This window comes from Kineococcus rubinsiae, assembly GCF_011839805.1.
Lineage (GTDB): Bacteria > Actinomycetota > Actinomycetes > Actinomycetales > Kineococcaceae > Kineococcus > Kineococcus rubinsiae.
On the sequence record NZ_VWPY01000002.1, the window covers coordinates 1 to 230,686 of the forward strand.

At 74.8% G+C, this 230,686-nt stretch carries 207 protein-coding genes, 5 tRNA genes, 2 pseudogenes and 1 riboswitch (1 of these 215 cut by a window edge); of the genes and pseudogenes, 147 read left to right on the plus strand and 67 right to left on the minus strand.

All coding sequences use genetic code 11. The annotated features are described in order from the left end of the window. The 3 genes from F1544_RS01870 to F1544_RS01880 form a co-directional block, all read right to left on the minus strand. Positions 1-960, minus strand: a 960-nt coding sequence (locus tag F1544_RS01870; protein WP_167581437.1) for a ribonuclease D, incomplete at its 3' end; no start/stop codon positions are given. 94 nt (positions 961-1,054) lie between these two features. After that, a complete protein-coding gene (locus F1544_RS01875) occupies positions 1,055-1,657 on the minus strand; it encodes a response regulator transcription factor (RefSeq protein WP_167581440.1) in 603 nt (200 codons plus the stop codon). Positions 1,658-1,801: 144 nt separating this feature from the next. Beyond that, positions 1,802-2,392 carry a DUF3000 domain-containing protein gene (locus F1544_RS01880; RefSeq protein ID WP_308469829.1) on the minus strand — a complete coding sequence of 197 codons (591 nt, stop codon included), beginning with the start codon at positions 2,390-2,392 and terminating at the stop codon, positions 1,802-1,804. Between the two features lie 64 nt (positions 2,393-2,456). On the opposite strand from F1544_RS01880, the gene hemE reads away from it, so the two are divergent. Genes hemE through hemQ form a run of 3 tightly spaced genes read left to right on the plus strand, consistent with a single transcriptional unit; the run spans position 2,457 to position 5,774 of the window. Continuing rightward, a complete protein-coding gene (gene hemE, locus F1544_RS01885) occupies positions 2,457-3,575 on the plus strand; it encodes a uroporphyrinogen decarboxylase (RefSeq protein WP_167581446.1) in 1,119 nt (372 codons plus the stop codon). Then, a complete protein-coding gene (hemG, locus tag F1544_RS01890) occupies positions 3,568-5,004 on the plus strand; it encodes a protoporphyrinogen oxidase (RefSeq protein ID WP_167581449.1) in 1,437 nt (478 codons plus the stop codon). The genes hemE and hemG overlap by 8 nt, the downstream gene beginning before the upstream one ends. 56 nt (positions 5,005-5,060) lie before the next feature. After that, positions 5,061-5,774 carry a hydrogen peroxide-dependent heme synthase gene (hemQ, locus tag F1544_RS01895; protein ID WP_167581452.1) on the plus strand — a complete coding sequence of 238 codons (714 nt, stop codon included), beginning with the start codon at positions 5,061-5,063 and terminating at the stop codon, positions 5,772-5,774. Positions 5,775-5,865: 91 nt separating this feature from the next. Here the strand turns inward: hemQ and F1544_RS01900 are convergent, their stop codons facing one another. From F1544_RS01900 to F1544_RS01910, 3 genes are read right to left on the minus strand one after another with little or no spacing between them, the layout of a single operon-like run. After that, the gene (locus F1544_RS01900) at positions 5,866-6,228 is read right to left on the minus strand and encodes a hypothetical protein (RefSeq protein WP_167581455.1); all 363 of its coding nucleotides are present in this window, start codon (positions 6,226-6,228) and stop codon (positions 5,866-5,868) included. Between the two features lie 46 nt (positions 6,229-6,274). Continuing rightward, positions 6,275-6,727, minus strand: a complete 453-nt coding sequence (msrB, locus tag F1544_RS01905) for a peptide-methionine (R)-S-oxide reductase MsrB (RefSeq protein WP_167581458.1) — start codon at positions 6,725-6,727, stop codon at positions 6,275-6,277. 14 nt (positions 6,728-6,741) lie between these two features. Then, entirely contained in the window at positions 6,742-7,290 is a 549-nt protein-coding gene (locus F1544_RS01910) for a hypothetical protein (RefSeq protein WP_208971140.1), read from the minus strand. Between the two features lie 60 nt (positions 7,291-7,350). On the opposite strand from F1544_RS01910, the gene F1544_RS01915 reads away from it, so the two are divergent. The 4 genes from F1544_RS01915 (at position 7,351) to F1544_RS26050 (ending at position 10,173) form a co-directional block, all read left to right on the plus strand. Then, a complete protein-coding gene (locus tag F1544_RS01915; protein ID WP_167581461.1) occupies positions 7,351-7,743 on the plus strand; it encodes a DoxX family protein in 393 nt (130 codons plus the stop codon). Then, positions 7,740-8,897 carry an alpha/beta hydrolase gene (locus F1544_RS26045; protein WP_167581464.1) on the plus strand — a complete coding sequence of 386 codons (1,158 nt, stop codon included), beginning with the start codon at positions 7,740-7,742 and terminating at the stop codon, positions 8,895-8,897. Before F1544_RS01915 ends, F1544_RS26045 begins: the two co-directional genes overlap by 4 nt. 56 nt (positions 8,898-8,953) lie before the next feature. Further along, entirely contained in the window at positions 8,954-9,673 is a 720-nt protein-coding gene (locus F1544_RS01925; protein ID WP_167581467.1) for a TetR/AcrR family transcriptional regulator, read from the plus strand. A gap of 98 nt (positions 9,674-9,771) precedes the next feature. Further along, positions 9,772-10,173, plus strand: a complete 402-nt coding sequence (locus F1544_RS26050) for a helix-turn-helix transcriptional regulator (protein WP_167581470.1) — start codon at positions 9,772-9,774, stop codon at positions 10,171-10,173. A 22-nt stretch (positions 10,174-10,195) separates the two neighbouring features. On the opposite strand, the pseudogene ribA reads toward F1544_RS26050, so the two are convergent. From ribA to F1544_RS01945, 3 genes and pseudogenes are all read right to left on the minus strand, one after another. After that, positions 10,196-10,786: pseudogene (ribA, locus tag F1544_RS01935) on the minus strand (GTP cyclohydrolase II); the annotation flags it as partial. Between the two features lie 80 nt (positions 10,787-10,866). After that, on the minus strand, positions 10,867-11,328 hold the full coding sequence (locus F1544_RS01940) for a SufE family protein (RefSeq protein ID WP_167581476.1): 462 nt from the start codon (positions 11,326-11,328) through the stop codon (positions 10,867-10,869). Beyond that, positions 11,325-12,224, minus strand: coding sequence for a sulfurtransferase (locus tag F1544_RS01945; protein ID WP_167581479.1), 900 nt, complete (start codon positions 12,222-12,224; stop codon positions 11,325-11,327). Before F1544_RS01945 ends, F1544_RS01940 begins: the two co-directional genes overlap by 4 nt. A gap of 220 nt (positions 12,225-12,444) precedes the next feature. On the opposite strand from F1544_RS01945, the gene zapE reads away from it, so the two are divergent. Next, positions 12,445-13,509, plus strand: a complete 1,065-nt coding sequence (gene zapE / locus F1544_RS01950; protein ID WP_167581482.1) for a cell division protein ZapE — start codon at positions 12,445-12,447, stop codon at positions 13,507-13,509. On the opposite strand, the gene F1544_RS01955 is transcribed toward zapE, so the two are convergent. Genes F1544_RS01955 through treZ form a run of 3 tightly spaced genes read right to left on the minus strand, consistent with a single transcriptional unit; the run spans position 13,465 to position 17,124 of the window. After that, positions 13,465-14,598: a HoxN/HupN/NixA family nickel/cobalt transporter gene (locus tag F1544_RS01955; RefSeq protein WP_167581485.1), complete on the minus strand. Its 1,134-nt coding sequence runs from the start codon at positions 14,596-14,598 to the stop codon at positions 13,465-13,467. The two genes, zapE and F1544_RS01955, sit on opposite strands and share 45 nt — an antisense overlap. A 58-nt stretch (positions 14,599-14,656) precedes the next feature. Then, positions 14,657-15,358: an NUDIX hydrolase N-terminal domain-containing protein gene (locus tag F1544_RS01960; RefSeq protein ID WP_167581488.1), complete on the minus strand. Its 702-nt coding sequence runs from the start codon at positions 15,356-15,358 to the stop codon at positions 14,657-14,659. Next, on the minus strand, positions 15,355-17,124 hold the full coding sequence (treZ, locus tag F1544_RS01965) for a malto-oligosyltrehalose trehalohydrolase (RefSeq protein WP_167581491.1): 1,770 nt from the start codon (positions 17,122-17,124) through the stop codon (positions 15,355-15,357). Before treZ ends, F1544_RS01960 begins: the two co-directional genes overlap by 4 nt. Positions 17,125-17,279: 155 nt before the next feature. Here treZ and F1544_RS01970 point away from each other — a divergent pair, with 155 nt between their 5' ends. Further along, complete coding sequence (locus tag F1544_RS01970) at positions 17,280-17,570, plus strand: DUF1905 domain-containing protein (protein WP_167581494.1); 291 nt, start codon at positions 17,280-17,282, stop codon at positions 17,568-17,570. A gap of 78 nt (positions 17,571-17,648) precedes the next feature. Here F1544_RS01970 and treY read toward each other — a convergent pair whose 3' ends face one another. The 7 genes from treY to F1544_RS02005 form a co-directional block, all read right to left on the minus strand. After that, a complete protein-coding gene (treY, locus tag F1544_RS01975) occupies positions 17,649-20,108 on the minus strand; it encodes a malto-oligosyltrehalose synthase (RefSeq protein ID WP_167581498.1) in 2,460 nt (819 codons plus the stop codon). Beyond that, positions 20,105-22,246 (minus strand): glycogen debranching protein GlgX, encoded by a 2,142-nt coding sequence (gene glgX, locus F1544_RS01980; protein ID WP_167581501.1) that lies wholly within the window; start codon positions 22,244-22,246, stop codon positions 20,105-20,107. The genes treY and glgX overlap by 4 nt, the downstream gene beginning before the upstream one ends. A 200-nt stretch (positions 22,247-22,446) precedes the next feature. Next, positions 22,447-22,518 (minus strand) — tRNA-Val (locus tag F1544_RS01985). A gap of 40 nt (positions 22,519-22,558) precedes the next feature. After that, positions 22,559-22,629 (minus strand) — tRNA-Cys (locus tag F1544_RS01990). A gap of 35 nt (positions 22,630-22,664) precedes the next feature. Continuing rightward, positions 22,665-22,736 (minus strand) — tRNA-Gly (locus tag F1544_RS01995). A 124-nt stretch (positions 22,737-22,860) separates the two neighbouring features. Beyond that, positions 22,861-23,982 (minus strand): alpha-hydroxy acid oxidase, encoded by a 1,122-nt coding sequence (locus tag F1544_RS02000; protein WP_167581504.1) that lies wholly within the window; start codon positions 23,980-23,982, stop codon positions 22,861-22,863. A gap of 157 nt (positions 23,983-24,139) precedes the next feature. Then, positions 24,140-24,568 carry an SsgA family sporulation/cell division regulator gene (locus F1544_RS02005; RefSeq protein ID WP_308469830.1) on the minus strand — a complete coding sequence of 143 codons (429 nt, stop codon included), beginning with the start codon at positions 24,566-24,568 and terminating at the stop codon, positions 24,140-24,142. 336 nt (positions 24,569-24,904) lie between these two features. Here F1544_RS02005 and F1544_RS25130 point away from each other — a divergent pair, with 336 nt between their 5' ends. The 6 genes from F1544_RS25130 to F1544_RS02035 all read left to right on the plus strand — a co-directional run bounded on the left by F1544_RS25130 (position 24,905) and on the right by F1544_RS02035 (position 29,238). Beyond that, positions 24,905-25,474, plus strand: a complete 570-nt coding sequence (locus F1544_RS25130) for a TIGR02611 family protein (protein WP_167581507.1) — start codon at positions 24,905-24,907, stop codon at positions 25,472-25,474. 83 nt (positions 25,475-25,557) lie between these two features. Beyond that, a tRNA-Val gene (locus tag F1544_RS02015) sits at positions 25,558-25,629 on the plus strand. A gap of 27 nt (positions 25,630-25,656) precedes the next feature. Beyond that, positions 25,657-26,247, plus strand: a complete 591-nt coding sequence (locus F1544_RS02020; protein ID WP_167581510.1) for an MOSC N-terminal beta barrel domain-containing protein — start codon at positions 25,657-25,659, stop codon at positions 26,245-26,247. Positions 26,248-26,301: 54 nt separating this feature from the next. Next, positions 26,302-28,272 (plus strand): threonine--tRNA ligase, encoded by a 1,971-nt coding sequence (thrS, locus tag F1544_RS02025; protein WP_167581513.1) that lies wholly within the window; start codon positions 26,302-26,304, stop codon positions 28,270-28,272. A 2-nt stretch (positions 28,273-28,274) separates the two neighbouring features. After that, positions 28,275-28,859: an HIT family protein gene (locus F1544_RS23825; protein ID WP_167581516.1), complete on the plus strand. Its 585-nt coding sequence runs from the start codon at positions 28,275-28,277 to the stop codon at positions 28,857-28,859. 49 nt (positions 28,860-28,908) lie between these two features. Continuing rightward, complete coding sequence (locus F1544_RS02035) at positions 28,909-29,238, plus strand: hypothetical protein (protein WP_167581519.1); 330 nt, start codon at positions 28,909-28,911, stop codon at positions 29,236-29,238. 10 nt (positions 29,239-29,248) lie between these two features. On the opposite strand, the gene F1544_RS02040 is transcribed toward F1544_RS02035, so the two are convergent. Both F1544_RS02040 and F1544_RS02045 read right to left on the minus strand, forming a co-directional pair. Beyond that, positions 29,249-30,214: a hypothetical protein gene (locus F1544_RS02040; RefSeq protein WP_308469831.1), complete on the minus strand. Its 966-nt coding sequence runs from the start codon at positions 30,212-30,214 to the stop codon at positions 29,249-29,251. Beyond that, on the minus strand, positions 30,211-30,705 hold the full coding sequence (locus tag F1544_RS02045; RefSeq protein WP_167581522.1) for a hypothetical protein: 495 nt from the start codon (positions 30,703-30,705) through the stop codon (positions 30,211-30,213). Before F1544_RS02045 ends, F1544_RS02040 begins: the two co-directional genes overlap by 4 nt. 90 nt (positions 30,706-30,795) lie before the next feature. Here F1544_RS02045 and pgsA point away from each other — a divergent pair, with 90 nt between their 5' ends. The 6 genes from pgsA to F1544_RS02075 all read left to right on the plus strand — a co-directional run bounded on the left by pgsA (position 30,796) and on the right by F1544_RS02075 (position 35,663). Further along, positions 30,796-31,416 (plus strand): phosphatidylinositol phosphate synthase, encoded by a 621-nt coding sequence (gene pgsA, locus F1544_RS02050; protein WP_167581525.1) that lies wholly within the window; start codon positions 30,796-30,798, stop codon positions 31,414-31,416. Then, a complete protein-coding gene (locus F1544_RS02055; RefSeq protein ID WP_167581528.1) occupies positions 31,413-32,369 on the plus strand; it encodes a phosphatidylinositol mannoside acyltransferase in 957 nt (318 codons plus the stop codon). The genes pgsA and F1544_RS02055 overlap by 4 nt, the downstream gene beginning before the upstream one ends. Then, a complete protein-coding gene (locus tag F1544_RS02060; protein WP_167581531.1) occupies positions 32,366-33,532 on the plus strand; it encodes a glycosyltransferase family 4 protein in 1,167 nt (388 codons plus the stop codon). The genes F1544_RS02055 and F1544_RS02060 overlap by 4 nt, the downstream gene beginning before the upstream one ends. Further along, positions 33,529-34,092: a hypothetical protein gene (locus F1544_RS02065; protein WP_167581534.1), complete on the plus strand. Its 564-nt coding sequence runs from the start codon at positions 33,529-33,531 to the stop codon at positions 34,090-34,092. Before F1544_RS02060 ends, F1544_RS02065 begins: the two co-directional genes overlap by 4 nt. A 162-nt stretch (positions 34,093-34,254) precedes the next feature. Then, positions 34,255-35,121, plus strand: a complete 867-nt coding sequence (gene pdxS / locus F1544_RS02070) for a pyridoxal 5'-phosphate synthase lyase subunit PdxS (RefSeq protein WP_167581920.1) — start codon at positions 34,255-34,257, stop codon at positions 35,119-35,121. A gap of 41 nt (positions 35,122-35,162) precedes the next feature. Then, positions 35,163-35,663: an NUDIX hydrolase gene (locus F1544_RS02075; protein WP_208971141.1), complete on the plus strand. Its 501-nt coding sequence runs from the start codon at positions 35,163-35,165 to the stop codon at positions 35,661-35,663. A 22-nt stretch (positions 35,664-35,685) separates the two neighbouring features. Here F1544_RS02075 and F1544_RS02080 read toward each other — a convergent pair whose 3' ends face one another. Further along, positions 35,686-36,567 (minus strand): PIG-L family deacetylase, encoded by an 882-nt coding sequence (locus tag F1544_RS02080; protein WP_208971142.1) that lies wholly within the window; start codon positions 36,565-36,567, stop codon positions 35,686-35,688. Between the two features lie 215 nt (positions 36,568-36,782). On the opposite strand from F1544_RS02080, the gene F1544_RS02085 reads away from it, so the two are divergent. From F1544_RS02085 to ruvC, 5 genes are all read left to right on the plus strand, one after another. Further along, positions 36,783-37,913 carry a lysylphosphatidylglycerol synthase domain-containing protein gene (locus F1544_RS02085; RefSeq protein ID WP_167581537.1) on the plus strand — a complete coding sequence of 377 codons (1,131 nt, stop codon included), beginning with the start codon at positions 36,783-36,785 and terminating at the stop codon, positions 37,911-37,913. Then, positions 37,910-39,139, plus strand: a complete 1,230-nt coding sequence (locus tag F1544_RS02090) for a glycosyltransferase family 4 protein (RefSeq protein WP_208971143.1) — start codon at positions 37,910-37,912, stop codon at positions 39,137-39,139. Before F1544_RS02085 ends, F1544_RS02090 begins: the two co-directional genes overlap by 4 nt. Positions 39,140-39,148: 9 nt before the next feature. After that, positions 39,149-39,808: a pyridoxal 5'-phosphate synthase glutaminase subunit PdxT gene (gene pdxT / locus F1544_RS02095; RefSeq protein WP_167581540.1), complete on the plus strand. Its 660-nt coding sequence runs from the start codon at positions 39,149-39,151 to the stop codon at positions 39,806-39,808. A gap of 66 nt (positions 39,809-39,874) precedes the next feature. After that, a complete protein-coding gene (locus F1544_RS02100) occupies positions 39,875-40,636 on the plus strand; it encodes a YebC/PmpR family DNA-binding transcriptional regulator (RefSeq protein WP_167581543.1) in 762 nt (253 codons plus the stop codon). Positions 40,637-40,694: 58 nt separating this feature from the next. Next, on the plus strand, positions 40,695-41,285 hold the full coding sequence (gene ruvC, locus F1544_RS02105) for a crossover junction endodeoxyribonuclease RuvC (protein WP_167581546.1): 591 nt from the start codon (positions 40,695-40,697) through the stop codon (positions 41,283-41,285). A gap of 21 nt (positions 41,286-41,306) precedes the next feature. Here ruvC and F1544_RS25135 read toward each other — a convergent pair whose 3' ends face one another. Next, positions 41,307-42,017: a dienelactone hydrolase family protein gene (locus F1544_RS25135; protein ID WP_167581549.1), complete on the minus strand. Its 711-nt coding sequence runs from the start codon at positions 42,015-42,017 to the stop codon at positions 41,307-41,309. 130 nt (positions 42,018-42,147) lie between these two features. On the opposite strand from F1544_RS25135, the gene ruvA reads away from it, so the two are divergent. The 6 genes from ruvA to F1544_RS02140 all read left to right on the plus strand — a co-directional run bounded on the left by ruvA (position 42,148) and on the right by F1544_RS02140 (position 48,158). After that, positions 42,148-42,777, plus strand: a complete 630-nt coding sequence (ruvA, locus tag F1544_RS02115) for a Holliday junction branch migration protein RuvA (protein ID WP_167581552.1) — start codon at positions 42,148-42,150, stop codon at positions 42,775-42,777. Continuing rightward, positions 42,777-43,835 carry a Holliday junction branch migration DNA helicase RuvB gene (gene ruvB / locus F1544_RS02120; protein WP_167581555.1) on the plus strand — a complete coding sequence of 353 codons (1,059 nt, stop codon included), beginning with the start codon at positions 42,777-42,779 and terminating at the stop codon, positions 43,833-43,835. The genes ruvA and ruvB overlap by 1 nt, the downstream gene beginning before the upstream one ends. A gap of 227 nt (positions 43,836-44,062) precedes the next feature. Next, positions 44,063-44,425, plus strand: coding sequence for a preprotein translocase subunit YajC (gene yajC, locus F1544_RS02125; protein ID WP_208971144.1), 363 nt, complete (start codon positions 44,063-44,065; stop codon positions 44,423-44,425). Positions 44,426-44,622: 197 nt separating this feature from the next. Continuing rightward, on the plus strand, positions 44,623-46,545 hold the full coding sequence (gene secD, locus F1544_RS02130) for a protein translocase subunit SecD (protein WP_167581558.1): 1,923 nt from the start codon (positions 44,623-44,625) through the stop codon (positions 46,543-46,545). Then, a complete protein-coding gene (gene secF / locus F1544_RS02135; RefSeq protein WP_167581561.1) occupies positions 46,545-47,558 on the plus strand; it encodes a protein translocase subunit SecF in 1,014 nt (337 codons plus the stop codon). Before secD ends, secF begins: the two co-directional genes overlap by 1 nt. A gap of 30 nt (positions 47,559-47,588) precedes the next feature. Then, positions 47,589-48,158, plus strand: a complete 570-nt coding sequence (locus tag F1544_RS02140; protein ID WP_167581564.1) for an adenine phosphoribosyltransferase — start codon at positions 47,589-47,591, stop codon at positions 48,156-48,158. Between the two features lie 84 nt (positions 48,159-48,242). Here F1544_RS02140 and F1544_RS02145 read toward each other — a convergent pair whose 3' ends face one another. Continuing rightward, positions 48,243-49,925 (minus strand): sodium:solute symporter family protein, encoded by a 1,683-nt coding sequence (locus F1544_RS02145; RefSeq protein ID WP_167581567.1) that lies wholly within the window; start codon positions 49,923-49,925, stop codon positions 48,243-48,245. Next, positions 49,925-50,131, minus strand: coding sequence for a hypothetical protein (locus F1544_RS02150; protein ID WP_208971145.1), 207 nt, complete (start codon positions 50,129-50,131; stop codon positions 49,925-49,927). The genes F1544_RS02145 and F1544_RS02150 overlap by 1 nt, the downstream gene beginning before the upstream one ends. Before the next feature lie 617 nt (positions 50,132-50,748). Here F1544_RS02150 and F1544_RS02155 point away from each other — a divergent pair. Then, entirely contained in the window at positions 50,749-52,968 is a 2,220-nt protein-coding gene (locus F1544_RS02155; RefSeq protein ID WP_167581932.1) for a RelA/SpoT family protein, read from the plus strand. Here F1544_RS02155 and F1544_RS26055 read toward each other — a convergent pair. Continuing rightward, positions 52,935-53,546 (minus strand): type IV toxin-antitoxin system AbiEi family antitoxin, encoded by a 612-nt coding sequence (locus tag F1544_RS26055; protein ID WP_167581570.1) that lies wholly within the window; start codon positions 53,544-53,546, stop codon positions 52,935-52,937. The two genes, F1544_RS02155 and F1544_RS26055, sit on opposite strands and share 34 nt — an antisense overlap. 124 nt (positions 53,547-53,670) lie before the next feature. Continuing rightward, positions 53,671-55,425: a DUF349 domain-containing protein gene (locus F1544_RS02165; RefSeq protein ID WP_308469833.1), complete on the minus strand. Its 1,755-nt coding sequence runs from the start codon at positions 55,423-55,425 to the stop codon at positions 53,671-53,673. 148 nt (positions 55,426-55,573) lie between these two features. Between F1544_RS02165 and F1544_RS02170 the strand changes: the two genes are divergently transcribed. Together F1544_RS02170 and hisS are read left to right on the plus strand one after the other, a co-directional pair. Beyond that, a complete protein-coding gene (locus tag F1544_RS02170) occupies positions 55,574-56,275 on the plus strand; it encodes an MBL fold metallo-hydrolase (RefSeq protein WP_167581573.1) in 702 nt (233 codons plus the stop codon). A 3-nt stretch (positions 56,276-56,278) separates the two neighbouring features. Next, the gene (gene hisS / locus F1544_RS02175; RefSeq protein WP_167581576.1) at positions 56,279-57,625 is read left to right on the plus strand and encodes a histidine--tRNA ligase; all 1,347 of its coding nucleotides are present in this window, start codon (positions 56,279-56,281) and stop codon (positions 57,623-57,625) included. Positions 57,626-57,629: 4 nt separating this feature from the next. On the opposite strand, the gene F1544_RS02180 is transcribed toward hisS, so the two are convergent. Both F1544_RS02180 and F1544_RS02185 read right to left on the minus strand, forming a co-directional pair. Next, entirely contained in the window at positions 57,630-58,295 is a 666-nt protein-coding gene (locus F1544_RS02180) for a pentapeptide repeat-containing protein (protein ID WP_167581579.1), read from the minus strand. 37 nt (positions 58,296-58,332) lie between these two features. After that, entirely contained in the window at positions 58,333-59,004 is a 672-nt protein-coding gene (locus tag F1544_RS02185; RefSeq protein WP_167581582.1) for a hypothetical protein, read from the minus strand. Positions 59,005-59,175: 171 nt separating this feature from the next. On the opposite strand from F1544_RS02185, the gene F1544_RS02190 reads away from it, so the two are divergent. Next, positions 59,176-60,267 (plus strand): Rv2578c family radical SAM protein, encoded by a 1,092-nt coding sequence (locus F1544_RS02190; protein ID WP_167581585.1) that lies wholly within the window; start codon positions 59,176-59,178, stop codon positions 60,265-60,267. A 38-nt stretch (positions 60,268-60,305) separates the two neighbouring features. Here the strand turns inward: F1544_RS02190 and F1544_RS02195 are convergent, their stop codons facing one another. After that, a complete protein-coding gene (locus F1544_RS02195) occupies positions 60,306-61,859 on the minus strand; it encodes a hypothetical protein (RefSeq protein ID WP_167581588.1) in 1,554 nt (517 codons plus the stop codon). Between the two features lie 127 nt (positions 61,860-61,986). Here F1544_RS02195 and aspS point away from each other — a divergent pair, with 127 nt between their 5' ends. Continuing rightward, positions 61,987-63,774 carry an aspartate--tRNA ligase gene (aspS, locus tag F1544_RS02200; RefSeq protein WP_167581591.1) on the plus strand — a complete coding sequence of 596 codons (1,788 nt, stop codon included), beginning with the start codon at positions 61,987-61,989 and terminating at the stop codon, positions 63,772-63,774. Between the two features lie 18 nt (positions 63,775-63,792). Then, positions 63,793-64,428 carry a phosphatase PAP2 family protein gene (locus tag F1544_RS26060; RefSeq protein ID WP_167581594.1) on the plus strand — a complete coding sequence of 212 codons (636 nt, stop codon included), beginning with the start codon at positions 63,793-63,795 and terminating at the stop codon, positions 64,426-64,428. Between the two features lie 39 nt (positions 64,429-64,467). Here the strand turns inward: F1544_RS26060 and F1544_RS02210 are convergent, their stop codons facing one another. The 5 genes from F1544_RS02210 to F1544_RS02230 all read right to left on the minus strand — a co-directional run bounded on the left by F1544_RS02210 (position 64,468) and on the right by F1544_RS02230 (position 70,801). Next, positions 64,468-66,597 carry an ArnT family glycosyltransferase gene (locus F1544_RS02210; protein ID WP_167581597.1) on the minus strand — a complete coding sequence of 710 codons (2,130 nt, stop codon included), beginning with the start codon at positions 66,595-66,597 and terminating at the stop codon, positions 64,468-64,470. Further along, positions 66,594-67,892, minus strand: a complete 1,299-nt coding sequence (locus F1544_RS02215) for a bifunctional glycosyltransferase family 2/GtrA family protein (RefSeq protein ID WP_167581600.1) — start codon at positions 67,890-67,892, stop codon at positions 66,594-66,596. Before F1544_RS02215 ends, F1544_RS02210 begins: the two co-directional genes overlap by 4 nt. Before the next feature lie 121 nt (positions 67,893-68,013). Beyond that, positions 68,014-69,528 (minus strand): sensor histidine kinase, encoded by a 1,515-nt coding sequence (locus F1544_RS02220; RefSeq protein WP_308469834.1) that lies wholly within the window; start codon positions 69,526-69,528, stop codon positions 68,014-68,016. Next, entirely contained in the window at positions 69,525-70,277 is a 753-nt protein-coding gene (locus F1544_RS02225; protein ID WP_167581603.1) for a response regulator transcription factor, read from the minus strand. The genes F1544_RS02220 and F1544_RS02225 overlap by 4 nt, the downstream gene beginning before the upstream one ends. A 92-nt stretch (positions 70,278-70,369) precedes the next feature. Continuing rightward, positions 70,370-70,801 carry an STAS domain-containing protein gene (locus F1544_RS02230; RefSeq protein WP_167581606.1) on the minus strand — a complete coding sequence of 144 codons (432 nt, stop codon included), beginning with the start codon at positions 70,799-70,801 and terminating at the stop codon, positions 70,370-70,372. Positions 70,802-70,953: 152 nt separating this feature from the next. Between F1544_RS02230 and F1544_RS02235 the strand changes: the two genes are divergently transcribed. The 24 genes from F1544_RS02235 to nusB all read left to right on the plus strand — a co-directional run bounded on the left by F1544_RS02235 (position 70,954) and on the right by nusB (position 94,634). Further along, complete coding sequence (locus F1544_RS02235; protein WP_308469835.1) at positions 70,954-72,330, plus strand: replication-associated recombination protein A; 1,377 nt, start codon at positions 70,954-70,956, stop codon at positions 72,328-72,330. Between the two features lie 25 nt (positions 72,331-72,355). Next, entirely contained in the window at positions 72,356-72,895 is a 540-nt protein-coding gene (locus F1544_RS02240; RefSeq protein ID WP_167581609.1) for a type II toxin-antitoxin system PemK/MazF family toxin, read from the plus strand. Positions 72,896-72,932: 37 nt separating this feature from the next. After that, on the plus strand, positions 72,933-73,289 hold the full coding sequence (locus tag F1544_RS02245) for a DUF948 domain-containing protein (protein ID WP_167581612.1): 357 nt from the start codon (positions 72,933-72,935) through the stop codon (positions 73,287-73,289). Then, entirely contained in the window at positions 73,286-73,519 is a 234-nt protein-coding gene (locus F1544_RS02250) for a hypothetical protein (protein ID WP_167581615.1), read from the plus strand. The genes F1544_RS02245 and F1544_RS02250 overlap by 4 nt, the downstream gene beginning before the upstream one ends. 85 nt (positions 73,520-73,604) lie before the next feature. Continuing rightward, the gene (alaS, locus tag F1544_RS02255) at positions 73,605-76,286 is read left to right on the plus strand and encodes an alanine--tRNA ligase (protein ID WP_167581618.1); all 2,682 of its coding nucleotides are present in this window, start codon (positions 73,605-73,607) and stop codon (positions 76,284-76,286) included. A 90-nt stretch (positions 76,287-76,376) separates the two neighbouring features. Continuing rightward, positions 76,377-76,880: a Holliday junction resolvase RuvX gene (ruvX, locus tag F1544_RS02260; protein WP_373368048.1), complete on the plus strand. Its 504-nt coding sequence runs from the start codon at positions 76,377-76,379 to the stop codon at positions 76,878-76,880. Continuing rightward, a complete protein-coding gene (gene mltG, locus F1544_RS02265; RefSeq protein WP_167581621.1) occupies positions 76,877-77,986 on the plus strand; it encodes an endolytic transglycosylase MltG in 1,110 nt (369 codons plus the stop codon). Before ruvX ends, mltG begins: the two co-directional genes overlap by 4 nt. A 31-nt stretch (positions 77,987-78,017) precedes the next feature. Then, a complete protein-coding gene (locus F1544_RS02270) occupies positions 78,018-78,878 on the plus strand; it encodes a shikimate dehydrogenase (RefSeq protein WP_167581624.1) in 861 nt (286 codons plus the stop codon). A gap of 109 nt (positions 78,879-78,987) precedes the next feature. Next, positions 78,988-80,235, plus strand: a complete 1,248-nt coding sequence (locus tag F1544_RS02275; RefSeq protein WP_244307720.1) for a type IV pilus twitching motility protein PilT — start codon at positions 78,988-78,990, stop codon at positions 80,233-80,235. Between the two features lie 16 nt (positions 80,236-80,251). Then, the gene (locus F1544_RS02280; protein ID WP_167581627.1) at positions 80,252-81,520 is read left to right on the plus strand and encodes a type II secretion system F family protein; all 1,269 of its coding nucleotides are present in this window, start codon (positions 80,252-80,254) and stop codon (positions 81,518-81,520) included. Positions 81,521-81,734: 214 nt separating this feature from the next. Next, on the plus strand, positions 81,735-82,187 hold the full coding sequence (locus F1544_RS25710; protein ID WP_167581630.1) for a type IV pilin protein: 453 nt from the start codon (positions 81,735-81,737) through the stop codon (positions 82,185-82,187). A 167-nt stretch (positions 82,188-82,354) separates the two neighbouring features. Continuing rightward, positions 82,355-83,563: a prepilin-type N-terminal cleavage/methylation domain-containing protein gene (locus tag F1544_RS02290; RefSeq protein WP_167581633.1), complete on the plus strand. Its 1,209-nt coding sequence runs from the start codon at positions 82,355-82,357 to the stop codon at positions 83,561-83,563. Beyond that, on the plus strand, positions 83,560-84,195 hold the full coding sequence (locus F1544_RS02295; protein WP_167581636.1) for a PulJ/GspJ family protein: 636 nt from the start codon (positions 83,560-83,562) through the stop codon (positions 84,193-84,195). Before F1544_RS02290 ends, F1544_RS02295 begins: the two co-directional genes overlap by 4 nt. 10 nt (positions 84,196-84,205) lie before the next feature. Beyond that, positions 84,206-85,903 (plus strand): hypothetical protein, encoded by a 1,698-nt coding sequence (locus F1544_RS02300; RefSeq protein WP_167581639.1) that lies wholly within the window; start codon positions 84,206-84,208, stop codon positions 85,901-85,903. Then, the gene (locus F1544_RS02305) at positions 85,903-86,691 is read left to right on the plus strand and encodes a prepilin peptidase (protein WP_167581642.1); all 789 of its coding nucleotides are present in this window, start codon (positions 85,903-85,905) and stop codon (positions 86,689-86,691) included. The genes F1544_RS02300 and F1544_RS02305 overlap by 1 nt, the downstream gene beginning before the upstream one ends. A gap of 151 nt (positions 86,692-86,842) precedes the next feature. Then, on the plus strand, positions 86,843-87,889 hold the full coding sequence (gene pilM, locus F1544_RS02310) for a type IV pilus assembly protein PilM (protein ID WP_167581645.1): 1,047 nt from the start codon (positions 86,843-86,845) through the stop codon (positions 87,887-87,889). Then, positions 87,886-88,548, plus strand: coding sequence for a PilN family protein (locus F1544_RS02315; RefSeq protein WP_167581648.1), 663 nt, complete (start codon positions 87,886-87,888; stop codon positions 88,546-88,548). The genes pilM and F1544_RS02315 overlap by 4 nt, the downstream gene beginning before the upstream one ends. Positions 88,549-88,573: 25 nt before the next feature. After that, entirely contained in the window at positions 88,574-89,248 is a 675-nt protein-coding gene (locus F1544_RS02320) for a type 4a pilus biogenesis protein PilO (RefSeq protein WP_167581651.1), read from the plus strand. A 13-nt stretch (positions 89,249-89,261) separates the two neighbouring features. Beyond that, entirely contained in the window at positions 89,262-90,392 is a 1,131-nt protein-coding gene (locus tag F1544_RS02325; protein ID WP_167581654.1) for a hypothetical protein, read from the plus strand. Between the two features lie 67 nt (positions 90,393-90,459). After that, entirely contained in the window at positions 90,460-91,851 is a 1,392-nt protein-coding gene (locus F1544_RS02330; RefSeq protein WP_167581657.1) for a cell wall-binding repeat-containing protein, read from the plus strand. 115 nt (positions 91,852-91,966) lie between these two features. Then, positions 91,967-92,470, plus strand: coding sequence for a shikimate kinase (locus tag F1544_RS02335; RefSeq protein WP_208971146.1), 504 nt, complete (start codon positions 91,967-91,969; stop codon positions 92,468-92,470). Continuing rightward, on the plus strand, positions 92,467-93,552 hold the full coding sequence (gene aroB, locus F1544_RS02340; RefSeq protein WP_167581660.1) for a 3-dehydroquinate synthase: 1,086 nt from the start codon (positions 92,467-92,469) through the stop codon (positions 93,550-93,552). The genes F1544_RS02335 and aroB overlap by 4 nt, the downstream gene beginning before the upstream one ends. A 109-nt stretch (positions 93,553-93,661) precedes the next feature. Next, positions 93,662-94,222 carry an elongation factor P gene (gene efp / locus F1544_RS02345; protein WP_167581663.1) on the plus strand — a complete coding sequence of 187 codons (561 nt, stop codon included), beginning with the start codon at positions 93,662-93,664 and terminating at the stop codon, positions 94,220-94,222. A gap of 1 nt (position 94,223) precedes the next feature. Next, a complete protein-coding gene (nusB, locus tag F1544_RS02350; protein ID WP_167581666.1) occupies positions 94,224-94,634 on the plus strand; it encodes a transcription antitermination factor NusB in 411 nt (136 codons plus the stop codon). Positions 94,635-94,739: 105 nt separating this feature from the next. Here nusB and bldD read toward each other — a convergent pair whose 3' ends face one another. Continuing rightward, positions 94,740-95,234 (minus strand): transcriptional regulator BldD, encoded by a 495-nt coding sequence (gene bldD / locus F1544_RS02355; RefSeq protein ID WP_106206055.1) that lies wholly within the window; start codon positions 95,232-95,234, stop codon positions 94,740-94,742. A 266-nt stretch (positions 95,235-95,500) separates the two neighbouring features. Here bldD and pyrR point away from each other — a divergent pair, with 266 nt between their 5' ends. The 10 genes from pyrR to F1544_RS02405 all read left to right on the plus strand — a co-directional run bounded on the left by pyrR (position 95,501) and on the right by F1544_RS02405 (position 107,508). Beyond that, positions 95,501-96,097, plus strand: a complete 597-nt coding sequence (gene pyrR / locus F1544_RS02360) for a bifunctional pyr operon transcriptional regulator/uracil phosphoribosyltransferase PyrR (protein ID WP_167581669.1) — start codon at positions 95,501-95,503, stop codon at positions 96,095-96,097. Next, positions 96,094-97,098 carry an aspartate carbamoyltransferase catalytic subunit gene (locus F1544_RS02365; protein ID WP_167581672.1) on the plus strand — a complete coding sequence of 335 codons (1,005 nt, stop codon included), beginning with the start codon at positions 96,094-96,096 and terminating at the stop codon, positions 97,096-97,098. The genes pyrR and F1544_RS02365 overlap by 4 nt, the downstream gene beginning before the upstream one ends. Beyond that, complete coding sequence (locus F1544_RS02370; RefSeq protein ID WP_167581675.1) at positions 97,095-98,393, plus strand: dihydroorotase; 1,299 nt, start codon at positions 97,095-97,097, stop codon at positions 98,391-98,393. The genes F1544_RS02365 and F1544_RS02370 overlap by 4 nt, the downstream gene beginning before the upstream one ends. Then, positions 98,390-98,908 carry a PH-like domain-containing protein gene (locus F1544_RS02375; RefSeq protein ID WP_167581678.1) on the plus strand — a complete coding sequence of 173 codons (519 nt, stop codon included), beginning with the start codon at positions 98,390-98,392 and terminating at the stop codon, positions 98,906-98,908. Before F1544_RS02370 ends, F1544_RS02375 begins: the two co-directional genes overlap by 4 nt. Positions 98,909-98,928: 20 nt before the next feature. Next, positions 98,929-100,128, plus strand: coding sequence for a glutamine-hydrolyzing carbamoyl-phosphate synthase small subunit (gene carA / locus F1544_RS02380; protein ID WP_308469837.1), 1,200 nt, complete (start codon positions 98,929-98,931; stop codon positions 100,126-100,128). Continuing rightward, a complete protein-coding gene (carB, locus tag F1544_RS02385) occupies positions 100,128-103,433 on the plus strand; it encodes a carbamoyl-phosphate synthase large subunit (protein WP_167581685.1) in 3,306 nt (1,101 codons plus the stop codon). Before carA ends, carB begins: the two co-directional genes overlap by 1 nt. Next, entirely contained in the window at positions 103,421-104,296 is an 876-nt protein-coding gene (gene pyrF, locus F1544_RS02390; protein ID WP_373368049.1) for an orotidine-5'-phosphate decarboxylase, read from the plus strand. The genes carB and pyrF overlap by 13 nt, the downstream gene beginning before the upstream one ends. A 276-nt stretch (positions 104,297-104,572) precedes the next feature. Beyond that, positions 104,573-105,811, plus strand: coding sequence for an MFS transporter (locus tag F1544_RS02395; protein ID WP_167581691.1), 1,239 nt, complete (start codon positions 104,573-104,575; stop codon positions 105,809-105,811). Further along, positions 105,808-106,452: a hypothetical protein gene (locus F1544_RS02400; protein WP_167581694.1), complete on the plus strand. Its 645-nt coding sequence runs from the start codon at positions 105,808-105,810 to the stop codon at positions 106,450-106,452. Before F1544_RS02395 ends, F1544_RS02400 begins: the two co-directional genes overlap by 4 nt. A gap of 174 nt (positions 106,453-106,626) precedes the next feature. Further along, on the plus strand, positions 106,627-107,508 hold the full coding sequence (locus F1544_RS02405) for a DUF3626 domain-containing protein (protein ID WP_308469838.1): 882 nt from the start codon (positions 106,627-106,629) through the stop codon (positions 107,506-107,508). A 12-nt stretch (positions 107,509-107,520) separates the two neighbouring features. Here F1544_RS02405 and F1544_RS02410 read toward each other — a convergent pair whose 3' ends face one another. From F1544_RS02410 to F1544_RS02425, 4 genes are read right to left on the minus strand one after another with little or no spacing between them, the layout of a single operon-like run. Then, positions 107,521-109,590, minus strand: coding sequence for a beta-galactosidase (locus F1544_RS02410; RefSeq protein ID WP_167581697.1), 2,070 nt, complete (start codon positions 109,588-109,590; stop codon positions 107,521-107,523). Beyond that, entirely contained in the window at positions 109,587-110,483 is an 897-nt protein-coding gene (locus F1544_RS02415) for a carbohydrate ABC transporter permease (protein ID WP_167581700.1), read from the minus strand. Before F1544_RS02415 ends, F1544_RS02410 begins: the two co-directional genes overlap by 4 nt. Then, entirely contained in the window at positions 110,483-111,433 is a 951-nt protein-coding gene (locus tag F1544_RS02420; RefSeq protein WP_167581703.1) for a carbohydrate ABC transporter permease, read from the minus strand. The genes F1544_RS02415 and F1544_RS02420 overlap by 1 nt, the downstream gene beginning before the upstream one ends. Then, positions 111,433-112,734 carry an extracellular solute-binding protein gene (locus F1544_RS02425; protein ID WP_167581712.1) on the minus strand — a complete coding sequence of 434 codons (1,302 nt, stop codon included), beginning with the start codon at positions 112,732-112,734 and terminating at the stop codon, positions 111,433-111,435. The genes F1544_RS02420 and F1544_RS02425 overlap by 1 nt, the downstream gene beginning before the upstream one ends. A 214-nt stretch (positions 112,735-112,948) precedes the next feature. Between F1544_RS02425 and F1544_RS02430 the strand changes: the two genes are divergently transcribed. Beyond that, positions 112,949-113,953 carry a LacI family DNA-binding transcriptional regulator gene (locus F1544_RS02430; protein ID WP_167581715.1) on the plus strand — a complete coding sequence of 335 codons (1,005 nt, stop codon included), beginning with the start codon at positions 112,949-112,951 and terminating at the stop codon, positions 113,951-113,953. Positions 113,954-113,981: 28 nt separating this feature from the next. Here the strand turns inward: F1544_RS02430 and F1544_RS02435 are convergent, their stop codons facing one another. Further along, positions 113,982-114,362, minus strand: a complete 381-nt coding sequence (locus F1544_RS02435; protein ID WP_167581718.1) for a hypothetical protein — start codon at positions 114,360-114,362, stop codon at positions 113,982-113,984. Positions 114,363-114,450: 88 nt separating this feature from the next. Further along, a complete protein-coding gene (locus tag F1544_RS02440; protein ID WP_167581721.1) occupies positions 114,451-115,419 on the minus strand; it encodes a PfkB family carbohydrate kinase in 969 nt (322 codons plus the stop codon). 117 nt (positions 115,420-115,536) lie between these two features. Here F1544_RS02440 and F1544_RS02445 point away from each other — a divergent pair, with 117 nt between their 5' ends. Genes F1544_RS02445 through F1544_RS25140 form a run of 4 tightly spaced genes read left to right on the plus strand, consistent with a single transcriptional unit; the run spans position 115,537 to position 123,992 of the window. After that, positions 115,537-116,922, plus strand: coding sequence for a 6-phospho-beta-glucosidase (locus F1544_RS02445; protein ID WP_167581724.1), 1,386 nt, complete (start codon positions 115,537-115,539; stop codon positions 116,920-116,922). 52 nt (positions 116,923-116,974) lie between these two features. Continuing rightward, positions 116,975-120,070: an alpha-mannosidase gene (locus F1544_RS02450; RefSeq protein WP_167581726.1), complete on the plus strand. Its 3,096-nt coding sequence runs from the start codon at positions 116,975-116,977 to the stop codon at positions 120,068-120,070. After that, positions 120,067-122,988 carry a glycoside hydrolase family 2 TIM barrel-domain containing protein gene (locus F1544_RS02455; RefSeq protein WP_167581729.1) on the plus strand — a complete coding sequence of 974 codons (2,922 nt, stop codon included), beginning with the start codon at positions 120,067-120,069 and terminating at the stop codon, positions 122,986-122,988. Before F1544_RS02450 ends, F1544_RS02455 begins: the two co-directional genes overlap by 4 nt. Continuing rightward, entirely contained in the window at positions 122,985-123,992 is a 1,008-nt protein-coding gene (locus F1544_RS25140) for an alkaline phosphatase family protein (RefSeq protein WP_167581731.1), read from the plus strand. The genes F1544_RS02455 and F1544_RS25140 overlap by 4 nt, the downstream gene beginning before the upstream one ends. A gap of 21 nt (positions 123,993-124,013) precedes the next feature. Here F1544_RS25140 and F1544_RS02465 read toward each other — a convergent pair whose 3' ends face one another. Continuing rightward, the gene (locus F1544_RS02465; RefSeq protein ID WP_167581732.1) at positions 124,014-124,823 is read right to left on the minus strand and encodes a DeoR/GlpR family DNA-binding transcription regulator; all 810 of its coding nucleotides are present in this window, start codon (positions 124,821-124,823) and stop codon (positions 124,014-124,016) included. 124 nt (positions 124,824-124,947) lie between these two features. On the opposite strand from F1544_RS02465, the gene F1544_RS02470 reads away from it, so the two are divergent. Genes F1544_RS02470 through F1544_RS02495 form a run of 6 tightly spaced genes read left to right on the plus strand, consistent with a single transcriptional unit; the run spans position 124,948 to position 131,346 of the window. After that, on the plus strand, positions 124,948-126,222 hold the full coding sequence (locus F1544_RS02470; RefSeq protein ID WP_167581734.1) for an ABC transporter substrate-binding protein: 1,275 nt from the start codon (positions 124,948-124,950) through the stop codon (positions 126,220-126,222). Continuing rightward, a complete protein-coding gene (locus tag F1544_RS23855; RefSeq protein WP_167581736.1) occupies positions 126,219-127,193 on the plus strand; it encodes a carbohydrate ABC transporter permease in 975 nt (324 codons plus the stop codon). The genes F1544_RS02470 and F1544_RS23855 overlap by 4 nt, the downstream gene beginning before the upstream one ends. Before the next feature lie 5 nt (positions 127,194-127,198). Then, positions 127,199-128,086, plus strand: a complete 888-nt coding sequence (locus F1544_RS02480; protein ID WP_167581738.1) for a carbohydrate ABC transporter permease — start codon at positions 127,199-127,201, stop codon at positions 128,084-128,086. Continuing rightward, on the plus strand, positions 128,073-129,248 hold the full coding sequence (locus F1544_RS02485) for a GNAT family N-acetyltransferase (RefSeq protein WP_167581739.1): 1,176 nt from the start codon (positions 128,073-128,075) through the stop codon (positions 129,246-129,248). Before F1544_RS02480 ends, F1544_RS02485 begins: the two co-directional genes overlap by 14 nt. Before the next feature lie 47 nt (positions 129,249-129,295). Beyond that, the gene (locus F1544_RS02490) at positions 129,296-130,369 is read left to right on the plus strand and encodes a Gfo/Idh/MocA family protein (protein ID WP_167581740.1); all 1,074 of its coding nucleotides are present in this window, start codon (positions 129,296-129,298) and stop codon (positions 130,367-130,369) included. Beyond that, a complete protein-coding gene (locus F1544_RS02495) occupies positions 130,366-131,346 on the plus strand; it encodes a TIM barrel protein (protein ID WP_167581741.1) in 981 nt (326 codons plus the stop codon). The genes F1544_RS02490 and F1544_RS02495 overlap by 4 nt, the downstream gene beginning before the upstream one ends. Positions 131,347-131,416: 70 nt before the next feature. Here the strand turns inward: F1544_RS02495 and F1544_RS02500 are convergent, their stop codons facing one another. Next, positions 131,417-131,848 (minus strand): acyl-CoA thioesterase, encoded by a 432-nt coding sequence (locus tag F1544_RS02500; RefSeq protein WP_167581742.1) that lies wholly within the window; start codon positions 131,846-131,848, stop codon positions 131,417-131,419. Continuing rightward, a complete protein-coding gene (locus F1544_RS02505; protein ID WP_167581744.1) occupies positions 131,845-132,555 on the minus strand; it encodes a QsdR family transcriptional regulator in 711 nt (236 codons plus the stop codon). The genes F1544_RS02500 and F1544_RS02505 overlap by 4 nt, the downstream gene beginning before the upstream one ends. 73 nt (positions 132,556-132,628) lie before the next feature. On the opposite strand from F1544_RS02505, the gene F1544_RS02510 reads away from it, so the two are divergent. Beyond that, a complete protein-coding gene (locus F1544_RS02510) occupies positions 132,629-133,804 on the plus strand; it encodes an acyl-CoA dehydrogenase family protein (protein WP_167581746.1) in 1,176 nt (391 codons plus the stop codon). A gap of 15 nt (positions 133,805-133,819) precedes the next feature. On the opposite strand, the gene F1544_RS02515 is transcribed toward F1544_RS02510, so the two are convergent. Further along, positions 133,820-134,605: an SDR family NAD(P)-dependent oxidoreductase gene (locus F1544_RS02515; RefSeq protein WP_167581748.1), complete on the minus strand. Its 786-nt coding sequence runs from the start codon at positions 134,603-134,605 to the stop codon at positions 133,820-133,822. A gap of 117 nt (positions 134,606-134,722) precedes the next feature. Here F1544_RS02515 and F1544_RS26065 point away from each other — a divergent pair, with 117 nt between their 5' ends. The 3 genes from F1544_RS26065 to F1544_RS02530 all read left to right on the plus strand — a co-directional run bounded on the left by F1544_RS26065 (position 134,723) and on the right by F1544_RS02530 (position 137,299). Next, the gene (locus F1544_RS26065; RefSeq protein WP_167581750.1) at positions 134,723-135,598 is read left to right on the plus strand and encodes a helix-turn-helix domain-containing protein; all 876 of its coding nucleotides are present in this window, start codon (positions 134,723-134,725) and stop codon (positions 135,596-135,598) included. A 242-nt stretch (positions 135,599-135,840) separates the two neighbouring features. Then, positions 135,841-136,371 carry a hypothetical protein gene (locus tag F1544_RS02525; protein ID WP_208971149.1) on the plus strand — a complete coding sequence of 177 codons (531 nt, stop codon included), beginning with the start codon at positions 135,841-135,843 and terminating at the stop codon, positions 136,369-136,371. A 52-nt stretch (positions 136,372-136,423) separates the two neighbouring features. After that, on the plus strand, positions 136,424-137,299 hold the full coding sequence (locus F1544_RS02530; protein ID WP_167581752.1) for an LLM class F420-dependent oxidoreductase: 876 nt from the start codon (positions 136,424-136,426) through the stop codon (positions 137,297-137,299). Between the two features lie 103 nt (positions 137,300-137,402). On the opposite strand, the gene F1544_RS02535 is transcribed toward F1544_RS02530, so the two are convergent. From F1544_RS02535 to F1544_RS02560, 6 genes are read right to left on the minus strand one after another with little or no spacing between them, the layout of a single operon-like run. Then, positions 137,403-138,116 (minus strand): TetR/AcrR family transcriptional regulator, encoded by a 714-nt coding sequence (locus F1544_RS02535; protein WP_208971150.1) that lies wholly within the window; start codon positions 138,114-138,116, stop codon positions 137,403-137,405. Next, a complete protein-coding gene (gene atzF / locus F1544_RS02540; RefSeq protein WP_167581754.1) occupies positions 138,113-139,822 on the minus strand; it encodes an allophanate hydrolase in 1,710 nt (569 codons plus the stop codon). Before atzF ends, F1544_RS02535 begins: the two co-directional genes overlap by 4 nt. Continuing rightward, on the minus strand, positions 139,819-143,475 hold the full coding sequence (gene uca, locus F1544_RS02545; RefSeq protein ID WP_167581757.1) for an urea carboxylase: 3,657 nt from the start codon (positions 143,473-143,475) through the stop codon (positions 139,819-139,821). The genes atzF and uca overlap by 4 nt, the downstream gene beginning before the upstream one ends. Then, positions 143,472-144,179, minus strand: coding sequence for an urea amidolyase associated protein UAAP2 (locus F1544_RS02550; protein ID WP_167581759.1), 708 nt, complete (start codon positions 144,177-144,179; stop codon positions 143,472-143,474). Before F1544_RS02550 ends, uca begins: the two co-directional genes overlap by 4 nt. Beyond that, complete coding sequence (locus F1544_RS02555) at positions 144,176-145,045, minus strand: urea amidolyase associated protein UAAP1 (RefSeq protein WP_308469839.1); 870 nt, start codon at positions 145,043-145,045, stop codon at positions 144,176-144,178. Before F1544_RS02555 ends, F1544_RS02550 begins: the two co-directional genes overlap by 4 nt. Continuing rightward, on the minus strand, positions 145,042-146,664 hold the full coding sequence (locus F1544_RS02560; RefSeq protein ID WP_167581761.1) for an APC family permease: 1,623 nt from the start codon (positions 146,662-146,664) through the stop codon (positions 145,042-145,044). Before F1544_RS02560 ends, F1544_RS02555 begins: the two co-directional genes overlap by 4 nt. 347 nt (positions 146,665-147,011) lie before the next feature. Between F1544_RS02560 and F1544_RS02565 the strand changes: the two genes are divergently transcribed. The 11 genes from F1544_RS02565 (at position 147,012) to F1544_RS02615 (ending at position 158,807) form a co-directional block, all read left to right on the plus strand. Continuing rightward, a complete protein-coding gene (locus F1544_RS02565; RefSeq protein WP_167581763.1) occupies positions 147,012-148,730 on the plus strand; it encodes an ABC transporter substrate-binding protein in 1,719 nt (572 codons plus the stop codon). Positions 148,731-148,791: 61 nt separating this feature from the next. Continuing rightward, a complete protein-coding gene (locus F1544_RS02570) occupies positions 148,792-149,796 on the plus strand; it encodes an ABC transporter permease (RefSeq protein WP_167581765.1) in 1,005 nt (334 codons plus the stop codon). After that, positions 149,793-150,716: an ABC transporter permease gene (locus F1544_RS02575; RefSeq protein ID WP_167581767.1), complete on the plus strand. Its 924-nt coding sequence runs from the start codon at positions 149,793-149,795 to the stop codon at positions 150,714-150,716. The genes F1544_RS02570 and F1544_RS02575 overlap by 4 nt, the downstream gene beginning before the upstream one ends. After that, entirely contained in the window at positions 150,713-151,723 is a 1,011-nt protein-coding gene (locus F1544_RS02580; protein ID WP_167581769.1) for an ABC transporter ATP-binding protein, read from the plus strand. The genes F1544_RS02575 and F1544_RS02580 overlap by 4 nt, the downstream gene beginning before the upstream one ends. Further along, positions 151,720-152,772, plus strand: a complete 1,053-nt coding sequence (locus F1544_RS02585) for an ABC transporter ATP-binding protein (RefSeq protein WP_167581771.1) — start codon at positions 151,720-151,722, stop codon at positions 152,770-152,772. Before F1544_RS02580 ends, F1544_RS02585 begins: the two co-directional genes overlap by 4 nt. Positions 152,773-152,909: 137 nt before the next feature. Further along, complete coding sequence (mihF, locus tag F1544_RS02590) at positions 152,910-153,260, plus strand: integration host factor, actinobacterial type (RefSeq protein WP_167581773.1); 351 nt, start codon at positions 152,910-152,912, stop codon at positions 153,258-153,260. A 35-nt stretch (positions 153,261-153,295) separates the two neighbouring features. Then, the gene (gene gmk, locus F1544_RS02595) at positions 153,296-153,856 is read left to right on the plus strand and encodes a guanylate kinase (protein WP_167581953.1); all 561 of its coding nucleotides are present in this window, start codon (positions 153,296-153,298) and stop codon (positions 153,854-153,856) included. Between the two features lie 110 nt (positions 153,857-153,966). After that, positions 153,967-154,233, plus strand: coding sequence for a DNA-directed RNA polymerase subunit omega (rpoZ, locus tag F1544_RS23860; RefSeq protein WP_166608695.1), 267 nt, complete (start codon positions 153,967-153,969; stop codon positions 154,231-154,233). Between the two features lie 13 nt (positions 154,234-154,246). Beyond that, complete coding sequence (gene coaBC / locus F1544_RS02605) at positions 154,247-155,536, plus strand: bifunctional phosphopantothenoylcysteine decarboxylase/phosphopantothenate--cysteine ligase CoaBC (protein ID WP_167581775.1); 1,290 nt, start codon at positions 154,247-154,249, stop codon at positions 155,534-155,536. Further along, positions 155,533-156,735: a methionine adenosyltransferase gene (metK, locus tag F1544_RS02610; RefSeq protein ID WP_167581777.1), complete on the plus strand. Its 1,203-nt coding sequence runs from the start codon at positions 155,533-155,535 to the stop codon at positions 156,733-156,735. Before coaBC ends, metK begins: the two co-directional genes overlap by 4 nt. Continuing rightward, positions 156,684-158,807, plus strand: a complete 2,124-nt coding sequence (locus F1544_RS02615) for a primosomal protein N' (protein WP_308469840.1) — start codon at positions 156,684-156,686, stop codon at positions 158,805-158,807. Before metK ends, F1544_RS02615 begins: the two co-directional genes overlap by 52 nt. Before the next feature lie 2 nt (positions 158,808-158,809). Here F1544_RS02615 and F1544_RS02620 read toward each other — a convergent pair whose 3' ends face one another. Beyond that, entirely contained in the window at positions 158,810-159,040 is a 231-nt protein-coding gene (locus tag F1544_RS02620; protein WP_167581779.1) for a DUF6458 family protein, read from the minus strand. A gap of 138 nt (positions 159,041-159,178) precedes the next feature. Between F1544_RS02620 and larC the strand changes: the two genes are divergently transcribed. Continuing rightward, positions 159,179-160,402: a nickel pincer cofactor biosynthesis protein LarC gene (gene larC, locus F1544_RS02625; RefSeq protein WP_208971151.1), complete on the plus strand. Its 1,224-nt coding sequence runs from the start codon at positions 159,179-159,181 to the stop codon at positions 160,400-160,402. 33 nt (positions 160,403-160,435) lie between these two features. On the opposite strand, the gene larB is transcribed toward larC, so the two are convergent. Genes larB through F1544_RS02640 form a run of 3 tightly spaced genes read right to left on the minus strand, consistent with a single transcriptional unit; the run spans position 160,436 to position 162,841 of the window. After that, positions 160,436-161,140, minus strand: coding sequence for a nickel pincer cofactor biosynthesis protein LarB (gene larB / locus F1544_RS02630; protein ID WP_167581781.1), 705 nt, complete (start codon positions 161,138-161,140; stop codon positions 160,436-160,438). After that, positions 161,130-161,975, minus strand: coding sequence for an ATP-dependent sacrificial sulfur transferase LarE (larE, locus tag F1544_RS02635; RefSeq protein ID WP_167581784.1), 846 nt, complete (start codon positions 161,973-161,975; stop codon positions 161,130-161,132). The genes larB and larE overlap by 11 nt, the downstream gene beginning before the upstream one ends. Continuing rightward, complete coding sequence (locus F1544_RS02640) at positions 161,975-162,841, minus strand: aldo/keto reductase (protein ID WP_167581786.1); 867 nt, start codon at positions 162,839-162,841, stop codon at positions 161,975-161,977. The genes larE and F1544_RS02640 overlap by 1 nt, the downstream gene beginning before the upstream one ends. A 178-nt stretch (positions 162,842-163,019) precedes the next feature. Between F1544_RS02640 and def the strand changes: the two genes are divergently transcribed. From def to F1544_RS26070, 12 genes and pseudogenes are all read left to right on the plus strand, one after another. Beyond that, positions 163,020-163,565, plus strand: a complete 546-nt coding sequence (gene def, locus F1544_RS02645) for a peptide deformylase (RefSeq protein WP_167581788.1) — start codon at positions 163,020-163,022, stop codon at positions 163,563-163,565. Then, positions 163,565-164,494 (plus strand): methionyl-tRNA formyltransferase, encoded by a 930-nt coding sequence (fmt, locus tag F1544_RS02650; protein WP_167581790.1) that lies wholly within the window; start codon positions 163,565-163,567, stop codon positions 164,492-164,494. The genes def and fmt overlap by 1 nt, the downstream gene beginning before the upstream one ends. Further along, positions 164,491-166,107, plus strand: a complete 1,617-nt coding sequence (locus F1544_RS02655; RefSeq protein WP_167581792.1) for an RsmB/NOP family class I SAM-dependent RNA methyltransferase — start codon at positions 164,491-164,493, stop codon at positions 166,105-166,107. The genes fmt and F1544_RS02655 overlap by 4 nt, the downstream gene beginning before the upstream one ends. A 32-nt stretch (positions 166,108-166,139) precedes the next feature. Beyond that, complete coding sequence (locus F1544_RS02660; protein ID WP_167581794.1) at positions 166,140-167,186, plus strand: alpha-hydroxy acid oxidase; 1,047 nt, start codon at positions 166,140-166,142, stop codon at positions 167,184-167,186. A gap of 23 nt (positions 167,187-167,209) precedes the next feature. Beyond that, positions 167,210-167,875, plus strand: a complete 666-nt coding sequence (gene rpe / locus F1544_RS02665) for a ribulose-phosphate 3-epimerase (protein WP_167581796.1) — start codon at positions 167,210-167,212, stop codon at positions 167,873-167,875. Positions 167,876-167,953: 78 nt separating this feature from the next. Next, positions 167,954-168,079: riboswitch (FMN riboswitch) on the plus strand. 153 nt (positions 168,080-168,232) lie between these two features. Then, positions 168,233-169,300, plus strand: a complete 1,068-nt coding sequence (gene ribD, locus F1544_RS02670; RefSeq protein ID WP_167581798.1) for a bifunctional diaminohydroxyphosphoribosylaminopyrimidine deaminase/5-amino-6-(5-phosphoribosylamino)uracil reductase RibD — start codon at positions 168,233-168,235, stop codon at positions 169,298-169,300. Next, positions 169,281-169,922 carry a riboflavin synthase gene (locus F1544_RS02675; protein ID WP_167581800.1) on the plus strand — a complete coding sequence of 214 codons (642 nt, stop codon included), beginning with the start codon at positions 169,281-169,283 and terminating at the stop codon, positions 169,920-169,922. Before ribD ends, F1544_RS02675 begins: the two co-directional genes overlap by 20 nt. Continuing rightward, positions 169,919-170,548 (plus strand): annotated as a pseudogene (ribB, locus tag F1544_RS02680) (3,4-dihydroxy-2-butanone-4-phosphate synthase); the annotation flags it as partial. The gene F1544_RS02675 and the pseudogene ribB, both read left to right, overlap by 4 nt. Positions 170,549-170,565: 17 nt before the next feature. After that, positions 170,566-171,042 (plus strand): 6,7-dimethyl-8-ribityllumazine synthase, encoded by a 477-nt coding sequence (ribH, locus tag F1544_RS02685; protein WP_167581804.1) that lies wholly within the window; start codon positions 170,566-170,568, stop codon positions 171,040-171,042. An 11-nt stretch (positions 171,043-171,053) separates the two neighbouring features. After that, positions 171,054-171,317: a phosphoribosyl-ATP diphosphatase gene (locus F1544_RS02690; protein ID WP_167581806.1), complete on the plus strand. Its 264-nt coding sequence runs from the start codon at positions 171,054-171,056 to the stop codon at positions 171,315-171,317. Positions 171,318-171,390: 73 nt separating this feature from the next. Next, on the plus strand, positions 171,391-172,236 hold the full coding sequence (gene hisG, locus F1544_RS02695; protein WP_167581808.1) for an ATP phosphoribosyltransferase: 846 nt from the start codon (positions 171,391-171,393) through the stop codon (positions 172,234-172,236). Then, positions 172,233-172,745: a PH domain-containing protein gene (locus F1544_RS26070; RefSeq protein WP_167581810.1), complete on the plus strand. Its 513-nt coding sequence runs from the start codon at positions 172,233-172,235 to the stop codon at positions 172,743-172,745. The genes hisG and F1544_RS26070 overlap by 4 nt, the downstream gene beginning before the upstream one ends. Here F1544_RS26070 and F1544_RS02705 read toward each other — a convergent pair. Both F1544_RS02705 and F1544_RS02710 read right to left on the minus strand, forming a co-directional pair. After that, entirely contained in the window at positions 172,742-173,368 is a 627-nt protein-coding gene (locus tag F1544_RS02705) for a nucleoside/nucleotide kinase family protein (protein ID WP_167581812.1), read from the minus strand. The genes F1544_RS26070 and F1544_RS02705 overlap by 4 nt on opposite strands. A gap of 28 nt (positions 173,369-173,396) precedes the next feature. Further along, positions 173,397-174,671 (minus strand): GNAT family N-acetyltransferase, encoded by a 1,275-nt coding sequence (locus tag F1544_RS02710; protein ID WP_167581814.1) that lies wholly within the window; start codon positions 174,669-174,671, stop codon positions 173,397-173,399. An 87-nt stretch (positions 174,672-174,758) separates the two neighbouring features. Between F1544_RS02710 and hisF the strand changes: the two genes are divergently transcribed. Further along, positions 174,759-175,532, plus strand: coding sequence for an imidazole glycerol phosphate synthase subunit HisF (gene hisF, locus F1544_RS02715; protein ID WP_167581816.1), 774 nt, complete (start codon positions 174,759-174,761; stop codon positions 175,530-175,532). A gap of 70 nt (positions 175,533-175,602) precedes the next feature. Here hisF and F1544_RS02720 read toward each other — a convergent pair whose 3' ends face one another. Beyond that, positions 175,603-176,235: a TIGR03085 family metal-binding protein gene (locus F1544_RS02720; protein ID WP_167581818.1), complete on the minus strand. Its 633-nt coding sequence runs from the start codon at positions 176,233-176,235 to the stop codon at positions 175,603-175,605. A gap of 81 nt (positions 176,236-176,316) precedes the next feature. Between F1544_RS02720 and hisI the strand changes: the two genes are divergently transcribed. The 11 genes from hisI (at position 176,317) to pyk (ending at position 190,784) form a co-directional block, all read left to right on the plus strand. Beyond that, positions 176,317-176,697 carry a phosphoribosyl-AMP cyclohydrolase gene (gene hisI, locus F1544_RS02725; protein WP_167581820.1) on the plus strand — a complete coding sequence of 127 codons (381 nt, stop codon included), beginning with the start codon at positions 176,317-176,319 and terminating at the stop codon, positions 176,695-176,697. Then, complete coding sequence (locus tag F1544_RS02730) at positions 176,694-177,320, plus strand: Trp biosynthesis-associated membrane protein (RefSeq protein WP_167581822.1); 627 nt, start codon at positions 176,694-176,696, stop codon at positions 177,318-177,320. The genes hisI and F1544_RS02730 overlap by 4 nt, the downstream gene beginning before the upstream one ends. A 115-nt stretch (positions 177,321-177,435) precedes the next feature. Then, positions 177,436-177,774: an HGxxPAAW family protein gene (locus F1544_RS02735; RefSeq protein ID WP_167581824.1), complete on the plus strand. Its 339-nt coding sequence runs from the start codon at positions 177,436-177,438 to the stop codon at positions 177,772-177,774. A gap of 190 nt (positions 177,775-177,964) precedes the next feature. Beyond that, on the plus strand, positions 177,965-178,789 hold the full coding sequence (gene trpC / locus F1544_RS02740; RefSeq protein WP_167581826.1) for an indole-3-glycerol phosphate synthase TrpC: 825 nt from the start codon (positions 177,965-177,967) through the stop codon (positions 178,787-178,789). Positions 178,790-178,836: 47 nt separating this feature from the next. After that, positions 178,837-180,117 (plus strand): tryptophan synthase subunit beta, encoded by a 1,281-nt coding sequence (gene trpB / locus F1544_RS02745; protein ID WP_373368051.1) that lies wholly within the window; start codon positions 178,837-178,839, stop codon positions 180,115-180,117. Further along, entirely contained in the window at positions 180,114-180,956 is an 843-nt protein-coding gene (gene trpA, locus F1544_RS02750) for a tryptophan synthase subunit alpha (RefSeq protein ID WP_308469841.1), read from the plus strand. Before trpB ends, trpA begins: the two co-directional genes overlap by 4 nt. Before the next feature lie 90 nt (positions 180,957-181,046). After that, positions 181,047-181,871, plus strand: a complete 825-nt coding sequence (locus F1544_RS26075; RefSeq protein ID WP_167581829.1) for a DsbA family protein — start codon at positions 181,047-181,049, stop codon at positions 181,869-181,871. After that, a complete protein-coding gene (gene lgt / locus F1544_RS02760) occupies positions 181,868-182,899 on the plus strand; it encodes a prolipoprotein diacylglyceryl transferase (RefSeq protein WP_167581831.1) in 1,032 nt (343 codons plus the stop codon). Before F1544_RS26075 ends, lgt begins: the two co-directional genes overlap by 4 nt. Positions 182,900-183,107: 208 nt before the next feature. Next, positions 183,108-187,721, plus strand: coding sequence for a glutamate synthase large subunit (gene gltB, locus F1544_RS02765; RefSeq protein WP_167581833.1), 4,614 nt, complete (start codon positions 183,108-183,110; stop codon positions 187,719-187,721). Then, positions 187,714-189,174, plus strand: coding sequence for a glutamate synthase subunit beta (locus F1544_RS02770; protein ID WP_167581835.1), 1,461 nt, complete (start codon positions 187,714-187,716; stop codon positions 189,172-189,174). Before gltB ends, F1544_RS02770 begins: the two co-directional genes overlap by 8 nt. Positions 189,175-189,338: 164 nt before the next feature. Then, complete coding sequence (gene pyk / locus F1544_RS02775; protein ID WP_167581837.1) at positions 189,339-190,784, plus strand: pyruvate kinase; 1,446 nt, start codon at positions 189,339-189,341, stop codon at positions 190,782-190,784. 69 nt (positions 190,785-190,853) lie between these two features. Here the strand turns inward: pyk and F1544_RS02780 are convergent. Beyond that, positions 190,854-190,927, minus strand: a tRNA-Leu gene (locus F1544_RS02780). A gap of 129 nt (positions 190,928-191,056) precedes the next feature. Between F1544_RS02780 and F1544_RS02785 the strand changes: the two genes are divergently transcribed. The 8 genes from F1544_RS02785 to polA all read left to right on the plus strand — a co-directional run bounded on the left by F1544_RS02785 (position 191,057) and on the right by polA (position 200,803). Beyond that, complete coding sequence (locus F1544_RS02785; RefSeq protein ID WP_208971153.1) at positions 191,057-191,683, plus strand: ANTAR domain-containing response regulator; 627 nt, start codon at positions 191,057-191,059, stop codon at positions 191,681-191,683. Positions 191,684-191,883: 200 nt separating this feature from the next. Further along, entirely contained in the window at positions 191,884-193,086 is a 1,203-nt protein-coding gene (locus tag F1544_RS02790; RefSeq protein WP_308469842.1) for a branched-chain amino acid ABC transporter substrate-binding protein, read from the plus strand. Between the two features lie 122 nt (positions 193,087-193,208). Next, complete coding sequence (locus tag F1544_RS02795; protein ID WP_167581841.1) at positions 193,209-194,192, plus strand: branched-chain amino acid ABC transporter permease; 984 nt, start codon at positions 193,209-193,211, stop codon at positions 194,190-194,192. Beyond that, positions 194,189-195,367 (plus strand): branched-chain amino acid ABC transporter permease, encoded by a 1,179-nt coding sequence (locus F1544_RS02800; protein WP_167581843.1) that lies wholly within the window; start codon positions 194,189-194,191, stop codon positions 195,365-195,367. Before F1544_RS02795 ends, F1544_RS02800 begins: the two co-directional genes overlap by 4 nt. A gap of 61 nt (positions 195,368-195,428) precedes the next feature. Then, a complete protein-coding gene (locus F1544_RS02805) occupies positions 195,429-196,199 on the plus strand; it encodes an ABC transporter ATP-binding protein (RefSeq protein WP_167581963.1) in 771 nt (256 codons plus the stop codon). Positions 196,200-196,252: 53 nt separating this feature from the next. After that, on the plus strand, positions 196,253-196,969 hold the full coding sequence (locus F1544_RS02810) for an ABC transporter ATP-binding protein (protein WP_167581965.1): 717 nt from the start codon (positions 196,253-196,255) through the stop codon (positions 196,967-196,969). Positions 196,970-197,259: 290 nt separating this feature from the next. Then, on the plus strand, positions 197,260-197,943 hold the full coding sequence (locus F1544_RS02815; protein WP_167581845.1) for a GNAT family N-acetyltransferase: 684 nt from the start codon (positions 197,260-197,262) through the stop codon (positions 197,941-197,943). A gap of 52 nt (positions 197,944-197,995) precedes the next feature. Next, on the plus strand, positions 197,996-200,803 hold the full coding sequence (gene polA / locus F1544_RS02820) for a DNA polymerase I (protein ID WP_308469844.1): 2,808 nt from the start codon (positions 197,996-197,998) through the stop codon (positions 200,801-200,803). Between the two features lie 127 nt (positions 200,804-200,930). On the opposite strand, the gene F1544_RS02825 is transcribed toward polA, so the two are convergent. Both F1544_RS02825 and F1544_RS02830 read right to left on the minus strand, forming a co-directional pair. Then, entirely contained in the window at positions 200,931-202,025 is a 1,095-nt protein-coding gene (locus F1544_RS02825) for a hypothetical protein (RefSeq protein ID WP_167581848.1), read from the minus strand. A 174-nt stretch (positions 202,026-202,199) separates the two neighbouring features. After that, positions 202,200-203,042 carry a class I SAM-dependent methyltransferase gene (locus tag F1544_RS02830; RefSeq protein WP_308469845.1) on the minus strand — a complete coding sequence of 281 codons (843 nt, stop codon included), beginning with the start codon at positions 203,040-203,042 and terminating at the stop codon, positions 202,200-202,202. A 185-nt stretch (positions 203,043-203,227) separates the two neighbouring features. On the opposite strand from F1544_RS02830, the gene rpsA reads away from it, so the two are divergent. Continuing rightward, positions 203,228-204,754 (plus strand): 30S ribosomal protein S1, encoded by a 1,527-nt coding sequence (rpsA, locus tag F1544_RS02835; RefSeq protein WP_167581850.1) that lies wholly within the window; start codon positions 203,228-203,230, stop codon positions 204,752-204,754. A 148-nt stretch (positions 204,755-204,902) separates the two neighbouring features. Here the strand turns inward: rpsA and F1544_RS02840 are convergent, their stop codons facing one another. Then, positions 204,903-206,021: a LacI family DNA-binding transcriptional regulator gene (locus F1544_RS02840; RefSeq protein ID WP_167581851.1), complete on the minus strand. Its 1,119-nt coding sequence runs from the start codon at positions 206,019-206,021 to the stop codon at positions 204,903-204,905. 405 nt (positions 206,022-206,426) lie between these two features. Between F1544_RS02840 and chvE the strand changes: the two genes are divergently transcribed. The 5 genes from chvE (at position 206,427) to uvrB (ending at position 214,108) form a co-directional block, all read left to right on the plus strand. After that, positions 206,427-207,572: a multiple monosaccharide ABC transporter substrate-binding protein gene (gene chvE / locus F1544_RS02845; protein ID WP_167581852.1), complete on the plus strand. Its 1,146-nt coding sequence runs from the start codon at positions 206,427-206,429 to the stop codon at positions 207,570-207,572. Between the two features lie 102 nt (positions 207,573-207,674). Further along, entirely contained in the window at positions 207,675-209,300 is a 1,626-nt protein-coding gene (gene mmsA, locus F1544_RS02850) for a multiple monosaccharide ABC transporter ATP-binding protein (protein WP_167581854.1), read from the plus strand. After that, on the plus strand, positions 209,297-210,541 hold the full coding sequence (mmsB, locus tag F1544_RS02855) for a multiple monosaccharide ABC transporter permease (protein WP_167581856.1): 1,245 nt from the start codon (positions 209,297-209,299) through the stop codon (positions 210,539-210,541). Before mmsA ends, mmsB begins: the two co-directional genes overlap by 4 nt. Before the next feature lie 129 nt (positions 210,542-210,670). After that, positions 210,671-211,855: a dephospho-CoA kinase gene (gene coaE, locus F1544_RS02860; RefSeq protein WP_167581858.1), complete on the plus strand. Its 1,185-nt coding sequence runs from the start codon at positions 210,671-210,673 to the stop codon at positions 211,853-211,855. A 123-nt stretch (positions 211,856-211,978) separates the two neighbouring features. After that, entirely contained in the window at positions 211,979-214,108 is a 2,130-nt protein-coding gene (uvrB, locus tag F1544_RS02865; RefSeq protein WP_167581860.1) for an excinuclease ABC subunit UvrB, read from the plus strand. A 12-nt stretch (positions 214,109-214,120) separates the two neighbouring features. Here the strand turns inward: uvrB and F1544_RS02870 are convergent, their stop codons facing one another. After that, positions 214,121-214,657, minus strand: coding sequence for a MarR family winged helix-turn-helix transcriptional regulator (locus F1544_RS02870; protein WP_167581862.1), 537 nt, complete (start codon positions 214,655-214,657; stop codon positions 214,121-214,123). 207 nt (positions 214,658-214,864) lie between these two features. Between F1544_RS02870 and uvrA the strand changes: the two genes are divergently transcribed. From uvrA to F1544_RS02920, 10 genes are all read left to right on the plus strand, one after another. After that, positions 214,865-217,750: an excinuclease ABC subunit UvrA gene (uvrA, locus tag F1544_RS02875; RefSeq protein ID WP_167581969.1), complete on the plus strand. Its 2,886-nt coding sequence runs from the start codon at positions 214,865-214,867 to the stop codon at positions 217,748-217,750. A gap of 193 nt (positions 217,751-217,943) precedes the next feature. Continuing rightward, the gene (uvrC, locus tag F1544_RS02880) at positions 217,944-220,091 is read left to right on the plus strand and encodes an excinuclease ABC subunit UvrC (protein ID WP_167581864.1); all 2,148 of its coding nucleotides are present in this window, start codon (positions 217,944-217,946) and stop codon (positions 220,089-220,091) included. Between the two features lie 63 nt (positions 220,092-220,154). Then, positions 220,155-221,219: an RNase adapter RapZ gene (rapZ, locus tag F1544_RS02885; protein ID WP_373368050.1), complete on the plus strand. Its 1,065-nt coding sequence runs from the start codon at positions 220,155-220,157 to the stop codon at positions 221,217-221,219. A gap of 38 nt (positions 221,220-221,257) precedes the next feature. After that, a complete protein-coding gene (locus F1544_RS02890; protein WP_308469848.1) occupies positions 221,258-222,271 on the plus strand; it encodes a gluconeogenesis factor YvcK family protein in 1,014 nt (337 codons plus the stop codon). A 120-nt stretch (positions 222,272-222,391) separates the two neighbouring features. Further along, positions 222,392-223,372: a DNA-binding protein WhiA gene (gene whiA, locus F1544_RS02895; RefSeq protein ID WP_167581868.1), complete on the plus strand. Its 981-nt coding sequence runs from the start codon at positions 222,392-222,394 to the stop codon at positions 223,370-223,372. Positions 223,373-223,601: 229 nt separating this feature from the next. Next, on the plus strand, positions 223,602-224,606 hold the full coding sequence (gene gap, locus F1544_RS02900) for a type I glyceraldehyde-3-phosphate dehydrogenase (protein ID WP_167581870.1): 1,005 nt from the start codon (positions 223,602-223,604) through the stop codon (positions 224,604-224,606). A 153-nt stretch (positions 224,607-224,759) separates the two neighbouring features. After that, positions 224,760-225,989 carry a phosphoglycerate kinase gene (locus F1544_RS02905; RefSeq protein ID WP_167581872.1) on the plus strand — a complete coding sequence of 410 codons (1,230 nt, stop codon included), beginning with the start codon at positions 224,760-224,762 and terminating at the stop codon, positions 225,987-225,989. A 69-nt stretch (positions 225,990-226,058) separates the two neighbouring features. Beyond that, a complete protein-coding gene (tpiA, locus tag F1544_RS02910; protein WP_167581874.1) occupies positions 226,059-226,850 on the plus strand; it encodes a triose-phosphate isomerase in 792 nt (263 codons plus the stop codon). A gap of 116 nt (positions 226,851-226,966) precedes the next feature. Next, positions 226,967-227,218 carry a preprotein translocase subunit SecG gene (gene secG / locus F1544_RS02915; RefSeq protein ID WP_167581876.1) on the plus strand — a complete coding sequence of 84 codons (252 nt, stop codon included), beginning with the start codon at positions 226,967-226,969 and terminating at the stop codon, positions 227,216-227,218. A 36-nt stretch (positions 227,219-227,254) separates the two neighbouring features. After that, positions 227,255-227,605: an RNA polymerase-binding protein RbpA gene (locus F1544_RS02920; protein WP_167581878.1), complete on the plus strand. Its 351-nt coding sequence runs from the start codon at positions 227,255-227,257 to the stop codon at positions 227,603-227,605. 109 nt (positions 227,606-227,714) lie between these two features. On the opposite strand, the gene pgl is transcribed toward F1544_RS02920, so the two are convergent. The 3 genes in view from pgl to zwf are tightly spaced (at most 37 nt apart) and all read right to left on the minus strand, a layout consistent with a single transcriptional unit that may run on beyond the window. Next, a complete protein-coding gene (pgl, locus tag F1544_RS02925; protein WP_167581880.1) occupies positions 227,715-228,461 on the minus strand; it encodes a 6-phosphogluconolactonase in 747 nt (248 codons plus the stop codon). Beyond that, a complete protein-coding gene (gene opcA / locus F1544_RS02930) occupies positions 228,458-229,909 on the minus strand; it encodes a glucose-6-phosphate dehydrogenase assembly protein OpcA (protein ID WP_167581882.1) in 1,452 nt (483 codons plus the stop codon). The genes pgl and opcA overlap by 4 nt, the downstream gene beginning before the upstream one ends. Positions 229,910-229,946: 37 nt before the next feature. Further along, on the minus strand, positions 229,947-230,686 hold the 3' portion of the coding sequence (gene zwf / locus F1544_RS02935) for a glucose-6-phosphate dehydrogenase (protein ID WP_167581884.1). The gene runs 802 nt beyond the window's last position; only the last 740 of its 1,542 coding nucleotides appear in the window; its start codon lies off the right edge, out of view; the stop codon is at positions 229,947-229,949.

A 230,686-nucleotide genomic window follows, 5' to 3' on the forward strand; every position in this document is an offset into this window, starting at 1 on the left:
GTGCAGCGGCAGCTCGCTCTCGGGCACGGCCGCGCCGCGCTCGACGGCCGCGGCCCACGTGGCCAGGGCGCTGCGCGCGGCCCGGCCCACGAACCCGGGGGTCGCGGCGAGGGCCTGCGGGGTGGTGGGCATGGCACGGGCCGCCGCCACGACCGCGGAGTCCGGCAGGAGGCGCCCGGGGGAGGTGTCGCGGCGGCGGGCCTCCGCGTCGCGGGCCAGCCAGAGCTCGCGGACCACGGCGAGCTGGCGGCGGGAGCGCACGGCGTGCAGCCCCGACACGCGCCGCCAGGGTTCCGCCGGCGGGGTGGCCGGGGGAGCGTCGACGACCGCGGCGAACTCCTCCTCGGCCCACGCGAGCTTGCCCTGCTCGGTGAGGCGCTCGGCGAGGGCGTCGCGCAGCTCCAGGAGGACCTCGACGTCGAGGGCCGCGTAGTTCAGCCAGGGTTCCGGCAGGGGGCGGGTCGACCAGTCGACGGCCGAGTGCTCCTTGGCCAGGCGGATGCCGAGGAACTCCTCGACGACGGCGCCGAGGCCCACGCGGGGCAGCCCCGCGATGCGGGAACCGAGCTCGGTGTCGAACAGGGTGGTGGGGCGCATGCCGACCTCGGCCAGGCACGGGAGGTCCTGGTTCGCCGCGTGCAGCACCCACTCGACGTCCGTGAGGGCCTCGCCGAGGGAGGACAGGTCCGGCAGGGCGTCCGGGTCGACGAGGTGGGTGCCGGCACCGCGGCGGCGCAGCTGCACGAGGAAGGCCCGCTGGCCGTAGCGGTAGCCGGACGCCCGCTCGGCGTCGACCGCGACGGGGCCGGTGCCCGCCGACAGCGCGGCCACCACGTCGGCCAGGGCCTCGGGGGTGGTGACGACGTCGGGGACGCCCTCGGCGGGGCTGCTCAGCAGGGGCGCCTCGGGAACCGGGTCCGCCGGTTCCTCCGCTGCCGCACTGCTCGCGTCCGCTGCCACGCCGCCCACCGTACGGGGCGCCCGCGCGGCGGTGTCCCCGCCCCGCCGCCCGGCCCCTCCCGGCTGCTCTCCCGGGGACCGGCGGCGGTCCGGACTACTGGATGACGCCGGCCCGCAGGGTGATGGCGACCATCTCGGCGCGGTCACCCGTGCCGAGCTTGCGGGCGATGCGCGCCAGGTGGCTCTTGACCGTCAGCGCGGACAGGCCGAGCAGGGCGCCGGTGTCCTTGTTGGAGCGGCCGTCGGCCACGTGCTGCAGGACCTCGATCTCGCGCTCGGACAGGCTGTCCACGCCGGACTCGCCGCCGCGGCCCTCGAAGCCGACGCCCTCGGGGCGCGTCGTCACGAGGTAGCAGCGGACCCCGGCGGCGACCGCACCGCGGACCGCGAACGGGTCGGCGCTGCTGGACAGCACGACGCAGCGGTTCCAGCCGGCCGAGCGCAGCTCGGACACGAGCGCGGCGCCGGAGCCGTCGGGCAGGCCGGCGTCGGCGATGAACAGGGCGCGCGGCCCGGTCCGGGCCAGCGCGCGGGCCTGGGCGACGCTCGTGGCGTGCTCGACGCTGACGGCGCCGAGCAGGCGCAGCGTGCGCGTCACCGACTCGCGGATCGCGGGGTCGGCGACGGCGACGAGCGCGGCGAAGCGGCCGAGTCGTGACGGAACGGCCATCCCTGGCCGCTCGACGAGTGCAGTCACGTGGTCCTCCTGCAGCAGGTGGGGCGCCCGCCTCCTGCGGCACGCCTCTGTCTTCTGCAGAGTGATCGGCGGGGACGCACCCGACCTTGACCCCGAACGGCGCACCGGGGGTGACGCAGCCGGGCCGCTGCGGGCCGCCTCCGATCAGCGGTGGCGGCGGCCGAGGGACGCGACGCCCTCGGGCAGCGGGGGCAGCCCCGCCACGGTGCACAGCAGCTCGCCCCACGCGTGCAGGTGGGTGGTGACGTCGACGTGGCCCGCCGCGTCGGGCTCGGCCGTCCACGACGCCCGCAGCTCCACGTCCACGGACGGCTCCCGGTCGGCCAGGTCGCCGTAGCTCTCCGACAGCACGCGGGTGACCGTGCCGCCGACGCGAGCCGCCCGGGCCCCGGCGCTCGCCAGCCCGTCCTCCAGCCACGTCCAGCTGACCTGCCCGAGCAGGGGGTCGGAGCCCAGGTCGGCCTCGAGGTCGGCGCGGGCGTAGGTGACGACGCGGAACGTGCCGTCCCACTCTGCGGGCGCGGACGGGTCGTGCAGGAGGATGAAGCGGCCCGTGGCGAGCTCGTCCTCGCCGAGCAGCACGTCCCCGGCGAGCGCCACGGCGTGCGGGGCGATGCGGGCCGGGGCGGGGACCTCGGTGAGCTGGACCTCCGCGCGCAACCGGACGTCGCGCAGGGCCGCGACGGCCTCGACGAAGGCGGTCGGCCCTCCGCTGGAGACGCGGTGGACGCTCACGACACGGAGAGTAGGCACGGTGGTCCCCCCGTGGCGTGACGGCACGCCGTGCGACCATCGGGCAGTGCCGAGCACCCCCCCGTCCACCCCGCCCACCGCCCCCGCGACGACCTCGGTCCCGGCGAGCGCGCCCTACCTGCAGGCGACGCGGGGTGAGGTCTCCGACCACGTGCCCGTGTGGTTCATGCGCCAGGCCGGGCGGTCGCTGCCGGAGTACCGGGCGGCCCGCGAGGGCACCGCGATGCTCGACTCCTGCCGCACGCCCGAGCTGGTCACCGAGATCACCCTGCAGCCCGTGCGGCGCTACGGCGTGGACGCGGCCATCTTCTACTCCGACATCGTCGTGCCGCTGAAGGCCGCGGGCGTCGACCTCGACATCGTCCCGGGCACCGGCCCCGTCGTGGCCGAGCCGTTCCGCACCCGCGCCGACCTCGACCGCCTGCCGGAGCTGGCCCCCGAGCAGGTCGGGTTCGTCACCGAGGCCGTCGGCCTCATCACGGCCGAGCTCGGCGCCACCCCGCTCATCGGGTTCGCGGGCGCCCCGTTCACCCTCGCCAGCTACCTCGTCGAGGGCGGCCCGTCGCGGGACCTGCTGCGCACCAAGGCGCTCATGCACGCCGACCCCGGGCTGTGGCACGACCTGCTGGACCGCCTCGCGCAGATCACCGGGGAGTTCCTGCGCACGCAGGTCGCCGCCGGCGCCTCCGCCGTGCAGCTCTTCGACTCCTGGGTCGGGGCCCTCTCGGTCGCCGACTACCGCACCTCCGTCGCCCCGCACTCGGCGCGCGCGCTGGCCGCGGTGCGCGACCTCGGCGTGCCGCGCACCCACTTCGGCACCGGCACCGGCGAGCTGCTGGGCGACCTGGCCGCCGTCGACGGGGGCGTCGACGTGCTCGGCGTGGACTTCCGCGTCCCGCTCGACGAGGGCGCCCGCCGCGGGCGCGAGGGCCTGGCCGCGGCCGGCCTCGACCGCGGCGTCGCGGTGCAGGGCAACCTCGACCCCGCGCTGCTGTTCGCCCCGTGGGACGTGCTGCGCCCCGCGGTGCACCGCGTGCTCGAGGCGGGCGAGGCCGCGGGCGGCGGGCACGTCTTCAACCTCGGCCACGGCGTCCCCCCCACGACGGACCCCGACGTCCTGCAGCGCGTGGTCGACGAGGTGCACGCCTGGCGGGCGGGTGCCTGAGCAGCCGCCCGCCGCGACGGCGGGGGCGCCCCCGCTCGTCGTGGTCGTCGGGGGAGGCGTCAGCGGGCTGAGCGCCGCCTGGCGCCTGGCCAGCGCCGGGGTCCGCGTCCAGGTCCTCGAGGCCTCGCCCCGCCTCGGCGGGGTGCTGGACCGCGTCGAGGTCGGCGGGGTCGTCGTGGACACCGGGGCCGAGTCGGTCCTCGCGCGCCGCCCCGAGGCCGTCGAGCTGGTCCGCGCCGTCGGCCTCGGCGAGGACCTGGTCCACCCGGAGACCGCCCGCGCCTCGGTGCGCACCGAGGGCGCGCTGCGGCCCCTGCCGACGGGGACGGTCATGGGCGTGCCCGGCAGCGCCGCCGCGGTCGAGGGGCTGCTCGCCCCGGCCGACGTCGAGCGCGTCGCCGCCGAACCCGGCCTGCCCGCCCCGCCCCTGGACGCCGACGTGTCCGTGGGCGACTACGTCGCCTCCCGCGTCGGGCGGGCCGTCGTGGACCGCCTCGTCGAACCGCTGCTGGGCGGGGTCTACGCCGGGCACGCCGCCCGGCTGTCCCTGCAGGCCACCGTCCCCGCGCTGTGGAAGCACGCCCGCGCGGGCGGCTCCCTGCTCGAGGCCGTCAGCGCCGCCGCCGCCCGCCCCGCGGCGACGACCCCCGTCTTCGCGGGCATCCGCGGCGGGGTGTCCCGGCTGCCCGAGGCGCTGGCCGCGGCGGTCGAGGCCCGCGGGGGCACGCTGCGCCGCTCGGCGCCCGTCACCGCGCTGACCCGCACGGCCACGGGCTGGCGGCTGCAGACCCCGGACGGAGGCGTCGACGCCGACGCGGTCGTCCTCGCGGTCCCCGCGCCCGTCGCCGCCCGGCTGCTGCGCGGGCCCGTGCCCGCGGCCGCGACCGAGCTGGCCGGCGTCGAGACCGCGAGCATGGTCATCGCGGCGCTCGCCGTCCCCACCGGCCAGCTCGCCGGGCTGGCCGGCTCCGGCGTGCTCGTCCCGCCCGTCGTCGGCCGCGCCGAGGGCCTGCAGGTCAAGGCCCTGACCCTGTCGGCGAACAAGTGGGCGTGGGTCGCCGCGCAGGACCCGGACGTCCGGGTGGTGCGGGTCTCGCTCGGGCGCGCGCGGGAGACCGCCGTCCTCGAGCGCGACGACGCCGACGTCCTCGCCACCGCCGCGGCCGACGCCTCGCTCCTGCTCGGGCGCCCCCTGACCGCCGTCGCAGGCTCCGTCACCCGCTGGGTCGACGGGCTGCCGCAGTACGCCGTGGGGCACGTCGACCGGGTCGCGCGGGTGCGCGCCGCCGTCGCGGAGGCCGGGGCGCTCGCGGTGTGCGGGTCCGTCCTGGACGGCGTCGGGGTACCCGCCTGCATCGCCGCCGCCGACCGCGCGGCCGCCGACGTCCTCGCCGCCCTCGCCACCTCCGGCGGGGCCGCGCCGGGGTGAGCGGGCTCACCGCACCCGGGGCGGTGGGCGCGGCGCGGGCGCGGGAGGATGGGGGCATGACGCAGCCAGCCGAAGCCCCCGCAGCACCCACGGCCGAGGAGATCAACGCGACCATCCGGTACACGATGTACTCGGTGTTCGCGGTGCGGGACACCCTCGGCGACGCCGACCGCGCGGAGCTCACGGCCGAGGTGCAGTCGCTGCTCGAGGAGCTCGCCGGCAAGGGCCTCGTCGTGCGCGGCTTCTACGACGTCGCCGGGCTGCGCGCCGACGCCGACCTGCTCGTGTGGTGGCACGCGGAGACCGTCGAGCTCGTCCAGGAGGCCTACCGACGGCTGCGCCGCACGCGCCTCGGGCGCCACCTCGTGCCCGTCTGGTCCGTCGTCGGGCTGCACCGCCCCGCGGAGTTCAACCGCGGCCACGTCCCGGCGTTCCTGTCCGGCGAGCGCGCCCGCGACTACGTGTGCGTGTACCCGTTCGTGCGCTCCTACGAGTGGTACCTGCTGCCCGAGGCCGAGCGCCGCACCATGCTGCGCGACCACGGCCTCGCCGCCCGCCCCTACGAGGACGTGCGCGCCAACACCGTCTCCGCCTTCGCCCTGGGCGACTACGAGTGGGTCCTCGCCTTCGAGGCCGACGAGCTGCACCGCATCGTCGACCTCATGCGCGACCTGCGGGCCACCGAGGCCCGCCACCACGTGCGCGAGGAGCTGCCGTTCTACACCGGCCCGCGCGTCGAGCTGCCGGAGCTCGTGGCCCAGCTGCCCTGAGCCGCACCTCGGCACCCGCGAGAGCCCGCACGCACGAGAGCCGCCGTCCCCTCAGGGGGCGGCGGCTCTCGTCGCGTGCGGTGCTGAGCGGTCAGAGGCGCTCGGGGTCCTCCGCGTCGGCGGCGGCCACGTGGTCGGACAGGCCCGACGCCCCGGTGCCGCCCGACTCGTCGGGCACCTCCTGCGTGATCCGCTCGTCGATCGTCTCGTTGTCCGCGTCGACGTCGTCGCTCATGAGCTCCTCCGTCGCGTGGCTCACCGCCCGCGTCGTGTCGTACGTGTCGTCGTCGTCGTCCGCGAGGAGCGTGTCGGTCCCGAGGGCCCCGACCTCGTCGAGCGCGTCGGCGTCGTCCTCACCCGCGAGCTCGGCGTTCTCGGCGCGCAGGTCCGGGTCGTCCAGCGGGTCCAGCTCGCGGTCGGTGTCCTGGTAGCTCTCGGCGTACGGCTCGGTCATGCCGCCCACTCTGCCCGGGCCGGGGCCGGGACGCACGTCGCCGGGATCAGCTCGCGGAGCTGGTGGGGCGCAGCGACAGGCTGATCGAGTTGATGCAGTAGCGCTGGTCCGTCGGCGTCGGGTAGCCCTCGCCCTCGAAGACGTGGCCCAGGTGCGAACCGCAGCTCGCGCAGCGCACCTCCGTGCGGACCATGCCCATCGAGCGGTCGGAGATCAGCTCGACCGCCGCGGAGTCCTTCGGGTCGAAGAAGGACGGCCAGCCGCAGTGCGAGGCGAACTTCTCGCTGCTCGTGAACAGCTCGGCGCCGCACGCGCGACAGGCGTAGACGCCCTCGGTGGTGGTGTCCTCGTACTCGCCCGTGAACGGGCGCTCGGTCCCGGCCTGGCGCAGGACGGCGTACTCCTGCGGGCTCAGCTCCTCGCGCCACTCGGCCTCGCTCTTGGTGACGGCGTAGCGGTCGTCGGTGCCCTCGGGAGTGCTCGTGCCGTGGTTCCTCATGCCCGTTCCAACCGTCAGCCGAGGCGGGACGTTCCCGCGTACAGGTGCAGGACGGGCACGCCGAACTCGTCGCGCGCCCGCGACGCCCAGTCGCGGTGGAAGGTGTCCTCCACGGCGTGCGGGCGGGTCACGACGACGAGCTCGCGCACGCCCCCGCCGGCGGCCAGGACGCGCCGCACCTCGGGCAGCGGGTCGTCGTCGGTGGTGCGGCCCTCAGCCTGCAGGCCCTCCGCGCGCAGCGCCGCCAGGGTCGCGGCCAGCGCCGTCTCGGCCTCGGCGCGCGCGGCCGTCGCGTCGGGCTGCCCCTCGCGCACGGAGCCCAGGGCCTCGCGCAGCTCGCCCAGGCTCAGGTGGTCCAGCAGGTCGGCCAGGACGCTGCGGTGCGTGTCGGCGGGGACCAGGACGAGGTGCTGCACGTCAGCGGCGTCGCCGCCCCCGTCGCCACCGTCGCTGCCGTCCTCCGCGCGGTGCAGCTGCGCGAGGTTGCGGGCGTCCACGTCGCCGAACGCCTCCTCCGTCAGGACGAGCACGGTCGGGCGGGCGGTCGTCAGGTCCTCGGGCACGGGGCCACGCTAGCGGGGGCGGGGTCCCGGTCCGCGCGCCGCTCGGGCAGGATGCCGAGCATGTCCTCCCGCACCGCACCCGGCGGCCCCTGGGTGCCCCTGGCGGTGCTGCTCGGCGTCGCGGGGACGGCGCACTTCGTCCACCCGGCGACCTTCGACGGCATCGTGCCGCGGGCCCTGCCGCTCTCCGCGCGCACCTGGACGCTGGCCTCCGGGGTGGCCGAGCTGGGCCTCGCGGCGGGCCTCGCCGCCCCGGCGACCCGCCGCGCGGCCGGCTGGGGGACCGCCGCGCTCTTCCTCGCGGTGTGGCCCGCCAACGGCCAGCAGGCGCTGGACGCCTGGCGCCGGCGCGGGCGCAGCCCCGCCCACGCGCGCCGGGCCGCCGCGGCCCTGGTGCGGCTGCCGATGCAGGTGCCGCTGCTCGTGGCCGCGGTGCGGGTGGCCCGCGCGTGAAGGGCCGTCGCCGGGCCGCGGTGGGTGCCGCCGCCTCGGTGGGGACCGCCGCCCTCGGCCTGGTCGGGGTCACGGCGGTCGCGACGGCCTTCGCCCGGGCGGTCGTGACCCCCGCGCGGCACAAGCCCGACGACGTGGAGGTCCTGCAGGTCGGGCCGTCCCGCGTCGTGCTCGCGCGCAGCCCCGACACCGTCGTCCCGGGGCGCTACGGCGTGTGGACCGACGACGGGCGCGGGCACTTCCGCGTCGGCGAGGTCCTCGCGGTGACCGACGAGCACGTGGTCCGCGAGCTGCTCGGCGTGGACGCGGGGGTGGTCCTTCCGGGCGCGGCCCGCTGGAACCAGTACTACTTCTCGGGCGACCCCGGCTCCGCGCTCGGCCTGGCGCACGAGGACGTCCTCGTGCCCGGCCCCGTCGGTGACCTGCCGTGCTGGTCGGTGCCGGGCGCGGGGGAGTCCGACGGCACCTGGGCGGTCCTCGTGCACGGGCGCGGAGCGACCCGGGAGGAGGCGCTGCGCGCGGTCGGCGTGCTGCACGCCGCGGGGCTGACCTGCCTGGTGCCCAGCTACCGCAACGACGCCGACGGACCGGTCTCGCCCGCGCGCACCTACGGCCTCGGCGACACGGAGTGGCCCGACGTCGAGGCCGTCGTGCAGCACGCGCTGGACGCGGGCGCGCGCCGGGTCGTGCTCGTGGGGTGGTCCATGGGCGGCGCGATCGTGCTGCAGCTGCTCGCCCGCTCCCCGCTGGCCCCGGCCGTCTGCGCGGTCGTGCTCGACGGCCCCGTCGTGGACTGGGGCGACGTCCTCGACCACCAGGCGAGGACCCGCGGGCTGCCCGTGCGGCTCGGCCGCTACGGCGTGCGCCTGCTGCGCCACCCCCTCGCCCGCCGGCTCGTCGGGCTGGAGGGACCCCTGGACCTGCGGCTGATGGACTGGGTGGCGCGGGCGGAGGAGCTCGAGCTGCCGATCCTGCTGCTGCACTCCGACGACGACGACTACGTGCCCTCCGGGCCGTCCCGGCGCCTGGCGCAGGCCCGGCCGGACCTCGTCACCTACGTCGCGAGCGACCGGGCGCGCCACACCAAGGAGTGGAACGTCGACCCGCAGGGCTGGGAGCGGGCGGTGCGCGACTTCGTCGCCGCCCACCGGTGACGACCCGCCGGTGAGAGCGCGCTCGCTGCGGCGGTGCGCGTCCGTACACTCGCGCCGTGGCTGGTCGCTGGATCCCGGGTGACGGACTGCCGGGACCCGGCAGCTCGGCCGACCGGCTGCTGGACTCCGCCGAGCGCCTCGTCGCCGTGGAGGGTCTCCTGGGGGCCTCCTCGCGGGCCATCACGCTCGCCGCGGGGCACCGCAACAGCAACGCGATCGCCTACCACTTCGGCGACCGGCGGGGTCTGTTCACGGCGGTCTGGTTCCGCCGCACCACGGAGATCGACCGCCACCGCGCGCGCGAGGTCACCGCCCTCGAGCGGAGCGGCCGAAGCGCGGACCCGGCAGCGCTGGTCGCGGCCCTCGTGGTCCCGGTCGCGGCCGAGCTGGTGCGCCGCACCCCCAGCTACTGGGCGCGCTTCAACGAGGCGGTCCTCAGCGGCTACCCCCTGGACGCGCTGACGCGCCTGGAGAGCGACGGCGCCGGGGACCCGGCCACGAGCCTGCGGGCGCTGACGCGCACGCTCACGCTCCTGCGGGCGGTGTCCGCGCAGGGCCGCGAGCCCGTGGCGAGCCGCCGCGTCGTGCAGGTCATCCGCACGGGCGTCACGACCCTCGCCTGCTGGGAGCGCGACTGCGACGGGGGGCTGCTGGACCCCGGGTCGCTCGCCGGTCTCTGCGCGGACCTCGTGCAGACCGGGGCCGCGGTCCTGACGGCGCCGGTGGAGGAGCGCTCCGGCGCGGACGTCGCGGACGTCCCCGGGTGCGTCGCCTGACGCGCGGGCCGCGACCTCTAATACACTCGCGTTAGAGCGTCACCCGGCGACGACCGCCGCCGGGTCCACGTCCCGAGGCCACGAGTGGAGATCCCCGCGTGAGTGCACTCCCCGGACGGTCCGGGCCGAGAACCGGCGGGCCCGCCGACGACCATGACGACGCCGCGGCGCCCCCCTCCTTCGACGCCCTCCTCGAGGCCGCGGCGCGCGACGGGGTGGCGGTCGTGGAGACCGCGGCCGGCCGCCTCGTCTGCCTCCCCGAGGAGCGCTACGACGCGCTGCGGGGCGCGGACGGCCGCGGCTCGCTGGTGACCCTCACCCCGCGCGAGGCCGAGATCCTGGGCCGCGTCGCCCGCGGCGACGCCATGGTCACCGTCTCCACCGACCTCGGGGTCGCGCTGAACACCGTCGCCCAGCACCTCGTCGCCGTGCGCCGCAAGTACGGGGTCCGCAGCACGGCGCTCGCCGTGGAGGCCGCCCGCGCGGACGGGCTCATCTGACGCGCTCGTCTGACGGGCGGGGTCAGGGCATCCCGGGCAGCCGGTGGCCCATCCGATCCCGCTTGGTGCGCAGGTAGCGGACGTTGTCCGCGGTCGGCGCGACCGGCAGGTCGCGCCGGCGCAGCACCTGCACGCCGTGTGAGCGCAGCGCCTCGACCTTGACCGGGTTGTGCGTCAGCAGCTCCACGTCGCGCACGCCCAGGTCCCGCAGGACGGCCACCGCCCCGGTGTAGTCGCGGGCGTCGGCCGGGAACCCCAGGTCGAGGTTGGCCTCGACCGTGTCGCGGCCCTGCTCCTGCAGCGCGTAGGCCGCGATCTTCTCGGCGAGGCCGATGCCGCGGCCCTCCTGCCCGCGCAGGTACAGGACGACGCCGCGCCCCTCGGAGGCGACCAGGTCCAGGGCGGCGTCCAGCTGCGGCCCGCAGTCGCAGCGCAGCGAGCCCAGCACGTCGCCCGTGAGGCACTCCGAGTGCAGGCGGACGAGGACGTCGTGCCCGTCGCCGATCTCGCCGGCCACCAGCGCGAGGTGCTCGACGCCGTCGGCCTGGCGGTAGGCCACGGCCCGGAAGGTGCCGTGGGTCGTGGGCAGCCGCGCTTCGGCGACCCGGACCACCGGCAGGTGGGGGTGGGCCGCCGGCGTCGTCGCGGGGACGCGCTCCGGCACGGGGGTCACGTCGTCCTCTCGCAGGGTGCTCACGACGTCGCGGTCGCCACCCGGACCTGACGCTTGACGCGCGCCAGCATCCCGGCCAGCCCGCGCATCCGCAGGGGGCTCACGGCCTGGTCCAGGCCGAGGCGCGAGCCGACGTCACCGGGCACGGCCAGGACCTCCTGCGCCGAGAGCCCCTCGAGGCCCTCCGCGAGGATGCCCGCGAAGCCGCGGGTGGTCGGCGCCTCGCGCGGGGCCGAGAAGTGCAGGTGCGTCGTGGCGTCGTCGTCGACCTCGACGTCCACGAACACCGGGGACTGGCACTCCTCGACCTTCTCCATCAGCTCGGGGTGACCCTCGAGCCGCGGGGGCAGGGGCGGCAGGCCCTGGCTGAACTCCAGGAGCAGCTGCAGCCGGTCGGCGACCGCGAGGGCGTTGAAGTCCTCGACGATCTCGGCCAGCGCGGGCGGCAGCCCCGCCGTCAGGTCCTCGGTCCCGGCCGTCATCGCGCGGCGACCTCACCGCGTTCGGCGCCGCGCGCGATCGGCACCCGGACGCTGTTGCCCCACTCGGTCCAGGAGCCGTCGTAGTTGCGGACGGTGGCGAAGCCCAGCAGCGCGGACAGCACGAACCAGGTGTGGCTCGAGCGCTCCCCGATGCGGCAGTAGGCGATCACGTCGTCGGAGGGGTCGAGGCCCTTCTCCTGCTGGTAGATCGCCTCGAGCTCGGCCCGCGGCTTGAAGGTGCCGTCCTCGGCGGCCGCCCGCGCCCACGGCACGCTGTCCGCGCCGGGGATGTGCCCGCCGCGCACGGTGCCCTCCTCCGGGTAGTCGGGCATGTGGGTGCGCTCGCCCGTGTACTCCTGCGGGGAGCGGACGTCGATGAGCTTGCCGCCCAGGTGCGCGAGCACGTCCTCCTTGAAGGCGCGCACGGCGGTGTCGGAGCGCTCCACGACGGGGTAGTCGCCCGGCGCGGGGGTGGGGGCGTCGGTGGTGAGCTCACGGCCCTCCGCGGCCCACTTCGCGCGGCCGCCGTCGAGGAGCCGGACGTCGGGGTGGCCGAAGAGCGTGAACACCCACAGGGCGTACGCGGCCCACCAGTTGTTCTTGTCGCCGTAGATGACGACCGTGTCCTCGCGCGAGATGCCCTTGCGCCGCATCAGGGCGGCGAACGCGTCGCCGTCGACGTAGTCGCGGGTGACCTCGTCGTTCAGCTCGGTGTGCCAGTCGACCTTCACGGAGCCCGCGACGTGACCGGTGTCCCAGAGCAGGACGTCCTCGTCGCTCTCGACGACCCGCAGGCCGTCCTCGCCCAGGTGCTCGGCCAGCCACGCGGTGGTGACGAGCTTCTCCGGGTGCGCGTACTCGGCGAGCTTCGGGTCGGGGTCCAGCGGCAGGGTCACGGTCGTTCCTCCAGGGCTCGTCTCGCACCACCGCGGGGCACGGGTGCCGTGGCGCGTCGTCAGCGGCAACACCCCGGCTCCCGCGGACGTTCCCGGGGGCGTTCCCGGGCGGCGATCCTGCCACGCCGCCCGGGCCCGCCCGTGCGCGCGTGACCAGCACCACCCGCCGCCGCGGGCCACCGGCCGGGTGGTGCCCGCGGTGCCTCACTACGCTCGCGGGGTGAGCAGCCCCGAGGAGACCGCCGTGCAGTCCCTGGCCGCGCGCAGTCCCCGCGTCCCGCCCGAGCAGCTGGTCGCCGAGCTGGTCCCCCCGCCGCGCTTCGGCGACGTCCGGTTCGCGACCTACGTGCCGGCCCCGGACCAGCCGACCCAGGCGGGCGCCGTGCAGGCCATGGACGCCTTCGGCTCAGGCGTCCTCGCCGGGGGGCAGGAGAAGGGCGGCGGCCTCGCCGGGCTGTTCAAGCGCCGCAGCGCCACCCCCGCCGGGCCGTCCGGGATCTACCTCGACGGCGGGTTCGGCGTCGGCAAGACCCACCTGCTGTCCTCGCTGTACCACCAGGTCGTCACCGACGGTGGCCGCCGGGCCGCCTACGGCACCTTCGTGGAGTACACGAACCTCGTGGGCGCGCTCGGGTTCCTGCCCGCCGTCGAGGCGCTCGCGGACAACGCCCTCGTCTGCATCGACGAGTTCGAGCTGGACGACCCGGGCGACACCGTCCTGATGTCGCGGCTGATGCGCGAGCTCGTCGACCGCGGCGTCCGCCTGGCCGCGACGTCGAACACGCTGCCCGGCGCGCTGGGCGAGGGCCGCTTCGCCGCGCAGGACTTCCAGCGCGAGATCCAGGCGCTCGCCGGCCGCTTCGACGTCGTGCGCGTCGACGGCGAGGACTACCGCCACCGCGGCCTGCCCGCGGCCCCCGAGCCGCTGGACGACGCGGCCGTCGAGCGCGTCGCCGCGAGCCGCGAGGGCGCGACGCTGGACGACTTCTCCGCCGTGCTCAGCCACCTCGCCGACGTCCACCCCAGCCGCTACGGCGCGATGGTCGCCGGCACGAGCGCCGTCTGCCTGCGCGGGGTGAGCACGGTGAGCGACCAGATGGTCGGCCTGCGGATGGTGGTGCTGGCCGACCGGCTCTACGACCGCGACGTGCCGGTCGTGGCCTCGGGCGTGCCCTTCGACGAGGTCTTCACCACCGAGCTCGTCGAGGGCGGCTACCGCAAGAAGTACCTGCGGGCCGTCTCACGCCTCTCGGCCCTGGCCCGCGACGGCGCCGCCCTCGCCTGAGGCGTCGGCGGGGCTGCGGCGGCCCGCCCCGGTGACGCGCCACCACACGAGGGCGCCGAGCCAGACGAGCAGGAACAGCGCGGCCACGGCGTAGCCGACGACGCCGGTGTCCAGGCCCGAGATCCAGGTGCTCGCCGCGTCGCCGAGGTGGAGCTCGTCGTGGGCCACCGAGACGAGCTGGATGGTGCCGATGGCCAGCGCCACGGCCACCGAGACGCCCGTCACGACGCCGTTGTAGGCCAGGCGCCGCAGCGGGTTCGCCAGCGCCCAGTCGTAGGCCAGGTTCATGAAGGCGCCGTCGAGGGTGTCGAACAGGGACATCCCCGCGGTGAACAGCACCGGCAGGACGAGCACGGCGTACCAGGGCAGCGTCACGGCCGCGGTGCCCGCGAGCACCAGCAGCGCGACCTCGGTGGCGGTGTCGAAGCCGAGGCCCATGAGCAGCCCGACGGGGTAGATCTGGCGCGGCGAGCGGATGCGGCGCGTGAACCGCGCGAGCAGCCGCGCGAGCGCGCCGTCGAGGGCGAGGCGCTGGTGCAGCGCGGCGTCGTCCAGCTCGCCGCGGCGGCGCTGGCGGGCCGTGCGCAGGATCCCCAGCAGGGCCGCGAGGTTCACCAGGCCGATGACCCACAGGAACACGCCGGCGGCCGTGGTGCCGAACACGCCCAGGGCGTCGTGGGCGGCGCTGCCCTCCGTCACGAGCCCGCTCGCGAACCTCGCCCCCGTGGCGATGACGACGGCCATGGCGACCACCACGCTGGAGTGGCCGAGGGAGAACCAGAACCCGACCGAGAGCGGGCGCTGCCCGTCGGCCGTGAGCTTGCGGGTGGCGCCGTCGATGACCGCGATGTGGTCGGCGTCGAAGGCGTGCCGCACGCCGAAGACGTAGGCCGTCAGGCCCAGGCCCCAGCCGAAGACCTGCGCCCCCACGGTGTGCCCGGCGGGGACGACGACGAACCCGAGCACGCCCCAGCCCAGCACGTGCAGGCCGAGGACGACGGCGAGCAGGCGCGTGAGGCGCCGGCTGTCGGTGCGGTCCCAGCGGCGGCCCGCGGCCCGCGTGGCGGAGGTGAGCAGGGCGTCGGACATGCAGGCTCCCTCGGGTGGCTTGTTGCGCCTGAGTCGCAACAAGCCGGCAGCCTAGCCCTCAGTCCCACTCCGTCGGCAGGTCCGGGTCGCGGTGGTGCAGCAGCACCCGCTCGAGCTCCTCGCGCACGACGCGGATCGTCGACAGCTCCGGCAGCTCGTCGAGGGAGAACCAGCCGACGTCGAGGGTCTCGAGGTCCTGCGGCGCCACGGGTTCCCCGACGACGCGGCACAGGAAGAACAGGTGGAACACGGACACGGGCAGCGGCGGCTGCAGCCCCCGCGCGTCGCGCTCCCACACCGCGACGAGCTTCACGGCCGCGACCGGGTAGCCCGTCTCCTCCAGCACCTCGCGCACCGCGGCCTCACCGGGCCGGTCGCCCGGGTCGGCCCACCCGCCCGGGAGCGACCAGCGGCCGTCGCTGCGCTCGCGCAGCATGAGGAAGCGCTCGCGCTCGTCGACGACCGCCGCGCGCACGTCGACCTTGGGGGTGGCGTAGCCCGTGCCGCCGCCCAGGTCGAGGCGGAGGGCGGCGGGGTCCGCGCCGGACACGGCGGCCAGCAGCTCCGTCGCGAGGTCCGCGACCTGCCGGTAGCGGGCGGCGTCGTAGTCCTTCGACGGGTCGGCGTCCGCGTAGGAGAGACCGGTCTGCGCGATCGCCGCCAGCCGCACGGCGGCGCGCCGCACGCGGTCGGCCGCGTCGAGCTCCTCCTGCGCGCCCCCGCCGTCCGTGCCCTCGCCGCTCGCGCCGGGGCCGCTCACGCCCCGGGGTTCGCGACGCGCACGACCGCGACGGACTCGCCGACCAGGCGCACGCCCTCGCTGAGCAGCTCGGGGGTGTGCGGGGCGTCGGTGTGGGCCAGGACGACCTCGACGGGGTTGCCGGCGACGGGCACGTCGGCGCCGGAGCCGGTGCTCACCACGACGCGGAAGGCGCCGCGGTGCAGGACGACCCAGTTCTCGTCGACGTCGACCCGCACGTCGCGCAGGTCGTCGGCGCGCAGGTCCGGCTCGGCGCGGCGCAGCGCGAGGAGGTCGGTGTACCAGCGCAGCACGCGCGCGTGCCCGCCGTCGCCGACCTCGTCCCAGCGCAGCACGGAGCGCTCGCGCGTGGCCGCGTCCTGCGGGTCGGGCACGTCCTCGGCGGACCAGCCGTGGTCGCCGAACTCCGAGCGGCGGCCCTTGCTGACCGCGGCCCCGAGCTCGGGGTCCGGGAAGTCCGTGAAGAACTGCCACGGCGTGGAGGCGTCCCACTCCTCGCCCATGAAGATCATCGGCGTGAAGGGCCCCAGCAGGTACAGGGCGGCGCCCGCGGCGAGGCGCGCCTGCGGGACCAGCGCGCCGATCCGCTCGCCCACGGCGCGGTTGCCGACCTGGTCGTGCGTCTGCAGGTAGCCCAGGAAGGAGTGCCCGCCGACGCGCGCGCGGTCGACCCTGCGGCCCCAGTCCTCGCCGCGGAAGGAGGAGAACCGCTCCGCGTGCCAGAAGGCCTCGGTGAACGTCGTGGCCAGGACCTCCGGCGAGCCGAAGTCGGCGTAGTAGCCCTGCCGCTCGCCCGTCAGCCAGGCGTGCAGGGCGTGGTGCACGTCGTCGTCCCACTGCGCCGTCATCCCGCGCCCACCCTCGGCGGTGGGGGTGACCATGGCGGCGTCGTTGAGGTCGCTCTCGGCGACCAGCGACAGGGGCCGGCCGAGGTGTGCGGACAGCTCCGCAACCTCGTCGGCGAGCTGCTGCAGGACGTGGACAGGGGAGTCGTCGACCAGCGCGTGCACGGCGTCCAGGCGCAGGGCGTCGACGTGGAAGTCGCGGAACCAGCGCAGCGCGTTGTCGACGATCCAGCGGCGCACCTCCACCGACCCCTCGTCGTCGAGGTTCACCGCGGCGCCCCACGGCGTCTCGTGCTTGTCGGTGAAGTAGGGGCCGAACTCGCCCAGGTAGTTCCCGCTGGGCCCCAGGTGGTTGTAGACGCAGTCCAGGGCCACGGCGAGACCCTTGGCGTGGCAGGCGTCGACGAAGGCCGCGAACGCCTCCGGCCCGCCGTAGGGCTCGTGCACCGCGTAGGGGGCGACGCCGTCGTAGCCCCAGCCCCAGCGGCCGTCGAAGGCGGACACGGGCAGCACCTCGACGACCTCGACGCCCAGGTCCACGAGGTGGTCCAGGTGCGCGGCGGCCGCGGCGAAGGTGCCCTCGGGCGTGAAGGTGCCGACGTGGAGCTCGTAGAACACGGCGCCGCGGGCGTCGCGGCCGCTCCAGCCGGAGTCGCTCCAGCGGAACGTCAGCGGGGCGACGACCGCGCTCGGGCCGTGCACGCCGTCGGGCTGCCAGCCCGAGCGGGGGTCCGGCCGCGGGTCGGAGCCGTCGAGGCGGAAGGAGTAGCGCGTCCCGTGCCCGGCTCCCGGGACCTGCCGGTGCCACCAGCCCTCGCGGGGCAGGTCCGTGCGGGTCATGGCGTGCGCCTGCGACCCCTCCTCGGACTCGACGACGACCTCGACCTCGTGCGCTCCCGGCGCCCACACCCCGAACTCCATGCCCCCACCCAACCGGACGCGGGAGCGGGCCACCACCGCAGCCCGCGAGCGGCGATGAGTTCCGGCCCGCGGGCCGGTCTCGGGTGCAGGGCAGCGCCGCACGCACCGGTGTCGTGGCAGCGCCGGAGCGAGGGACGGGCAGGGGAGGAGCGAGCATGGCCGCTGAGCGGGAGGGCCGCGCGATCGAGGCGGCGTTCACGGCGCGCATCCGCAAGGACGGGGCCTTCGCGACCTACGTCGAGCTCGCGGGCTCCGACGAGGTCCTCGGGACGCGGCGCGCGGTGCGCGTGGCGGGCACCCTGGACGGGCACCCGTTCGCCGCGACGCTGATGCCGTCGGGCACCGGCCCGCACTGGCTGCCGCTGCGGGCGGGGCTGTGCACGGTCACCGGCAAGGACCGGGCCGGGGAGGAGCTGACCGTGCTGCTGCTGCAGCGCTTCAGCTGAGGAGCGCGACGAGCCGGTGCCGCCGGCCCCGGGGCGGGGTCGGCGGCACCGGCTCGCGGTGCTGGTCGTGCGGACGGCTCAGACGCGGACGAGCAGCGCCACGGGCAGGCCGTCGAGCACGTCGGCGAAGCGTGCGCTGCCGCCGGGGACCTCGACGCCGGTGAAGGCGTTGCGCCACGTCCCGGCCGGCAGGGCCAGCGTGTGCTCGCCCCACCCGCCGAGGCGCTCGAGCGAGCCGGGCAGGCGGGTGGCGACGGCGACGACGACCGGGGCGTCCAGCGGGCCCCGGGCGAAGGCGACGGCGTTGCCCGTCGACGTCGGCACCGCGGCGTAGGCGGCGGTCTCGCCGAGGAAGGCCTCCGGGTGCTCGCGGCGCACCCGCAGGGTGCGCGAGACGACGAGCAGCTTCTCGTCGTCGACGTCGGCCGGGCGCTCGCCCGCGTCCAGCGCGGCCAGGCGCCGCGCCCGCTCGTCGTAGTCCACCTCGCGGCGGTTGTCCGGGTCGACGAGGGAGAGGTCGACGAGCTCGGTGCCCTGGTAGACGTCGGGGACGCCGGGCATCGCGAGCTGGACGAACTTCTGCCCGAGGACCGCCACGCGCGACGCGTCGGCCGTGCGCTCGACCCACGCGCCGACGGCGGCCAGCACCGCCTCGTCGCCCAGCACGCCGCGCGCGAAGTGCTGCACCGCCGCCTCGTAGGCCTCGTCCGGCGCGGTCCACGTCGTGTGGTCCTTGGCCTCGCGGGTGGCCTTCTCCAGGTAGGCGAGCAGGCGCTCCTCGGCGAGGGGGCCGCTGCGGCCCCACGTGCCGACGAGGGTCTGCCACACGAGCAGCTCGGTCCGGACGTCGAGCTCGGCGTCGCGGTGCGCGGCCGCGAGCTCGCGCCAGCCCGCCAGGGCCGCCGCGAACTCGTCGGGGTGCTCCGACAGCGGTGTGAGGTGGGCGCGGACGTCCTCGCTGCGCTTGGTGTCGTGCGTGGACAGGGTGGTCATCGCCGACGGCCAGGTCCGCGACAGGACGCCCGCGAAGTTGTGGAACTCCTCCGGCGAGGTCCCGAAGCGGGTCGGGTCGCCGCCCACCTCGTTCAGCGAGGACAGCCGGAACCAGCGGTAGAACGCCGTGTCCTCGACGCCCTTGGCCATGACGGGCCCGCAGGTCTGCTGGAAGCGGACGACGAACTCCGCGAGCCGGGGGTCGTCGGGGCTGCCGGCGCGCCCCAGCGCGAGGTCGACGACCACGGCGAGGGTGTCGTGGCGCTCGGGGGCCAGGTGCGCGCGGGCGGCCGTGGCGGCCTCCTCGAGCACCTCGACGGCCTCCGCCGGGGTTGCCTCGCCGGGCACGACGTAGGCGCGGTAGCGCGGGAACGCGACGAGCAGCTCCACGACGGACTCGTGCAGCCCGCGGCGGGTGTGGTCGCGCAGGTCGACGTCGTCGTGGCAGATCGCCGCGAGCAGGTCGACGAGGCGGTGCACCTCGGCGTAGAGGCCGTGCTCGACGACCTCCCGCTTGGCCTGCTCGACGACGGCCGAGAACGGCTCGGAGTCGCCCGTGAGGGAGGCGTACAGCGACGTCAGGGGCTCGGCGCCGGCCTGGTCGAGGAAGAGCCCGCCGACCTCGTGCAGGGCGTCGTAGCCGGTGGTCCCGGCGGTCGCCCAGTCCGTGGGCAGCGTCTCGCCGCCCTCGAGGATCTTCTCCACGACGACCCAGGCGCTGCTGCCGTCCCGCTCGGTCGCGGCGGCCAGGCGGGCCAGGTAGCCGCGGGGGTCGGCCAGGCCGTCCGGGTGGTCGATGCGCAGGCCCTGCAGCTCGCCGGCGCGCAGCAGCTCCAGGAGCAGCGCGTGGGAGGCGTCGAAGACCTCCGGGTCCTCCACGCGCACGGCGGCGAGGGTGTCGACGTCGAAAAAGCGCCGGTAGTTCAGCTCCTCGTCGGCGACGCGCCAGTGCGCGAGGCGGTACCACTGCCGGTCGACGAGCTGCGCGAGCGGCAGGTCCTCGGTGCCGGGGCGGACGGGGAAGACGTGGTCGTAGTAGCGCAGGACGGGCTCGTCGCCCGTGACGTCGAGCGTCAGCTCGCCCGCGGCGAGGACCTGCCCGATCCGCTGGCCGAGCACGGCCATGAGGATCGCGCGGTCGGGGACCGACCAGTCGACGTCGAACCAGCTCGCGAACGGCGACTCGGGGCCCTCGCGCAGCACCGACCACAGCTGGGCGTTGTCGGAGGCGGGGGTCGGGACGGCCATGTGGTTCGGCACCACGTCGGCCACGGCGCCCAGACCGGCGGCCTCCAGCGCGGCGCTGAGGCGGTCGAAGGCCGGGCGGCCCCCGGCCTCGGGGTTCAGCCGCGAGTGGTCGATGACGTCGTAGCCGTGCGTCGAGCCCTTGGCCGGGGCCAGGACGGGCGACAGGTAGGCGTGCGTCACCCCGAGGTCGGCGAGGTAGGCCGCCCGGGCGGCCGCGTCGTCGAAGGTGAAGGCCGGCTGGATCTGCAGGCGGTAGGTGCTCGCCGGCACGACGGCCGGTCGGTACTCGTCGTTCACTTGTCTCCCAGGGGACCGCGGGCCAGCACGAGGATGGAGCGTCCGGCGACCGGGACGGTCGTACCGGGGGAGAAGGCGGACTCCTCCGTGAAGATGGACACGACGCCGACCTGGTCGTCGGCGGTGTCCAGCCGGGGGGCCCAGCCGTCGCCGTAGGCCTTCTCGGGGAGCGTGAAGTCCAGCGGCTCGTGCCAGGGGTTGAAGAGGATGAGGAAGGAGTCCCCGACGATGCGCTCACCGCGGCGGTCGGACTCGGGGATCGCCTCGCCGTTCAGGAAGACCATGACGCTGCGGTTGGTGGCGTCGCCCCAGCCCGTGTCGGTCATGGCGCTGCCGTCGGCGCTGAACCACTCGATGTCGCCGACCTGGCTCTCGCCGCCGTGCCCGGCGTCGCCCGCGAAGAAGCGGCGGCGCTGGAAGACGGGCTCGGTGCGGCGCAGGGCCACGACGCGCTGGGCGAAGGCCAGGAGCTCCTTCTGCGGGTCGCTCAGGTCCCAGTCGACCCAGGCCAGCGGGTTGTCCTGGCAGTAGACGTTGTTGTTGCCCTGCTGGGTCCGGCCCAGCTCGTCGCCGTGCAGGATCATCGGCACGCCCTGGCTCAGCAGGAGGGTCGTCAGCAGGTTGCGGTGCTGGCGCGCGCGCAGCGCCACGATCTCGGGGTCGTCCGTGGGCCCCTCGACGCCGCAGTTCCAGGAGCGGTTGTGGCTCTCGCCGTCGTTGCCGCCCTCGCCGTTGGCGTCGTTGTGCTTCTCGTTGTAGGACACCAGGTCCCGCATCGTGAAGCCGTCGTGGGCGGTGACGAAGTTGATGCTGGCGATGGGCTTGCGCCCGGAGTGCTCGTACAGGTCGCTGGAACCCGTCAGGCGGCTCGCGAACTCGGCGATCGTGTGCGGCTCGCCGCGCCAGAAGTCGCGGATGGCGTCGCGGTAGCGGCCGTTCCACTCCGTCCACAGGGGCGGGAAGCCGCCGACCTGGTAGCCGCCGTCGCCCACGTCCCACGGCTCCGCGATGAGCTTGAGCTGGGAGACCACCGGGTCCTGCTGGACCAGGTCGAAGAAGGCCGACAGCCGGTCCACCTCGTGGAACTGCCGCGCCAGGGTCGCCGCGAGGTCGAAGCGGAACCCGTCGACGTGCATCTCCTCGGCCCAGTAGCGCAGCGAGTCCATGATCAGCTGCAGGACGTGCGGGTGCCGCATGAGGAGGCTGTTGCCGGTGCCGGTGGTGTCGTAGTAGTGCGCCTGGTCGCCGTCGACCAGGCGGTAGTACGCCTGGTTGTCGATGCCGCGGAAGCACAGCGTCGGGCCCATGTGGTTGCCCTCGGCGGTGTGGTTGTAGACCACGTCGAGGATGACCTCGATGTCCGCCTCGTGCAGCGCCCGCACCATCGACTTGAACTCCTGCACCTGCTGGCCGCGCTGGCCCGTGGAGGAGTAGGAGTTGTGCGGCGCGAAGAACCCGATCGTGTTGTAGCCCCAGTAGTTCGCGAGGCCCTTGTCCACGAGGTGGGTGTCCTGCACGAACTGGTGCACCGGCATGAGCTCGACGGCCGTGACGCCGAGGCCCTTGAGGTGGTCGATCATCGCGGGGTGCGCCATGCCGGCGTACGTCCCGCGGATGCTCTCGGGGATGTCGGGGTGCTGGATCGTCAGGCCCTTGACGTGCGCCTCGTAGATCACCGACTCGTGGTACTCGTGGCCGGGGCGGCGGTCGTTGCCCCAGTCGAAGAAGGGGTTGACGACGACGGAGAGCATCGTGTGCCCCGCGCTGTCGGCCGGGTTGATCGCGTCGTTGGCCTCGAACTCGTAGGAGAAGAGCGACTCGTCGCCGTCGACCTGCCCCTCGATCGCCTTGGCGTAGGGGTCCAGCAGCAGCTTCTCGGGCTGGCAGCGGTGGCCGTTCGCGGGGTCGAAGGGCCCGTGCACGCGGAAGCCGTAGCGCTGCCCGGGCATGACCGAGGGCAGGTAGGCGTGCCACACGAAGCCGTCGACCTCGGGGAGGTCGACGCGCGTCTCGGTGCCGTCCTCCTCGACGAGGCAGAGCTCGATGCGCTCGGCGACCTCGGAGAAGAGGGCGAAGTTGGTGCCCGCGCCGTCGTAGGTGGCGCCGAGGGGGTAGGGCCGTCCGGGCCAGATCTGCATCTCGCGAGTCCTCCGCAGCACGTGGGGGCGTCGTGCCTGGTCGTCCAGGTGGCGGGCGCCGGCTGTCGCGGCGCCCGTCGGGTCCCGGTCATCATGGCGGCTGACGTGCCGGACGACGAACGGGGACGGTCGCGGCCCGCCCGGGGGCGGGGACGACGAAGGCCGGACCCCCGAGGGGGATCCGGCCTGCGTCGTTCAGGTGGGCGATACTGGGATCGAACCAGTGACCTCTTCCGTGTCAGGGAAGCGCGCTACCGCTGCGCCAATCGCCCGCGACCTCACCAGGCGGACGAGCTGCCTGGTGCCGTGCCGAGGTGGAGACGGGATTCGAACCCGTGTGGACGGCTTTGCAGGCCGTTGCCTCGCCTCTCGGCCACTCCACCGTGAGGCGGATGCCTCGGAACAGCTCGTGCACCCGAGCGGACGACGGGATTCGAACCCGCGACCCTCACCTTGGCAAGGTGATGCGCTACCACTGCGCCACGTCCGCATGTCTGACCGTTCCGGGCCTCGCGGCCGTTCCTGGTGACGTCGTAGACAGTAGCCGACCCGCACTCCCGGAGCCAAACCGCCCCCGTCCGGCGTGCCGCCGGACGGGGGCGCGGCCGCTCAGCTCAGTGCCAGAGCAGGTCGGGCGTGAGGGAGGCGAGGTCCGGGGCGCCGCAGAGGCCCATGGCCATCCGCAGCTCCGTGTCAAGCATGTGCAGCGCCATGAGGGCGCCCTCGCGCCCCGCGGCGGCGAGGCCGTAGAGGTAGGGCCGGCCGACGAAGACGGCGTCCGCGCCCAGGCACAGCGCCTTCAGGACGTCGGTGCCCCGCCGCACGCCCGAGTCGACGATGACGGGCGCGCGCCCGGCCACCTCCGCCGCGACCGCGGGCAGGGCCTGCGCCGTCGGGACGACCGTGTCGAGGTTGCGCGCCCCGTGGTTGGAGACCCAGACGCCCGCGGCGCCGTGGTCGAGGGCGCGGGCCGCGTCGTCGGCGCGCAGGACGCCCTTGACCACCACGGGCAGGTCGGTCAGCTCGGCCAGCCAGGTGATGTCCTTCCAGCGCAGCGTCGGGTCGAGGCGCTCGACGTAGACGCGGCGGTGGGCCGGCAGGTCGTCCTCGACGCGGGCCGTGAGGGCCGGGAGGTTGGCGAAGGCCATGCCCGAGGGCAGGCGCACGCTGCGGCGGCGGTCGGTGTCGCGCGCCCCGAGCACGGGGGTGTCCACCGTCACGACCAGCGCCTGGTAGCCGGCGGCCGCGGCGCGCTGCGCGAGGCTCGCCGTGAGGTCGCGGTCGCGGCGCACGTACAGCTGGAACCACAGCGGGCTCGTCGCGGCGGCGGCGACGTCCTCCATCGACGTCGTGCCCAGGGTGCTCTGGCAGTAGACCATCCCGGCCTCGCCGGCGGCCGCGGTCACGCCGAGCTCACCGTCCGGGTGCCAGATCTTGTGGCTGGCCGCCGGGGACAGGCCGATGGGGGAGGCCAGGCGGGAGCCGAAGAGGGTCGTGGAGGTGTCGATGTCCTCGACGCCCACGAGGCAGTGGGGCGAGAGGCGGATCTCGCCCCAGGCCTCCTCGTTCCACCGCAGGCTGCGCTCGTCGCCGCTGCCGCCCTCGAGGTAGTCCCACATGGGCTGCCCGAAGGCACCGGCCCGGAGCTGCTGCAGGGCGGCCTCGCGCAGCTCGCGGATGTTGAGGGCGGGGTCCGCGGCCGGCTCGACGTGGGGTCGCTCGACTGTGTCCGTCATGGGACGGGAGTACCAGACGCGCGGGCCCGCGCGCGCCCGGACCCCCGGATCCGCCCCCGATGGACGCACGAGAGCCCGCGTCCGGACCCTCGTCGGGGCCTCGCGCGGGCTCTGCGGTCCAGCGGTGCTGTGGTCTCGCGGTGCTGCGGGGGACCGGTCAGGAGACCAGCCGGTGGACCAGGTCGTCGAGGTCCAGGTGCCGGGTCTCGCGGCCCGGGGGGACCAGGGCGTCGGCCCGGCGCAGGAAGCGCCGCACGTCGGCCTCGTCGGCCTCCAGCTCGGCGTTGCCGTCGGGGGAGGACAGGCGCAGCAGGACGCGGGCCCGGCCGTCGGCGGCGTGGGGACAGGGCCGGACGTGGACGTCGCCGTCGCCCGCGGGGGCGACGAGCCCCTCCCTCAGGAGGTCCCGCGCGAAGACCCACTCGACATCGGTGTCGCCGCCGCGGAACACGGCGTGGATCGCGTACGGGTCGTCGGCGCCGTAGTGGAGGCTGGCGGGGACGGGCAGTCCAGGACCGCTGGTGGTCCGCAGGCGCAGCGACACGTCGACGTCGACCTCGGTCTTGCGGTGCGGCAGTGCGGGCACGTCGACCTCCGTGTGCTCATGGCCGCTGACGGGCTCCAGCGACCGTGTCAGGAACTTTCCCACTGTTCACCCTCTTGAAACACCCGAACGTGGCGATTGGGACGTTCCTGTGATCGGTCCGGTTCCCTCCGGGCTCCCCGGGGCCCTCCGGAGGCCGGATCCGGTGTCCTCGGCGAAGGAGTTCCGGGCCTGCGGGGCCTCCCCGGTGTGCGCAGAACCTCCACCCGGATGCCGGGAGCACTCCGGCGCCCCCGCGCGTTGGCACCGGGGAGACGGGTCGGACGCGGGGTCGGCACCCCGGGGCGGAGCACGGTGACGGTGGAGCGGGGTGGACGCGTGCGCACGGACGGCACGACGCACGGTGGAGCGCACGAGGCGGAGCGCGCGGGCGCACCCGCGGACCCCCCGGCGGCCCCGGAGTCCGTGCGCTCGGCGCTGGTGCCCCGGCCCGCCGACCCGGGCGAGCGCGCCCGCACCGCCCGCCCCCACCCCGACCACGGGTGGCGCGGCTCCGTGCGGCGCCGCCGCGAGGCCCTGCGGGCGAACCCCAAGCGCAACCACCTCTACCGGATGGTCGTCGGCGCGGTCGGGACCGTCGTGGTCGTCCTCGGCCTGGTCCTCGTGCCGCTGCCCGGCCCCGGCTGGCTCGTCGTCTTCCTCGGCCTCGCGGTCCTCGGCTCGGAGTTCTCCTCCGCGCGGCGCCTGAACGCCTTCGGCCAGCGGCAGCTGCACCGCTGGGTGCGCTGGGTCGAGCGGCGGTCGTGGCGCACGCGCATCGCGCTCGGCGGCGGCACGGGGGCCGTCGTGCTCCTCGCCGTCTGGGGCTGGTTCGCGTGGCAGGGCGTGCCGTCGTGGAGCCCCGAGGTCGTCACGGCCCAGCTGCAGCGGGTGCCGGGCGTCCGCTGAGCGGCGGCGCCGGTCAGGGGGTGTCGTGAGCGCGGCTCGCGAGACGCTATGGTTCTCAGGCCGGTCGCGGTCCGCCGCAGCCCGGGCGATTAGCTCAGTGGTAGAGCACCTCGTTCACACCGAGGGGGTCACTGGTTCGAACCCAGTATCGCCCACCCGAACACCTCCCCCGAGGACCCGCCGTGACCTCTCCCCGTGCCGGCGTCCTCGTCGCCCTGGCCCTCTTCCCCGTGAAGTCCGTGGCCGGTCTGCGCCCCGACGAGGCGCTGCTGGAGCCCGTCGGCCTGCGCGGCGACCGCGGCCACGTCCTGGTCACCGCCGAGGGCACCGTCCTGACCGCCAAGACCGCGCCGCTGCTGCGGACCCTGACCCTCGCAGGCACCGCGGAGGACCCGCTGCTCGCGGCCCCGGGGCAGCGCCCGGGCGACCTCGCCGCCGTCGCGGCCCACCTCGGCACCTCCCCGCTGCGGCTGCGCGCCGAGGCCGCGGGCGCGCGCCAGGTCGCCGCCGTCCACGTCGTCTCCCTCGCCCAGCGCGCGGACCCGGCCGCCGGGGACTCCTCGCGCGCCAACCTCGTCGTCGACCTCGACCCGGCGGCCGAGGCCGCGGCCGTCGACGGTGCGCACCTGCTCCTCGGCGGCCTGGGCGAGGCGCCCGTGCGGCTGCGCCTGGGGCTGCGGCCCCGGCACTGCGCCGGCTGGTTCGCGGAGGTCGTGACCCCCGGGCGCGTGCGCCGGGGCGCGCCCGTCCAGGTCCTCGCGGCACCCGGATAGAGTCGGCGCGCCGGGACGACCGTCCCGCCGTCGTCCGCGTCCCCGGAGGCCCGCGTGTCCGCGCAGCTCACCGTCCACCGTTCCGGCGAGCCCGTCGTGGTGGCCGTCGGCACGACGGCCGCGGAGCTGTTCGCCGACGACCGGGACGTCGTGGTGGCCCGCGTCAACGGCGAGCTGCGCGACCTCAGCCGCGTCCTGGCCGAGGGCGACGAGGTCGAGGGCGTCCTCATCTCCTCCGAGGACGGGCTGGCCGTGCTGCGCCACTCCACCGCGCACGTCATGGCGCAGGCGGTGCAGCAGCACTTCCCCGAGGCCAGGCTCGGCATCGGCCCGCCCATCCGCGACGGGTTCTACTTCGACTTCGACGTCGAGCGTCCCTTCACCCCCGAGGACCTCAAGACCGTCGAGAAGACCATGCAGCGCATCGTCAAGGAGGCGCAGCGCTTCGAGCGCCGCGTCGTCACCGACGACGAGGCGCGCGCCGAGATGGCGGACGAGCCCTACAAGCTGGAGCTCATCGGGCTGAAGTCCTCCGCGGGCGACGCGGCCGACGGCGCCGACGCCGAGGTGGGCGCGGGCGAGCTGACGATCTACGACAACGTCCGGCGCGACGGCACCGTGGCGTTCAAGGACCTGTGCCGCGGCCCGCACCTGCCGACCACGCGCCTGTCGGGCAACGGCTACAGCCTGCTGCGCTCGGCGGCCGCGTACTGGCGCGGCAGCGAGAAGAACCCGCAGCTGCAGCGCATCTACGGCACCGCGTGGCCGACGAAGGACGAGCTGAAGGCGTACCAGGAGCGGGTGGCCGAGGCCGAGCGCCGCGACCACCGCCGCCTCGGCACCGAGCTGGACCTCTTCTCCTTCCCCGACGAGATCGGCTCCGGCCTGGTCGTCTTCCACCCCAAGGGCGGGGTGGTGAAGCGGGAGATGGAGGACTACGTCCGCCGCCGCCACATCGAGGAGGGCTTCGACTACGTCGGGACCCCGCACATCAGCAAGGGCGGGCTGTTCGAGACCTCGGGGCACCTGCCCTACTACGAGGACACGATGTTCCCGGCGATGGAGCTGGAGAACTCGAAGTACTACCTCAAGGCCATGAACTGCCCCATGCACAACCTGATCTTCCGCTCGCGCGGGCGGTCCTACCGCGAGCTGCCGCTGCGGTTCTTCGAGTTCGGCTCGGTGTACCGCTACGAGAAGAGCGGCGTCGTGCACGGCCTGACCCGCGTGCGCGGGCTCACCCAGGACGACTCGCACAGCTACGTGACCACCGAGCAGGCGCCGGCGGAGATCCGGCACCTGCTGGACTTCGTGCTCGGCCTGCTGCGCGACTTCGGCCTGGACGACTACTACCTGGAGCTGTCCACCCGCGGCGACTCCGAGAAGTTCATCGGCTCCGACGAGGAGTGGGCGCAGGCCACCGCCGTCCTCGAGGAGGCCGCGCTCGGCACCGGGCTGGAGCTGCGGCCCGACCCGGGCGGCGCCGCGTTCTACGGCCCGAAGATCTCCGTGCAGGCCCGCGACGCCATCGGGCGCACCTGGCAGATGTCGACCATCCAGTACGACTTCAACCAGCCCGCGCGCTTCGGCCTGGAGTACACCTCCGCGGACGGCTCCAAGCAGCAGCCGGTCATGATCCACTCGGCCAAGTTCGGGTCCATCGAGCGGTTCTTCGGGGTCCTGACCGAGCACTACGCGGGCGCGTTCCCCCCGTGGCTGGCGCCGATCCAGGTCGTGGGGATCCCCGTCGCCGACGCGCACGTCGACCACCTGCAGGCGGTGGCCGCGAAGCTCAAGGCGCGCGGGATCCGCGTCGAGGTCGACGCGGCCGACGACCGGATGCCCAAGAAGATCCGCACCTGGACCAAGCAGAAGGTGCCGTTCCTGCTCATCGCGGGGGAGGAGGACGCCGCTCACGGCGCCGTCTCCTTCCGCCTGCGCGACGGCAGCCAGGACAACGGCATCCCCGTGGACGAGGCCGTCGAGCGCATCGTCGACGCGGTGCAGCGCCGGGTCCAGGTCTGAGCGTGGGCGACGAGCCGGCGGTGGAGGCGGCGCAGGTGGAGCAGGCCGCGTCCTTCGCCGGCGACCCCGACGGGTTCGAGCGGCTCTGGACGCCGCACCGCCTCGCCTACATCAAGGGCGACCGGAAGCCCTCGGACCCGGACGACTCGGCGCAGTGCCCGTTCTGCCGCGCACCGGGTCTGGACGACGCGGAGGGGCTCGTGGTGCACCGGGGCCGCACGGCCTTCGTGGTGCTGAACCTGTTCCCCTACAACCCGGGTCACCTGCTCGTGTGCCCCTACCGGCACGTGTCCTCCTACGTGGACCTGCGCGCCGACGAGCTCGCGGAGTTCACGGCCCTGACGCGCGCGGCGGTCCTGTCCCTGCAGGCCGCCTCGAACCCGGCGGGCTTCAACCTGGGCATGAACCAGGGGGGCGTCGCGGGCGCCGGGATCGCCGCCCACCTGCACCAGCACGTCGTGCCCCGCTGGGAGGGCGACGCGAACTTCCTGCCGGTCGTCGCGCGCACGAAGGCGCTGCCGGAGCTGCTGGAGGACACCCGCCGGCGCGTCGCCGCGGCCTGGACGACGGCGGAACCGCCCGCCTGACGGCCCTGCGGGTGCGTGCGCGGCGTCCCCGGTCGAGGATCGTCGGACCATGACCCGCGAGCCCGCCCTGACGACCCCCGACGGCCGCTACCTCGTCGTGCGGGGCCGGTTGTGGCGCTGCTCGGACCCGGGGCTGGACCCGGAGCACCGCCAGGAGCTCGTCGAGCGGCTCATGACCGCGCGCCGCGACAAGCGGACCGCGATGGCCGCCGACGACGCGGCGGCCCGGGAGGACGCGCGGGCCCGCGTCGACCAGGCCAAGCACGAGCTCGGCGAGCGCGGGCCGGTGTGGTGGGACGACGGCGCCCCCGACCTGACGCGCCACCTCGCGCGGAACACCGACTACGCCGACTGGTACGCCACGACGACGCAGGGGTAGGGCCCGCGGCTCAGCCCCGGGCGGCCGCGCGGTCCCGCCGCGCAGAGCGGGGGAGCGTCCGCGCGCGCCACGCCTGCGGCAGCCGCTCCAGCGGCGCGAAGGCCAGCAGGCACACCACCGTGGGCAGGAAGTGGATGCCGATGGTCAGGTACGTCCCGAGGTGGAACACCAGCCAGAACCCCACGGCCGCGGCGAGCGCCCGCCCGCGCAGCCACAGCATCAGCGGGCTGAGGAACTCCGCGACCAGCACGCCCCACTGCATGACCACGACCAGGTGCGGCACGGCGAGCAGCGCGTCCGTCAGGGTGCTGCCCCGCCTCGAGAAGGCCCACGTGAAGATCGCGCCGTTCGCCCAGTCCCAGCCGCCGAAGCGCATCTTGGCCAGGGCCGCGAGGAAGTAGGTGCAGACCGCGGCGACCTGCACGCAGCGCACGGCCCAGCCCGCGGCCTCGCTGCGCAGGAACGGGTCCCGGGCCGCGCCGACCGTCGGGAGCACCAGCAGCGCGACCAGCAGGGCCACGTGGTCGTGGTCGATCTTGGAGTAGCTGAAGCCGTTGCTGATCCACTCCAGGTACGCGGCTGCGCAGACCCAGCCCGCCGCCCGCGGCAGCCGCCCCAGCGCCGCGACCACGGCGCTGAGCACGAGGACGACCAGCACGACGCGCACCGACGTCTCCGTCGGGGCGGGCAGGTCCAGCAGGCGGCGCAGCAGGATCGGGCGGTACAGCACGGCCGGCACGTCGCCGTGCCCGAGCGGCCACGTCGTGATGTGCAGGGCGTCGAGGACCACGAACGCGTAGAGCACGAACCGCAGGACGGCGACGCGCCCCAGCGCGACGGGCGGCGCCCACCACGAGCGCCACGCGCCCGCCCTCCCCGTCCCTCCCGCGGTCGTCCCTCCCGCGGTCGTCCCTCCCGCGGTCGTCCCTCCCGCGGTCGTCCCGCCGAGGGCCGGTCGGCGCGTCGTCGAGCTCACCGGCAGCACCCCAGCGGGTGCCGCGGGTCCGCGACGTCCCACGCGGCCAGCTCGACGTCGCGGGGCGCGCCGGTCAGCTCGCCGCCCACGAGCCGGGTGACGTCCTGGTGGACCTCGAGGTGGGCGTAGCGGGCGCGGCCCGGGTGCCGCTGCGCGTACGCGGCGGCGACGGCCTCCAGCAGCGCCGGGTCGTCGACGAAGCGCTGCAGCTGCCCCTCGACCTCGGCGCGCCGCAGCCCGACGCCGCCGGGAGTCAGGGGCACCACCGTGCGGACACCGCCCGTCGTCACCGCCTCGATCCGGGTGGAGCGGACCTCGCCGTCGAGGTGGACCGCGAAGGCGTACTGCGACATGGGCGCGAACGGCCAGCGGTCGTCGTTGCCCTGCACGGTGCCGAGCACCAGCAGCCCCAGGAAGGCGACGGCGGCGACGCTGCGCCAGGCCAGGCCCGCGCGGGGCAGGCGGCGGATCCCCGCGGCGGGCTCGAGCACCTCGGCAGCCTAGGGGCGCGACCCCCTAGGGTGAGGGCGCCTCGGCGGTGACCGCCGGGCCCCGCCCGCCCCCGCACAGAAGACGGACCGATGCTCAACCGCTTCGCGCGCGCCTTCGTCACCCGGGTGTTCACGCCGCTGGCCCACCTGCTGCTGCGCCTCGGCGTCGGGCCGGACCTCGTGACGACCGTCGGGACGGTCGGCGTCTGCGCCAGCGCGCTGGTCCTCTTCCCCCTCGGGCACCTGTTCTGGGGCGCCCTCGCGGTGGCCGTGTTCGCCCTCTCGGACACCCTCGACGGGATCATGGCCCGCGCCTCGGGCCGCTCCGGCAAGTGGGGCGCCTTCCTCGACTCCACCCTGGACCGCTTCGCCGACGCGGCCGTCTTCGGCGGCCTGGTCGTCTGGTACGCCCGGGGCGGCGGGAGCCAGCTCACCGCGGGCCTCGCGCTGCTGTGCCTGGTCCTCGGCAGCATCGTCCCCTACGCCCGGGCCCGCGCCGAGGGCCTCGGCCTGCGCGCGAACGTCGGCATCGCCGAGCGCTCCGACCGCCTCGTCGCCGTCCTCGTCGGGGCCGCGGCCGTCGGCGTGGGCGCCCCGCGCGTCGTGCTCACGGTCGTGCTGGCCCTGCTGGCGGTCGCGAGCCTCGTCACCGTCGGCCAGCGCATGGCGCTCGTGCGGCAGCAGGCGCTGGCCGGGTCGCCGCCCGCGTGAGCCGCGCGCACGACGTCGCGGTCGGCCTCGCCTTCCGCGCGGGCTGGCGGGTGCTGCGCGTGCTGCCCGAGGCCGTCGTCCTCGCGGGCTCCGAGCGGGTCGCCGCGCGCCTGCACCGCGGTGACGGCCCGCGCGTCCGGCAGCTGCGGGAGACCCTGCGCCGCGCCCGGCCCGACGCGGCGCCGACGGAGCTGGAGGGCGTCGTGCGCGCCGGGCTGGCCTCCTACGCCCGCTACTGGTGCGAGACGTTCCGGCTGCCCTCCTTCTCGCGCGAGCGCATCGTCACCACCGTCAGCACGTCCGGGCTGGAGCCCGTCCGGGCCGCGCTCGCCGAGGGCCGCGGTGTCGTCCTGGCGCTCGGGCACCTCGGCAACTGGGACCACGCGGGGGCCTGGGCGACGCTGGAGCTCGCGCCCGTCGTCACCGTCGCCGAGCGGCTGCGGCCCGAGGCCGTCTACGACGCCTTCCTCGCCTTCCGCGCGTCGCTGGGGATGACCGTCCTGCCGCTGGGGGAGGCCGCCACGTCGGCCACGCTCGTGCGCCGGCTGCGCGCCGGGGCGCTCGTGCCCCTGCTGGCCGACCGCGACCTGACCGGCCACGGCGTGCCCGTGCGCTTCCTCGGCGAGGAGCTGCGGATGGCCGCGGGGCCGGCGTCGCTGGCGCTGGCCACGGGCGCGGCCCTGTTCACCACCGCGGTGACGTCGGTGCCGCTGCCGCCGGGGCACCCCGCCCGGCGCACGGGGGCCCGCTGGGGCCTGCACCTCGCGTTCGGCCCGCGCCTCACCGTGCCTCCCGCCGTGCGCGGAGCCGGACGCCCGGCTGCCGTCGCCGCGCTCACGCAGGAGCTGGCCGACGGGCTGGCCGCCGCGGTCGCCGCGCGGCCGGAGGACTGGCACGTCCTGCAGCCCGTGTTCACGGCCGACGTCGAGCGGGCCCGGCGGGCCGCGCCGTGAGGATCGGCATCGTCTGCCCGTACTCCTTCGACGTCCCCGGCGGCGTCCAGTTCCACGTCCGCGACCTCGCGCAGCACCTGCTGTCCCTCGGCCACCACGTGCGGGTCCTCGCGCCCGCCGACGACGACGCCGCGCTACCGCCCTTCATCGACAGCGCGGGGCGCGCGGTCGCCGTGCCCTACAACGGCTCCGTCGCGCGGCTGTCCTTCGGGCCGCTCACCGCGGCCCGCGTGCGCCGGTGGCTCACCGAGGGCGCCTTCGACGTCCTGCACCTGCACGAACCGCTGTCCCCGAGCGTGTCGATGCTCGCGCTGTGGGCCGCGGAGGGGCCGATCGTCGCCACCTTCCACACCGCGAACCTGCGCTCGCGCGCCATGCAGGCCGCGTTCCCGCTGCTGCGCCCCAGCCTGGAGAAGATCGCCGCCCGCATCGCGGTCAGCGAGGACGCCCGCCGGACCCTCGTCGAGCACATCGGCGGCGACGCGGTCGTCGTGCCCAACGGCGTCTTCGTCGACGACTTCGCGGGCGCCGCCCCGCGGCCGGAGTGGTCGGGCACGCCCGAGCGCCCCGTCGTCGCCTTCGTCGGCCGCCTGGACGAGGCGCGCAAGGGGCTGCCCGTGCTGTGCGAGGTCGTGCCGCGCGTGCGGGCCGTCCTGCCCGGCGCGCGCTTCCTCGTCGCGGGCCGCGGCGACCTGGCCGCGGCCCGGGCGCTGCTGGCCGACCCCGCCGGCGTCGAGTTCCTCGGGCCCGTCGACGACGCCGCGAAGCAGGCCCTGCTGGCCTCCGCGGACGTCTACCTCGCCCCGCACACGGGCGGGGAGAGCTTCGGCATCGTCCTGGTCGAGGCCATGGCCGCGGGCACGGCCGTCGCGGCGAGCGACCTCGGCGCGTTCCGGCGCGTGCTCGACGACGGCGACGCGGGCGTGCTCTTCGCCACGGGGGACGCCGACGCCGCGGCGGCCGCCGTCCTCGGCCTGCTCACCGACCCCTCGCGCCGGGCGGAGGTCGCGGCCGCGGGCCAGCGGGTGGCGCGCCGCTACGACTGGCCCGTCGTCGCGGGGGAGGTGCTGGCCGTCTACGACACGATCCGCACCGGTGTCGCCGCCCACGCGCGCGTGGTCGCCGACCGGCGCCTGCCGGCGCCGCGCGGGCCGGGCGCGTGACGAGCCTCGCCTGGGCCCTGCTGGCGCTGCTCGTGGTCTGCGCGCTCGCGGGCTACCTCTCCGCCACCGCGCAGCGCCTGGACCGGCTGCACCACCGCGTCGAGACCAGCCGCGCCGGCCTCGAGGTGGAGCTGACCCGCCGGGCGTCCGCGGCGCTGGAGCTCGCGACGTCCGGCGAGCTCGACCCGGCGACGTCGCTCATCCTCGCCGACGCCGCGACCGCCAGCCTCGACGCCCCGCGCACCCCCGCCGCGCTGCGCGACGCCACCGACGCCGACGACGCGGCCCGCTGGGCCGCCGAGAGCGGCCTCTCCCGGGCGCTCGCGGTCGTCCTGCCGGCCGCGGACGGGCTGGGGGAGGCCGGGGGAGCGCCCGCGACCGGCCGCGTCGGCGACGCCGCGCACCGCGTCGCCCTGGCCCGCCGCTTCCACAACGACGCCGTCGTGCAGACCCGGCGGCTGCGCGCCAAGCGCGTCGTGCGGTGGGGGCGCCTCGCGGGCCACGCGCGGCTGCCGGAGACCGCGGACTTCGACGACGGGGCCTCTTCCTACGACTCGTAGGATGGGGCCCAGGTGCTCCTCCGGGGGCGCCGCAGCCGCCGGGTCAGCCGGGCGGACCGACGAGACGAAGCGCGAGGCGGGACCACCGTGAGCACCGACGTGGGCAGCAACCTGAGCACCGGGACGAGCGACGGGCGGAACGGCACGCCCGCCGTGGGCACCATGCGCGTCAAGCGCGGCATGGCCGAGATGCTCAAGGGCGGCGTCATCATGGACGTCGTCAACGCCGAGCAGGCGAAGATCGCGGCCGACGCGGGCGCCGTCGCCGTCATGGCGCTGGAGCGCGTGCCCGCCGACATCCGCGCCGAGGGCGGCGTGAGCCGCATGAGCGACCCGGACATGATCGACTCGATCATCGCGTCGGTGTCGATCCCCGTGATGGCCAAGGCCCGCATCGGCCACTTCGTCGAGGCGCGCGTCCTGCAGTCCCTGGGCGTCGACTACATCGACGAGTCCGAGGTCCTCACCCCCGCGGACTACGCCCACCACATCGACAAGCACGACTTCACCGTGCCGTTCGTGTGCGGCGCCACCAACCTCGGCGAGGCCCTGCGCCGCATCACCGAGGGCGCGGCGATGATCCGCTCCAAGGGCGAGGCCGGCACGGGTGACGTCTCCAACGCGACCAAGCACATGCGCACCATCCGCGCGGAGCTGAACCGCCTGCGCTCCATGTCCCCCGACGAGCTGTTCGTCGCGGCCAAGGAGCTGCAGGCCCCCTACGAGCTGGTCCGCGAGGTCGCGGCCGCCGGCAAGCTGCCCGTCGTCCTGTTCACCGCGGGCGGCATCGCCACCCCGGCCGACGCGGCGATGATGATGCAGCTCGGCGCCGACGGCGTGTTCGTCGGCTCGGGCATCTTCAAGTCGGGCAACCCGGCCCAGCGCGCCGAGGCGATCGTCAAGGCCACCACGTTCCACGACGACCCCGACGTCATCGCGAAGGTCTCCCGCGGTCTCGGCGAGGCCATGGTCGGCCTGAACGTCGAGGCCATCCCGGAGCCGCACCGGCTGGCCACGCGCGGCTGGTGACCTCTTCTCCCGCAGCGGATCCGCTCGGCCCCGAGTGGGCCGTGGAACCGGACGGGACCCGCACGCGCGCCGCGGCCCGCGTCGTCCTGCTGGACGGCGCGGGCCGCGTGCTGCTGGTGCGGGGGACCGATCCCGAGCGCCCCGGGCAGCGGTGGTGGTTCACCGTCGGCGGCGGTCGCGGCGCGGACGAGCCGGCCCGCGAGGCGGCGGTCCGGGAGCTGCGCGAGGAGACCGGCCTGCTCGCGGCGCCCGCGGACCTCGACGGTCCCGTGTGGGTGCGCACGGCGGAGTTCCCGTTCTACGGCCGCTCGTGCCGCCAGACCGAGGAGTTCTTCGTGCACCGCGTCGCCGCGGGCGCCGCGCTGACCCGCGAGGGGTGGACGCAGCTCGAGCACGACACCCTGACCGACGTGCGGTGGTTCACCCCGGCCGAGCTCGCGGGCGTGGCCGGGGCCGGCGAGGCCGTGTACCCACCGGACCTGCCGCGCCTCGTGGCCGACCTGCCCGATCGCTGGGACGGACCCCCGCTGCCGGTGCGCTGAGGCGGCCCCCCGGCGAGGGGGGTCAGCGCCCGCGCAGGCTCGCGAACACGTCGTCGAGGAGCGTGGGGCCGGGAGCCCGGCCGCGCTCGGTGAACCACTCCCGGCCCAGCGCCCGCCGGAACACGGGGCGCGGCAGCAGCAGCAGCGCGCCGATGCCCCGGACCCCGCGGCGGCCCCCCGTCTCGGACTGGCTGGCGTGGGCCGCGAGCGCGGCCCGCTTGGCGCCCGCGTGCGCCCGCACGTCCACCCGGTGCGTCAGGTCACCCCGGGCCGTGAACCCCTCGCCCACGCGGTCGGCGGTCACGTCGCCCACCAGCCCCGGCACGCGCGCGGCCACGCGCAGCGCCCGCCGCACCCACGTCCGGTCGATCGTGGCCTCCAGCACCACGGGGGTCCCCGCGAGCGCGGCGGCCGCCACGCCCACGGCGTGCACGTGGACGTGGTCCGGGTGGCCGTACCCGCCTCGCGCGTCGTACGTCGTGAGGACGTCGGCTCCCTCCTCGCGCAGCACGGCGGCGACCTCGGCCGCGAGCTGCCCCACGCTCAGGGCGCTGAACACCGGCACCGCGTCGCCGTCGGCGCCCGCCGGTTCCAGGTAGCCGCTGTCGCGGTGGCCCAGCCGCACCACGCGGGCCACGCCCAGCGCGGCGGCCGACGCGGCCAGCTCGCGGGTGCGCCGCTGCGCGAGGTCCGCGCCCGGGCCGGCGTCGGCGAGGCCCGCGGCACCGTCCGTGGCGACCACGAGCACGACCCGGTGCCCCTCCGCCGCCGCGCGCGCGAGGGTGCCGCCGGTCAGCAGGGCCTCGTCGTCGGGGTGGGCGTGCAGCGACACCAGCACGAAGCGGGGACCCGGACGCTCGCGCGGGAGACGCTCGCGCGGGACGGGGTTCCGGGCGCCGACCACGGCCGCAGCCTGGCACACCCGCCCGCGCAGGGACGCCCTCCCGCAGGGGGACCCGGGACCCCCAGCGGACCCCCCGTGGTCGGGCAGCTCACGCTCAGGATCATGCCCTGGGATGAGGGTGGGTTCGCTCTGGCGCGCGATGACCAGGGCTCCCCGCCCCGGCCACGCTGGCCGGGTGGCCGCCGACCAGGCGGCGGGCGGGGAAGGGGCTACCGGTGCAGGCGATCGACGAGCGTGAGGGGACGGCCCCCCCACCGCTGCTCCCACCCCTGCGGCGGCCCGCGCTGCCACCCGCGCGCACCGCGGTGGGGGCGCTGACGACGGCGGCCGCGCTGGCCGCGGTCCTCCTCCTGCCGCGCCTGGTGGGCACGACCTGGCACGACGTCCGGGGCGCCGTCGGCCACCTCGGGGCGGTGGACGTGCTCGGGCTGCTGGTCCTCTGGGTGGCCGGGCTCTGCTGCTGCTCGAAGGTGCTCACCGCGTCCCTGCCGGGCCTCACGTCCGGCCGCGCGCTGCTGCTGAACCTCACGGGCAGCGCCGTCGCCGGGGCGGTCCCGCTGGGCGGGGCGCTCGGGATGTGGCTGAACACGTCGATGCTGCGGCGCTGGTCCTTCCGGGGCCGCGACATCGCCTCCTTCACCGTCACCAGCAACGTCGTCGACGTCGTCGGCAAGCTGCTGTTCGTCCTGCCCGTCCTGGTCGCGGCCCTGGCCGCGGGCGGGCTGCCGCAGGTGCCGGGCGCCACCGGGTGGGCGCTCGCGCTGGCCGCGACGATGGTCGTCATGGCCGCGGGCACGCTCCTCGCCGGCACCGACCGCGGGCTGGACCGGCTCGCCGCGCTCACCGCCGCGGCGGCGGCGCTCGCGGCCCGGCTGCGCCGGCGTCCGGGGCGGGCGGAGGTGGCGGCGCGGACCCGCGGCCGGCTGCTCGACGTCCGGACCGCGGTGGGGGAGCGGCTGCGCTCCGCCTGGCGGCCGCTGATGACCGCGGTCCTCGCCTACGTCGGCCTGCAGGCCCTGCTGGCCGTCCTCTGCCTGCACCTCGCGGGCGTCCGGCTGCCGGTGGTCACGCTCCTGGCCGCCTTCGCGGTCGACCGGGTCGTGAGCGCCGTCCCGATCACCCCCTCGGGGGCCGGGTTCGCCGAGGCGGCCGCGTGCGCGGTGCTCGTCGGGGCCGGCGGCGACCCGCGCCACGTCCTGGCCGGGGTCCTGCTCTACCGCCTGTTCCTCGTCGTGCTCGAGGTGCCGGTCGGGGGCGTGCTGCTCGGCGGCTGGCTGCTGGCCGGCCGGGCCGTCCCCGCCCGCACCGCCTCCGCGCTCGCCGTCGCCCGCGGGGGCCTGCGGTGAGCCTCGCGACGCCCCTGGCCCCACCCGCCGGGCCGGCCGCCGTCCCGCCGCCGCGGCCCGGACGGGCCCTCACCGTCGTCCTCGTGACCGACAGCTACCTGCCCCGGCTCGGCGGCATCGAGCTGCACGTGCGCGACCTCGCCGGCCGGCTGGCGGCGCAGGGCCACCACGTCCGCGTCGTCACCGCGACGGGCGGCCCGGGCACCGCGGCCGCGGACCCGTTCGTCGTGCACCGCCTCCAGCCCGCCGGGGCCCCCGGCCCCGTCGACCCGGCGCTCTGGCGCGGGGCGGACCGGGCGGGCCTGACCCGGGCGGTCGCGGACGCCGACGTCGTCCACGTCCACTCCTCCGTCGTGTCGCCGCTGGCCTGGGCCGCGGCGCGCGCCGCGCACCTCGCGGGCGTGCCCGCCGTCGTGACCGTGCACTCGATGGTGCCGCTGGGCACGGGGGTGGCCCTGGCCGCCGCCCTGCACCCGCGGTGGGTGGGCGAGGTGCGGTGGACGGCCGTGAGCGAGGCCGTCGCCGCGCCGCTGCGGCGCCTCACGGGACGACCCGTCGCGGTCCTGCACAACGGCGTCGACCCGGTGCCCTGGCGTGGCGGGCCCCCGGCTGCGGGGTCGTCCGGCGCGTTCACGGTCGTCAGCGCCGGTCGCTTCACGGCCCGCAAGCGGGTCATCCCGCTCGTGCGGGTCCTGCGCTCGGTGCGCGCCCGGGTGCCCGCGGACGTGCCGCTGCGCGCGGTGCTGGTGGGGGACGGGCCCCAGCACGCGGCCGTCGCGGCCGCCGTGACCCGCCTCGGGATGGCGGACTGGGTCGAGCTGCCGGGGCGCACGACGCGCGACGGGCTGGCGCGCTGCTTCGCGGCGGCGGACGCCTACGTCGCGCCGGCGGTGTGGGAGTCGTTCGGGCTGGCCGCGCTCGAGGCCCGCTGCGCGGGGCTGCCGGTGGCGGGCCGGGCGGGCAGCGGCCTCGCGGAGTTCGTCGCCGACGGCGTGGAGGGCCGGCTCGCGCGCGACGACCGCGACCTCGCGCGCGTGCTCGCCGGCTGGGCGGTGGACCGCGCGGAGGTCGGGCGCCTGGCCCGCCACAACGCGGCGACGCTGCCGTCGGTGACGTGGGACCGCGTGCTGCCCGCCACCCTCGCCGCCTACCGCGCCGCGGGGGCGGGGGCGGGCGTCCCGGGGGCGCGCCGGACCCGGCGGGAGCTGCCGGTCCTCGCCTCCTAGGCTCCCCGGGTGACTCCCGCACGGCCCACCATCGGTGTCCTCGCGCTGCAGGGCGACGTCCGCGAGCACCTCGCGGCGCTCGAGGCGGGCGGCGCGCACGCCGTGACGGTCCGCCGCCTCGCCGAGCTCGCGGCCGTCGACGGCCTCGTCCTGCCCGGCGGGGAGTCCACGACCATCGACCGCCTGCTGCGGACGTTCGAGCTGCGCGAACCCCTGCGCGAGCGCATCGCCGGGGGTCTGCCGGTCTACGGCTCGTGCGCCGGGATGATCCTGCTCGCCGACCGCGTGCTGGACGGCGCCCCGGACCAGGAGACCCTCGGGGGGCTGGACATCACGGTGCGCCGCAACGCCTTCGGCCGCCAGGTGGAGAGCTGGGAGGAGGACCTCCCGCTCGAGGGCGTCACGGCGGCGGGCGAGGACGTCCGTGCCGTCTTCATCCGCGCACCGTGGGTGGAGGAGGCGGGGCCGGACGTCCGGGTGCTCGCCCGGGTGGGCTCCGGACCCGCCGCGGGTAGGATCGTCGCCGTGCGACACGGCGGTCTGCTGGCCACGTCGTTCCACCCCGAGATCACCGGGGACGACCGGGTGCACCGCTACTTCGTGGAGATGGTGCGCTCGCAGGACGGCCCGCCGGTGGACCGTCCGGGCGGCACCACGAGCACCGAGTAGGGCGAGCAGCAGCGGGCAGCACGAGCAGCACCGACGACGGCGATCGAGAAGGCGAAGGGGGACAGGATGTCCGGCCACTCCAAGTGGGCGACGACCAAGCACAAGAAGGCTGTCGTCGACTCACGGCGCGCCAAGAGCTTCGCGCGCCTGATCAAGAACATCGAGGTCGCGGCACGGACGGGTGGCGGCGACGTCGCCGGCAACCCGACGCTGTTCGACGCGATCCAGAAGGCCAAGAAGACCTCGGTCCCGGCCGACAACATCGACCGCGCCGTCAAGCGCGGCTCCGGTGCGGAGGCCGGCGGTGCCGACTGGCAGACGATCATGTACGAGGCCTACGGGCCCAACGGCGTCGCGCTGCTCGTCGAGTGCCTCACCGACAACAAGAACCGCGCGGCCATGGAGGTGCGCACGGCGATGACCCGCAACGGCGGCACCATGGCCGACCCGGGCAGCGTCGCGTACATGTTCACCCGCAAGGGCGTCGTCGTGGTCGGCAAGGAGGGCACCACCCTCACCGAGGACGACGTCCTCATGGCGGTCCTGGAGGCGGGGGCCGAGGAGGTCACCGACCAGGGCGACACCTTCGAGGTCGTCTGCGAGCCGACGGACCTCCTCGCGGTCCGCGAGGCGCTGCAGGGCGCGGGGATCGACTACGACTCCGCCGACGCGACGTTCGTCCCGAGCGTGCAGGTGCCGCTGGACGCCGACGGCGCCGCCAAGGTGTTCAAGCTGATCGACGCGCTCGACGACTGCGACGACGTCCAGAACGTCATCGCCAACTACGACGTCTCCGACGAGATCATGGCGGCCCTCGAGGACGCCTGACACGCGCACGCCGATCGCCTCCCGGCCCCTGCCCCCGCCGAGTGCGAGGGTGGGGGCCGTGCGCGTGCTGGCGGTGGACCCCGGCCTGACCCGGTGCGGGATCGGCGTCGTCGACTCCACGGGAGGCCGCCGCGCCACGATGGTGGCCGTGGGGGTCGTGCGGACCCCGGCCACCGACCCCGTCGAGGCGCGGCTGCTCGCCATCAGCGAGGGCCTCGAGAGCTGGCTCGACGAGCACGCCCCCGACGTCGTCGCCGTCGAGCGGGTCTTCGCCCAGGCCAACGTGCGCTCCGTGATGGGCACCGCCCAGGCCGCCGGCCTCGTCCTCGTGGCCGCGGCCCGCCGCGGGCTGCCGGTCGCCATGCACACGCCCAGCGAGGTCAAGGCCGCCGTGACCGGCTCCGGGCGCGCCGAGAAGGAGCAGGTGACCGTGATGGTCACCCGCATCCTCGGGCTCGCCGAGGCGCCCCGGCCGGCCGACGCCGCCGACGCCCTCGCCCTCGCGCTGTGCCACCTGTGGCGGGGCGGGGCGTCGTCGCGGCTCGAGGCCGCGGCGCACTCGGCGCTCGTCACGGGCCGCCGCAACGCCTACGCGGAGGCCGAGGCGGCCGCGCGCCGCCCCCGCCCACCGGTCGCCCGCGCCCGCTGAGGCGGGTGCGGGCCGCCGGGGTCAGCCCAGGCGGCTGCGCAGGAACGTCGTCGTGCGCTCCCACGCGAGCTCGGCGGACTCGCGGTCGTAGCTCGGCCGCTCGTCGTTGTAGAAGGCGTGCCCCGCGGGGTAGACGTGCAGCTCGGGCTCGACGCCGGACTGGGCGCGGATGCGCTCCGCCGTCGCGTGCACGGCCTCGACCGGGATCGACTGGTCGCTCTCGCCGTAGTGGCCCAGCACGGGGGCCGTGAGGGAGGAGAAGTCCGTCTCCTCGGCGGGCAGGCCGTACCAGGGCACCGCCGCACCGATGCGGTCGCCCTGCTGGGCGGCCAGCGAGAGGACGAACGCCCCGCCCATGCAGAAGCCGACGGCGCCGACGGTGCGCGACGTCACGGCGTCGTGGCCCTCGAGGTAGGTGACGGCGCCCGCGAGGTCGCGCGCGGCGCGCTCGGGCGGCAGCTCGGTGAGGAAGGTCATGGCCTCGGCGGAGTCGTGCGTCGTGCGGCCGCCGTAGAGGTCCGGCGCGAGGGCGACGAAGCCCTCGGCGGCGAGGCGGTCGACGATCGCGACGATGTGGTCGGTCAGGCCCCACCACTCCTGGATGACGACGACGCCCGGGCCGCTGCCCGAGGCCGGCACCGCGAGGTAGCCGTGCGCGTGGTCGGCGCCGGCCGCGTCGGTGGCGGGGAAGGTGACGTTCTGACGGGGGTTCTCGTGCTCTTCGTGGCTCACCCGGCCGACTCTGCCCCGTGGCCCGCCGCCCCGCACCGGCGGGGTGGCCCGGCGCGCCGGGCGACGGGCCCCGGGACGGCTGGGTAGCGTGACCCTCGTACAGGTGTTCGGTGGTGGAGGAGGTCGTTCGGTGATCGCGTCGGTGCGCGGCACGGTCCTGTCGGTGCGGCTGGACTCGGCCGTCGTCGAGGTCGGTGGCGTGGGGATGCTCGTCCAGGCCGCGCCGGCCACGCTGGCGCCGCTGCGGGTGGGGGAGGAGGCCACGCTCGCGACCAGCCTCGTGGTGCGCGAGGACTCCCTCACCCTCTTCGGCTTCGCCGACGCTGACGAGCGCGAGGTGTTCGAGGTGGTCCAGACCGTCTCGGGCGTCGGGCCCCGGCTGGCGCTGGCGATGCTCGCGGTGCACCGCCCCGACGGGCTGCGCGCGGCCGTCGCGGGGGAGGACCAGACCGCGCTCATGCGGGTCCCGGGCATCGGGCGCAAGGGCGCGCAGCGCCTCATCCTCGAGCTCGGCGACCGCCTCGGCCCGCCCAGCGGCGCGACCGCGACCCCGGTGGCGGCGGCTCCCGCGGCCGCCGACGTCCGGCGCCAGCAGGTCGTCGACGCCCTCGTCGGGCTCGGCTACCCGGTGAAGCAGGCCGGGGACACCGTCGACGCCGTGCTGGACGCGGACGACACCGACCCCGCTGCCGACCCCGCCGCCGACCTGGACGTCGCCGGGGCGCTGCGCGCGGCGCTGCGGCACCTGAGCGGCCGCTGATGCAGTCCGACCGGATCGTCACGACGGGCGCCGACGACCACGAGCGCGCGGCCGAGTCCGCCCTGCGCCCGCACGGGCTGGAGGAGTTCGTCGGGCAGAAGGTCGTCCGCGAGCAGCTCTCGCTCGTCCTGGACGCGGCCCGCGCCCGCGGGGCGGCCAGCGACCACGTCCTGTTCTCCGGGCCGCCCGGGCTCGGCAAGACCACCCTGGCGATGATCGTCGCGTCCGAGATGGGCGCACCCCTGCGCCAGACCAGCGGCCCGGCCATCCAGCACGCGGGCGACCTCGCGGCCGTGCTGAGCTCCCTCGACGAGGGCGAGGTGCTCTTCGTCGACGAGATCCACCGCATGGCCCGGCCCGCGGAGGAGATGCTCTACATCGCGATGGAGGACTTCCGCGTCGACGTCGTCGTCGGCAAGGGCCCGGGCGCGACCGCGATCCCGCTGGAGCTGCCGCGCTTCACCCTCGTGGGCGCCACCACGCGCGCGGGGCTGCTCCCCGCCCCGCTGCGCGACCGCTTCGGCTTCACGGGCTACCTGGACTTCTACTCCCCGGAGGAGCTCGTCCAGGTCCTGCGCCGCTCGGCGAGCCTGCTCGACGTCCAGCTCACCGCCGAGGGCGCCGAGGAGATCGGCCGCCGCTCGCGCGGCACCCCGCGCATCGCCAACCGGCTCCTGCGGCGCGTGCGCGACTGGGCGCAGGTGCGCGGGTCGGGCATCGTCGACCGCCGCGCGGCGCGCGCGGCCCTGCTGGTCTACGAGGTGGACGAGCGCGGCCTCGACCGCCTGGACCGCGCCGTGCTGGAGGCGCTCTGCAAGCGCTTCGGGGGCGGGCCCGTGGGCCTGTCCACGCTCGCCGTCGTGGTCGGGGAGGAGGCGGAGACCGTCGAGACGGTCGCCGAGCCGTTCCTCGTCCGCGAGGGCCTGCTGGGCCGCACCCCGCGCGGTCGCGTCGCCCTGCCCGCCACGTGGGCGCACCTCGGGCTGACGCCGCCGCGCGACGCCGTCTGGCAGCTCCCGCTCGACGACGCCGCCGAGGACGGGCCGGCGCCGGCCTGAGCGCCGGCCCGGTGCCGCACTGCTCGCGGACACGTTGCGCGCGCGCCGGACACGCTGCGCAGGCGCGAGGGCCGTCCGGGTGAGCCGTCTAGACTCCCGGGCGCGGGTCGGCCGGCGCGTGCGGGCGGGAACCTCCCGCGCGAGCGTGCCGTTGCCCCCGCGGTGCCGGCACGAGGCCGGCGCAGCACCGGTGAGCCGTCGAACGCACCGGTGCGGAGAGGGATGTCGTGGGTGGTGGAGGCAGCCAGCTGGTCTTCCTGCTGCTGATGGTCGCGCTGCTGGTGTTCATGTTCAGCCGCACGCGCAAGCAGCAGAAGGCGCAGCAGCAGATGCAGAGCGGGGTCGGCCCCGGGGCCGAGGTGATGACGACGTCCGGCACGTACGGGCGCGTGGTCTCGATCGACGGCGACGTCGTGACCCTCGAGATCGCCCCCGGTGTGCAGACCCGGTGGACGCGTCGTGCGGTCTCGCGCGTCGTGACCTCCGCGCCCGTCGAGGCGGGCGACGGTGACGTCGTCGGCGGCCCCGAGCACGGGTCCCTGGACCTGCGCAAGGACGTCGACGGGAACAGCGACACGCCTCGCGCGTGACGGTCCGCACGAACACGAGGACCCTTGGTGACTGATAAGACAGCACCCGTCCACGTGCAGTGACAAGCTTGGGCCCGCCGGGGGACAGCAGTCTCCCGGCGAGCCCCGTCCCGAGGTAGCGAGTGTCCAACGACAGGCCCCAGCGAGTGCGCCACGGCGCACCCATCCGCCGACCCCACCCGGGCCGCACGCTCGCCGTGCTGGCCGTGATCGTCGTCCTCCTCTTCGGGGCGGTGGGTGCGGGGTCCGTCTGGGGCGCCGCGAAGTGGTCACCCGGCCTGGCGCTCGACCTCGAGGGCGGCACGCAGGTCGTCCTGCAGGCGCGCGCCACGCAGGGCGACGCCCCGGTCGACGCCACGCAGATGGAGCAGGCCGCGGCGATCATCCGCCAGCGCGTCGACGCCACCGGCCTCAGCGAGTCCGAGGTGCAGGTCCAGGGCGGCCGGAACATCTCCGTGTCGATCCCCGGCCAGGCCACCCGCGAGCAGCTCGACCTGATCGCCCAGTCCGCGCTCCTGCGGATGCGCGTGGTCCTCTTCGAGGCCGCCGGGGCGCCGACGCCGAGCAGCGCCGCGACGGACCCCGCCGCGACGGACCCCGCCGCGACGGACCCTGCCGCCACGGACCCGGCCACGCCGGCTCCGACGACCCCCGCACCGGACGCGACCGCCTCCGCCCCGGCCACGCCGGACGCCTCGCCGTCGACCAGCGCGACGGGCGCCGCGGCCCCGCAGGCGCTGCGCCAGGCCACCACGCCCTCGGCGACGCCCAGCGCCGCCCCGACGAGCGCGTCGACGACGGCCCCCGCGGGCGCCGACGCCACGCCGACCACGGGCACCGGCCCCGGTCAGCCCACGGACACGCCCTCGCCCGCGCCGACCGACGCGAGCGACCAGGTGCAGCTGCAGTCGGCCGACGTCCAGCGCCTCTTCACCCAGCTCGACTGCTCGAACCCGGCCAACCGCACGGGCGGCATCGTCGACGACCCGGCCAAGGTCCTCGTGACCTGCAGCCAGGACGGCTCGGCCAAGTACGTCCTCGGGCCGGCCGAGATCGAGGGCACGCAGCTCACGAACGCGTCCTCGGGCCAGCAGACCAACCAGCAGGGCCGCATCACGGGCGGCTGGCAGGTCAACCTGGAGTTCGACTCCTCGGGCGCCACGGCGTTCCAGAACCTGACCCAGCGCATCAGCGCGCTGACCCAGCCGGCCAACCAGTTCGCGGCCGTGCTCGACGGCCTCGTCGTCACCGCCCCGAGCGTCAGCTCCGTGATCCCGGGCGGCAAGGCCCAGATCACCGGCAACTTCACCGAGGCCAGCGCCGACGCGCTCGCCCAGCAGCTCAAGTTCGGTGCGCTGCCGCTGAGCTTCGAGGTGCAGACCGAGGACCAGGTGTCCGCCACGCTCGGCAGCGAGCAGCTGCGCAACGGGCTCATCGCGGGCCTCATCGGCCTGGTCCTGGTCGTCGGGTACTCGCTGCTGCAGTACCGCGGCCTCGGCCTCGTCACCGTCGGCAGCCTGGTGCTCGCCGCGGCGCTGAACTGGGGCGTGATCCTGCTGCTCAGCTGGCTGCAGGGCTTCCGCCTCAGCCTCGCCGGGGTGGCCGGCCTCATCGTCGCGATCGGCGTCACCGCGGACTCGTTCATCCTGTTCTTCGAACGCGTGCGCGACGAGATCCGCGACGGGCGCATCCTGTCCTCCGCCGTGGAGGCGGGCTGGCGCCGGGCCCGGCGCACGATCATCATCTCGGACGCGGTCAGCCTGCTGTCGGCCGTCGTCCTCTACGTCCTGGCCACGGGCAACGTGCGCGGGTTCGCGTACACGCTGGGCATCACGACGGTCATCGACGTCGTCATCGTCTTCCTGTTCACCCACCCCGTCGTCGCCCTGCTGGGGCGCACGAAGTTCTTCGGCGGCGGGCACAAGTGGTCCGGCTTCGACCCGGAGCACCTCGGCAGCGTCGTCGCCCGCGGCGCCCTGCACAGCGGCGCACCCCGCCCGACGCTGGCGAGCCTGCGGGCGCAGGAGCGCGAGCGCGCCCGGGCCGGCGGCGGGACGACCGTGGTCGAGGACCACGACGGTCCCGCCCGACACGACGAGCACGACGGAGGCAACGCCTGATGGGCATGGCGCAGCTGGGCAACCAGCTCTACACGGGCGAGAAGAGCTTCGACTTCGTCGGCCGCCGCAAGCTCTGGTACCTCGTCGCGGTCCTGCTGATCGCGGTGTCGGCGCTCCTGCTGGTCAAGCCCGGCCTGACCTTCGGCATCGAGTTCGAGGGCGGCTCGCAGTTCAGCGTCAGCTCGCCCGCGGACGGGCCCCGCATCACCGACGAGGCCCCCGCGCGGGAGGCCGTCGCCACCGTGCTGCCCGACGTGACCCCCGAGGTGACCAAGCTCGGCACGGACGCGATCCGGGTCCAGACCTCCACGGTGACGACGGACCAGCTGGACGAGATCCGGACGGCCCTGGCCTCGGCCTACGACGTCTCGCCGGACCTCATCACGTCCTCGAGCATCGGGCCGAGCTGGGGCGCGGACGTCACCGACAAGGCCATCACGGCGCTCGTGGTGTTCTTCGTCCTGGTCTCGCTCGTCATGGGCCTGTACTTCCGGACCTGGACGATGGCGCTCGCCTCGCTTCTGGCGCTGGTGCACGACCTCGTCATCACCGCGGGCGTCTACGCGGTCGTGGGGTTCGAGGTGACGCCGGCCTCGGTCATCGGGTTCCTGACGATCCTCGGGTACTCCCTCTACGACACGGTCGTCGTCTTCGACAAGGTCCGCGAGAACACCGCCGACGCGTTCACCAAGCGGGACCGGACGTTCGCGGAAGCCGCCAACCTGGCCGTGAACCAGACGGTCGTGCGCTCGGTGAACACCACGGTCGTCGCGCTGCTGCCCGTGGCCGCCATCCTCTTCATCGGCGACCTGCTGCTGGGCGCGGGGACCCTGCGCGACATCAGCCTCGCGCTGTTCGTCGGCATGCTCGTGGGCGCGTACTCCTCGATCTTCGTGGCGACGCCGCTGCTCGTGGACCTGCGCCGCCGCGACGGGCGCGTGAAGGACCTCGCGCACGACGTCGACGAGCGCCCCGCGACCCGGGGCCCGGTCACCGAGCCGAGCTCGGCCTGAGGGTCACCGCGCCGCCGGTAGCGTGACGGCGTGGACTCCTCGCACGACCAGCACCCGCACGACGAGCACGTCTCCGCCTCCGTCGCGGCCCTCGTGGCCGCGGCGGTGCGCGACGTCCCGGACTGGCCCTCGCCCGGCATCGGGTTCAAGGACATCGCCCCGCTGCTGGCCGACCCGACCGCCTTCTCCGCCGTCGTGGCCGAGCTCTCCCGGGCCGCCCGAGCCAGCGGCGCGACGGCCGTGGCGGGCATCGAGGCCCGCGGCTTCATGCTCGCGGCCCCCGTGGCCGAGCGCTGTGGGCTGCCGTTCCTGCCCGTGCGCAAGGCGGGCAAGATGCCGCCGCCCGTCCTGCACCGCGAGTACGAGCTCGAGTACGGCACCGCGGCCGTGGAGCTGCGCAGCGACCTCGTCGGCGCCGGGGACCGGGTCTTCGTCGTCGACGACGTGCTCGCGACGGGCGGGACCGCCGAGGCGGCGTGCGCCCTGGTGACCGAGGCCGGCGCGAGCGTCGCCCAGGTCGCCGTCCTGATGGAGCTGCGGGCCCTCGGCGGCCGCGACAAGCTGCCCGGCCTCGACGTGCTCGCCCTGCTCACCGTCTGAGGGTCGCGGCCTCCGTCCGCGCGGCGGGCGGGAGGTCGCACCGCACGACCGGGCACCCCGCGGTGCCCGGTCGCGGGGTGCCCGTCAGATGACGGCGAAGAGGACGTAGCCGGCGACGGCCAGCGTCAGGACGAGGACGGACAGGACCACGGGGGAGCGGTACCAGCCCGCCTCCCGCGGCACGGCGCGCACCTCGGCCGGGGTGAGCGACCAGACGAGCCCCTTCAGGTCGTCCTCCGGCTTGGCCCGGCCGCGGGTCGCGACGACGAACCCGACCGCGATGGCGACCACGGTGGCCACCCCGCCGCCGATGAAGCTCGAGCCCTGGCCCGACAGCGACAGCACCCCGACCTGGTTGAGCACGAAGATCGTGACCGCCCCGAGCGTGCCGCACAGCAGGCCCCAGAACCCGCCGTTGCCGTTGAGGCGCTTCCAGAACAACCCGAAGATGAAGACCGCGAACAGCGGGACGTTGAAGAACGAGAACAGCGTCTGGATGTAGTCCATGATGTTGGTGAAGCCGGCTGCGATGAACGCCGTGCCGATCGCCAGCGCGGTGCCGACGACGGTGACCGTCCGGCCCACCTTGAGGTAGTAGCGGTCGTCGCGGTCGGGGCGCAGCCAGTCCTGCCACAGGTCGTAGGTGAAGACCGTGTTGAAGGAGCTGACGTTGGCGGCCATGCCCGCCATGAACGCGGCCAGCAGGCCGGCGAGGGCGACCCCGAGGAAGCCGCTGGGCAGCAGCTCACGCAGCAGCAGCGGGACGGCGTCGTTGTAGGTGGTGTCGCTCGGCAGGCCCCGCTTGAGGTCCTCGATGCCGGGGATGAGGACCGCAGCGATCATCCCGGGGACGATGATGACCAGCGCCACGAGGACCTTGGGGATGGCCGCGATGAGCGGGGTGCGCTGCGCGGCGGCGGCGTTGCGCGCCGAGAAGGCGCGCTGCACCTCGGTGAAGTTGGTCGTCCAGTAGCCGAAGCTCGTGACGAACCCGAGCCCGAGGACCACGCCGATCGTCGAGGCGATCGGGGAGTCGATGCCCGTGAGCTCCTGCGCGGGGAAGGGCTCGAGCATCGCGCCGCTGCCCTGCGCCGTGAGCTTGTCGACCAGGCCGCCCCAGCCGCCGACCCGGTGCAGGCCGATCAGCGTGATCGGCACCATCGTCACGACGATGACGAAGAACTGCAGCACCTCGTTGTAGATGGCCGCGGACAGCCCGCCGAGGAACGTGTAGGCGAGCACGACGACGCCGGCGACGATGATGGCCAGCCACGTCGGCCACCCGAGCAGCGCGTTGACGACGATGGCCATGGCGTAGAGGTTCACCCCGGCCAGCAGGACGGAGGCCACGGCGAAGAGCAGGCCCTGCAGCCGCTGGGTCTTCGCGTCGAAGCGCCGGCCGAGGAACTCGGGCACGGAGCGGACCTTCGAGCCGTAGTAGAACGGCATCATCACCAGGGCGAGGAACACCATCGCGGGGATGGCGCCGATCCAGTAGTAGTGGAACGTCTGCTCGCCGAACTGGGCGCCGTTGGCGGCCTGGCCCAGCAGCTCGGTGGCGCCGAGGTTCGCCGAGACGAACGCCAGCCCCGTCACCCACGCCGGCAGGCTGCGCCCGGAGAGCAGGAAGTCCAGGCTCGAGGAGACGCTGCGGCGGGCGATGAGGCCGATGCCGAGGACGACGAGGAAGTAGAACCCGACCAGCAGGTAGTCGACGAGGTGGGCGTCGATGCGCAGCGAGGACTCGCTCGCGAGGGCGGTGAGCATCAGCGCTCCTCCCCGGCGGCGGGCTGCTGCGCGTCGGAGCCGGCGGCGTCCTCGGCGGGGTGCAGGGGGCGGCTCAGGGTCCAGACGATGAAGACGGCCGCCAGCACCAGCATCCCGATGCCGGACCAGAGGTTGAGGTTCACGCCCCCCGTCTTCGCGCTGTCCGCGGCGCTGAAGGACACCAGCCCCGCGACGAGGCAGACCACGCCGTAGACGGCGAACAGGCCGCCGATGACGGTGCGGATGTCGAAGAGGACGTCGGCTGTGCGGGAGCCGCTCTTGTCCTAGGGCGTCACGGGACCTCCTGTGCTGCTGCGGGAACGCCGTGCTGCCGGGACACGGGTCGTGCCCCCGGGACGGACGGGGGGAACCCTGGCACGCAGCGCAGGGCGCCGCACCCGGGGCGGTGCCGCCGCCGGGACGGGCGCGGCCCCGCCCGCCCGGCCGTCGCGGGGCCGACCGGGTGCCGCGACACCCCGCGGGGGGCCACCGGGTCACGACCGGGGCAGGCTGCTCCTACACTCGATCTCAACCAGGACGGAGGGGTGCCGTGGCGGACGGGACGGACATCGAGGGTCGCGCCGTCGGCGTGCGCCCGCAGACCCCTCCGGAGGCGCCCGGCGCCGACGAGGCGGTCGCGGACCCCGGCACGACTCCGACGCCCGCCCCCGTGGTCGGTCCCGGGGCGGGTGCGCCCCCGCCCGCCGCTCCCGGTCCCGGTTCCGCCGTGGTCGTGCCCGCGGGCCGCGCCGAGCCCGGCCGGGGCCCCGAGCTCCCTCCGCGCCCCGACCCCGCCCACACCGGCCCCGTCACCGCGGGCCGGATGCTCACGCGCCTGGCGCGATTCGGGCAGCACCGCTCCTCGACGGTCTCCCCGGTCCTCGAACCGCTGCTGCGCACGGTGCGCGGCACCCACCCCAAGGCGGACCTCTCGGTCGTCGAGCGGGCCTACGAGCGCGCCGAGCGCGCGCACGACGGCCAGCGGCGCAAGAGCGGCGACCCCTACATCACCCACCCCGTGGCGGTGGCGACGATCCTCGCCGAGCTCGGCATGACGCCCCCGACGCTCGCCGCGGCGCTGCTGCACGACACGGTCGAGGACACCGACTACTCCCTCGCCGCGCTGCGCCAGGAGTTCGGCGACGAGATCGCCCTGCTGGTCGACGGCGTGACCAAGCTCGACAAGGTCACCTACGGCGATGCCGCGCAGGCCGAGACCGTCCGCAAGATGGTCGTGGCGATGGCCAAGGACATCCGCGTCCTCGTCATCAAGCTGGCCGACCGCCTGCACAACGCCCGCACCTGGCGCTACGTGTCCGCCGCCTCCGCCGAGCGCAAGGCGCGCGAGACGCTGGAGATCTACGCCCCGCTGGCCCACCGCCTCGGCATGAACACGATCAAGTGGGAGCTGGAGGACCTGTCGTTCGCGACGGTCTACCCCAAGCGCTTCGACGAGATCGTGCGGCTCGTGGCCGAGCGGGCCCCGGCGCGCGAGGACTACCTGACCGGGGTCCGCGAGCAGATCGAGGAGGACCTCAAGGCCGCGCGCGTGCGCGCCGCCGTGAGCGGCCGCCCCAAGCACTACTACTCGATCTACCAGAAGATGATCGTGCGCGGCCGCGACTTCGCGGAGATCTACGACCTCGTCGGGGTGCGCGTCCTGGTCGACTCGGTGCGCGACTGCTACGCCGTCCTCGGCGCGCTGCACGCGCGGTGGAACCCGGTCCCCGGCCGGTTCAAGGACTACATCGCGATGCCCAAGTTCAACATGTACCAGTCGCTGCACACGACGGTCATCGGGCCCGAGGGCAAGCCCGTCGAGATCCAGATCCGCACCCACCTCATGCACCGTCGCGCCGAGTACGGCGTTGCGGCGCACTGGAAGTACAAGGACGACCCGAACTCCACGGGGGACCAGCAGAACGCCTGGCTCAAGCAGGTCGTCGACTGGCAGCAGGAGAACAAGGACCCCAGCGACTTCCTCGACAACCTCCGCTTCGACCTCACGGCGAGCGAGGTCTTCGTCTTCACGCCCAAGGGCGACGTCCAGGCGCTGCCCGCCGGGTCGACGCCCGTGGACTTCGCCTACGCCGTGCACACCGAGGTCGGGCACCGGACCATGGGCGCCCGCGTCAACGGCCGGCTCGTCCCGCTGGAGTCGACGCTCGACAACGGCGACCTCGTCGAGATCTTCACGTCCAAGGCCGACGGCGCGGGTCCCAGCCGCGACTGGCTGACGTTCGTCAAGAGCCCGCGCGCCCGCAACAAGATCAAGCAGTTCTTCTCGAAGGAGCGTCGCGAGGAGGCCATCGACAACGGCAAGGACGCCATCGCCAAGGCGATGCGCAAGCAGCACCTGCCGCTGCAGCGCCTCCTCTCGCACGAGTCGCTCGTGGGTGTGGCCCGTGAGCTGCGCTACGCCGACGTGTCCTCGCTGTACGCGGCGGTGGGGGAGAGCCACGTCTCCGCCCAGCACGTCGTCGAGCGGCTCGTCGTCGCCGTGGGCGGCGAGGTCGGCGCCGAGGAGGACATCGCCGAGGCGACGACCCCCGGCCAGCCGCGCCGCGGGCCGCGCAGCGCGGACGCCGGCGTGGTCGTCAACGGCAGCGACGACGTGTGGGTCAAGCTGGCCCGCTGCTGCACGCCCGTCCCGCAGGACCCGATCGTCGGCTTCGTCACCCGGGGCGCGGGCGTCTCGGTCCACCGCGAGGACTGCGAGAACGTGGCCCGGCTGCGCGCCGAGCCCGAGCGGATCGTCGACGTCGCGTGGGCGGCGGTCGCGTCGCGGCTGTTCCTCGTGCAGATCCAGGTCGAGGCGCTGGACCGCGCACGACTGCTCTCCGACGTCACCCGCGTCCTGTCGGACAACCACGTCAACATCCTCTCCGCGACCGTGAGCACCAGCCGCGACCGCGTCGCGGTGTCGAAGTTCTCGTTCGAGATGGCCGAGCCGAACCACCTGGGGCACGTGCTGTCCGCCGTGCGCCGCGTGGACGGCGTCTTCGACGCCTACCGCGTCATGGCGTCGCGCTCGCGGGACTGAGCGCCGGCCGGGGCGGGCGCCTCGGGTCGCGCCCCGGCCTCCAGCAGGGCCCGGCGCACCCGGGCGGTGCGCTGCGGAGAGGCGCGGGCGACGTCCAGCAGCGTCCGCGCGGGCGAGGTCACCCGCAGCGGGCCGACGTCGACCAGGTCGCCGGCGGGTGGGACTGCGCGGGTCGCACGGACCGGGACGCCCGCACCGCACCCGTCGCGCTGCAGCCGCCGCACGGCGGGCGCCTCGACCGCCACCTCCAGCACGGCCGGGACGCCCGCGAGCGCGCCGGCGTGCACCCAGGCGGCCGTGGCCCCGAGGGCGACGGCGCCGGGCGGCATCAGCAGGGCGAGCGCGGCGGCGCGGCCCGCCGGGCCCAGCTCGACGTCCGCGGCGACGACGACGTCGCCGACCACGCGGCGCAGCAGGCCGTCCCGCACATCGCGCTCGGCCGCGCGCCGCTCGGCGGCACCCGGACCGGGCCGGTGCGGAAGGGCGGGGTCGACGGCCACCGCGGGGTGCAGCAGGTGCCGCAGCCAGGTGCGGGTGGCGGGCGCGAGGTCCGACGAGGGGCCGGGGAGGAGGGGCACGGACGCAGTCCACCCGCCCGCGCCGGGGACCGGGGCAGGTCAGCGCTCCCCTGTGGACGACGAACGCCGCCGCGGGTCGGTGGACCCGGCGGCGGCGTCGGTCGTGCGACTCCTCAGCGGTGCTTCAGCGGGCGACGTCGCGCAGGGTCGACCGAGCGGAGTCGAGCCACTCCTGGCGCGCGCGCAGCGCCTCCTCGGCCTTGGCGAGGCGACGGGCGTCGCCGCGCTGGCGCGCCTTCTCGACGTCCTCCTCGAGGCCGCGGATCGCGCCCTCGAGCTGGCTCACGACGCCCTGCGCGCGGACCTCGGCGTCGGAGGTGACGCGCGGCTTGCGGGTCTCCTCGACGTCGCGGACCGCGGTCTCGACGGCGCGCAGGCGCGCCTCGATGCGCTGCAGGTCGCCCCGCGGCACCTTGCCCGCGGCCTCCCACCGGTCCTGGATGCTGCTGAGCGCCTTCTTCGCGGCGCCCAGGTCGCGGACCGGCACGAGCGCCTCGGCCTCGGTGAGCAGCTGCTCCTTGACCGTGAGGTTGGTGCGGAACTCCTCGTCGACCTCGTCGGTCGCCGCGGTGCGGGCGGCGAAGAACACGTCCTGCGCCGCGCGGAAGCGGTCCCACAGGGCGTCGTCGTCCTTGCGCCCGAGGCGACCGGCCGCCTTCCAGCGGTCCATGAGCGCCCGGTAGGCGTTCGTGGTGCCCCGCCAGTCCGTCGAGCTCGACAGCGCCTCGGCCTCGGCGACGAGCTTCTCCTTGTCGCCGCGGATGCTCGAGCGCTCCTCGCCCAGCGCCGCGAAGTGGTGGCGGCGGACCTTGTCGAAGCTGCTGCGCGCGTGGCTGAAGCGCTTCCACAGCTCGTCCTCGGTCCGCTTGTCCAGCCGGCCCTCGCGCTGGGCGGCCTTCCACTCCTCGAAGAGGGTGCGCAGCCGCTCGCCCGAGCTGCGCCACTGCACGCGCTCCGGGTCCTGGCCGGCGATCGCCTCGGCCTCCTCGACGATCGTCACGCGCGCCGCGCGCAGCCGCTCGCGGTTCTCCGCGCGGGCGCGGTCGGCCGCGGCGCGGGCCTCGTCGGCCACGGTCGCGAGCGCCTCGACGCGGGCCGCGAGGGCGTCGACGTCCCCGACGGCGTGCGTCTCGGCGATGGCCGTCCGCAGGGCGCCGACGCCGGCGACGATGTCCTTGCCGGCGAGCTCGGTGCTGCGCAGCCGCTGCTCGAACAGGTCGACCTGGGCGACGACCTCCTCGAACTTGCGGACGAAGTAGGCGATCGCCTCCTCGGGCGTGGCGTCGGGGTACTGCCCGACCTCGTGCTCGCCGTCGCCGCGCCGCACCCAGACGGTGCCGGCCTCGTCGACGCGGCCGAAGGCGGCGGCCGCCGCGCGGTCGACGCTCGTGGTGTGCGGGACCTCCGCCGGGGCGTCACCCGTGGTGGCCGCCTGGGCGGGCACCGAGGGGGCCGGGCGGGGCGTCGGGCGCGCGGGCATGCCCGCGGGCGTGGGCCGCGGCGCGGGCTCCGGGGTCTCCCCCGGCACCGCGGCCGGAGCGTCGCCCGCAGCGGCGCCACCGTCCGACGGCTGCTCCTCCGACGGCTGCCCGGTGCTGGGCTCCTCGGTGGACGGCTCAGCGGCCGCCGCGGAGACGTCCGCGGCCTCGGCCTCGGGGCTCGCGTCCACCTCCGCCGCGGGGTCGGCGGCGTCGCCCACCGGCTCCGCGTCCGGGGCCGCCGCAGGCTCCGTCGCGGGTGCGGCCTCCGCCTCCGGGGCCGTCACGGGCTCCGGCACGGCCTCGCTCTCGGGGGCGCCGTCGCCCGGTTCGGTGGTCGCAGTGGTCGGGGTGTCCTGAACGTCCTCGTCGGACGCCGGCTCCTGGGGTCGCTCGCTCACCCGCGGCAGTCTAGGTGCCAGCCTCCCCGGACGGCGCGGAGCGCCACCCGGCGTCGCCTGACGAGGGCTCAGCGTGAGGACCGGCGTGGAGACGCGGCGTCCGGACGGCCGACCGACTCCCCGCCCGGGCAGGCCCTAGGCTCGCCGGGTGCTGGTGGAGTCCTTCGAAGCGACCGTGTTCGGCACCAACTGCCACGTCCTGGCCCCCGCGGCCGGCGAGGAGTGCGTGGTCGTCGACCCCGGCATCGGGGTGGAGGACCGGCTGCTGGAGGTGCTGCGGCGGCACCGCCTGCGGCCCGCCGCGGTCCTGCTGACCCACGGCCACCTCGACCACACCTTCTCCGTCACCCCGGTCTGCGGCGCGCACGGCATCGCCGCCACCGTGCACACCGAGGACCGCTACCGCCTGACCGACCCGCTGGCCGACCTGGGCCCGGCGCTGCTGGCCGCGCTGACGGCCGAGTACGGGCGGCTGCAGTGGCGCGAGCCCCAGGAGGTGGTGACGGTCGAGCACGCGCAGCGCCTGGCCGTCGCGGGCCTCGACGTGACGGTCTCGCACGCCCCCGGCCACACCGAGGGCTCGGTGATGTTCTCCGTGGCGCGGCCCGGCGAGCCGGACCTCCTGCTCTCCGGGGACGTCCTCTTCGCGGGCTCCATCGGGCGCACGGACCTGCCGGGGGGCGACTCCGCGGCCATGGTCCGCAGCCTCCTGACCCGGGTCCTGCCCCTGCCCGACGCCACCGACGTGCTGCCCGGGCACGGTCCCGCCACGACCATCGGGCGCGAACGCGCCACCAACCCCCACCTGCTGCAGCTGGCGCGGAGCACCGCGCCCGGAACGGAGTCCTGACCCATGGCACGCCCCCGCCCGCTCTCCGGCTACCCCGAGTACTCCCCGGCCGAGCGCATCGTCGAGCAGCAGGTCCTCGACGGCCTGCGCCGGGTGTTCGAGCTGCACGGGTTCGCGAGCGTCGAGACCCGGGCCGTCGAACCCCTCTCGCAGCTGCTGCGCAAGGGGGAGATCGACAAGGAGGTCTACGTCGTGCGCCGCCTGCACGAGGCGGGTGACGCCGAGGTGGGCGACGACACCCTCGCGCTGCACTTCGACCTCACGGTCCCCTTCGCGCGGTACGTGGTCGAGAACTCCGGCACGCTGCAGTTCCCGTTCAAGCGGTACCAGGTGCAGAAGGTGTGGCGCGGTGAGCGCCCGCAGGAGGGCCGCTACCGCGAGTTCTGCCAGGCCGACATCGACGTCGTCGGGCGCGACGTGCTGCCCGCGCACTACGAGGCCGAGATGGCGCTCGTCATGTCCGAGGCGCTGACCGCCCTGCCGCTGCCCCCGCTGCGCATGCAGGTGAACAACCGCAAGCTCATCGAGGGGTTCTTCCGCGGCGTGGGGGCGAGCGATCCCGCGGCCGTCATGCAGGCGGTCGACAAGCTGGACAAGGTGGGCGCCGAGGGCGTGCGGACCCTCCTGACCGGCCCGGCCGGGCTGGACGCCGAGCAGGCCGAGGCGTGCCTCGCCCTCGCCGCGATCAGCGGGTCCGACCCGTCGGTGCTCGAGCGGGTGCGCGCGCTGGGCGTGCAGGACCCGCTGCTGGACGAGGGGATCGCCGACCTCGGGGCGGTGCTGGAGGCCACGGCCGGGCTGACGAGCGACCGCTTCAGCCTCGTCGCGGACCTGAGCATCGCCCGCGGCCTCGACTACTACACGGGCACCGTCTACGAGATGCGCATGGAGGGCTTCGAGTCGCTCGGCTCGATCTGCTCGGGCGGGCGCTACGACGCCCTGGCGAGCGACGGGAAGACGACCTACCCCGGCGTCGGCATCTCCTTCGGCGTGACGCGCGCGCTGGCCCCACTGCTCGCCCGCGGGGTCCTGACGGCCTCGCGCAGCACCCCGACGTGCGTCCTCGTGGCGCTGGGCGAGGAGGCCGGGCGCCCCGCGGCGGCCCGCACCGCGGCGGCCCTGCGCGCCCGGGGGATCGCGACGGAGGTCTCGCCGGACGCGGCGAAGTTCGGCAAGCAGATCCGCTTCGCCGAGCGCCGCGGCATCCCCTTCGTCTGGTTCGCGGGGGCGGGCGAGGACGGCGGGGACCAGGTCCGCGACATCCGCTCCGGCGAGCAGGTGGACGCGGACGCGTCGGGCTGGGCGCCGCCCGCGGCCGACCTGCGGCCCGCGGTGGTTCGCGCCGGCTGAGGCTTCAGCGGCCGGGCGTGCGGACGCCGAGGTGCTCGGCGAACGCGGGGGCGAGCTGCAGCAGCTGCACGTCGCTGATGCGGGCGCCGCGCAGCCCGCCCACGCCCGCGACGCCCTCGAGCTCGGCCGCGCTCAGGTCGACCGCCGTGAGCGTCGCCGCGTGGACGTCGAGGTGACCGATCCGGCAGTCCTCGAACCGCACGCGCGTCCAGCGGGCGCCTGCGGCGTCGAGCTCGCGCAGGTCGCAGCCGGCGAAGACGACGTCGGTGAAGGTCGTGTCGCGCAGGTTGGCGAAGTCCACCCGGCCGGCGCTGAAGCGGACGCGGGTGAGGTCGGCCGCGGGCAGGGCGAGCGCGCCGAAGCGGAAGCCGTCGACCGTGACGTCCTGCCAGGTCGTCGAGCGCCACGCCGCGGTGGTCGCCGTGGTGGCGTCGAGGGTGCAGTCGACGAGCCGCGCCCCGGCGAGGTCGAGGTCGTCGCATCGGCAGCCGGTGAAGGCGCAGCCGAGGAAGCGCGCGTCGCGCGCGTCCACCCCGGAGAGGTCCACGTCGCGGTACTCGAGGCCGTCGTGGGACCGGGTGGCCGCGGGCGGGCCCGGCGCCGGCACGAGCTCGCCCACGTCGGGGCTCGGGGGCCGGGGGGTCTCGCGGTCGGGGCGTCGGGTCACCACGGGCAGCAGCGTCGCAGGTGCGGCCGGCGCGGCCCGGTCACCGCAGCGTGTCGTCGGGCGCGGAGAACCCGAGGATGCGGACGCCGCCGCCGGGGACCGTCAGCACTCGCCCGCGGGACACGACGGCGGCCCGGCGGGGTGGCGGCACGCGGAAGCGCGCCTCGCAGGGCAGCCCGGTGGTGGCCGAGACGCGCACGGCCGTGTCCACCGAGGCCCGGTCCTCCTCGTGCACGCTGCGCTGCAACCACTCCGGCCACGGCGCGGTGCCGGGGCGCTGGCCCAGGCCCCACACCACCGCGGCCCGGGCGTCCCAGCTGACGGTCCCGGTCGACAGGTCGTACTCCCACGCGCCGGACGCGTCGCTGGGCAGCGCCTCGTCGCCGCTGGTCCGCAGGTCGACGAGCCGGGTCGCGGAGGGCAGCAGCCGCGCGATCCGCGCGCGGAGCTCGGGCGGCAGGCGGTGCAGCACGGCGGGGGAGCGGACGTCGGCCACGATCCGCGCCAGCGCCGCGCAGCTCAGCCCGTCGCCCTGCACGACCAGGCCGTCGTCGAGGCCCAGCTGGTCGTCGACCGCGACGGCGTCCACGAGCACGGTGGTCACGGGGTCGGGTGAGTCGGGGAGCTGGTCGCCCCACAGGGCCTCCAGGGCGGCCCGGACCCCCTCGGCCCGCACTCGCAGCAGGTGCTCGCGGGACAGGTGGTCGCTCACGCACCGCCTCCTGCCCCGGGTCGTCGAGGTCGGCGCCGACCACGCGGGGGCCGGGGTCCTTCCGCTGGGCTCCGAGTCAAGCGGGCGCGGGGCCCGGAGGGCAGCCCCCTTCCGGGGGACGCGGGTGGGGCGCCGCTTGACAGCTCCTCGAACGCCTGTTCGACTGCGGGCATGCGGTGGTCGGGGCAGGAGCTGGACGCGGAGCAGGCGGCGGGGGGTGCCCTGGCGCTGCCGGGCATGGCCAAGGTCCGCGGGTTCCTGCGCACGGTGACGACGCCGGAGTTCGCGGGCATCCGCTTCCACGAGGTCACGGCCCGCACCGTGCTCAACCCGGTGCCGGCCGGTTCGGCCATGCCGTTCCGGCACACGGTCAACCCCTACCGCGGCTGCTCGCACGCGTGCGTCTACTGCTACGCCCGCGGCACCCACAGCTGGCTGGAGCTGGACACCGGCGTGGGCTTCGACCGCGAGGTCGTCGTGAAGGTCAACGCGGGGGAGGCGTTGCGCCGGGACCTGGCCCGCCCGTCGTGGGCGCGCGAGCACGTGGCCCTGGGGACCAACACCGACCCCTACCAGCGCGCCGAGGGCCGCTACCGGCTCATGCCGGGGATCATCGAGGCCCTCACCGAGGCGCGGACCCCGTTCAGCATCCTCACCAAGGGCACGCTGCTGCGCCGCGACGTCGCGCTGCTCCAGGCCGCCGCGGAGCGGGTGCCGATCGGGCTCGGGGTCAGCCTGGCGATCTACGACGACGCGCTGCAGGAGTCGCTCGAACCGGGGACGCCCGGCGTCGCGGCGCGGCTGGCGATGGTCCGGCACCTGCGGGCGTCCGGCCTGCCGTGCGGGGTGATGCTCGCGCCGGTGCTGCCGTGGCTCACCGACTCCGTCGCCGCCCTCGACGACGCCCTCGCGCAGCTGGCCGACGCGGGCGCCACGGGGGTGACCGTCCTGCCGCTGCACCTGCGGCCCGGGGCGAAGGAGTGGTTCCAGCAGTGGCTGCAGCGCGAGCGGCCGGACCTCGTGCGCGGCTACGCGCAGCTGTACGGCCGCGGGTCCTACGTCGGGCAGGAGTACCGGCGCTTCCTGGCCGACCGGGTCGCGCCCCTGCTGCGCCGGCACGGCTTCGCCCCCGGCAGCGCCGGGGTCCAGGTGCGGGGGATGCCGGGCGACCCGGACGGGGAGTTCCCCGCGGGCAGCATGCCCGAGGGCACGGGAGCCCCGGTGGTGGCGGAGCCGCGCGACGAGCAGCCCGCGCTGTTCTGACCGGCTGCCCCGGGGGGACCGCCGGGAGGCGCGGGGCGCTAGCTGCCGGCGGGCAGCAGCATCAGCTTGTCCTGGCGCTGCCACGTCCCCGCGGTCGTCGGCCACCAGCGCGTGCCCGCGGGGGGCTCGGTGCCCGGTGCGGTCCAGCGCATCACCTGCTGCACCGGCTGCTGCTCCAGGTGCTGCCGGCGGGCGTAGTTGGCGCGCAGCAGCGCCTGCAGCACCGGGCCCGCCTCCTGGGTGCGTTCCTCGATCTGGCCCTGGACGGCCGCGGGGTCGGAGAAGGCGTCGACGATCTCGCACCGGCAGCTGTAGGCCAGGGTGCCGATCTCGCCCGGTGACGCGACCCGCTCGTCGCCCACGAGCTTCCCGACCTGCAGCCCGATGGTGCGGTACTGCGCGGGGGTCGCGAAGTTGCCGAACACCGGGGGGTAGCCCCACGGCACGGGCAGGGCGGCCGCCGGGACGCTGAGGGCCAGGCCGACCACGGAGGCGGGGGCCAGGAGCGACAGCCAGGCGCGCACCGGCCACCGGTGCCGCGCGCCCCGCGCCAGCACCGCGGTGCCCAGCACGGCCACGTAGGAGAGCGACGCCATGGGCGGCACGTAGTACCACTGGTAGGGCGGCACGCCCAGGACGCTGTAGACGCCGAAGTACACGACGCCGCCGAGGCCCAGGCCGAGCAGAGGGCCCGCGGCGGGCCGCCGGGTGGGCCCGGCCTCCGGGGAGCGCCAACGGGTGACGGCGCGGCGCAGGCCCTGCGCGGCCGCGGCCACGAGCAGCGCGAGGAGCACGAGCAGCCCCAGGACCGCGGGCACCACCCCGACGACCACGGCGGTCGTCATGAGCGGGTGGTAATGCGTCCACAGGCCCTGCAGGTAGGTGCGTCCCGGGCCGAAGGTGTGCTGGAGCGTCTTGATGACGAAGGTGTCGGGGATCGCCGAGCCCAGCTGGAACCAGCTGAAGGCGAACCAGGGCAGCGAGACCGCGGCGCACAGGCCGACGGCGACGTGCAGCCGGCGCAGCACGCCGGGCGCGGTCAGGGCGATGAGGACCACGAAGACGACCATGTCGAGGCGCGCCAGCAGCGCGGCCCCCGCGACGACCCCGTACAGCGCCGGCCGGCGCGCCAGGGCCGTGGCCAGCAGCGCCGCCATCGCCGTCGCGAGCAGCACCACCTCCAGCCCCAGGGCCGAGACGAGGAAGGGGTTGGCGAGCACCACGACGAGGGCGACGCCCGCCCACGCCGTCGACACGCCCAGCCGCACCGCCGCCCGGGCCGCGCACCAGCCCGCCACGGCGCACAGCACCGTGGTCAGCACCCCGAGCGCGAGCACGGGGTCGACGCCGGCGACGGGCCGCAGGAGCACCGTGAACCCCGCCAGCAGCAGGACGTTCAGGGGCGACGTCGCCGCGTTCGACGTCATCCCGGGGGTCAGCCCCCAGTGGGCGTGCTCGGCGACGTTCCGCGCGTAGGACAGCGTGATGTAGGTGTCGTCGGTGAGCCCGTCGGAGGCCACCCAGCTGAGGGCGGCCCCCAGGAGCGCACCGAGCAGCAGCACGGTGCGGACGGGGGTGATCAGGCGAGGCACACCGCGAACCCTGGCACACGCCCGGGGGTGGCCCGCCCGGTGCGCCGCGAGGGTGGCGGCGCGGGCGCGAGGACGTCCGTAGGATCGTCGGCGCGCACTCCCGCGCCCGACGACGAGAGGACCTCCTGTGCTCCGCACCCACGAGGCCGGCACCCTGCGTGCCGGTCACGCCGGACAGACCGTCACGCTCACCGGCTGGGTGGCGCGACGGCGGGACCACGGGGGAGTGGCCTTCCTGGACCTGCGCGACGCCTCGGGCGTCGTGCAGGTCGTCGCGCGCGACGAGGTCCTCGAGCGCGGCGGCGCCCACGACCTGCGCAACGAGTACTGCGTGCGCATCACCGGCGCCGTCCGCGAGCGCCCGGCCGGCAACGAGAACCCCAACCTGCCGACGGGCGCCGTCGAGGTGGACACGACCGAGCTGGAGGTCCTGAGCTCCGCCGCGCCGCTGCCGTTCCAGATCGACGACCACGTCGAGGTGGGCGAGGAGGCGCGCCTGAAGTACCGCTACCTCGACCTGCGCCGCACGGGCCCCGCGAACGCGATCAAGCTGCGCAGCCAGGTGAACCGGGCCGCGCGCGAGGTCCTCGAGGCGCACGCCTTCACCGAGGTCGAGACCCCGACCCTCACGCGCTCCACGCCCGAGGGCGCGCGCGACTTCCTGGTGCCCGCCCGCCTGAGCCCGGGGTCCTGGTACGCGCTGCCGCAGAGCCCGCAGCTGTTCAAGCAGCTGCTGATGGTCGCCGGGCTGGAGCGGTACTACCAGATCGCGCGCTGCTACCGCGACGAGGACTTCCGCGCCGACCGGCAGCCGGAGTTCACGCAGCTCGACGTCGAGATGAGCTTCGTCGAGCAGGACGACGTCCTGGCGCTCGCGGAGGAGGTGCTCGTCGCGCTGTGGAAGCTGATCGGCCACGACGTCGTGACGCCCATCCCGCGCATGACGTTCGAGGACGCCATGGCGCGCTACGGCAGCGACAAGCCGGACCTGCGCTTCGCGGTCGAGCTCGTCGACTGCACGGCGTACTTCGCCGACACCCCGTTCCGCGTCTTCCAGGCCCCCTACGTCGGCGCCGTCGTCATGCCCGGCGGGGCCTCGCAGCCCCGCAAGCAGCTCGACGCGTGGCAGGAGTGGGCCAAGCAGCGCGGGGCCCGCGGCCTGGCCTACGTGCTGGTCGGCGAGGACGGCGAGCTGGGCGGTCCCGTCGCGAAGAACCTCTCCGACACCGAGAAGGCGGGGCTCGCGGCGCACGTCGGCGCGGCGCCCGGCGACTGCGTGTTCTTCGCGGCCGGGGCGCTGAACCCGTCCCGCGCGCTGCTGGGCGCGGCCCGCGGTGAGATCGCCCGCCGCTGCGGCCTCGTCGACGAGTCGGCGTGGGCCTTCACGTGGATCGTCGACGCCCCCATGTTCAAGAACGCCGCCGAGGACGACGACGTGTCGATCGGCGGCGGGGCCTGGAACGCGGTGCACCACGCGTTCACCGCACCCAAGCCCGAGCACCTCGACACCTTCGACGTCGACCCCGGCTCGGCGCTGACCAACGCCTACGACATCGTCTGCAACGGCAACGAGATCGGCGGCGGCTCGATCCGGATCCACCGCCGCGACGTGCAGGAGCGCGTGTTCGCGGTCATGGGCATCGACGAGGCCTCGGCGCAGGAGAAGTTCGGCTTCCTCCTCGACGCGTTCACCTTCGGCGCGCCCCCGCACGGCGGGATCGCGTTCGGCTGGGACCGCATCGTCGCCCTCCTGGCGGGTGCGGACTCCATCCGCGAGGTCATCGCCTTCCCGAAGTCCGGCGGCGGCTACGACCCGCTGACGGCCGCGCCGGCGCCCATCACCCCGCAGCAGCGCAAGGAGGCCGGGGTCGACGCGAAGCCCCCGGTGCCCGGGGCGGCGCCCGCCGGCGCCTGAGGCGTGGAGAAGGGGAGGGTGGCGGTGCGGGCGGCCCTGGCCTGCGCCGCCGCCGTCGGCCTCCTCACGGTGGCCGTGCTGCGGGGCTGGACGGGCGGGGTCGACGGCCCCGTCTCCCGGGCGGCCGTCGCGGCGGCCCTGCGGTCCCCGGCGGTCACGACGGGCTGGCAGGTCCTCGAGCAGGTGACGCAACCGGTGTGGTTCCACACGGCCGGGGTCCTCGCCCTCATCGCGGTGTTCGGGCGGGGCCGCCGTCGTGACGCCCTGGCCGCGCTCGCGGCCGGGGCCGCCGCCGTCGCGGTGTCCCCGCTGGTCAAGACGCTCGTCGACCGGCCCCGGCCCGCCCTGGAGGCGGGGCTGACCACCGCGGGCGGCGGCTCCTACCCGTCCGGGCACGCCCTGGCGTCGGCGACCGTGGTCCTCTACGTCCTGATCCTGCTCCTGCCGCCCGCCGCCGACCGGGCGCGCCGGTGGCGACGGTGGGCGGTCGGCGCGGTGGTCCTGCTCGTCGTCGGCGTCGACCGCGTCTGGCTCGGGGCCCACTGGCCGAGCGACGTCCTCGCGGGCTGGCTCTTCGCGGGGCTGCTGGTGGCGACCGCGACGGCCGTCGCCCACCGTCGCCCCGGACCGGGGACCCGCCCCTCCCCGCCGTGATCATGCAGGCATCACCTGCACGACCACGGCAGGGCTGGGTCACGCGGCGGTGGCGGAGGCGAGGGCGGTGGACGCCGCGACCGGCTGCGTGAGGTCGTAGAACGTCGTGCCGTCCACGGTCGTGGTGGTGAAGTTCTCCGCGACCCACGCCGCGATCTGGGCCGCGGGCTCGGTGCCGCCCGTGCTCGAGGCGCCGCCGAGGCTGCGGCCCTGCGCGTAGTAGTGGATGTCCCCGGCGGCGACGTGCGCCTGGAACTGCGCCAGCGTCGGCGACGGGTCGGTGCCGTTGAACCCGCCGACGGCCATCACCGGGTCCTGCGTCGCGAGCTGGTAGCCCGCGGCGTTGTTGGAGCCCGTGGTCGCGAGGACCCAGCGGTAGGAGGAGGCGTCGGCCTCCAGGAGTGCGACGACGTCCGCGCCGGGTGTCGTCGAGCCCAGCAGGCCTCCCATCCCGCCGCCGGTGCCGCGGACCCCGGTCGGCCCGCCGCCCGGGGCGAACCCACCGGCGAACCCGCCCGGAGGAGCGGCGGCCGTCGCGCCCTGCCCACCGGCCTGCCCACCGACCTGCCCACCGAAGCGGCCGCGGGACGGCCCACCGCCGGCGAAGCCCGCGCCGGGCCGGCCGCCGGCCGCCCCGGCCACGGTGGGGCCGGCCGACACGATCGAGCCCTCGTGACCCGTGGAGACGGTCTGCGCGGTGTAGGCGACGGGGCCGGCGAGCCCGGCCACCACGGCCGCGGCGAGGCCCCCGCGCAGCAGCGCGGGCACCAGCCGGTGCCGCAGCAGCGAACCCGCCACGAGCGCCGCGGCGCCGAGCACCCCGGCGACGAGCACGACGGCACGCAGCCACGGGATGAACTCCGGGGTCCGCCCGAGCAGGACGGCCGACCACACCGCGGTGAGCAGCACGACGCCCGCGAGGGCGGGCAGCGCCCACCGGCGGGCGCGCGAGCGCCACAGGTCGACGGCCCCGAGGCCGACGAGCGCCGCGACGCCGGGCGCCAGGGCGACCGTGTAGTAGGGGTGGATGATCCCCGACATGAAGCTGAAGGTGAGGCCGGTGACGAGCACCCAGCCGGTCCAGGCCACGTAGGCGGCGCGGTGCGGATCGGTGCGCGGGGCGCGCCGGGTGAGGACGAACCCGGCGGCCGCGAGCAGCAGCGCGGCGGGCAGGAGCCACGCGATCTGGCCGCCCATCTCGCTGCCGAACAACCGGGCGATGCCGGTCTCGCCCCAGCCGCCGCCGCCCCCGACGCTGCCGGTCTCCTCGCCCGTCAGGCGGCCGAAGCCGTTGTAGCCGAACGTGAGCCCGAGGATCGAGTCGTCCTGCGAGCCCCCGACGTAGGGGCGCATCGACGCGGGCACGAGTTCCACGACGGCGACCCACCAGCCGGCCGCGACGACGAGGGCGAGGCCCCCGAGCAGCAGGTGCCGGGTCCGGCGTCCCAGGGGGTGCGGCGCCGCCCACAGGTAGGCCAGCGCCAGCCCGGGCAGGACGAGGAGCACCTGCAGCTGCTTGGTGAGGAACCCGAGGCCGAGCAGGGCCCCGCAGAGCACGAGCCAGCGCGCGCGGCCGGAGTCGACCGAGCGCAGCAGCGCCCACGTGGCGACGACCATGACGAGCACGAGCAGCGCGTCGGGGTTGTCGAAGCGGAACATCAGCGCCGCGACGGGGGTGAGCGCCAGCACCGCGCCGGCGAGCAGCCCGGCCGCGGGCGTCGAGCGGCGCCGGACCGCGGCGAACAGGACGCCCACGGCGGCGACGCCCTCGACGGCCTGGGGCAGCAGGACCGACCAGGACGACAACCCGAAGATCCGCACCGAGAGCGCCATGACCCACAGCGAGGCGGGCGGCTTGTCGACCGTGATGGCGTTGGCGGCGTCGGAGGAGCCGTAGAAGAACGCCTCCCACGACCGCGAACCCGCCTGCACCGCAGCGGCGTAGAAGGCGTTGCCCCAGCCCGAGGCCGACAGCCCCGCGGTGTAGAGCACCGCGGTGGCCACCAGCAGGCCGAGCACCGCGGGCCGCACCCAGGCGGGGTCGCCGGGGCGGCCGCGCCACAGGCGGGCCGCCCGCCCCGGGGCGGTGGTGACGGGCGACGTCGCCGTGACGGCGGCCGTCTCGCGCCGCCGGAACCAGCGGCCGGTCAGGTCGGGGGAGACGCTCATCGGGTGGTCCCTCCGGTGGTGCTGCCGGGTCGGTGGTGGCGACGTCCCGGGAACACCCAGGTGCGCAGGAGCAGGAACCGGACCACGGTGGCGGCCAGGTTCGCGACGGTCAGGACGGCGAGCTCCACGCCCCGCCCCGCGGCGGGAGCGCCCACGTGCAGGAGGGCGAGGCTGCCGGCGGTGATGGCCCAGCCGAGCAGGAACACGAGCAGCCCCTGCGCCTGGTGCCGGCCCGCCCCCTCGCGGCCCCGCACGCCGAAGGTGAGCCGGCGGTTCAGGGCGGTGTTCGCCACGGCCGTCACCAGCAGGGCGAGGAAGTTGGCGACCTGGGCGCCGGAACCCTCCTGGAACAGCAGGTACAGCAGGGCGTAGGCGAGCGTGGAGACCAGGCCCACGCCGACGAAGCGCGCGAGCTGCCCCGCCAGGCTCGTGGGCACCCCGGCGAGCGAGGCGGGCTGCCGGCCGCGGCCCAGGCTCTCGCGGACCTGCTGCAGCGGAACGCGACCGGTGGCGATGGCCGTGCCGAGGCGGCGGATGCCCCGCAGGTCGGCGAGGGCTGTGGCGACGATGTCGACGCGGCTGTCCGGGTCGTCGACCCAGTCCACGGGGATCTCCTGGATGCGCAGGCCCGAGCGCTCGGCGAGCACGAGGAGCTCGGTGTCGAAGAACCAGCCCGTGTCCTCCACGAGCGGCAGCAGCTGGCGCGCGACGTCGGCGCGGATCGCCTTGAACCCGCACTGGGCGTCGCTGAAGCGCACCCGCAGGGTCCCGTGCAGCAGGAGGTTGTAGCAGCGGGAGATGACCTCGCGCCGGGCGCCGCGCACGACGACGGAACCCCGCGCCAGGCGCGAGCCGATCGCCACGTCGGAGTGCCCCGACAGCAGTCCGGCGACCAGCGGCAGCAGCGCGGCGAGGTCGGTGGACAGGTCCACGTCCATGTACGCCAGGACGTCCGCGTCGGAGGTGGACCACACCTGGTTCAGCGCCCGGCCGCGCCCCTTCTCCTCCATCCGGACGAAGCGGACTCCGGGCAGTTCCGCGGCCAGCGCCCGGGCGACCTCGGGGGTCGCGTCGGTGCTGGCGTTGTCGGCGATGGTGATCCGGGAGGGGAAGGGGAACCCGGCGAGGTGGGCGTGCAGCCGGCGCACGCAGGGCCCGAGGTCGGTCTCCTCGTCGAACACCGGCACCACGACGTCCAGGACGGGGGCGGAGGAGGGTTCCCGGGGCTCCGCGTCGACGGCAGTGCGCGGGCGCGGGGTCGTCGTCCGCCCGGGCGGGATCGTCGTCGCTGTCATGGGAGGACTCTCGGTCGCCGACCTCCGCGCGGTGTGGGGCCGCGCTGTGGTCGACCTGTGGGTCTCGCCCCGCACCGGGCTCGGGGCCGGACGAGGGCGCCGCGTCCCCGCCCGGGGACCCTCAGGCGGTGGGCAGCGTGACCCGGAACGCCGTGCGCCCCGGGGTGCTCTGGACCGACACGGCCCCGTGGTGCGAGGCCACGACCGCGTCGACGATGGCCAGGCCGAGGCCGGTGCTGCCGGCCTCGCGCGAGCGGGAGGAGTCGCCGCGCGCGAACCGCTCGAACACGTGCGGCAGCGTCTGCGGCGGGATGCCCGGGCCGTCGTCGACGACGTCGAGGTGCGCCGCGCCACCCTCGGCGCGGATGCCCACGGTCACCGTGGTCCCGGGCGGGGTGTGGGTGCGCGCGTTGGCCAGCAGGTTGGTCAGCACCTGGTGCAGGCGGCCCTGGTCGCCGACGACCTCGACGACCTCGTCGGGCAGGTCCAGGCGCCAGGTGTGGTCGCGGCCGGCGACCTGCGCGTCGCTGACGGCGTCCAGGACGATCATCGTGAGGTCGACGGGCCGGCGCTCCAGCGGGCGCCCCGCGTCGAGCCGCGCGAGCAGCAGCAGGTCCTCCACGAGGCCCGTCATGCGCACGGCCTCGGACTCCACGCGCCCCATGGCGTGCAGCACGTCCGGCGGGACGGCGTCGCGGCTGCGGCGGGTCAGCTCGGAGTACCCGCGGATCGCCGCCAGCGGGGTGCGGAGCTCGTGGGAGGCGTCGGCGACGAACTGCCGCACCTGCAGCTCGGAGGCGTGCCGCGCCTCCAGCGCGCTGCTGACGTGGTCGAGCATCCGGTTCAGCGCCAACCCGACGCGGCCGACCTCGGTGTTCTCGTCGGTGTCCTGCAGCGGGACCCGGTCCTCGAGACCGACGTCGCCGCGGTCCAGCTGGAGCTCCGAGACGCGCCCCGCGGTCGCGGCGACGCGCCGCAGCGGCAGCAGGTCGCGGCGGATGAGGACGGAGCCGAGGACGGCGGCCGCGGCCACCCCCACGAGCAGGGCGCCCGCCTCCACGGCGATCACGGACAGGACCGTGCGGTTCACCCCGTCCAGCGGCAGGCCCGTGACGGCGACGGAACCGTCGGCCCGGGTCGTGGCGCTCACGCGGTAGTCGCCGAGGCCGTCGAGGTCGACGGTGTGCTGCCCGTCGCCGGCGACGCTCCTCAGCTGCGCGGCCTGCGCGCCGGTCAGGGGCGAGCTGCACGCCTGGGTCGCGCTGATCTCCAGGACACCGGTGTCGGCCAGGTCGACCCGGCCGCCGACGAACTGGGCGTAGAGGGTCCCGTCGACCTGGCCGGGCCCACCCAGGGCGGGCAGCGAACCGGTGGCGCAGGCGGTGTCGTCGGCGTCGAACCCGGGCAGCCCCGGTCGGGGGACCCCGCCGCCGCGGAAGTCGCCCGCGACGAGGCGCTGGGAACGGCCCGCGGCCTCCTCCAGCTGGGTGTTGAGCTGGCCGTTCAGGGTGTGCCGCAGCGCGATCGTGGTGACGACGCCGATGACGAGGCCGACGCCGAGCAGCAGCGCGATCGTCGTGACCAGCAACCGGCTGCGCAGCGACTGCGGCGTCAGCCGGGACCGCAGGGAGTTCACGCGGGCGGCGCGGCGTCCGCGGGCTTCAGGACGTACCCGGCACCGCGGACGGTGTGGATCATCGGGTTGCGGCCCGCGTCGATCTTGCGGCGCAGGTAGGAGATGTAGAGCTCGACGATGTTCGCCTGACCGCCGAAGTCGTAGTTCCAGACCCGGTCGAGGATCTGCGCCTTCGACAGCACGCGGCGGGGGTTGCGCATGAGGTAGCGCAGCAGCTCGAACTCGGTGGCGGTCAGCCGGATCTCGGTGCCGGCGCGCACCACCTCGTGGCTGTCCTCGTCCAGCACCAGGTCGCCGACCGCGAGCACGGGTTCCTGCTTGGCGGCCGCGAGGCCCGAGCGCCGCAGGAGGCTGCGCAGGCGGGCCACGACCTCCTCGAGGCTGAACGGCTTGGTGACGTAGTCGTCGCCGCCCGCCGTGAGACCGGCGACGCGGTCCTCGACGGCGTCCTTGGCCGTGAGGAACAGCACGGGCACGTCGGTGGCGTCGGCGCGCAGGCGGCGCAGCACCTCCAGGCCGTCGATGTCCGGCAGCATGATGTCGAGGATCACCGCGTCGGGGCGGAAGGTGCGGGCGGCGCGGACGGCCTCGAGGCCGTTGCCGGCGGTCTGCACCTCCCAGCCCTCGTAGCGCAGGGTCATCGACAGGAGCTCGGAGAGGGTCGACTCGTCGTCGACCACGAGCACTCGCAGGGCGGTGCCGTCGGGGCGCGAGAGCTCCGTGCGGCGGGCGGCGGTCGGCGCGGTCATGCCCCGATCATCGGACCCCCACCTGCGTGGTGTCCCGGGGAAGACTGTGACCGACCTGTGAGTGGTCGTTGCCACGGGGGACCGCCGGCCGGTCAGGAGGCGGCGAGCTCGCCGGTGGGCAGGGTCCGGGCCAGGGCCAGCACGCGCTGGACCGCTCCGCGCGCCGACGACTGCGAGCACGATCCGCCCGCGCGGGCGGTGCAGCGGCGCAGCTGCTCGACGAAGCGGACCGCCGTCGAGTCCACCGCGGTCACGCCGCGCAGGTCCAGGTGCACGCGCGGGTGCTCGCGACCGCGGCAGTGCGTCTCGGCCTGCACGAGCACCTCGTCCAGGCGCGGGGTCAGGAGGAGGTCGACGTCGCCGGTGAGGACGACGTCGAGGACGGCGCCGCGCCGCCGCGTGCGCACGGCCGAGGCCGGGACCTGCTCGTCGTCGAAGGCGCCCGCGGTGAGGGACGGCAGCTCGGCGCCGCGGGGCGGCGTCGTCACGGTGCGGCTGACGAGGCGGAACGGGGTGGTGGTCATGGCGGTCTCCCTGGGGTGGAGGGGTTCTGGTGCGGCAACCCTCGACCCCGCGCGTGGGTGGGGCGCCGGTGCGCGCTGTGCATCTCCTGGAAGGGCTGGACGCCGCCTGTGCGGGGACCGTCCGGCGCGGCCCGGCGACTACGGTGGCGCCCGTGGCCGACCTGTTCTCCAGCCCCGGGCTCGACGACGACCCGGGCACCGGCGGCGACGTCCCCACCGTCCTCGCGGGAGCCCCGCTCGCCGTCCGGATGCGCCCGCGCAGCATCGACGAGGTCGTCGGCCAGCAGCACCTGCTCGGCCCCGGATCGCCGCTGCGGCGGCTCGCGTCGGAGGAGGAGCTCGGCCGCGCGGGGCCCGCCTCGGTGATCCTCTGGGGGCCCCCGGGCACGGGCAAGACGACGCTCGCGCACGTGCTCGCGCGCTCGGGCGGGCGGCGGTTCGCGGAGCTCTCGGCCGTGACCGCGGGCGTCAAGGACGTCCGCAAGGTCATGGAGGAGGCGCGCGACGGCCGCGACCTCTACCGCCGCCAGACGGTGCTGTTCCTCGACGAGATCCACCGCTTCACCAAGGCGCAGCAGGACGCGCTGCTGCCGGGGGTCGAGAACCGCTGGGTCGTCCTGGTGGCCGCCACGACGGAGAACCCCAACTTCTCCGTCGTCACCCCGCTCCTGTCGCGCTCGCTGCTGCTGACCCTGCAGCCGCTGGACGACGACGACGTCCGCGGGCTGCTGGAGCGCGCCGTCGCCGACCCGCGGGGGCTCGCGGGGGAGGTGGAGCTCTCGCCCGAGGCGCTCGCGCACCTGGTGCGCCTGGCCGACGGGGACGCGCGGCGGGCGCTGACCGCGCTCGAGGCGGCCGCGGGCACGGCGTTCGACGACGCGTCCGCGGGCCCGCCGCGGATCACGCTCGCGCACGCCGAGACGGCGCTGGACCGCGCCGCGGTGCGCTACGACCGGGCCGGCGACCAGCACTACGACGTCGCCAGCGCGCTCATCAAGTCCATGCGCGGCAGCGACGTCGACGCCGCCCTGCACTACCTGGCCCGGATGCTGGAGGCGGGGGAGGACCCCCGCTTCATCGCCCGCCGCATCGTCATCTCGGCCTCGGAGGACGTCGGCATGGCCGACCCGAGCGCCCTGCAGACGGCGGTCGCGGCCCTGCACGCCGTCGCGCAGATCGGCATGCCCGAGGCGCGGATCATCCTGGCCCAGGCCGTCGTGCACAACGCCGTCGCGCCCAAGTCCAACGCCGTCTACAACGGCATCGGCGCCGCCATCGCCGACGTCCGCGGCGGCCTCGCGGGCACCGTCCCGCCGCACCTGCGCGACGCCCACTACTCCGGCGCGGCCCGCCTGGGCCACGGCAAGGGCTACCAGTACTCCCACGACGCGCCGGCCGGCGTCGCCGAGCAGCAGTACGCGCCCGACGAGCTGGTGGGCAGGGACTACTACGTCCCCACCGACCGGGGCTTCGAGGCCCAGGTCCGCGAGCGCCTCACCCGGCTGCGCCGGATCGTCCGCGGCCGCTGACGCCGCGGCTGGCTAGGGTCCGCCCGTGCCTGGTCTGCGATCCACCCTCACCCGCCTGCTCGCCCTCGGCGGCCGCGCCGCCCTGGCGGAGCTCGAGCGCCGCAGCGCCGCGCCCCGCCGGACGCCCGACACGGTCGACGCCGCCCGCGAGCGCCCGCGTCCCCGGCGCGGCGGCGCGTCGGCCGTCCCCGGGCGCGTGCAGGTCGAGTACGCGCCCCGCGCCGACGGCCACCCCGACCCGGGCGAGGTCGTCTGGACGTGGGTGCCCTACGAGGAGGACGACGGGCGGGGCAAGGACCGGCCGGTGCTCATCGTGGGCCGCACGGGTGCGGACCTCGTGGGCCTGATGCTCACGAGCAAGGACCACGACGGGCGTCCGGCGGACGGGCGGAGCTGGGTCGACGTCGGGACCGGGGCCTGGGACCGGCAGGGCCGGCCCAGCGAGGTCCGCGTCGACCGGGTGCTCACGGTGTCGCCCGCGCAGGTGCGCCGCGAGGGCTCGACGCTGCCGCGGGAGCGCTTCGACGAGGTGGTGGCCGAGGCCCGGCGGGTGAACGGCTGGTGACCGGCCGCGGTGGGGGCAGACGGTAGGGTCGTGGCCCGTGTCGGTAGGGGACTGGGCGGGACTGATCGCGGCGCTGGCCTTCGTGGCTCTCGTGGGCGTCCTCGCCGTCCCGCTCGTGAAGCTGGGCCGCGTCCTGGACCAGACCCGCGCGACGGTCAAGCAGATCTCCGACAGCACCGGGCCGCTGCTGGCGTCGGTCACGGAGGCCGTCTCGACGACCAGCGCGCAGCTCGCGAAGGTGGACACCGTGACCACCAGCGCCGCGCAGATCAGCACCAACGTCTCGGCCCTCACGGGGCTGTTCGCCGCCACGCTGGGCACGCCCGTCGTGAAGGTGGCCGCCTTCAGCTACGGGGTGCGCTCGGCGCTGCGGCGCGGCCGGGCCCGGTCGTGACGACGCGGCAGCTGGCCGGGGGAGCGCTCGCGGTGCTGGCCGCCGCGACCGTCCTGGTCCGCCACCGCACCGGCTCGCTGCGCGCCTTCGCGGGCGCCGTCGCGGAGGGCACCGCGCAGCGCGAGGCCGAGCTGCGGCTGGCCCTGGGCGTCGACGCGGGCGGCGTGCCGGCCGCGTCAGCGCGCAGACTGGTGCAGGAGCCCGCCGGCGTGCACCCGGACCTCCCCTAGACCGCACGACCCGCAGGACCACCCGCACGACGACCGCAGGACCACGAGCACCACCCCCGAACCACGAGCAGGAGGCATCACCACGATGCAGACGGCAGAGATCCGTCGCCGCTGGCTGGAGTTCTTCGAGAGCAGGGGCCACACCGTCGTGCCCAGCGCCTCGCTGGTCTCCACCGACCCCAGCCTCATGTTCACCGTGGCCGGGATGGTGCCCTTCATCCCCTACCTCACCGCTCAGGTGCCCGCGCCGTACAAGCGGGCCACGAGCGTGCAGAAGTGCCTGCGGACCCTCGACATCGAGGAGGTCGGCAAGACCACGCGGCACGGCACGTTCTTCCAGATGAACGGCAACTTCTCCTTCGGCGACTACTTCAAGCGCGAGGCCATCGACTTCGCGTGGGCGCTGCTGACGACCCCGCAGGCCGACGGCGGCCTGGGCTTCGACCCGCAGCGCCTCTGGGTCACCGTCTACCTCGACGACGACGAGGCCGAGGCCCTGTGGCGCGGGATCGGCGTGCCCGCGGAGCGCATCCAGCGCCGCGGCAAGGCCGACAACTACTGGCAGACCGGCCAGCCCGGCCCCGGTGGCCCCTGCTCGGAGATCTACTACGACCGCGGGCCCGAGTTCGGCGCCGAGGGCGGCCCGGAGGCCGACGAGGACCGCTACATCGAGATCTGGAACCTCGTCTTCATGCAGTACCAGCTCTCGGCGGTCCGCTCGAAGACGGACTTCGACGTCGAGGGCGAGCTGCCCGCGAAGAACATCGACACCGGCATGGGCCTGGAGCGCGTCGCGTTCCTGCTGCAGGGCGTCGACAACATGTACGAGATCGACGAGGTCCGGCCGGTGCTGGACCGCGCGGCGCAGCTGTCGGGCAAGCGCTACGGCGCGGTGCACGACGACGACGTCCGCATGCGCGTCGTGGCCGACCACGTCCGCAGCGCCCTCATGCTCATCGGCGACGGCGTGACCCCCGGCAACGAGGGCCCCGGCTACGTCCTGCGCCGCCTCATCCGCCGCGCCGTGCGCGCGATGCGCCTGCTGGGCGTGGAGGAGGAGGCGCTGCCGCACCTGCTGCCCGCGTCCATGGAGGTCATGAGCGCCTCCTACCCGGACCTGCGCCGCGACTTCGAGCGCATCGCCTCGGTCGCCTACGCCGAGGAGGACGCGTTCCGCCGCACCCTCGTCTCCGGCACGACGCTGTTCGAGACCGCGGTGCGCCAGACGAAGTCCGCGGGCGGGACGTCGCTGTCGGGCGAGCGCGCCTTCGCGCTGCACGACACCTTCGGCTTCCCCATCGACCTGACGCTGGAGATGGCGGCCGAGCAGGGCGTCTCCGTCGACGAGGCGGGCTTCCGCCGCCTCATGGCCGAGCAGCGCGACCGCGCGAAGGCCGACGCGCGCGCCAAGCGGGCCGGCGGCGCCGACCTCTCCGGCTACCGCGCGCTGCTGGAGAGCCTGTCCGCCCCCGTGCTGTTCACGGGCTACGAGCAGCCGTCGTCGGAGGCCCGGGTGTCCGTGCTGCTCGTCGCGGGTGCCTCGACCCCCGCGGTGCGGGCGGGCGAGGACGTCGAGGTGGTCCTGGACCGCACGCCGTTCTACGCCGAGGGCGGTGGTCAGCTCGCCGACCACGGCCGCATCGTCTCCGCCTCCGGCGCGGTCGTGGAGGTCCACGACGTGCAGCAGCCCGTCCGCGGGCTCTACGTCCACAAGGGCACCGTCACCAGCGGTGAGCTGACCGCGGGCGACGCCGTGCACGCCGAGGTCGACGCGACCCGCCGCCGCTCCATCAGCCGCGCCCACACCGCGACGCACCTGGTCCACCAGGTGCTGCGCGAGCACCTGGGCGACACCGCGACGCAGGCCGGGTCGGAGAACGCGCCGGGACGGCTGCGCTTCGACTACTCCTCCAGCGCCTCCGTGGCCGGGCAGGTCGTGCAGGACATCGAGGCCGTCGTCAACGCGCGCGTCACCGACGACCTCGAGGTCCGCGCCGACGTGATGGACCGCGAGTCGGCGCTGAACTCGGGCGCGATGGCCCTGTTCGGGGAGAAGTACGGCGACCGCGTCCGCGTGGTGTCGATCGGCGGAGACTGGTCCAAGGAGCTGTGCGGCGGGACCCACACCCTCACCACGACCCAGGTCGGCCTCGTCTCCATCGTCTCGGAGAGCTCCATCGGCTCCGGGGCCCGGCGCATCGAGGCGCTCGTGGGCGACGACGCGTACGCGTTCCTGTCCCGCGAGCACGTGCTGGTCAACCAGCTCACCGACGTCGTCAAGGCGCGCCCGGAGGAGCTGCCCGACCGCATCGGCGCCCTCATGACCCGCCTGCGCGACGCGGAGAAGGAGATCGCCAAGCTGCGGGCGGGGCAGGTCCTCGCGGCGGCCCCGCAGGTCGCGGCGGCGGCGAAGGACACCTTCGGCGTCTCGGTCGTCGTGCACGACGCGGGGGCCGCCTCGGCGGACGACCTGCGCACCCTCGTGCTCGACGTCCGCTCGCGCCTCGGCAACGACCGGCCCTCGGTCGTCGCGGTCGCGGGCGTCGCCAAGGACCGGCCCGTCGTGGTCGTGGCGACCAACGAGGAGGCGCGCCGCTGGGGCGTCAAGGCCGGTGAGCTCGTGCGCGGCGCCGCGAAGACCCTCGGCGGCGGCGGGGGCGGCAAGGACGACGTCGCCCAGGGCGGCGGTCAGGACGCGGCCAAGGTCGGCGAGGCGCTCGCCGGCATCGAGCACGCGGTCGGGCAGCGCGTCACCGGCAGTGCCTGAGCGGTGACGGACTCAGTGCGGCAGGGCGTGCGACTCGCCGTCGACGTGGGCAGCGTCCGCGTCGGCCTGGCGACGTGCGACCCTGCTGCGATGATCGCGACCCCGTTGCGCACCCTGGTGCGCGACGCCGTGCACGACGAGGACGTCGCCGAGGTCGCCCGGGAGGCGGCCGACCGCGGCGTCCTCGAGGTCGTCGTCGGGCTGCCGCTGTCGATGGACGGGTCCGAAGGCGCTGCGGCGCAGCGGGCCCTGGACTACGCGGGCCGCGTCGCGAAGGCCGTCGCGCCGCTGCCGGTCCGCATGGTCGACGAGCGGCTGAGCACGGTCGACGCCCACCGCGTGCTGCACGCGTCGGGGCGCAGCGAGCGCTCCTTCCGCTCGGTGGTCGACCAGGTCGCCGCCGTGGTGCTCCTGCAGGCCGCGCTCGACGTCGAGCGCACGTCCGGGCGTGCACCCGGACGGGTGATCTCCACCGGAGTCCGCAAGCCGCGCAAGCCGCGGGGCCAGGCTGGCGCGGACACCGCGTCGGTGGCCCCTCCCGCACGTCCCGACGCCACCGCACGTCCTGAAGCCAGGGAAGGCTGGGGCTCATGATGGATCTCACGGACCTGCCGGGGTCCTCGCGCCCCGACGGAGCGGGCAAGCGGCAGCGCCGGCGCGTGCGCCGGCGCCGCACCGCGGTCGCCGTCCTCGTGGCGCTCCTGCTGCTCGCCGGCGCGACGTGGGCCGCCTGGGGCACCCTCGGCCCGCTCGTCGCCAGCGTGACCGAGAGCGACGACTTCGAGGGCGCGGGATCCGGCCAGGTCGACGTCAAGGTCGCCTCCGGCGACACGGGCCGCGCGATCGGCGCGACCCTCGCCGAGGCCGGCGTCGTGAAGTCGCAGAGCGCCTTCGTGAAGGCGGCGACGGCCCAGCCGGACACCGCGGGCATCCAGCCGGGCACCTACCGGCTGAAGAAGGAGATGTCCGGTGCCGCGGCGGTCTCGCTGCTGCTCGACCCGGCGTCGCGGATCACCACGAAGCTCACGGTCCCCGAGGGGCTGCGCGCCACGCAGGTGCTCGACCGCATCGCCGAGCAGACCCCCATCACGCGCGCCGAGCTGGACGCGGCGCTGCAGGACCCGGCGGCGCTGGGCCTGCCGCCCGCCGCGAACGGCAACGTCGAGGGCTACCTCTTCCCGGCCACGTGGGACGTCAACCCCGACGAGACGGCGGTGCAGCTGCTGTCCGGGATGGTGGCGCGGACCAACCAGGCGCTCACCGACCTGGGCGTCGCCCCCGAGGCCGTGCACGACGTCGTCGTGAAGGCGAGCATCGCCCAGAAGGAGGCGCGGACCCCCGAGGACATGGCCAAGGTGGTCACCGTCCTGGACAACCGCCTCGCGGCCGACCGCCCCCTGCAGCTGGACTCCACCGTGAGCTACGCCGTCAACGGCTCCACGGTGACGACGACCGCGGCCGAGCGGGCCACGGACTCGCCGTACAACACCTACCTGCACCCGGGCCTCCCGGCCGGGCCCATCAGCAACCCCGGCGAGGACGCGCTGCGGGCGGCCATGGAGCCCACGCCCGGCCCGTGGCTCTACTTCGTCACGGTGGACCTGGCGACGGGCGAGACCCGCTTCGCCACGACGGACGCGGAGCACGCCGCCAACGTCGAGCTGTTCCGGCAGTACCTGAGGGAGCACCCGGAGGGGTGAGCGGGCGGAGCACGGGCGCGGGGGGCCGGCGGTGAGGGCGGCGGTCTGCGGGTCGCCGATCCAGCACTCCCTCTCGCCCGCCCTGCACCGCGCGGCGTACGCGGCGCTGGAGCTGGACGGCTGGGAGTACGACCTGCTCGAGGTGGACGAGGAGCGGCTGCCGCACGTGGTGTCCGCCCTCGACGCCACGTGGGCGGGGCTGTCGCTGACGATGCCGCTGAAGCAGGCGGTCATCCCGCTGGTCGACGAGGTCAGCGACTTCGCCCGCGCCGTCGGCTCCGTGAACACGGTCGTCGTGCAGCCGCGCCTGGACCGCCGCGGCGTCCCGGGCCGGCGCGGGGTGCGCCTGCGGGCCGAGAACACCGACGTCATCGGCCTGGTCACCGCCCTGGCCGAGCAGGGGGCGCAGCGGATCTCCCGCGGCGTCGTCCTCGGCGGGGGAGCCACGGCGCGCTCGGCGGTCGTCGCGCTGCTGCAGGCCGGCTGCACGCGGCCCGTCGTGGTCGTGCGCAACGCGACGCGGGCGGGGGAGCTGCGCGCCGTCGCGGCCCGCCTCGGCGGCGAGCTGGACGTGCGGGACTGGTCGGAGCTGCCCGTGGCCCTGACCGCCGACGTCGTCCTGTCCACCGTGCCGATCGGGGCCTCCGCCGCCATGACGGAGGCGCTGCTGGGCGGCTTCCGCCCCGTCTGGTGGCCGCTGCTGCTCGACGTCGTCTACGCGCCGTGGCCGACGCCGCTGGCCGCCGCGTGGGGCGGGGTCGTCGTCGGCGGCTTCGAGATGCTGCTGCACCAGGCCGCCGCCCAGGTGCAGCTCATGACGGGACGCACCGCGCCCGTCGAGGCGATGCGCGCCGCCGGGCTCGCCGCGCTGCGCGCCCGCGCCCAGGCCTGAGCGGCGCCCACCCCTCAAGCGGACCGGCGCGACGGTCGATGCACCACCTCAGAGCGCCCGCGACGAGCGGCGCCGTGCGCCGTCCTGCGGCGCCGTGGAGGGGAGCGACATGGTCGACGCGGGTCCGGGCGGCAGCCCGCTGGCAGCACCCCCGACGGCGCGCGCCGCCGAGCCGGGCGTGCCCGCGCGGCCGGTGCGCCGCGACGTGGCGTCCCTGCTCGCCCCCGACCCGCTGGAGCACCGCCGCGCCGCCGCACCCGGCGCGCCCGCGGCGGCGCCTCTGGACAGCGCCCCGCCGCTGAAGGTCAACGACGTCCTCATCGCGGCCCTGAAGCTCGGGGCCTCCGACGTGCACATCACGACGGGCGCCCTGCCGACCGTGCGGCTGTCGGGCGAGCTGGAGCCGATGGAGGGCTTCGGCAAGCTCGCCGCGGCGGACCTGCAGCGCATGGTCTACGCGATCCTGACCCAGAAGCAGCGGGAGACGTTCGAGGCGAACCTCGAGCTCGACTTCGCCTACCAGGTGCCCGGGCACTCGCGCTTCCGCGTGAACGTCTACCGCCAGCGCGAGTCCGTGGGTGCGGCGTTCCGGCGCATCCCCTACGAGATCAAGCCGCTGGAGGACCTCGGTGTCCCGCCCGTCGTCGGCAGCTTCGCGGGGTTGCAGCGCGGGTTCGTCCTCGTCACGGGTCCGACGGGTTCCGGGAAGTCGACGACGCTCGCGTCGATCGTCGACCTGGCCAACCGCACCCGCAAGGACCACATCATGACGGTCGAGGACCCCATCGAGTTCCTGCACCGCCACAAGTCCTGCCTCGTCAACCAGCGCGAGGTGGGGGAGGACACCAAGTCGTTCACGTCCGCCCTCAAGCACGTGCTGCGCCAGGACCCCGACATCATCATGGTCGGCGAGATGCGCGACCTGGAGACCATCTCCGTCGCCCTCACCGCGGCCGAGACCGGCCACCTGGTGTTCGGCACCCTGCACACGCAGGACGCCGCCCAGACCATCGACCGCGTCATCGACGTGTTCCCCCCGCACCAGCAGCAGCAGATCCGGGCGCAGCTCGCCGGTGCGCTGCAGGGCGTCGTGTGCCAGACGCTGTGCAAGCGCGCCGACGGCCGCGGCCGCGTCGTGGCCACCGAGGTGCTCGTGGCGACCCCTGCGATCCGCAACCTCATCCGCGAGGGCAAGACCCACCAGATCGGCTCCGCCATGCAGGCCGGCGGCCAGTTCGGCATGCACACCCTCGACCAGCACCTCGCGGAACTGGTCCGCACCCGCCAGATCACGTTCGAGCACGGCCTGGAGAAGTGCCACGCCGCCGACGAGTTCCGCCGCCTCACCGGCCGCTGAGAGGAACCGAGCAGCCATGGCCACCGCCACCAGGACGCCCACCCGGACGCCCCAGAAGAACAGCAAGCTGAAGACGTTCGACTACGCCGTGCGCGACCGCACGGGCAAGCTCGTCAAGGGCACCCTGGAGGCCAACGACGCCACGGCGGTCGTGACCCGGCTGAAGAGCCAGGGCATGGCGCCCGTCTCCGTCGAGGAGTCCAAGGCCGGCAAGGGCCTGCAGATCGAGATCACCCTGCCCGGCGCCGGGCGCGTCACGCTCAAGGACCTGGCGCTCATGTCGCGGCAGTTCGCGACCATGGTGTCCTCGGGGCTGTCGCTGCTGAAGGCGCTGACCATCCTCTCGGAGCAGACCGAGAGCAAGAAGCTGGCGGAGACGCTGCAGGTCGTCCGCGGCGAGGTCGAGACCGGCACCGCCCTGTCGACCGCTCTGGCGAAGCACCCCAACACCTTCCCGCCCCTCATGATCAACATGGTGCGCGCCGGTGAGGTGGGCGGGTTCCTCGACCAGGTCCTCGTGCAGCTCGCCGAGAACTTCGAGGCCGAGGTCAAGCTCAAGGCGAAGATCAAGTCGGCCATGACCTACCCCGTCGTGGTGTTCGTCATCGCCATCGTGGCGGTCGTCGGCATGCTGCTGTTCATCGTCCCGATCTTCGCGAAGATGTTCTCGGACATGGGCGGGACCCTCCCGCTGCCCACCCAGATCCTCGTCTCGCTGTCGTCGGGGCTGCGCGTCACGGCCCCCGCGCTGGTGGTGCTCGCCGTCGTCCTGCCCGTCGTGTGGCGCCGCATCAAGAACCGGCCGGCGGTGCGGAACGTCGTCGACCCGGCGCTGCTGAGGCTGCCCGTCTTCGGCCTGCTGGTGCAGAAGATCGCCCTCAGCCGGTTCAGCCGCAACCTCGGGACGATGCTGCGCTCGGGCGTCCCGATCCTGCAGAGCCTCGAGATCGTCGGTGGCGCCAGCGGCAACGTCGTGCTGGAGCGCGCCGCGAACGACGTCATGGAGAGCGTCCGCCAGGGCCGGTCGCTGGCCGGCCCCCTCACGGAGCACAAGGTGTTCCCCCCCATGGTCGTGCAGATGATGTCCGTGGGTGAGGACACCGGCGCCCTGGACCAGATGCTGCACAAGATCTCCGACTTCTACGACCAGGAGGTCGACGCGACGACGGAGGCCCTCACGAGCCTCATCGAGCCGCTGATGATCGCCTTCCTGGGCGGGATCATCGGCGCGATGATCGTCGCCATGTACATGCCGATCTTCGGGGTGTTCGAGCTCATTCAGTGACCTGCGCCCGACCACGGCCCGTGAGCAGCTCGCTGCTCACGGGCCGTGGTGCGTTGCGGCAACCGTGACGGGTCCCTCCGGGTGACGCCACGAACATCGTGCTCAAGTCACGGGCGCACCCGGCCGATGACCACGGTGTCAACGAGCCGCGATCCCGGACACCCGGGACGCGAGGTGCGAGCGGCTCAGTCATCTCACCGAAGGGGAGCGCCTGATGCTCGCTCGCATCCGCAAGTCCATGGACGAGAAGGACCAGGGCTTCACCCTGATCGAGCTCCTCGTCGTCATGATCATCATCGGAATCCTGTCCGCGATCGCCATCCCGGTCTTCCTGTCGCAGCGCACGAAGGCGCGCGAGACGTCCGCCAAGGCTGACGTCTCGGTCATCGGCAAGGAGGTCGCTGCCTACTACGTCGACGGCACCGCGGCGCTCACCGCCAGCGGCAACTCGACGACGGGTTGGACCCTCGCGACGAACCCGGTCACCACTGACGTCTCCACCGGCAAGCTGAGCAACGGCAACAAGATCACCGTGGCTACGATCGCGAGCGGCGCCAGCTACTGCGTCATCGTGCAGAGCGGGTTCTCCGCCACTGGTACTGGCACCTCGACCGACAAGCCGTGGCGTTTCAACCAGGACGGGCTGTCGCAGAACGCCGCCTGCTGACCCCTGCTTCAGGTGGCTGGGCCGGGAACACGTCCCGGTCCAGCCACTGACATGTCGGCGGAGGAGCGAGGGTGCGTCCCTCGTCACGAGATCGTGTCAACGCTGATCAGATGACCGACGGACGAAGGTCGTCGGGTCGGGCGCCCACCACACACCCGGAGGACGACGTGCGCGAACGCGCAGGTGATGACGAAGGTTTCACCCTGCTCGAGGTCGTCATCGCCCTGGTCCTCTTCGGCATCGTGGCCTCCGCCACGGCGGCGGTCCTCGTCCGCGGGGTCGCCGGCTCCAGCGACAACCGGGCGCGGGCCGCGGCCGCCAACATCGCCGCCCAGACCATGGACACGCTGCGGCAGAGCGGCGCGACGGGCCAGGGGTACACCGGCCTGGCGACCCGTCAGCTGGGTGACGTCGTGGTGCAGGGGCGCACCTACTCCGTCTTCGCCAGCGTCACGGCGGTCCGGAAGGCCAACGCCGGCAGCCCGTGTGCTGCGGGTGGGCTCTCGGACGAGATCTTCAAGAAGGTCGGGGTCACGGTCACCTGGCCGGCCTCCGGCTCGGTCCAGCCGGTGCGGAGCGACACGATCGTGCAGAACCCGGGCGTGGCCGCCGACCTCACCAAGGGCGCGGTGGGCGTCGTCGTCGCGGGCCCCGCCGCACAGCCGCAGCCGCGCGTGCCCGTGACCCTGAGCTCCGGTGCGACGCAGGTCACCGACGACAGCGGGTGCGCCTACTTCAGCGGCCTCCCGGCCGGCAACTACACCGCGACCGCGACCGCGCCGGGGTACGTCAACCCCAGCGGCGGCCAGTCCGCGACGCAGACGGCGGGCGTCGTCGCGGCCAGTGCGACGGTCGTCAACCTCACCTACGCCAAGGCGGCGACTCCCCGGATCACCTTCGGGACGGCGGGCCCGAACGGAACGCTCGACCCGGCGTACGTGTTCTACGGCACCCCCGGCTTCACGTTGAACAGCGGCACGTCGAGCTTCCCGGGCACGACGTCCACGGGGGTCGTCACCCCCGTCCTGTACCCGGCCGCCAGCGGCTACGAGACTTGGCTCGGCGGGTGCGTCAGCGAGGCGCCGACCTCGCGGGTGAGCTTCACGACGCTGCCCGGGGCCTCGCCGCAGGTCACCGTGCCGGCCGGCGGACTCACGCTGAGGAACACTGGCGCGGCGAGCGTCAGCATCCTCCTGCAGCACACCGACTCCTCCTGCGCGACGAGCTACACCGGGACGCTGCCACCCGGCGCGACCTACCGCGTGACGGTGCCCTTCGGCCAGTGGGCCGTGACCTCGCCGGGTGGTGCCGTCGTTTCCCCCGCGGCGGTCAGCCTGACCGACGGCGCGCCCACGGGCACGGTGACGGTCTCGTGAGCGGCGGCGCGAGGTTCCGTCCGCGGGGCGGGGACGACGACGGTGTCACCCTCGTCGAGCTGTGCATCGCGATGGTCATCTCGGGCGTCATCGCCGTCCTGGTGGCGACGACCACCATCCAGGCGTTCCGCATCCAGCGCGAGACGACGCTGCGGGAGCGGGACTCCACGTCCGTCGCCCTGGCCATGGACGTCCTGTCCAAGGACCTCCGGCAGGCGATCGCGCCCCAGGTCGGGGCCACGACGCTCCCGGCGTTCAGCGTCGCCACACCGACCAGCCTCACGGTGGTCACCTGGGTGGCGGCCGACCCCGTCAAGGTCACCTACGCCCTCACCGGGGGGTCGCTGACCCGCTCGGTCCAGCAGCCCGACACGGCCGGCACCGGCGCGCGGTCGACCTTCACCGCGACGCCGCCGGTCACCACGACGACGCTGGCCCGCAACATCACGTCCACCGGCCTGTTCGCCTACGCCAAGTCGAGCGACCGCACCGTCTTCCTGGCCACGATCACCGGCGCGGCCGACCTGTCCCTCGTCCAGTCCGTCAAGGTCGACCTGACCGTGGACTCCGACGGCGGCGGTCGGCTGCCGGGGACGACGCTGACGAACACCGTCGCCTGCCTGAACCTGTGAGGAGCACGACATGATCCGCTCGTTGACGCCTCGCCGGCGCTCCGCGTCGCCCGACGAGGGCTTCGCGCTGATGGGCGTCCTCATGCTCATGCTCGTGCTCCTCCTCGTGTGCTCCGTGGTGGTGAGCCTCGTGGTGTCCGGTTCGCGCTTCCAGCGCAAGCAGCAGGACTGGAACGCGGCGCTGGCGGCGGCGCAGGCCGGCATCGACGACTACCTGCAGCGGCTCAACAACACCGACGGCGGGTACTACCAGTACGACGGCACGGCCAGCGTGGACCCCGCGAACCCCGCCATGTCCGCCCCGGGCAGCCCCCTCACTTGGGCGCCGGTGCTCCAGTCGGACGGCGGCAGCAGCCGGGCGTCGTTCCACTACACCGCCGACACCGCCGCCTACACGGGCGCCGGCGTCCCCCAGACCGGCGTCATCACCGTCACCTCGACCGGCAAGGTCGGGACGCGGACCAGGACGCTGCAGACCCAGCTGCGGCGCAGCGGCTTCCTCGACAACCTGTACTTCACGGAGTACGAGACGCAGGACCCCGCGCAGGGCAAGAACCCCACCACCTGCGCCCTGAAGCACTACTACGACGGGCGGCCGTCGAACTGCCGCGACATCCAGTTCGGCAACGACCGCCTCAGCGGGCCGGTGCACAGCAACGACACGATGCTCATCTGCCAGAACGTCGTCTTCACCGACAAGGTCACCTCGGCCACGCCGGACCAGGGGAGCGGCAAGTTCTACCGGACCACCCCCTGCGGGAGCACCAACCCGGCGCCGGTGTTCCAGGCCGGCGTGCCCACCCAGGTCCCGGTCATCCCCGTGCCGAGCACGAACCAGACGGTGAAGCAGCAGACCGTGGGCTCCGCGGCGACCCAGGGGTGCCTGTTCGTGGGGCCGACCACCATCACCCTGAACAAGAACCAGATGTTCGTCCACAGCCCGTGGACCCGGACCTCGCCGCGGTGCGCCCTGGACCAGTGGATCACCATCCCGTCCAACGGCACGGTCTACGTCGACGACCGCCCCGCCAACGACTCCACCGACGTCAACAGCTGGAGCACCGCCGACGCGGCCGCCGTCCAGGCGCTCTGCGACCAGCAGGTCGGCGACGGCATCACCAGCGGGAACCCGGTCGGCTACCCCCTGCCGACGGAGTCCGGCTGGGCCTACGGCTGCACCGCGGGCGACGCCTTCGTCCAGGAGCTCGACGGCGCCGCGGCCAACGGGCTGACCGGTCGCCTGACCGTCGCGACGGCCGGCAACATCTACGTCACCGACAACCTGCACTACGGCCCCACCAGCGGCATCCTCGGCCTCATCGCCAACCAGAGCGTCTGGTACTGGCACCCCACCGACCGCACCGGCAAGAACATCAACCTGCCGGCGAAGCAGTACCCCGCGCAGGCGGCCAAGTCCCAGCCGCTGGTGAACCCGACGGTCTCGGCGGCCATGGTCTCCCTGCAGCACTCCATCGGGACCATGCACTACGACCAGGGGGCGTCGCTGGGGACGCTGACCATCAACGGCAGCATCACGCAGTTCTACCGCGGTGTCGTGAAGCAGGGGTCCGCCGGGTACGACAAGAACTACGTCTACGACCAGCGCCTGCGCTACGACTCGCCGCCGCACTTCCTCAACCCGACGACGAGCAGGTTCGCGCCGACCCTGAGCGCCGAGCTGGAGCCCCGGTACCGGGTGAGCGGCTGATGCTGCTCGTCCTCCTCGTCGCGGTCGTCGGCGTCGCGGTCGGGTCGTTCCTCAACGTCGTCGTCCACCGGGTCCCCCGGGGGGAGTCGATCGTCGCGCCGCCCAGCGCCTGCCCGGGGTGCGGGCACGCGATCCGTCCGCGCGACAACGTCCCCGTGCTGTCCTGGATCCTCCTGCGCGGGCGCTGTCGCGACTGCGGGGCACGGATCAGCGGACGCTACCCGCTGGTCGAGGCGGGCACGGGGCTGCTGTTCGTCGCCGTCCTCCTCGTGGTCGGTGTCTCCTGGGCCCTGCCGGCGTACCTGTACCTCGCCGCGATCGCCGTGGCGCTGGCCCTCATCGACCTCGAGGTCCACCGCCTCCCGGACGCCATCGTGCTCCCGTCCTACCCCGTGGCCCTCGTGCTGCTGGGCGCGGCGAGCGCGCTCGGCGGCGACGGGAGTGCGTTCGTGCGCGCCCTCGTCGGTGCGGCCGCGCTCTTCGCCCTCTACTTCGTCCTGTGGTTCGTGCGCCCCGGCGGCATGGGCCTGGGCGACGTCAAGCTCGCCGGCGTCCTCGGGCTGTACCTCGGGTGGTGGGGGTGGGACGCCCTCGCCGTCGGCGGTTTCCTCGCGTTCGTGGTCGGTGGGCTCGTGAGCCTGCCGCTGCTGCTCAGCGGCCGCGCGGGACGCCGCACCGCCATCCCCTTCGGCCCCTCGATGCTGGTCGCGGCCCTCGCGGCCCTGGTCGTCGCCGCGCCCCTGTCGAGCTGGTACCTGTCGCTCGTCGGCCTCAGCGCCACCGCCTGACCCGTCCGGCGGCACCCGGCCGGCCGCACGGCGGTCGCGCTCGTGACCGCGGGTCGTGGGCGGCTCAAGGGGGTGCCGCCCGCGGCCGAAGCTCTAGGGAGAAGAACCCCCACGGGCCCGCGGTGCGCGAGCCGGAGCAGAAGGAGACGACGTGCCGCGACGAACGGCGATCGGCCTCGACATCGGCACGTCGGGAGTTCGCGCGGCGGAGCTGTCCTTCGGCAGCGGCGGGAGCACCCTGGAGAAGTTCGGCCAGGTGGCGGTTCCCCCCGGTGCGGTGCGCGACGGGGAGGTCGTCGAGCACGCGGTGGTCGTCGACGCCCTCAAGACGCTGTGGAAGAGCGGCCGCTTCAGCAGCCGCAAGGTCGCCCTCGGGGTCGCCAACCAGCGCGTCGTCGTCCGCCAGGTGGACCTGCCCTGGGTCCCGGCCGCCGAGCTGCGGAAGTCCCTGCCGCTGCAGGTGCAGGACTACCTCCCGATGCCCGTGGCGGACAGCGTCATCGACTTCCACGTCACCGAGGAGATCACCTCGGGCGGCGGGCGCGTGCTGCGCGGTCTGCTCGTCGCGGCCGCCCGGGACATGGTCATGTCGAACGTGCGCGCGGTGCAGGCCGCGGGGCTCCGGCCGGTGTCGGTGGACCTCAGCTCCTTCGCGGTGCTGCGCTCCGTCGGTCGCCCGCACAGCGAGGTGGCGACCGAGGCGCTCATCGACGTGGGGTCCCGCGTCTCCAACCTCGTCGTGCACTCCGGCGGGGTTCCCCGCTTCGTCCGCGTCCTGCTCATGGGCGGTCAAGACGTCACCGACGCCATCGCCGAGCGGCTCGGGGTTCCGCTGGACCTCGCCGAGGCCATCAAGCGCTTCGGGATGGAGGACGCCACCGAGCAGGACCTGGAGCTGACCGGCAGCGCCGTGGACCTCATGCTCGAGGCCTTCGTCGACGAGATCCGCTCCTCCATCGACTACTTCTCGGCCTCGAACCCCCAGCACCGCCCCGAGCGCCTCGTGCTCACGGGTGGGGGTTCCCTGCTGCCGGGCATCGCCGCCCGGTTGGAGGCGGCCACCCGCATCCCCACCCGGTCGGGTGACCCCCTGTCCACGCTGCACCTGGGCCAGACCGGCCTCGACGACGACCAGTTGTCCCTCCTGCAGCCCCTCGCCGCCGTCCCCGTCGGCCTCGCCCTCGGAGTCGCATCGTGAGCCTCGCCACCCTCGAAGCCGTGGCGACGCAGTCCGTCGTCGCCCGGGTCGACCTGCTGCCCGAGGGGATCGACGACGCCCGGAGGTTCCGGCTCGTGCAGGCGGGTCTCGGTGCCTCGCTCGTCGCCGTCGTCGGTCTCGTCGGACTCGCCTCCCTCATCGGGGCCAGTCACGTGCAGACCGCCCAGGACGCCCTCGACGGCGAGCAGCAGCGCACCGTGCAGCTGCAGCGTCAGCAGAGCCGGTACGCCGAGGTCCCCGTCGTCTCCCAGCAGCTCGACGCGGCCCGCGCCGCGCAGCGCGCCGTGTCGGCCTTCGACGTCAGCTGGTTCGGGATGCTCGACGCCGTCGCCGGCCGGACGCCCGCCGAGACGACGGTGTCGACCATGACGCTGGCCCTCGACCCGACGGCCACGGCCCCGGGCGGCAGCGGTGTCACCGCCCCAACCGATCCCCTCGGCGTCCCCGGCGTGGGCAGCGTGAGCATGGTCGGCACCGCCCCGTCCCAGGACGCCGTCGCCTCCCTGCTCGAAGGCCTCGCGCAGGTCCCCGGGCTCGCCCACCCGCTGGTCTCGTCCGCGGCGGCGACCGAGGACGACTCGGTCACCTACACGACGACGACGACCATCACGCCCAGCGCCCTGCTGAACCAGCAGTGACGCGGCCCGAGACGGAGAGCCGACCATGACGATGCGCAAGTCCACCCTGTGGACCCTCGCGACCGCGCTGATCGCCCTGCTCGTCCTCGCGGGCGGCTGGCTCCTGGTGCTGGGGCCGCAGCGCGCCGAGGCGGCGGACCTCGCCACCCAGCGCAACTTCGTCGCCGAGCAGAACGAGCGGCTGGCGCTGAACCAGGCGCAGCTGCAGGCGCAGCTCGAGGAGCTCCCGGCCCAGAAGGCGCAGCTCGCCGCGATCCTCGCGAGCCTGCCGGACGACAGCCGGCTCCCGCAGCTGCTGCGCCAGCTGGAGTCCTCCGCCGAGAACACCGGGGTCAGGCTGACGTCCGTGGCTCCGGGGACCGCCGCCGCCTACGACGCGACCGGCGCCCCGGGCGTGGTGAGCGTCCCGGTCGTCGTGTCCGTGGACGGCACCCTCGCCGAGGTCGAGCTCTACCTCAAGCAGCTGCAGGCCGACTCCACGCGCTACTTCCTCATCGAGTCCGTGGCGCTCTCCGCCGGGACGGGCGGCGTCAGCGGCACCTCCTCGGGGATCTCGACGGTCATCACCGGGAAGGTGTTCGTCCTCTCCGCGTCGGCGAGCGCGGCGACGCCGGCCATCGCGGGCACCACGGCTCCCGCCCCCACCACGGCGGTCCCGGGCGGCACCACCGCCGGCACCGGCCCGACCACCCTGTCCTGAGCGGAGGAACGCCATGAGCACGAACCCCTCGCCGTTCGGCGCCGAGCTGTTCCCCGCGGACGACGCCGCGACGGAGGTCGTCGAGACGTCCGCCCCCGTCCGGGAGCGGACGCCCGTCGACCCCCGGGTCCTGAGGTCCCTGCTCGCCGGCGCGGCCGTCGTGGCCGTCCTCGGCGCGGGGACGGCCGGCTTCCTCTGGATCAGCAGCACGCCCTCCGGTGACGTGGCCGACGCCGCCCTCGGCGGCGCCCGCAGCACACCGTCGGTCGCGGGCCCCGTGCGCGCCACCGGCATCGCCTTCGGTCAGCGCGAGGTGTTCGCGACCTCGGGAGGCACCGGAACCGGATCGGACGACGTGGCCACCGGCACCGGCACCGGCACCGGCACGGGCACCGGTACGGACTTCGGCCCCGCGAGCGGTGGCGGTCGGCCCGTGACGTCGCCGACCACCGCCCCGTCGTCGGTGCGACCCGCGGGCCCGGTCGTGCCGACGCGGACCACCGCGCCCGCTCCCCGCCCGTCGACGTCCGGTGCGCCGTCGGTCGTGCCGCCTCCCGCCGTCACGGCCCCCGTCTCCTCGGCTCCCGGCTGGGTGACGCCGGTCGTCCGCTTCGTCGGCGGCTCGGCGGGTTCGGGGACCTTCGACATCGACGGCGAGACGCGCACGTTCACGACGGGGCAGGCGGTCTACCCGCTCGGCGTCGTCTACGCCGGCGTCGTGCTGGACGACCCGTCCAGCAGCCCGACGCCCTCGAGCTCCACGTCCGCGACGACCGAGCCCCCGAAGCTGCTGGGCGTCCTGCTCACCGCCGGCGACCGCAGCACCGGGTGGATCGTCCCGCCCGGCACCGCGCTGCCCGACGTGGTCGTCGGGCGCACCCAGGGCCGGGCCCGCGTCATCGGCCTGCTGCGCGAGCAGTACTTCCTGCGCGTCGACCGCCGCGTCGACGTGCTGCAGGCCGTGGGCACCGCGGTGCCGGGCACCTCCCTCACGTTCACGGGGGAGACGAACGACGTCCACACGCGCTGGGCCGTCCAGGCGGGCGATCCGTCGCTGGCCCGGGGCGACGTCTACTTCTCCGACGGCCCGGTCATCTCCTTCGGCCGCTTCGGCGCAGGGGAGGCCGACGGTGTCTCCTACTGACGCAGCAGCTCCACGGCGGGCCCAGCGCCCGGTCGCCGACGCCGTCCCCCGCCGCAGGAGGTTCCCCGTGACCCGCACGCGCCGCCGCGCCCTGCTCGGCGCCGTCCTCGGCTGCGCCGCGCTGCTGCCGGCCCTCTCGGCCGCCGCGACGCCGACGCCGCTGGTGGCCCACCGCGGCTACGGCGCCGACCGCTACATCACGGCCTCGCTCCTGGAGGACCCCTCCCGCGACGTGGCCTACGTCGTGACCGGGCGGGACTTCCCCGACGGGCTGACCGCGGGGGCCCTCGCCGGGACCCCGGGCCGCAACCTGTTCCTGACCCCGCACGACCAGCTGACGCCCGAGGTGCGCGCCGTCCTCGGCTACTACCGCAAGGTCGTCGTCGTCGGCGGGGAGAGCCCCGTCGGCCCCGACGTCATGACCTGGTTGCAGCGCAACACCCGTGCCGAGCTGACGCGGGTCGCCGGGGAGAACCGCTACGACACGGCCGCCCGGCTCTCGGCGCAGGAGTTCGCGCCCGGCGTCGCGGACGTCGTGGTCGCCACGGGTCGCACGTTCCCCGACGCCCTGGCGGGTTCCGCCGCGGCCGCGAAGGCGGGTGCCCCGCTCCTGCTGGTGGACGGCGGTTCCGTCCCCCAGAGCACCCGGGCGGAACTCGCGCGTCTGAGGCCCGGGAGGATCACCGTCCTCGGCGGTACCGGTGCGGTCCCCGACGACGTGCTGGCCGAACTGCGCTCCGCGACCACGGGAACCGTCACCCGCGTCGCCGGCACCGACCGCTACGCCACGGCCGTCGCCGTCAGCGCGGCGTTCTTCCCGACCGGTGCGCCGACCACCCAGTTCGTCTCGGGGACCAGCTGGCCCGACGCCGTGGCGGCGGGGGCGTTCGCCGGGCGCCGGCGCTCGCCCCTGCTGCTCACGCCGAAGGACTGCGTCCCGCAGGCGGTGAACCTCGAGGTCGAGCGGCTCGCCCCGAACTCGCTGCAGGCCATCGGCGGAGACGCCGTCTACTCCGTCGCCGCCGCCAAGCGGACCTCCTGCGGCAGCGACGTCCGCACCTACCTCGACGAGCTCCCCCCGCCCACGGGGAACGCCGCGCTGCGCGACACCCACGCCGTCATCGGCGGCGTGTTCTACCCGCGGTCGGTGGGTTTCGCGACGGACCCGCGGAACTCCGAGTACCGCACGTGGACCCTCGGCGGTTCCGCCGGGACCTTCACGGCCACGGCCGGCGTCGCCGACGGGACGACCTCGGGTCTCGCGGTCCACGTCGAGGTCGTCGGTGACGAGCGCCCCCTCGCGTCCTACGACGTCGCGGCCGGGAAGCCCGCCGCGATCCGCGTCGACGTGCGCGGTGTCCAGCGCCTCACGCTCGTGACCACGTCCTCGGCGGTCACGGCCGCGTCGGGCGACCTGGACGCGGGCACCGTCCACTTCGGCGACGCCGGGCTGCGCTGACGCGCTGACCGACCCGCACGCGAGGGCCCGCACCGGTGACGGTGCGGGCCCTCGTGCGTCGCGGCCTAGGATCGCCGGGCACCCGCCGTCATCCGAGCACCCGAGGAGCCCGACCGTGATCGTCCTCGTCGGCTTCATGGGCGCGGGCAAGACGACCGTGGGCCGGCTGCTCGCGCAGCGCCTGCAGCGGCCCTTCGTGGACACCGACCACCTCGTCGAGGCGCAGGCGGGGCGGCGCATCGCCGACGTCTTCGCCACCGACGGCGAGGAGGCGTTCCGCGACCTCGAGCAGGCCGCCGTCGCGCAGGCGCTGCAGGGGGAGGAGGCCGTCGTGTCCCTCGGCGGGGGCGCCTGCGGCCGGGCCGCGACCCGCGAGGTCTTGGCCGGTCACACCGTCGTGCACCTCGACGTCACGCTGGAGGAGGTGCGCCGGCGCACGCGCTCGGACACCGACCGGCCCGTGCTGCAGCGCCCCGGGCTCGCGGAGCTCCACACCGCCCGGCGCTCGGTGTACACCGACGTCGCCACCCTCACCGTGACCACCGACGACCGCAGCGCCGCCGACGTGGCGCAGGAGATCGCCGACCGGACCACCCCGCACCTCCCGGAGGACAGATGACCAGCGCCACCACCCGGATCCCCGTCGCGGGCGACGCCCCCTACGAGGTGGTTGTCGGGCGAGGCCTGCTCGGCGAGCTGCGGGGCCTGCTGGGCCCCGCGGTCGAGAAGGTCCTCGTCGTCCACCCGCGGGCACTGCGCAGCACCGGTGAGGCGGTGCGGGAGGACCTCGCGGCGCAGGGGCTGGCGGCCGTGCTCGCCGAGGTCCCCGACGGCGAGGAGGCCAAGGCGGCCGAGGTCGCGGCGTTCTGCTGGACCGTCCTCGGCCAGTCCGACTTCACGCGCTCCGACGCCGTCGTGAGCGTCGGCGGGGGAGCGGTCACGGACCTCGCCGGGTTCGTCGCGGCCACCTGGCTGCGCGGGGTCCGCGTGGTGCACCTGCCGACGACCGTGCTCGCCATGGTCGACGCGGCGGTGGGCGGCAAGACCGGCATCAACACCGCCGAGGGCAAGAACCTCGTCGGGTCCTTCCACCCGCCGGCGGGCGTGCTCTGCGACCTCGACGCGCTCGCGACGCTGCCGGCGCACGACGTGCGCGCCGGGCTCGCGGAGGTCGTCAAGGCCGGGTTCATCGTCGACCCGCGCATCCTCGAGCTCATCGAGGCCGACGTGGCCGCGGCCACCGACCCGACCTCCGACGTGTTCGCCGAGCTCGTCGTGCGCGCGATCCGCGTGAAGGCCGACGTCGTGGGTCAGGACCTCAAGGAGTCGGGGCTGCGGGAGGTCCTCAACTACGGGCACACGTTCGCCCACGCCGTGGAGCTCGTCGAGCGCTACCAGTGGCGCCACGGCGCGGCCGTCAGCGTGGGCCTCGTCTACGTGGCCGAGCTCGCGCGCCTGGCGGGCCGGCTCTCCGACGCCGACGCCGACCGCCACCGCGAGGTCCTCACCTCCCTCGGCCTGCCCGTGACCTACCGCGGCGACCGCTGGCCGCAGCTGCTGGACGCCATGAAGCGCGACAAGAAGGCCCGCGGCGCGCTGCTGCGCTTCGTGGTCCTCGACGGCATCGCGCGCCCGTCGCGGCTCGAGGGCCCGGACCCGGCGATGCTGCAGGCCGCCTACGCGGAGATCAGCCGGGAGTGAGCCGCGCAAGCCGGGGCCGCGCACGGCGACGGCCCGGCCTGCTGCCGCCGGTAGCATGGGCGGGCCCGGCTGCCGCCGGCGCGACCAGCGAGACGGACTGAGAGACGACGTGGCTTCGACGAACGACCTCAAGAACGGCACCGTGCTCAACCTCGACGGCAACCTCTGGTCGGTGGTCGAGTTCCAGCACGTGAAGCCCGGCAAGGGCGGTGCCTTCGTCCGGACGAAGCTGAAGAACGTCCTGTCCGGCAAGGTCGTCGACCGCACCTTCAACGCCGGCAGCAAGGTCGAGACGGCCACCGTGGACAAGCGGGACTTCCAGTACCTGTACCGCGACGGTGAGGACTTCGTCTTCATGGACTCCTCCACCTACGACCAGGTGATGGTCCCGCCCGCGACCGTGGGCGACGCCGCGAACTTCCTCCTGGAGAACCAGGACGTGATGATCGCGACGCACGAGAGCACCCCGCTGTACGTGGAGCTGCCGGCCTCGGTCGTGCTGGAGATCACCTACACCGAGCCGGGTCTGCAGGGTGACCGCTCCACGGGCGGCACCAAGCCCGCGACCGTCGAGACGGGCGCGGAGATCCAGGTCCCGCTGTTCCTCGAGCAGGGCACCAAGGTCAAGGTCGACACCCGCACCGGGGACTACCTCGGTCGCGTGAGCTGACGTGGCCGCCCGCCGCAAGGCCCGGCTGCGCGCCCTGGACGTCCTCTTCGAGGCCGACCAGCGCGCGATGGACCCGATCGTCGTCCTGAAGGCCAAGATGGAGCGCGCGAACCCGCCCGTGGGCGAGTACGCCGTGACCGTCGTGGAGGGCGTGGTCGCCAACGCCGACCGCATCGACGAGGTGCTGTCCACCTACTCGATGGGCTGGACCGTCGAGCGGATGCCGGCGGTGGACCGGGCGGCGCTGCGGATCGCGACGTGGGAGATCCTGCACGCCGAGGACGTCCCCGACCACGTCGCGATCAGCGAGGCGGTCGAGATCGTCCAGGAGCTGTCGACGGACGAGTCCCCGACGTTCGTGAACGGGCTGCTGGCCCGCATCGCCGAGCTCAAGGAGACCCTGCGCGCCTGAGGGCGCTCAGCGTCGGTGACCGGTGCACGAGGCAGGACGAACGACGAGAGGCCCCGCCCGCGGGACGTTCCGCGGGCGGGGCCTCTCGTCGTTCGGGCGGGGCTGTCAGCCGTGTTCGACGGCCCTGCGGGCGTCGGCGTTCAGGACACCCCAGGCGATGAACTCGTCGCACAGGGTCGTGGCCGGCACGTCGTAGATGACGGCCAGCGTCCGGAGGTCGTCGGCGCGGATGCTGAGCACCCGGCCGTTGTAGTCGCCACGCTGCGACTGGATCGTCTTCGCGTAGCGGTCGAGGGGCCCGGCCTTCTCGGCGGGCACCTCCTGGAGGCGCTCGAGGTCGAGCACGAGCCGCGGGGGCGGTTCGCTGCTGCCCTGCGGGGCGCCTTCGGGGAGCAGAGCCGAGACGGGGACTCCGTAGAAGTCCGCGAGCTCGGCCAGTCGCTGGACGGTCACTGCACGGTCGCCGCGCTCGTAGGAGCCCACGACGACGGCCTTCCACCGTCCCTCGGACTTCTCTTCGACGCCGTGCAGGGACAGCCCCTGTTGAGTACGGATGGCGCGCAGGCGCGATCCGAGTGCGCGGGAGTAGTCCGATGCCATGGGAGGATCGTCACGGAGCGTGATGTCCCCCGTCAAGCTGACGGGCCGCATCTGGCCGGTTCGGTGCGAAGTCCCACCCGGTCGGCACGCCCTCCGCTACTCCGGGTGAGCGCTTGATCTCACAACGACAGATGTTCGGGGGTCTCGGCGCCTCCCGGAGGGCCCGAGCCGCTCCTGTAGTCTCGCACCGCTGCCGCCGCTGGACGGTGTGCAGCGCCTGACGTCCTTTAAGGATCCGCCCTGTGAGGCGGGGAAGGAGGTCGCACGTGAGTGCTGCCCGTGACCAGACGGCCGACCCCACGGCCGGCGGACGCGTCCTGCTCGAGGGCGCCGACATCCACCGGGCGCTGACCCGCATCGCGCACGAGCTGCTGGAGGCCAACAAGGGCCCCGCGGACCTGCTGCTGCTGGGCATCCCCACCCGCGGCGTCCCGCTCGCCCAGCGGCTCGCCCAGCGCCTCCTGGAGGTCGAGGGGACGGTGGTGCCCACCGGGTCGCTCGACGTGACGATGTACCGCGACGACCTGCGCCGTCACCCCACGCGCCCGCTGCTGCCGACGGAGCTGCCGCCCGAGGGCCTGGACGACAAGGTCGTGGTCCTCGTCGACGACGTCCTCTACTCGGGCCGGACCATCCGCGCCGCCCTCGACGCGCTGTCCGACCTCGGCCGGCCCCGCGCGGTGCGCCTCGCGGTCCTCGTCGACCGCGGCCACCGCGAGCTGCCGATCCGCGCCGACCACGTCGGCAAGAACCTGCCGACCTCGGCCGCGGAGCGCGTGAGCGTCCTGCTCGCCGAGCGCGACGGCCGGGACGCGGTCGTGCTGTCCTCCGCGCCGTCGACCGAGCCGGAGGCGCGCGCGTGAACCGCCACCTGCTCTCCGCCGCCGACCTCGACCGGGCCGAGGCCGTCGCCGTCCTCGACGTCAGCGAGGAGATGGCCGCGACCCAGCGCCGCGAGATCAAGAAGCTGCCCACGCTGCGGGGGCGCACGGTCGTCAACCTCTTCTTCGAGGACTCCACGCGGACCCGGACGTCGTTCGAGGCCGCCGCCAAGCGGCTGTCGGCCGACGTCATCAACTTCTCCGCGAAGGGCTCCAGCGTCTCCAAGGGCGAGAGCCTCAAGGACACCGCGCTGACGTTGGAGGCGATGGGCGCGGACGCCGTCGTCGTCCGGCACTGGGCCTCCGGCGCGCCGCACCGCCTCGCGCACGCCGGCTGGACGCGCGGCAGCGTCGTCAACGCGGGCGACGGCACCCACGAGCACCCCACGCAGGCCCTGCTGGACGCCTACACGATCCGGCGCCACCTGCGCCCGGCCGGCGGGGCGGGCCAGGGCGGCACGGGCCAGGACCTCGAGGGCGTGCGCGTCACGATCGTCGGCGACGTCCTGCACTCCCGCGTCGCGCGCTCCAACGTCCTGCTGCTGCACACCCTGGGTGCCGAGGTCACGCTCGTCGCCCCGCCGACGCTGCTGCCCGTCGGGGTCGAGGCCTGGCCGTGCCGGGTCACCAACGACCTCGACGCGGCGCTGGCCGACGGGGCCCCCGACGCCGTGATGATGCTGCGCGTCCAGCGGGAGCGGATGGAGAGCGCGGGCGGCGGGTACTTCCCCTCGGCGCGCGAGTACACGCGCCGCTACGGCCTCGGCCGCAGCCGCCTCGCGCTGCTGCCCGGGCACACGATCGTCATGCACCCCGGCCCGATGAACCGCGGGCTGGAGATCTCCGCCGACGCGGCCGACAGCCCCCGCTCGACGATCGTCGAGCAGGTCGGCAACGGCGTCGCCGTCCGGATGGCCGTCCTGTACCTGCTCCTCGCGGGCGACGGCACCACCACCACGACCAGCACCGGAGGCCCCTCGTGAGCTCCACCCTCGTCACCGGCGCACGGGTCCTCGGCGGGGAGCCGACCGACCTGCTGCTGACCGACGGGCGCATCGCGGCCGTCGGGCCGGGCCTGTCCGCCGAGGGCGCGGAGGTCGTGGACGCCACGGGCCTCGTGGCCCTGCCCGGGCTCGTCGACCTGCACACCCACCTGCGCGAACCCGGCCGCGAGGACGCCGAGACCGTCGAGACGGGCACGCAGGCCGCGGCGCGCGGTGGGTTCACGGCCGTGTTCGCGATGGCCAACACGTTCCCCGTCGCCGACACCGCGGGCGTCGTCGAGCAGGTCAAGCGCCTCGGCGACGAGGCCGGGTGGGCGGAGGTCCGCCCCGTCGGCGCCGTCACCGTGGGGCTCGCGGGCCGTCAGCTCGCCGAGCTCGGCGCGATGGCCGACTCCGCGGCCGGGGTCCGGGTGTTCTCCGACGACGGGCACTGCGTCTCCGACGCCGTGCTGATGCGCCGGGCGCTGGAGTACGTGAAGGCCTTCGACGGCGTGATCGCCCAGCACGCCCAGGAACCGCGGCTGACCGAGGACGCGCAGATGAACGAGGGGACCGTCTCGGCGGTCCTCGGCCTGCGGGGCTGGCCGAGCGTCGCGGAGGAGGCGGTCATCGCGCGCGACGTCCTGCTGGCCGACCACGTCGGCTCCCGCCTGCACGTCTGCCACGTCTCCACGGCGGGTTCGGTCGAGATCCTGCGCTGGGCCAAGGCGCGCGGCGTGCAGGTCACCGCGGAGGTCACCCCGCACCACCTGCTGCTGACCGACGAGCTGGCCCGCAGCTACGACCCCGTCTACAAGGTGAACCCGCCGCTGCGCACGCAGGCCGACGTCGAGGCGGTCCGCGAGGGGCTGGCGGACGGCACGATCGACATCGTGGCCACCGACCACGCGCCGCACCCGCTGGAGGACAAGGACTGCGAGTGGGCCGCCGCGGCCATGGGCATGACGGGCCTGGAGACGGCGCTGTCCGTGGTCCAGCACGCCATGGTCGACACGGGCCTGCTGACCTGGGCGCAGGTCGCCGACCGGATGTCCGCGGCGCCCGCGCGCATCGGCCGGCTCGCGGGTCAGGGCGAGCCCCTGGCCCCCGGCAGCGCCGCGAACCTCGTCCTCGTCGACCCCGCGGCCCGCTGGACGGTCGACCCCGCGCAGATGGCCACGAGCGGCCGGAACTCGCCGTTCCGCGGCATGGACCTGCCCGGCCGGGTCGTCGCCACCGTGCTGCGCGGGCGACCGACCGTGCTCGACTCCCACCTCGTCAGGAGCACCCCGTGAAGTGGATCGCCGTCGTCCTGCTGGTCATGGGGCTCATGATCCTGTGGCGGATGATGTTCTCCGGCTACCGCGGGCGCGCCAACCGGCAGAAGGCCCTGCCGCGCCCCGCCGGGGCGACGGACTGGAAGGCCATGACCGGTGCGGTGGAGGGGATCTTCATCTCCACCACCGACGCGGAGAACACCCTCGACCGGATCGCGGCGCACGGCCTCGGCACCCGCAGCGCGGTGCAGCTGGGGTTCGTCGACGGCGGCGTGGGGTTCCTGCGCCAGGGCGCCCGCTCCTTCGTCGTGCCGGCGGCCGACGTCGTCGGCGTCGGCCACGGGCCCGGCATGGTCGGCAAGTGGATGGGACGCAGCGACGGCATCGTCGTGCTGCGGTGGAAGCTCGGCGACCGCGTCGTCGACACGGGCGTGAAGCCCCGCCGCACCGCCGACGGGGACCGGTTCGCGCAGCAGGTGGAGGAACTCGTGCGCTCATCGCGCAGCAGGAGCACGACCGAGGGGGAGAAGTGAGCGGCGGACAGGAGTTGCCGGTGCGGGCGGTGCTGGTGCTCGAGGACGGCCGGACGTTCCGCGGCGAGGCGTACGGCGCCGTCGGGGAGACCGTCGGGGAGGCCGTGTTCTCGACCGGCATGACCGGGTACCAGGAGACGCTGACGGACCCGAGCTACCACCGGCAGGTCGTCGTCATGACCGCGCCGCACGTCGGGAACACCGGCTACAACGACGAGGACCAGGAGTCGCAGCGCATCTGGGTCGCCGGGTACGTCGTGCGCGACCCCGCGCGCGTCCCGTCGAGCTGGCGCTCGCGCCGCACGCTGGGCGAGGAGCTCGCGGCGCAGGGCGTCGTGGGCATCTCCGGCGTCGACACCCGCGCCCTGACCCGGCACCTGCGCGAGCGCGGCTCCATGCGCGCCGGGGTGTTCTCCGGCCCCGCCGCCGAGCGCTCCGCCGAGGAGCTCATGGCCGCCGTGCAGGGCGCGCCGGCCATGGCCGGCGCCGACCTCGCCGGTCAGGTCACCACGCAGCAGGCCTACACCGTGCCCGCGGTGGGGGAGCGGCGCTACTCGGTCGCGGCCCTCGACCTCGGCATCAAGTCGATGACGCCGCAGCGCCTCGCCGAGCGCGGCGTGGAGGTCACGGTGCTGCCCGCGACGGCCACGCTCGAGGACGTGCTGAGCGCGGGCGCCGACGGCGGCGTGCCCGACGGGGTGTTCTTCTCCAACGGCCCGGGCGACCCCGCCGCGGCCGTGCACGAGATCGAGGTGCTGCAGGGCGTCCTGGAGCGCAGGGTGCCGTTCTTCGGCATCTGCTACGGCAACCAGCTGCTGGGCCGGGCCCTGGGCTACGGCACCTACAAGCTCAAGTACGGCCACCGCGGGATCAACCAGCCCGTCATGGACCTGACCACCCGCAAGGTCGAGGTGACGAGCCACAACCACGGGTTCGCCGTCGACGCCGTCGCGGGCGAGGTGCGGACCACGCCCTACGGCCGCGCCGAGGTCAGCCACGTCGGCCTCAACGACGGGGTGGTCGAGGGCCTGCGCTGCCTCGACGTCCCGGCGTTCTCCGTGCAGTACCACCCCGAGGCCGCGGCCGGGCCGCACGACGCCGCGTACCTGTTCGACCGCTTCGTCGACCTGATGGACGGGGTGCCGACCACGGCCCTGGTCGACGACACCGGCGCTGTGGACACCACCGAGAACCCCGCCGACTCGCAGAAGGACGCCTGATGCCCCGTCGCACCGACATCTCCTCGGTCCTCGTCATCGGTTCCGGCCCGATCGTCATCGGCCAGGCCGCGGAGTTCGACTACTCCGGGACGCAGGCCTGCCGGGTGCTGCGCGCCGAGGGGCTGCGCGTCATCCTCGTGAACTCCAACCCCGCGACGATCATGACCGACCCCGAGATGGCCGACGCCACCTACGTGGAGCCGATCACGCCCGCCGCGGTCGAGGCGATCATCGCCCGCGAGCGGCCCGACGCCGTCCTCGCGACCCTGGGCGGCCAGACTGCGCTGAACGCCGCGATCTCGCTGCACGACAGCGGGGTCCTGGAGAAGTACGGCGTCGAGCTCATCGGCGCCGACGTGCAGGCGATCCAGCTGGGCGAGGACCGCCAGCTGTTCAAGGGCGTCGTCGAGCGCTGCGGCGCCGAGAGCGCCCGCAGCCACCTGTGCCACTCGATGGAGGAGGTGCTGGCCGGCGCCGAGGACCTCGGGTACCCCGTCGTCGTGCGCCCCAGCTTCACCATGGGCGGCCTGGGCTCCGGCTTCGCCTACGACGAGGCGGACCTGCGCCGCATCGCCGGGCAGGGCCTGCACCACTCGCCCGTGACCGAGGTCCTCCTCGAGGAGTCGATCATGGGGTGGAAGGAGTACGAGCTCGAGCTCATGCGCGACCGCGCGGACAACGTGGTCGTCGTCTGCTCGATCGAGAACTTCGACCCCATGGGCGTGCACACGGGGGACTCGATCACCGTCGCGCCCGCCATGACGCTGACGGACCGCGAGTACCAGCGGATGCGCGACATCGGCATCGCCGTGATCCGCGAGGTCGGCGTCGACACCGGCGGCTGCAACATCCAGTTCGCGGTGAACCCCGAGGACGGCCGGATCATCGTCATCGAGATGAACCCGCGCGTCTCGCGGTCCTCGGCGCTGGCGTCGAAGGCCACGGGGTTCCCGATCGCGAAGATCGCGGCCCGCCTCGCCGTCGGGTACACCCTCGACGAGATCCCCAACGACATCACGCAGTCGACCCCGGCCAGCTTCGAGCCGACCCTCGACTACGTCGTCGTGAAGGTGCCCCGCTTCGCGTTCGAGAAGTTCCCGGCCGCGGACCCGACGCTGACGACGACCATGAAGAGCGTCGGCGAGGCCATGGCCATGGGCCGCAACTTCACCGAGGCCCTGCAGAAGGCGCTGCGCAGCACCGAGAAGCGCGGGGCTCCCTTCACGTGGGCGGGCCCCGTCGGGGACCTCGACGACCTGCTGCGCCGCGCGGCGCAGCCGACCGACGAGCGCATCGGCCTGGTCATGCAGGCGATCCGCGCCGGCGCCACCGCGAAGCAGCTCTTCGCCTCCACCCGCATCGACCGGTGGTTCCTCGACCAGCTGTTCCTGCTCGACGAGGTCGCCCGCGCCGTGCGCGAGGCGCCCGAGCTGACGCCGGAGCTGCTGCGCCACGCCAAGCGGCACGGGTTCTCCGACGCGCAGCTCGGCGAGCTGCGGCACCTGCCCGAGGACGTCGTGCGCGGCGTCCGGCACGCGCTGGGCATCCGCCCCGTCTACAAGACGGTGGACACGTGCGCGGCGGAGTTCGCGGCCTCGACGCCGTACCACTACTCCAGCTACGACGAGGAGGACGAGACGCGGCCCCGCGAGAAGGCCGCCATCATCATCCTCGGCTCGGGGCCCAATCGGATCGGGCAGGGCGTCGAGTTCGACTACTCCTGCGTGCACGCCTCCTTCGCGCTGCGCGACGCCGGCTACGAGACCGTCATGGTCAACTGCAACCCGGAGACGGTGTCCACGGACTACGACACCTCCGACCGGCTGTACTTCGAGCCGCTCACGCTCGAGGACGTCCTCGAGGTCGTGCACGCCGAGACCCGCTGCGGCCCCGTCGCGGGCGTCATCGTGCAGCTCGGCGGGCAGACGCCGCTGGGCCTCGCCGCGAAGCTCGCCGAGGCCGGGGTCCCGATCATCGGGACGTCCCCCGCGGCGATCGACCTGGCGGAGGAGCGCGGGGCGTTCGGCCGCGTGCTGGAGGAGGCCGGGCTCACCGCGCCCAAGCACGGCACGGCGTCCTCGTTCCCCGAGGCGCGGGCGATCGCGGCCGGGATCGGCTACCCCGTCCTGGTGCGCCCCTCCTACGTCCTCGGCGGGCGCGGCATGCAGATCGTCTACGACGAGCCGTCCCTCGAGCAGTACATGGCCACCGCCACCGAGGTCTCGCCCGAGCGCCCCGTGCTGGTGGACCGGTTCCTCGACGACGCCATCGAGATCGACGTCGACGCGCTGTTCGACGGCGAGGAGATGTACCTCGGCGGGATCATGGAGCACATCGAGGAGGCCGGGATCCACTCCGGCGACTCGGCGTGCGTCATCCCGCCCGCGACCCTGGGCCGCGGGGAGCTGGAGCGCGTGCGCGCCTCGACCGAGGCGATCGCGCGCGGCGTGGGCGTGCGGGGCCTGCTGAACGTCCAGTTCGCCCTGGCCGCCGACATCCTCTACGTCCTCGAGGCGAACCCGCGCGCCAGCCGCACGGTGCCGTTCGTCGCCAAGGCCACCGGGGTCGCCCTGGCCAAGGCGGCCGCGCGGGTCATGGCGGGCACCTCGATCGCCGAGCTGCGCCGCGAGGGGCTGCTGCCCTCGCGCGGTGACGGCGGCCTGCTGCCGCCGGAGTCGCCCGTGTCCGTGAAGGAGGCCGTGCTGCCCTTCGCGCGGTTCCGCACGGCCGAGGGCCACGTCGTCGACAGCCTGCTGGGGCCGGAGATGCGCTCCACGGGTGAGGTCATGGGCATCGACGTCGACTTCCCGACGGCGTTCGGCAAGGCGCAGGCCGCGGCCTACGGCGGGCTCCCGACGCAGGGGACGGCGTTCATCTCGGTCGCCGACCGCGACAAGCGCGCCATGATCTTCCCGATCAAGCGGCTCGCCGACCTCGGGTTCGAGCTCCTGGCGACCGAGGGCACCGCGGACGTGCTGCGCCGCAACGGCATCGTCAGCACCGTGGTGCGCAAGCACTCCGAGGGCACCGGCGAGGGCGGCGAGCAGACCATCGTCGAGAAGATCTCGGCCGGCGAGGTCGCGATCGTGGTGAACACGCCGTCCGGCAACCAGGCCCGCGCGGACGGCTACGAGATCCGCGCGGCCTCGACCGCCGTGGGGGCGCCGATCCTCACGACCGTGCAGCAGCTCGCCGCTGCGGTGCAGGCCATCGAGGCGCTGCGCGCCGGGCAGGGCACCTCGGTGGCACCGCTGCAGGAGCACGCCGCCACGCTCGCCGCGGCCTGGGACGGGTGGCGGGAGTGAGCCCCCGCTCCGGCGACGGGGCGGCCCGGTTCGGCGCGCGGCTGGCCGCGGCCTCGGCCGAGCACGGCCCGCTCTGCGCGGGCATCGACCCGCACGCCCCGCTGCTCGCGGCGTGGGGCCTGACCGACGACGCCGACGGCGTCGAGCGGTTCGGCCGCACGGTCGTCGAGGCGCTGGCGGGGCACGTGGCCGCGGTGAAGCCGCAGGTGGCGTTCTTCGAGCGCCACGGCTCGCGCGGGGTGGCCGCCCTGGAGCGGGTGCTCGCCGACGCGCGGGCGGCCGGGCTGCTGACGGTCGTCGACGCCAAGCGCGGGGACATCGGCTCGACGATGGCCGCCTACGCAGACGCGTTCGCGGGGGACTCGCCGCTCGCGGGCGACGCCGTCACGGTGTCCCCGTTCCTGGGGTTCGAGTCGCTGCGCCCCCTGCTCGACGTCGCGGCGCAGCACGGGCGGGGCGTGTTCGTCTTGGCCCTGACGTCGAACCCCGAGGGCCCGGGCGTGCAGCACGCCGTGGCGGCCGACGGCCGCTCGGTCGCCCGGTCGATCGCCGAGGCCGCGGCCGCGGAGAACGCCGGTGCCACGCTGCTGGGCGACGTCGGCCTCGTCGTGGGCGCGACGGTCGGGGCGGCCGTCGCCGACCTCGGCCTCGACCTCGCGGCCGTCAACGGGCCGCTCCTGGCCCCCGGGGTCGGGGCGCAGGGCGCGACGGCGCAGGACCTGCGGACGGTCTTCGGCGACGCCCGCCGGCTCGTCCTGGCCACCAGCTCGCGTGAGGTCCTGGGCGCGGGCCCCGACCCGCGGGCCCTGCTCGACGCGGCCCGCCGCACCGCCGACCAGGTCCGCGCGGCCCTCGCGGACTGACCCACCCTCCGTGATCATGCAGGTAGTCCCTGCATGATCACGGTGGGCGGGGGACCGCGGGGGTGCCGCGCCGCGGCCTGACGCGCTCCGCGCCGTGGGGCTAGAGTCGCCGGAGCAAGCGAACCTCTGAGCACTCTGCCCGGTGGAGTCGGTGCGGGACGAGCGTCCCCGGTCCGCGCCACCACTGGACGGTTCTCGGCGGGACCACGGGGCGACTCCTCCAGGACGCCGACGACCCCGGGTGGTCCGCCGACCGGGCAGCACGAAGGACCTCTCGTGCCCGCCTCCGTCGACGACGGCCGTCCTCCTTCCCCCTACCGGGTGCTGCTGCGCCTGCCCGGCGCCGCGCTCTTCGCCGCGACGGCCGCCGCCGGCCGCATCGGCATCGCCATGACCGGCCTGGGCCTGCTGCTCCTCGTGCGCGAGCGCAGCGGTTCCTTCGCCACCGCGGGTGCCGTGGTCGCCGCCTTCGCCGTGGCCGAGGCGCTGCTCGGCCCGCAGGTCGCCCGCCTCGTGGACCGCTGGGGACAGTCCCGCGTCCTGCCCCCGCTCGTCGCGGCGCACGCGGCCGCCGTCGCGGGCCTCCTGCTGAGCCCGGTGCCGCCGCTCGCGCTCGCGGCCCTCGCCGGCGCGACGATCCCGCAGCTCGGCGCCCTGTCCACGGCCCGGTGGGTCGCGCTGCTGCGCGGGCGACGGCTCGCGGCCTCGCTGCCGGCGGCCTTCTCGCTCGAGTCGCTCGTCAACGCCCTCGCCTACCTGGCCGGGCCCGTCCTGGTCAGCGTCCTGGCGGGGGCGGTCGACCCGGCCCTCGGCACGGGCGTCGCCGCGGGGCTCGTCGTCGCGTCCGGACTCGCCCTCGCGCTGCAGCGCAGCACCTCACCGCCCGCGGGACACCCGGCTCACCACCCCGCCGGGGGCGGTGGCGGCCTGCTGCGGCCCGGGTTCCTCGCCGTCCTGCTGGTGAACCTGGCCATCGGCGTCCACTTCGGCGCCAGCCAGGTGGCGGTCACGGCCTTCGCCGTCGAGCGCGGGACCCCGGCGCTGGCCGGGGTCCTGTTCGGGATCTCCAGCGGGGCCGGGCTCCTCGCCGGGTGGGCGTACGGGCTGCGGCGCTGGGGCAGCGCACCCCCGCGGCAGCTGGTGGTGCTCGGCGCGGCCCTGGCCGTGGCGTGCACGGCCCTCAGCCTGAGCACCGCCTTGCCCGTCGCGGTCACCGCCGTCCTGCTCGCGGGCGCGGTCGTCCCGCCCGTCCTCGTGCTGAGCACCGTGCTGGCCGAGGCGCACGTCGACCCGCGCTCGCTGACGCAGGCGCTGACCTGGCTGAACTCCGCCGCCGCGGGTGGCAGCGCGGGCGCGACCGCCCTCGCCGGCCTGGCCGTCGACGCCCGCGGGGCCCCGGCCGCCTTCCTCGTCAGCGTGGCCGCCGGTGCGGCGCTGGCGCTGGTCGCGGGGGTGGGCGCGCGGGTCCTCGGTCAGACTGTCGCCCTGTCGTCGAACCAGGGAGGCCGGCCGTGACGGGTGCGACCGAGGAGGCCGACGTCCCCGCGGGCGTCCTGCTGCTCCTGCGCGACGCCGTGGGCGGGAGGCTCCTGACCGACGCGGACGGGATGGCGGCCGTCCTCACCGCGGCCGGCTGGGTGCGCGGCACGGTCGGCGGGTCCTGGGCGTGCGTCGAGGACCCGTCCTGGACGGTCGAGTCCGTCGCCCACCCGCCGGGCCTGTCGGTGTTCACGGTCGGCTGGGACCACGACGTCGCCCGCGCGGTCACGCGGCTCGGCGCCCGCCTGGACGCCGGCGAGGCCGGCCTGGTCCCCGGCGGTGAACCCGACGCGGAGTGGCGCCGCTGGTCTGCCGGCGCCGCGCTCGTCCTGCTGCAGCACGCGCGGCAGCGGTGGTGGGGCACCCGGCTGGCGCCCGCGATGCTGCAGCTGGCCGTGCAGCCGGCGGGTGCCGAGCACGAGGCCCCCGCCCCCGACCCCGAGCGGGCGCGACGCGTCGCGCGGGCGGGCTCGCCCGTCGCGCGGTGGTACCTCGCGGGCGACGCGACGCTGCCCGACGACGTCGTCGACCTGCTCGCCGCGGACGACGACCCCCTCGTCGTCGCGGCCCTCACCGCCGGGGAGGGCCAGCGGCTGATCGCCCGCGAGGAGCGGTGACCGGGCCCGGCCGTCAGGCGACCGGCGCGGCCGCGGTGCGGTCGGCGGGCAGCACGAGCACCCCCGGTGCGCCGGGGTCCCAAGCCTCGTCCACGGGAGCACGGTAGGCCGCGGCGGTGCCACCCCGGGGCGGCCCCGCTGGGACGGCCGTCCCGGCGCTGCCACCCTGGGGCGGTGACGACGCCTGTACCGCGTTCGGCCGCGAACCGGGCGCTCGCCCACGTGGCGGGCCTCGCCCGCGGCGGCCCGCTGGACGCGTCGTGGCGCGCAACGCTGCACTTCCACCCCGACCGCCTCGTCGCCGGCACCCCGGTCCTGCGCGCCATGGCCGCCGACGGCCGCTACCGCTCCCAGTTCGAGACGGGCACCGGCAACGGCGGGCTGACGGCGCACCCCGGCGGCGACCGCTGGCGGTGGGAGAGTCGCCTCTTCGGCGGTGCCTACGACGACGCGCCGGCCGCCGAGCGCCCGGTCTACGGCTCGCTGAACCACCGGCGCCGGAGCGTCGGCGGCTCACCGCGGTTCGGGTCCGCGCACCTCCGCCTCGCCGCGGACGCCCTGTCCCGCACCACCTTCTGCTACCCCGACAGCGTCTTCGAGCCCGTCGACGTCGGGAACGCCTCCCGCGCCGCGGTGGTCGGGCTCGCGGACGCCGCCACCCGCTCCGGCGACCTCGACCCCCTGGACGACTACGTGGAGGCCCACGTCCACGGCGGCGTCCGGTTCGGCCGCGACGTCGAGGCCCTCGTGCTGGACCCCTGCCACCGCGGCACCGACGTCGAGCGGGACGCGGCCCTGCTCGGCGTGCCGGTCGAGTGGCACCCGGGGTTCGCCACGACGGTCGACGTCGTCGCGGCGCACCCCGGGTACCGCGGGGCGGACGTCGTCGCCGCGGCCGCCCGCATCGCCGCCGCCGACGGCGTGCTGACCGCGCGCGTGGTGGGCGACGCCGTGCGCGCCGGGCTCGAGGACGAGCAGGTCCTCAAGCGGGTGTGGCACTGCGTCGCGCGCTTCGGCCGGCCGCGGGTCGAGGCGCCCGACGGCGCGGCCGGGTGAGCGGCGCGCCGGTCACCCGGCCGGGGCGACCCGCCACGGCGCGGCCCCGTCGCGGATCCGGAGCACGGCCCAGCCCCGTGCGGCCACGTCGAGTCCGGCGTCGGCCTCGCTCCCCGTCGTGAGGTCGTGTCCGGGCCCGGTGACCCGCACCGCGGCGGCGGAGTGGTTCAGCACGAACAGGTAGTCCGCCCGGGCGCCCCGGCGGCGCACGACCTCCACGAGGGGTGGGCAGCCCTCGACGACCGGGGAGACCCCCGCCTGCGCGCAGAGCCCGCGGAGCCAGCGGCGCAGCGAGTCCTCGACCAGGAACGTCGAGGCGTAGTGGGCGACGCCGCGACCCGTGGCGCACCGCGTGACGGCCGGGGCGCCGTCGAGCTCCCCGCCGCGGTAGCGCGCCACCACCTCGGCGCCGTCGAGGTCGACGACCTCGCTCCACACGGTGCCGGTGAGCTCGCCGTCCCCGTATTCGAGGACGACCTGCTCTCCCGCACCCAGCGGGTGCAGCTCCTCCACGCGGACACCCAGCAGGTCCCGCAGGCGCCCGGGGTACCCGCCGGGCACGACGTGCAGGTGCTCGTCGGCGTACCCGGTGAAGGGCCAGACGGCGAGGTGCCCGCCGCCGCTCACGTGGGCGCGCAGGCGCTCCACCGCGGCGTCGCCGAGGGCGAACATGCTCGGCACGAGGACCAGGCGGTAGCGGGAGAGGTCCGCGTCCGGGGCGACGAAGTCCACCGCGAACCCCTCCTGCCACAGCGCCCGGTGGGCGGCGCGCACGGTGGCTGAGTAGTCGAGGTCGTCGCTGGGCAGCTGGTGGGTGTCCGTGGCCCACCAGCCCTCCGCGTGCCACACGACCGCCACGTCGGCGAGGACCAGCGGCCCGTCGGCCGGAGCTCCGGCCACCTCGGCGATGGACTCCAGGACCCGGCCCAGCTGCTCGAAGCCCCGGAACGAGCGGGACTCCGCTCCGGCGTGGGGGACGATCCCGCCGTGCCACGCCTCCGACCCGGCCAGCGGTGCGCGCCACTGGAAGAACAGCGCGCCCTGCGAACCCCGGGCGACGTAGGACAGCGAGTTGCGCACGACCCGGTCGGGTTCCTTGTGGGCGCGGCGGCCCGGCAGGGACGAGCTCGTGCTGCTCTGCTCCATGAGCAGCCACGGCCCGCCACCGGCCCAGGAGCGGGTGAGGTCCCCGCCGTAGGCGGCGTGGGTCTCCCCGTCCGGGCCCGTCGTGTCGAGGTAGTGGTCCACCGAGACGAGGTCCAGCTCGGCCGACCAGCCCCACTGCTCCAGGTGGTTCCAGGAGGGCAGCATGAAGTTGGTCGTGACGGGGGCCGGCGACCCGGTGGCCCGGATGACGTCGCGCTGCTCGCGCAGCGCGTCCAGCATCTCGTCGGAGGAGAACCGCTTGAAGTCCAGCGCGTGCGTCGGGTTCGCCAGGTACTGGGTCCGCCGTGGCGGCAGGACGTCCTCCCAGGAGGAGTAGCCCTGCGACCAGAACGCGGTGTACCAGCGTCGGTTCAGCTCCTCGAGCGTCCCGTAGCGCCGTCGCAGCCACCGGCGGAACGCGGCGGCCGCGTGCTCGCCGTGGTCGAGCGTCCCGTACTCGTTGTGCACGTGCCACGCGATGAGCGCCGGGTGGTCGCCGTAGCGAGCGGCCAGTTCCCCGGCGATCGCCCGGCACGCGTCGCGGTAGGCGGGGGCGCTCACCGCGTAGGTGTCGCGGCTGCCGTGGACGAGCGACCGGCCGTCGGCGTCGACGGGCATCGCGTCGGGGTGGGCACGGGTGAACCACGGGGGAGGGGAGGCCGTCGGCGTCGCGAGCACGACGCCGATGCCGCCCTCGTGCAGGGTCGCCAGGACGCGGTCCAGCCAGCCGAAGTCGTAGGTCCCCTCCGACGGCTCGAGCAGCGCCCAGGAGAACACCCCGACGGTGGCGGCGTTGACCCCCGCCCGCCGCATGAGGGCGACGTCCTGCGCCCACACCTCCTCCGGCCACTGCTCGGGGTTGTAGTCGCCGCCGAACAGGAACCGGTCGGTGCCGAGCCGCCGCGCGGGCCGAGCGCTCGCGTGCTGCGCCGTCATCCCTTGAGCCCTCCGCTGATCAGGTCCATGCGCCAGAAGCGCTGCAGGAAGAGCAACATGGCGATCAGCGGCACGATCGACACGGCGGCACCCACGATGGCCAGCGTGTACAGCGCCGGTTCGCCGGAGCCCTTCGCCAGCAGGGAGTACAGGCCGACCGTGAGCGGGTACCGGCGCTCGTCGGACAGCATCACGAAGGGCAGCAGGAAGTTGTTCCAGGCGCCGACGAACTGCAGCATGAAGACGGTGACCATGCCGGGCAGCAGCATGGGCAGGGCGACCGCGCGGAAGGTGCGCCACTCGCTCGCGCCGTCGATGCGCGCGGCCTCCACGACCTCGTCGGGCACGGCGGCCAGGGCGTAGACGCGGCACAGGTAGATGCCGAACGGCGAGATGATCGACGGGAGCAGGACCGACCAGTAGCTCCCGGCGAGACCGATCTTCGTCATGAGCAGGTACTGCGGGATCGCCAGCGTGATGCCGGGGAGCAGGACCCCGCCGAGGATCGCCAGGAAGACGGCGTCCCGGCCGGGGAACCGGTACTTCGCCAGGGCGTACCCCGCCATGGTCGAGACCAGGGTCGACAGCACCGATCCGATCCCGGCGTACACGAGGCTGTTGAGGCTCCAGAGCAGGAACTGCCCGTCCCCGTAGGCGAAGAGGGCACGCAAGTTGTCCAGCAGGCCGGTGCCCGGGGCGAAGGTGAACGTCGAGAACAGCTCGCCGGGGGACTTGCTCGACGCGACGAGGACCCAGGCGACGGGGACGAGGCAGTAGACCGCCCCGAGCACGAGGATCGCGGTGGGCACGACCTTCGCCTGCCGCGGCGGCCTCGCGGGGGCGCGGTGCGGCGCGGTCACGACGGGGCTCACCGCGGAGTCCAGGGCGCTCATCAGGCGTCCCCGAACGCGCGGCGCTGCGCGAGGCGCAGGAGGACGACGGAGACCAGGAGGGTGCCCACCGCCAGCAGCACGGAGGCGGCCGCGGCGAGCGGGAGGTCGTCGCGGGTGAAGGCGTCGCGGTAGATCGTCATGAGGGGTACCCAGGTCTGCGAGATGGACGTGGTCATGGGGCGCAACGTCGTGGGTTCCCCGTAGACCTGCAGGGTGCCGATGAGGGCGAACAGCGCCGTCAGCACGATGGCCGGGGCGACGAGGGGCACCTTCACGCGCACGGCGATCTGCAGCTCGGAGGCGCCGTCGAGGCGGGCCGCCTCGTGCAGCTCGGCGGGGATCCCGCGCAGCGACGTGTAGATGATGATCATGTTGAAGCCGACCCCGCCCCAGATCGCGATGTTCGCGACCGAGCCGTACAGGGTCGAGCCGGACAGGAACGGGATCGTGCCGAGGCCCAGGGCTTGCGTGACGTCGCTGATCGGGCTCGTCGTCGGCAGGTACAGGAAGCCCCACAGGAGGGAAGCGATGACGCCCGGCACGGCGTAGGGGATGAAGATGGCCGTGCGGGAGAAGCGCTTGGCGGTGGTCGTCGTGGCGTCCAGCAGCAGCGCGAACACCAGGGCGAGGCCCAGGGTGAGGGGCACGGCGATCACGCCGTAGGCCAGCAGCCGCCCGAAGCCCTCCAGGAAGTCGGTGCTGGTCAGCGCGGTGACGTAGTTGTCCAGCCCGATGAACGTCTCCTCGCGGCGGCCGAAGGGCCCCGCCCCGCTGACCCGCAACCCCCGCAGGCTCAGGTAGACCGCGTACCCGATCGGCACGAGGAGGAAGACGACGAACAGGACGAGGGCGGGGGCCAGGAACAGGTAGGGGGCGACGGGACGGCGCCCGGGCCGTCCGGCCCCCGCACGGGCGCGGGGGCCGGCCGCCGTGGCGGTGGTGGGGCTCATCAGCCGGCGCTGACGGTGAAGCCGGACTTCTCCATGTCGGCCACGACCGCCTCCTGCACGGTGGCGAGCGCGTCGATGAACGACGTGCGGTTGGTCACGGCGTCGTTGAACGCGTCCTGGAAGGCGCTGTTGGCCACGTTGACGTTCGGGCCCCAGCTGACCTCGGGCACCGTGTTGCTCGAGATGCGCTGCGCGACCTGCCAGTAGTCCGCCTGCTGCGGCGACTGGACGGGAGGATCGCTCTTCAGCGTCAGCTCCTGACCGTCGAGCGACGCCGGGTACTGACCGGCGCTGATCTGGGCCGCCGACCCCTCGGGGCTCGTGTTGATCCACGCGGCGAACTCCGCAGCCTGCTCCGCGTGCTTCGACGACGTCGTCACGACGACGGCCGAGCCGCCCTGGAAGGACACGGCCGAGTCGCCCGCCTTCCACTGCGGGACGGGCGCGAGGGCCCAGTCCCCGGCCTGCTCGGGCACGACGCCGTTGATGACGCCGTTGGCCCACAGCGCCGCCGGCCAGGAGAGGACCTTGCCCGCGGCGAGCTTCGCGTTCCACTCCGGCGTGAGCAGGGGCTCGGCGTCGACGACCCCGCGGTCGACGAGGTCCTGCCAGTAGGCGGCGACCTCGCGGGAGGCGGCGTCGTCGATGGACACCGTCCACTTCTCGCCGTCCACCGTCCACCACTGCGCACCCGCCTGCTGCGCCATGGCGGCGAAGCCGCCGAACTCCGCCGGGGCGAAGGTCGCGAGCGTGGACCCGGGGTCCGCGGCGCGCACCGCCTCGGCGGCCGTGGCGAACTCCGCCCAGGTCGTCGGCACCGCGATGCCCAGCTCGGTGAACCGCTTCTGGTTGTAGGCCAGGGCCTGCGGGCCGACGTCCTGGGGGATCCCGTAGACGGCCCCGTCGAACTCGACCTGGCTCCACACGCCCGGGGTGAACTGCGCCTTCGCGTCGGAGGCGAAGCTGCTGATGTCCGCGGCGACGCCGCCGACGATCATCGCCGGCAGCGTGTCGTACTGCACCACGGCGACGTCGGGGGCGTTCTTCGCCCGGGTGGCCGTGAGCAGCTTCGCGCTGGACTCCGTCGAGCCGCCCGCGTCGGTCTTGCGGACCTGGACGTCGGGGTGGGCCTCGTTCCAGGCCGCGACCATGCCGTCCTGCGCCGTGCCCCAGCCCCAGTAGGTCAGGGTGACGGGCCCGCCGTCCTCGCTGCTGCTGCTGCTGTCGCCCTTCGAGCAGGCGTTGAGCGTGAGCGCCAAGCCTGCCGCAGCGGTGGCCGCCGCGAAGGTCCTCCTGCGCATGTCCGTCTCCTTCGACGTGGGGGGATGCCGTCCGCACTGAATCGAAGCGCTTCGACGACGAATGCCGAGAGCTTCTTCGCCCTCACGCGCCGTTGTCAAGTGCTCCCCCCGCGACGCTCCGGTTCTGGCGCCGTGGCCTCCCCGGCGGCCGGCGTCCGACAGGATGGGTCGGTCCCGGGTAGCGGTGAGCGGGCAGCGGTGATCAGGAGGTGGGATGGCGACGATCAGCGACGTCGCGCGGTCGGCGGGGGTCTCGCTCAGCACGGTGTCGTACGTGCTGAGCGGCAAGCGGTCGATCTCCGAGCCCACCCGCACCCGCGTCCTGGACGCCGTCGCCCTCCTCGGCTACCGGCCCAACGCCGGGGCCCGGGCGCTGGCGTCGGCCTCGAACCGCACGGGCGTCATCGGCCTCGTCGTCCCCCTGCACGAGGACGCCGACGTGAACGTCGTCATGCAGTTCGTGCGGGCGGTGACCACGACCGCCCGGCGCCACGAGGCCGACGTCCTCCTGCTCACCCAGGAGGACTCCGCGGGCCTCGAGCGGGTGACCGCCACCGCCCTGGTCGACGGGCTGGTCGTCCTGGACATCGCGGTCGACGACCCCCGGATCCCGCTGCTCGCGGGCCTCGGGCGCCCGGTCGTGCTCATCGGCCTGCCCCGCGAGACGCAGGGACTGTCCTGCGTGGACTTCGACTTCGCGCTCGCGGCCCGCACCGCCGTGGACCACCTGGCCCGGCTGGGGCACACCAGCATCGGCCTCGTCAGCTCGAGCACGTCGTCGGTGCACCAGGCCGGCTACGCCGACCGGCTGCAGGCCGGCTTCCTCGAGCAGGCCGCGGCCGCGGGAGTCCGGGTCGCGACCCAGTCCTGCGACCCCACCGCGGCGGCGGCGCGGACGTGCCTGGCCGGCCTGCGCGCGCAGCGACCCGACCTGACCGCGCTGGTGGTCCACCACGAGGCGGCGCTGCCGCACCTGGTCTCGGCCCTGGGCGAGCAGGGCGTCCGCATCCCCCGGGACCTGTCGCTGGTCAGCGTCGGCGCCGCCGGCGCGGCCGCGGGGTTGCCGCAGCCGGTGGACGTCGTGGAGGTGCCCGTCGGGGAGATGGGCCGGGTCGCCGTCGAGATGCTCTCCGCGCGGATCTCCGGCGCCGGCACCGCCGAGGTGCGGCTGCTGTCCTCCCCGCTGGTCACCCAGGGCGGGAGCGCGCCGGCGTCCTGACCCCTCGCGGGGAGCCCGGCCCGGCGGCTCAGTCGTCCGCTGCCTCCTCCGGCCCGCCCGGCTGCCGCGCGGGGCAGGTCAGCTCCAGCATGTCGGCCAGGCGCCACGCCTCGACGACGCTCAGGTGCAGCCCCATCTCCCGGTGGGTGCCCAGGCCCGAGTAGATGGCCACGCCGGACAGGTCCGGCTCGTGGCCGTCGTCGTCCAGGACGCTGAGGCAGAGCCAGGGCTTCACGCCGGGGCGGAAGTGGGCCAGCCGCATGGGCGGCAGGGTCCGCGCACCGGTGAGGTAGGGCAGGAGCATCCGCACGTAGTCGAGGTCGTAGACCTCGGTGCGCCCGTCGGCGCGCAGGATGACGTCTCTACCCCGGATGGTCACGGACTCGGCGGCGGTGGCCCCTAGCTGCACGCCTCCAGTCTGCGGACCCGGCCGCCGAGATGGCGACGAGGGCTTGGTCACAGCCGTCCCGGTCAGGCGTCCCGGTCAGCCGTCCCGATCAGGCCGCGCCGGCCAGGTGGTCCAGCACGGCGATCCACTCGGCGGCCGGCAGGTCGTCGCGGTCCAGCCCGAGGAGGACCGCGTCGCGGACCTCCCGGGCGCGGGGGGCGCCCGAGGCCCCGCCGACCCGCTGCACGGACAGGGACGCGGTGACGACGGCGAAGGCGGTGCAGGTGCGCAGGTCCCAGCCGGCGACGTGCCCTCCGCAGAAGGCGGCGACGAAGCAGTCGCCGGCCCCCGTCGGGTCCACGGCGGTCGTGGGCGGCGCCATCACCTCGCAGCGCTCACCGGTGGCGCTGTCCAGCGCGAGCGCTCCCCGGGCTCCGCGGGTGACGACGACGAGGGGCGTGCGCTCGGCGAGAGCGTCCAGGGCGGCGTCGACGTCGTCCGCGCGGGTGTAGAGCAGCGCTTCGTCCTCGTTGGGCACGAAGGCGTCGACCTCCGCGAGCGCGTCCAGCACGGACGGCGCCCACCGGCCGGTCTCGTCCCACCCCACCCCGCCGACGACGACGGTCCCGGCCCGGCGCAGGTCGCGGACCCAGGCCGGGACGCCCTCGGCGACGCCCACGTGACACGCCGCGACCGGGGGCAGCGGGGTGGGGAGGGTGTCGGACAGCCAGGTGCCGCGCTCCTCGTAGGTGACGAAGCTGCGGTCGACGCCGTCGGTCAGGGCCACCGTGACGGCCGTGCGGGCCTCCGGCAGCACCGTCAGCCAGTCCAGCCGGAGTCGGGCCTCGGCGGCGAGGCGGTCCAGGACGGCGGTGCCGAAGAGGTCGCGGCCGACGGCGCCGACGAGGGCGGTCCCGAACCCGAGGCGGGCGCCGGCCACGGCCCGGGTGGCGGTGCCGCCGGGGGTGACGGCGAGGCCGTCGGCGAACACCTCGGCGCCCGGGGCCGGGGCCTGGACGCCGGACATCACCAGGTCGCAGAACACCCGGCCGCCGAAGACGAGGTCGAGGTCGGTCAAGGGTCCTCCTGGTGCGCACTGGATGATCGATCGTGCAAGGACGTCCGTGACAGACTAGCCAGAGATGCGCGATCGGTCATAGGCTCTCTGCGTGATCGAGCAGAGTGGGTGCGGGGCGTGAAGCTGGCGATCCTGGGTGGCGGTGGTTTCCGGACCCCGTTCGTGTGGCAGGCCCTGCTGCGCGACCAGGGGTCCCCGCGCATCACGAGCGTCACCCTCCAGGACACCAGCGAGCAGCGCCTGGCCGGAATGCGGGCCGTGCTGGAGCAGCTGGCGGAGGGGTTCGGGGAACCCCCGGTGCTGCGGACCACCACCAGCCTGGACGCCGCCCTCGAGGGCAGCGACTTCGTGTTCTCGGCCGTGCGCGTCGGTGGCCTCGCCGGCCGCTGCGCCGACGAGCGGGTGGCGCTCGACCTCGGGGTCCTGGGGCAGGAGACGACCGGACCCGGGGGCCTGGCCTACGCGCTGCGCACCGTGCCGTTCATGGTGGACGTCGCCGAGCGCGTCGAGCGGCTGGCCCCCAGCGCCTACGTCCTGAACTTCACCAACCCCGCGGGCATCATCACCGAGGCCATGCAGGGCGTCCTGGGTGACAGGGTCCTCGGCATCTGCGACACCCCCTCCGGCCTCGGCCGCCGCGTCGCCCTCCTGCTGGGCCACGACCCCGACCACGCCCGGCTGGACTACGTGGGCCTGAACCACCTCGGCTGGCTGCGCCGCGTCGTCGTCGGCGGCCGGGACGTCCTGCCGGACCTGCTCGGCGACGACGGCCTGCTCGCCCACCTGGAGGAGCAGCACGTCTTCGGCGCCCCCTGGCTGAGGTCCCTCGGGTCCGTGCCCAACGAGTACCTCTACTACTGGTACCGCAACGTCGAGGCCGTCGCCCGCATCCGGGAGTCGGCCATGACCCGCGGGGAGTTCCTGCTCAAGACCCAGGGCGAGTTCTTCGACCAGCTCCCCTCGGCCGGCCGCGGTGCCGCGCAGCTCTGGCGGGACACCGTCCTGGACCGCAGCGCCAGCTACATGGCCGAGGCCAAGGGCGGTGAGCAGGGTGCTCCGGAGAACCCCGAACCCCCGGAGACCGATCCGTCGCAGCAGGGCTACGCGGGGGTGGCTCTCGCCGTCATGGCCGCGATCAGCCGCGACGAGCCGTCCACCGCGATCCTCAACGTGCGCAACGGCAGCACCGTCGCCGGGCTGCCCGAGGACGCCGTCGTCGAGGTGCCCGTCGCCGTCGACGGCAGCGGGGTGCGGCCCTTCGCCACCCCCGCGCCCGACCTGCACCAGCTCGGCCTCATGCAGCAGGTCAAGGCCGTCGAGCGCCACGTCATCGCCGCCGCGCTGCACGGCGACAGGTCCGAGGCGCTGCTGGCGTTCGCGACGCACCCCCTGGTGCGCTCGGTGGACGTCGCCGAGAAGCTCCTCGCCGGGTACGTCGAACGGATCCCGGAGGTGGCGGCCGTGTTCGACCGGTCCGCCACCCGCCCGTCCTCCCGCCCCTGACCCCCCGCTCGCCCCGACGCCCCGCGCGCCACCCCCGAACGAGGAGAACCCCGTGCACGACGACCGCTCCCTGGTGGAGGGCCGCGTCCGCCGCGTCCTGACCCACCGCATCCGTCCCGCCGTGCACTCGCACCGGGTCCCGCTGAGCCTCACCGCGTGGCTGGTGCCCGACGAGCCGGTGCCCGCGGGCGAGGCCGTCGCGGCGCTGGAGCAGGGGGCGTTCGGCGAGTTCGCCGTCGGCACCACGTGGGGCCGGCCCTGGTCGACCACCTGGGTCCGCGCCCACGGCGAGGTGCCCGCCGAGTGGGCCGGCCGCCGCGTCGAGGCGCACTTCGACCTCGGCTTCGTCGGCGACTGGCCCGGCAACCAGGCCGAGGCCCTGGTCCACTCCCTGGACGGCATCCCGATCAAGGGCGTCGCCCCGGACAACCAGGTCGTCCCCGTGGTCCGCGTCGCCGAGGGCGGTGAGGTCGTCGACCTGCTGCTGGAGATGGCCGCGAACCCCGACGTCATGGCCGACGACATGAAGCCGACCCCGCTGGGGGACAAGGCGACCGCGGGGCAGGCGCACCTCTACACCATGAAGGTGGCCGACCTCGTCGTCCTCGACGAGGAGGTCTGGATGCTGGCGGTGGACGTCGAGGTCCTCGACGACCTCATGCGCCACCTGCCCGCGTCCGAACCCCGCCGGTACGAGATCGCCCGCGCGCTGGACCGCGCCCTGGACGCCCTGGACCTCGACGACGTCTCGGGATCGGCCTCCGCCGCGCGCGCCGAGCTGGTCGACGTCCTGTCCTCCCCGGCCGTGCGCAGCGCGCACACGCTCTCCTCGGTCGGGCACGCCCACATCGACTCCGCCTGGTTGTGGCCGCTGCGCGAGACCGAGCGCAAGACGTCGCGGACGTTCGCCAACGTGACCGCGCTGGCGCAGGAGTACCCCGAGCTCGTCTTCGCCTGCTCGCAGGCCCAGCAGTACGCGTGGGTCAAGGAGCGCTCGCCGGAGGTCTACGCCCGCATGCAGGCCGCGGCGCGCGCCGGCCAGTGGGTCCCGGTCGGCGGCATGTGGGTCGAGGCGGACGGGAACCTACCCGGCGGCGAGGCGCTGGTCCGCCAGTTCCTCACCGGCAAGGCCTTCTTCCGCGACGAGTTCGACGTCGACTGCAAGGGCGTGTGGCTGCCGGACTCCTTCGGGTACTCGGGTGCCTACCCGCAGATCGCGCGGCTGGCCGGGATGGACTGGTTCCTCACCCAGAAGATCTCCTGGAACCAGACGAACGCCTTCCCGCACCACACCTTCCGCTGGGAGGGCATCGACGGGACGCAGATCTTCACGCACTTCCCGCCCGTCGACACCTACAACGCGATCTTCTCCGCCGAGGAGCTGACGCACGCGGTGGAGAACTACTCCGAGAAGGGCCGCGGGACCCGCTCGCTGGCCCCCTTCGGCCACGGCGACGGCGGTGGCGGCCCCACGCGCGAGATGCTCGAGCGCGCCCGCCGCTTCGCCGACCTCGAGGGCTCGCCCAAGGTCGTGATCCAGGACCCGAACGTGTTCTTCGCCGAGGCCGAGGCGGAGTACCCGGCCGCGCCGGTGTGGAGCGGTGAGCTCTACCTCGAGCTGCACCGCGCGACCTACACCAGCCAGGCCCGCACCAAGTCCGGCAACCGCCGCAGCGAGCACCTGCTGCGCGAGGCGGAGCTGTGGGCGACGACGGCCGCGCTGAACGCGCCGTCCTACGCCTACCCGCACGCCGAGCTGGACCGGTTGTGGAAGACCGTCCTGCTGCACCAGTTCCACGACATCCTGCCGGGGTCCTCGATCGCCTGGGTGCACCGGGAGGCCGAGCAGACCTACGCCGCCGTGCGCGCGGACCTCGAGGCCCTCGTGGCCGAGGCCGTCGCCGCCCTGGGCACCGGCCACCGGGTCGTCCTGAACACCGCGCCGCACGAGCGCACCGAGGTCCTCGAGGCCGACGGGCGCACGCTGCTGGTCCGGGTGCCCGCTTCTGGCGCCGCGGCGCTGGCGGAGACCACCGGGGAGGTCGCGGGCGTGAGCGCGGAACCGCGCGACGGCGGGTTCGTCCTGGCCAACGGGAGGATCACCGTGGTCGTCGACGCCGACGGGCTGCTGGCCTCCGTCGTCGACGAGGTGGCCGACCGCGAGGTCCTGGCCCCCGGGGGCCGCGGGAACCTCCTGCAGCTGCACACCGACTTCCCGAACAGCTGGGACGCCTGGGACGTCGACCAGCACTACCGCAACCGGGTCGTCGACCTGGTCGCGGCCGACGAGGTCACCCTCGTCGAGCCGGGGCCGCTGCGCGCCCGGGTCCGCGTGGTCCGCACCGTCCGCGCCTCGCGCATCGTGCAGGAGTACGTCCTGGCCGCCGGCTCGGACCGGCTCGACGTGCGCACCGAGATCGACTGGCACGAGCAGGAGAAGTTCCTCAAGGCGAGCTTCCCGCTGGACCTGCACGCCGCGGTCAGCTCCTCGGAGATCCAGTTCGGCCACGTGCAGCGCGCGACGCACACGAACACCAGCTGGGACCACGCCCGGTTCGAGACGGCCGCGCACCGCTGGGTCCACGTCGCCGAACCCGGGTACGGGGTGGCCGTCGTCAACGACTCCACGTACGGCCACGACACCACCCGCGCCTCCCGCGAGGACGGCGGGACGACCACCACCGTCCGGCTCTCGCTGGTCCGCGGGCCGCGGATGCCCGATCCCGAGGCCGACCAGGGCCGGCACGCGATGTCGTACTCCCTGGTGCCCGGCGCCGGGATCGACGGCGCCGTCCGCTCCGGCTACGACGTGAACCTCCCGCTGCGCGTCGTCGACGGCCCGGAGCAGGCCCCGGCCGCGCCCGTGACCGTCACCGGCTCCGGGGCGACCCTCGAGGCCGTGAAGCTGGCCCAGGACGGCTCCGGCGACGTGGTCGTGCGCGTCTACGAGGCCTGGGGCGCGCGCGCCCAGGGCGTCCTGCGCACCTCGTTCCCGCTGGCCGAGGTCACGGTCGTCGACCTCATGGAGGAGCCCGCCGAGGCGGGCTCCGCCGCCGCCCGCGGGTACGCCGCCCAGCACGACGACGGGTCCGTGGGCTTCGCCCTGCGCCCGTTCCAGATCCTGACCCTGCGGCTGCGCCGGGCGTGAACGCGGCGGAGGGCGTCTGGTCCGACCCCGAGCACGTCGGTCGCCGTCGGGAACCGGTCGGCACCCTGCGCCGCGCCGTCCCCGACGACGGGGCGACCTGCCTGGACCTCGACGGCGACTGGGACTTCCAGCTGCTGGCGACCCCCCGGGACCGCCCGGGGACGCGGTGGTCGACGGCCCGCGTCCCCGGGTGCTGGACCACCGAACCCGGCCTGTGGGGCGAGGTCCCCGACCCGCCCTGGTACACCGGCGACCAGATGCCGTGGCCGGACCTGCCCCCGCTCCCGCCGACGGCGCACAACCCCACCGGCGTCCACGCCCGCGACGTCAGCGTCCCGGCCGGGTGGGCCGGGCAGCGGGTGGTGCTGCACGTCGGCGCCGCCGAGAGCGTGCTGCTGGTGCGCGTCGACGGCCACGACGTCGGGTCGAGCACCGACTCGCACCTGGCCGCGGAGTTCGACGTCACCGCGTGGGCGCCACCCGGGACGACGGTGCGCATGGAGCTCACCGTCGTGAAGTGGTCGGCCGCGACGTTCGTGGAGGACCAGGACCAGTGGTGGCACGGCGGGATCACCCGCTCCGTGCGGCTGTTCACCCGTCCCGTCCTGCACCTGTCCGACGTCCGGACCGTCGCGGGGGCCGACGGTGCGCTGCGCGTCGACGTCCGGGTCGGCACCGACGAGGGCCGGCTCACCGACGGCTGGCGCGTCGCCGCCCGCCTCGGCGGCACGGAGCTCGCCTTCGACGCCGCGGCGCACGCGCGCGACCTCGAGGACGAGCGGATCTCCCTGTACCGAGGACGGGCCCGGTTCACGGGGGAGTTCGCCGGCATCGCGACGTGGACGGCCGAGACGCCTGCGCTGCACGACCTCACGGTCGAGCTGCGCGACCCCGCCGGCGCGCTCGTCGACGCCGTGGTCCAGCGGGTGGGGTTCCGCACCGTCGAGGTCGTCGGTCCCGACCTGCTGGTCAACGGCCGCCGCATCTTCGTGCGCGGGGTCAACCGCCACGACCGCGACCCGCTCACCGGCCGGGTCGTGACCGCGCAGGCCGTGCGCGAGGAGCTCCTGACCCTCAAGCGGTTCGGGTTCAACGCCGTCCGCACCTCGCACTACCCCAACGACCCGGTGCTCTACGACCTCACCGACGAGCTGGGGTTCTACGTCGTCGACGAGGCGAACGTCGAGTCCCACGCGTGGGCCCACGAGATCTCCGACGACCCCGCCTACCTGCCCGCGTTCACCCAGCGGGTCGCGCGGATGGTGCGCCGGGACCGCAACCACCCCAGCGTCGTCATCTGGTCGCTGGGCAACGAGAGCGACCACGGCGCCAACCACGACGCCGTGGCGGCCTGGATCCGCAGCGACGACCCGACGCGCCCGCTGCAGTACGAGGGCGCCATCAAGGACGACTGGTACGCCGGGGCGGCGGCCAGCGACCTCGTCTGCCCCATGTACGCCCACCTCGACCAGCTGGTCGCGTACGCGGAGGCCGGCCCGCTGCGCCCGGTCGTCCAGTGCGAGTACTCCCACGCCATGGGCAACTCCAACGGGTCGCTGGCCGAGTACTGGGCGGCCATCGAGTCGCTGCCCGGGCTGCAGGGCGGGTTCGTCTGGGAGTTCGCCGACCACGGCATCCTGCAGCGCACCGACGACGGCCTGCCCGCGGGCCGGGCCGGGGCGGGGATGTTCGCCGACGGCGTCCCGGCGCCGGGCTACCGCTGGGCCTCCGGCGGCGACTTCGGCGACACCCCCAACGACGGCGCGTTCTGCCTGGACGGCATGACGTTCCCGGACGGGACCCCGAAGCCGGCGATGTTCGAGCACCGCGAGCTCAGCTCCCCGGTGCGGCTCTCGCTGCAGGACGGCGGGCTGCGGGTCCGCAACGCCCTCGACGTCCTGGACCTGGCCCACCTGCGGGGCGAGTGGCGGCTGGAGGCCACCGACGGCACCGCGCTGCGCGTCGCGGCCGAGCTGCCGGCGCTGGCGGCGGGGGAGAGCGCCGTCGTGGCGCTGCCCGCGGAGCTGGCGGCGGCCGGCACGGGGGAGCGGTGGCTGCAGCTGGTCGTCACCCAGGCCGCCGCCACCGCGTGGGCCCCGGCCGGCGCGGAGGTCAGCCGGCCGTGCGTGCGGCTGCCGGACCGGCCCGCCGCGGTCCGGACGACCTCGACGGCCGCAGCGGTCCCCGTCGTCGTCGACGACCGCGGGCAGCTGGTGCTCGCGGGCCTCGCCGGCCGTCCCGAGCTGACGCTGTGGCGCGACCCCACCGACAACGACGTGATCGCCGGGGACGCCGCGCGGTGGACGGCCTGGGGCCTGGACACCGCCCGCCCGGTCGTGGAGTCCGTGCACGGCGACGGGGCGGCCACGGTCGTCGTGTCCCGGCTGAGCACGGGCGCCGGCGACGTCGTCCACACCCAGCGGTTCAGCACCGTCACCGGGACGGGCTCGACGGTCGTCCTGCACGGCGAGGACACCGTCGAGGTGCCGGCGGGGCTGGACGACCTGCCGCGCATCGGCCTGCGGATCGCCCTCGCCGGGGACGCCGCGACGGTGCGCTGGTTCGGCGCGGGGCCGTGGGAGACCTACCCCGACCGCTGCACCGCGCCGACGGGCTGGCACGAGCGGCCCGTGGACGACCTCGCGGTGCCGTACGTGCGGCCGCAGGAGAACGGCGGGCGGACGGGAGTGCGGGAGGTCCTGCTCGGCGAGGCGGCGGACGGCCTGCGCCTCGGGTTCGCGCAGCCGGTGCTGATGACCCTCGCGCGCCGAGGCGGGCTGGAGCTGACGGCCGACGTCCGCCACCGCGGTCTCGGCTCGGCCTCCTGCGGCCCGAATGGGCTGCCGCAGTTCCGGATCGTCCCCGGCACGCACACCTGGGCCTGGACGGTGTCGCACGGTCACGGGGCCGTGCGGTGAAGCTCCTGCTGATCGGCCTCGACGGGGTGCGGGCCGACCTCGCCCTGCCCGAGCTGGTCGCCGCCGACCCTGCGTTCGCGGCGCCGGACCACCCGGGCGATCCCCGCTTCAGCGCCCCCGGTGGGCCGGGCGCCGCGTTCGGGACGCCCCCGGCGACGCCGGTGGCCCCCACCCTGGCCCGCCTCGCGGCCGGGGGCCGGCTCGTCCCGGTGTGGATGACCCCGCCCACCGACTCCGGGCCGGGGTGGGCGTCGCTGCTGACCGGGACCACCCACGAGCAGAACGGCGTGTGGTGGAACGAGTTCGTCGGGCACCGGCTGGCCCGCTGCCCGGACCTGCTCTCACAGGTGTTCGCCGCCGACCCGCGGGCCCGCACCTTCGCGGCGTCCACGTGGCCGGCCCTGGTGGACGCCTCCGGTCCCGGCCCGGTCGTCCACCAGCGCCCCGACCAGCAGGTCGGCGGTCAGCACCAGCTCTTCGCCGGCACCGACGTGAGCGACGGCTGCCGCTCGGCCGACCGTCAGGTGACGACCCGGGCGGCCTGGGTCCTGAACCACGAGGGCCCGGACGCCGCGTTCGTCCACCTCGAGGGCGTGGACGAGGCCGGTCACCGCGCGGGGGCGGCCTCGGCCGGGTACCTCGCGGCGATCAGCGCCGTCGACGAGCACGTCCGCCACCTGGTCAAGGCCGTCGCCGAGCGCTTCGAGCAGCTCGGGGAGGACTGGCTCGTCGCCGTCACCACCGACCACGGCCACCGGGCCGAGGGCGGGCACGGCGAGGACGAGGTTCTGGTCCGCCGCTCGTTCCTGCTCCTGCACCGCCTCGGGGGACCGCTGCCGGCTCCCCTCGCCGCCCTCACGAGCCTGCGCAGCGAGCAGGTCACCCCGGCCCTGCTGGCCGCCGTGGGGGTGCGCCCGGCCTCGCTGGAGACCGACCACGAGGTGGGGGTGGTCCGCGACGTCGCCCCGGTGGGCCCGACGCGCGACCTGCGGTACGAGTGGTGAGCGCCCCGGGGCCCTGAGGGCTCAGCCCGGCCGGCCCGCCCCGGCCCGGCCGTGGGGGCCCGGGGGACGCGCCGCGGCCGGGACGAGGTCGATGCCGACACCGGCCCGCTCCAGCGCGGCCCGGGTCTCGGCGTCGGGGTCGGCGTCGGTGACGAGCCGGTGGTAGTTGTCCGCGTCCAGCACGGTCGCGGTGCCGCTGCCCGGGAACTTCGAGGCGTCGGCGAGCAGCACGACCTCGTCGGCCGCGGCCACCATGGCCCGCTTCACCGGGACCTCCTCGGTGACGGTGTCGACCGAGTGGCCGGTGCGGCGGATCCCGCTGGTGCCCAGCAGGAGCACGTCGGCGCGCAGCTGGCGCAGGCTCTCCTCCGTCAGGTAGCCCACCAGCGAGCGGTGGGCCGGGCGCACCGAGCCGCCCAGCAGCACGAGGTCGACCACCGGGTCGTCGCCCAGCTCCGCGAACACCGCGAGGTTGCGGGTGATGACGGTCACCGGCCGGCCGTGCAGGTGGCGCGCGACCCGCCCGACCGTGGTCCCGATGTCGAGCAGGACCGACTGGCCGTCCCGCACGCGGGCGGCCGCGGCGCGGGCGATGGCCTCCTTGGGCTCGGCCTGGCGGTCCACCAGGTCGGCGTAGACGTCGTCGCGCACGTCCACCGGGCGCGCCCCGCCGTGCACGCGCTTGAGGAGACCGGCGTCGTCGAGCTTGACCAGGTCCCGCCGGATGGTGGCCTCGGACAGCCCGAGGCGCTCCACGAGTTCGGCCACGCTGGCCGGACCCTGGGTCCGCACGACCGTGACGATGGCTTCCCGCCGCTCCTCTGCCTGCACGGTCGACAGAATACCTTGCGCGTTCGCGCATGCCACCCGTACTGTTCGCGCAATCTCGTCGAAGAGGTTGCCGCATCCTGAGCGATCGATCACGACGTCTGGACATCGAGAAGGGTCCCCCCCAATGAACCTGTCCCGTCGCCACCTCCTCCTGAGCTCGGGCCTCGCCGCCCTCGGGACCGGCGCCCTCGCCGCCTGCTCCACGAGCACCTCCGGGGGCGGCACGTCCGGCTCCACCGCCACCGCCCTCTGGTACTGGAACGGGGGGCTGAGCGACAAGGTCGTCGCTGCCTCGAAGACCCGGTTCCCCGACGCCGGCATCACGCCCTCGGTCGTCGGCGGCGACTTCAAGCAGAAGCTGCAGACCACCCTGACCGGTGGCTCCTTCATCCCGCAGATCACCGGGGTCAAGGGCGAGGACATGCCCTTCTTCCGCTCGGTGGCCGACAAGTTCACCGACCTCAACACCCTCGGTGCCGCCGACATCGCCGCCGGCCAGCTGGCCTGGAAGTGGGCCGAGGCCCAGACCCCCGACGGCCGGCAGCTCGGCTTCCCCATCGACATCGGCCCGACGGCGATGTTCTACCGCAGCGACATCCTGGCCCAGGCCGGCCTGCCGACCGACCCGACCGAGGTCGCCGCGGCCACCTCCACCTGGGACGACTTCTACGCCTTCGGGCAGGAGCTGCACGGCAAGGTCCCGGCCAGCTTCCCGGTCCCCAGCCTCTCGGCGGTCTTCCAGATCATCGTCGGCCAGATCTCGCAGCGCTTCGTCAGCGAGGACGACACCTTCGTCGGGGACAGCGACGAGATGAAGTCGGCCTGGGACACCACCGTCAAGGCGCAGGCGCTGGGCATCAACGCCAACGCCGCGCAGGGCCTGGACGCCGCCCTGGCCTCGGGGGTCACCGCGGTGGACCTGGGCGCCGCGTGGCACGCGCTGGACATCAAGCTCGCCGCCCCGGACACCAGCGGCAAGTGGATGGTGGCCAACAACCCCGTCAAGCCCACCAACTTCGGCGGCTCCTTCCTGACCATCCCGTCCGCGACGAAGGACAAGGCCGGCGCGTTCGAGATCATCAAGTGGGTCCTGGGCACCGACAACCAGGGCGAGGCCTTCACCGACGCCAGCATCTTCCCCGCGGACCCGGCCGCGTGGGAGCTGCCCGCCCTCACCGGCGGTGACGCCTTCTTCGGCGGTCAGAAGACCATCGACATCTTCGGGCCCGCCGGCCGGGAGGTGCCCGAGCAGTACGTCGCGGCGTCCGACTCCGCCGTCTCGGCCGCCTTCTACAACGAGCTGACCAACGTCGAGGCCAACGGCAAGGACCCGGCCCAGGCGTGGACCGACGCCGTCGCCGCCGCCAGGGACATCGCCCAGCGGCAGGGCGTGAAGTGAGTTCAGCCAGCCTCGACCGGGGGTTCCGGCGGAGCCGGTCCCGGCCGCCCGCCGCGAAGCCGGCGGCGACGGGTCCCCGGCGGAACCCGCTGCGCTACTGGCCGCAGTACGTGGCCGTCAGCCCGTTCTTCCTGCTCTTCGCGGTGTTCGGGCTGTTCCCCCTGGGGTTCTCGGCGTGGCTGGCCTTCCACCGCTGGGACGGGATCAGCCCGGTGACCTTCGCCGGGTTCGACCAGTTCCGCTTCCTGGCGGCGGACGCGACGTTCCGCAAGGCCGTCGTCAACACCGTCATCATCTGGGTCATGGCGACGGTGCCCATGCTCGTCATGAGCCTGGGCATCGCGTCGATGCTCAACGCGGTCAGGCGGTTCAAGACCTTCTACCAGGTGGTGCTGTTCCTGCCCAGCGTCACCTCGGTCGTCGCGATCGCCATCTTCTTCAAGGCGATCTTCAACAACCAGGTCGGGATCGTGAACCAGGTCCTCACCGGCCTGGGGCTGCCGGCGGTGGAGTGGCTCAGCGGCTACTGGACGATCAAGATCGTCCTGGCCGTCCTCATGACCTGGCAGTGGGTCGGCTACAACGCGATCCTCTACTACGCCGGTCTGCAGGCCATCTCCAGCGAGGTCTACGAGGCGGCCAAGCTGGACGGCGCCGGGGCGCTGCGCACCTTCGTGTCGATCACCGTGCCGCTGCTGCGCCCGGTCATCCTCTTCACCGTCGTCATCTCGACGATCGGCGGTCTGCAGACCTTCGCGGAGCCGCAGGTCCTCTTCGGCTCCAACGCCTCGATCAACCCCAACAGCGGCGGACCGGGGCAGGCCGGGCTCACGATGGTCCTGTACTTCTACCAGCAGGCCTTCAACAACAACAACTTCGGCTACGGCGCCGCCATCGCGTACGCGGTGTTCGCCGTCGTGGCCGTCTTCGCCCTGATCAACTGGCGCCTCACCGCCCGATCGGAGAGGTGACCGAGATGGCCGCGCAGAAGACGATCGAGACGCCGCGCGCGCAGACGAGCGGCGCGCCGGTGACGAGGAGCAAGGGAGTGCGCAACGCGGCGCGGTGGGCGCACCTGCCGCTGGTCCTCACCTCCCTGCTGCTGCTGTTCCCCTTCTACTGGACCGTGGTCATGGCCACGAACACCAACGCGGACTTCTACCTGACCCCGCCCAAGGTCGTCCCGGGGACCCACCTGCTGGAGAACATCTCGTCGGTGCTGACGAGCATCAACTTCTTCGGGTCCATGGCCAACACCTTCATCGTGGCCGCCTCGGTCACGGCGCTCGTGCTGTTCCTGGACTCGATGGCCGCCTTCGCCTTCGCCAAGTACGACTTCCCGGCCAAGAACCTCCTCTTCGGGCTGATGCTGGCCTTCTTCATGGTGCCGGCGCAGCTCTCCACGGTGCCCCAGTTCATCACCATGATCCAGATCGGCTGGGTCGGCACCCTGCAGGCCCTCATCGTGCCCGCCGCGGCCAACGCCTTCGGCATCTTCTGGATGCGGCAGTACATCTCCACCGCCGTGCCCGACGAGATCCTGGACGCCGCGGTCGTCGACGGGTGCGGGTTCTTCCGCCAGTACGTGCTCGTCGTCCTGCCGGTCATCCGGCCCGGTCTGGCCTTCCTGGGCATCTACACCTTCGTCGCCGCCTGGAACGACTACGTCTGGCCGCTCATCGTGCTCATCAACCCGGACATGCTGACCCTCCAGGTCGCCCTGTCCCAGCTCAACGCGACCCGGACCACCGACTACGCCGTGGTCATGGCCGGGGCGCTGCTGGCCATCGTGCCGCTCGTCGTGGTGTTCCTGGTCTTCTCGAAGCAGTTCGTCTCCGACTCGGTCAAGGGTGCGGTCCGCTGACCCGGCGGGCGGTGCGGGGTTCGTCCTGCGCGCCGCCCGCGCGGGGGACGAGGACGCCGTCGCCGGGCTGGTGGCCCAGGCGTTCTCCGACGACTCCCACCGGCCCGGGCTGGCGCAGGCCTGGCCGGAGGACCCGGCCGTCCTGCGCCGGGTCGCCGAGCGCACCGGGGACGGCGCGCTGCTGGCCACCGCCACCCTGCGCCTGGCCGGGCAGGGGTGGGGCGGCCGGGTCGTCCCGGCCGCCGCCCTGGCCGGGGTGGCCGTCGACCTCACCGCCCGCGGGCGCGGGGTGGGGGCCGCGCTGCTGGCCGACGCCTTCGCCGCCGCCCGCGCCGCCGGCGCGCTGGTCGTCGCCCTGATCCCCTCCACGCACGCCTTCTACCGCCGCAGCGGGTGCGGCACCGCCGGCCGCCGCCCCGTCTACGCCATCGCCAGCCACCAGCTGCGGGCCCTGCCGCGCCCGGCCGTCCGCCTCGTCCACCGGGCCGCGACCCCCGCCGACGCGGCGGCCGTCGCCGCCCTCGTGGCCGCCCGCTCCGTCCGCGGCAACGGCGGCCTCGACCACGACGTCGAGACCGGGGGCGCGCAGTTCGTCTCCGAGCGCGCGGGCCGGGTCGTCGGCTGGTGCGCCCTGCGCCGCCGGCCGTCCACCCGCAGCCTCTACACCGTCGTCGTGCACGACCTCGTCGCCGCCGACGCCGAGGCCGAGCTCGCGATCTGGCGCGACCTCGTCGCCGATGAACCCAGCGCGTCGCAGGTCCACGCGCTGCTCCCGACCGGGAGTCTGCTCGAGCACCACCTCCCGCGCCAGACCGAGCCCGTGGAGGACTCGACCTGGATGCTCGGGCTGCTCGACGTCCCCGGTGCGCTGGCCGCGCGCGGCTACCCGGCCGGGGTGAGCGCGCGCGTGCGCTTCGACGTGGACGGGACCGCGACCACGCTGCACGTGGCCGACGGCAGCGGCCGCACCGCGCCCGGTGACCCGGACGCCGACGGCCCCGCCGTGCGGCTCTCCGGCGCCGACCTCGCGTCGGTGTACGCCGGGCACCTGGACCCCGTCGCCGCCGCCCACGCGGGGATCCTCACCACCGACCCGTCGACGGCCGGCCTGCTGCGCACGCTGTTCGCCGGGCCGCCCGCGGTCCTCGACCGGCCGTTCTGACCCCGGCCGCACCACCACCCGCACACGACCGCCGAGGAGGCGCACGCATGACCCTGCGTTGGGGAGTCCTGGGACTCGGCACGATCGCCCGCGCGGTCCACCTCCCGCTGATCGCCCGGATGCCCGGGCACGACCTCGTCGCGGTCGCCGACCTCGACCCCGGCCGGTGCGCCGACCTGGCCGGCCGGTACGGGGCCCGCGCGTGCGACCCCGCCGCGCTGCTCGCGGCCGACGACGTCGACGCCGTCCTGGTGGCCACCCCCGGACGGCACGCCGCGCACGCCGTCGCCGCCCTGCGCAACGGCAAGCACGTGCTGGCCGAGAAGCCGCTCGCGCTGTCGGTCGAGGAGGCGAGCGCCGCCGCCGCCGTCGCGACCGAGCGCGGTCTGCTGCTGCAGGTCGGGTACATGAAGGTCCACGACCGGGCCACCGACGCCGCGGTCGCGGCCCTTCCCGGCATCGGCAGCCCCCGGCTGGTCCAGATCAGCGTCCGCCACCCCGTCGACGCTCCCCAGGTCGAGCACCTGCACCTGGCCCCGCCGCAGCCCCTCCCCGCCTCCGCGGCCGGTCCTGTCGCCGCCGACGAGGCCGCCGAGCAGCGCGCGCTGGACGCCTCGGTCGGGGCGGGGACGAGCCCGGAGCTGCGCCGGTTGTTCCGGTCGGTGCTGTGCGGGTCGGTCGTGCACGAGTTCTCGCTGCTGCGGGCCCTCGGGTTCGGCCTGCCCGTCTTCGACCACGCCGACCTGCTGGCCTGGGACGGCACCGCCCCGCCCACGCTCTTCGCCACCGGGCGCCTGGGGTCCGGCGCGCGGTTCGTCCTGGACTGGGCCTGGACCCCCGACCGCCCCGACTACCGCGAGACCGTCCGGATGACCGGCACCGCGGGGGAGGTCGAGCTCGGCGTGGCCCCGCCCTACCGCCTGGACGCCAGCAGCACGCTGACCGTCGTCGACCCGGCGGGCGAGCGCCGCGCCGTCCTGCCCGCGGACGGGGCGTTCCAGCGGCAGCTGGAGTCCTTCGCCGCCGCCGTCGGCGGTGCCGCCCCGCACCCGCACAGCGGGGTCGACGGTGCCGTCGCCGACCTGCAGAGCATGCGCCAGCTGCTCGGGCTGCTGTCGTGACCGGCCCCGCGATCGCGGGCGCCCCGGTCAGCTTCGGCGTCTGGGGGCCGCACACCGGACCCGCCGACGGGGACGGCCGCGCCGTCCTGGCCAAGCTGGCGGCCGCGGGGTACCGCGGCAGCGAGCTGGGCCCCACGGGCTACCTTGGCGACCCCGACCGCACCGCGGACGGGTTCGCGGCCGCCGGCCTGGTCCCGGCCGGGGTCTACGTGGGGCTGGAGCTCGCCGCCGGGCGCTGGACCCCGGAGGGCCGGGCGGCGCTGGACCTGGCCTGCCGCACCCTGCGGGCGGTGGCCGACCGCTGCGGGGTCCCCGGCGTCCCCGCCGCGCCGATCGTCCTGGCCGACGAGGGCGCCCCGGGCCTGGACGGCCCCCGCGATCCCCGGGACACCGCGTCCGGCCTGGACGCGGACGCCTGGGCCGGGGCCGCGCGGATGCTCACCGAGGCCCGTGCCGTCGTGGCCGGCCACGGCCTGCCCGCCACGTTCCACCCCCACCTGGGGACGTTCGTGGAGTCGGGGTGGGAGGTCGAGCGGCTGCTGGCCACGACCGCGTCCACGGTCGTCCTGGACACCGGGCACGCGCTGCTGGCCGGCACCGACCCGGTCGCGGCGGTCGCGGCGTGGGGTGCGCGCGTGGACCACGTGCACCTCAAGGACGTCGCGACGGCCGTGCCGGCGCAGGCCCGCCGCGGGGGCCCGGTGCCGCTGCGGGACTGGTGGTCGCAGGCCAACGTGACCTTCGGGCGGGGCGACGTCGACCTCGCCGGCGTGCTCCTCGCGCTGCAGCGCAGGGACTACGGCGGCTGGCTCGTCGTCGAGCAGGACGTCGCCCCGCACGGCGGACCGCAGCTGACGGAGTTCGCGCAGGACCAGCGGCACAACCTCCGCACGCTGAGGGACCTCCTCGGGCCGCCCGGGAGCCGCGCTCTCCCTCACCCCGCGGCGGGTTCGACCGACCGCGGCCCGCGGCAGTGACGCCGTCGCGGTCGGCGGTCGGGCCGCACCCGCCGTGCGCGTCCGGCCGCCGGGGCACCCGCGCCGGTGGCTACTCCTCGCGCTCGACGACCAGCGTGTCCTCGACCCGCGCGCGCAGGTCGGCGGGCACGGGGACGGGTCGCAGCGTCGCCCGGTCGAGGAAGACGTGCACGAACCGGCCGCGGGCGACGAGCGCGTCGTCGCCGGCCCGGCGCATCCCGAACTCCCACGTCACGCTCGTGGTGCCGACGCGCCCGGCCCGCAGGCCGACGTCGAGGACGTCCGGGTAGCTGACGGAGGCCTCGTACTCGCAGGACGACGCCCGCACGACCGCGATCGTGTCGCCGTCCATCATCCGCACGCCGGCCTCGGTGAGCAGCCACGACGTCACGGTCGTGTCCATGGCGGCGTAGTAGACGGTGTTGTTGACGTGGCCGAACACGTCGTTGTCGTTCCACCGCGTCGGGAACTCGCGGCGGTAGGGGTAGCGGTCGTCGGTCACGGGTGCTCCGTCGAGGTCGTCGGGAGGGGTGGGGCGAGGGCCGGCACGCGGGGCCGAGCCGGGACGTCGGTGCGCATGACGTGGGCGAGAGCCGCTGCGGCGCGGTCGATGTCGGGACGCTCCCCGGCGATGAGGTCGGCGAAGGTGAACGACTCCGCGACGCGCACGAGCAGGTAGGCCAGGTCGTGGGCGGGCAGCGGCAGGTCCAGGCCCGCCGCCTCCTCCTCGGTGAGCACCGACTCGACGGTGGCGACCAGGCGCCGCTGCACCTCGCTGGCCGCGGTCGTCAGCAGCTTCAGCGCGCGCACCGGCTCGGTGCGCAGGAACTGCCGGAAGTACAGCGCCTGGATGAGGGCCCCGGTGAACCGGGTGAGGACGGCGACGACGCGGTCGGGGCCGGTGCTGCGCTCGGTCGCGTCGATGCGGTCCAGGGTGGGTTCGGCCAGCGACCAGAGGACCTCGGACAGCAGCGCGTCGCGGTTGCCGACCCAGCGGAACAGCGACGTGCGGTCGACGCCCATCTGGGCCGCGAGCGCCGTCATGTCCAGGCGCTCACCGGCGATGAACGCGGCCCGCGCCCGGCGGAAGGCGTGCACGACCTCGGCCGACGTCCCGGCCGCCGCGAGCCGCTGCGACAGGGGAGTGGGCACCAGCACGACGCCGCGGCGGCCGATCGGCAGGGCCGCGACGGAGGGTGGGTGCAACATCCGTCGAAGTGTTGCACACTGGGGCCCGGGAGGCGGGTGTCTCCCGGATCGTCGGACCAGCGATGGAGCTTTGATGCCGAACCTGCTCGAGAGCGACTTCTACTTCTTCCAGGAGGCGCTGAGCGCCCCCGAGCAGGAGGCCGTGCTCGCCCTGCGCGAGTACATGGAGACCTCCGTGCGGCCCATCGCCGACGCCTGCTGGTCGCGGGCGGAGTTCCCGATGGAGGTCGTGAAGCCCCTCGCGGAGCTCGGCCTGCTCGGCGCCCCGTGGCCCGAGACGCGCCACTTCGAGAACACCGCCGTCTACCGCGGCTGGACGGCCATGGAGATGGGCCGCGTCGACGCGTCCATCGCCACGTTCGTCGGCGTGCAGAACGGCCTGGCCATGGGGTCCATCGCCGAGACCGGCTCGCCCGAGCAGCGCGCCGAGTGGCTGCCGCAGCTCTCGCGCGGCGAGGTCATCGGCGCGTTCGGGCTCACTGAGCCGTTCTCCGGGTCCGACTCGGCCCGCGGCCTGCGCACCACGGCCGAGCGGCGCGGGGACACCTGGGTGCTCAACGGGGCCAAGCGCTGGATCGGCAACGCCACCTTCGCCGACGTCGTGGTGATCTGGGCCAAGGACACGGGCGACGGCCAGGTGAAGGGGTTCCTCGTCACCAAGGACACCCCCGGGTTCGTCGCGACGAAGATTGAGGACAAGGTCGCGCTGCGCACGGTGCAGAACGCCGACATCGTGCTCACCGACGTCGAGGTCCCCGAGTCCCGTCGCCTGCAGAACGCGAACTCCTTCCGCGACACCGCGACCGTGCTGCGCCTGACCCGCGCCGAGGTCGCGTGGCAGGCCGTGGGCGTCGCGATCGGCGCCTACGAGGCCGCGCTGGCCTACGCCAAGACGCGCGAGCAGTTCGGCAAGCCGATCGCGAGCCGGCAGCTCGTCCAGGACCTCCTGGTGCGCAGCCTGGGCAACATCACCGCCAGCATCGCGATCTGCCTGCAGGTCTCCAAGCTGCTCGACCAGGGCCGCCAGCACGACGCGCACTCGGCGCTGGCCAAGGCGTACACCACGGCCCGCATGCGCGAGACCGTCGGCTGGTGCCGCGAGGTGCTGGGCGGCAACGGGATTGTCCTGGAGCACGGCGTCGCCCGGTTCTTCGCCGACGCCGAGGCCATCTACTCCTACGAGGGCACGCGGGAGATGAACACCCTCATCGTCGGCCGCGCCATCACGGGTTTCGCCGCCTTCGCCTGAGGCCTCCCGGCTGCCTCAGCCGAGCCGGGTCGCGGTGATGCCGCCGTCCACGGGGAGCGTGATCCCGTGGACGAGGCGGGCCGCGTCGGAGACCAGGTAGAGGACCGCCGCGGCGATGTCCTCCGGCTGCACGACGACGCCGGCCGGGGTCGTGGCGGTCATGGCGTCCAGCACCGCCCGGTGCGCGCCGTTGCCCGGCGTGAGGGTGACGCCGGGGGCGACGGTGGTGAACCGGACGCCGCGGGGGCCGTACTCGGCGGCCCAGCTGCGGGTCAGCTGCGCGTCGGCCGCCTTCGTCGCGGTGTACATCGCGCCGAACGGTGAGCCGACGCTCGCCATCCACGACCCGACGGTCACGACGGCCCCGCTGCCGCGGGCGGCCATGGCCGGCGCGAGGGCGCCCACGAGGACGTGCGGCGCCCGCACGTTCACCGCGAGCATGGCGTCGAGGTCGGCGTCGGGCAGGTCCTCGGTGGCCGAGACGGGGTAGAGGCCGGCGTTGTTGACCAGGACGTCGAGGGTTCCGCCCACGACGTCGGTGACCCGGGCGGCGAAGGCGCGGAGGTCGGCGTAGGAGCCGGCGAGGTCGACGACGACGGCGTCGGCGCGACCGCCCGCCGCCTCGATCTCCTCGACGACCGCTGCGGCCCGGGCGGGGTCGCGGCCGCTGACGACGACGTGGGCGCCGGCCGCGCCGAGCGTGCGGGCGATCGCCGCACCGATGCCGCTGGTGGAGCCGGTGACGAGGGCGGTGCGACCGGCGAGCAGGCCGGCCGGGGTGGTGAGGGAGGTGGTGGTCATGACGACGGTTCTACGGTCGGCCGCGGAGGCGGCACCAGGTCGCGCCGGACCCCGTCCTGGCCGACCTGGTCCCGGCAGGACCAGGCAGGCGGCGCCGGCGCCGCCTAGCGTGGGGGCGTGCCCCGCGACCGCGCTGCCCTCGGAGCGTTCCTGCGTTCCCGCCGCGACCGGCTGACCCCGGCGCAGGCCGGCGTCCAGGCGTTCCCCGGGCCGCGCCGCGTCCCCGGTCTGCGGCGCGAGGAGCTGTCCCTGCTCGCGGGCGTCAGCCCCGACTACTACAGCCGCCTGGAGCAGGGCCGGCAGGCGAACGTCTCCCTCGAGGTGCTCGACGCGCTGTCCCGCGCGCTGCGCCTGGACGCCGTGGAGTCCGCCCACCTGCGCGACCTCGCCGCCCCCGCTCCGCGGCGCCGCTCGGTGCCGGACCGCGGGCAACGCCCCGACCCCGGCCTGCTGCGGCTGGTCGCGAACCTCGACCACCGCCCCGTCCTGCTCCTCGGGCGGCGCGGGGAGGTGCTGGCGCGCAACGCGTTGCTGCGCTCGGTGCTCGGCCGGCCGATGGAACCCGGCTCGTCGCTCGTGCGGTACCTCTTCTTCGACCCGACGGCCCGCGAGCGCATCGTGAACTGGGCCGACTTCGCCGCCACCACCGTGGCGTCCCTGCGGCGGGAGGCCGCCCGCCGCCCGCACGACACGACCCTGCGCGCCCTGATCGACGAGCTCCGCGCGGGCGACGAGGACGCCGCGCGCTGGTGGGACGACCAGACCGTGCGGGACTACACGTCGGTGGCCAAGCAGATCCAGCACCCGACGGCCGGGCCGCTGTCCTTCGACATCGAGATCGTGGTCCCCCCGCACGACCCCGACCAGCACCTCATCGTCTACACGACCCCCACCGACTCACCCACCGCCCGCGTCCTCGGCCTCCTGGCCAGCTGGGACGCGGACGTCCCAGTTCCTCTGCGCCACGGCGGCCGGCCGGAGACCCGCAAGTGAGGCCGGTCCAGAGCCGGTCGACGAGCGCTACGGTCGGCTCTGTGACGACTTGGCCGGTGTTCTACCCTCTCCCGGACGCTGAGCCGGTGACCTTGGCGGTCGAGCCACGCCTCGCCAGTTGGATGGAGCGGAGTCACCCTGACCAGGTTGAGCTGGAGAGGTTTCTTGATCATGCTCAGGCCCTCCTCGTGCCAAGGCGTCCGCCGTCCTCTGAACCCGTCGGGCTTCGCTTGGACGTGGGGTTGAAGGAGGACGTCGATCTGCTGGACCAACGGGACCTGGACAACTACGCGTTTCCCTTGTCGAGCCGTCTGTCGAGGGCGTGGGCGGAGCCGCCGGACAGCGTCTGGGTCGGCAAGAAGCACAGTCGCGTCTCCACTGCTGCGGTGGCGAGCGTGGTCGCCACCGACCGTCCGTCGGTGTCTGACGACTGGGTCGAGGTGCGAACGACGGCGTCGACGGAGACGTCGGCCTACAAGCAGCAGATCCGTGACCAGCTCAGCGGAGTCGAGCAACTGCCTGACGGGCCGGTCGCTGTGGAGATCAGCTTCCTGGTCGGTCCTCGCCGCAACTGGCTGAATCTCTGGAAGCCGTCAATCGATGCCCTGGAGGCGCTGCTCGGGCGCACCACACCGACCAGTCAGTGGCATCCGCGCGACGGGAGGATCGTCGCACTCGGCCTGCACCGCCGAGTCGACGAGACGCTCGGCAACGACGTCCGTCTGGCCATCGCTTCGGCACCACGACCCGATGCGCCACTGAGCTCTCGCTGAGCTGACGAGACGACATCAACATCACCTGCTCGTGATAAGAACGGAACCCCTCATGGACCTCGCCCTGCACGTCAGCGACTTCACCGGCGCGGGCGACCCCGCCCGCATCGCCCCCACGCTGGCCGCCACCGCCCGCGCCGCCGACACCACCGGCTTCTCGACGCTGACGCTCATGGACCACTTCTTCCAGATGCAGGACATGGCGCCGGCCACCGACCCGATGCTCGAGGGCTACACGGCCCTGGGGTTCCTGGCCGGCCAGACCGAGCACCTGCAGCTGGGGCTGCTCGTCACGGGCGTCACCTACCGCCACCCCGGCCTGCTCGCCAAGACCGTCACGACGCTGGACGTGCTGTCCGGTGGCCGGGCGCTGCTGGGCATCGGCGCGGCCTGGTACGAGCGGGAGCACCTCGGCCTCGGCGTGCCGTTCCCGCCCGTCGCCGAGCGGTTCGAGCGCCTCGACGAGGCCCTGCGCGTGGTCAAGCAGATGTGGAGCGACGACGACGGCCCCTTCGCGGGGACGTTCTCCACGCTGGCCGAGACGCTGAACTCCCCTCAGTCGCTGCGGCGCCCGCACCCCCCGATCCTCATCGGGGGCATGGGGGAGAAGAAGACGCTGCGCCTGGTCGCCCGCCACGCCGACGCCTGCAACCTGTTCGCCGCCGGGCCCGACGTCATCGCCCACAAGGTCGAGGTGCTGCGGGGGCACTGCGAGACCGAGGGCCGCGACCCCGCCGAGATCGCCACCACTGTCATCGGTGGGCCGGACCCGCTGGACGCGACCGACGACTTCCTCGCCGCGGCGCGCGAGTACGCCGGCCTCGGCGTCAGCACGCTGTGGGTGGGGGCCCCGCTGGGCCACCCGGACCCCGCGGCCTGGGTCACCCGCGTCGGCACCGAGGTCCTGCCCCGCGTCCGCGACCTCTGACCCCCACCCCCTCCGTGATCTTGCAGGTAAACCCTGCATGATCACGGGGGGAGGGGGCGCCCTTGCGGTGATCATGCAGGTAAACCCTGCATGATCACGGGGGTCAGGTGGCGGCGGTGACGGGGGAGAGGGCGGCCAGCAGGTCGTGGCCGTCGGCGACGGCCGCGTCGACGGCCGCCGGGGCCAGACCCACCACCCGCAGGCACGCCGCCGCCAGGTCGTCGGCCACGCCCGGCCCGGGCGTCCCGTCGCGGCGCAGCGGGATGACGAGCTCCACGACCTGCAGGCACAGCGCCCCCAGCAGGTCGGGGTCGGGGGACTGCGGCGCGCTCGCGGCCGCGAGCCGCGTGTAGGCGGCCAGCAGCTCCGCGCGGTGGCGGCGGAAGCTGTCGAAGCCGGGCTGCTGCACCTCGTGCGCGGCGTACAGGGTCCCGACGTTGTGGGGTGCCCGCAGCAGCGTCGCGACGTCCACGCTGACCAGGGCGTGCAACGCCACCTCGGCCCGGTCCGCGCGGGCCTCGATCGCTGCGACCAGGTCGAGCGTCGGGCGGACCGAGTTCTCCAGCAGCTCCAGCAGGAGCTCGTCCTTGCCGGCGAAGTGGTAGTACAGCGACGCCTGCCGGATGCCGACGCGCTCCGCGATCGCGCGCGTCGACGTCCCGGCGTAGCCGAGCTGGGTGAACAGCTCCGCGGCCGCGTCGAGGATCTCGGCGCGGGGTTCGCGGGCGCCCTGAGGCGGTCCGCCGGTGCGGGCCGCCCGGGGGCGGCCCACGCTGGGTCGACCTCCTCGGGGCGGGGCTGCGTCGTCGCTGCTCACGAGGCCGATCCTGCCAGCCCGGCACCCGCCGGCCGGAGGTCGCCACCCGCCAGCGCCGCCCGCCAGCCGCCCGTCGCCGTGATGTCGCGCGCCCCCGCCAGCGCCGCCGGTTCGCAGAGGAACCCGGGGACCGTCCGGCCGTCGTCGAGGTCGACCGCGCCGACCGCCATGGGGTGCGGCAGCGCGGCGACGAAGGTCGCGAACCCCGCCGCGGGCAGGCGCCAGAGCTCCCCGGCGATGGCGGCGCCGTCGCCCGGGGTGCGCACCAGCCCGGGCTTCGGCGGCGTGGTGTCCAGGGCGTGCAGGCGGTAGTGCGGCGCCGTGGTCACGGCCTCGCCGAACGTCGCGCCCGCGGCCACCAGCTGGTGGTTCAGGGGCTGGCCCGTGAGGTGCGCGCCGACGACCACGAGGTCGAGCGTCGGCGCCGCGAGCCGGGTCGCCAGGTCGGCCAGCAGCCGGTCGTCGAAGGCGGCGCCCGTGAGCATCACCCCGAACGGCAGCCCGTCGACCGTCCCGGCCGGCACCGCCAGGGACGACAGGTCGAGGAGGTTCGCGAAGTTCGTGTACCGGCCGAGGCGGGCGTTGGCCCCCACCGGGTCGGCCGCGACCTCGGTGAGCGTCGGGTGCGACGTCGTCGTGGGGGTGAGCAGCGCCACCGTCCCGGCCAGGGCGGCGCGGCCGGCGACCCCGAGCCGCTCCAGCCGCTCGGTGTCGCGCAGCAGGTCGACGGCGGTGAACCGGGCCCCGCCCAGCACGATGCGCGCGACCACCGGGTCCAGGTCGGTGCCCACGAGCTCGGGGTGCGCCGCGACGTGGTCGCCGACGGCCGCGGTGCGCTCGGCCACGAAGGCGCCGTCGTAGAGCAGGGTCGCGGCCTCCAGCAGCGGGCTGATGTCGACCTCCACGACCTCGACGCCGCTGCGGCGCAAGCGGTCCACGGCCGCGGCGAACGCCTCGGCCCACCCGGGCGCGAGGTCGCGCAGGTGCCCGGGCGCGGGGACCGCCACGCGGGCCAGCGCCGAGGCGGGGCGGCCGCCCGCGTCCGGCCGGGCCAGCGGATCGACCCCGTCGACGCCGGTGAGCAGCTCCACCGTCCGCCGGGCCAGGGCGAGGTCCCGCGCGAACACCGTGACGCAGTCCAGGCTGCGGCACGCGGGCACGACGCCGGTCGTCGGCAGCAGCCCGCGCGTGGGCTTCACGCCGACGATGCCGTTGAGCGCGGCCGGGACGCGGCCGGACCCCGCGGTGTCGGTGCCGAGGGCCACGTCGACGAGGCCGAGGGCCACCGCCACGGCGGACCCGGAGCTGGACCCGCCCGAGATCCGGTCCGGGGCCCACGCGTTGCGGACCGCCCCGTGCGGGCTGCGGGTGCCGACGAGGCCCGTGGCGAACTGGTCGAGGTTCGTCTTGCCTAGCACCACCGCGCCCGCGGCCCGCAGCCGGGCGACGACGGTCGCGTCCGCCGCGGGGTCGTAGGCGTAGGAGGGAGCGCCCGCCGTGGTCGGCAGCCCCGCGACGTCGACGTTGTCCTTCACCGCGGCCACCAGCCCGGCCAGCGGCAGGTCCTCGCCGGCGGCGACCGCCGCGTCGACGGCCGCGGCCTCCGCGAGCGCGTCCTCGCGCTCGCGCAGCGCGATCCACACCTCGGGCCGGTCCGCCTCGGCGATCCGCGCGTAGGCGGCCCGCACGCGTTCGACGGCGTTCACGCGGCCGCCCCGATCGCGAGCAGGACCTGGCCGGGGGACACGGGCTGGCCCGGGCGCACGTACACCTCGAGCACCTCCCCGGACACGGGTGCGGTCATGGCCGTCTCCATCTTCATCGCCTCCAGGGCCAGCACGCGGTCGCCGCTGGCCACCCGGTCGCCCGCCGCGGCGCTGACCTGCCACACGGTCGAGGAGAACGGGGCCCGCACGGCCGTCGCACCGGCGGGCAGCTCCACCTGCGCGGGGGCCGGCGGCGGCGGGGGTTCGGGCTTGACGTCGAACTCCCCGGACGCGCGCCACCGGTCCTTCTCCGCCGCGAACGCCGCGGCCTGGGTGGCGCGGAACGCGGCGATCGAGGAGGCGTTCTCCGCGAGGAAGGCCTCGTGCGCGGCGAGCGCGAACGTGCCGTCCTCCGTCTCGAACTCCCCGCGGCCCGCGTCGGTCTCGGCGCGCAGCTCCAGCAGCTCCTCCGCCGAGACGGGGTACCACTCGATGCGGTCGAACGGGCGCAGCGCCCACGGGTCCCCCGTGAACAGCCCGCCGCGCCGGAACCGGTTCCACACCTGCACCGTGCGGCCGACGAACTGGTACCCGCCGGGGCCCTCCATGCCGTACACGCACAGGTAGGCGCCGCCGATGCCGACGGAGTTCTCCGCCGTCCACGTCCGGGCCGGGTTGTACTTCGTCGTCACCAGCCGGTGGCGCGGGTCCAGCGGCGTCGCCACGGGGGCCCCGAGGTAGACGTCGCCGAGGCCCAGGACGAGGTAGGAGGCGTCGAACACGGTGCGGTGCACGTCGTCGACGGAGTCCAGGCCGTTGATGCGCCGGATGAACTCGATGTTCGACGGCGTCCACGGGGCGTCGTCGCGCACGCCGGCGACGTAGCGCTCGATGGCCAGGCGCGTCGCCGGGTCGTCCCACGACAGGGGGAGCCGGACGCGGCGCGAGGGCACGACGAGCTCGGAGGTGACCGGCAGGTCCTCCTCCAGCTCGCGCAGCAGCCCGACGAGGGAGCTGGCGCGCACGACCGCGGGGTCGGTGTGCACCTGCAGGGAGCGGATCCCCGGGGTGACGTCGACGATCCCGGCCGGGGCGGCGGCCGCCAGCGCCTCCTGCAGGGCGTGCACCCGCATCCGGAGCCCGAGGTCGAGGACCTGCTCGCCGTACTCGACGAGGAGGTTGTCGTCGCCGTCGCGGCGGTAGGTCACCGCCGGGCGGCCCGGCGCGGGCGCGGTGCGGCCCAGCACGCCGTCGTCGCCGTCCCCGCCGGGTGCGGGGGGTGTCGGCGCGCCGCGGTGCGCGTCCAGGGCGGCGGCCGCGGCCTCGCGCACGGGGACGAAGCGCACCCGGTCTCCCGGGCGCAGCTGCCCGAGCTTCCACAGGTCGCCGCTGGCGACCACCGCGGGGCAGACGAAGCCCCCGAGGCTCGGCCCGTCGGGGCCCAGCACGATCGGGGTGTCGCCCGTGAAGTCGAGCGAGCCCACGGCGTAGGGGGTGTCGTGGATGTTCGAGGGGTGCAGCCCGGCCTCGCCGCCGTCCTCGCGCGCCCAGGCCGGGCGCGGCCCGATCAGCCGGACCCCCGTGCGCGCCGAGTTCAGGTGGACCTCGTAGTCGGTGGCGTACAGGACGTCCACGTCCTCGCGGGTGAAGAACTCCGGGGCCGCGTGCGGACCCTCGGTGACCGCGATCCGCCACGTGTCCGTCAGGTGCGGGCGGCGGTGCGCGGGCGTCGGGCCGCCGAGGCGGCTCAGCTGCGTGCCCGCGGGGAACGCCGGGTGGTCGGCGGCGGAGTCGGGGGAGCCGGGGCGCAGGACGTCGCCGACCTGCAGGGCGCGACCGCCGTGACCGCCGAAGCCGCCGAGGGTGAACGTCGAGGCACTGCCCAGGTAGGGCGGGACGTCGAACCCGCCGCGCACGGCGACCGCGAGGCGCAGCCCCGGGCCGGGCGCCGTGCCGATGGCCAGCACGCCGCCCGCGGGCACCTCGAGGGGTTCCCACATCGGCACGTCGGCGCCGTCGATGCTCACCGGCGCCGGGGCCCCGGTGACGCACACGACCGTCGCCGTGGAGAACCGCAGCGTCGGGCCGGTCGCCGTGACCTCCAGGCCCGGTGCGCCCTCGGGGTTGCCGACGGCCAGGTTCGCCTCGCGCAGCGACACCGGGTCCATGGGCCCCGACGGCGGCACGCCCACCTGCCAGTACCCCGTGCGGCCCGGCAGGTCCTGCACCGTGGTCATGGCCCCCGGGTCGAGGACGTCGACGCGGGGGTCGGGGTCCGTCGTGACGTCGAGGGTGGACGTGGAGTGCGTGGCCGAGCGCAGCGGCAGGTCGCCGACCTGGGCGCGCAGCAGGCCGAGGTTCGTCACGATGCCGTCGACGCGGCTCGCGGTGAGCGCCTCGTCGAGCAGGTCCAGCGCGCCCTCACGCGTCGGGGCGGTGGCGATCACCTTGGCCAGCAGCGGGTCGTAGGCCGCCGACACCTCGGTGCCCGTCTCCACCCAGCCGTCGACGCGCACCCCGGCGAGCTCGCCCGCGCCCTGGCCGGGGAACACCGCCCGCGTCACCAGCCCGGAGCTCGGGGTGCAGCCGCGGGCGGGGTCCTCGGCGTAGACGCGGGCCTCCACGGCGTGCCCGGTGGCGCGCCAGGTGCGGCCCAGCACGTCCTGCACCCCGGACGCCCCGTCGCGGGCCAGGCGCAGCATGGCCGCCACGAGGTCGACGCCGTAGGCGAGCTCGGTGACGGGGTGCTCGACCTGCAGGCGCGTGTTCACCTCGAGGAAGGCGGCCTCCTCGCGCACCGGGTCGTAGACGAACTCGACCGTGCCGGCCGAGCGGTAGCGCACCGAGGCCATGAGGTCGTGCGCGGTCGCGGCGATCTCCCGGCGCACGGCCGCCGGCAGCGCGGGGGCCGGGGCCTCCTCGACGACCTTCTGGTTGCGCCGCTGCAGCGAGCAGTCGCGGTCCCCGATCACGGCGATGCCGCCGAGGCCGTCGCCGAACACCTGCACCTCGACGTGGCGGGCGGGGCGCACGAGGCGCTCGAGGAACACCCCGGTGGAGGAGAAGCTCGCGGCCGCCTGCCGCACCACGCGGTCGTAGGCCTCGCGGACCTCGTGCTCGCTCGCGCAGGCCTGCATGCCGATCCCGCCGCCGCCGCCCGTGGCCTTGAGCATGACGGGCAGCCCGATCCGCACGGCGGCCTCGACGGCCTCCTCGGCGGAGGCCAGCAGTCCCGTGCCCGCGAGCATGGGCACGCCTGCGCGGCCCGCGAGCTCGCGGGCCGTGTGCTTGCTGCCGAAGGCGGTGATCTGCTCCGGGGTGGGGCCGACGAACGCCAGCCCCGCGGCCTCGACCGCGGCCGCGAACTCCACGTTCTCCGACAGGAACCCGTAGCCGGGGTGCACGGCACCGGCGCCGGTGGCCAGGGCCGCCTCGAGGACGGCGTCGGCGCGCAGGTAGGACTCGCGCGCCGCGGCCGGGCCGAGGCGGACGGCGGTGTCGGCCTCGCGCACGTGGGGGGCGGCCCGGTCGGCGTCGGAGAACACCGCGACGGTGCGCAGGCCGAGCTCGCGCGCCGAGCGCAGGACGCGGCGGGCGATCTCCCCGCGGTTGGCGACGAGGAGCGCGTCGAAGGCGGGCGGGGTGCTGGTCACGAGGTGGGCTCCGGGGCGGTCGTCGACGCGTCGGTCGTGGTGGTGCGGGGGCGGGTCACGAGCATCCGCAGCGGCGTCGGGTTGAACGCGTTGCAGGGGTTGTTGACCTGGGGGCAGTTCGACACGACCACGAGGACGTCCATCTCGGCCCGCACCGCGACCCGCTTGCCGGGGCCGGAGATGCCGTCGACGATGCCGAGCGAGCCGTCGGCCTCGACGGGGACGTTCATGAACCAGTTGAGGTTCGAGACGAGGTCGCGCGCCCCGAGGCCGTGCTTCGCGGCCTCGGCGAGGAAGTTCTCCCGGCAGCCGTGCTGGAACGCCGTGTGGTGGCCGTAGCGCAGGGTGTTGGACTCCTTGCCGCACGCGCCGCCGATGGTGTCCTGGCGGGCGACCTCGTTGCCCACCACCGTCATCAGCGGGGTCCCGAGGCCGCTGCGCAGCACGGTGCCCTGGCGCACGTAGGCGTTGCCCTGCCACGTGAGGGTGTCGGGGACGCTGTAGCGCTCGGTGGTGTCGTGGGCGTTGAACACGAGGCAGTCGGCCGACTGGTTGCCGCCGACGTCGACGATGGTGAGGACGTCGCCGGCCGAGACGACGGCCGACCAGGGAGCGCGGGGTGCGACGCGCTCGTCGAGGACGACGTCGCCGTCCACGAGGGGAGAACCCCAGTCGAGACGGCTGGTGCTGGTGGTGGTGGTCATGCGAGGCCCCGGGCTCCCAGGTGGTCGAGGGTGTTCAGGTAGGCCCGCCGGCGCTCCGGCGAGGCCGAGAACCGCGCGTCGGCGGGGGTGGTGGGCTGGGCGCGCCAGGCGTGCACGCGCAGCGGCCCGACGACGTAGTCCTCGCGCGGGTCCAGCGGGTGCGGGACGTTCGCGAGGAGCACCACGAGCGGCACCTCCGCGAGCAGGTCGACGCTCGCCCCGGGGCCCGCGGAACCCAGCCAGCGGAACCCACCGTCGGCCTCCACGCGCACGCCCTGGAAGAACGAGACGCTCGGCGGCAGGTCGCGCGGGCCGAGGCCGTGCTTGGCGGCCGCCAGCGTGAACAGCGCGCGCCCCGAGGGCGTCGGCCCCTCGGGGGCCGGGTCGCCGTGTCGGGCCCGGACCCACGCGTCCGACGACGTGCCGCAGAAGGCGTCGTGGTGGCCGGAGGTGTCGGCGACGACGGTGGCGAGGACTCGGCCCTCGCCGGACAGCAGCGGGTGCCCCTCGCCCAGGTAGGCCTGCCACGGGATCTTCTGGGTGTCGGCGACGTTCAGCCGCTCCCACGGCTCGAGCGCGGAGAACACCAGGACGTGCGCGCACGCGTCGCCCGTGACGTCCTCCAGCCGCAGCCGCGTCCCGCGGGCCAGGACCTTGTGGGTGTAACCGCCGGGGGCGACGGTCTCCGCCCACGTCAGCATCTCGGGGTCCACACCCGCGGGCGGGTGGGGGCTCGACGACGCCGGCACGTGGGGCATCCAGTCCGAGCGCAGGCCCTCCTGGGCGCGGGCGTCGGCGCGGGCCGCGAGGACGCTCGCGGTGTCGCGGGCCCCCGTCGCGGGGGAGGTGGGGGACGGGGCGGTCACGGGGCGCTCACCTCGGCGGGCTGGGGGGCGGGGACGGCCACGGCGCCGAGCACGATGGCCCCGCCGTGGCGGACGCGGTTGCGCCAGTGCACGAGGGCACCGACGACCAGCGAGGTCGCGATGAACAGCAGGGCGCTCCACTGCAGCCACCACGTGCCGCCGGTCAGGTCGTAGACGGCCGCCCGCGGCCACGCCAGGTTGACGACCATCACCGCCTGGAACAGCACGGCGACGGCGTTGACGGCGATCCCGGCGCGGCCCAGGGAGAACAGCGGCCGGCCGTCCTCGTCGGTGCGCCCGGCCGCGAAGCCGACGGCGTCCAGGCCGGCCTGCGGCGCGCGGGCCTGCCGGACGCGGGTGACGAGCAGGGGCAGCGTGACGCCCAGGTAGGCCAGGTAGAGCATCGCGATGCACAGGCTGGCCAGGGCGGTGAACACCGCGCTCTGGTTCCAGTTCACGGCCAGCGCGATCGCGGCGCCGACGCCGACGACGACGGACGTCGCGACGGGAGTGCCCGTGCGGGCGGACACCGCTCCGAGGACGCCCGAGAACGGCAGCGCGCGCTCGCGGGCCATCGAGAACATCATCCGCGAGCCCGACGTCTGCACCGCCAGGGTGCAGGCGAAGACCGCGACGGCGACCGCGACGAGGAGGATCCGCCCGCCCACGTCGCCCAGCCGCGTGGTCAGGACGCCGGCCAGGCCGCCCGAGGCGAGGGTGCCGTCGGTGAGGCTCGGCGCCGCGATCAGACCCGCGACGATGAGCAGCAGACCGCCCAGGCCCGAGAGGGTCAGGGCCCGCAGGATCGTGCGGGGGGTGGTGCGGCGCGGGGCGTGGGTCTCCTCGGAGAGCTCGCCGGCGGAGTCGAAGCCGACCATGACGTAGGCCGCCATGAGCGAGGACGCGAGCCACAGCGGGAGGTAGGTGCCGGGTGACGCGCCCTCGGTGGTGACGACGACGGCGGGGCTGCGCTCGGCGTGCGTGGCCAGCGCCACGACGAGGGCGACGACGCCGAGGATCTCGATGACCACCCCGACGCTGGTGAGCATGGCCATCAGGCGCACGCCGATGATGCTGATGACCGTCGTGACGACCAGGAGCAGCACGCCCAGGACGACGGCGTTCTGCGCGCCGGTCGCGCTCGTGGGGGAGGAGTCGGCACCGGACCCGCCGACGAGCTGGAAGCCGGACCAGATGGCGGGCAGCACGGCCTGCAGCGCGATGGCGGCGGTCGCGACGGTGAGGACCTGCCCGATCACCATGATCCAGCCGGTGAACCACCCGGTGTCCGTGCCCGCCAGGCGGGAGGACCACTGGAAGATGGCGCCGGAGATCGGGTAGCGGGCGGCGAGCTCGGCGAAGCACAGGGCGACGAGCAGCTGGCCGGCGAAGACCGCGGGCCAGGTCCAGAAGAACCCGGCGCCGCCGAAGCTGAACCCCAGGCCGAAGAGCTGGAACACGGTCGTGAGGATCGAGACGAACGAGAACCCCGCCGCGAACGACGCGAACGAGCCCACGCCGCGGTGCAGCCGCTGGTCGTAGCCGAACGTCGCGAGGTCGTGGTGGTCTCCCGGGCCGGTGGGGCTCGCGGGGGCGGGACGCGGTGCGGGAACGGTCATGGGGGGTGCCCTCGGTTCGGCCGGCGCTCCATACCTGTCGGGCGACAGGTATGGACCCAAGTCTCGCCAGGGGGGTGTTGCGTCCGTGTTTCCCGGTGGTGAAACCTGCGTTGCCGCGCCGGGGGCGACCACCGCGGTCCGCGTGCGCCCGAGCGGGCCGGACGGCGGCACTCTGCCCACTCCCGCGGGCCCCGGCTGGGCGCATGTGCCACCCGGTGGTCCCGATCGTGACCGGCCCGCGCGGCGCGGCGGTGTTGGAGCGCACCCGCGCATCCCCTAACGTCCTCCTCGCTGTGCGCGCCTCGCGCAGCGCAGGACCTCCGCTGGAGAAGAGAACGAGGACGCCGATGCCCGAGTCGCTGAAGCCCGAGACGACGCAGCCGACCCGACCCACCCGACGCGCATTCACCCTCGCGTCCCTGTCGGTGGCCGCCCTGGCCACCGCGAGCGCGTGCGCCGAGAGCGAGCGCGAGAGCGGGAGCGGGGAGAGCAGCAGCAGCGGCGGCGGCAGCGAGGTCGACACCTTCGTCTTCGGCGGCTCGGCCGACCCGGACTCCCTGGACCCGACGTTCGCCTCCGACGGCGAGACCTTCCGCGTCAGCCGGCAGATCTTCGAGGGCCTGATCTCGACCAAGCCCGGCACCACCGAGCTCGCCCCCGGGCTGGCCACGAAGTGGGACGCCTCCGAGGACGGCCTGAGCTACACGTTCACGCTGCAGGAGGGCGTCACCTTCTCCAACGGCAAGCCGTTCGACGCCGCGGCCGTCGTCGCGAACTTCGAGCGCTGGTACAACCTGCGCGGCCTCGCCCAAGGCGAGGACCTCGCGTACTACTACCGCTCCATCTTCCGCGGCTTCAAGATCAACGACGACCCCGCGCTGACCACCAGCCTCTACGCGGGCTCGACCGCCAACCCCGACGGCACCGTGACGGTCAACCTCACGAGCCCCTTCGCCGGGTTCCTCGCCTCGCTGACCCTGCCCGCGTTCGGCATGCAGGAGACGGGCGCCGTCGAGGCCGGTGGCGGCAACGGCACCGACGGCAGCGACCCCCGCCAGAGCGCGTACGCCACGACCGGCCCGGTCGGCACCGGCCCGTTCGTGTTCAGCGCGTGGGAGCGCGGCCAGCAGCTCACGCTGAAGCGCAACGACACCTACTGGGGCGAGAAGGCGAAGGTCGCCACGGCCATCGTCCGCTTCATCTCCGACGGCACCGCCCGCCGCCAGGCCCTGCAGAACGGCGACATCGACGGCTACGACCTCGTCGCCCCCGCCGACGTCGAGACGCTCAAGAGCGGCGACTTCCAGGTCCAGAACCGCCCGGCGTTCAACATCCTCTACCTGGGCATCAACCAGGCGGCCCCGGGCCTGGGCGACCTCAAGGTCCGCCAGGCGATCGCCCACGCGATCGACAAGGACGCCGTCGTGAAGAACTCCCTGCCCGAGGGCACGAAGGCCGCCACGCAGTTCGTGCCGGACAACGTCATCGGCTACAACAAGGACGTCACGACCTACGCGTACGACCCGGACGCGGCCAAGAAGCTGCTCGCCGAGGCGGGTCAGGCGAGCCTCGCCCTGAAGTTCAACTACCCGACCGGCGTCTCGCGGCCCTACATGCCGAACCCGGAGACGATCTACAAGGCGATCTCCAGCCAGCTCACGGCCGTCGGGATCCAGATCACCCCCGTCGCGGAGCAGTGGAACCCCAACTACCTGGGCACCGTGCAGGGCGGGGCGGACCACGGCGTCCACCTGCTCGGCTGGACCGGCGACTACAACGACCCCGACAACTTCGTCGGCGTGTTCTTCGGCGCGCAGACGAACGAGTGGGGCTTCAACGACCAGGGCCTGTTCGATGCCCTGGCCAAGGCGCGCACGGCGACCAGCGAGGACGCCCAGGTCAGCGCCTACGAGGACATCAACGAGCAGATCATGACGCTGCTGCCGGGCATCCCGATCGCCAGCCCGGTGCCGTCGCTGGCCTTCGCGCCCGGGGTCGACGGCTACACCGCCAGCCCCGTCCAGGACGAGGTCTGGAACCTCGTCTCGGTGAGCAAGGACAGCTGATGACGGGTGCCGGACGACGGCGCGTGCCGTCGCGTGGACCCGCCGGGAACGGGGCGCGAGGGTGCTGACGCTGATCGTCCGGCGCCTCGGGCTGCTCGTGCTCGTCCTGTTCGGGTTGTCCCTGCTGCTGTTCGCGTGGGTCCGGGCCCTGCCCGGCGACCCGGCGCGGGCCCTGCTGGGGGAGAAGGCGACCCCCGCGGGGATCGCCGAGATCACCGCCCGGTACGGCTTCGACCGGCCCGTGTGGCAGCAGTACCTGACCTACCTCGGCCGGCTGCTGCGCGGGGACTTCGGGGCCTCGATCAACACCGGGGAACCGGTGCTGTCGACGTTCGCGCAGCGCTTCCCCGCGACCATCGAGCTGGCGGTCGCGGCCCTCCTGCTCGCCGTCGTCGTCGGGGTGCCCCTGGGCTACCTCGCGGCGCGGCGGCGCGGGGGGCTGCTCGACAACCTCGCCGTCGGCGGCTCGCTGCTCGGCGTCGTCGTGCCCGTGTTCTTCCTCGCGGTGCTGCTGAAGTACGTGCTGTCGATCTGGCTGGGCTGGTTCCCGACGTCGGGCCGTCAGGACGCCCGCATCGACGCGACCCACATCACGGGGTTCTACGTCCTGGACGGCCTGCTGACGCGGGAGTGGGACGCGTCCTGGGACGCGCTGAAGCACCTGGTGCTGCCCGCGCTGGCCCTGGGGTCCATCCCGCTCGCGATCATCGTGCGGATCACGCGGGCGTCCGTGCTCGAGGTGCTGTCGGAGGACCACGTCCGCACGGCCCGCGCCAAGGGCCTCGCCCGCGGCGTCATCAGCCGGCGCCACATCCTGCGCAACGCCCTGCTGCCCGTGTCGACGACGCTGGGCCTGCAGGCCGGGGCGCTGCTGTCCGGGGCGGTCCTCACCGAGACGGTGTTCTCCATCAACGGCATCGGCAGCTACCTGTTCGACGCCGTCAACCAGCTCGACTACCCGGTCCTCCAGGGGTTCATCCTGTTCATCGCCCTCGTCTACGCCCTCGTCAACCTCGTGGTCGACGTCAGCTACGGCGTCATCGACCCCCGGGTGCGCGTCTCGTGAGCGCTCTCGACGCGATCGCGCCCCCGCCCTCGCCCACGGCCGAACCCACGGGCGAGGCCGGGCTCGGGCCCTGGGCCGCGGCCTGGCGGCGGCTGCGCCGCAACCCCTCCGGCATCGTCGGGGCGGTCGTCGTGGGGCTGTTCGTCCTCGTGGCGGTGCTCGCGCCGCTGCTCGCGCCCTACCAGCCGGCCACCGGTGAGTGGTTCGGCGAGGTCACGCCCACCGCGGTGCCCGGGCCGAGCGCCGACCACGTCCTCGGGCTGGACTCCTTCGGCTCCGACCTGCTGACGCAGCTGCTCTACGGCGCCCGCTCGTCCCTGGTCATCGGCGTGGTCTCCACGGCCGTGGGGCTCGCGGTCGGGGCGGTGCTCGGCATCCTCGCCGGCGGCCTCGGCGGCTGGGTCGACACCCTCGTCATGCGGATCGTCGACATCCTGCTGTCCATCCCGTCGCTGCTGCTCGCCGTCAGCGTCGCCGCCGTCCTCGGGCGCGGCCAGTGGTCGATCATGCTGGCCATCTCCGCGGCGCAGGTGCCGATCTTCGCGCGGCTGCTGCGGGCCTCGCTGCTCGCGCAGCGCGGCCAGGACTACGTCGTCGCGCTGCGCTCCCTCGGCCTGCGCCAGCGGCGCATCGTCGTCGGGCACATGCTGCCCAACTCCCTGGGCCCCGTCCTGGTCCAGGCCACCCTGGTGCTGGCCACGGCCGTCATCGAGGTCGCGGCCCTGTCCTTCCTGGGCCTCGGCGCGGCCGACCCGGCCGTCGCGGAGTGGGGACGCATGCTCGTCACCGCGCAGGACCGCCTCGAGCAGGCGCCCCAGCTCGCCCTCTACCCCGGTCTCGCGATCGCCGTCACCGCGCTGGGGTTCACCCTGCTCGGCGAGGCGCTGCGCGAGGCCCTCGACCCCCGGAGCGACCGGTGAGCCCCTCCCTGCTCGAGGTCGAGGACCTGCGCGTGACGTTCTCGCGCCGCGGGCAGCCCTCGACCACCGCCGTCGACGGCGTCTCCTTCTCCGTGGACGCGGGCGAGGTCGTCGGCCTCGTCGGCGAGTCCGGCTGCGGCAAGTCCGTCACGTCCCTGGCGGTGATGGGGCTGCTGCCGTCGCGGGGCACCACGGTCACCGGCTCGGTGCGCTTCGACGGCACCGACCTGCTGACCATGGCGCCGGGTCAGCTCGCGAGCCGCCGCGGCAAGGACCTGGCCATGGTGTTCCAGGACCCGATGACCTCGCTGAACCCCGTCCTGACCCTGGGGCGCCAGCTCACCGAGGTCCTGCGCGCGCACACCGACCTCGACCGAGCGGCGCGCAAGGCGGAGGCGCTGGACCTGCTCGGCCGGGTCGGCATCCCCGACCCGCGGCGGCGGCTGGGGGAGTACCCCCACCAGCTCTCCGGCGGCATGCGCCAGCGCGTGCTCATCGCGATCGCGCTGGCCTGCAGCCCGCGGCTGATCATCGCCGACGAGCCGACGACGGCCCTCGACGTCACCATCCAGGCGCAGGTCCTGGACCTGCTGACGACGCTGGTGCGGGAGTCGGGGACCGCGATGGTCCTCATCACCCACGACCTCGGCGTCGTCGCCGGCACGTGCGACCGGGTCAACGTCCTGTACGCGGGGCGCGTGGTGGAGTCCGCGAGCCGCCACGACCTCTTCGCCCGGCCGCGGCACCGCTACACCTCGGGCCTGCTCGCCGCCGTCCCCCGCGTCGACGCCCCCGAGGGCTCGCCGCTGCAGCCCGTCCCCGGCTCGGTGCGCGACCGCCTGGAGTGGGACGCGGGCTGCGCGTTCCTGCCGCGCTGCGGCCGCGGCGACGACGCGTGCCGCACGGGCGGCATCCCGCTCGCCCCGACCGCCACCGACCTCGCCCTGAGCCCCGGGAACCCCGACCACGAGGCACGCTGCGTGCACCCCGCTGGAGCGACGACATGACCGCACGACCGCGCGACGCCGCGGACGGCCCCCTCCTGCAGGTGCGCGGCCTGGAGGTCCACTACCCGATCCGCTCGGGCCTGCTCAAGCGCACCGTCGGGGCCGTGCAGGCCGTCGACGGCGTCGACCTCGACGTCGAGCGCGGCACCACCTACGGCCTGGTGGGGGAGTCCGGCTGCGGGAAGTCCACGCTCGGGCGCGCCGTCCTGCGCCTGACGGAGCCCACGGGGGGCTCCGTCCGCATCGCGGGCGAAGACGTGCGCGCCATGGGCCCCGAGGCGCTGCGCCGCGCCCGCCGGCAGATGCAGATGGTCTTCCAGGACCCGCTGGCGAGCCTGGACCCCCGCCAGAGCGTCGAGAGCGCCCTGGTGGAGCCGCTGCGCGTGCACGGCATCGAGGGCGGGCCGTCGGCGTGGCGCACCCGCGTGCGCGGCCTGCTCGACCGCGTCGGGCTGCCCGCGGGCGCGGGCGCCAAGTACCCCCACGAGTTCTCCGGGGGCCAGCGCCAGCGCGTCGGCATCGCCCGCGCGCTCGTCCTGGACCCCGACCTGCTCGTGGCCGACGAGCCCGTCTCGGCGCTCGACGTGTCGGTGCAGGCGCAGGTCCTCGTGCTGCTGCAGGAGCTGCAGGCCGACCTGGGCCTGACCTACCTCGTCATCGCCCACGACCTCGCCGTCGTCAAGCACATGAGCACGACCGTCGGCGTCATGTACCTGGGCGGGATCGTCGAGGAGGGCCCCTCCGCGCAGCTGTACGCGCGGCCGCTGCACCCCTACACGCGGGCCCTGCTCTCCGCGGCCCCCGTGCCCGACCCCGAGGCCGAGGCCACCCGCGAGCGGATCCTGCTGCGCGGCGACCTGCCCAGCCCCGCGGACCCCCCGTCGGGCTGCCGCTTCCGCACCCGCTGCCCGTGGGTGCAGCCGACGCGCTGCGCCGACGAGCGTCCCGCGCTGCGGGTCGTCGCCGGTCACTCGACGGCGCAGCGGGTCGCGTGCCACTGGGCCGAGGAGATCGAGGCCGGGACCGTCTCCCGCGCCGACGCGGCGTGAGGCACCGCGCGGCGCGGGCCGGCGGCCCGACCCCGCCGTTGCCCGCGCCGTCGCCCTGTCGCTAGGTTGCCGCCACACCCTCTCCACCCCTGCGCGCCCGTTCCGCTGCCCGTGAAGGACCACCCCGAGGTGACACCGTGGCTCTGCCTCCCCTGACCGCCGAACAGCGCGCCGCCGCACTGGAGAAGGCGGCCGCCGCCCGGCGGGAGCGTGCCGAGGTCAAGAACCGCCTCAAGTACGCGGGCGGCAGCCTCGAGGAGGTCATCCGCGACGGCCAGGAGAACGAGGTCCTCGGCAAGATGAAGGTCTCGGCGCTGCTGGAGTCGCTGCCCAACGTCGGCAAGGTCCGCGCGAAGCAGATCATGACGGAGATCGGCATCTCCGAGTCGCGCCGCGTGCGCGGCCTCGGCGCCCACCAGATCGCGGCCCTCGTGGACCGGTTCGGGTCCGCGCGCACGGCCGCCACGGCGAACGGGAGCGCGTCCTGAGCCCCGCCACCCCGCCCCCGACGACGCCCGTGACGATGCCGTCCCGGCTGACCGTCCTCGCCGGCCCCACCGCCGTCGGCAAGGGCACCGTGTCCGCGGACCTGCGGGCCCGCTACCCCGACGTGTGGATCTCCGTCTCCGTCACCACCCGGGCGCAGCGGCCCGGCGAGGTCGACGGGGTGCACTACCACTTCCTCAGCGAGGAGGCCTTCGACGAGCTCGTCGAGCGCGGCGAGCTGCTGGAGTGGGCCCGCGTGCACGGCCGGCACCGCTACGGCACGCCCCGCGGGCCCGTCGAGGCCGTCGTGGCCGAGGGGCGCGCGGCGCTGCTGGAGATCGACCTGGCCGGGGCGCGGCAGGTCCGCGAGGCCATGCCGAACGCGGGCTTCGTCTTCCTGGCCCCGCCCAGCTGGGACGAGCTGGTCCGCCGGCTCGTCGGCCGGGGCACCGAGACGCCCGAGGAGCGCGAGCGCCGCCTCGCCACGGCCCGCGAGGAGCTGGCCGCGGAGGACGAGTTCGACGTGAGCATCGTCAACGACGACGTCCGGCGCGCGACCGACGAGCTCGTCGGCTGGATGGGCCTGCCCGTCGCCTGAGCGCCGCGCGCCCGGCGGGCTCGTACTATGGAGCCGTCTGCCCGCCGCCCGAGAGGTCGCGGCGGGCTCGCGCACCACCCCCGATCCACCCCCTACACCGAGGAGCCACCGTGGCTGGAACAGTCGCAGCGCCCGAGGGCATCACCAACCCGCCCATCGACGAGCTGCTGGCCAACGCCAGCGACTCCAAGTACGCCCTGGTCATCTACGCGGCCAAGCGCGCGCGCCAGATCAACGCCTACTACTCCCAGCTGGGCGAGGGCCTGCTCGAGTACGTCGGCCCGCTCGTGGAGACCCACGTGCAGGAGAAGGCCCTGTCCGTCTCCCTGCGCGAGATCAACTCCGGGCTGCTGACGTCGGAGCCCCTCGAGCAGTGAGCAGCCGTCACCTGTGAACACCGTCGGGGACGCCGCTGACCGTCCGCGGGTCGTCCTCGGCGTCGCCGGTGGCATCGCCGCCTACAAGGCGGCGCTGCTGCTGCGCGAGCTCGCAGAGACCGGGCACGACGTCACCGTCGTGCCCACCGCGGCGTCGGAGCACTTCGTCGGGCGCGCGACGTGGGAGGCCCTCTCGGGCCACCCCGTCGCCACCGACGTCTGGTCCGGCGCCGTCGACGTCCCGCACGTGCGGCTCGGCCGCCACGCCGACCTCGTCGTCGTCGCGCCCGCCACGGCCGACCTCCTGGCCCGCGCCGCCCACGGCCTGGCCGACGACCTCCTGACCAACGTCCTGCTGACGGCCACCTGCCCCGTGCTGCTGGTGCCCGCCATGCACACCGAGATGTGGCTGCACGCCGCGACGCAGGCCAACGTCGCCCTGCTGCGCTCGCGCGGCGTGACCGTGCTGGAGCCGGCCTCGGGCCGCCTGACGGGCGCCGACTCCGGCCCCGGGCGCCTGCCCGAGCCCGCCGACATCGCCGCGGCCTGCCGCCGCCTGCTCGTCGGCGGGTCCCGCGGCCGCGACCTCGAGGGCCGCACCGTCGTGGTCTCCGCGGGCGGCACCCGCGAGCCGCTGGACCCCGTGCGCTTCCTCGGCAACCGCTCCTCGGGCCGCCAGGGCGTGGCGCTGGCCGCCGCGGCCGCCGCCCGCGGGGCGCGCGTGACGCTGGTCGCCGCGCACGTCGAGGTCCCCGCGCCCGCGGCCGTGGACGTCGTCCACGTCGGCACGGCGCGGGAGCTGCGCGACGCCGTGCGCGCGCACGCCGCGGGCGCCGACGTCGTGGTCATGGCCGCCGCGGTCGCCGACTTCCGGCCCGCCACCCGCGCCGACGCCAAGATCAAGAAGACCGACGACCCCGGCCAGGACCCCGTGGTCGTGCTGCAGCGCAACCCCGACGTGCTCGCCGAGCTCGTCGCCGAGCGCACCGGTGCGGCCCCGCTGCTCGTCGGCTTCGCCGCCGAGACGGGCGACGCGAGCGGCAGCGTCCTGGAGCACGGGCGCGCCAAGCTGGCCCGCAAGGGCTGCGACCTGCTGGTGCTGAACGAGGTGGGGGAGACCAAGGGCTTCGCCACCCCCACCAACGCCGTGACGATCCTCGGCGCCGACGGCGGCGAGCAGGTCGTGCCCGAGGCCGCCAAGGACGTGGTCGCCGACGTGGTGTGGGACGCCGTCGTGCCTATGCTGACTCCCGCTCGCCCCGCGCCGACCCCGGCGCCTCCCCCCGAGACTGGAGCCCCGTGACCTCCCCGCTGCGCCTGTTCACGTCCGAGTCGGTCACGGAAGGACACCCGGACAAGATCTGCGACCAGATCTCCGACGGCGTCCTCGACGCGCTGCTGCGCCAGGACCCGAGGAGCCGGGTCGCGGTCGAGACGATGGTGACGACGGGTCTCGTGCACGTCGCGGGCGAGGTGACCACCGAGGCCTACGCCGACATCCCCACCATCGTGCGCGAGACCCTGCTCGGCATCGGCTACGACTCCTCCGCCAAGGGCTTCGACGGCACGACGTGCGGCGTCGAGGTGTCGATCGGCTCGCAATCGCCGGACATCGCGCAGGGCGTGGACTCCGCGTGGGAGAACCGCCAGGCCGGCCACGCCGCGGATCCGCTGGACCTGCAGGGCGCGGGCGACCAGGGCCTGATGTTCGGCTACGCCTGCACCGACACCCCCGAGCTCATGCCGCTGCCGATCCACCTGGCGCACCGGCTCTCGCAGCGGCTGTCGGAGGCCCGCAAGAAGGGCGAGGTGCCCTACCTGCGTCCCGACGGGAAGACCCAGGTCACCATCGGCTACGACGGCGACCGCCCCGTGCGGCTGGACACGGTCGTGCTCTCCACGCAGCACGAGCCCGACGTCGACCTGGTCCGGACGCTGACGCCGGACGTGCGCCGCCACGTCATCGAGCCGGTGCTCGAGGGCCTCGACCTCGACACCTCCGACATCCGGCTGCTCGTGAACCCCACGGGCCGCTTCGAGATCGGTGGCCCGATGGGCGACGCGGGCCTGACGGGCCGCAAGATCATCGTCGACACCTACGGCGGCATGGCCCGCCACGGCGGCGGTGCCTTCTCGGGCAAGGACCCGTCGAAGGTCGACCGCTCCGCCGCCTACGCCATGCGCTGGGTCGCCAAGAACGTCGTCGCCGCGGGCCTCGCGAGCCGCTGCGAGGTGCAGGTCGCCTACGCCATCGGCAAGGCGCAGCCCGTCGGCCTCTACGTCGAGACCTTCGGCACCGAGACGGTCGACCGGGTCCGCATCGAGGCCGCGATCCGCGAGGTCTTCGACCTGCGCCCGGCCGCGATCGTGCGCGACCTCGACCTGCTGCGCCCGATCTACGCGCAGACCTCCGCCTACGGCCACTTCGGCCGCGAGCTGCCCGACTTCACGTGGGAGCGGACCGACCGCGTCGAGGGCCTGCGGTCCGTCGCGGGCTCCTGAGCGAGGCGCCCCCCACGCTGGACGGCCTGCCCGCGCCCGTCCCCGGCGAGAAGGCGGTCAAGCGGGCGGGCCGGCGGACCCCGGCGAAGAAGGCCCGCGGGCCCGTCGAGGGTGTCGCCGAGCAGGACCCGGTGGCGCGCGTGCTGGTCACGGTGCCGCTGCCGCACCTGGACCGCGCCTTCGACTACCTCGTCCCGGCGTCCATGGCGGCCGCCGCGCAGCCCGGGACCCTGGTCCGGGTGCCGTTCGCCGGCAGCGACGTCGAGGGCTTCGTCCTGGAGCGCCTCGCCGAGAGCGAGCACCCGGGCCGCCTCGCGCGGCTGCGCCGGGTCGTCTCCGACGTCCCCGTGCTCACCCCGCAGGTCCTGGAGCTCGCCCGCCGGGTCGCCGCGCGCTACGCGGGGACGCTCGCCGACGTCGTGCGCCTGGCCGTGCCCGGCCGGCATGCGGGCGCCGAGACCGCCGTCCTCGCCGAGGACCCCGCGCCCGAGCGCCCCGCTGCGACGCTCGGCGACGACCTCGCGGGCTGGGAGCTGCACTCGGCGGGCCGCGCGTTCCTGCAGCACACCGCGGCCGGGTCCTCCCCGCGCGCGGTGGCGACGTCCGCGCCCGGGACCGACCCCGTCGAGCTGCTCGCCGTCGCGGCGCTGGCGTGCCTGGCCTCAGGCCGCAGCGCACTGCTCGTCGTGCCCGACCACCGCGACCTCGACCGCCTCGACGCGGCGCTGACCCGGCGGCTGCCGCCCGGGACCCACGTGCGCCTGGAGGCCGACGCCGGCCCCGCGGCCCGCTGGTCCGCGTTCCTGCGGGCCCTCACCGGCCGGGCCCGCGTCGTCGCCGGGACCCGCGCCGCGGCGCTCGCCCCCGTGCCGGGCCTCGGGCTCGTCGCGGTGCTCGACGACGGCGACGACTCCCACGCCGAGCAGCGCGCGCCCTACCCGCACGCCCGCGAGGTGGCCGTGCTGCGCGCCGAGCAGGACGGCGCCGCGGCGCTCCTGCTCGGCACCACCCGGACCGCCGAGGGGCAGCTGCTGCTGGAGAGCGGCTGGGCCCGCGCCGTCGTGGCCTCGCGCGACGCGGTCCGCGCCCGGATGCCCCGCGTCACCGTCGCGGGCACGTCCGGCCCGAACGCCCAGGACCCGCTGGCGGCCGCGGCCCGGCTGCCCAGCGACGGCTGGCGCGTGGTGCGCGAGGCGCTGCAGCACGGCCCCGTCCTCGTCCAGGTCCCGCGCACCGGCTACGTGCCCGTGCTGGCCTGCCAGCGCTGCCGCGAACCCGCGCGGTGCACGGCGTGCGCGGGGCCGCTGTCGGTGGCCGGGCGCTCCGAGACCGCGAGCTGCCGCTGGTGCGGGCGGCTCGCGACGGGCTGGACGTGCCCGGTGTGCGGCGACGACCGCTTCCGCGCGATGGTCACGGGCGCGCACCGCACGGCCGAGGAGCTCGGCCGGGCCTTCCCGGGCGTCGGCGTGCGCACCTCCGGCGGGTCCCGCGTGCTGGACACCGTGGCCGCCGAGCCGGCGCTGGTCGTCTGCACACCCGGCGCCGAGCCGGTCGCCGCGGGCGGCTACGCGGCCGCGCTGCTCCTGGACGGCTGGGCCCTGCTCGGGCGCCCCGACCTGCGCGCGCAGGAGGAGGCGCTGCGCCGCTGGATCACCGCCGCCTCGCTCGTGCGCAGCGCCCGCGAGGGCGGCACCGTCGTCGTGGTCGCCGACCCGCAGGCCGCGGCCGTGCAGGCCCTCGTGCGCTGGGACCCGCCGACCTTCGCCGAGCGCGAGCTCGCCGCCCGCGCCGAACTCGGGCTGCCGCCGTCGTCGCGGATGGCCGGCTTCATCGGCACCGACGCCGACGTCCGCGCCGCCGTCGCCGACCTGCGCTCGCCCGCGTCGGCGCGCGTGCTCGGCCCCGTGCCCGTCACGGCCCGCGGCGGCGAGGAGCTCGTGCGGACGCTCGTCGCCGTGCCGCTGGCCGAGGGGCCCGCGCTGACCACGGCCGTGCGCGAGCTCGTCGCCGGCCGCAGCGTCCGCAAGCTGCCGCCCGTGCGGGTGCGGGTCGACCCGCCCGACATCGGCTGAGCTCAGAGGTCGCGGGTCGTGCGCTCCACGACGGTCGGCTGCGCGGCGCGCACGGTCGTGCTGGTGCGGCGGCGCGGGGCGAAGAACGCGAACTCGAGGATGATCCCGAGGACGCCGACGGCGAGCAGGATGTAGCCGACCACCTTGAGGTCGATGCCGCTGATGCTGACGTTCACGGCGAAGGCGAGGATCGCCCCGAGGGCGATGAGGAAGATGCTGGATCCGAGGCGCATGGACCCAGCGTGGGCCCCGGCGTGGGCGCGGGGGTGCTCCCCGTGATCTCGTCACCCGTTCGCCGCGGTACGCGACCCGGCTGCCGCACCGGGTGGGGCCGCGGGAGACCGCGGGGGCGGGTGCGCTTCGATGACCGCGTGGACCCTCGAGGAGCAAGCGCACCCGGACGACGGATCGCCTGGATCGACGCCACCGCGGGCGTCGCCGGCGACATGCTGCTGGGCGCCCTCCTGGACGCCGGGGCGGACCTGGACCGGGTCCGCGCAGCCGTGGACGCCGTCGTCCCCCGGGCCGTCGCGCTGCGCACCGCGCCCGTCACCCGGGCGGGGCTGCGCGCCCTCAAGCTCGACGTCGACGTCCTGGAGGCCGACTCCCCGCACCGGCACTGGTCGGGCATCCGGGAGCGGCTCGTCGCGGCGGACCTCGACGCGGGCGTGCGCGAGCGGGCGCTCGCGGTGTTCACCCGGCTCGCCGAGGCCGAGGGCCGCGTGCACGGCATCCCCGCCGAGGACGTGCACTTCCACGAGGTCGGCTCGCTCGACTCCATCGCGGACGTCGTGGGGGTGTGCGCGGCGCTGGTCGACCTCGGCGTCGAGGACTTGCGGGCCTCGGCGGTCGCGGTCGGCTCGGGCACCGTGCGGGCCGCGCACGGCACCCTGCCCGTCCCGCCGCCGGCCGTGGTCGAGCTGTCGCGCGGCTGGGAGGTCTTCGCGGGCGGGACGGGGGAGCTGGCCACCCCGACGGGCATCGCGCTCGTCACGACCCTCGCGGAGGGGCCGGTGCCGCTGCCGCGCCTCGTGGTCGAGGCCGCCGGGTCCGGCGCCGGGACGCGCGACCCCGCCGAGCGGGCCAACGTCGTGCGGGTCGTCCTGGGCCGGGCTGCTGACGCGGCGCCCGTCCAGGACGCCGTCCTGCTCGCCGCCACCGTCGACGACCTGGACCCCCGCGTGTGGCCGGAGGTCCTGCGCGAGCTGCTGGCCGCGGGCGCGCTCGACGCGTGGCTGACCCCCGTCCTCATGAAGAAGGGCCGCCCGGGCCACACGCTGGAGGTCCTCGCGGCCCCCGACCGCGCCGACGCCCTCTCCGACGCCGTGCTCCGCCACACCAGCACGCTCGGGGTCCGGCGCAGCCCCGTCACGCGCGACGTCCTGGACCGCGACCACCACGCGGTCGACGTCGACGGGCACACCGTCCGCATCAAGGTCGGCCACCGCGGCGGGCTCGTCGTGCAGGCCATGCCCGAGTTCGAGGACGTCGTCGCGCTCGCCCGCGCCCGGGGGACGGCGGTGCAGGACGCCCTGCTCGCCGCCCACGCGGCCGCGGTCTCGGCGGGTCTCGTGCCCGGGGCCACCTGGGCCTGAGCGTCCGCCCGCCGCGGCGCCGGCAGCGGGTCGTCAGCCGGGGGAGTACCGCGCGATCTGGGCGGCCAGGTGGCCTGCGCCGTAGCCGTTGTCGATGTTCACGACGGCGACCCCGGGGCTGCAGGACGACAGCATCGTCAGCAGCGGGGCGACCCCGCCGAACGCGGCGCCGTAGCCGACCGACGTCGGGACCGCGACGACGGGCGCCTCGACGAGACCCGCGACGACGCTGGGCAGCGCGCCGTCCATGCCCGCCGCGACGACGACGACCTGCGCCGAGCGCAGCAGGTCCAGGTGACCCAGGACGCGGTGCAGCCCGGCGACGCCCACGTCCACGACCTCGACGACCTCGCGGCCCAGGTGGCGGGCCGTGAGCGCGGCCTCGCGGGCCACGGGCAGGTCAGAGGTCCCCGCGCAGGCGACCACGACCAGGCCGCCCGTCGCGGGCGGGGGTTCCGCGGGCCAGGCCACGAGCCGCGCGAGGCGGTCGGAGGCCGCGTCCGGCAGCACCTCGGCCAGGGCGTCGGCCTGCTCGGGCGACACCCGGGTGAACAGCGTGCGCGCGCCGCGCTCGCGCAGGTCGAGGGCGATGGCCCGCACCTGCTCGACGGTCTTGGGTTCGCACAGGACGGCCTCGGCCAGGCCGCCGCGCCGGGCGGCGCGGTCGTGGTCGAGGTCGGCGAACGCCGCCAGGGGTTCCGCCGGGCTCCACGACCCGGCGCGGGGCTCAGGCGCCACGCACGCCCACCAGCGGGAGGGTGAACGCGCCGGACTGGATGCCCGCGAGGTCGAGCGCGACGAACCGGAAACCCGCGGAGCGCACGGCCCGCAGGGCGTCCTCGCGCAGCTCCTCGCCCACCACGCGGGCGATGTCCGCGACGGGGACCTCCAGGCGGGCGATGTCGCCGTGGTGGCGGACCCGGACGTCGCCCAGGCCCAGGGCCCGCAACCCCGACTCGGCCGCGTCGACCTGCGCGAGCTTCTCGGGCGTCACCTCGCTGAAGTGCGGGATGCGCGAGGCGAGGCAGGGCGCCGCGGGCTTCTCCGCGTTGGGCAGGCCGAGCTCGCGCGCGAACCGCCGCACCTGCGCCTTGTCCACGCCCGCGTCGGCGAGCGGGCGCAGGACGGCGTGCTCGGTGGCCGCGCGCGACCCCGGGCGGTCGGGGCGGCGGGCGTCGTCCGCGTTCTCCCCGTAGGCGACCGCGCTCAGCCCGTGCGCCGCGACGACGTCGCGGTCGATGGTCGCGAACAGCTCGTCCTTGCAGAAGAAGCAGCGGTCCGGGCCGTTGCGGCGGTAGTCCGGGTTCTCGCCCTCGCGGGTCACGAGCTCCACCAGCGGCGCCCCCGCGACGCGCGCGACGTCGTGCGCCGCAGCGCGTTCGTCGACGGCGAGGCTGGGGGAGACCCCGAGCAGCGCGACCACCCGCGCGGGCCCGAGGGCCCGCACGGCGACGGCGAGCAGGACGGAGGAGTCCACGCCGCCCGAGAACGCGACCCCGAGCCGGCCGGTGGGCACGGCGGAGCGCACCCTCGCGACGAGGTCGTCGAGGACCGCGGTGTCGGCAGCCTCCATCAGATGGAGTTGATGAACGGCGAGGAGTACTCCGGGTCGGCGAGCAGCGCCGTCTCGGCCTCGTCCGCGGGGATCCGGTCGCCCTCGCCCGCGAGGATCATCCCGAGCAGCCGCACGTCGCCCGCGGTGGCGAGCCCGGTGACCTCGGGGTGGGAGAGCACCCACGAGACGGCCGCGCGGATGCGCTCGGCGTCGTCGTACGGCTCGTACCAGGTCGTGTAGTGGCCCTCGGTCGTGCCGTTGGTCCAGTTGCGCCGCGACACCGTCTTGATGGTCATGAGGGCGGCGTCCTGGCGCTGCACCTCGGCGACCAGCGCCGTGTAGGCGTCGCGGAACGTGTCCTCGCGCCACAGCACGGGGTTCAGCGGGGTCAGCACCGAGGCGAACGGGAAGCGGCGCAGGCCCTCCAGGTGGGTCTGCGCGGCGCTCGTGCCGTGGCCGGTGATCCCGACGGCGCGGACGAGGCCCTGCTCCTGCGCCTGCAGCGCGGCCTCCAGGGCGCCCCCCGGGCCGGTGACCTTGTCGAGCTCGCCCAGGTCGCCGACGCCGTGCAGCTGGATGAGGTCGACGTGGTCGGTCTGCAGCCGCTCCAGGGAGCGGTTGATCGACGCCCACGCGCCCTCGCGGTCGCGGTCGCCCGTCTTGGTGGCGAGGAAGATGTCGTCGCGGATGCGCGGCATCCACGGCCCCAGGCGCAGCTCGGCGTCGCCGTAGCTGGCCGCGACGTCGAAGTGGTTGATCCCCCCGTCCAGCGCCTCCTGCACGGAGACGTCGGCGGTGTCCTGGTCGACCCCGCCGAGGGCGGCGGCCCCGTAGATGAGGACCGAGCTCTCGTGTCCCAGCCGGCCCAGCCTGCGTCGCTCCATCGCGTTGCGTCCCGTCGTCTCGTCGTCCGGGGTCTCGACCGGGGCCCCGGCGGATCCTCCCAGCCGCCGCGCCGCCGGGCGACCGGGGCCCCGGGCCACCGCTGCGCGCGGGCGGGCGGCCGCCGCCGGGCCCGTAGACTCGGGGCCGCACGTCAGCACGCCGAACACAGGGAGAACCGTGGCGATCCAGCCGATCCGACTCTTCGGGGACCCGGTCCTCCGGCAGCGCGCGGAGGAGGTCACCACCTTCGACAAGGAGCTCCGCCAGCTCGTCAAGGACCTCGAGGAGACCATGCTCGCGGCCCCCGGCGGCGGCCTCGCGGCCCCCCAGCTCGGTGTCTCGCTGCGCGTGTTCACCTACCACGCCGACGACGAGATCGGTCACCTCGTCAACCCCGTCCTGGACCTCTCCGACGAGTGCCAGGAGGGCGACGAGGGGTGCCTGTCGTTCCCCGGGATCGTCGCGGACACCCGCCGGTCGCTGCACGTCGTCGCGCGCGGGTTCGACATGCACGGCGAGCCGATCACCATCTCGGGCTCGGAGTACAAGGCCCGCGCGATCCAGCACGAGACCGACCACCTCGACGGCGTCCTGTTCATCGACCGCCTCGACAAGGCGCAGCGCAAGCTCGCGCTGAAGGCGGTCCGCGAGGCCGAGTGGCTCGGCCAGGGCGTGCCGCAGGTCAAGGTCAGCCCGCACGCCACCTTCGGTCAGGCGAGGTAGTGCGGCTCGTCCTCGCCGGGACCCCCGACGTCGCGGTCGCCAGCCTCGACGCCCTGCTCGACTCCCGCCACGAGGTCGTGGCCGTCCTCACACGCCCCGACGCCGCCGCGGGCCGGGGCCGGCGCACCGCCGCCTCGCCCGTGGCCGAGCGCGCCCGCGCCGCCGGGCTGCCGGTGCTGCAGCCGCGCCGCCCGTCCGAGCCCGGGTTCCTCGCCGCGCTGGCCGACCTCGCGCCCGACGTGTGCCCCGTCGTCGCCTACGGCGCGCTCGTGCCGCGCGCGGCCCTCGACGTGCCGCGCCTCGGCTGGGTCAACCTGCACTTCTCGCTCCTGCCGGCCTGGCGCGGCGCCGCCCCCGTGCAGCGCGCGGTCATGGCCGGCGACGACGTCACGGGCGCCTGCGTCTTCCAGCTCGAGGAGGGCCTGGACACCGGCCCCGTCTACGGCCGCCTGAGCGAGCCGGTCGGGCCGCGCGACACCTCCGGGGAGCTGCTCGCCCGCCTCGCCGTCAGCGGGGCGCAGCTGCTCGTGCGGACCCTCGACGCACTGGAGGCCGGGACGGCCGTGGCCGTGCCGCAGCCCGCCGAGGGCGTCACCCTCGCCCCGAAGATCACCGTGGACGAGGCGCGCGTGGACCTCACCGCGAGCGCCGTCGAGGTCGACCGGCGCGTGCGCGGCTGCACCCCGGACCCGGGCGCGTGGACGACGTTCCGCGACCAGCGGCTGAAGGTGACGGGCGTGCTGCCCGTGGCGGACGGGGGTGACCCCCTGGCGCCGGGACGGCTGCGCGTCGAGCGCCGCCGCGTCCTGGTGGGCACGGGCGACGGGCTGCTGGAGCTGACCGGCGTGCAGCCCGCGGGCAAGCGGGCCATGGCCGGGATCGACTGGGCGCGCGGTGTGCGGCCCGAGGAGCAGGAGGAACTGCGGTGAGCGAGTCCAGTGCAGCGGGCGACAGGCCCCCGGCGCGCGGGGGACGACCCGGGCGGGCCGGCGGGAGCGACCGCGGGGGACGGCCCGAGCGCGGCGGTGACGGGCCCCGGGGTGACGCCCGCACGCGCGGCGGCCGGCCCGACCGCCCGGGCGCGGGCAAGCGCGACGCCGCGGGCGAGCGCACCGGCGTCAAGCGCGACCGCTTCACGAACGTCGACGCCGCCCGCCAGGTCGCCTTCGACGTCCTGAAGGCCGTCGCGCAGGAGGACGCCTACGCCAACCTGGCGCTGCCCAAGGCGCTGCGCGAGCGCCGGGTCTCCGGCCGCGACGCGGGCTTCGCGACCGAGCTCACCTACGGCGTGCTGCGCGGTCGGGGCAGCTACGACGCCCTCATCGCCACGGTCATCGACCGGCCGCTGGAGGACCTCGACCCGGGTGTCCTGGACACCCTGCGCATGGGCGCGCACCAGCTGCTGGCCATGCGCGTGCCCGACCACGCGGCCGTCGCCACCTCGGTGGCCATCGCCCGCAGCGAGCTCGGCACCGGCCCCTCCGGCCTGGTCAACGCCGTCCTGCGCCGCGTCGCGGGCCACGAGCTCGGCTCCTGGCTGGACGAGGTCGCCCCGCCCGAGGAGACCGACGCCGACGGCCACTTCAGCGTGCGCTACTCCCACCCGGAGTGGGTCGTGCGCAGCCTGCGCGAGGCGCTGCGCGCGCACGGGCACGACCCGGCCGAGCTGCGCGAGCTGCTGGCCGCGGACAACGAGCCCGCCGCGGTGGCGCTGTCCGCGCTGCCGGGCCTCACGAGCGTCGAGGAGCTCACCGCCCCGCACTCCGCCGTCGACGTCCGGGCGGGGCGCTGGTCGCCCACCGGCGCGGTGCTGCGCCACGGCGACCCGGGCAAGGTGCCCGCGGTGCGCGACGGCAAGGCCCGCGTGCAGGACGAGGGCAGCCAGCTCGTCGCCCACCTGCTGGCCCGCGCCGAGGTCGAGGGCCGCGACGAGCGGTGGCTGGACCTGTGCGCCGGCCCCGGCGGCAAGGCGGCGCTGCTGGCGGCGCTCGCCGTCCAGCGCGGTGCGCACCTGACGGCCGTGGAGATCGCGGGGCACCGCGCCGAGCTCGTCCGCGACTCGCTGCGCGCCGTGCCCGAGGGCGCGGGCGGGCCCGTGGAGGTCCGCGTCACCGACGGCCGGCAGGTCGGCGACGACGAGCCCGGCCACTACGACCGCGTCCTCGTCGACGCGCCCTGCACGGGCCTCGGCGCCCTGCGCCGGCGTCCCGAGGCGCGCTGGCGGCGGCGGCCCTCGGACCTCGGCGGGCTCGGGCCGCTGCAGCGCTCGCTGCTGGCCTCGGCGCTGGACGCCGTGCGCCCCGGCGGGGTCGTGGCCTACGCGACGTGCTCGCCGGTCCTGGCCGAGACCCGGCTGGTCGTCGACGACGTCCTGAAGGCCGCGGCGAGGAAGGGCCAGGGCGTCGAGCGCCTCGACACCCCCGCGGTCCTCGCGCAGGTCGCCGACGTCCCCGGTGCGGCCGCCGGCACGTCGGTGCAGCTGTGGCCGCACACCCACGGCACCGACGCCATGCACGTGGCCCTCCTGCGCCGCACGTCCTGACCCCCACCCGGCGAGAGGGCAGGATGGTCGGCGTGACCTGGGTCGACGAGATCTCCGCGCGCGCCGACGCGCTCCTGCCGGACTACGTGGCCGCCTACTTCCGCGGCTCCGCGGGAGGCGGTGAGTGCCTGCGCGAGGGCCTCGCCGCCTGGGAGGACCTCCGGCTGCGGCCGAGCGTCCTGCACGACACCAGCACGCTGCGCACCGAGGTCGAGGTGCTCGGCACCCGCGTGCGCACGCCCGTCCTGGTCGCCCCCATGGCCCAGCAGGTCGCCGCGCAGCCCGAGGGGGAGGTCCTCACGGGCCGGGCGGTGGCCGAGCACGGCTCGCTGCTGGGCCTCTCGACCAACACCGGCGTGCACTTCGAGGACGTCGCCGCGACCGGGGCGCCCTGGTGGTACCAGGTCTACGTCATGCAGGACCGCTCCCTCACGCAGCGCCTGGTCGAGCGGGCCACGGCCGCCGGGGCGCGCGCCCTGACCCTCACCGTCGACACGACGGCGCTCGCGCCCGCCCTGCCCGGCATCGAGCCCACCGAGTGGCCCGACACCTACCGCAAGGCCCGCGTCGTCAACCTCACGCCCGAGGAGGTCGAGGCCAGCGGTCCGCACGGCCTGCGCTCCGCCGAGGACCTCACCCCCGACGTGATCGGCTGGCTGCGCGAGCTCAGCGGCCTGCCCGTCGCCGTGAAGGGCGTGCTCACGGCCCGCGACGCCCGGCGCTGCGTCGACGCGGGCGCCGACGCGGTCATCGTCTCCACCCACGGCGGCCGCCGCCTCGGCACGTCGGTGACCTCGGCCGCGGCGCTGCCCGAGGTCGTCGCCGAGGTCGGGACGGAGGTCGAGGTCCACGTCGACTCCGGCATCCGCGCCGGCCACCACGTCGTCGCGGCGCTCGCGCTCGGTGCGCGCGCCGTGCACGTCGGCCGCCCGGTCATGTGGGGCCTCGCGAGCGGCGGCGCCGAGGGCGTGTCCGCCGTGCTGGGCCGCCTGAACGAGGAGCTCGTCACGACGCTGCGGCAGATGGGCCTCGGCGACGTCGCGGACCTGCGCCCGGGCGACGTGACGCGCAGGCCGTGAGGGCCAGGCCCTAGGGTTCCCGGGTGACGATCCAGGTCAGCCCCAGCATCCTGTCCGCGGACTTCGCCAACCTCGAGGCGGAGCTGCAGCGGATCTCCACCGCCGACTGGGCGCACGTCGACGTGATGGACGGGCACTTCGTCCCGAACCTCACGCTCGGGCTGCCCGTCGTGGAGGCGCTGCGCCGGGTCTCACCCGTCCCGCTGGACTGCCACCTCATGATCGAGGATCCGGACCGCTGGGCGCCCGCCTACGCCGAGGCCGGCGCGCAGGGCGTCACCTTCCACGCCGAGGCCGCCGCCGCCCCCGTCCGCCTGGCCCGCGAGCTGCGCCGCCACGGCGCCCGGGCCGGGATGGCGCTGAAGCCCGCGACGCCCGTCGAGGCGTTCACCGACCTGCTGCCCGAGCTGGACATGCTGCTCGTCATGACCGTCGAGCCCGGCTTCGGCGGGCAGAGCTTCCTCGACGTGACGCTGCCGAAGATCCGCCGGGCCCGCGAGGCCATCAGCGCCGCGGGGCTCGAGGTCTGGCTGCAGGTCGACGGCGGCGTCTCGACGCAGACCGTCGAGCGCGCGGCCGAGGCCGGCGCGGACGTGTTCGTGGCCGGCTCCGCGGTCTACGGGGCCGAGGACGCGGCCGCGGCGATCACCGAGCTGCGCGAGCTCGCGCGGGCGGCCTGCGCGCACTGAGCCGGCCCGCGCGGGGGCGGTGGACGGCCTCCGGACGGCGCGGACCCGCGTGGCACACTGACGGCGACAGACCACGACACGCGTGCTCCGGGGTCGGTGAAAACCCGAACCGGCGGTGACAGTCCGCGAGCCCTCGCCTCGGCGGGGGCTGACCCGGTGGAACTCCGGGACCGACGGTGACAGTCCGGATGAGAGGCAGCGCGCGGTGTCGGCCTCGCGCGCCCTGCTGCCCGCGGCCGCCGGCACCCGTCGGAGGTGCGCTCCCGCGCACCCCCGCGCCTCCCGCCCCGGAGTCCGCACCCGGACCCGTCGACGCGCAGGGGGCACGAGCTGTTCAGCGAAGCGGAGACCGCGGCGATGCGCCGCGCGCTCGAGCTGGCCGCGCGCGGGCGCGCCACCGGGCCGAACCCGCGCGTGGGCTGCGTCCTGCTGGACGCCGACGGCACCGTGAGCGCCGAGGGCTTCCACGCCGGTGCCGGGACCCCGCACGCCGAGGTGGCGGCGCTCACCGCGCTGGCGGGTCCCGAGACCGGCCTGACCGCCGTCGTCACCCTCGAGCCCTGCTCCCACACCGGCCGCACGCCCCCGTGCACGCAGGCGCTGCTCGCGGCCGGGGTCGCGCGCGTCGTCGTCGCCGCCGACGACCCCAACCCGCAGGCCGCCGGGGGAGCCGCCGTCCTGCGCGCGGCGGGCGTCGACGTCGAGACGGGTCTGCTCGCCGCGGAGTCGGGGGCCCTCAACGAGCGCTGGACGGCCGCCGTCCGCCGCGGCCGGCCCTGGGTCACCTGGAAGTGGGCCTCCACGCTGGACGGCCGCTCCGCCGCCGCCGACGGCTCCAGCCGCTGGATCACCTCCGCCGCCGCGCGTGCCGACGTGCACCGGCTGCGCGCCGCGCACGACGCCGTCCTCGTCGGCACCGGCACCGCCCTGGCCGACGACCCCGCCCTCACGGTGCGCGCCGACGGCACCGAGGTCGCGGGCGAGCAGCCCCTGCGCGTCGTCCTCGGCCACCGCGAGCTGCCGCCGCACGCGCGGCTGCGCGACGCGCGGGCCCCGCTGCGGCAGCTGCGCACCCACGACCCGCACGAGGCGCTCGCCGCGCTCGCGGCCGAGGAGGTGCGCACCGTCCTGCTGGAGGGCGGACCCACCGTTGCGGCGGCGTTCTGGCGGGCCGGCCTCGTCGACGAGGTCGTCTGCTACCTCGCCCCCGCGCTGCTCGGCGCCGGCCCCCTCGCCGTCGGCGATCTCGGCGTCACCGGCATGCCGGACATCGCGCGGCTCGCGCTGCGCGACGTCGTGCGCGTCGGCGACGACGTCCGCCTCACCGCCCGCCCGCTCCCGCCCGTCGCGCCGGGCGCCGGCGACCCCACCACCACCCACCCCGCCGTCCATCAGGAGGCCAGCAGTGTTCACCGGGATCGTTGAGGAGGTCGGCGAGGTCGTCGCCGTCGAGCGCGGGGAGGACTCCGCCCGGCTGACCGTGCGCGGTCCGCTGGTCACCAGCGACGCCGTGCACGGCGCGTCGATCTGCGTCGACGGCGTCTGCCTCACCGTCGTCGACCAGCCCGACCCGGCCAGCTTCACGGTCGACGTCATGGCCGAGACGCTGTCCCGCAGCTCGCTGCGCGACGTCGCCCCCGGCCGCCGCGTCAACCTCGAGCGGGCGCTCGCCGCCAGCGCGCGCCTCGGCGGGCACATCGTCCAGGGCCACGTCGACGGCACCGGCCGCGTCGTCTCCCGCACCCCGGGCGACGCGTGGGAGGTCGTCCGGGTCGCCATCCCGACCGACCTCGCGCGCTACGTCGTGGAGAAGGGCTCCATCACCGTCGACGGCACGTCGCTGACGCTCTCGGCCGTCAGCGCGGTCGACGACCCCGAGCCGTGGCTGGAGGTCTCGCTCATCCCGACGACGCTGGAGCTGACGACGCTGGGGCAGCGGCAGCCCGGCTCGGTCGTGAACCTCGAGGTCGACGTGCTCGCGAAGTACGTCGAGCGCCTCGCCGCCGCCGGCCCGCGGACAGCCACTCCCGCGACGGTGGCCCCGTGACCGCCGCCACCGACGTCTCGGGGTCCGTCGCGGCCGCGCTGGAGTCGCTGCGCGCCGGCCGCCCGGTGCTCGTGACCGACGACGCCGACCGCGAGGACGAGGGCGACGTCGTCCTGGCCGCGGAGCTCGTCACGCCCGAGTGGCTGGGCTGGACGGTCCGGCACACGTCGGGGCTGCTGTGCGTGCCGATGTCGCTCGAGCGCGCCGCCGCGCTGGCGCTGCCGCCCATGGTCGAGCGCAACGAGGACTCCCGGCGCACCGACTACACCGTGAGCGTCGACGCGGCCGTGGGCGTCACCACCGGCATCTCGGCCGCCGACCGGGCCCGCACCGCCCGCGTCCTCGCCGACCCCGCGGCCACGCCGGGCGACCTCGTGCGCCCCGGGCACGTCTTCCCGCTGCGGGCCCGCCCCGGCGGGGTGCTGGAGCGCCCCGGGCACACCGAGGCGGCCGTCGACCTGTGCACCCTGGCCGGGCTCGCCCCGGTCGGGGTCATCGCCGAGCTCGTCGAGGACGACGGCACGATGTCGCGGTGGCCCCAGGTCACCGAGCTCGGGCGGCGCCACCAGCTGCCCGTCCTCACCATCCACGACCTGCGCGCGCACCTCGCCGCCGCAGCAGCCACCCCCGGAGGGAACGCACGATGAGCGGCGACGGAAGCCCCGAGATCGACGTCGACGGCACGGGCCTGCGGGTCGCGGTGATCGCGGCGCGCTGGCACCAGGAGGTCATGGACGGGCTGCTCGCGGGCGCCCGCCGCGGCCTGGCCGAGGCGCACGTCACCGACGTCACCGAGGTCCGCGTCCCCGGTGCCTTCGAGCTGCCCGTGGCGGCCGCGCGCCTGGCCACGCAGGGCTTCGACGCCCTCGTCGCCCTCGGCGTCGTCATGCGCGGCGGGACCCCGCACTTCGAGTACGTCTGCAGCGCAGCGACGACGGGCCTGACCCAGGTCGCCGTGACCACCGGCGTCCCGGTCGGCTTCGGCGTGCTGACGGTCGACAACGAGTCGCAGGCGCTGCACCGCGCGGGCCTGCAGGGCTCGCGGGAGGACAAGGGCCGCGAGGCCGTGCTGGCCGCCCTGGAGACGGTCGTGGCGCTGCGCGAGGTCGCCCCGCTCTAAGCTCCTGTCACGTGAAGACCTTCGACGACCTGTTCGCGGAGCTGACCGACAAGGCCCGCACCCGCCCCGCGGGGTCCGGCACGGTCGTGGAGCTCGACGCCGGCGTGCACGCCATCGGCAAGAAGGTGGTCGAGGAGGCCGCCGAGGTGTGGATGGCGGCCGAGCACGAGTCGGCCGAGCGCACCGCCGAGGAGGTCTCCCAGCTCCTGTACCACCTGCAGGTGCTGCTGATCGCGCGCGGGCTGACCCTCGACGACGTGTACGCGCACCTCTGAGCGACACCCTCCCGCGACACCCGCACCCCGCGACACCCGCACCACCCACGACCCGAACCGAGGAGCCCCCGCAGTGCTGCGCATCGCCGTCCCCAACAAGGGGTCGCTGTCCGAGGCGGCCAGCGCGATGCTGCGCGAGGCCGGCTACAGCCAGCGCCGGGAGTCGCGGGAGCTGATCCTCGACGACCCGGCCAACGACGCGCAGTTCGTGTTCCTGCGGCCCCGCGACATCGCCCTCTACGTCGGCTCCGGCACGCTCGACTGCGGCATCACGGGCCGCGACCTGCTGCTGGACTCCCGCGCCCCGGCCGACGAGGTGCTGCCGCTCGGCTTCGCCCGCAGCACCTTCCGCTTCGCGGGCCGGCCCGGCACGGCGTCCTCGGTCGCCGACCTGGCCGGGCGCCGGATCGCCACGAGCTACTCGGGCCTGCTGGGCGAGCACCTGGCCGAGCACGGCGTCGAGGCCTCCGTCGTCCACCTCGACGGGGCCGTGGAGACGGCCGTCGCCCTCGGCATCGCCGACGTGATCGCCGACGTCGTGGAGACCGGCTCGACCATGCGCGCCGCGGGCCTGGAGGTCTTCGGCGAGCCCGTCATGCGCTCCGAGGCCGTCCTGGTCCGCCAGACCGGGGCCGGGCCGTCGCCCGCCGTGGACGTCCTGGTCCGACGCCTGCAGGGTGTCCTGGTGGCGCGGCAGTACGTGATGGTCGACTACGACTGCCCGCGCGAGCTCGTGGAGCGCGCCTGCGCCATCACCCCGGGCCTGGAGTCGCCGACGGTCTCGCCGCTGGCCGACCCCGAGTGGGTGGCCGTGCGGGCCATGGTCGAGGCGCGCTCCACCAACCAGGTCATGGACGACCTCTACGACCTGGGCGCGCGGGCCATCCTCGCCACGAGCATCCACGCGGCCCGCCTGTGAGCGGCGCCGCCCCTGCCGGTGCCGGGGGGGTCCACCCGGACGACCGACCCGCCGACGCGCCGTTCAGGCCGCGGCGGGCCCGGTGGGTCGGCTACCCGCTCGCCGCGCTGTGCGTCCTCGCCGTCGTGGCCCTCTCGATCGCCCTGGCCAACGCCCCCGCCTCGGGCTGGACGCCGCTCGACAGCGCCTCCGCCGTCGTGTTCGGGCTGCTCGTCGCGGCGGGCCTCGTGCGCCTGGTCGGCGTGCGGGCCGTGCCCACCGAGGACGCGCTCGTCGTCCGCAACGTCGTCTACACCCGCCGCGTGGAGTGGGACGCGATCCTCGGGGTCCGCTTCAGCGGCGAGAGCCCGTGGCTGACGCTGGACACCGACGACGGCGAGAACCTCGCCGTGATGGCCGTGCAGAAGGCCGACGGCGCCTACGCCGACGCCGAGGGGCTGCGCCTGGCGCGCCTCGTGGAGCGCCACGCCCCGCAGGTGCGGCGCGACCGGGGGAGCTCGGGGCTCTAGCGCCCGGCCTCCCGCCACCGCGGTCCGCCGTCCGCTGCGGCGTCGGGGGTCCCGTCGCTGCGGAGCAGCACGTCCGCCCGCGCGGGCGTGCCCTCGGCCGCGAAGAGCACGTCCTCCTGCGCGGCCCACCGCAGCCAGTGCGGCCGGTAGGTCTCGCCGTCGCGGGCCATGCCCCGCGCGAAGCGGACCGCGGGCGCCGCGTCGAGCCAGACCAGGACGTCCACGTGCGCCGCGGGCGCGCGCGACCCGCAGCCGACGCCCTCGACGACCACGACGTCCGCCGCCGGGACGTCGACCGCCTCGCCGCGCCGCCCGGCGGCCCAGTCCCAGCGCCGGTAGCGGGCCGGGCGCCCCGCCGCGAGCGGGGCCAGCACCTCGTCGGTGACCAGCGGCACGGCGGCCGCGAGGCCGTCCCAGCCGGGGTAGAGGTCGTCCATGTGGACGACGGGCGCCCCGCCCAGCGCGCGGGCGAGGGCGGCGGCGAAGTCCGTCTTGCCCGCCCCGGACGGGCCGTCGACGGCGACGACCGCCGGCGCCGCGCGCGGGGGGCGCCGGCGGGCCAGCGCCGCCAGCACCACCTCCACGGCGTCCGCCGTCGTGAGGAGTCCCGGAGGCGGGGTCACGTCCACGAGGGGCGGGAGCACGACCGGCTCAGAACCAGGTCTGGCACCACGGGGACTCGGGCGTCGCGAACAGCGCGCCGAGGCGCACGGCGCGGTCGGGCCCGGCGACGTGCAGGCGGCCGGCGCGCGCCAGCGGGACGGCGGAGGCGTCTCCGAGCAGCAGGGTCGCGAGGTCGCCGACACCCAGGACGACGTCCGGCTCGTCCGTGCTGGCCGTGACCTCGGCGCACGCGAACCCGTCCTCGCCGCGGTTCTCACCGCTGACGTGCAGCCGGACGGTGCCGCCGGTGATGCCGCGGGGGTCCTCCACGCGCAGCACGAGGCTGTCCTGCCCGAGGTAGCGGCGGGCGCACAGGGCCCCGGCCACGTCGAGCACCCGCAGCCACAGGAAGTCGTCGACCGCGCCGTGGCGCGCGGCCCGCGGGTCCACCAGCAGCTGCGGCAGCAGCTCGTCGGCGGGGCGGTCGGGGATCGTCAGGGTGCGCACGAGGTCGATGGACGCGACGAACTCCCACAGGTCGCGGTAGGCGGCCGTCGTCGTCGCCGTGAGGTCGAGGACCCGTCCGGTGGAGGTGGAGACGCGGGCGTCCCAGCTCTCCGTGAGCTCGTAGACGACGTAGCCGTCCGCGGTGCCGGCCGCGTCGCGGTGCACCGCGACGTGGGCGCCGCGCCCGAGCCGGCGCGGGCCGGGCGTCGTGAACCACTCGTCCCAGTCGACGGCGGGACGCTGCAGGCCCCCGGGCCGCCCGCGCCGCATCGTGTCGTGCAGCCCCGCGAGCAGGTCCCGCTCGGCGGCGGGGTCGACCAGCTCGAGGCTGCCCCCGTCGGCGCCGGGCGCGTCGGGCCGGAAGGCGGTCCGGTCGCAGTCCAGCGTCCACTGCGTCGAGCGGGTGGCCGGGCCGAAGCCGAAGCGCCCGTAGATGGGCGCCTCCATGGCGATGAGCGCCGCGAGGGCGTGACCGCTCTCGCGGGCCTCGGCGAGGTCGGTGCCCATCAGGGTGCTGAGGATGCGGCGCCGGCGGTGGGTGGGCAGCACCGCGACGGAGGAGATCGCGTCGACCGTGACGGGGCCCGCACCCGGCATCGTGACCTCGAGGTCGTAGGAGCGGAACGTCCCGACGGGGCGGTCGCCGTCGTAGGCCGCGCGCAGCCGGTGCCCCGCGACCTGGCGGCGGCGCGCGGCCAGGTCGGCCTCGTCGGCGGCCTTCTCCAGGAAGGCGGCCCGCGGCACGCGGGACCAGGCGTCGACGGCGGCGGCGTCGGCGGTGTCGACGGTCGTGAAGGTCAGGTCGGGGCTCGGCACGCCGCCGACGGTATCCGGGACCGCGGCGGTCCGCGCCCGTCGGGGAGGGCGCTGCACGGGCCAGCGTGGCTCACTACGCTGGCCCGCGTGAGCGTCGCCGTGCGAGTCATCCCCTGCCTGGACGTGGACGCGGGACGCGTGGTCAAGGGCGTCAACTTCGCCGACCTGCGCGACGCGGGCGACCCGGTCGAGCTGGCCCGGCGCTACGACGCCGAGGGGGCCGACGAGCTGACCTTCCTCGACGTGACGGCCTCCTCCGGCAGCCGCGAGACCACCTACGAGGTCGTCTCCCGCACCGCCGAGCAGGTGTTCATCCCCCTCACGGTCGGGGGCGGGATCCGCGCCGTGGCCGACGTCGAGCGGCTGCTGCGCGCCGGCGCCGACAAGGTCGGCGTCAACACCGCGGCCATCGCCCGCCCCGAGCTCATCGCCGAGATCGCCGACCGCTTCGGCTCCCAGGTCCTCGTCCTGTCCGTCGACGCGCGCCGGACGCGGCCGGGCGAACCGGTCACGGAGTCCGGCTACGAGGTCACCACCCACGGTGGCCGCCGCGGCACGGGGCTCGACGCCGTCGAGTGGGCGGCCCGCGCCGCGGACCTGGGAGCGGGGGAGATCCTGCTGAACTCGATGGACGCCGACGGCACCAAGGCCGGCTTCGACCTCGAGATGCTCACGGCCGTGCGCGCCCGCGTGCGGGTGCCCCTCGTGGCCAGCGGCGGCGCCGGGGCGGTCGAGCACTTCCCCCCGGCCGTGGCCGCGGGCGCCGACGCCGTGCTGGCCGCGAGCGTCTTCCACTTCCAGCAGCTGACCGTCGGCCAGGTGAAGGACGCCCTGCGGGCGGCGGGGAGCCCCGTGCGCTGAGGACCCGAGCGGTGAGACGGAGTGCGCTGAGAACGAGTGCGCTGAGAACGAGTGCGCTGAGCCGTCCGCGTCAGGCGGGGTAGGCGTCCAGGAAGCGCGCGACCGCGTCGGGGGAGCCGTCCACGGCGACCTGCGCGACGGGCCGGCGGCCGAAGGCGTGCAGCAGCAGCTCCTGCGGCTGACCGGTCAGGCTCACCGCGGCCGGCCCGCGCCGCACCACGACGCGCGGCCCGCCGGGGACGACGAGCACGACACCCGTGCCGCTGCGGCGGTAGGCGACCCGGCCGATCGTGCGCACCAGCTTCCACAGCGCGGCGGACTCCCCGCGGGGCAGCTCGCGCGGCGCGGCGCCCTCGCCCGCCCGTCGCACGTCCTCGTGGTGGACGTAGAACTCGGCGCGGTTGACCAGCTCGTCGAGGACGGGCAGCCGCGTGGGGTTGAACCCGGGCGGCCCCGAGCGGACCCGGTCGACCAGCTGCTCGAACGGCAGGGCCGCCAGCTCGTCCTGCACCCGCTGCGCGCGCTCGCGCAGCGGCGGCAGCGCGGCGCCCAGCTGGACGTCGGGGCGGCCGTCGCGCAGCACCAGGTGGACCATCAGGTCCCGCACCTGCCAGCCCTCGCAGAGCGTGGGCGCGTCCGGACCGACGCGCAGCGCCTCGTCGCAGAGGGCGGCGCGTTCACGGGCGGCGTCGGTGACGGGCATGCGCGGATCGTGGCACGCCGCCCCGGGGCGCGGTGCGGCGACCCGCAGGAGGTGCGCCGCGGCCGGTGACATCATGAGGCGGTGCCTGCGACTCCCGTCCCGACCCTCGACCCCTCCCTCGCCGGCCGGCTCAAGCGCGACGCCGCGGGCCTCGTCTGCGCCGTCGTGCAGCAGCACGACACCCGCGAGGTCCTCATGGTCGCGTGGATGGACGACGAGGCCCTCGCCGCCACCCTGAGCACGGGCCGCGCCACCTACTTCAGCCGCAGCCGGCAGCAGCTGTGGCGCAAGGGCGACACCTCCGGGCACGTGCAGTGGGTCAAGCGCGTCTCGCTCGACTGCGACGGCGACGCCCTGCTCGTCGAGGTCGACCAGGTCGGCGCGGCCTGCCACACGGGCGACGCGACGTGCTTCGACGCCTCGCCGCTGCCCGTCGTGGTCGGGTCCCGGGACGAGGCGTGAGCGACCCCGCCCCGCCGCCCGCCGCCGAGGACGCCCCCGCCGACGAGGCCCGTCGCCGCACCGGCCGCGAGCGGGGCCTCCTGCTCCTGCTGGGTCTCGCGGGGGCCGTCGTGGCGCTCGCGGCGGGCGCGCCGACGTGGGTCTCGGGGCGCGTGGCCGCCACCGCGGGCGAGACCGCGGTGCTGGCCGACGGCCGCACGGCCGCCCCGCTGGCCACGGCCCTGGGGCTGGTGGCGCTGGCCGCCGTGGTCGCCTGCACGATCGGGCGCCGCGTGGCCCGGGTGCTCGCCGCGGCCGCGCTGCTGCTCGCGGGGGTCGGCGTCGTCGTGGCCTCCCTCACCGCCGCGACGTCGCCCGAGGACGCGCTCGGCGCCGAGGCCCGCGCCGCGAGCGGCCGCTCGACCGCGACCGTCTCGGCGGCCGAGGTCGCGCCCTGGCCCGTCGTCTCGGCGGTCGGCGGCGTCCTGATCGGCCTCGCGGGCCTCGGGGTGCTCGTGCGCGGCGGGACGTGGCTGAGCTCGCGCCGCTACGAGCGCGACGCCGCGGCCGTGCCCGCGAGCCCCGCCGAGGACCCCGCGGCCGCGTGGGACTCCCTGACCCACGGCGAGGACCCCACCCGCTGACCGCCTGACCCGCCGACCCGCCCACCCGCGCGCCGCGGCGGGTCCCGGTACCGTGGGGCCCAGCACCGGCCGGGACCACCGCGGCCGCCCCGCACCAGACGTCGAGGAGCACCCCGTGAGCAGCCAGTCCTCCGCCCGCGACGGCCAGGGCGGCCCGACCGCGCAGCCGGCCCGCAACGGCCAGACCGAGCGCACCGGCAACGAGACGCACGCCGACATCGTCGACGAGCACGGGCACGGCCACACCGTCGCCGCCTGGGCCGGCGTCGCCGTGGGCCTGCTCGGCTTCCTCGTGCTGGGCCTCGCGGTCGTCTTCCCCAGCCTGACGTGGGGGATCATCGGCGGCGTCATCATCCTGCTCGCCCTCGTCGTCGCCTCCGTCCTGTCCCGCATGGGCTACGGCGTCAAGCGCAGCTCGGGCAAGCCCGCCGGCGTGAGCCGCCCCCAGCACTGACGAGCCCAGCACCGACGGACGCAGCACCGGCGCGCTCCACGCGTCCGGCACGGCGCCGCACTCCCTCGGGGGTGCGGCGCCGTCCTGCGTCCCGGGCCCGTGGGCGGGAGGTGCCGCAGCGCCCGGGCGGGGGAGTGACCCTGTGCACGTCGGCGCAACCGGCCGGGACGGCGGGACTAGCATGCGCAGCGTGACGGTCCTCGACGACATCCTCGACGGCGTCCGCGAGGACCTCGCGGCCCGGCGTGAGCACACCTCCCTCGACGAGCTGAAGGAGCGCGCCCACCGGCAGGTCCCGGCCAAGGACGCGCACGGCCTCCTGCGCCCGCGCGACAGCGAGCAGAGCGGCGTGAAGGTCATCGCGGAGGTCAAGCGCAAGAGCCCCTCCAAGGGCGCCCTGGCCGACATCCCCGACCCGGCCGCGCTGGCCACGGCCTACGAGCTCGGCGGCGCCAGCGTCATCAGCGTCCTGACCGAGCAGCGCCGCTTCGGCGGCAGCCTGGACGACCTGCGCGCCGTGCGCTGCGCGGTCGACGTCCCGGTGCTGCGCAAGGACTTCGTCGTCGGGTCCTACCAGCTGTGGGAGGCCCGCGCGTGGGGCGCGGACGTCGTGCTCCTCATCGTCGCGGCGCTGGAGCAGGACGCGCTCGTGTCGCTGGTCGAGCGCACCCACTCCCTCGGCATGACGGCGCTCGTGGAGGTCCACGACGCCGAGGAGGTCGCCCGCGCGGTCGACGCCGACGCCCGCGTCATCGGGGTCAACGCCCGCAACCTCAAGACGCTCGAGGTGCACCCGCGCGTCTTCCACGAGCTGGCCCCCCTCATCCCCGACCGCATCGTCAAGGTCGCGGAGTCGGGCGTGCAGGGCCCGCGCGACGTCGTGGAGTACGCCCGCGCCGGGGCCGACGCGGTGCTGGTGGGGGAGACGCTCGTCAAGGGCGACGACCCGCGGCGGGCGGTGGCCGACCTGGTCGCCGCCGGCGCCCACCCGGCGGTGCAGGCGGTGCGCCCGTGACCGCCTACGACGAGCCCACGGTCGACGTGCCCGCCGGCGAGGTCCCCGTGTCCTTCGGCCCGACGCCCCTGGCGGGTGAGCGGGGTCCGTACTTCGGCGCCTTCGGCGGCCGGTTCGTGCCCGAGGCCCTCGTGGCCGCGCTCGACGAGATCGACGCGGCGCACCGCTCGGCGATGTCCGATCCGGCGTTCGTCGAGGAGCTGGCCGAGCTGCACCGCACCTACTCGGGGCGGCCCAGCATCATCACCGAGGTGCCGCGCTTCGCGGCGCACGCCGGTGGGGCCCGGATCCTCCTCAAGCGCGAGGACCTCAACCACACCGGCTCGCACAAGATCAACAACGTGCTGGGCCAGGCGCTGCTGACCAAGCGCATGGGCAAGAAGCGGGTCATCGCGGAGACGGGGGCGGGCCAGCACGGCGTCGCCACCGCGACGGCGGCCGCCCTCATGGGCCTGGAGTGCGTCGTCTACATGGGCGAGGAGGACACCCGGCGGCAGGCGCTGAACGTGGCGCGCATGCGGCTGCTCGGGGCCACCGTCGTCCCGGTCACCGCGGGCAGCCGGACGCTCAAGGACGCCGTCAACGAGGCGTTCCGCGACTGGGTCGCCTCGGTCGACACCACGCACTACGTCTTCGGCACGGTGGCCGGGCCGCACCCGTTCCCCGTCCTGGTCCGCGACTACCAGCGGATCATCGGCGTCGAGGCGCGCGAGCAGGTCCAGCAGCTCATCGGCCGGCTGCCCGACGCGGTGTGCGCGTGCGTCGGCGGCGGCTCCAACGCGATCGGCATCTTCCACGCGTTCCTCGAGGACGCGGACGTGCGCCTGTTCGGCTTCGAGGCCGGCGGCGACGGCGTCGAGACCGGCCGCCACGCCTCCTCCATCACGGGCGGGTCCCCGGGCGTCTTCCAGGGCGCACGCTCCTTCGTGCTGCAGGACGAGGACGGCCAGACGGTGGAGTCCCACTCGATCTCGGCGGGCCTCGACTACCCCGGCGTCGGGCCGGAGCACTCGTGGCTCGGGGACAGCGGGCGGGCCACCTACCGCCCCGTCACCGACAGCGAGGCCATGGACGCCTTCAAGCTGCTGTGCCGCACCGAGGGGATCATCCCGGCCATCGAGAGCGCGCACGCCCTGCACGGCGCGCTCGGCGTGGCCCGCGAGCTGGGCCCCGACGCGGTCGTCCTCGTGAACCTCTCGGGGCGCGGGGACAAGGACGTCGACACCGCCGCCCGGTGGTTCGACCTGGTCAGCGACGAGGACCTCGTCGCCTCCGAGGTCGAGCGCGTCTCCGACGCGCCCGAGGACACCGAAGGGTCGGGATGGTGAGCACCACGCACGAGGACTCGACGACGGGCCCCGCGACGGGGACCGCGACGGCGGCGGCGGCGGTGGACCGCGCGAAGGCCGAGGGCCGCGCCGCGCTGGTCGCCTACCTCCCGGTCGGCTACCCCGACGTGCGCACGAGCATCGAGGCGGCGAAGGCCGCCGTCGACGGCGGCGCGGACGTCGTCGAGCTGGGGCTGCCCTACTCCGACCCGACCATGGACGGCGTCACCATCCAGCGGGCCGTCGACGCCGCCCTGGCGGGCGGCACGCGCCCCGCCGACGTCCTGCGGGCCGTCGAGGGGGTCGCCGCCACGGGCGCCGCCGTGCTCGTCATGACCTACTGGCCGCCCGTGGACCGCTACGGCGTCGACCGCTTCGCGCGCGACCTGGCCTCGGCGGGCGGGGCCGGGCTCATCACGCCCGACCTCATCCCGGACGAGGCCGGCGCCTGGATCGGCGCGAGCGACGCGCAGGACCTCGAGCGCGTCTTCCTCGTCGCGCCGAGCTCCACCGACGCGCGCCTGGCGCTGACCGCCGAGCGCAGCCGCGGGTTCGTCTACGCGGCCTCCCTCATGGGCATCACGGGGGCCCGCGCGACCGTGGGCGCCGGCGCCCGGCAGCTCGTCGAGCGCACCCGCGCCGCCGGCGCCGAGCGCGTCTGCGTCGGCCTGGGTGTCTCGACGCCCGAGCAGGCGACCGAGGTCGCCGGGTACGCCGACGGCGTCATCGTGGGCTCCGCCTTCGTCAGCCGGCTCCTCGACACCGACGACACCGCCTCCGGCGTCCGGGCCGTGGGGCGCCTCGCCGCCGAGCTGTCGGCGGGCATCCGCAGCGCCTGACCACCCCCGCGCGCCCCCGCGGCGCGCCCCCGACCGGGGAGCCGGTGCTCCCCGGTCCGTCCGACGTGCCCGAACGCCCGAGGAGAGTCCGTGAGCAGCAGGAAGCGGCCCAGCGGCCACCCCGCCCGTGCGGGGGAGGCCCAGGACGCGCGCGCCGCGCGGCAGGCCAAGGCGGCCGCGCTGCGCCAGCGCGAGCAGGCCCGCGAGCGCAGCCGGCGCGTCCTGCTCATCACCGCCGCCGTCGTCGTGGTCCTGGCGATCGTCGCCACGGTCGTCGTCCTGGTCCAGCGCCAGGGCGGTGACTCCGACACCGAGGGCGTCCCGGCGCCGCACGCCGTCTCCGCCGACGGCGGGATCCAGCTGCCGGGCACGCCCGCCGCGGGCGCTCCGACCATGGACATCTGGCTCGACTACCAGTGCCCCGTCTGCCAGCGGTTCGAGGGCTTCGGCGGCCAGGCCTACGTCGACCTCGCCGCGCAGGGCAAGGCCAAGGTGGTCGTGCACACGCTCACGTTCCTCGACGGCACCCTCGGCACGGCCCCGTCCTCGCAGCTGGCCGCCGAGGGGGCCGCCGCGGCCGACGCGCAGGGGAAGTTCGTGCAGTACACGCAGGCGCTCTACGCGGACCAGCCGGAGGAGGGGACCGGCTACACGGCCGACTCGCTGCAGGCCTACGCCGAGAAGGTCGACGGGCTGGACGTCACGGCCTGGCGCAAGGCCCTGGACGACCACGTCTACGCGGGCTACGTGAAGCGGGTGCAGGCGCAGATGGAGCCGCAGGGGGTCGGGGGGACCCCGACCGTGCGCGTCACGTCCGCCGCCGGTGCGGTGACCGACGTCCCCGCCGACCAGCTGCTCACCGCGGACGCGCCGCAGAACCTCGCGGCGGCCGTGCAGAAGGCGACCGCCGCGTGATCGCGGCCCTGCCCGCGCTCCTGCCCACCGAGCTGCCCGCGGCGCTGCCCAGCCCCACCGTCGCGGTGTGGCACCTCGGCCCGCTGCCGGTGCGCGCCTACGCGCTGTGCATCATCGCGGGCATCGTCGTGGCGGTCTGGATCGCCGAGCGGCGCTTCCAGGCCCGCGGCGGGCGCGCCGACTTCATCCTCGACATGGCCGTGTGGGCCGTGCCGTTCGGCATCGTGGGCGCCCGGATCTACCACGTCGTCACCTCGCCGCAGGCGTACTTCGGCGAGGGCGGCGACCCCGTGCGGGCGCTGAAGATCTGGGACGGCGGGCTCGGCATCTGGGGCGCGATCGCGGCCGGGGTGCTCGGCGCGTGGATCGCGGCGCGGCGGGCGGGCTACCGCTTCGCCCCCGTGGCCGACGCGGCCGCCCCCGCCCTGCTCGTGGCGCAGGCCCTGGGCCGCTGGGGCAACTGGTTCAACAACGAGCTCTACGGCCGGGCCACCGACCTGCCCTGGGCCCTGACGATCCACCGCTGGGACGCCGCCGAGGGCCGGGCCGTGCTCGGCGCCGACGGGGCCCCCGAGGTGCTCGGCACGTTCCACCCGACGTTCCTGTACGAGTCGCTGTGGTGCCTCGCGGCCGCCGTGGTCCTCGTCCTGCTCGACCGGCGGTACCGGCTGCGCCACGGCCAGGTCTTCCTGCTCTACGTCGTCCTGTACTGCGCGGGCCGCTCCTGGTTCGAGGCGCTGCGCATCGACGACGCCAACCACATCCTCGGGCTGCGCGTGAACACGTGGGTGGCGGCGATCGTCCTGCTCGCCGCGCTGGCCGCCTTCGCGGTGTCCCGACGCCGCCACCGCGGGGAGGACCCGGGCGTCGCCGAGCGCGTCGAGAGGGAGTCCGCGGAACAGGTACCCTCCACCTCGTCAGTGGAGGGCGCATCCCCGTCCGGTGACGATGCGAGCGTGGCTGACGAACAGACCGTCACTCAGCCCCAGGAGCAACCCCGCCAGGGACACGACCGCCCGTCCTCGTGACGGTGTCGTGACGTCGAGTGCGCGTTCGACGCACGTCCCCTGGCGTTACGATGAGGTGAACGCAGGCCAGCGCCGCCCTGCGTTCGGGGACGCACGCCGCCCAGGCGCCGCGTCTCGGCTCGAAGAGACTCCACCGGTCGAACGAGACCCTTGACAGACCCCTGTCCATCGAGGTCCTCCACGACCTCTCTCCGAGGACGGTGCACCCATGTCGCAGCTCCCCGCGACGCCCGACGCCCTCTGCGCACCCACGGCCGGCGAGCCGTCGGTGCGCACCACCACGCGACCCTTCTCCACGGTCCCCGCGGCCCAGGGGATGTACGACCCGGCGAACGAGCACGACGCCTGCGGCGTCGCGTTCGTGGCCACCATGCGCGGCGAGCCCGGTCACGACATCGTCGACCACGCCCTCACCGCGCTGCGCAACCTCGACCACCGGGGTGCGGTGGGCGCCGAGACCAACACCGGCGACGGGGCGGGCATCCTGACCCAGGTCCCCGACGCCTTCCTGCGCGCCGTGCTGCGCGAGGAGCTGGGCGTCGACCTGCCGGCCAAGGGCGCCTACGCCGTGGGCAACGCCTTCCTGCCCGTCGACCCGGCCGAGCGGGCCGCGGCCGTGGCCCGCATCACCGAGATCGCGGCGTCGGAGTTCGTCGACGTCCTCGCGTGGCGCGACGTGCCCGTCACCCCCGACCTCGTCGGCCAGCAGGCCCGCGCCTGCATGCCCTTCTTCGCGCAGCTGTTCCTGCGGGGCCAGGCGGGGGAGCAGGGCCTCGACCTCGACCGCCGCGTCTACGCCGTCCGCAAGCGGGCCGAGCGCGAGCTGAGCGTCTACTTCCCGTCGCTGTCGGCGCGGACGCTGGTCTACAAGGGGATGCTGACCACGGGTCAGCTGGAGCCCTTCTTCCCGGACCTGTCCGACCGCCGCTACACGACCGAGCTGGCGCTCGTGCACTCCCGCTTCTCCACCAACACGTTCCCGTCGTGGCCGCTGGCGCACCCGTTCCGCACCATCGCCCACAACGGCGAGATCAACACGGTCAAGGGCAACCGCAACTGGGCGTCGGCGCGCGAGTCGCTCATGAGCACGCCGCTGATCCCGGGCGACGTCCAGCGCCTCGGCCCCGTCTGCGCGACCGAGGGCTCCGACTCGGCGTCCTTCGACGAGGTGCTCGAGCTGCTGCACCTCGCGGGCCGCTCGCTGCCGCACGCGGTGCTGATGATGATCCCGGAGGCCTGGGAGAACAACACCGAGATGGACCCGGCGCGACGCGCCTTCTACCAGTTCCACTCGATGTTCTCCGAGCCGTGGGACGGCCCCGCGAGCGTCACGTTCACCGACGGCACCCTCATCGGCGCGGTCCTGGACCGCAACGGCCTGCGCCCCTCGCGCTACTGGGTCACCGACGACGGCCTGGTCGTGCTGGCCAGCGAGGTCGGCGTCCTCGACCTCGACCCCGCCTCGGTCGTCACCCGCGGGCGCGTGCAGCCCGGGAAGATGTTCCTCGTCGACACGGCCGCGGGCCGCATCGTCGACGACGAGGAGATCAAGGGCGAGCTCGCGAACGCCAAGCCCTACGCGCAGTGGCTCGAGAACGTCGTGCACCTGGGCGACCTGCCCCCGCGCGAGCACATCGTGCACACCCACGCCTCGGTGGCCCGCCGCCAGCAGACCTTCGGCTACACCGAGGAGGAGCTGCGGCTCATCCTCGCGCCGATGGCGCGCGCCTCGGCGGAGCCCATCGGCTCCATGGGCTCCGACACGCCCCTCGCGGTGCTCTCCGAGCGCCCGCGGCTGCTGTTCGACTACTTCACGCAGCTCTTCGCGCAGGTGACGAACCCGCCGCTGGACGCGATCCGCGAGGAGCTCGTCACCTCGCTCATCACGACGGCGGGGCCGCAGCAGAACTTCCTGGCCGACTCGGCGGCGCACTGCCACCAGCTCGTCCTGCCGTTCCCGGTCATCGACAACGACGAGCTCGCCAAGATCGTCCACATCGACAAGGACCGCCGGAACCCGGGCCGTACGACGCACATCGTCAAGGGCCTCTACCGCGTGGCCGGCGGCGGCGCGGAGCTCGCGCGCCGCATCGAGGAGATCCGCGCGGAGGTGAGCCGGGCCATCGCCGAGGGCGCCGTCTTCGTCGTGCTCTCCGACCGCGACTCCACCGCGGAGCTCGCGCCGATCCCGTCCCTGCTGCTCACCTCGGCCGTGCACCACCACCTGGTGCGGGAGAAGCTGCGCACCCAGGTCGGGCTCGTCGTCGAGGCCGGCGACGTGCGCGAGGTGCACCACGTCGCGCTGCTCATCGGCTACGGCGCCGCGGCGATCAACCCGTACCTGGCGATGGAGACGGTCGAGGACCTCGTCCGCACGGGCGTCATCACGACCGTCGACGCGCCGGCCGCGGTGAAGAACCTCATCAAGGCGCTCGGCAAGGGCGTCCTGAAGGTCATGTCCAAGATGGGCATCTCCACCGTCGCCTCCTACCGCGGCGCGCAGGTCTTCGAGGCCCTCGGGCTCTCCCAGACCCTCGTCGACGAGTACTTCACGGCCACGACCTCCCGCCTGGGCGGCGTCGGCCTGGACGTCCTCGCCGAGGAGGTCGCGCGCCGGCACCGGATCGCCTACCCCGTCGAGGGGCAGGAGCGCGCGCACCGCAGCCTGGAGACGGGCGGGGAGTACCAGTGGCGCCGCGACGGCGAGCCGCACCTGTTCGACCCCGAGACCGTCTTCCGCCTGCAGCACTCCACGCGCCAGCGCAACGAGAAGGTCTTCCGCCAGTACACCCAGCGCGTCGACGAGCAGGCCGAGCGGCTCATGACGCTGCGCGGGCTGCTGACGCTGAAGAAGGGCGTGCGCGAGCCCGTGCCGGTGGAGGAGGTCGAGCCGGTCAGCGAGATCGTCAAGCGGTTCTCCACGGGCGCGATGAGCTACGGCTCCATCAGCCAGGAGTCCCACGAGGTGCTCGCCGTCGCGATGAACCGCCTCGGCGGGAAGTCGAACACCGGTGAGGGCGGCGAGGACTACGACCGCCTGCTGGACCCGGTGCGCAACTCCGCGACCAAGCAGATCGCCTCGGGCCGCTTCGGCGTCACGAGCAGCTACCTGGCCCACGCCACCGACCTGCAGATCAAGGTCGCGCAGGGCGCCAAGCCCGGCGAGGGCGGTCAGCTGCCGGGGCACAAGGTGTACCCGAACATCGCCAAGACCCGGCACTCCACGCCGGGCGTCGGCCTCATCTCGCCGCCGCCGCACCACGACATCTACTCCATCGAGGACCTCGCCCAGCTGATCCACGACCTGAAGAACGCCAACCACAAGGCCCGGGTGCACGTGAAGCTCGTGTCCGAGGTCGGCGTCGGCACGGTCGCGACGGGCGTGTCCAAGGCCAAGGCCGACGTGGTCCTGATCTCCGGGCACGACGGCGGCACGGGCGCGGCGCCGCTGACGAGCCTCAAGCACGCCGGCGGCCCCTGGGAGCTCGGCCTGGCCGAGACCCAGCAGACGCTGGTCCTCAACGGCCTGCGCGACCGCATCTCGGTGCAGGTCGACGGGCAGCTGAAGACGGGCCGCGACGTGGTCATCGCCGCGCTGCTGGGCGCCGAGGAGTTCGGCTTCGCCACGGCCCCGCTGGTCGTGTCGGGCTGCATCATGATGCGCGTCTGCCAGCTGGACACCTGTCCCGTCGGGGTGGCGACCCAGAACCCGGAGCTGCGCGCGCGGTTCACGGGCAAGGCCGAGTACGTGGTGACGTTCTTCGAGTACCTGGCGCAGGAGGTCCGCGAGTACCTCGCGAGCCTCGGGTTCCGCTCGCTCGAGGAGGCCGTCGGCCACGTCGAGCTGCTGGACTCCCGCCGCGCCGTGGCGCACTGGAAGGCGTCGGGCCTGGACCTGGCCCCGATCCTGCACGCGCCCACGCCGCCCGAGGGCACGTCCCTGCACCGCACGACGACGCAGGACCACGGCCTGGAGAAGGCCCTGGACCACGTGCTCATCGAGCGCAGCGCCGACGCGCTGCGCGACCGCACCCCGGTGAAGATCGAGCTGCCGGTGCGCAACGTCAACCGGACCATCGGGGCGCTGCTGGGCTACGAGGTCACGACGCGCTTCGGCGAGGAGGGCCTGCCCGACGGCACGATCGACGTCAAGCTCACGGGCTCCGGCGGGCAGTCGCTCGGCGCGTTCCTGCCGCGCGGCGTGACGATCCGGCTCTTCGGCGACACCAACGACTACGTCGCCAAGGGCCTGTCCGGCGGCATCGTCGTGGTGCGCCCCGACACCTCGTCGGGTTCGCGCGAGCGCGACATCGTCGCCGGCAACGTCATCGGCTACGGCGCGACGTCCGGGCAGGTCTTCCTGCGCGGCGAGGTCGGCGAGCGCTTCTGCGTGCGCAACTCCGGCATGACCGCGGTCGTCGAGGGCGTGGGCGACCACGCGCTGGAGTACATGACCGGTGGCGAGGTCGTCATCCTCGGCCGGGTCGGGCGCAACGTGGCCGCGGGCATGTCCGGCGGCTACGCGCACGTCCTGGACCTCAAGGAGGGCCGCGTCAACCGCGACATGGTCGACCTGCGCCCGATGGACGACGAGTCCGCCGCGCGCGTGCACGACCTGCTGGTGGCGCACAAGGGCCACACCGATTCCACCGTCGCCGGGAAGCTGCTGTCCGACTGGGGTGCAGCGCGTTCCCGGTTCACCACGATCGTCCCCCGGGACTACCAGCGCGTGCTGGACGTGCAGGCGCAGGCCGTCTCCGAAGGCCTGGCGCCCGACTCCGACGACGTGCTGGCCCGCATCATGGAGGCTTCCCATGGTTGATCCCCGCGGCTTCCTGCAGGTCCGCGAGCGTGAGCTCCCGAAGCGCCGTCCCGTGCAGCTGCGGCTCATGGACTGGCGCGAGGTCTACGAGAAGCAGGACCTGGCGCAGACCGAGCGCCAGGCCGGGCGCTGCATGGACTGCGGCATCCCGTTCTGCCACAGCGCGTGCCCGCTGGGGAACCTCATCCCCGAGTGGAACGACCTCGTCAACCGCGGGGACTTCCGCGCGGCCGCCGAGCGCCTGCACCTGACCAACAACTTCCCCGAGTTCACGGGGAAGCTGTGCCCCGCACCGTGCGAGTCGGCCTGCGTGCTGGGCATCAACCAGCCGCCGGTGACCATCAAGCAGGTCGAGGTGATGATCGCCGAGCAGGCCGCGGAGAACGGGTGGCTCGAGCCGCGCCCGCCGGAGCGCCTGACGGGCAAGACCGTCGCCGTCGTCGGGTCCGGCCCCGCCGGGCTGGCCGCCGCGCAGCAGCTGACGCGCGCCGGGCACACCGTCGCCGTCTACGAGCGCGACGACAAGATCGGCGGGCTGATGCGCTACGGCATCCCCGAGTTCAAGATGGAGCGCTCCGTCCTGGACCGCCGCCTCGCGCAGATGGAGGCCGAGGGCACCCGGTTCCGCCCGGGCACCGCCATCGGCACCGACATCACGGGCGAGCAGCTGCGCGACCGCTACGACGCCGTCGTGGTGGCGACGGGGGCGACCCAGTGGCGCGACGTGGAGATCCCGGGGCGCGAGCTCGCGGGCATCCACCAGGCCATGGAGTACCTGCCGCCGACCAACCGGGTCGCCGTGGGGGAGGACCGTCCCGACGACTACATCGACGCGGCCGGCCTCGACGTCGTCATCATCGGCGGCGGCGACACGGGCTCGGACTGCTACGGCACCGCCCTTCGCCAGGGCGCCCGCTCGGTCACGCAGCTCGACATCTACCCGCAGGCACCGGAGGACCGGGGCGAGGACGAGCCCTGGCCGACCATGCCCAAGGTGTTCACGGTGTCCTCCTCCCACGAGGAGGGCGGCGAGCGGGTCTTCTCCGCGAGCACGCGCGCGCTCATCGGCGACGACGAGGGGCGCGTCAGCGCGCTGCGCCTGGTCGAGGTCGAGAAGGTCGACGGCACCTGGACGCCCGTGGAGGGCACCGAGACGGACGTGCCCGCGCAGCTCGTCCTGCTGGCCATCGGGTTCTCCGGCCCCGAGGCCGGCGGGCTCGTCGAGCAGCTGGGCCTGGCCACGGACGAGCGGACGCGGTTCGCCCGCACCGACGCCTACGCCAGCCGCACCCCGGGCGTCTTCGTCGCGGGCGACGCGGGCCGCGGCCAGTCGCTCATCGTGTGGGCCATCGCCGAGGGGCGCGCGTGCGCGGCCGCGGTCGACGCCCACCTCATGGGGGAGACGGCGCTGCCCTCGCCCATCTCGGCGCACGCCCGGCCGCTGACCGCCTGAGCGGACGCGACCACGAGCCCGGCACCCCCTCGGGGGTGCCGGGCTCCTCGTCGTGCACCGCCCGGGTGCGCGGGTGCCGCGGCCGAGGTGGACGAGCGGTGAACACGCCGCCGCGCAGCGCGCCCCGCCGCTCGCGGGTGGCGCGGACGGAATAGGGTCGGGGCATGCGCAGAGCGAAGATCGTCTGCACCCTCGGGCCCGCTGTGGCCGGCCCCGAGAGGTTGCGAGCCCTGGTCGACGCCGGGATGGACGTCGCCAGGATGAACCTGAGCCACGGCTCCCAGGACGACCACCGGGCCAACTTCGAGGGCGTGCGGGCCGCCGCGGAGGCCACCGGCCGCTCCGTGGGCATCCTCGCCGACCTCCAGGGCCCGAAGATCCGGCTGGGGAGGTTCGCCGCCGGCCCGCACGACCTGGCCGTCGGGGACTCCTTCACCATCACGACCGAGGACGTCGTGGGCACCAAGGAGGTGTGCTCGACGACCTACAAGGGGCTGACGGGCGACGTCTCCGCGGGGGACCGCATCCTCATCGACGACGGCAAGGTCGGCCTGGAGGTCCTCGAGGTCGACGGCCCGCGCGTCGTGACCCGCGTGACCGTCCCCGGGCCCGTCTCGAACAACAAGGGCATCAACCTGCCCGGCGTGGCCGTCAGCGTCCCCGCCCTGTCGGAGAAGGACATCGACGACCTGCGGTTCGCGCTGCAGCTCGGCGTGGACATGGTCGCCCTGTCCTTCGTGCGCAACGCGGCCGACGCGGCCGACGTGCACGCGATCATGGACGAGGAGGGCGTCACCGTCCCGATCATCGCCAAGGTCGAGAAGCCGCAGGCCGTGGACAACCTCGCGGAGATCGTCGCGGCCTTCGACGGGATCATGGTGGCCCGCGGCGACCTGGGCGTGGAGCTCCCGCTCGAGGAGGTCCCGATCGTGCAGAAGCAGGTCGTGGAGATGGCGCGCCGCCAGGCGAAGCCCGTCATCGTCGCGACCCAGATGCTCGAGTCGATGATCACCGCCCCCCGGCCCACGCGCGCCGAGGCCTCCGACTGCGCCAACGCCGTCCTCGACGGCGCCGACGCGCTGATGCTGTCCGGCGAGACGAGCGTCGGGGCGTTCCCGTACGAGGCCGTGCGCACCATGGCCCGCATCATCGAGAACACCGAGGCGCACGGCGCCGAGCGCATCGCGCCGCTGGGCTCCGTCCCGCACACCAAGGGCGGCGCGGTCACCCTGGCCGCCTCGGAGATCGGCAAGCAGCTCGACGCCAAGCTGCTCGTGACGTTCACGCAGAGCGGGGACTCGGCGCGGCGCCTGTCGCGGCTGCGCTCGAGCATCCCCCTGCTCGCGTTCACGCCCGAGCACGCGGTGCGCCGCCGCCTGGCGCTCAGCTGGGGCATCGAGCCCGAGTTCGCGCCGTTCATCGAGACCACCGACGAGATGGTCGTCCAGGTCGAGAAGCGGCTGCTGGAGATGGGGCGCTGCGAGCAGGGCGACCTCGTCGTCATCGTCGCCGGCGCCCCGCCCGGGATCGTGGGCTCGACCAACGCCGTGCGGGTGCACCGCATCGGCGACGCTCTCGACGGGGCCGCGAAGGCGTACACCCAGGCCTGAGCCGGACGCACGACGGGGGACGGACCGGCCGGTCCGTCCCCCGTCGTCGTCGGTGCCCCGACGCTGCTGTGCCCTGGGTGGGATTCGAACCCACACTGGATCGAGTTTGAGTCGACTGCCTCTGCCGGTTGGGCTACCAGGGCGTCCGGTGCGCGGCGGCGGGGCCGTCGCGACGGATCCCCACCCTAGCGGGGGGCGGTCGTCGGGCCGCCCCGGCTCCCGTCCCGGCAGGTGGCGGGAGGTCTCGGCGCCCCGGGGGTGCTCCGTCTAGGATGCTCCCCGTGACCAACACTGCCGACACCCCCAGCACCTCCTCGACGACCACGCGGCGCGTCGTGGTGGCGGAGGACGAGGCGATCATCCGCCTCGACATCGTCGAGATGCTGCAGGAGGCGGGCTACGACGTCGTCGGTCAGGCCGGCAACGGCGAGGAGGCCGTGGCCCTCGCCGAGGAGCACAAGCCCGACCTCGTCGTGATGGACATCAAGATGCCCGTCCTGGACGGCATCTCGGCCGCGGAGCGCATCGTCAAGGCGCGCATCGCCCCGGTCGTGCTCCTCACCGCGTTCTCGCAGTCCGAGCTCGTGGAGCGCGCCCGCGACGCCGGCGCGATGGCCTACGTGGTCAAGCCGTTCACGTCCGCGGACCTGCTGCCCGCCGTCGAGATCGCCGTCAGCCGCCACCAGCAGATCATCGCCCTCGAGGACGAGGTCGCCGACCTCGCCGACCGCTTCGAGACGCGCAAGCTCGTCGACCGCGCCAAGTCCAAGCTGCAGACCCAGTTCGGCATGTCCGAGCCCGAGGCGTTCCGCTGGATCCAGAAGACCTCGATGGACAAGCGCCTCACCATGCGCGAGGTGGCGACCACCGTCATCAGCGCCGGCGAGGACCGCTCCTGAGCGCCCGGCACGTCTGACCACCACGAGGAGGGGCCCGCCCGCGGGCCCCTCCTCGTGGTGCATCTGACCAGTTCCGGGCCCTCCCGCCGGGCTCCGTGTGTAACGGACCGGTGAACACCTGCACGGCTTGCACCGCGAGCGCACAGTCCTCCCTTACTGTTCACCCCGGCTCCACCGTCCGACGGTGGATCTCGCGGTGCGTGCTGCGCCCCGCGTCCACGGCTCAGGAGGACATCCCCGTGCGCTCGATCGTCAAGCTCGCGACACCGTTCGCGGCCGCCGCCCTCCTCCTCACCGCCTGCGGTGGGACGACCGGTGGCAGCACCGACGCGGAGTCCTCCGCGGGCGGCGCGTCCGGCTGCCCCGAGGGTGCCAGCATCGGTTTCTTCGGCGCCCTCACCGGCCCGAACTCCAACCTCGGCAACAACATCCAGAACGGCGTGAAGCTGGCGGTCGACCAGCACAACGCCAAGCCCGACGCCTGCCAGGTGACGGTGACGCCGTACGACTCCCAGGGTCTGCCCGACCAGGCCTCGGGCCTCGGCACCCAGGCCGTGCGCGACACCAAGGTCCTCGGCATCGTCGGCCCGGCGTTCTCGGGCGAGTCGAAGGTCGCCGACCCGCTGTTCGCGGAGGCCGGCCTCGTGGGCATCACCCCCTCGGCCACCAACCCGGCGCTGGCGGAGAACGGCTGGAAGACCTTCTTCCGCGTGCTCGGCAACGACGCGTCGCAGGGCCCGGCCGCGGCCTCCTACATCACGACGACGCTGCAGGCCAAGAAGGTCTACGTCATCGACGACGCGAGCGAGTACGGCAAGGGCCTCGCGGACATCGTCCGCAGCGACCTCGGCGCCGCCAAGGTCGGCGACGACACCGTCCAGACCGGTCAGACCGACTTCTCGGCCGTGGTCGCGGGCATCCGCGCCTCGGGCGCCGACGCGGTGTTCTACGGCGGCTACTACTCCGAGGCCGGCCTGCTGCTGAAGCAGATGCGCGACGCGGGCGTCACCACGACCTTCGTGACCGACGACGGCGCCAAGGACGAGGGCCTCGTCACCGCCGCCGGTGCGGCGAACGCCGAGGGCACGATCATCACCTGCCCGTGCCTGCCCCCGGACAAGGCCGGCGGCTCGTTCGTCGCCGACTACACCGCGGCGTACGGCACGGCCCCCGGCACGTACTCCGCCGAGGGCTTCGACGCGGCCTCGATCCTCATGGCCGGCATCGAGGCGGGCAAGACCACCCGCGAGGACCTGCTCGCGTTCGTCAAGAGCTACGACGCTCCCGGCGTGACGAAGCAGCTGAAGTTCGACGAGAAGGGTGAGCCCAGCGACATCAGCGTCTGGGCCTACAAGATCGCGGGCGGCCAGATCGTCGCCGACCAGGAGATCAAGGCCTCCTGACCCGTGCCACCGGCCCCGTCGCGCTCGCGGCGGGGCCGGTGCGTGCGTGAGGTGTTCCGACCGTCCGACCCCGGTGCGACCCGGCGCCCTGCGCCGCGCACCCCCTGACCCCCGGTGGTCTCGTGAGTCTTGAAACGTTCATCGACCTGACCTTCACGGGTCTGGTCGTCGGTGCCATCTACGGGCTGTTCGCCCTCGGGTACACCCTCGTCTACGGCGTCCTGCGCCTCATCAACTTCGCCCACTCCGAGGTCTTCATGTGGGGCAGCTTCGCCGCCGTCTGGGTGATGATGCTGCTCGGCGGCCGCACCGGGATGGGCGTGCTGCCCGCCATCGGCCTGCTGCTGGTGGCCCTCGTGGCGGCGATGCTCGTCAGCGGTGGCGTGGCCCTCGTCGTGGAGCGACTCGCCTACCGCCGGCTGCGGGCGAAGAACGCCCCGCCGCTCGTGGCGCTGATCTCGGCCATCGGCATGTCGTTCGTGCTGTCCGAGGTCATGGGCCTGCGCGACCGGATCGCCGGCTGGGTGGGCCTGCGCGAGCCGCTGGCCCCCTACGTCGAGAAGGCGCGCGAGAACGTCTCCTTCGTCAACCCGCTGCAGTCGGTGACGCTGTTCTCCATCAGCGGGTTCCAGGTCCGCTCCACGCAGGTGATCGTCCTGGTCGCGGCCATCGTGATGATGGTCGGGCTCGACCAGTTCGTGCGCCGCTCGCGGCTCGGGCGCGGCGTGCGCGCCGTGTCGCAGGACCCGGAGGCCGCCGCGCTCATGGGCGTCGACAAGAACCGCGTCATCCAGCTGACGTTCCTGCTGGGCGGCCTCATGGCCGGCGCGGCCGCGGTCCTGTACCTCATGCACATCGGCGTGACGAAGTTCAACGTGGGCTTCATCCTGGGCATCAAGGCCTTCACGGCCGCGGTCCTCGGCGGCATCGGCAACATCCGCGGGGCCCTGCTCGGCGGCCTCGTCCTGGGCCTGGCCGAGAACTACGGCTCCAACATCTTCGGTTCCAACTGGAAGGACGTCGTGTCCTTCCTCCTCCTCGTCCTGGTGCTGCTGTTCCGCCCGACCGGCATCCTGGGCGAGTCGCTGGGGAAGGCCCGCGCATGAGCACCTCCGCCACGTCCGCACGCCCGACCCGACCCGCCCGCCGCGGCCTCGGCGACCGGTGGGCCGCGCTGCCCAAGCCGGCCAAGATCGTCGTCTGGGTCCTCGTCGCCCTGCTGGTCTACGCGCTGCCGCTGCTGAACCCGCCGATCCTCTCGACGCCGGACTCCGACTTCGGCTCGGTCATGTTCACCGTCGCCTCCTACGCGCTCGTCGCGCTGGGGCTGAACATCGTCCTGGGCTACGCCGGGCTGCTGGACCTCGGCTACGTCGGGTTCTACGCGATCGGCGCGTACACGGTGGCCGTCTTCGGCTCCCTGCACGGCAAGGTGCCGTTCGTCCTGCTCATCGTGCTGGCCGTCTGCATCTCCACGGCCTCGGGGCTCCTGCTGGGTGCCCCCACGCTGCGCGTGCGGGGCGACTACCTCGCCATCGTCACCCTCGGCTTCGGCGAGATCGTCCGCCTGGTCTTCCTCAACACGGAGTGGCTGAACGCGGCGCGCGGCATCACCAACGTGCCGCGCCCGCCGAGCCTGGACCTCTTCGACGTCCCGCAGCTGCAGTGGAGCGGGTTCACGGCCACGGTCGACCTGGGGACCCAGTCCACGTTCCTGAAGTTCGGGCTGCTCGACGGCATCCCGTACTACTGGCTGGCCCTGACGGTCATCATCGTCGTCCTGGTCGCCGACGTGCTGCTGCAGGCCTCGCGCGTGGGCCGCGCGTGGGAGGCGACCCGCGAGGACGAGGAGGCCGCCGAGCTCAACGGCGTCCCCACGTTCCGCTACAAGCTGCTCGCGTTCGCGATGGGCGCCTTCATCGGCGGTCTGTCCGGGGCGCTGTACGCGGCCCGCACGGGCGTCGTGAACCCCGAGACGTTCATCATCCAGCTGTCGATGCTGTTCCTCGCCGCGGTCGTCATCGGGGGCCAGGGCAACCGGTGGGGCGTCCTGCTCGGGGCCGTCGTCGTGGCGTACCTGCCCGAGCGGTTCCGCGAGTTCGCGGAGTTCCGGGTGCTCGCCTTCGGCCTGCTCCTGCTGGCGCTGGCCAACTTCCGCCCGCAGGGGCTGCTGCCGCCGCGCCGGGCGCGCCGGGCCAAGGCCGCCGCGCAGGAGCTGGAGGAGCTCGAGCACTCCGGTGCCGCGAGCGGGGACACGAAGGAGGGGGGCATCCGTGCCTGAGCTGACCACCGACGACACGTCGACGGGCGCGCCGCGCGAGTTCGGCCCGCCGCTGCTGAGCATGGAGGCCGTGACGCTGCGCTTCGGCGGCGTCGTGGCGCTGAACGACGTCTCCTTCGACATCCGCCAGGGGGAGATCCTCGGGCTCATCGGCCCCAACGGCGCCGGCAAGACGACGTGCTTCAACGCCCTCACGGGCGTCTACCAGCCGACGTCCGGGCAGGTCGTCTTCGACGGTCGCCCCCTGGGCAACCGCAAGCGGTACCAGATCAACCGGCTCGGCATCGCGCGCACGTTCCAGAACATCCGCCTGTTCCAGAACATGACGGCGCGCGAGAACGTCCTCGTCGGGGCCGACTCCCACCACCGCGCGGGCGTCGTCAACTCGCTGTTCCGCCTGCCCCTGCACCGCCGGGAGACCGCGGACGGCAACCGCCTGGCGGACGAGCTGCTGGACCTCATGGACCTCGGGCACCGCTCCGAGGACCTGGCGCGCAACCTGTCCTACGGCGAGCAGCGGCGCCTCGAGATCGCCCGGGCGCTGGCCACCAAGCCGAAGCTGCTGTGCCTGGACGAGCCCGCGGCCGGGTTCAACCCGGTCGAGAAGCAGCGCCTCATGGACCTCATCCGGCGCGTGCGCGACCTGGGCAACACCGTGCTCCTCATCGAGCACGACATGCGCCTGGTCATGGGCGTCACCGACCGGATCGTCGTCCTGGAGTTCGGCAAGAAGATCGCCGACGGCCTGCCGTCGGAGATCCGCAACGACCCGGCCGTCATCGCCGCCTACCTGGGCGTCGACGACGAGACGGACGAGGAGGAGACGCCGTGAGCACGGACACCGCCACCGGAGCGGGGGCCGCCGGGCGCGCGCTCGGCGAGGACCTGCTCGTCGTGGACGACCTGAGCGTCAACTACGGGCGCATCGAGGCCATCCGCAACGTCTCGTTCCGGGTGCCGCAAGGGGGCATCGCGACCCTCATCGGGGCCAACGGCGCGGGCAAGACGACCACGCTGAAGGCGATCTCCGGGCTGCGCAGCATCCGGACCGGGCGGATCCTCTTCGAGGGCGAGGACATCACCAAGGTCCCCTCGCACAAGCTCGTCACGCGGGGGATCTGCCAGGCCCCCGAGGGCCGCGGCATCTTCCCCGGCATGACCGTCGAGGAGAACCTCGACATGGGCGCCTACACGCGCAACGACCGGCGCACGCCCGCCTACGCCGCGGACCTCGACCGGGTCTTCACGCTGTTCCCGCGCCTGCTGGAGCGCCGCAGCCAGTTCGCGGGGACGATGTCCGGCGGCGAGCAGCAGATGCTCGCCATCGGGCGGGCGCTGATGTCGCGCCCGAAGCTGCTGCTGCTGGACGAGCCGTCCATGGGGCTCGCCCCCAAGCTGATCCAGCAGATCTTCGCGATCATCCGCGAGATCAACGCGCAGGGCACCACGGTGCTCCTGGTCGAGCAGAACGCCGCCCAGGCGCTGCGCACCGCGGACCTGGCCTACGTGCTGGAGACCGGCAGCGTGGTCCGCGAGGGCACCGGGGCCGCCCTGGCGGCCGACGACTCGATCCGCGCGGCCTACCTGGGCGGCGACGTCTAGGACCGCACGAGCAGCACCCGCGCGCACCGCGCGAGCAGGACCCGCACGGGACGAGGACCCACCGGCACCGCCGGTGGGTCCTCGTCGTCGTGACGGGCTCCTCGTCGTCGGGCGTGCGCCGCGAGGTCACCGGATGGTCACGCGCAGGTCACGGGGGACGACGTGGAGTCAACCTGGGCGCCGACGCGCGGGGCGATCTTCCGCCGGCGCGCGGAGCCCGCTATGTTCCGACGCAGCCGCGAGGGCGGTGACCGGTAGCGGGGGCCCCGGACGTTCGAGGAGGACGCGACGTGGCACGTGCTGCCGTAGAGGTGCGCCAGGCGACCGGCGCCGACGTGGACGACCTGCTGGCGCTGTACAGCTCCGCCCGGCACGGGCGGGAGGCGGCCGGCGCGGCCGCGGACCAGGTCCGCGACCGGCTGCTGCGGGCGCTGGACGGGGACGAGGTCCGCGTCCTGCTGGCCACCGTCGCCGAGCGCCCCGTGGGCTACGCCCTGCTGACCGCGGCCCCGCTGCTGCCGCTGACGACCTCCACGGGCCCGAGCATCGAGCACCTGCACGTCCTGCCGCAGTCGCGCCGCCGCGGCGTGGCCCGGGCGCTGCTGGCCCGCGCCGCGACCCTCGCCCACGCCGAGGGCGCCGAGCAGCTGTGCTGCACCGTGGCCCCCGACGACCGCGAGTACACCCGCTACATGGCCCAGCTGGGCTTCGCGCCCGTCGTGGTGCGCCGCGCCGTGGCCCTGCCCGTCCTGCGCCGCCGCCTCCTCGTCGACGCGGCCGTCGCCCCGCAGCACGCCGGCGACGTGCTCGCCCACCGCCGCTCCCTGCGCGAGCGGCTGGCCCGCGGGGCGGCCGACACCCAGCCGATCCCGGCGGTGGCCGAGGAGGTCCCGCTGGCGCGCACCGCGACGGAGCCGCCGCCCGCCGGCGGCCGCCGCCCGCGCCGCGTGCGCTCGGTGCCGTCGGGCTTCTGAGCGCCCCCGCCGGCGCCGGGAGGTGTCCGGGGTCGCCACTACCCTGACGGGCGTGACCCCTGCTGCCGGCACCCGCTCCCGGGCCGCCACGAAGACCGCCGCTCCCGCCCGGAAGTCGGCGGCCGCCCGCGCCGCCGAGGCCCGCCCGCGGCTCCTGCTCGTCGACGGGCACTCCCTGGCCTACCGGGCGTTCTTCGCGCTGCCGGTGGAGAACTTCTCCACGACCACGGGGCAGCCGACCAACGCGGTCTACGGCTTCACGTCGATGCTCATCAACGTCCTGCGCGACGAGGAGCCCACGCACCTCGCGGTCGCCTTCGACATCTCCCGGCAGACCTTCCGCACGGAGGAGTACGCCGAGTACAAGGCCAACCGCGCCAAGAGCCCCGACGAGTTCCGCGGGCAGGTCGAGCTCATCAAGGAGGTCCTCGACGCCCTGAAGGTGCCGGTCGTCGTGAAGGACGGCTTCGAGGCCGACGACGTCATCGCGACCCTGACGACGCAGGCCGTGCAGGCCGGCTACGACGTGCTGGTCTCCACGGGGGACCGCGACGCGCTGCAGCTCGTCAACGACGCCGTGACGGTCCTCTACCCGCGCAAGGGCGTCTCGGACCTGCTGCGCATGACCCCCGAGGTCGTCGAGGAGCGCTACGGCGTCCCGCCCGAGCGCTACCCGGACCTGGCTGCGCTGGTGGGGGAGACGAGCGACAACCTGCCGGGCGTCCCCGGGGTGGGTCCCAAGACGGCCGCGAAGTGGATCACCACCTACGACGGCCTCGACGGCGTCATCGCCAACGCCGACCTCATCAAGGGCAAGGCGGGGGAGAGCCTGCGCGAGCACCTCGACGGGGTGATCCGCAACCGCCGCCTCAACGCCCTCGTGCGCGACCTGTCGCTGGAGGTGGAGCCGGCCGACCTGCACCGCCGCGCGTGGGACCGCGAGCAGGTGCACACCGTCTTCGACGGCCTGGAGTTCCGCGTCCTGCGCGACCGCCTCTTCGCGACGCTGGAGTCCGCCGAGCCGGAGGCCGAGGGCGGCTTCGGCGTCGACGGCGCGATCCTGCTCGCGGGGGAGGTCGCCCCCTGGCTCACCGACCACGCGCAGGGCCGCACCGGCCTGCACGTCGCGGGGGAGTGGGGCCGTGGGGCGGGCGACGTCACCGGCCTCGCGCTCGCCGGCGCCGACGGCGTCGCCGCCTGGCTCGACCCGGCCACCCTGGAGCCCGCCGACGAGCAGGCGCTCGCGGCGTGGCTGGCCGACCCCGAGCGGCCGAAGGTCGCCCACGACGTCAAGGGCCCGACCCACGCCCTGCACGGTCGCGGCTGGGAGCTGCGCGGCCTGGTCCAGGACACCGCGCTCGCGGCCTACCTGTGCCACCCCGACCAGCGCAGCTACGACCTCGCCGACCTCGCGGTGCGCCACCTCGGCCGCGAGCTGCGCGCCGAGGGCGCGGCCGTGCCCGTCGCCCCGTCGGAGGACGGCGACCAGCTGACCCTCGACGCGGGCGACGGTCCCCTGGGCGGCGACGACCAGGCGCGGGCCGAGGAGGGCATGGTCCGGGCGCTCGCGGTGTCCGAGCTCGCCGACGTCCTCGCCACCGAGCTCGACGCCCGCGGCGGCACGCGCCTGCTGGCCGAGGTCGAGCTGCCCCTGGTCGACGTCCTCGCCCGCCAGGAGCGGGTCGGCATCGCCATCGACGCCGACCTCCTCGCCGAGCTCGAGCAGCACTTCGCCGACCGCGTCGCCGAGGCCCAGCGCCTGGCCTACGAGGTCATCGGGACCGAGATCAACCTCGGCTCGCCCAAGCAGCTGCAGGTCGTGCTGTTCGAGCAGCTGGAGATGCCGAAGACCAAGAAGACGAAGACGGGCTGGACGACCGACGCGGACGCGCTCGCCGCGCTCTACGTGAAGACGGAGCACCCGTTCCTGCAGCACCTCCTGGAGCACCGCGACGCCTCGCGGCTGCGCCAGACGGTCGAGGGGCTGCAGAAGTCGATCGCCGACGACGGCCGCATCCACACGACCTACCAGCAGATGATCGCCGCGACCGGGCGGCTGAGCTCGACGGACCCGAACCTGCAGAACATCCCCATCCGCACCGACGAGGGCCGCCGCATCCGCGCGGCGTTCGTCGTGGGGCGCGGGGACTCGGGCGAGGGCTTCGAGAGCCTGCTCACGGCGGACTACTCGCAGATCGAGATGCGGATCATGGCGCACCTCTCGGCCGACGAGGGCCTCATCGAGGCGTTCCGCTCCGGCGAGGACCTGCACCGCTTCGTCGGCAGCCGCGTCTTCCACGTCGAGCCCGCCGAGGTCACCTCCGCGATGCGGGCCAAGATCAAGGCGATGTCGTACGGGCTGGCCTACGGCCTGTCGCCCTTCGGCCTGTCGAACCAGCTGAAGATCTCCACCGAGGAGGCCAAGGGCCTCATGGACGAGTACTTCGAGCGCTTCGGCGGGGTCCGCGACTACCTGCAGGGCGTCGTCGCCGAGGCCCGCCAGTCGGGCTGGACCGAGACGATCATGGGCCGGCGCCGCTACCTGCCGGACCTGACGAGCGACAACCGCCAGCGCCGGGAGATGGCCGAGCGGATGGCGCTGAACGCCCCCATCCAGGGCTCGGCGGCCGACATCATCAAGGTCGCGATGCTCGGGGTCGACGCGGGGCTGCGCACGGCCGGGATGCGCTCGCGCCTGCTGCTGCAGGTGCACGACGAGCTCGTGCTCGAGGTCGCCGACGGCGAGCGGGACGCCCTGGAGCAGCTCGTGCGCGCGGAGATGGCCGCCGCGGCCGACCTCGCCGTGCCGCTGGACGTGTCGGTGGGCATCGGCGCGTCCTGGCACGAGGCCGGCCACTGACCGGGTGACCGGACCCGCCGGTCACGGCGGGCGGACGCGGGCGCGGGGAGGGTCGCGGGCGGGCGCGGGGCGGGCGCGGGGCGGGGGAGTGGCGGTCCGGTGCTCGCGCCGAACGCCGGCGCGCCCGTCAGCGCGGTCTCGTGCCCGCGAGCAGCTGCGGGAGCGCCGCGTCCAGGCGCGCCACCAGCCAGCGCGGTGCCGGCACCCGTCGGCCCCGCTCCCGCGACGCGGCGTCGGCCCCCCACCACGCGACCCGTCGCTGGTCGTCCGGGGTGGCCGCCCCCTCGCGGTCGCCGGCCGTGCACGCCTGCACCTCGGCCACCGCGCCGGCGGCCTGGACCACGCGCCACGCGTCCAGCGACAGTCCCCGGCGGGACGAGGCGGCGTAGCTGCCGAGGGCGACGGCCCGCTCCTGGCGCCGCCGGGTGGTGTCCGCCGGGGAGACCGGCGCGGCCCGCACCCGGTGCGCGACGAGGTCGGCCACCTGCTGGCTGACGACGACCTCGGGGCCGACGTCGGCGACGCCGATGCTCGCGAGGAAGGCGAGCAGGCCGTCGCCGACGAGCAGCCGCGCGGGCCGGTCCGCCTGCCCCGGTGCGCCCGGCTCCTCGGCCAGGGCCGAGGCGCCCAGCGTGAGGACGGGGTTGTCCCCGCCCTGCAGCTCGGGCACGGCCGCGACCGCGGCGATCAGCTGCTGCGCGCGCAGGGCCGCCGCGCGCGGGGCCAGCCCGTCGCGCGCCGTCAGCAGCCGGGTCAGCCGGACGGGGTCGCGCAGCACCCCGCCGTGCACCGCCAGCAGCCCGACGTCGGCGGCGTCACCGCCCCAGAAGCGCTGCGTGCTGCTCAACGCCCGCTCGAGGTCGGCGCCGGTGGCCGGGTTCGGCGCCCAGGCGCCCTCCCCGGCGCGCCCGAGCAGCGCGGCCTCGTCGGCGGGGAGGTCCAGGACGCCGTTGGTGAGGAGGAACCGCAGCTGCTGCGGCTCCACCCCGCGCAGCTGCCAGGCGACGAACCGGGTGAGCCGCGACGGCCGGCACCCCGGCGCGTCGGGGTCCAGCAGCGCCGCCACGGCGGCGGCCACGGGGGAGGCGCCGGCCGCGGGACGGGCGGGCGCGACGGCACTCCGGCCGGCGGAGCCCGGCGTCCCGGTCACGAGCGCCGTCCCGCCGACGACCAGCAGGACACCCGTGGCGGCGGTGGCGACCACGCGCGCGAGGGAGGACACGGGGTGCCGACCTCCCTCCGCCCCGGCGCCCCCGGCGTCGTCGCCGGGCACCGGCCGGGGCCGTCTCGAGGGTAGGCGCGTCGGGCGGCGCGCGCAGTCCCCGGCGGGTGCGGCGCCTCCCTCCGCCCCGTCGGCCCCGCGAGCCCCGTCGGCCCCGGCGGCGGGGGTCCGGCGTCAGGCCCGGCGCAGGCAGAGCACGAGCGTGCCGGGCACGAGCTCGCCGCGCAGCCGGCTCCAGCCGCCCCACACCGCCTCACCCGCGTGCCACTCGGGTTCGGCGAGGTCCTCGACGGTGAACCCGGCGCCGCGGGCCAGGCGCACCCAGTCCCCGACGGTGCGGTGGTGCTCGACGTAGCGGACGCTGCCGTCCTCCTCGGTCTCCACGTAGGGGCGGCGGTCGAAGTAGGAGTGCGTCACCGTCAGCCCCTCGGGGCCCGGGACGTCGGGCAGCGCCCAGCGCAGGGGGTGCGGCACGCTCCCCACGAAGCGGCCCCCGGGGCGCAGGACACGCGCGGCCTCGGCCAGCACCCGGTCGGCGTCGGCCACGAAGGGCAGGGCGCCGTAGGACGTGACGACCAGGTCGAAGGCGGCGTCGGCGAAGGGCAGGACGCGCGCGTCGCACTGCAGCAGGGGCGTGCGCGGGGAGCCCCCGTCCGCGGCGGCGCGCCGGTCCTCCAGGGCGGCGCCCTCGCGCAGCATCCCGAGGGAGAGGTCGGTGGCCACCACCGCGGCGCCGCGGGTGGCGAGCCAGCGCGCGCACTGCGCGCCGCCCGCCCCGACCTCCAGCACCCGCAGGCCGGCGACGTCGCCGAGCAGCGCCGCGTCGGCCTCGCGCCAGCCCTCCGGGCCCCAGACGAGGTCGGAGCCGGGGCGGTCGTCGCCGAGGAAGGTGCCGTGCTCGCTGCGGTAGCCGGCCGCCTCGGCGTCCCACCAGGTGCGCTGGGCGCGCACGGTGTCGGCGGCCGCCACGGGCCGGCGCCCCACGGACGGCTGGTCGGGGTGGTTCGCGTCGCTCACGCGGCCATCCTGGCGCGCGCGGCGGGTGGCGCGGTCCCAGCGGGGTGCTTTGCCCCCGACTTCGCGCCCAGCTATCCTGGAGGAGCGAGCGTCTGCCGTCCCACCGACCGGAGGGACGCCGCTCGTGACCGCGAGGTCCCTCGCGCGTCTCCCCTACCAGTGTCCCTGACGGAGCCCCTACCTCCATGACCACCACTACGACCGCACCGGCGAGCACGACGCCTCAGATCGCGATCAACGACATCGGGTCGGCTGAGGACTTCCTCGCCGCGGTCGATGCCACCATCAAGTACTTCAACGATGGTGACATCGTCTCGGGCACCATCGTGAAGGTCGACCGTGACGAGGTCCTCCTCGACATCGGGTACAAGACCGAGGGCGTCATCCCCTCGCGCGAGCTCTCCATCAAGCACGACGTCGACCCCAACGAGGTCGTGGGCGTCGGTGACGAGGTCGAGGCCCTCGTCCTCCAGAAGGAGGACAAGGAAGGCCGGCTGATCCTGTCCAAGAAGCGCGCTCAGTACGAGCGCGCCTGGGGCACGATCGAGGCCAAGAAGGAAGCCGACGAGGTCGTCGAGGGCGTCGTCATCGAGGTCGTCAAGGGCGGCCTCATCCTGGACATCGGTCTCCGCGGCTTCCTGCCCGCGTCGCTGGTCGAGATGCGCCGCGTGCGCGACCTGCAGCCCTACGTGGGCAAGACGATCGAAGCCAAGATCATCGAGCTGGACAAGAACCGCAACAACGTGGTCCTGTCCCGCCGCGCCTGGCTCGAGCAGACCCAGTCCGAGGTCCGCCAGAACTTCCTCACGACCCTGCAGAAGGGTCAGGTCCGCTCCGGCGTCGTCTCCTCGATCGTCAACTTCGGTGCGTTCGTCGACCTGGGCGGCGTGGACGGCCTCGTGCACGTCTCCGAGCTGTCCTGGAAGCACATCGACCACCCGTCCGAGGTCGTCGAGGTGGGCCAGGAGGTCACCGTCGAGGTCCTCGACGTCGACATGGACCGCGAGCGCGTCTCCCTGTCGCTGAAGGCGACCCAGGAAGACCCGTGGCAGCAGTTCGCCCGGACCCACGCGATCGGTCAGGTCGTGCCGGGCAAGGTCACCAAGCTCGTGCCGTTCGGTGCGTTCGTCCGCGTGGACGACGGCATCGAGGGCCTCGTGCACATCTCCGAGCTGGCCGAGCGCCACGTCGAGGTGCCCGAGCAGGTCGTCCAGGTGAACTCCGACATCTTCGTCAAGGTCATCGACATCGACCTCGAGCGTCGCCGGATCTCCCTGTCGCTCAAGCAGGCGACCGAGTCGCTGGCCGCGGCCGGCGACGAGTTCGACCCGTCGCTGTACGGCATGGCGGCGGACTACGACGAGCAGGGGAACTACAAGTACCCCGAGGGCTTCGACCCCGAGACCAACGACTGGCTCGAGGGCTACGACACCCAGCGCGAGGCGTGGGAGACGCAGTACGCCCTGGCGCACGAGCGCTGGGAGGCCCACAAGAAGCAGGTCGCCGAGGCCGCCGAGGCCGAGGCGAAGGCCGAGGCCGAGGGCACGAACGTCGCCCCGGCCGCGAGCTCGAGCAGCTCCAGCAGCAGCTCGTCCTCGTCGTCGTCCTCGACGCCGTCGTCCTACACGTCCGAGGCTCCCGAGGCGGGCGGCACGCTCGCCTCCGACGAGGCCCTCGCGGCGCTGCGCGAGAAGCTCACCGGCGGCAACTGACCTCCGGTGCTCTGATCGACGAGAGCCCCGACCGGCGCTGCCGGTCGGGGCTCTCGTGCGTCCGGGCCGTGGTGCGTCGGGCGCTGCTGCGTCCGGGTGCGGAGGCGGTGACGGCTGCGCCGCAGGCGCTGCGAGGTCGTGGTGCCGCTCAGGCGGAGGAGGTCGTGCGGACCTGCGGCGGGACCTCGCCCGCGCCGGCGCGGCCCGGCTCGGGCCGGACGGGGTGCACGTGCAGGCCGGGGGGCGCCGTGCTGGCGCGCACGACCAGGGCCGGGTTCAGCCCGCCGAGGTCGACGACGCGGTTCGTGATGCGCCCCAGCAGCAGGTGCACGCAGCGGCGGCCGATCTCGGCGAAGTCCTGGTGCACGGTCGTCAGCGGCGGGTTGAGGTAGGCGGCCTCGGGGACGTCGTCGAAGCCCACGACGCTGACGTCGCCGGGCACGCTCAGCCCGTGGTCGACCACGGCGCGGACGGCGCCGATGGCCATGTGGTCGTTGCCCGCGAAGATCGCGGTCGCCCCGGCCGCGAGCAGGCGCCGCCCGCCCAGGTAGCCGGAGGGGGCCGTCCAGTCGCCGCGCACGGGCGGCGGCACGCGCCGGCCCGCCTCGACCAGCGCGGTGCGCCAGCCGGTGGCGCGCGAGCGGGACTCGGCCCAGTCCGCGGGCCCGGCCAGGTGGTGCACGGTCTCGTGGCCGAGCCCCAGCAGGTGCGCGGCGACCGCGCGGGCCGCGGCGACCTCGCCCCAGTAGGCGTCGGCCACCCCCGCGCCGTCGAGGCCGGGGGCGAGCACGCAGGGGAAGGTCGCCTCGGCGGCCGCGACGGCGGCCTGCGAGGCGTCCTCGGGGACGATGGCGACCGCCCCGTCGACGGCCTGGTCGCGCAGCTCCCGCAGCGCCTCGTCGACCGAGGCGGGCTTGAGGTCGCGGACCATGACGACGGCCACGGAGTAGCCGGCCTCGCGGGCGGCCTCCTGGACCCCCAGCAGGGTCATGGCGGGCCCGTGCAGCGCCGAGCTGGCGGCGACGACGCCGATGCGGCGCGAGCGGCGGGTGACCAGCGCCCGGGCCGCGGCGTTGGGGCGGTACCCGAGCTCCGCGATGGCGAGCTCGACGCGCTCGCGGGTGCGGCGGGCGACGGCGGGGGAGCCGTTGACGACGCGGGACACGGTCTGCTGCGAGACACCGGCGCGCTCGGCGACGTCGGCCAGCACGGGCGTTCGCTGGCCCTCGCCGTCCTCCGGGGCACCGGAGTCGCGGGGCGGAGTCATGAGCGCATCCTGACTTCTCGCCCCGTCGACGGCGACGGGGCGGACGGGGGTGCCGGCCCGGGCGGGCCGGCGGGAGCGGGGGGAGGACACCGGGGCGGCGCGGGAGGCGTCCGTCGCTGGTCGGGGGAAGAGTAGCCCAGCAACCTGGTGGTGGAACCCCTTGCGCGGGTGCCGGTCCGCCGGACGGGGCACGCAGCGCACGGGGACTGCTCCGCTCGGGGGATCCGGTTGACGGGGCGGGCTGCTAACGCTAACAATGGCTCAGCTGGCCCGCAGTCGTCGTCCATGGTCGAGGAAGCCGCGGACGCCCTCGTCGGGCTCCCCATCCGCACCGCAGCTGGTGCCCATCCCCCGTCATGAGCCTCGTCGTCCCATGACGCTCACGAGGTACAGAGGAGTTCCGCCGTGAACGTTCGTCGCCCCCTGGCTGTCCTGACCGCCGGCCTGGTGCTGTCCCTGTCCGCCTGTGGCGGTGGTGGCGCCGGCAGCACCGACGGTGCCAGCAGCTCCTCCGCCAAGCCCGAGGACATCACCGTCGGTGTCGCGATGCCGACCCAGACCTCCGAGCGCTGGATCGCCGACGGCAAGGCCGTCAAGGAAGGCCTCGAGAAGGCCGGCTACAAGGTCGACCTGCAGTACGCGAACGACGACATCCCCACGCAGGGCCAGCAGATCGACCAGATGATCACCAAGGGTGACGACCTGCTGATCCTCGCCGCGATCGACGGCACCGCGCTCTCGAGCCAGCTCGACGCCGCCAAGGCCGCGAACATCAAGGTCATCTCCTACGACCGCCTGATCCGCGACAGCGCGAACGTCGACTTCTACGTCTCCTTCGACAACTACAAGGTCGGCGTCCAGCAGGGCACCGCGCTGCTGACCGGCCTCGGGCTACTCAACGCCGACGGGTCCAAGGGCACCGCGACGGGGCCGTTCAACGTGGAGCTCTTCGCCGGCTCGCTGGACGACAACAACGCCGGGTTCTTCTGGAACGGCGCGTTCGACACGATCAAGCCCTTCATCGACTCGGGCGTCATCAAGATCAAGTCGGGCCAGACGAAGATCGACGAGGCCGCCACGCTGCGCTGGCAGCAGGAGGTCGCCCAGAAGCGCATGGAGGACCTGCTGACCTCCGCCTACAGCGACGGCAGCAAGGTCGACGGCGTCCTCAGCCCCTACGACGGCATCTCGCGCGGCATCATCACCGCCCTGCAGAACGCCGGCTACGGCGGCAGCGGCAACAAGATGCCGATCATCACCGGCCAGGACGCCGAGATCGCCTCCGTCAAGCTCATCAACGACGGCGTGCAGTACGCGACGATCTTCAAGGACACCCGCAAGCTCGCCGAGCAGGCCATCACCGTCGCCGAGGCCTACCTCGACGGCAAGGAGCCCGAGGCGAACGACACCAAGACGTACGACAACGGCGTCAAGGTCGTCCCGTCCTTCCTGCTGCAGTCCGACATCGTCTACAAGGACAACATCAAGCCCCTGCTGGTGGACTCCGGCTACTACACCCAGGCCGAGGTCGACGCCGGCCAGGCCAGCTGACCCACCCCGCAACGTCGTCCCGCGCCCGGAAGTCCGGGCGCGGGACGCGCTGTGCCGCAAGGCATCCCGCGAACCGCTCACGATCGAGGACCCGGCTGGCCGATGACCGACAACATCCTGGAAATGCGTTCCATCACCAAGACCTTCCCGGGCGTCAAGGCGCTCTCGGACGTCTCGCTCTCGGTCCGCCGCGGTGAGGTCCACGCGATCTGCGGGGAGAACGGGGCCGGCAAGTCGACCCTCATGAAGGTCCTCTCCGGCGTGTACCCCTTCGGGTCCTACGACGGCGAGATCCACTTCGACGGACAGCTCTCGAAGTTCTCGAACATCAGCGACTCCGAGCACGCGGGCATCGCGATCATCCACCAGGAGCTGGCCCTCGTGCCGTTCCTGTCGATCGCGGAGAACCTGTTCCTCGGCAACGAGCGCAAGGGCCGCGGCGGGCTCATCGACTGGAACCGCGCGAACGGCGAGGCCTCGCGCCTGCTGGCCCGCGTCGGCCTCTCGGAGAACCCCACGACCCCGATCGGCCAGCTGGGTGTCGGCAAGCAGCAGCTCGTCGAGATCGCGAAGGCGCTCAGCAAGGACGTCAAGCTCCTCATCCTCGACGAGCCGACGGCCGCGCTGAACGACACCGACTCGGCGCACCTGCTCGGCCTCCTGCGCCAGCTGCAGGCCGAGGGCATGACCAGCATCATGATCTCGCACAAGCTCAACGAGATCGAGGAGATCGCCGACACCACGACGATCATCCGCGACGGCCGCACGATCGAGACGTTCGCCATGGCCGGCGAGGCCGTGAGCCAGGACCGCATCATCCGCGGCATGGTCGGCCGCGACCTCGACAGCCGCTTCCCCGACCGCACGTCGAACCCGGGCGAGGAGGTGCTGCGCGTCGAGCACTGGACCGTGCGCCACCCGCAGCAGGACCGACTCGTCGTCGACGACGCCGGGTTCTCCGTCCGCGCGGGCGAGGTCATCGGGATCGCCGGCCTCATGGGCGCGGGCCGCACCGAGCTGGCCATGAGCGTCTTCGGGCGCTCCTACGGCCGCTACCAGGGCGGGCAGATCTTCAAGCGCGGCGAGCCGATCCAGGCCCGCTCGGTGCAGGAGGCGATCAAGCACGGCATCGCCTACGCGACCGAGGACCGCAAGAAGTACGGCCTGAACCTCATCGACGACATCAAGCGGAACATCTCCGCCGCCGCGCTCGACAAGCTCGCCTCCGGCGGGTTCGTCAACGCGCAGGAGGAGATCCGCGTCGCCGAGGACAGCAAGAAGAGCATGAACATCAAGGCGCCGACCGTGATGTCGCTGACGGGCAAGCTGTCCGGCGGCAACCAGCAGAAGGTCGTCCTGTCCAAGTGGATCTACTCGGACCCGGACGTCCTGATCCTCGACGAGCCCACGCGCGGCATCGACGTCGGCGCGAAGTTCGAGATCTACACGATCATCAACCGCCTCGTGGCGGCCGGCAAGGCCGTCATCGTCATCTCCTCGGAGCTGCCCGAGCTGCTCGGCATCTGCGACCGCATCTACACCCTGGCCTTCGGCCGGATCACGGGTGAGGTGCAGGTCTCCGAGGCCACGCAGGAGGGCCTGATGAGCCTCATGACGAGGGACCGGACGCCGGTCCGCGCCGGGGCGCACAGCGCCTCCGACGCCACGGGCACCGGCACCACGAGCACCACGACCACCCCCGACGACACCCAGGAGCACTCCGCATGAGCGGCACCGGCGACCTCCTCAGCAAGGGCCCGGCCACGCCGCCGACGAGCCCGCACACCCCGAAGACGGGCACCGCGAACCCCCTGGTCGCGATGACGCAGAACCTGCGCACGAGCGGCATCTACATCGCGTTCGTCCTCGTCGTGGCGCTGTTCGCGCTGCTGACCGACGGGCTCTCGCTGAGCCCCGGCAACATCACGAACATCCTGCTGCAGTACTCCTACGTGCTCGTGCTGGCCATCGGCATGGTCATCGTCATCATCGCCGGCCACATCGACCTCTCCGTCGGCTCGGTGGTCGCGCTGACCGGCGCGGTCGCGGCGAAGGTGAGCATCTCCGGCGGTCACCCGTGGTGGGTCGGCATCCTCGCCGCCCTCGGCGTCGGCCTGCTGATCGGTGCGTGGCAGGGCTTCTGGGTCGCGTTCGTCGGGATCCCCGCGTTCATCGTGACCCTGGCGGGCATGCTGCTGTTCCGCGGCCTGACCTACTACGTCCTCGACAACGTCTCGCTGTCGCCGTTCCCGGCGCAGTACACCAAGGTCGCCACCGGCTTCATCAACGGCATCATGGGCGGGTACGGCTACGACGCCTTCACCCTGCTCATCGGCGTGCTGGCCGTCGTCGGCTACGCCGTCAGCCAGGTCCGGACCCGCGTGGCCCGCGTGCGCTACGACCAGGTCGTCGACGCGATGCCGCTGTTCATCCTGCGCATCGTCCTCATCGCCGTCGTCGTCATGGCGCTGGCGTGGCAGCTCGCCCACAGCCGCGGCCTGCCGGTCGTCCTGATCATCCTGGCCGTGCTGATCCTGGCCTACTCGGTCGTCACGCGGTCCACGGTCTTCGGCCGCCAGGTCTACGCGATCGGCGGCAACCTCGCCGCGGCCCAGCTGTCCGGCGTGAACGTGCGCCGGGTCAACTTCTGGATCTTCGTCAACATGGGCTTCCTCGCGGCCATGGCCGGCGTGATCTTCTCCTCGCGCTCCAACGGCGCCCAGCCCGGCGCCGGCACGAGCTTCGAGCTCGACGCCATCGCCGCGGCCTTCATCGGTGGCGCGGCCGTCACCGGCGGCATCGGCACCGTCCGCGGCGCGATGGTCGGTGGTCTCCTCGTCGGCGTGATCTCCAACGGGATGCAGCTGCTCGGCCTCGAGCAGTACCTGCAGCAGGTCATCAAGGGGCTCGTCCTGCTCCTGGCCGTCGCCTTCGACGTCTACAACAAGCGGCGCGCCGGCGGGCGCTGACCCCGCCCCGCACCACCCGTCCCGCAGCACCCGTCAGGCCCGGCCGTCCTCGGCCGGGCCTGACGTGCGTCCGGCCCGTCTCGTCTCCGGCCTGCTGCGTCGCCGGTGGGGCGCACTACGGTGGTCGGCGTGCTGCGCGTGGGACTGACCGGGGGCATCGGGGCGGGCAAGTCGACCGTCGCGCGGCGCCTCGCCGAGCTGGGTGCGGTCGTCGTCGACGCGGACCTCGCGGCCCGCGAGGTCGTCGAGCCGGGCACGCCCGGGCTGGCGGCGGTCGTGGAGCGCTTCGGCGCCGGCGTGCTGACCCCCGAGGGCCGCCTCGACCGGCCGGCGCTGGGCCGCGTCGTGTTCGCCGACGCCGAGGCGCGGGCGGATCTCAACGCGATCGTGCACCCCCTCGTCGCGGCGCGCCGGGCCGAGCTGGCCGCCGCCGCCCCGGCCGGGGCCGTCGTGGTCGAGGACGTGCCCCTGCTCGTGGAGACGGGGCTCACCCCGGCGTTCCCGCTCGTCGTCGTGGTGCACGCCGACGTCGCCGAGCGCGAGCGGCGCCTGGTGACCGAGCGGGGCATGACCCCGGCCGACGCCCGCGCCCGGATCGCCGCCCAGGCCGGTGACGACGAGCGCCGCGCCGCCGCCGACGTGTGGCTGGACAACCCGCGCCGCGACGGCGGGCCCGACCCGCTGCCCGCGCTCGTCGAGGCGCTCTGGCACGAGCGCCTCGTCCCGTACGCCCGGCACCTGCGGGCGGGGGAGCGGGCGCCGCGCGCGGCGCAGGCCGTCCTCGTCGCCCCGGACCCGGCGTGGCCCGCCGAGGCCGCGCGGGCCGTCGCCCGGGTGCGCCACGTCGCGAGGGACCGGGCCCTGTCGGTCGAGCACACCGGGTCCACCGCGGTGCCCGGGCTGCTCGCCAAGGACGTCCTCGACCTGCAGGTGGTCACGGCCGACCTCGCCACCGCGGGGGAGGTCGCCGACGACCTCCTGGCCGCGGGGCTCGTGCGCTCAGGGGGCCGCTGGTACGACCGGACGCCGGGCGGGACGACCGTCGACAAGGCGTTCGCCGCCAACGCCGACCCCGGCCGCGCGGTCAACTGCCACGTGCGCCCGGCGACGTCCCCGGTGTGGCGCCACGTCCTGCTCTTCCGCGACCGGCTGCGCGCCGACGCGGGAGACCGCGAGGCCTACGCCGCCCTGAAGCAGCGCCTCGCCGCCGCCCCGCACGCGGACGTCGACGCCTATGCGGAGGGCAAGTCGGACTTCGTCGACGCGGTCCTCGAGCGCGCCGCGGCCACGCTGCCCCCGCCGCAGCTGCCCTAGGCGCCCCGGCGACGGCGCCGGACGGGCCCGTCCCGGGCCGGGGCCGAGGTCGCCGCGCCGGGCCCCGTTCGCCGGCAGCGAGCGCGCGGGGGTCGTGTCGGAGGCTCGTCCTACTCTGAGGACATGCGTCCGACGACAGACATCCAGCGGCGAGTGGCGCCCTTCGAGGTGATCTCGGAGTTCTCCCCGTCCGGCGACCAGCCGACGGCGATCGCGGACCTCACCCGCCGGATCAACGGGGGCGAGAAGGACGTCGTGCTCCTGGGCGCGACGGGCACCGGCAAGTCGGCGACCACGGCCTGGCTCATCGAGCAGGTGCAGCGGCCCACCCTGGTGATGGCGCCCAACAAGACGCTCGCGGCGCAGCTCGCCAACGAGTTCCGCGAGCTGCTGCCGAACAACGCCGTCGAGTACTTCGTGTCGTACTACGACTACTACCAGCCCGAGGCGTACGTCCCGCAGTCGGACACCTACATCGAGAAGGACTCCTCGATCAACGAGGAGGTCGAGCGGCTGCGGCACTCGGCGACCAACTCGCTGCTGACGCGCCGCGACGTGGTCGTGGTGGCCACGGTGTCCTGCATCTACGGCCTGGGCACGCCGCAGGAGTACGTCGACCGCATGGTCAACCTCAAGGTCGGCGAGACGATGGACCGCGACGACCTCCTGCGCCACTTCGTCGGCATGCAGTACACGCGCAACGACCTGGCCTTCACGCGCGGCACCTTCCGCGTGCGGGGGGACACGGTCGAGATCATCCCCATGTACGAGGAGCACGCGATCCGCATCGAGTTCTTCGGTGACGAGATCGACAAGCTCTACACGCTCAACCCGCTGACGGGCGAGGTGCTGCGCGACGAGGAGCTCGTCTACGTCTTCCCCGCCTCGCACTACGTCGCGGGCCCCGAGCGCCTCGAGCGCGCCATCGGCACCATCGAGGCCGAGCTCGCCGAGCGCCTGGCCGAGCTGGAGCAGCAGAACAAGCTCCTCGAGGCGCAGCGGCTGCGCATGCGGACCACGTACGACATCGAGATGCTGCGCCAGGTCGGCACCTGCTCCGGCGTGGAGAACTACTCCCGGCACATGGACGGCCGCGAGCCCGGCTCCGCGTCGAACACGCTGCTCGACTACTTCCCCGAGGACTTCCTGCTCGTCATCGACGAGTCGCACGTGAGCGTCCCGCAGATCGGCGGCATGTACGAGGGCGACGCCTCCCGCAAGCGCACCCTCGTCGACCACGGCTTCCGCCTGCCCAGCGCCATGGACAACCGGCCGCTGCGCTGGGAGGAGTTCCTCGAGCGCACCGGGCAGACGGTGTTCCTGTCCGCGACCCCCGGCAAGTACGAGCTGTCGCGCGGCAAGGGCGTGGTCGAGCAGATCATCCGCCCGACGGGCCTCATCGACCCGGAGGTCGTCGTCAAGCCGACCAAGGGCCAGATCGACGACCTGCTGCACGAGATCCGCGAGCGCACGGCCAAGGACGAGCGCGTGCTGGTCACGACGCTGACCAAGAAGATGTCCGAGGACCTGACCGACTACTTCCTCGACCAGGGCGTGCGGGTGCGCTACCTGCACTCCGAGGTCGACACCCTGCGCCGCGTCGAGCTGCTGCGCGAGCTGCGCCAGGGCGCCTACGACGTCCTCGTCGGCATCAACCTGCTGCGCGAGGGCCTCGACCTGCCCGAGGTGTCGCTCGTCGCGATCCTCGACGCCGACAAGGAGGGCTTCCTCCGCTCGGCGACCTCGCTGATCCAGACCATCGGCCGCGCGGCCCGCAACGTCTCGGGCGAGGTCCACATGTACGCCGACAAGATCACCCCGTCGATGGAGCAGGCCATCGAGGAGACGAACCGGCGCCGCGAGAAGCAGGTGGCCTACAACAAGTCCAAGGGCGTCGACCCGATGCCGCTGCGCAAGAAGATCGCCGACATCACCGACCTCATCGCCAAGGAGGACGCCGACACGGCGACCCTGCTCGGCGGGGGCGGCCGCCAGCAGTCGCGCGGCAAGGCGCCCGTGCCGGCGCTCGGCTCCAAGGCGCGCGGCACCGGCAAGAACATCGGCCGCGAGGTGGGGCCCGAGCCCCGCGAGTCGATGCCGCAGGCCGACCTGGCCGACCTCATCCAGCAGCTGACCGACCAGATGCACGGCGCCGCGGCCGAGCTGCAGTTCGAGCTCGCCGGGCGGCTGCGCGACGAGATCGGCGACCTCAAGAAGGAGCTGCGGGGGATGCGGGCGGCGCAGGGCGCCTGAGCCGCCGGCTGTTCAGGCGGTGCCGGCGGGCGGCGGCACGGGGGAGACGGCCCCCGTCGCGGTGAGGTGGGCCAGCAGCGTCTGCGAGATCTTGCCCAGCTGCTCGACCTGCTCGGCGTCCAGGACGTCGAAGAGGTTGCTGCGCACCGTCTCCACGTGACCCGGGGCGGCCTGGTCGAGCGCGGTGAAGCCCGCGTCGGTGAGCACGGCGAGGTAGCCCCGGCCGTCGGTCTCGCAGGCCTCGCGGCGGATCCACCCGCGCTCCTCCAGGCGGGCCACGGCGTGCGAGACCCGGCTGCGCGAGGACAGCGAGGAGTCGGCCAGCTGGCTCATCCGCAGGGAGCGCCCCGGCGACTCCGACAGCCGCACGAGCATCTCGTAGTAGGTGTGGGCGATGCCGGACTCGTGCTGGAGCTGGCGGTCGATGCGGTCGGTGAGCAGCTGGGTCGCGGACAGGTACGCGCGCCAGGTCACCTGCTCCTCGGCGTCCAGCCAGCGGGTGCCGCCGTCGGCGGGGGAGTCGGTCGGGGCACCAGCGGCGGGAGGCATGCGCCCAAGGTACGCGTTCGTCTCAACCACTTCCAGGGGGCGAGGGCCGTCGGGGTGCTGCACGTCACGTGGTCGCGGTCACCGCCGGAGCTCGCGACGGCGGGCCGTGTCGGAGGGGGAGCCTAGGGTTGGGGGGTGGCCTCTCGTACCCCCTCCAGCAGCACCGCGCGGCGCGTCCCGTCCGTCCCCTCGCCGGTCCGCCGCACCGTGGCCGCCCCCACGGACCGCCTCGTCGTCCGGGGTGCCCGCGAGCACAACCTGAAGAACGTCTCGGTCGACCTGCCCCGCGACAGCCTCGTCGTCTTCACGGGCCTGTCGGGGTCGGGGAAGTCCTCGCTCGCCTTCGACACGATCTTCGCGGAGGGCCAGCGCCGCTACGTCGAGTCGCTGTCGGCCTACGCCCGCCAGTTCCTGGGCCAGATGGACAAGCCCGACGTCGACTTCATCGAGGGCCTGTCCCCGGCCGTCTCGATCGACCAGAAGTCGACCTCGCGCAACCCGCGCTCGACGGTCGGCACGATCACCGAGGTCTACGACTACCTGCGCCTGCTCTTCGCGCGCGCCGGCCGCCCGCACTGCCCGGTCTGCGGGGAGCCGGTCGGCAAGCAGACGCCGCAGCAGATCGTGGACCAGCTCATGGAGCTGCCGTCCGGGACCCGCTTCCAGGTCCTGGCGCCCGTGATCCGCGACCGCAAGGGCGAGTACGCCGAGCTCTTCCGCGAGCTGCAGGCCAAGGGCTTCGCCCGCGCCCGCGTCGACGGCGAGGTGGTCACCCTCGAGGAGCCGCCCGCGCTGCAGAAGAAGCTCAAGCACACGATCGAGGTCGTCATCGACCGCCTCGTGGTGAAGGAGGGCGTCAAGCGCCGCCTCACCGACTCCGTGGAGACGGCGCTCGTGCTGTCCGGGGGGCTGCTCGTCGCCGACCTCGTCGACGTCGAGGGCCCGGAGGGGGAGCGGCGCTTCTCCGAGAAGATGGCCTGCCCCAACGAGCACCCGCTCGACCTCGACGAGGTCGAGCCGCGGACCTTCTCGTTCAACTCCCCGTTCGGCGCGTGCCCGGAGTGCTCGGGCATCGGCACCCAGCTCGAGGTCGACCCCGAGCTCGTCGTGCCCGACGAGGACCTGAGCCTGGCCGAGGGGGCCATCGCGCCGTGGACGGCCGGCTCGGCCGACTACTTCCAGCGGCTCATGACGGCGCTCGCGGAGGACCTGTCCTTCTCGATGGACACGCCGTGGCGCGCGCTGCCCAAGCGCGCCAAGGACGCCCTGCTGGGCGGCAAGGACCACAACGTCCACGTGCGCTACCGCAACCGGTGGGGCCGCGAGCGCGCCTACTCCACGGGCTTCGAGGGCGTCGTGCCGTTCATCAAGCGCCGCCACGAGGAGACGGAGTCCGACCTCAGCAAGGAGCGCTACGAGGGGTACATGCGCGAGACGCCGTGCCCCGTCTGCAAGGGCGCGCGCCTCAAGCCGTCCTCGCTGGCCGTGAAGCTGGGCGACCGGTCCATCTCCGAGATCTGCGCCCTGCCCATCGACGAGTGCGCCCGCTTCCTCGACACGCTGCAGCTGTCGGCGCGCGAGAAGAAGATCGCCGCGCAGGTGCTCAAGGAGATCCAGGCCCGCCTGGGCTTCCTCCTCGACGTCGGCCTCGACTACCTGTCGATGGACCGCCCGGCGGGCACCCTGTCCGGCGGCGAGGCGCAGCGCATCCGCCTCGCCACGCAGATCGGCTCCGGCCTCGTCGGCGTCCTCTACGTCCTGGACGAGCCGAGCATCGGCCTGCACCAGCGCGACAACCGCCGGCTCATCGACACGCTCACGCGCCTGCGGGACCTCGGCAACACCCTCATCGTCGTCGAGCACGACGAGGACACGGTCCGCGTGGCCGACTGGATCGTCGACTTCGGCCCCGGCGCCGGCGAGCGCGGCGGCGAGGTCGTGCACTCGGGCGACCTCGAGGGCCTGCTGGCCAACCCGCGCTCGCTGACGGGGCAGTACCTGTCCGGGGCGCGCTCGATCGAGACGCCCGCGCAGCGCCGGCCGGTCGACCCCTCGCGCCAGCTCGTGGTCACGGGCGCCAAGGAGCACAACCTCCACGACGTCGACGTGACGTTCCCGCTCGGCTGCCTCGTCGCGGTGACGGGCGTCTCCGGCTCGGGGAAGTCGACGCTGGTCAACGACATCCTCTACACGGTGCTCGCCAACAAGCTCAACGGCGCCCGCCGGGTCCCCGGCCGGCACAAGTCGGTCAAGGGCCTCGAGCACCTCGACAAGGTCGTCCACGTCGACCAGAGCCCGATCGGGCGGACCCCGCGGAGCAACCCGGCGACCTACACGGGCGTCTTCGACCACGTCCGCAAGCTGTTCGCCTCCGCGCCGGAGTCGAAGCTGCGCGGCTACCAGCCCGGGCGGTTCTCCTTCAACGTCAAGGGCGGGCGCTGCGAGGCGTGCTCGGGCGACGGCACGCTGAAGATCGAGATGAACTTCCTGCCGGACGTCTACGTCCCCTGCGAGGTGTGCCACGGGGCGCGGTACAACCGCGAGACGCTCGAGGTGCACTTCAAGGGCAAGACGATCGCCGAGGTCCTCGACATGCCCATCGAGGAGGCGGCCGACTTCTTCGCGGCGGTCCCCGCGATCTCCCGGTTCATGGCGACGCTGACCGAGGTCGGCCTCGGCTACGTCCGCCTCGGGCAGCCCGCGACCACCCTGTCCGGTGGTGAGGCGCAGCGCGTGAAGCTGGCCTCGGAGCTGCAGCGGCGCTCCAACGGCCGCACGATCTACGTCCTGGACGAGCCGACCACCGGTCTGCACTTCGAGGACATCCGCAAGCTCCTCGGCGTGGTGCAGGGCCTCGTCGACAAGGGCAACAGCGTCCTGGTCATCGAGCACAACCTCGACGTCATCAAGACGGCCGACTGGGTCGTCGACATGGGGCCCGAGGGCGGCGGCGGGGGTGGCCGCGTCGTCGCGACGGGCACGCCCGAGGAGATCGCCGCGCACCCCGGCAGCTACACGGGGCAGTTCCTCGCCGAGCTGCTCGGCACCGGGGCGGAGGGCCGCGGCAGCCGTCGCCGGGCGCGCGCGAGCTGAGCCCGGCCGCGCGGTGAGGTCGTGCACTGGGTGACGTCGCGCTCGCGCTGACGTCGCCTGCACCCACGAGAGCGCCGGCCCGGTCCCCCGCGGGGGACCGGGCCGGCGCTCTCGCGTTCCCGCCCCTGTCCCCGTCGCTCCGTCGGCCGCGGCGGTTCGGTCCGTGTCGGAGGCGCGACATAACCTGGTGCCCGTGCCAGATCCCGCCACCTACCGTCCCAAGCCGGGGGAGATCCCCGTCGAGCCCGGGGTCTACCGCTTCCGGGACCCGCAGGGCCGGGTCATCTACGTCGGCAAGGCCAAGAGCCTGCGGCAGCGCCTGTCGAACTACTTCCAGGACCTGTCCGCGCTGCACCCCCGCACGATGACGATGGTGACCACCGCGGCGAGCGTGGAGTGGACCACGGTGTCCACGGAGGTCGAGGCGCTGCAGCTGGAGTACTCCTGGATCAAGGAGTTCGACCCGCGCTTCAACGTCAAGTACCGCGACGACAAGTCCTACCCCTACCTCGCCGTGACCATGGGCGAGGAGGTGCCCCGCGTGCAGGTCATGCGCGGCGCCAAGCGCAAGGGCACCCGCTACTTCGGGCCGTACACGCACGCCTGGGCGATCCGCGAGACGGTCGACCTGCTGCTGCGGGTCTTCCCCGTCCGCACCTGCTCCGCGGGCGTCTACAAGCGCGCCGGGCAGGTCGGCCGGCCGTGCCTGCTGGGCTACATCGACAAGTGCTCCGCCCCGTGCGTCGGGAAGATCTCCACCGAGGACCACCAGGCCCTCGCGCAGGACTTCTGCGACTTCATGGGCGGCAACACCCAGCGCTACGTGCGCCGCACCGAGCTGGCCATGAAGGAGGCCGCCTCGGAGCTGGACTTCGAGCGGGCCGCCCGGCTGCGCGACGACCTCGGCGCGCTGCAGAAGGCGCTGGAGAAGAGCGCCGTCGTCCTGCCTGACGCGACCGACGCCGACGTGTTCGCCATCGCCGACGACGAGCTCGAGGCGGCCGTGCAGGTGTTCCACGTGCGCGGCGGCCGCGTCCGCGGCCAGCGCGGCTGGGTCGTGGAGAAGGTCGAGGACGTCGGCGCCCCCGAGCTCGTCGAGCAGCTCCTGCTGCAGGTCTACGGCGGGGAGACCGGCGAGAACGTGCCCCGCGAGGTGCTCGTGCCGCACCTGCCCGCGACCGTCGAGGGCGACGTCGAGGACTGGCTCTCGGAGCTGCGCGGCTCCCGCGTCGACCTGCGCGTGCCGCAGCGCGGCGACAAGCGCGCGCTGATGGACACGGTGCACCGCAACGCGACCCAGGCCCTGGCGCTGCACAAAACGCGCCGCGGCGGGGACCTCACGGCCCGCAGCCAGGCGCTGCAGGAGATCCAGGAGGCCCTCGGCCTCGACGAGGCGCCGCTGCGCATCGAGTGCTTCGACGTCTCGCACACGCAGGAGACCAACGTCGTCGCCTCCATGGTCGTCTTCGAGGACGGGCTGCCCAAGAAGGGCGAGTACCGCCGCTTCGCCGTGCGCGGCGACGAGGGCGGTGTGGACGACACCGCCGCGATGCGGGAGGTGCTGCTGCGCCGCTTCCGCCGCATGGGCACCCGGCAGCCCGCCGACGCCCCCGCCGAGGACGCCGTGGCCGACGGCACGGGCGTGGACGCGGCGGTCCTCGAGGCGTCCGGTCCCGGCGGCGGGGCCGCGACCGAACCCGGCGACGGACCCGACGACGTCGTCGCCCACCCGCTGCGGGAGCCGGCGAGCGGCCCCGTGAGCGGGGAGGTGCTGAGCGGCATCGACCCCGACACGGGCCGGCCGCGGCGCTTCGCCTACGCCCCCAACCTCGTCGTCGTCGACGGCGGGCAGCCGCAGGTCGAGGCGGCGGCGCGCGCGCTCGCCGACCTCGGCATCCACGACGTCGCGCTGGCGGGGCTCGCGAAGCGGCTGGAGGAGGTGTGGCTGCCGGGGGAGGCGCACCCCCTCGTCCTGCCGCGCACCAGCCAGGGCCTCTACCTGCTCCAGCGCGTGCGCGACGAGGCCCACCGGTTCGCGATCACCTACCACCGCTCCAAGCGGAGCAAGGCCATGACGACCAGCGCCCTCGACGGGGTGCCGGGGCTCGGGCAGGCGCGGAAGTCCGCGCTGCTCAAGCACTTCGGCTCGGTCAAGAAGCTGCGCGCCGCCTCGGCGGAGGAGGTCGCGGCCGTGCCCGGCATGGGCCCGCGCACCGCGCAGGCCGTCGTGGCGGCGCTCGCGGAGGGCCCCGCGACGCCGGGGGCCGGCCCGGACGGGCGCACGGCCGCGGTCGAGACGGTGCCCGCGGTGAACACCGCCACCGGGGAGCTGCTCGACTGAGGGTGGAGGTCCGGGTGCGCAGCGTCCCGTTCCCGTCCCCGCGGGCGTGTCGCGGCTGGCAGGATGGAACCCGTGGCACAACGACCCGGTGATCCTCGCGGGAACCCCTCCGGCGCAGCGGCCGGGGAACCCCCCGCGAGCGCCGCGACGGCCGAGGACGCCGAGCAGCTCCTCGCCGGCGGGGACGCCGAGCAGCTGCTGACGGGCGGGGACGCCGAACCGGCGCCGGCCGCGGACGCCGGGGACCCCGGGGCGGGCGGGCGCGTGCGCCGCCCCGAGCTGCTGATCATCACCGGCATGTCCGGCGCCGGCCGCTCGACCACGGGCAAGGCGCTGGAGGACCTCGGCTGGTACGTCGTGGACAACCTGCCGCCGCAGATGCTGGAACCCCTGGCCGAGCTCGCGGGCCGCGCGGGGCTGTCGGTGCCGCGCATCGCGGTCGTCGTCGACGTGCGCGGGCGCACGTTCTTCGCCGAGCTCACGGGGGCGCTGAACTCCCTCGACACCCGGCACGTCTCCCCGCGCGTGCTGTTCCTCGACGCCACCGACGAGGTCCTGGTGCGGCGCTTCGAGTCCGTGCGCCGCCCGCACCCCCTGCAGGGCGACGACCGCATCGTCGACGGCATCGCCCGCGAGCGCGCCCTGACCGGCGACCTGCGCTCGCGCGCCGACGTGGTCGTGGACTCCTCGGCGTTCAACGTCCACCAGCTCGGCGCCCTCGTGGCGTCGCTGTTCGAGGCCGAGCGCGCCGAGGACCTGCGCGTCACCGTCATGAGCTTCGGGTTCAAGTACGGCACGCCCGCCGACGCCGAGCACATCGCCGACGTCCGCTTCATCCCCAACCCGCACTGGGAGCCCGACCTGCGCCCGCTGACGGGCAAGGACGAGCCCGTCGCCGACTTCGTGCTCGCGGCCGAGGGGGCCCGGCCCTTCCTGGACCGCTACACCGACGCCCTCGACCCCGTCTTCGCGGGCTACCGCCGCGAGAACAAGCGCTACGCCACCGTCGCCTTCGGCTGCACGGGCGGCAAGCACCGCTCCGTCGCCATGGCCGAGGAGCTCGGCAAGCGCCTCACGCGCGCCGGGGTCCCGGTCCGCGTCCTGCACCGCGACCTGGGGCGGGAGTGACGGCCCGTCCGGGCGCCGCAGGTCTGCCCACCGGTCCCGTGCCCCTCGGGGCGCCGGGCCCGGGGCAGCGCACCGCGCCCTCGGTGGTCGCCCTGGGCGGCGGCCACGGCCTGTCCGCGTCGCTGTCCGCGCTGCGCCACCTGACCGACCGCCTCACGGCCGTGGTCACGGTCGCCGACGACGGCGGGTCCTCGGGACGCCTGCGCCGCGAGCTGGGGGTCCTGCCGCCCGGCGACCTGCGGATGGCCCTGTCGGCCCTGTGCGACGACTCCGAGTGGGGCCGCACCTGGCGCGACGTGCTGCAGCACCGCTTCGCCTCCGAGGGCAGCCTGCACCAGCACGCCACGGGCAACCTGCTCATCGCGACGCTGTGGGACCTGCTCGACGACCCGGTGGCGGGCCTCGACTGGGTGGGCCGGCTGCTCGGCGCGCGCGGGCGGGTCCTGCCGATGGCCGCGGTGCCCCTGGACATCGAGGCCGACGTCCTCGGCCTCGTGCCCGGCGACGACGACGCCCCCACGAGCGTGCGCGGGCAGGTCGCCGTGGCCTCGACCACCGGGCGCGTCACCGCCGTCCGCCTCGTGCCGTCGGACCCGCCCGTGCGCCCCGAGGTCCTCGAGGCCATCGCGGCCGCCGACTGGGTCGTGCTCGGCCCCGGGTCGTGGTTCACGAGCGTCCTGCCGCACCTGCTCGTCCCGGCGCTCGCGGACGCGCTGACCAGCACCGCCGCGCGGCTCTGCGTGACGCTCAACCTGGCCGTGGAGTCGGGGGAGACGGACGGGTTCTCCGCCGAGGCGCACCTGGAGGTGCTGGCCGCGCACGCGCCGTCCCTGCGGGTGGACGCCGTCGTGGCCGACCCCGTCGCGGTCGGCGACCCGCACGCGCTGTCGGAGGCCGCCGCGGACCTGGGGGCCCGGGTGCTGCTGCGGCAGGTGTCCCTGGGCGACGGGACCCCGCGCCACGACGCGCTGCGGCTGGCCGCGGCCTACCGCGACGTGTTCGGCGGCAGCTACGGCGACGTCGACCCGCGCGGCGCGCCGGGCGGGCCGTGACCCAAGATGGACCCACGCGGTGAGACAGGCGCCGCTCCCGGGCAGGTGCACGCGCAGGTGGTGGTTCAGCGAGAGGTACGTCCGGCGGTGCCGGGCGGTCGATGGTCGGAGGAGAAACCCATGGCGATGACGGCGGCGGTCAAGGACGAGCTGAGCCGGCTCCCCGTGACGACGACGGCGGCGCGCAAGGCCGAGGTGTCGGTGATGCTCCGCTTCGCGGGCGGGCTGCACATCGTCTCGGGGCGGATCGTCATCGAGGCGGAGCTGGACTCGGCGTCGATCGCCCGGCGGCTGCGCCGGGACATCGCGGACGTGTTCGGCCACCCCAGCGACCTGCTGGTCGTGCAGGCCGGCGGCTTGCGCCGGGCCACCCGCTACGTGCTGCGCGTGGCGCGCGAGGGGGAGTCGCTGGCCCGCCAGACCGGCCTGCTCGACACCCGCGGTCGCCCGGTGCGCGGCCTGCCCGCGCACATCGTGTCCTCGACGGCGCAGATCGCCGAGGCCGCGTGGCGGGGCGCCTTCCTGGCCCGCGGCTCGCTCACCGAGCCCGGCCGCTCGGCCGCCCTGGAGGTCACCTGCCCCGGCCCCGAGGCGGCGCTCGCCCTCGTGGGCGCGGCGCGCCGCCTGGAGCTGTCGGCCAAGGCCCGTGAGGTCCGCGGCGTCGACCGGGTCGTGCTGCGCGACGGCGACGCGATCAGCGCGCTGCTCACCCGCCTCGGCGCGCACGACGCGATGATGACGTGGGAGGAGCGGCGGATGCGCCGCGAGGTGCGGGCCACCGCCAACCGCCTCGCCAACTTCGACGACGCCAACCTGCGCCGCTCCGCCCGGGCGGCCGTCGCGGCCGGGGCGCGCGTCGAGCGGGCGCTGGAGCTGCTCGGCGACGACGTCCCCGACCACCTGCTGCAGGCCGGTCGCCTGCGCCTGGAGCACAAGCAGGCCAGCCTCGAGGAGCTCGGCGCGCTGGCCGACCCGCCCATGACCAAGGACGCCATCGCCGGCCGCATCCGGCGCCTGCTGGGGATGGCGGACAAGAAGGCGCAGGACCTCGGCCTGCCCGGCACCGAGTCCGGTCTCACGGCCGACATGCTCGACGCCTGAGCGCGGCGGTCGCGGCCCGCGCGCCGCGACCGGCGTGCTCCGCGACCCCCGTGCAGCGCGGGGTGACGCAGGCCATAGGGTCGGCTCCGACGCCGCGAGGCGGGTCCGGCAGCAGCCGTCGCCGAGGCGGCGGCCGCACCGGCCACAGCACGACGCACCAGGACCAGTTCCGCAGAGCACGAGACGCGCACCTGAGCCGCCTCCGGCACGGGTGCAAGGAGGAGAGCGCATGACCGTCCGCGTGGGCATCAACGGCTTCGGCCGCATCGGCCGCAACTTCTTCCGCGCAGCCCTGGCGTCCGGAGCCGACATCGAGGTGGTGGGGGTCAACGACCTCACCGACGCGAAGGCCCTGGCCCACCTGCTCAAGCACGACTCGATCCTCGGCAAGCTCGACCAGGACGTGACGGCCGAGGACGGCGCCATCGTCGTCGGCGGCAAGCGCATCGCCGTGCTCGCCGAGCGCGACCCCGCGAAGCTCACCTGGGGCGAGCTGGGCGCCGACGTGGTCGTGGAGTCCACGGGCTTCTTCACCGACGCCACCAAGGCCAAGGCGCACCTCGACGCCGGCGCCAAGAAGGTCGTCATCTCCGCGCCCGCCACCAACGACGACGTGACCGTCGTCCTGGGGGCCAACGAGGGCGACTACGACGCGGCGACGCACCACGTCATCTCCAACGCGTCGTGCACGACCAACTGCCTCGCGCCGCTGGCGAAGGTGCTCGACGACTCCTTCGGGATCGTCAAGGGCCTCATGACGACGATCCACGCGTACACGGCCGACCAGAACCTGCAGGACGGCCCGCACAAGGACCTGCGTCGCGCCCGCGCCGCGGCCCTGAACATCGTCCCGACGAGCACGGGCGCCGCGAAGGCGATCGGGCTGGTCCTGCCGGGCCTGAAGGGCAAGCTCGACGGCTACGCGCTGCGCGTGCCCGTGCCCACCGGCTCCGCCACGGACCTCACCGTCGAGCTGTCGCGCGAGGTGACGCTCGAGGAGGTCAACGCCGCCTACAAGGCCGCGGCCGACGGCCCCCTCAAGGGCTACCTCGTGTACTCCGACGAGCCCCTGGTCTCCACGGACATCCAGGGCGACCCGGCGTCGTGCATCTACGACTCGGGCCTGACCAAGGTCAACGGCACCCAGGTCAAGGTCGTCGGCTGGTACGACAACGAGTGGGGCTACTCCAACCGCCTCGTCGACCTCGTCGCGATGGTCGGCAGCTCGCTCTGAGCTGAGCACCGCCGTCCCGGGCCCGGGGAGGCCGCACCCTGCGTGCGGGCTCCCCGGGCCTCGCGACGACCGGACCACCCCCGCCGCGCCCAGAAGCGCTGCCCCCCCGCACCGCCGCGTCCCGCACCGCCGCGTCCCGCACCGAGGAGCCCCGTGAAGACGATCGACGACCTGGAAGCCGAGCTCGGGGGGCTGCGCGGTCGCCGCGTGCTCGTCCGCAGCGACCTCAACGTGCCGCTGGACCACTCCGGTGCGACGCCGCGGATCACCGACGACGGCCGCGTGCGCGCCTCGGTGCCGACGCTGCGCCGCCTGCTGGACGCGGGCGCCCGCGTCGTCGTCGTCGCCCACCTGGGCCGCCCGAAGGGCGTCCCGGAGGCGAAGTACTCCCTCGCCCCCGTGCACGCGCGCCTCGCGGAGCTGCTCGCGCCGTCCGCGGTCGCCTTCTGCCCCGAGACGGTGGGCCCCCGGGCCGCGCAGGCCGTGGCCGACCTCGCCGACGGCGAGCTCGTGCTGCTGGAGAACCTCCGCTTCGCGGCGGGGGAGACGAGCAAGGACGACGCCGAGCGCGGCGCCTTCGCCGACGAGCTGGCCGCCTTGGCCGACGCCTACGTCTCCGACGGCTTCGGGGCCGTGCACCGCCGTCACGCCAGCGTCTACGACGTCGCCACGCGCCTGCCGCACGCCGCCGGCGGCCTCGTCGCGACCGAGGTCGAGGTGCTGCGCCGCCTCACCACGTCGCCCGAGCGCCCCTACGCGGTCGTCCTGGGCGGCTCGAAGGTCTCCGACAAGCTCGGCGTCATCGACAACCTCCTGGGCTCGCTGCTCACGCGCGGTGACCGCCTGCTCGTGGGCGGCGGGATGGTCTTCACCTTCCTCGCGGCCGAGGGGCACGAGGTCGGCCGCAGCCTGCTCGAGGCCGACCAGCTGGACCGCGTGCGCGGCTACATCGAGGCCGCCGCCGCCAAGGGCGTCGAGCTGGTCCTGCCCACCGACGTCGTGGCCGCCACCGAGTTCTCCGCGGACGCCGACCACGACGTCGTCGCGGCCGACGCGATCCCCGCCGACCGCCTGGGCCTCGACATCGGGCCCGCCTCCTCCGCCGCCTTCGCGGCGGCCCTGGCCGACGCGCGCACGGTGTTCTGGAACGGGCCCATGGGCGTGTTCGAGATGGAGCCCTACAGCCACGGCACCCGCGCCGTCGCGCAGGCCCTCGTCGACGGCGGCTCGTTCAGCGTGGTCGGCGGCGGGGACTCCGCCGCGGCCGTGCGCACGCTCGGCTTCACCGACGAGCAGTTCGGCCACATCTCCACGGGCGGCGGCGCGAGCCTCGAGTTCCTCGAGGGCCGGCAGCTGCCGGGCCTCGACGTCCTCGAGAGCTGACCGCCCCGCCCGCACCACCGCACGACCGCCCGACCCCGTGACGACGCCGCCGCGACCCTGAGGACTCCCATGAGCACCCCCCGCACCCCGCTGATCGCCGGCAACTGGAAGATGGTCCTGGACCACCAGCAGGGCACTCTGCTCGTCCAGAAGCTCGACTGGACGCTCAAGGACGCCAAGCACGACTACTCGGCCGTCGAGGTCGTCGTCCTGCCCTCGCACACGAGCCTGCGCACGGTGCAGACGCTCATCGAGGGCGACAAGCTCTCGATCGTCCTCGGCGCGCAGGACGTCTCCGCGCACGACGCGGGCGCCTACACGGGCGAGGTGTCCGGCCCGCAGCTCGCGAAGCTGGGCGTGCGCTACGTGGCCGTCGGGCACTCCGAGCGCCGCCAGTACCACGGCGAGGACGACACCCTCGTGGCCGCGAAGACGGCCGCCGCGCTCAAGCACGGGCTCGTGCCGATCGTGTGCGTCGGCGAGGCGCTGGAGGTCCGCCGCGCGGGGCAGCACGTGGAGTTCACCGTCGCCCAGGTCGAGTCCGCGCTCGCCGGGCTCAGCCCCGAGCAGGTCGCCGGCCTGGTCCTCGCCTACGAGCCCGTGTGGGCCATCGGCACGGGCGAGGTCGCGACCCCCGAGGACGCGCAGGAGGTCTGCGCCGCCCTGCGCGGCGCGGTGGGCCGGGTCTTCGGCGCGGACGCGGCCGCCGCGGTGCGCGTGCTCTACGGCGGCTCGGTCAAGCCCGCCAGCATCGCCTCGATCATGGCCCAGCCCGACGTCGACGGGGCCCTCGTGGGCGGGGCGAGCACGGACGCGGTCGACTTCGCCAGCATCGTGCGCTTCCGCGACCACCCCGCGTGACCTGACCCCGCCGCCGGACGCGGCGGGGCCCGTCCCCGCCCCCGGATGGCTTACTCTGTGTACGCCCTGGCCCGGCCGCGTCCCCCGTGGGACCGGCCCCGACGAGAAGGATCCGCGTGTCTGTTCTGCGCATCGTGCTGCAGGTGCTGCTCGCCATCTCGAGCCTGTTCCTGACGCTGCTGATCCTCCTGCACAAGGGCAAGGGCGGCGGTCTGTCGGACATGTTCGGCGGCGGCGTGACGACGAGCCTGTCCGGGTCGAGCATGGCGGAGCGGAACCTCAACCGCTTCACGGTGGGCATCGCCCTCGTGTGGACGGTCTGCATCGTGCTGCTGGGCCTGGTAGAGCGCTTCACCAACGAGTTCTGAGCTTCTCAGACACGACGGACGAGGGGAGATCAACTCGTGGCAGGTGGCAACGCCATCCGGGGTAGCAGGGTCGGCGCCGGCCCGATGGGAGAGGCGGAACGAGGGGACACCGCGCCCCGCATCCGCATCTCCTACTGGTGCGCCAACGGGCACGAGACGCGGCCCAGCTTCTCCGAGGAGTCCGGGGTCGAGCCGCCCGAGACCTGGGACTGCCCGCGCTGCGGGTTCCCGGCGGGCACGGACCGGGCGAACCCCCCGGCGCCGCTGAAGAACGAGCCGTACAAGACGCACCTCGCGTACGTGAAGGAGCGCCGCAGCGACGCCGACGGCGAGGCCATCCTCAACGAGGCCCTCGAGGGCCTGCGCAAGCGCGGCCTCATCCGCTGACCCGGCCCACCCGCTGACGCCGGAAGCCGGCGAGCACGCACGACGAAGGCCCCCGACCTGCAGGTCGGGGGCCTTCGTCGTGTCCGCGCGCGTGCGCGGACGGCTCGGCTCAGAGGTCGCCCGCCGCGGCGGCGTCCACGAGCCAGAGGGTCGTCTCCGTGCCGTGCGCGCCCGCCGCCGGGGTTTCGGCCACGTCCCCGCCGGCGACCCCGCGGGCCACGGCGGCGGCCTTCTCCGCCCCGGCCGCGACGAGCCACACGGCGCGGGCCCGCGCGAGGGCCCCGAAGCTGAACGACAGCCGCACGGGCGGCGGCTTGGGCGACTCGCGGACCCCGATGACGCTGGAGTCGTCGCGGGCCAGCCCCGGGTGCTGCGGGAACAGCGAGGCGACGTGCCCGTCCGGGCCCATGCCCAGCAGCAGCACGTCGAAGGCGGGCACCTCGGCGCCGTCCGCGGCGGCCGCGAGCGCGGCGGCGTAGCGGGCGGCGGCCGCGTCCGGGTCGTCGCCGTCCGGACCGTCGGAGGCCGGCGGGACGTGGACGAGCGCCCGGTCCAGGGGCAGGTGGCGCAGCAGCGCCTCCTCGGCCTGGGTGGCGTTGCGCTCGGGGTCGCCCGCGGGCAGGAACCGCTCGTCGCTCCACCACACGTGCACGCGCGACCAGTCGACGCTGTCGCGGGCGGGGGAGTCTGCGACCGCCGCGAGCGCCTTGGTTCCGATCGTCCCGCCCGTCAGGGACACGTGCGCCACGCCCCGCAGCGCCTGCGCGTCGGCGAGGGCGGCCAGCAGCCGCCCCGCGACCGCGTGCGCCAGGACGTCGGGCGTCGGGTGCACGACCACCAGCGCCGAGCCGCTCACGCGCTCGCCCCCTTCGCCGCGCCGGCCCCGCGCGCGGTGCTCCTGCGCGGAGCGGTCCCCGTGGCGGCGGTCTTCGTGGCGGTGGCCGTCTTCGCCGTCGCCTTCTTCGCCGTGGCCCTCTTCGTGGTCCCCGCGGCCGGCGGCGCGTCCTGCGGGGCGGGGGCCTCCGTCGTCAGAGGTCCGGGCGTGGACGCGGAGGCTGCCTTCTTCCCCGCAGCCCTCTTCGCGGCGGTCCTCGCGGCCGGCGCCGCCCTCGCCGCGGACGCCTCCTTCGCGGCGGCCCCCGCCCGGGCGCGGCGGACGGCCTGCGTGCCCTGGTCCTGCGGCGGGTTGCCGTCGGGCGCGTTGGCCGCGACGGCGTTGTTCGGCACCGCGGAGGAGCGCGAGTGCTGCTCGGCGTCCACGGGCTGGGCCCGCTTCATGGCGCGCGAGATGCGCGAGGACTCCTTCTGCGCCGCGGCCTGGCTGCGGGCGGCGTCGGCGGGCGGGGAGATGCGCCCCTGCGCCTGCGCCTGGGCGACGGACATGGTCCGGCCCCCCACGGCGGGCAGCCCGTGCACCAGCGTCTCGCCGTAGACCTCGTCCGGGTCGAGCCGGCGCAGCTCCTCGGTGAGGCAGTCCTTGACGGGACGGCGGGCCAGCGCGATGCGCCGCTCCGGCTGGCCCGGCTGGGTCAGCGTCGCGACCGTCTGGTCGGGGCGGATGAGCTCCACCGCACCGGACTTGCGGTCCAGGCGGACGGACTGCACGCCCGTGCCCTTCTTCGTGCGGGCCCGCACCACCGGGGCCTTGAGCTTCACGGCCAGCCACGCCGCGAGCAGCTCCGTGCTGGGGCTGTCGGGCGCCCCCGCGACCGTCACCTGGGTGACGGGCTCGTAGGGCGGCTGGTCCAGGGCAGCCGCGAGCAGGGCGCGCCAGTTCGTCAGGCGCGTCCAGGCCAGGTCGGTGTCGCCCGCGCGGTAGTGCGCCCGCCGGTGCTCCAGCGACCGCGCCGGGTTCGACGTCTCCGCCGAGTCGGTGATGCGGCGCTGCGCGATGGCCCCGATGGGGTCGCTCTGCAGGTCCTCGGGCGCCGCGCCGACCCACCACGCGACGATCGGCGCGTCCGAGAGCAGCAGCGGCACGACGGTGGTCTCGCCGTGGTCGACGAGCGGCCCGTACAGGCGCAGCACGACGACCTCGCTCGCGCCGGCGTCGCCGCCGACGCGGATCTGCGCGTCGAGGCGCGCCGCGCCCCGGCGGTTGCCGCGGGCCAGGACGAGCACGCGGCACGGGTGCTCGCGGCTGGCCTCGTTGGCGGCCTCGATCGCGTCCTCGGCGTGGGCGTCGTCGGTGACGACGCACAGCGTGAGGACCCGGCCGAGGGCGACCGCGCCGCCGGAGTCGCGGAGGTCGACGAGGGCCTTGTTGACGGCGCTCGTCGACGTGCTGGGCAGGTCGATGATCATGAGGTCTGCTCCCGGCTGGAGGTCGGTGCGGCGGTGCTCACGGGCGCCGCCAGGTGCGGCCCGTGCGCGCCAGCATGTCGGTGGCCGACTGCGGCCCCCAGGTGCCGGAGGCGTAGGGCTGCGGCTTGCCGTTCTTCGCCCAGTAGGAGGTGATCGGGTCGAGGATCTTCCACGACAGCTCGACCTCCTCGTGGCGCGGGAACAGCGGCGGGTCACCCAGCAGGACGTCGAGGATCAGGCGCTCGTAGGCCTCGGGGCTGGACTCGGTGAAGGCGTGGCCGTAGCCGAAGTCCATGGTCACGTCGCGCACCTCCATCGCGGTGCCCGGGACCTTGGAGCCGAAGCGCATGGTGATGCCCTCGTCGGGCTGCACGCGGATGACCAGGGCGTTCTCGCCGAGCTCCTCCGTCGCGGTCCGCTCGAACGGCAGGTGCGGGGCGCGCTTGAACACGACGGCGATCTCGGTGACGCGCCGGCCGAGGCGCTTGCCGGCCCGCAGGTAGAACGGGACCCCGGCCCAGCGGCGGGTGTCGACCTCGAGTTCGATGGCGGCGAAGGTCTCCGTCGTGGAGCTCGCGGGGATCCCGTCCTCGTCCAGGTAGCCCTTGACCAGGTCCGAGCCCTGCCAGCCGGCGGCGTACTGCCCGCGCGCGGTGGACTTCGACAGGTCCTTGGGCAGCCGCACGGCGGAGAGGACCTTGGCCTTCTCGGCGCGCAGGTCGGTCGCGTCGAAGGAGACGGGCTCCTCCATCGCCGTCAGCGCCATGAGCTGCAGCA

Excerpts from the sequence above, each read along its gene's own strand:
- whiA (WP_167581868.1), top strand. The coding sequence starts at position 222,392 with ATGGCGATGACGGCGGCGGTCAAGGACGAGCTGAGCCGGCTCCCCGTG.
- F1544_RS02210 (WP_167581597.1), bottom strand. The coding sequence starts at position 66,597 with ATGAGCGTCTCCCCCGACCTGACCGGCCGCTGGTTCCGGCGGCGCGAG.
- F1544_RS02510 (WP_167581746.1), top strand. The coding sequence starts at position 132,629 with ATGCCGAACCTGCTCGAGAGCGACTTCTACTTCTTCCAGGAGGCGCTG.
- F1544_RS02225 (WP_167581603.1), bottom strand. The coding sequence starts at position 70,277 with ATGACCGCGCCGACCGCCGCCCGCCGCACGGAGCTCTCGCGCCCCGAC.
- rpsA (WP_167581850.1), top strand. The coding sequence starts at position 203,228 with ATGACCACCACTACGACCGCACCGGCGAGCACGACGCCTCAGATCGCG.
- F1544_RS02035 (WP_167581519.1), top strand. The coding sequence starts at position 28,909 with ATGACCCGCGAGCCCGCCCTGACGACCCCCGACGGCCGCTACCTCGTC.
- F1544_RS02585 (WP_167581771.1), top strand. The coding sequence starts at position 151,720 with ATGACCGCACGACCGCGCGACGCCGCGGACGGCCCCCTCCTGCAGGTG.
- treZ (WP_167581491.1), bottom strand. The coding sequence starts at position 17,124 with ATGGAGTTCGGGGTGTGGGCGCCGGGAGCGCACGAGGTCGAGGTCGTC.
- F1544_RS02550 (WP_167581759.1), bottom strand. The coding sequence starts at position 144,179 with ATGACCACCACCACCAGCACCAGCCGTCTCGACTGGGGTTCTCCCCTC.
- F1544_RS02870 (WP_167581862.1), bottom strand. The coding sequence starts at position 214,657 with ATGCCTCCCGCCGCTGGTGCCCCGACCGACTCCCCCGCCGACGGCGGC.
- F1544_RS02145 (WP_167581567.1), bottom strand. The coding sequence starts at position 49,925 with ATGCTCACCGCCCTCGCGAGCGAGTCCTCGCTGCGCATCGACGCCCAC.
- F1544_RS02415 (WP_167581700.1), bottom strand. The coding sequence starts at position 110,483 with ATGAGCGCCCTGGACTCCGCGGTGAGCCCCGTCGTGACCGCGCCGCAC.
- F1544_RS02490 (WP_167581740.1), top strand. The coding sequence starts at position 129,296 with ATGACCCTGCGTTGGGGAGTCCTGGGACTCGGCACGATCGCCCGCGCG.
- gltB (WP_167581833.1), top strand. The coding sequence starts at position 183,108 with ATGTCGCAGCTCCCCGCGACGCCCGACGCCCTCTGCGCACCCACGGCC.
- F1544_RS02425 (WP_167581712.1), bottom strand. The coding sequence starts at position 112,734 with ATGCGCAGGAGGACCTTCGCGGCGGCCACCGCTGCGGCAGGCTTGGCG.
- F1544_RS02230 (WP_167581606.1), bottom strand. The coding sequence starts at position 70,801 with ATGACCACCACCCCGTTCCGCCTCGTCAGCCGCACCGTGACGACGCCG.
- F1544_RS02100 (WP_167581543.1), top strand. The coding sequence starts at position 39,875 with ATGTCCGGCCACTCCAAGTGGGCGACGACCAAGCACAAGAAGGCTGTC.
- F1544_RS02320 (WP_167581651.1), top strand. The coding sequence starts at position 88,574 with ATGACGATGCGCAAGTCCACCCTGTGGACCCTCGCGACCGCGCTGATC.
- F1544_RS02770 (WP_167581835.1), top strand. The coding sequence starts at position 187,714 with ATGGTTGATCCCCGCGGCTTCCTGCAGGTCCGCGAGCGTGAGCTCCCG.
- hisS (WP_167581576.1), top strand. The coding sequence starts at position 56,279 with ATGGCACGCCCCCGCCCGCTCTCCGGCTACCCCGAGTACTCCCCGGCC.
- mmsA (WP_167581854.1), top strand. The coding sequence starts at position 207,675 with ATGACCGACAACATCCTGGAAATGCGTTCCATCACCAAGACCTTCCCG.
- F1544_RS02325 (WP_167581654.1), top strand. The coding sequence starts at position 89,262 with ATGAGCACGAACCCCTCGCCGTTCGGCGCCGAGCTGTTCCCCGCGGAC.
- opcA (WP_167581882.1), bottom strand. The coding sequence starts at position 229,909 with ATGATCATCGACCTGCCCAGCACGTCGACGAGCGCCGTCAACAAGGCC.
- F1544_RS02190 (WP_167581585.1), top strand. The coding sequence starts at position 59,176 with ATGCGGTGGTCGGGGCAGGAGCTGGACGCGGAGCAGGCGGCGGGGGGT.
- F1544_RS02275 (WP_244307720.1), top strand. The coding sequence starts at position 78,988 with ATGGTCGACGCGGGTCCGGGCGGCAGCCCGCTGGCAGCACCCCCGACG.
- F1544_RS02430 (WP_167581715.1), top strand. The coding sequence starts at position 112,949 with ATGGCGACGATCAGCGACGTCGCGCGGTCGGCGGGGGTCTCGCTCAGC.
- rapZ (WP_373368050.1), top strand. The coding sequence starts at position 220,155 with ATGGAACCCGTGGCACAACGACCCGGTGATCCTCGCGGGAACCCCTCC.
- F1544_RS02840 (WP_167581851.1), bottom strand. The coding sequence starts at position 206,021 with ATGACTCCGCCCCGCGACTCCGGTGCCCCGGAGGACGGCGAGGGCCAG.
- F1544_RS02640 (WP_167581786.1), bottom strand. The coding sequence starts at position 162,841 with ATGGAGCGACGCAGGCTGGGCCGGCTGGGACACGAGAGCTCGGTCCTC.
- aroB (WP_167581660.1), top strand. The coding sequence starts at position 92,467 with ATGACCAGCGCCACCACCCGGATCCCCGTCGCGGGCGACGCCCCCTAC.
- F1544_RS02215 (WP_167581600.1), bottom strand. The coding sequence starts at position 67,892 with ATGACAGCGACGACGATCCCGCCCGGGCGGACGACGACCCCGCGCCCG.
- F1544_RS02305 (WP_167581642.1), top strand. The coding sequence starts at position 85,903 with ATGCTGCTCGTCCTCCTCGTCGCGGTCGTCGGCGTCGCGGTCGGGTCG.
- mmsB (WP_167581856.1), top strand. The coding sequence starts at position 209,297 with ATGAGCGGCACCGGCGACCTCCTCAGCAAGGGCCCGGCCACGCCGCCG.
- F1544_RS01970 (WP_167581494.1), top strand. The coding sequence starts at position 17,280 with ATGGCCGCTGAGCGGGAGGGCCGCGCGATCGAGGCGGCGTTCACGGCG.
- F1544_RS02565 (WP_167581763.1), top strand. The coding sequence starts at position 147,012 with ATGCCCGAGTCGCTGAAGCCCGAGACGACGCAGCCGACCCGACCCACC.
- F1544_RS02480 (WP_167581738.1), top strand. The coding sequence starts at position 127,199 with ATGGCCGCGCAGAAGACGATCGAGACGCCGCGCGCGCAGACGAGCGGC.
- F1544_RS02785 (WP_208971153.1), top strand. The coding sequence starts at position 191,057 with ATGCTCCCCGTGACCAACACTGCCGACACCCCCAGCACCTCCTCGACG.
- F1544_RS01900 (WP_167581455.1), bottom strand. The coding sequence starts at position 6,228 with ATGACCGAGCCGTACGCCGAGAGCTACCAGGACACCGACCGCGAGCTG.
- F1544_RS02720 (WP_167581818.1), bottom strand. The coding sequence starts at position 176,235 with ATGCCCGTCACCGACGCCGCCCGTGAACGCGCCGCCCTCTGCGACGAG.
- F1544_RS02515 (WP_167581748.1), bottom strand. The coding sequence starts at position 134,605 with ATGACCACCACCTCCCTCACCACCCCGGCCGGCCTGCTCGCCGGTCGC.
- gmk (WP_167581953.1), top strand. The coding sequence starts at position 153,296 with ATGCCGTCCCGGCTGACCGTCCTCGCCGGCCCCACCGCCGTCGGCAAG.
- secF (WP_167581561.1), top strand. The coding sequence starts at position 46,545 with ATGGGCATGGCGCAGCTGGGCAACCAGCTCTACACGGGCGAGAAGAGC.
- F1544_RS01955 (WP_167581485.1), bottom strand. The coding sequence starts at position 14,598 with ATGTCCGACGCCCTGCTCACCTCCGCCACGCGGGCCGCGGGCCGCCGC.
- alaS (WP_167581618.1), top strand. The coding sequence starts at position 73,605 with ATGCAGACGGCAGAGATCCGTCGCCGCTGGCTGGAGTTCTTCGAGAGC.
- F1544_RS02420 (WP_167581703.1), bottom strand. The coding sequence starts at position 111,433 with ATGAGCCCCACCACCGCCACGGCGGCCGGCCCCCGCGCCCGTGCGGGG.
- F1544_RS02280 (WP_167581627.1), top strand. The coding sequence starts at position 80,252 with ATGGCCACCGCCACCAGGACGCCCACCCGGACGCCCCAGAAGAACAGC.
- F1544_RS02300 (WP_167581639.1), top strand. The coding sequence starts at position 84,206 with ATGATCCGCTCGTTGACGCCTCGCCGGCGCTCCGCGTCGCCCGACGAG.
- F1544_RS02410 (WP_167581697.1), bottom strand. The coding sequence starts at position 109,590 with ATGACGGCGCAGCACGCGAGCGCTCGGCCCGCGCGGCGGCTCGGCACC.
- F1544_RS02155 (WP_167581932.1), top strand. The coding sequence starts at position 50,749 with ATGCTCACGCGCCTGGCGCGATTCGGGCAGCACCGCTCCTCGACGGTC.
- pgsA (WP_167581525.1), top strand. The coding sequence starts at position 30,796 with ATGCTCAACCGCTTCGCGCGCGCCTTCGTCACCCGGGTGTTCACGCCG.
- F1544_RS02805 (WP_167581963.1), top strand. The coding sequence starts at position 195,429 with ATGGAGGCCGTGACGCTGCGCTTCGGCGGCGTCGTGGCGCTGAACGAC.
- glgX (WP_167581501.1), bottom strand. The coding sequence starts at position 22,246 with ATGCAGATCTGGCCCGGACGGCCCTACCCCCTCGGCGCCACCTACGAC.
- F1544_RS02505 (WP_167581744.1), bottom strand. The coding sequence starts at position 132,555 with ATGTTGCACCCACCCTCCGTCGCGGCCCTGCCGATCGGCCGCCGCGGC.
- hemQ (WP_167581452.1), top strand. The coding sequence starts at position 5,061 with ATGACGCAGCCAGCCGAAGCCCCCGCAGCACCCACGGCCGAGGAGATC.
- F1544_RS01915 (WP_167581461.1), top strand. The coding sequence starts at position 7,351 with ATGTCCTCCCGCACCGCACCCGGCGGCCCCTGGGTGCCCCTGGCGGTG.
- F1544_RS02620 (WP_167581779.1), bottom strand. The coding sequence starts at position 159,040 with ATGCGCCTCGGATCCAGCATCTTCCTCATCGCCCTCGGGGCGATCCTC.
- gap (WP_167581870.1), top strand. The coding sequence starts at position 223,602 with ATGACCGTCCGCGTGGGCATCAACGGCTTCGGCCGCATCGGCCGCAAC.
- ruvB (WP_167581555.1), top strand. The coding sequence starts at position 42,777 with ATGCAGTCCGACCGGATCGTCACGACGGGCGCCGACGACCACGAGCGC.
- msrB (WP_167581458.1), bottom strand. The coding sequence starts at position 6,727 with ATGAGGAACCACGGCACGAGCACTCCCGAGGGCACCGACGACCGCTAC.
- bldD (WP_106206055.1), bottom strand. The coding sequence starts at position 95,234 with ATGGCATCGGACTACTCCCGCGCACTCGGATCGCGCCTGCGCGCCATC.
- F1544_RS01940 (WP_167581476.1), bottom strand. The coding sequence starts at position 11,328 with ATGACGGCCGGGACCGAGGACCTGACGGCGGGGCTGCCGCCCGCGCTG.
- ribD (WP_167581798.1), top strand. The coding sequence starts at position 168,233 with ATGCGCCGCGCGCTCGAGCTGGCCGCGCGCGGGCGCGCCACCGGGCCG.
- pyk (WP_167581837.1), top strand. The coding sequence starts at position 189,339 with ATGCGCAGAGCGAAGATCGTCTGCACCCTCGGGCCCGCTGTGGCCGGC.
- uvrB (WP_167581860.1), top strand. The coding sequence starts at position 211,979 with ATGCGTCCGACGACAGACATCCAGCGGCGAGTGGCGCCCTTCGAGGTG.
- F1544_RS02560 (WP_167581761.1), bottom strand. The coding sequence starts at position 146,664 with ATGACCGTTCCCGCACCGCGTCCCGCCCCCGCGAGCCCCACCGGCCCG.
- F1544_RS02000 (WP_167581504.1), bottom strand. The coding sequence starts at position 23,982 with ATGACGGACACAGTCGAGCGACCCCACGTCGAGCCGGCCGCGGACCCC.
- pdxS (WP_167581920.1), top strand. The coding sequence starts at position 34,255 with ATGCGCGTCAAGCGCGGCATGGCCGAGATGCTCAAGGGCGGCGTCATC.
- F1544_RS02800 (WP_167581843.1), top strand. The coding sequence starts at position 194,189 with ATGAGCACCTCCGCCACGTCCGCACGCCCGACCCGACCCGCCCGCCGC.
- mltG (WP_167581621.1), top strand. The coding sequence starts at position 76,877 with ATGATGGATCTCACGGACCTGCCGGGGTCCTCGCGCCCCGACGGAGCG.
- tpiA (WP_167581874.1), top strand. The coding sequence starts at position 226,059 with ATGAGCACCCCCCGCACCCCGCTGATCGCCGGCAACTGGAAGATGGTC.
- ribH (WP_167581804.1), top strand. The coding sequence starts at position 170,566 with ATGAGCGGCGACGGAAGCCCCGAGATCGACGTCGACGGCACGGGCCTG.
- ruvX (WP_373368048.1), top strand. The coding sequence starts at position 76,377 with ATGATCGCGACCCCGTTGCGCACCCTGGTGCGCGACGCCGTGCACGAC.
- larE (WP_167581784.1), bottom strand. The coding sequence starts at position 161,975 with ATGGAGGCTGCCGACACCGCGGTCCTCGACGACCTCGTCGCGAGGGTG.
- F1544_RS02530 (WP_167581752.1), top strand. The coding sequence starts at position 136,424 with ATGGACCTCGCCCTGCACGTCAGCGACTTCACCGGCGCGGGCGACCCC.
- F1544_RS02470 (WP_167581734.1), top strand. The coding sequence starts at position 124,948 with ATGAACCTGTCCCGTCGCCACCTCCTCCTGAGCTCGGGCCTCGCCGCC.
- F1544_RS25710 (WP_167581630.1), top strand. The coding sequence starts at position 81,735 with ATGCTCGCTCGCATCCGCAAGTCCATGGACGAGAAGGACCAGGGCTTC.
- carB (WP_167581685.1), top strand. The coding sequence starts at position 100,128 with ATGCCCCGTCGCACCGACATCTCCTCGGTCCTCGTCATCGGTTCCGGC.